General features: G+C 46.7%; 204 protein-coding genes, 1 tRNA gene and 2 pseudogenes (2 of these 207 only partly in view). 121 read left to right on the top strand and 86 right to left on the bottom strand.

Going from position 1 to position 230,686, the window contains the following annotated elements:
• A protein-coding gene (bamB, locus tag MRK00_15330) for an outer membrane protein assembly factor BamB (GenBank protein MDR4518740.1) crosses the window boundary here: on the top strand, positions 1-106 show its 3' portion. It extends 1,100 nt beyond the left edge of the window; 106 of the gene's 1,206 nt are visible here — the last part of the coding sequence; its start codon lies off the left edge, out of view; it ends in the stop codon at positions 104-106.
• 50 nt (positions 107-156) lie between these two features.
• Here the strand turns inward: bamB and MRK00_15325 are convergent, their stop codons facing one another.
• From MRK00_15325 to fliF, 6 genes are all read right to left on the bottom strand, one after another.
• Positions 157-1,365 (bottom strand): flagellar hook-length control protein FliK, encoded by a 1,209-nt coding sequence (locus tag MRK00_15325; protein MDR4518739.1) that lies wholly within the window; start codon positions 1,363-1,365, stop codon positions 157-159.
• A 77-nt stretch (positions 1,366-1,442) separates the two neighbouring features.
• Positions 1,443-1,898 (bottom strand): flagellar export protein FliJ, encoded by a 456-nt coding sequence (gene fliJ, locus MRK00_15320; protein ID MDR4518738.1) that lies wholly within the window; start codon positions 1,896-1,898, stop codon positions 1,443-1,445.
• A 17-nt stretch (positions 1,899-1,915) separates the two neighbouring features.
• Positions 1,916-3,352 carry a flagellar protein export ATPase FliI gene (gene fliI / locus MRK00_15315; GenBank protein MDR4518737.1) on the bottom strand — a complete coding sequence of 479 codons (1,437 nt, stop codon included), beginning with the start codon at positions 3,350-3,352 and terminating at the stop codon, positions 1,916-1,918.
• A complete protein-coding gene (locus MRK00_15310; GenBank protein ID MDR4518736.1) occupies positions 3,333-4,073 on the bottom strand; it encodes a flagellar assembly protein FliH in 741 nt (246 codons plus the stop codon). The genes fliI and MRK00_15310 overlap by 20 nt, the downstream gene beginning before the upstream one ends.
• A 56-nt stretch (positions 4,074-4,129) precedes the next feature.
• The gene (gene fliG / locus MRK00_15305; protein ID MDR4518735.1) at positions 4,130-5,125 is read right to left on the bottom strand and encodes a flagellar motor switch protein FliG; all 996 of its coding nucleotides are present in this window, start codon (positions 5,123-5,125) and stop codon (positions 4,130-4,132) included.
• Positions 5,118-6,836 carry a flagellar M-ring protein FliF gene (fliF, locus tag MRK00_15300; GenBank protein ID MDR4518734.1) on the bottom strand — a complete coding sequence of 573 codons (1,719 nt, stop codon included), beginning with the start codon at positions 6,834-6,836 and terminating at the stop codon, positions 5,118-5,120. Before fliF ends, fliG begins: the two co-directional genes overlap by 8 nt.
• Before the next feature lie 307 nt (positions 6,837-7,143).
• Here fliF and MRK00_15295 point away from each other — a divergent pair, with 307 nt between their 5' ends.
• From MRK00_15295 to MRK00_15280, 4 genes are all read left to right on the top strand, one after another.
• Positions 7,144-8,373: an ATP-binding protein gene (locus MRK00_15295; protein ID MDR4518733.1), complete on the top strand. Its 1,230-nt coding sequence runs from the start codon at positions 7,144-7,146 to the stop codon at positions 8,371-8,373.
• A gap of 11 nt (positions 8,374-8,384) precedes the next feature.
• Positions 8,385-9,701 (top strand): sigma-54 dependent transcriptional regulator, encoded by a 1,317-nt coding sequence (locus tag MRK00_15290; protein MDR4518732.1) that lies wholly within the window; start codon positions 8,385-8,387, stop codon positions 9,699-9,701.
• A gap of 114 nt (positions 9,702-9,815) precedes the next feature.
• Positions 9,816-10,139, top strand: coding sequence for a flagellar hook-basal body complex protein FliE (gene fliE, locus MRK00_15285; GenBank protein ID MDR4518731.1), 324 nt, complete (start codon positions 9,816-9,818; stop codon positions 10,137-10,139).
• Positions 10,140-10,313: 174 nt separating this feature from the next.
• Positions 10,314-11,462, top strand: a complete 1,149-nt coding sequence (locus MRK00_15280; GenBank protein MDR4518730.1) for an HD domain-containing protein — start codon at positions 10,314-10,316, stop codon at positions 11,460-11,462.
• Between the two features lie 74 nt (positions 11,463-11,536).
• On the opposite strand, the gene MRK00_15275 is transcribed toward MRK00_15280, so the two are convergent.
• From MRK00_15275 to MRK00_15260, 4 genes are all read right to left on the bottom strand, one after another.
• Complete coding sequence (locus MRK00_15275) at positions 11,537-12,832, bottom strand: Y-family DNA polymerase (GenBank protein MDR4518729.1); 1,296 nt, start codon at positions 12,830-12,832, stop codon at positions 11,537-11,539.
• On the bottom strand, positions 12,829-13,407 hold the full coding sequence (umuD, locus tag MRK00_15270) for a translesion error-prone DNA polymerase V autoproteolytic subunit (protein ID MDR4518728.1): 579 nt from the start codon (positions 13,405-13,407) through the stop codon (positions 12,829-12,831). The genes MRK00_15275 and umuD overlap by 4 nt, the downstream gene beginning before the upstream one ends.
• A 95-nt stretch (positions 13,408-13,502) precedes the next feature.
• The gene (locus MRK00_15265; GenBank protein ID MDR4518727.1) at positions 13,503-14,333 is read right to left on the bottom strand and encodes a sulfite exporter TauE/SafE family protein; all 831 of its coding nucleotides are present in this window, start codon (positions 14,331-14,333) and stop codon (positions 13,503-13,505) included.
• Between the two features lie 10 nt (positions 14,334-14,343).
• The gene (locus tag MRK00_15260) at positions 14,344-14,805 is read right to left on the bottom strand and encodes an EVE domain-containing protein (GenBank protein ID MDR4518726.1); all 462 of its coding nucleotides are present in this window, start codon (positions 14,803-14,805) and stop codon (positions 14,344-14,346) included.
• Positions 14,806-15,043: 238 nt separating this feature from the next.
• On the opposite strand from MRK00_15260, the gene MRK00_15255 reads away from it, so the two are divergent.
• The gene (locus MRK00_15255) at positions 15,044-15,994 is read left to right on the top strand and encodes a S49 family peptidase (protein ID MDR4518725.1); all 951 of its coding nucleotides are present in this window, start codon (positions 15,044-15,046) and stop codon (positions 15,992-15,994) included.
• Positions 15,995-16,083: 89 nt separating this feature from the next.
• Here the strand turns inward: MRK00_15255 and MRK00_15250 are convergent, their stop codons facing one another.
• Positions 16,084-16,302 carry a hypothetical protein gene (locus tag MRK00_15250; protein ID MDR4518724.1) on the bottom strand — a complete coding sequence of 73 codons (219 nt, stop codon included), beginning with the start codon at positions 16,300-16,302 and terminating at the stop codon, positions 16,084-16,086.
• A 41-nt stretch (positions 16,303-16,343) separates the two neighbouring features.
• On the opposite strand from MRK00_15250, the gene aroQ reads away from it, so the two are divergent.
• The 9 genes from aroQ (at position 16,344) to MRK00_15205 (ending at position 28,179) form a co-directional block, all read left to right on the top strand.
• On the top strand, positions 16,344-16,802 hold the full coding sequence (gene aroQ, locus MRK00_15245; protein ID MDR4518723.1) for a type II 3-dehydroquinate dehydratase: 459 nt from the start codon (positions 16,344-16,346) through the stop codon (positions 16,800-16,802).
• Positions 16,803-17,010: 208 nt separating this feature from the next.
• Complete coding sequence (gene accB, locus MRK00_15240; GenBank protein ID MDR4518722.1) at positions 17,011-17,502, top strand: acetyl-CoA carboxylase biotin carboxyl carrier protein; 492 nt, start codon at positions 17,011-17,013, stop codon at positions 17,500-17,502.
• Between the two features lie 96 nt (positions 17,503-17,598).
• Complete coding sequence (gene accC, locus MRK00_15235) at positions 17,599-18,963, top strand: acetyl-CoA carboxylase biotin carboxylase subunit (GenBank protein ID MDR4518721.1); 1,365 nt, start codon at positions 17,599-17,601, stop codon at positions 18,961-18,963.
• 122 nt (positions 18,964-19,085) lie between these two features.
• On the top strand, positions 19,086-20,015 hold the full coding sequence (prmA, locus tag MRK00_15230) for a 50S ribosomal protein L11 methyltransferase (protein ID MDR4518720.1): 930 nt from the start codon (positions 19,086-19,088) through the stop codon (positions 20,013-20,015).
• A 115-nt stretch (positions 20,016-20,130) separates the two neighbouring features.
• On the top strand, positions 20,131-21,033 hold the full coding sequence (locus MRK00_15225) for a zinc-ribbon and DUF3426 domain-containing protein (GenBank protein MDR4518719.1): 903 nt from the start codon (positions 20,131-20,133) through the stop codon (positions 21,031-21,033).
• 120 nt (positions 21,034-21,153) lie between these two features.
• A complete protein-coding gene (metH, locus tag MRK00_15220) occupies positions 21,154-24,867 on the top strand; it encodes a methionine synthase (protein MDR4518718.1) in 3,714 nt (1,237 codons plus the stop codon).
• Positions 24,868-24,910: 43 nt separating this feature from the next.
• A complete protein-coding gene (locus MRK00_15215) occupies positions 24,911-25,225 on the top strand; it encodes a hypothetical protein (protein ID MDR4518717.1) in 315 nt (104 codons plus the stop codon).
• Between the two features lie 132 nt (positions 25,226-25,357).
• Entirely contained in the window at positions 25,358-26,413 is a 1,056-nt protein-coding gene (locus MRK00_15210) for a TIR domain-containing protein (protein ID MDR4518716.1), read from the top strand.
• Positions 26,407-28,179, top strand: a complete 1,773-nt coding sequence (locus MRK00_15205; protein MDR4518715.1) for a formylglycine-generating enzyme family protein — start codon at positions 26,407-26,409, stop codon at positions 28,177-28,179. Before MRK00_15210 ends, MRK00_15205 begins: the two co-directional genes overlap by 7 nt.
• A gap of 315 nt (positions 28,180-28,494) precedes the next feature.
• Here MRK00_15205 and MRK00_15200 read toward each other — a convergent pair whose 3' ends face one another.
• The 6 genes from MRK00_15200 to MRK00_15175 all read right to left on the bottom strand — a co-directional run bounded on the left by MRK00_15200 (position 28,495) and on the right by MRK00_15175 (position 35,775).
• A complete protein-coding gene (locus tag MRK00_15200; GenBank protein MDR4518714.1) occupies positions 28,495-29,967 on the bottom strand; it encodes a hypothetical protein in 1,473 nt (490 codons plus the stop codon).
• Between the two features lie 229 nt (positions 29,968-30,196).
• Positions 30,197-31,504 carry a phosphoribosylamine--glycine ligase gene (gene purD / locus MRK00_15195; GenBank protein ID MDR4518713.1) on the bottom strand — a complete coding sequence of 436 codons (1,308 nt, stop codon included), beginning with the start codon at positions 31,502-31,504 and terminating at the stop codon, positions 30,197-30,199.
• 22 nt (positions 31,505-31,526) lie between these two features.
• Entirely contained in the window at positions 31,527-33,086 is a 1,560-nt protein-coding gene (gene purH, locus MRK00_15190) for a bifunctional phosphoribosylaminoimidazolecarboxamide formyltransferase/IMP cyclohydrolase (protein ID MDR4518712.1), read from the bottom strand.
• Positions 33,087-33,098: 12 nt separating this feature from the next.
• Positions 33,099-33,344 carry a Fis family transcriptional regulator gene (locus MRK00_15185; protein MDR4518711.1) on the bottom strand — a complete coding sequence of 82 codons (246 nt, stop codon included), beginning with the start codon at positions 33,342-33,344 and terminating at the stop codon, positions 33,099-33,101.
• Complete coding sequence (dusB, locus tag MRK00_15180; protein ID MDR4518710.1) at positions 33,341-34,357, bottom strand: tRNA dihydrouridine synthase DusB; 1,017 nt, start codon at positions 34,355-34,357, stop codon at positions 33,341-33,343. The genes MRK00_15185 and dusB overlap by 4 nt, the downstream gene beginning before the upstream one ends.
• Positions 34,358-34,593: 236 nt before the next feature.
• Positions 34,594-35,775 carry an FAD-dependent monooxygenase gene (locus MRK00_15175; protein ID MDR4518709.1) on the bottom strand — a complete coding sequence of 394 codons (1,182 nt, stop codon included), beginning with the start codon at positions 35,773-35,775 and terminating at the stop codon, positions 34,594-34,596.
• A gap of 345 nt (positions 35,776-36,120) precedes the next feature.
• On the opposite strand from MRK00_15175, the gene MRK00_15170 reads away from it, so the two are divergent.
• From MRK00_15170 to MRK00_15155, 4 genes are all read left to right on the top strand, one after another.
• Entirely contained in the window at positions 36,121-36,900 is a 780-nt protein-coding gene (locus MRK00_15170) for an ankyrin repeat domain-containing protein (protein MDR4518708.1), read from the top strand.
• Between the two features lie 257 nt (positions 36,901-37,157).
• Complete coding sequence (locus MRK00_15165; protein ID MDR4518707.1) at positions 37,158-37,835, top strand: sel1 repeat family protein; 678 nt, start codon at positions 37,158-37,160, stop codon at positions 37,833-37,835.
• Complete coding sequence (locus MRK00_15160) at positions 37,835-38,137, top strand: hypothetical protein (protein MDR4518706.1); 303 nt, start codon at positions 37,835-37,837, stop codon at positions 38,135-38,137. Before MRK00_15165 ends, MRK00_15160 begins: the two co-directional genes overlap by 1 nt.
• 756 nt (positions 38,138-38,893) lie before the next feature.
• Complete coding sequence (locus MRK00_15155; protein MDR4518705.1) at positions 38,894-39,568, top strand: DUF4126 domain-containing protein; 675 nt, start codon at positions 38,894-38,896, stop codon at positions 39,566-39,568.
• A gap of 62 nt (positions 39,569-39,630) precedes the next feature.
• On the opposite strand, the gene MRK00_15150 is transcribed toward MRK00_15155, so the two are convergent.
• Together MRK00_15150 and MRK00_15145 are read right to left on the bottom strand one after the other, a co-directional pair.
• Positions 39,631-41,268: a diguanylate cyclase gene (locus MRK00_15150; GenBank protein MDR4518704.1), complete on the bottom strand. Its 1,638-nt coding sequence runs from the start codon at positions 41,266-41,268 to the stop codon at positions 39,631-39,633.
• A 117-nt stretch (positions 41,269-41,385) separates the two neighbouring features.
• Positions 41,386-41,811 (bottom strand): group III truncated hemoglobin, encoded by a 426-nt coding sequence (locus MRK00_15145; protein ID MDR4518703.1) that lies wholly within the window; start codon positions 41,809-41,811, stop codon positions 41,386-41,388.
• A 338-nt stretch (positions 41,812-42,149) separates the two neighbouring features.
• Here MRK00_15145 and MRK00_15140 point away from each other — a divergent pair, with 338 nt between their 5' ends.
• Positions 42,150-42,293, top strand: coding sequence for a hypothetical protein (locus MRK00_15140; GenBank protein MDR4518702.1), 144 nt, complete (start codon positions 42,150-42,152; stop codon positions 42,291-42,293).
• A 53-nt stretch (positions 42,294-42,346) separates the two neighbouring features.
• Complete coding sequence (locus MRK00_15135; GenBank protein MDR4518701.1) at positions 42,347-43,957, top strand: NAD-dependent malic enzyme; 1,611 nt, start codon at positions 42,347-42,349, stop codon at positions 43,955-43,957.
• A 34-nt stretch (positions 43,958-43,991) separates the two neighbouring features.
• Here the strand turns inward: MRK00_15135 and serB are convergent, their stop codons facing one another.
• Positions 43,992-44,825, bottom strand: coding sequence for a phosphoserine phosphatase SerB (gene serB / locus MRK00_15130; GenBank protein MDR4518700.1), 834 nt, complete (start codon positions 44,823-44,825; stop codon positions 43,992-43,994).
• A 523-nt stretch (positions 44,826-45,348) separates the two neighbouring features.
• Between serB and ccmA the strand changes: the two genes are divergently transcribed.
• From ccmA to ppk1, 13 genes and pseudogenes are all read left to right on the top strand, one after another.
• Positions 45,349-45,963: a cytochrome c biogenesis heme-transporting ATPase CcmA gene (gene ccmA / locus MRK00_15125; GenBank protein ID MDR4518699.1), complete on the top strand. Its 615-nt coding sequence runs from the start codon at positions 45,349-45,351 to the stop codon at positions 45,961-45,963.
• Between the two features lies 1 nt (position 45,964).
• Positions 45,965-46,624 carry a heme exporter protein CcmB gene (gene ccmB, locus MRK00_15120; GenBank protein ID MDR4518698.1) on the top strand — a complete coding sequence of 220 codons (660 nt, stop codon included), beginning with the start codon at positions 45,965-45,967 and terminating at the stop codon, positions 46,622-46,624.
• A 214-nt stretch (positions 46,625-46,838) separates the two neighbouring features.
• The gene (ccmC, locus tag MRK00_15115; protein ID MDR4518697.1) at positions 46,839-47,582 is read left to right on the top strand and encodes a heme ABC transporter permease CcmC; all 744 of its coding nucleotides are present in this window, start codon (positions 46,839-46,841) and stop codon (positions 47,580-47,582) included.
• Entirely contained in the window at positions 47,582-47,869 is a 288-nt protein-coding gene (gene ccmD, locus MRK00_15110; GenBank protein ID MDR4518696.1) for a heme exporter protein CcmD, read from the top strand. The genes ccmC and ccmD overlap by 1 nt, the downstream gene beginning before the upstream one ends.
• Positions 47,853-48,302, top strand: a complete 450-nt coding sequence (gene ccmE, locus MRK00_15105; protein MDR4518695.1) for a cytochrome c maturation protein CcmE — start codon at positions 47,853-47,855, stop codon at positions 48,300-48,302. The genes ccmD and ccmE overlap by 17 nt, the downstream gene beginning before the upstream one ends.
• A gap of 85 nt (positions 48,303-48,387) precedes the next feature.
• Positions 48,388-50,445 (top strand): heme lyase CcmF/NrfE family subunit, encoded by a 2,058-nt coding sequence (locus tag MRK00_15100; GenBank protein ID MDR4518694.1) that lies wholly within the window; start codon positions 48,388-48,390, stop codon positions 50,443-50,445.
• Entirely contained in the window at positions 50,442-50,972 is a 531-nt protein-coding gene (locus MRK00_15095) for a DsbE family thiol:disulfide interchange protein (GenBank protein MDR4518693.1), read from the top strand. The genes MRK00_15100 and MRK00_15095 overlap by 4 nt, the downstream gene beginning before the upstream one ends.
• A gap of 104 nt (positions 50,973-51,076) precedes the next feature.
• Positions 51,077-51,487: pseudogene (locus MRK00_15090) on the top strand (cytochrome c-type biogenesis protein CcmH).
• Between the two features lie 149 nt (positions 51,488-51,636).
• Positions 51,637-53,007 carry a c-type cytochrome biogenesis protein CcmI gene (ccmI, locus tag MRK00_15085; GenBank protein ID MDR4518692.1) on the top strand — a complete coding sequence of 457 codons (1,371 nt, stop codon included), beginning with the start codon at positions 51,637-51,639 and terminating at the stop codon, positions 53,005-53,007.
• Positions 53,008-53,175: 168 nt separating this feature from the next.
• Positions 53,176-53,643 carry a peroxiredoxin gene (locus MRK00_15080; GenBank protein ID MDR4518691.1) on the top strand — a complete coding sequence of 156 codons (468 nt, stop codon included), beginning with the start codon at positions 53,176-53,178 and terminating at the stop codon, positions 53,641-53,643.
• A 399-nt stretch (positions 53,644-54,042) separates the two neighbouring features.
• Positions 54,043-56,703, top strand: coding sequence for an ATP-binding protein (locus MRK00_15075; protein MDR4518690.1), 2,661 nt, complete (start codon positions 54,043-54,045; stop codon positions 56,701-56,703).
• 182 nt (positions 56,704-56,885) lie between these two features.
• Positions 56,886-56,972 (top strand) — tRNA-Leu (locus MRK00_15070).
• A gap of 243 nt (positions 56,973-57,215) precedes the next feature.
• Positions 57,216-59,285, top strand: a complete 2,070-nt coding sequence (ppk1, locus tag MRK00_15065) for a polyphosphate kinase 1 (protein ID MDR4518689.1) — start codon at positions 57,216-57,218, stop codon at positions 59,283-59,285.
• A gap of 2 nt (positions 59,286-59,287) precedes the next feature.
• Here the strand turns inward: ppk1 and ppx are convergent, their stop codons facing one another.
• Entirely contained in the window at positions 59,288-60,784 is a 1,497-nt protein-coding gene (ppx, locus tag MRK00_15060) for an exopolyphosphatase (GenBank protein ID MDR4518688.1), read from the bottom strand.
• A 141-nt stretch (positions 60,785-60,925) separates the two neighbouring features.
• Positions 60,926-61,396 carry a helix-hairpin-helix domain-containing protein gene (locus tag MRK00_15055; protein ID MDR4518687.1) on the bottom strand — a complete coding sequence of 157 codons (471 nt, stop codon included), beginning with the start codon at positions 61,394-61,396 and terminating at the stop codon, positions 60,926-60,928.
• A 290-nt stretch (positions 61,397-61,686) separates the two neighbouring features.
• Between MRK00_15055 and MRK00_15050 the strand changes: the two genes are divergently transcribed.
• Positions 61,687-63,801: a PQQ-dependent sugar dehydrogenase gene (locus MRK00_15050; GenBank protein MDR4518686.1), complete on the top strand. Its 2,115-nt coding sequence runs from the start codon at positions 61,687-61,689 to the stop codon at positions 63,799-63,801.
• Positions 63,802-63,831: 30 nt separating this feature from the next.
• On the opposite strand, the gene MRK00_15045 is transcribed toward MRK00_15050, so the two are convergent.
• Both MRK00_15045 and MRK00_15040 read right to left on the bottom strand, forming a co-directional pair.
• Positions 63,832-64,557 (bottom strand): DUF3047 domain-containing protein, encoded by a 726-nt coding sequence (locus MRK00_15045; GenBank protein ID MDR4518685.1) that lies wholly within the window; start codon positions 64,555-64,557, stop codon positions 63,832-63,834.
• 68 nt (positions 64,558-64,625) lie between these two features.
• Positions 64,626-65,276, bottom strand: a complete 651-nt coding sequence (locus tag MRK00_15040) for a cytochrome c (GenBank protein ID MDR4518684.1) — start codon at positions 65,274-65,276, stop codon at positions 64,626-64,628.
• Positions 65,277-65,427: 151 nt separating this feature from the next.
• Here MRK00_15040 and MRK00_15035 point away from each other — a divergent pair, with 151 nt between their 5' ends.
• From MRK00_15035 to MRK00_15010, 6 genes are all read left to right on the top strand, one after another.
• A complete protein-coding gene (locus MRK00_15035; protein MDR4518683.1) occupies positions 65,428-66,546 on the top strand; it encodes a biopolymer transporter Tol in 1,119 nt (372 codons plus the stop codon).
• Between the two features lie 208 nt (positions 66,547-66,754).
• The gene (locus MRK00_15030) at positions 66,755-67,000 is read left to right on the top strand and encodes a type II toxin-antitoxin system ParD family antitoxin (protein ID MDR4518682.1); all 246 of its coding nucleotides are present in this window, start codon (positions 66,755-66,757) and stop codon (positions 66,998-67,000) included.
• Entirely contained in the window at positions 66,993-67,304 is a 312-nt protein-coding gene (locus MRK00_15025) for a type II toxin-antitoxin system RelE/ParE family toxin (GenBank protein ID MDR4518681.1), read from the top strand. Before MRK00_15030 ends, MRK00_15025 begins: the two co-directional genes overlap by 8 nt.
• A gap of 171 nt (positions 67,305-67,475) precedes the next feature.
• Complete coding sequence (locus MRK00_15020; GenBank protein ID MDR4518680.1) at positions 67,476-67,697, top strand: tetratricopeptide repeat protein; 222 nt, start codon at positions 67,476-67,478, stop codon at positions 67,695-67,697.
• A 216-nt stretch (positions 67,698-67,913) separates the two neighbouring features.
• The gene (locus MRK00_15015; protein MDR4518679.1) at positions 67,914-68,687 is read left to right on the top strand and encodes an MBL fold metallo-hydrolase; all 774 of its coding nucleotides are present in this window, start codon (positions 67,914-67,916) and stop codon (positions 68,685-68,687) included.
• A gap of 774 nt (positions 68,688-69,461) precedes the next feature.
• Complete coding sequence (locus MRK00_15010; protein ID MDR4518678.1) at positions 69,462-70,325, top strand: fatty acid desaturase; 864 nt, start codon at positions 69,462-69,464, stop codon at positions 70,323-70,325.
• 57 nt (positions 70,326-70,382) lie between these two features.
• Here MRK00_15010 and MRK00_15005 read toward each other — a convergent pair whose 3' ends face one another.
• The 8 genes from MRK00_15005 to MRK00_14970 form a co-directional block, all read right to left on the bottom strand.
• Positions 70,383-70,538 (bottom strand): hypothetical protein, encoded by a 156-nt coding sequence (locus tag MRK00_15005; protein MDR4518677.1) that lies wholly within the window; start codon positions 70,536-70,538, stop codon positions 70,383-70,385.
• A gap of 47 nt (positions 70,539-70,585) precedes the next feature.
• The gene (locus tag MRK00_15000; protein ID MDR4518676.1) at positions 70,586-70,741 is read right to left on the bottom strand and encodes a hypothetical protein; all 156 of its coding nucleotides are present in this window, start codon (positions 70,739-70,741) and stop codon (positions 70,586-70,588) included.
• A gap of 52 nt (positions 70,742-70,793) precedes the next feature.
• On the bottom strand, positions 70,794-70,961 hold the full coding sequence (locus MRK00_14995; GenBank protein MDR4518675.1) for a DUF1328 domain-containing protein: 168 nt from the start codon (positions 70,959-70,961) through the stop codon (positions 70,794-70,796).
• 412 nt (positions 70,962-71,373) lie between these two features.
• The gene (locus MRK00_14990; GenBank protein MDR4518674.1) at positions 71,374-71,640 is read right to left on the bottom strand and encodes a hypothetical protein; all 267 of its coding nucleotides are present in this window, start codon (positions 71,638-71,640) and stop codon (positions 71,374-71,376) included.
• Positions 71,641-71,718: 78 nt separating this feature from the next.
• Entirely contained in the window at positions 71,719-72,006 is a 288-nt protein-coding gene (locus tag MRK00_14985) for a coiled coil domain-containing protein (GenBank protein ID MDR4518673.1), read from the bottom strand.
• A gap of 176 nt (positions 72,007-72,182) precedes the next feature.
• Positions 72,183-72,923, bottom strand: coding sequence for a Crp/Fnr family transcriptional regulator (locus tag MRK00_14980; protein MDR4518672.1), 741 nt, complete (start codon positions 72,921-72,923; stop codon positions 72,183-72,185).
• A gap of 89 nt (positions 72,924-73,012) precedes the next feature.
• On the bottom strand, positions 73,013-73,627 hold the full coding sequence (locus tag MRK00_14975) for a hypothetical protein (protein MDR4518671.1): 615 nt from the start codon (positions 73,625-73,627) through the stop codon (positions 73,013-73,015).
• A 70-nt stretch (positions 73,628-73,697) separates the two neighbouring features.
• Positions 73,698-74,168, bottom strand: a complete 471-nt coding sequence (locus MRK00_14970) for a DUF4124 domain-containing protein (GenBank protein MDR4518670.1) — start codon at positions 74,166-74,168, stop codon at positions 73,698-73,700.
• A gap of 192 nt (positions 74,169-74,360) precedes the next feature.
• Between MRK00_14970 and guaB the strand changes: the two genes are divergently transcribed.
• Positions 74,361-75,824, top strand: coding sequence for an IMP dehydrogenase (gene guaB, locus MRK00_14965; protein ID MDR4518669.1), 1,464 nt, complete (start codon positions 74,361-74,363; stop codon positions 75,822-75,824).
• 12 nt (positions 75,825-75,836) lie between these two features.
• Positions 75,837-77,399: a glutamine-hydrolyzing GMP synthase gene (gene guaA / locus MRK00_14960; GenBank protein MDR4518668.1), complete on the top strand. Its 1,563-nt coding sequence runs from the start codon at positions 75,837-75,839 to the stop codon at positions 77,397-77,399.
• Between the two features lie 24 nt (positions 77,400-77,423).
• Here guaA and MRK00_14955 read toward each other — a convergent pair whose 3' ends face one another.
• A complete protein-coding gene (locus MRK00_14955; protein MDR4518667.1) occupies positions 77,424-78,599 on the bottom strand; it encodes a hypothetical protein in 1,176 nt (391 codons plus the stop codon).
• Positions 78,600-78,955: 356 nt separating this feature from the next.
• On the opposite strand from MRK00_14955, the gene MRK00_14950 reads away from it, so the two are divergent.
• A complete protein-coding gene (locus tag MRK00_14950; GenBank protein MDR4518666.1) occupies positions 78,956-79,879 on the top strand; it encodes a lactate/malate dehydrogenase family protein in 924 nt (307 codons plus the stop codon).
• A gap of 100 nt (positions 79,880-79,979) precedes the next feature.
• Here the strand turns inward: MRK00_14950 and MRK00_14945 are convergent, their stop codons facing one another.
• From MRK00_14945 to MRK00_14935, 3 genes are all read right to left on the bottom strand, one after another.
• The gene (locus MRK00_14945; GenBank protein MDR4518665.1) at positions 79,980-80,639 is read right to left on the bottom strand and encodes a peroxiredoxin; all 660 of its coding nucleotides are present in this window, start codon (positions 80,637-80,639) and stop codon (positions 79,980-79,982) included.
• 173 nt (positions 80,640-80,812) lie between these two features.
• Complete coding sequence (locus tag MRK00_14940; protein MDR4518664.1) at positions 80,813-81,013, bottom strand: YjfB family protein; 201 nt, start codon at positions 81,011-81,013, stop codon at positions 80,813-80,815.
• Positions 81,014-81,149: 136 nt separating this feature from the next.
• Positions 81,150-81,755 carry a hypothetical protein gene (locus MRK00_14935; GenBank protein ID MDR4518663.1) on the bottom strand — a complete coding sequence of 202 codons (606 nt, stop codon included), beginning with the start codon at positions 81,753-81,755 and terminating at the stop codon, positions 81,150-81,152.
• A gap of 151 nt (positions 81,756-81,906) precedes the next feature.
• On the opposite strand from MRK00_14935, the gene MRK00_14930 reads away from it, so the two are divergent.
• The 11 genes from MRK00_14930 to MRK00_14880 all read left to right on the top strand — a co-directional run bounded on the left by MRK00_14930 (position 81,907) and on the right by MRK00_14880 (position 91,723).
• On the top strand, positions 81,907-82,257 hold the full coding sequence (locus MRK00_14930; GenBank protein ID MDR4518662.1) for a hypothetical protein: 351 nt from the start codon (positions 81,907-81,909) through the stop codon (positions 82,255-82,257).
• 283 nt (positions 82,258-82,540) lie between these two features.
• Positions 82,541-82,858, top strand: a complete 318-nt coding sequence (locus MRK00_14925) for an AtpZ/AtpI family protein (GenBank protein MDR4518661.1) — start codon at positions 82,541-82,543, stop codon at positions 82,856-82,858.
• 97 nt (positions 82,859-82,955) lie between these two features.
• Complete coding sequence (locus tag MRK00_14920) at positions 82,956-83,258, top strand: ATP synthase subunit I (protein MDR4518660.1); 303 nt, start codon at positions 82,956-82,958, stop codon at positions 83,256-83,258.
• A gap of 14 nt (positions 83,259-83,272) precedes the next feature.
• The gene (locus MRK00_14915; GenBank protein ID MDR4518659.1) at positions 83,273-83,968 is read left to right on the top strand and encodes a F0F1 ATP synthase subunit A; all 696 of its coding nucleotides are present in this window, start codon (positions 83,273-83,275) and stop codon (positions 83,966-83,968) included.
• 18 nt (positions 83,969-83,986) lie between these two features.
• On the top strand, positions 83,987-84,265 hold the full coding sequence (locus tag MRK00_14910; protein MDR4518658.1) for a F0F1 ATP synthase subunit C: 279 nt from the start codon (positions 83,987-83,989) through the stop codon (positions 84,263-84,265).
• A 3-nt stretch (positions 84,266-84,268) separates the two neighbouring features.
• A complete protein-coding gene (locus tag MRK00_14905) occupies positions 84,269-85,060 on the top strand; it encodes a hypothetical protein (GenBank protein MDR4518657.1) in 792 nt (263 codons plus the stop codon).
• Positions 85,061-85,063: 3 nt separating this feature from the next.
• Complete coding sequence (locus MRK00_14900) at positions 85,064-86,572, top strand: alternate F1F0 ATPase, F1 subunit alpha (protein MDR4518656.1); 1,509 nt, start codon at positions 85,064-85,066, stop codon at positions 86,570-86,572.
• Between the two features lie 8 nt (positions 86,573-86,580).
• Positions 86,581-87,501 (top strand): F0F1 ATP synthase subunit gamma, encoded by a 921-nt coding sequence (locus MRK00_14895; GenBank protein ID MDR4518655.1) that lies wholly within the window; start codon positions 86,581-86,583, stop codon positions 87,499-87,501.
• Positions 87,502-87,751: 250 nt separating this feature from the next.
• On the top strand, positions 87,752-89,125 hold the full coding sequence (locus MRK00_14890; protein ID MDR4518654.1) for a glutamine synthetase: 1,374 nt from the start codon (positions 87,752-87,754) through the stop codon (positions 89,123-89,125).
• 24 nt (positions 89,126-89,149) lie between these two features.
• On the top strand, positions 89,150-90,541 hold the full coding sequence (locus MRK00_14885; protein MDR4518653.1) for an aldehyde dehydrogenase family protein: 1,392 nt from the start codon (positions 89,150-89,152) through the stop codon (positions 90,539-90,541).
• A 9-nt stretch (positions 90,542-90,550) separates the two neighbouring features.
• Positions 90,551-91,723 (top strand): iron-containing alcohol dehydrogenase, encoded by a 1,173-nt coding sequence (locus tag MRK00_14880; protein ID MDR4518652.1) that lies wholly within the window; start codon positions 90,551-90,553, stop codon positions 91,721-91,723.
• A gap of 24 nt (positions 91,724-91,747) precedes the next feature.
• Here MRK00_14880 and MRK00_14875 read toward each other — a convergent pair whose 3' ends face one another.
• Positions 91,748-92,986 (bottom strand): IS701 family transposase, encoded by a 1,239-nt coding sequence (locus tag MRK00_14875; GenBank protein ID MDR4518651.1) that lies wholly within the window; start codon positions 92,984-92,986, stop codon positions 91,748-91,750.
• Positions 92,987-93,217: 231 nt separating this feature from the next.
• Between MRK00_14875 and MRK00_14870 the strand changes: the two genes are divergently transcribed.
• Positions 93,218-93,934 (top strand): hypothetical protein, encoded by a 717-nt coding sequence (locus MRK00_14870; protein MDR4518650.1) that lies wholly within the window; start codon positions 93,218-93,220, stop codon positions 93,932-93,934.
• 392 nt (positions 93,935-94,326) lie between these two features.
• On the opposite strand, the gene MRK00_14865 is transcribed toward MRK00_14870, so the two are convergent.
• The 3 genes from MRK00_14865 to MRK00_14855 form a co-directional block, all read right to left on the bottom strand.
• A complete protein-coding gene (locus MRK00_14865; GenBank protein ID MDR4518649.1) occupies positions 94,327-96,477 on the bottom strand; it encodes a TIR domain-containing protein in 2,151 nt (716 codons plus the stop codon).
• The gene (locus MRK00_14860) at positions 96,461-96,982 is read right to left on the bottom strand and encodes a hypothetical protein (GenBank protein ID MDR4518648.1); all 522 of its coding nucleotides are present in this window, start codon (positions 96,980-96,982) and stop codon (positions 96,461-96,463) included. The genes MRK00_14865 and MRK00_14860 overlap by 17 nt, the downstream gene beginning before the upstream one ends.
• A gap of 88 nt (positions 96,983-97,070) precedes the next feature.
• A complete protein-coding gene (locus MRK00_14855; GenBank protein ID MDR4518647.1) occupies positions 97,071-97,238 on the bottom strand; it encodes a hypothetical protein in 168 nt (55 codons plus the stop codon).
• Between MRK00_14855 and MRK00_14850 the strand changes: the two genes are divergently transcribed.
• The gene (locus MRK00_14850; protein MDR4518646.1) at positions 97,237-100,515 is read left to right on the top strand and encodes a DUF4157 domain-containing protein; all 3,279 of its coding nucleotides are present in this window, start codon (positions 97,237-97,239) and stop codon (positions 100,513-100,515) included. The two genes, MRK00_14855 and MRK00_14850, sit on opposite strands and share 2 nt — an antisense overlap.
• Positions 100,516-100,664: 149 nt before the next feature.
• On the opposite strand, the gene MRK00_14845 is transcribed toward MRK00_14850, so the two are convergent.
• The 3 genes from MRK00_14845 to MRK00_14835 form a co-directional block, all read right to left on the bottom strand.
• On the bottom strand, positions 100,665-102,653 hold the full coding sequence (locus MRK00_14845) for an EAL domain-containing protein (protein ID MDR4518645.1): 1,989 nt from the start codon (positions 102,651-102,653) through the stop codon (positions 100,665-100,667).
• A gap of 72 nt (positions 102,654-102,725) precedes the next feature.
• Positions 102,726-103,160 (bottom strand): YfiR family protein, encoded by a 435-nt coding sequence (locus MRK00_14840; protein MDR4518644.1) that lies wholly within the window; start codon positions 103,158-103,160, stop codon positions 102,726-102,728.
• Between the two features lie 97 nt (positions 103,161-103,257).
• Complete coding sequence (locus MRK00_14835; protein ID MDR4518643.1) at positions 103,258-105,273, bottom strand: TonB-dependent receptor; 2,016 nt, start codon at positions 105,271-105,273, stop codon at positions 103,258-103,260.
• Between the two features lie 846 nt (positions 105,274-106,119).
• On the opposite strand from MRK00_14835, the gene MRK00_14830 reads away from it, so the two are divergent.
• The 7 genes from MRK00_14830 (at position 106,120) to MRK00_14800 (ending at position 113,457) form a co-directional block, all read left to right on the top strand.
• A complete protein-coding gene (locus tag MRK00_14830; protein MDR4518642.1) occupies positions 106,120-106,938 on the top strand; it encodes a DUF547 domain-containing protein in 819 nt (272 codons plus the stop codon).
• A gap of 2 nt (positions 106,939-106,940) precedes the next feature.
• A complete protein-coding gene (locus MRK00_14825) occupies positions 106,941-107,786 on the top strand; it encodes a phosphate ABC transporter substrate-binding protein (GenBank protein ID MDR4518641.1) in 846 nt (281 codons plus the stop codon).
• Entirely contained in the window at positions 107,776-108,618 is an 843-nt protein-coding gene (pstC, locus tag MRK00_14820; protein MDR4518640.1) for a phosphate ABC transporter permease subunit PstC, read from the top strand. Before MRK00_14825 ends, pstC begins: the two co-directional genes overlap by 11 nt.
• Entirely contained in the window at positions 108,611-109,477 is an 867-nt protein-coding gene (gene pstA, locus MRK00_14815; protein MDR4518639.1) for a phosphate ABC transporter permease PstA, read from the top strand. Before pstC ends, pstA begins: the two co-directional genes overlap by 8 nt.
• Complete coding sequence (locus MRK00_14810) at positions 109,474-110,304, top strand: phosphate ABC transporter ATP-binding protein (GenBank protein MDR4518638.1); 831 nt, start codon at positions 109,474-109,476, stop codon at positions 110,302-110,304. The genes pstA and MRK00_14810 overlap by 4 nt, the downstream gene beginning before the upstream one ends.
• 199 nt (positions 110,305-110,503) lie before the next feature.
• Entirely contained in the window at positions 110,504-112,297 is a 1,794-nt protein-coding gene (gene cysC / locus MRK00_14805) for an adenylyl-sulfate kinase (GenBank protein ID MDR4518637.1), read from the top strand.
• 188 nt (positions 112,298-112,485) lie between these two features.
• Positions 112,486-113,457, top strand: a complete 972-nt coding sequence (locus MRK00_14800; GenBank protein ID MDR4518636.1) for a DUF3179 domain-containing protein — start codon at positions 112,486-112,488, stop codon at positions 113,455-113,457.
• Between the two features lie 95 nt (positions 113,458-113,552).
• Here MRK00_14800 and MRK00_14795 read toward each other — a convergent pair whose 3' ends face one another.
• The gene (locus MRK00_14795) at positions 113,553-114,050 is read right to left on the bottom strand and encodes a hypothetical protein (GenBank protein MDR4518635.1); all 498 of its coding nucleotides are present in this window, start codon (positions 114,048-114,050) and stop codon (positions 113,553-113,555) included.
• A 200-nt stretch (positions 114,051-114,250) separates the two neighbouring features.
• Here MRK00_14795 and MRK00_14790 point away from each other — a divergent pair, with 200 nt between their 5' ends.
• Complete coding sequence (locus MRK00_14790; protein MDR4518634.1) at positions 114,251-114,487, top strand: hypothetical protein; 237 nt, start codon at positions 114,251-114,253, stop codon at positions 114,485-114,487.
• A gap of 150 nt (positions 114,488-114,637) precedes the next feature.
• Here MRK00_14790 and MRK00_14785 read toward each other — a convergent pair whose 3' ends face one another.
• The 6 genes from MRK00_14785 to MRK00_14760 all read right to left on the bottom strand — a co-directional run bounded on the left by MRK00_14785 (position 114,638) and on the right by MRK00_14760 (position 120,716).
• Positions 114,638-115,414, bottom strand: a complete 777-nt coding sequence (locus MRK00_14785) for a lipo-like protein (protein ID MDR4518633.1) — start codon at positions 115,412-115,414, stop codon at positions 114,638-114,640.
• Between the two features lie 198 nt (positions 115,415-115,612).
• Positions 115,613-116,407, bottom strand: a complete 795-nt coding sequence (locus MRK00_14780) for a glutathione S-transferase C-terminal domain-containing protein (protein ID MDR4518632.1) — start codon at positions 116,405-116,407, stop codon at positions 115,613-115,615.
• A 62-nt stretch (positions 116,408-116,469) separates the two neighbouring features.
• Positions 116,470-117,666, bottom strand: coding sequence for a cytochrome P450 (locus MRK00_14775; GenBank protein MDR4518631.1), 1,197 nt, complete (start codon positions 117,664-117,666; stop codon positions 116,470-116,472).
• An 84-nt stretch (positions 117,667-117,750) separates the two neighbouring features.
• On the bottom strand, positions 117,751-119,271 hold the full coding sequence (locus tag MRK00_14770; GenBank protein ID MDR4518630.1) for a Dyp-type peroxidase: 1,521 nt from the start codon (positions 119,269-119,271) through the stop codon (positions 117,751-117,753).
• A 69-nt stretch (positions 119,272-119,340) separates the two neighbouring features.
• Positions 119,341-120,048, bottom strand: a complete 708-nt coding sequence (locus MRK00_14765) for a hypothetical protein (protein ID MDR4518629.1) — start codon at positions 120,046-120,048, stop codon at positions 119,341-119,343.
• 23 nt (positions 120,049-120,071) lie between these two features.
• Positions 120,072-120,716 (bottom strand): hypothetical protein, encoded by a 645-nt coding sequence (locus tag MRK00_14760; protein ID MDR4518628.1) that lies wholly within the window; start codon positions 120,714-120,716, stop codon positions 120,072-120,074.
• 380 nt (positions 120,717-121,096) lie between these two features.
• On the opposite strand from MRK00_14760, the gene MRK00_14755 reads away from it, so the two are divergent.
• Positions 121,097-121,720: a hypothetical protein gene (locus MRK00_14755; protein MDR4518627.1), complete on the top strand. Its 624-nt coding sequence runs from the start codon at positions 121,097-121,099 to the stop codon at positions 121,718-121,720.
• 44 nt (positions 121,721-121,764) lie between these two features.
• Here MRK00_14755 and MRK00_14750 read toward each other — a convergent pair whose 3' ends face one another.
• The 3 genes from MRK00_14750 to MRK00_14740 form a co-directional block, all read right to left on the bottom strand.
• Positions 121,765-123,072: a pyridoxal-dependent decarboxylase gene (locus MRK00_14750; GenBank protein MDR4518626.1), complete on the bottom strand. Its 1,308-nt coding sequence runs from the start codon at positions 123,070-123,072 to the stop codon at positions 121,765-121,767.
• Between the two features lie 81 nt (positions 123,073-123,153).
• On the bottom strand, positions 123,154-124,767 hold the full coding sequence (locus MRK00_14745) for a multicopper oxidase domain-containing protein (GenBank protein MDR4518625.1): 1,614 nt from the start codon (positions 124,765-124,767) through the stop codon (positions 123,154-123,156).
• A gap of 75 nt (positions 124,768-124,842) precedes the next feature.
• Positions 124,843-125,703, bottom strand: a complete 861-nt coding sequence (locus tag MRK00_14740) for an MBL fold metallo-hydrolase (protein ID MDR4518624.1) — start codon at positions 125,701-125,703, stop codon at positions 124,843-124,845.
• 339 nt (positions 125,704-126,042) lie between these two features.
• Between MRK00_14740 and MRK00_14735 the strand changes: the two genes are divergently transcribed.
• The 24 genes from MRK00_14735 (at position 126,043) to MRK00_14620 (ending at position 156,332) form a co-directional block, all read left to right on the top strand.
• Positions 126,043-126,378, top strand: coding sequence for a metalloregulator ArsR/SmtB family transcription factor (locus MRK00_14735; GenBank protein MDR4518623.1), 336 nt, complete (start codon positions 126,043-126,045; stop codon positions 126,376-126,378).
• 44 nt (positions 126,379-126,422) lie between these two features.
• Positions 126,423-128,030 (top strand): bifunctional protein tyrosine phosphatase family protein/NAD(P)/FAD-dependent oxidoreductase, encoded by a 1,608-nt coding sequence (locus MRK00_14730; protein MDR4518622.1) that lies wholly within the window; start codon positions 126,423-126,425, stop codon positions 128,028-128,030.
• A gap of 10 nt (positions 128,031-128,040) precedes the next feature.
• On the top strand, positions 128,041-128,865 hold the full coding sequence (locus MRK00_14725; protein MDR4518621.1) for a sulfite exporter TauE/SafE family protein: 825 nt from the start codon (positions 128,041-128,043) through the stop codon (positions 128,863-128,865).
• A 530-nt stretch (positions 128,866-129,395) separates the two neighbouring features.
• Positions 129,396-130,949: a phage tail sheath subtilisin-like domain-containing protein gene (locus MRK00_14720; GenBank protein ID MDR4518620.1), complete on the top strand. Its 1,554-nt coding sequence runs from the start codon at positions 129,396-129,398 to the stop codon at positions 130,947-130,949.
• 36 nt (positions 130,950-130,985) lie between these two features.
• Positions 130,986-131,495 carry a phage tail protein gene (locus MRK00_14715; protein MDR4518619.1) on the top strand — a complete coding sequence of 170 codons (510 nt, stop codon included), beginning with the start codon at positions 130,986-130,988 and terminating at the stop codon, positions 131,493-131,495.
• Between the two features lie 30 nt (positions 131,496-131,525).
• Positions 131,526-132,377, top strand: coding sequence for a hypothetical protein (locus MRK00_14710; GenBank protein ID MDR4518618.1), 852 nt, complete (start codon positions 131,526-131,528; stop codon positions 132,375-132,377).
• Positions 132,361-133,353, top strand: a complete 993-nt coding sequence (locus MRK00_14705; protein ID MDR4518617.1) for a hypothetical protein — start codon at positions 132,361-132,363, stop codon at positions 133,351-133,353. Before MRK00_14710 ends, MRK00_14705 begins: the two co-directional genes overlap by 17 nt.
• Before the next feature lie 3 nt (positions 133,354-133,356).
• Positions 133,357-134,403 carry a DUF4255 domain-containing protein gene (locus MRK00_14700; GenBank protein ID MDR4518616.1) on the top strand — a complete coding sequence of 349 codons (1,047 nt, stop codon included), beginning with the start codon at positions 133,357-133,359 and terminating at the stop codon, positions 134,401-134,403.
• 1 nt (position 134,404) lies between these two features.
• Complete coding sequence (locus tag MRK00_14695; protein MDR4518615.1) at positions 134,405-135,757, top strand: ATP-binding protein; 1,353 nt, start codon at positions 134,405-134,407, stop codon at positions 135,755-135,757.
• Position 135,758: 1 nt separating this feature from the next.
• On the top strand, positions 135,759-136,085 hold the full coding sequence (locus MRK00_14690) for a hypothetical protein (protein ID MDR4518614.1): 327 nt from the start codon (positions 135,759-135,761) through the stop codon (positions 136,083-136,085).
• On the top strand, positions 136,072-136,749 hold the full coding sequence (locus MRK00_14685; protein ID MDR4518613.1) for a hypothetical protein: 678 nt from the start codon (positions 136,072-136,074) through the stop codon (positions 136,747-136,749). The genes MRK00_14690 and MRK00_14685 overlap by 14 nt, the downstream gene beginning before the upstream one ends.
• 30 nt (positions 136,750-136,779) lie before the next feature.
• Positions 136,780-137,070: a hypothetical protein gene (locus MRK00_14680; protein ID MDR4518612.1), complete on the top strand. Its 291-nt coding sequence runs from the start codon at positions 136,780-136,782 to the stop codon at positions 137,068-137,070.
• Between the two features lie 8 nt (positions 137,071-137,078).
• On the top strand, positions 137,079-138,212 hold the full coding sequence (locus tag MRK00_14675) for a hypothetical protein (GenBank protein ID MDR4518611.1): 1,134 nt from the start codon (positions 137,079-137,081) through the stop codon (positions 138,210-138,212).
• A gap of 239 nt (positions 138,213-138,451) precedes the next feature.
• Positions 138,452-139,270, top strand: a complete 819-nt coding sequence (locus MRK00_14670) for a phage baseplate assembly protein V (protein ID MDR4518610.1) — start codon at positions 138,452-138,454, stop codon at positions 139,268-139,270.
• Between the two features lie 56 nt (positions 139,271-139,326).
• Positions 139,327-139,716, top strand: a complete 390-nt coding sequence (locus MRK00_14665) for a GPW/gp25 family protein (GenBank protein MDR4518609.1) — start codon at positions 139,327-139,329, stop codon at positions 139,714-139,716.
• The gene (locus tag MRK00_14660; protein MDR4518608.1) at positions 139,717-141,123 is read left to right on the top strand and encodes a hypothetical protein; all 1,407 of its coding nucleotides are present in this window, start codon (positions 139,717-139,719) and stop codon (positions 141,121-141,123) included.
• Complete coding sequence (locus MRK00_14655) at positions 141,120-143,981, top strand: baseplate J/gp47 family protein (protein ID MDR4518607.1); 2,862 nt, start codon at positions 141,120-141,122, stop codon at positions 143,979-143,981. The genes MRK00_14660 and MRK00_14655 overlap by 4 nt, the downstream gene beginning before the upstream one ends.
• Before the next feature lie 9 nt (positions 143,982-143,990).
• Positions 143,991-145,562, top strand: a complete 1,572-nt coding sequence (locus tag MRK00_14650) for a phage tail protein (protein MDR4518606.1) — start codon at positions 143,991-143,993, stop codon at positions 145,560-145,562.
• Positions 145,563-145,610: 48 nt separating this feature from the next.
• The gene (locus MRK00_14645; protein MDR4518605.1) at positions 145,611-150,068 is read left to right on the top strand and encodes a DUF6519 domain-containing protein; all 4,458 of its coding nucleotides are present in this window, start codon (positions 145,611-145,613) and stop codon (positions 150,066-150,068) included.
• 3 nt (positions 150,069-150,071) lie between these two features.
• The gene (locus MRK00_14640; protein MDR4518604.1) at positions 150,072-151,262 is read left to right on the top strand and encodes a DUF4157 domain-containing protein; all 1,191 of its coding nucleotides are present in this window, start codon (positions 150,072-150,074) and stop codon (positions 151,260-151,262) included.
• Between the two features lie 34 nt (positions 151,263-151,296).
• Entirely contained in the window at positions 151,297-151,578 is a 282-nt protein-coding gene (locus MRK00_14635) for a hypothetical protein (protein ID MDR4518603.1), read from the top strand.
• A 21-nt stretch (positions 151,579-151,599) separates the two neighbouring features.
• Positions 151,600-152,388, top strand: a complete 789-nt coding sequence (locus MRK00_14630) for a hypothetical protein (protein ID MDR4518602.1) — start codon at positions 151,600-151,602, stop codon at positions 152,386-152,388.
• A gap of 94 nt (positions 152,389-152,482) precedes the next feature.
• Positions 152,483-153,724: a DUF4157 domain-containing protein gene (locus tag MRK00_14625; protein ID MDR4518601.1), complete on the top strand. Its 1,242-nt coding sequence runs from the start codon at positions 152,483-152,485 to the stop codon at positions 153,722-153,724.
• Positions 153,725-153,791: 67 nt separating this feature from the next.
• On the top strand, positions 153,792-156,332 hold the full coding sequence (locus tag MRK00_14620; GenBank protein MDR4518600.1) for a DUF4157 domain-containing protein: 2,541 nt from the start codon (positions 153,792-153,794) through the stop codon (positions 156,330-156,332).
• Between the two features lie 93 nt (positions 156,333-156,425).
• Here the strand turns inward: MRK00_14620 and MRK00_14615 are convergent, their stop codons facing one another.
• A complete protein-coding gene (locus MRK00_14615; protein MDR4518599.1) occupies positions 156,426-157,832 on the bottom strand; it encodes a sigma-54 dependent transcriptional regulator in 1,407 nt (468 codons plus the stop codon).
• A gap of 393 nt (positions 157,833-158,225) precedes the next feature.
• Here MRK00_14615 and MRK00_14610 point away from each other — a divergent pair.
• Positions 158,226-158,666, top strand: a pseudogene (locus tag MRK00_14610) (transposase).
• A gap of 100 nt (positions 158,667-158,766) precedes the next feature.
• On the opposite strand, the gene MRK00_14605 reads toward MRK00_14610, so the two are convergent.
• The 12 genes from MRK00_14605 to MRK00_14550 form a co-directional block, all read right to left on the bottom strand.
• Positions 158,767-159,978, bottom strand: a complete 1,212-nt coding sequence (locus tag MRK00_14605) for an IS256 family transposase (GenBank protein MDR4518598.1) — start codon at positions 159,976-159,978, stop codon at positions 158,767-158,769.
• Between the two features lie 227 nt (positions 159,979-160,205).
• Complete coding sequence (locus MRK00_14600; protein MDR4518597.1) at positions 160,206-161,576, bottom strand: DUF1566 domain-containing protein; 1,371 nt, start codon at positions 161,574-161,576, stop codon at positions 160,206-160,208.
• A gap of 309 nt (positions 161,577-161,885) precedes the next feature.
• Positions 161,886-162,248 carry a hypothetical protein gene (locus MRK00_14595; GenBank protein ID MDR4518596.1) on the bottom strand — a complete coding sequence of 121 codons (363 nt, stop codon included), beginning with the start codon at positions 162,246-162,248 and terminating at the stop codon, positions 161,886-161,888.
• Positions 162,245-163,378 carry a hypothetical protein gene (locus MRK00_14590; protein MDR4518595.1) on the bottom strand — a complete coding sequence of 378 codons (1,134 nt, stop codon included), beginning with the start codon at positions 163,376-163,378 and terminating at the stop codon, positions 162,245-162,247. The genes MRK00_14595 and MRK00_14590 overlap by 4 nt, the downstream gene beginning before the upstream one ends.
• A gap of 73 nt (positions 163,379-163,451) precedes the next feature.
• Positions 163,452-165,059 carry an IS5 family transposase gene (locus MRK00_14585; protein ID MDR4518594.1) on the bottom strand — a complete coding sequence of 536 codons (1,608 nt, stop codon included), beginning with the start codon at positions 165,057-165,059 and terminating at the stop codon, positions 163,452-163,454.
• 332 nt (positions 165,060-165,391) lie between these two features.
• Positions 165,392-165,676 carry a type II toxin-antitoxin system RelE/ParE family toxin gene (locus MRK00_14580; protein MDR4518593.1) on the bottom strand — a complete coding sequence of 95 codons (285 nt, stop codon included), beginning with the start codon at positions 165,674-165,676 and terminating at the stop codon, positions 165,392-165,394.
• Complete coding sequence (locus MRK00_14575) at positions 165,670-165,849, bottom strand: hypothetical protein (GenBank protein ID MDR4518592.1); 180 nt, start codon at positions 165,847-165,849, stop codon at positions 165,670-165,672. The genes MRK00_14580 and MRK00_14575 overlap by 7 nt, the downstream gene beginning before the upstream one ends.
• 21 nt (positions 165,850-165,870) lie before the next feature.
• Positions 165,871-167,535: an energy-dependent translational throttle protein EttA gene (gene ettA, locus MRK00_14570; protein ID MDR4518591.1), complete on the bottom strand. Its 1,665-nt coding sequence runs from the start codon at positions 167,533-167,535 to the stop codon at positions 165,871-165,873.
• A gap of 102 nt (positions 167,536-167,637) precedes the next feature.
• Positions 167,638-167,868 carry a DUF2835 domain-containing protein gene (locus MRK00_14565; GenBank protein MDR4518590.1) on the bottom strand — a complete coding sequence of 77 codons (231 nt, stop codon included), beginning with the start codon at positions 167,866-167,868 and terminating at the stop codon, positions 167,638-167,640.
• Positions 167,869-167,889: 21 nt separating this feature from the next.
• The gene (locus MRK00_14560) at positions 167,890-168,222 is read right to left on the bottom strand and encodes a YnfA family protein (protein MDR4518589.1); all 333 of its coding nucleotides are present in this window, start codon (positions 168,220-168,222) and stop codon (positions 167,890-167,892) included.
• Positions 168,223-168,225: 3 nt separating this feature from the next.
• A complete protein-coding gene (locus MRK00_14555) occupies positions 168,226-169,644 on the bottom strand; it encodes an FAD-binding protein (GenBank protein ID MDR4518588.1) in 1,419 nt (472 codons plus the stop codon).
• A gap of 2 nt (positions 169,645-169,646) precedes the next feature.
• Positions 169,647-171,398, bottom strand: a complete 1,752-nt coding sequence (locus MRK00_14550; GenBank protein ID MDR4518587.1) for a hypothetical protein — start codon at positions 171,396-171,398, stop codon at positions 169,647-169,649.
• Positions 171,399-171,685: 287 nt separating this feature from the next.
• On the opposite strand from MRK00_14550, the gene MRK00_14545 reads away from it, so the two are divergent.
• Positions 171,686-171,829, top strand: coding sequence for a hypothetical protein (locus MRK00_14545; protein MDR4518586.1), 144 nt, complete (start codon positions 171,686-171,688; stop codon positions 171,827-171,829).
• A 63-nt stretch (positions 171,830-171,892) separates the two neighbouring features.
• Here MRK00_14545 and MRK00_14540 read toward each other — a convergent pair whose 3' ends face one another.
• From MRK00_14540 to MRK00_14530, 3 genes are all read right to left on the bottom strand, one after another.
• A complete protein-coding gene (locus MRK00_14540) occupies positions 171,893-173,272 on the bottom strand; it encodes an aspartate aminotransferase family protein (protein MDR4518585.1) in 1,380 nt (459 codons plus the stop codon).
• 224 nt (positions 173,273-173,496) lie between these two features.
• On the bottom strand, positions 173,497-174,114 hold the full coding sequence (locus tag MRK00_14535) for an alpha/beta hydrolase family protein (protein MDR4518584.1): 618 nt from the start codon (positions 174,112-174,114) through the stop codon (positions 173,497-173,499).
• A gap of 28 nt (positions 174,115-174,142) precedes the next feature.
• A complete protein-coding gene (locus MRK00_14530) occupies positions 174,143-174,451 on the bottom strand; it encodes a (2Fe-2S) ferredoxin domain-containing protein (protein ID MDR4518583.1) in 309 nt (102 codons plus the stop codon).
• Positions 174,452-174,744: 293 nt separating this feature from the next.
• Between MRK00_14530 and MRK00_14525 the strand changes: the two genes are divergently transcribed.
• The gene (locus tag MRK00_14525; protein MDR4518582.1) at positions 174,745-174,900 is read left to right on the top strand and encodes a hypothetical protein; all 156 of its coding nucleotides are present in this window, start codon (positions 174,745-174,747) and stop codon (positions 174,898-174,900) included.
• A 51-nt stretch (positions 174,901-174,951) separates the two neighbouring features.
• Here MRK00_14525 and hemF read toward each other — a convergent pair whose 3' ends face one another.
• Positions 174,952-175,848: an oxygen-dependent coproporphyrinogen oxidase gene (gene hemF, locus MRK00_14520; GenBank protein ID MDR4518581.1), complete on the bottom strand. Its 897-nt coding sequence runs from the start codon at positions 175,846-175,848 to the stop codon at positions 174,952-174,954.
• Between the two features lie 279 nt (positions 175,849-176,127).
• Here hemF and aroC point away from each other — a divergent pair, with 279 nt between their 5' ends.
• From aroC to MRK00_14490, 6 genes are all read left to right on the top strand, one after another.
• Positions 176,128-177,300 (top strand): chorismate synthase, encoded by a 1,173-nt coding sequence (gene aroC / locus MRK00_14515; protein ID MDR4518580.1) that lies wholly within the window; start codon positions 176,128-176,130, stop codon positions 177,298-177,300.
• Positions 177,301-177,388: 88 nt separating this feature from the next.
• The gene (locus tag MRK00_14510) at positions 177,389-178,885 is read left to right on the top strand and encodes a leucyl aminopeptidase (protein ID MDR4518579.1); all 1,497 of its coding nucleotides are present in this window, start codon (positions 177,389-177,391) and stop codon (positions 178,883-178,885) included.
• A gap of 31 nt (positions 178,886-178,916) precedes the next feature.
• A complete protein-coding gene (locus MRK00_14505) occupies positions 178,917-179,336 on the top strand; it encodes a DNA polymerase III subunit chi (protein ID MDR4518578.1) in 420 nt (139 codons plus the stop codon).
• 33 nt (positions 179,337-179,369) lie between these two features.
• Positions 179,370-179,711, top strand: a complete 342-nt coding sequence (locus MRK00_14500) for a hypothetical protein (protein MDR4518577.1) — start codon at positions 179,370-179,372, stop codon at positions 179,709-179,711.
• A gap of 60 nt (positions 179,712-179,771) precedes the next feature.
• Positions 179,772-182,528 (top strand): valine--tRNA ligase, encoded by a 2,757-nt coding sequence (locus MRK00_14495; GenBank protein MDR4518576.1) that lies wholly within the window; start codon positions 179,772-179,774, stop codon positions 182,526-182,528.
• A gap of 276 nt (positions 182,529-182,804) precedes the next feature.
• Positions 182,805-183,389: a hypothetical protein gene (locus tag MRK00_14490; GenBank protein MDR4518575.1), complete on the top strand. Its 585-nt coding sequence runs from the start codon at positions 182,805-182,807 to the stop codon at positions 183,387-183,389.
• Here MRK00_14490 and MRK00_14485 read toward each other — a convergent pair.
• The 7 genes from MRK00_14485 to MRK00_14455 all read right to left on the bottom strand — a co-directional run bounded on the left by MRK00_14485 (position 183,386) and on the right by MRK00_14455 (position 194,765).
• Positions 183,386-187,876: a hypothetical protein gene (locus tag MRK00_14485; protein MDR4518574.1), complete on the bottom strand. Its 4,491-nt coding sequence runs from the start codon at positions 187,874-187,876 to the stop codon at positions 183,386-183,388. The two genes, MRK00_14490 and MRK00_14485, sit on opposite strands and share 4 nt — an antisense overlap.
• Before the next feature lie 414 nt (positions 187,877-188,290).
• Positions 188,291-188,698 carry a TM2 domain-containing protein gene (locus MRK00_14480; protein ID MDR4518573.1) on the bottom strand — a complete coding sequence of 136 codons (408 nt, stop codon included), beginning with the start codon at positions 188,696-188,698 and terminating at the stop codon, positions 188,291-188,293.
• A gap of 22 nt (positions 188,699-188,720) precedes the next feature.
• On the bottom strand, positions 188,721-188,933 hold the full coding sequence (locus MRK00_14475; protein ID MDR4518572.1) for a DUF4177 domain-containing protein: 213 nt from the start codon (positions 188,931-188,933) through the stop codon (positions 188,721-188,723).
• Positions 188,934-189,205: 272 nt separating this feature from the next.
• Positions 189,206-189,988: a 16S rRNA (adenine(1518)-N(6)/adenine(1519)-N(6))-dimethyltransferase RsmA gene (rsmA, locus tag MRK00_14470; GenBank protein MDR4518571.1), complete on the bottom strand. Its 783-nt coding sequence runs from the start codon at positions 189,986-189,988 to the stop codon at positions 189,206-189,208.
• Positions 189,989-189,994: 6 nt separating this feature from the next.
• A complete protein-coding gene (pdxA, locus tag MRK00_14465) occupies positions 189,995-191,014 on the bottom strand; it encodes a 4-hydroxythreonine-4-phosphate dehydrogenase PdxA (protein MDR4518570.1) in 1,020 nt (339 codons plus the stop codon).
• Positions 191,011-192,435 carry a peptidylprolyl isomerase gene (locus tag MRK00_14460; protein MDR4518569.1) on the bottom strand — a complete coding sequence of 475 codons (1,425 nt, stop codon included), beginning with the start codon at positions 192,433-192,435 and terminating at the stop codon, positions 191,011-191,013. The genes pdxA and MRK00_14460 overlap by 4 nt, the downstream gene beginning before the upstream one ends.
• A gap of 35 nt (positions 192,436-192,470) precedes the next feature.
• Positions 192,471-194,765 (bottom strand): LPS-assembly protein LptD, encoded by a 2,295-nt coding sequence (locus MRK00_14455; GenBank protein MDR4518568.1) that lies wholly within the window; start codon positions 194,763-194,765, stop codon positions 192,471-192,473.
• Between the two features lie 464 nt (positions 194,766-195,229).
• Between MRK00_14455 and MRK00_14450 the strand changes: the two genes are divergently transcribed.
• Together MRK00_14450 and MRK00_14445 are read left to right on the top strand one after the other, a co-directional pair.
• Positions 195,230-197,182 carry an ATP-dependent DNA helicase gene (locus tag MRK00_14450; protein ID MDR4518567.1) on the top strand — a complete coding sequence of 651 codons (1,953 nt, stop codon included), beginning with the start codon at positions 195,230-195,232 and terminating at the stop codon, positions 197,180-197,182.
• On the top strand, positions 197,079-198,911 hold the full coding sequence (locus MRK00_14445) for a hypothetical protein (protein ID MDR4518566.1): 1,833 nt from the start codon (positions 197,079-197,081) through the stop codon (positions 198,909-198,911). Before MRK00_14450 ends, MRK00_14445 begins: the two co-directional genes overlap by 104 nt.
• 3 nt (positions 198,912-198,914) lie before the next feature.
• Here MRK00_14445 and MRK00_14440 read toward each other — a convergent pair whose 3' ends face one another.
• The 4 genes from MRK00_14440 to MRK00_14425 form a co-directional block, all read right to left on the bottom strand.
• The gene (locus MRK00_14440; GenBank protein MDR4518565.1) at positions 198,915-202,454 is read right to left on the bottom strand and encodes a hypothetical protein; all 3,540 of its coding nucleotides are present in this window, start codon (positions 202,452-202,454) and stop codon (positions 198,915-198,917) included.
• A gap of 13 nt (positions 202,455-202,467) precedes the next feature.
• Entirely contained in the window at positions 202,468-203,847 is a 1,380-nt protein-coding gene (locus MRK00_14435; GenBank protein MDR4518564.1) for a toll/interleukin-1 receptor domain-containing protein, read from the bottom strand.
• Between the two features lie 34 nt (positions 203,848-203,881).
• Complete coding sequence (locus tag MRK00_14430) at positions 203,882-204,355, bottom strand: DUF2141 domain-containing protein (GenBank protein ID MDR4518563.1); 474 nt, start codon at positions 204,353-204,355, stop codon at positions 203,882-203,884.
• Positions 204,356-204,532: 177 nt separating this feature from the next.
• Entirely contained in the window at positions 204,533-206,746 is a 2,214-nt protein-coding gene (locus MRK00_14425) for an RNA-binding transcriptional accessory protein (GenBank protein MDR4518562.1), read from the bottom strand.
• A gap of 443 nt (positions 206,747-207,189) precedes the next feature.
• Here MRK00_14425 and MRK00_14420 point away from each other — a divergent pair, with 443 nt between their 5' ends.
• On the top strand, positions 207,190-207,429 hold the full coding sequence (locus MRK00_14420; GenBank protein MDR4518561.1) for a hypothetical protein: 240 nt from the start codon (positions 207,190-207,192) through the stop codon (positions 207,427-207,429).
• Positions 207,410-207,742: a hypothetical protein gene (locus MRK00_14415; protein ID MDR4518560.1), complete on the top strand. Its 333-nt coding sequence runs from the start codon at positions 207,410-207,412 to the stop codon at positions 207,740-207,742. Before MRK00_14420 ends, MRK00_14415 begins: the two co-directional genes overlap by 20 nt.
• Positions 207,743-207,792: 50 nt before the next feature.
• Here MRK00_14415 and MRK00_14410 read toward each other — a convergent pair whose 3' ends face one another.
• Entirely contained in the window at positions 207,793-208,623 is an 831-nt protein-coding gene (locus tag MRK00_14410) for an inositol monophosphatase (protein MDR4518559.1), read from the bottom strand.
• A gap of 278 nt (positions 208,624-208,901) precedes the next feature.
• On the opposite strand from MRK00_14410, the gene MRK00_14405 reads away from it, so the two are divergent.
• The 12 genes from MRK00_14405 to folE2 all read left to right on the top strand — a co-directional run bounded on the left by MRK00_14405 (position 208,902) and on the right by folE2 (position 222,999).
• On the top strand, positions 208,902-209,942 hold the full coding sequence (locus tag MRK00_14405; GenBank protein MDR4518558.1) for a type IV pilus twitching motility protein PilT: 1,041 nt from the start codon (positions 208,902-208,904) through the stop codon (positions 209,940-209,942).
• A 34-nt stretch (positions 209,943-209,976) separates the two neighbouring features.
• Complete coding sequence (locus tag MRK00_14400) at positions 209,977-211,116, top strand: PilT/PilU family type 4a pilus ATPase (GenBank protein ID MDR4518557.1); 1,140 nt, start codon at positions 209,977-209,979, stop codon at positions 211,114-211,116.
• Positions 211,117-211,151: 35 nt separating this feature from the next.
• The gene (locus MRK00_14395) at positions 211,152-211,856 is read left to right on the top strand and encodes a hypothetical protein (protein MDR4518556.1); all 705 of its coding nucleotides are present in this window, start codon (positions 211,152-211,154) and stop codon (positions 211,854-211,856) included.
• Positions 211,857-211,943: 87 nt separating this feature from the next.
• The gene (gene amrB / locus MRK00_14390; protein MDR4518555.1) at positions 211,944-212,741 is read left to right on the top strand and encodes an AmmeMemoRadiSam system protein B; all 798 of its coding nucleotides are present in this window, start codon (positions 211,944-211,946) and stop codon (positions 212,739-212,741) included.
• A 17-nt stretch (positions 212,742-212,758) separates the two neighbouring features.
• The gene (gene amrA, locus MRK00_14385; protein MDR4518554.1) at positions 212,759-213,358 is read left to right on the top strand and encodes an AmmeMemoRadiSam system protein A; all 600 of its coding nucleotides are present in this window, start codon (positions 212,759-212,761) and stop codon (positions 213,356-213,358) included.
• The gene (gene amrS / locus MRK00_14380) at positions 213,351-214,478 is read left to right on the top strand and encodes an AmmeMemoRadiSam system radical SAM enzyme (GenBank protein MDR4518553.1); all 1,128 of its coding nucleotides are present in this window, start codon (positions 213,351-213,353) and stop codon (positions 214,476-214,478) included. Before amrA ends, amrS begins: the two co-directional genes overlap by 8 nt.
• A gap of 24 nt (positions 214,479-214,502) precedes the next feature.
• On the top strand, positions 214,503-216,896 hold the full coding sequence (locus MRK00_14375) for a DNA internalization-related competence protein ComEC/Rec2 (GenBank protein ID MDR4518552.1): 2,394 nt from the start codon (positions 214,503-214,505) through the stop codon (positions 216,894-216,896).
• A 376-nt stretch (positions 216,897-217,272) separates the two neighbouring features.
• A complete protein-coding gene (gene ggt, locus MRK00_14370; protein MDR4518551.1) occupies positions 217,273-218,898 on the top strand; it encodes a gamma-glutamyltransferase in 1,626 nt (541 codons plus the stop codon).
• A 164-nt stretch (positions 218,899-219,062) separates the two neighbouring features.
• Positions 219,063-219,317, top strand: coding sequence for an exodeoxyribonuclease VII small subunit (locus MRK00_14365; GenBank protein ID MDR4518550.1), 255 nt, complete (start codon positions 219,063-219,065; stop codon positions 219,315-219,317).
• Positions 219,307-220,200, top strand: a complete 894-nt coding sequence (locus MRK00_14360; protein MDR4518549.1) for a polyprenyl synthetase family protein — start codon at positions 219,307-219,309, stop codon at positions 220,198-220,200. The genes MRK00_14365 and MRK00_14360 overlap by 11 nt, the downstream gene beginning before the upstream one ends.
• A 34-nt stretch (positions 220,201-220,234) precedes the next feature.
• Positions 220,235-222,079: a 1-deoxy-D-xylulose-5-phosphate synthase gene (gene dxs / locus MRK00_14355; protein ID MDR4518548.1), complete on the top strand. Its 1,845-nt coding sequence runs from the start codon at positions 220,235-220,237 to the stop codon at positions 222,077-222,079.
• Positions 222,080-222,183: 104 nt separating this feature from the next.
• On the top strand, positions 222,184-222,999 hold the full coding sequence (gene folE2, locus MRK00_14350) for a GTP cyclohydrolase FolE2 (GenBank protein MDR4518547.1): 816 nt from the start codon (positions 222,184-222,186) through the stop codon (positions 222,997-222,999).
• Positions 223,000-223,002: 3 nt separating this feature from the next.
• Here folE2 and murJ read toward each other — a convergent pair whose 3' ends face one another.
• On the bottom strand, positions 223,003-224,553 hold the full coding sequence (murJ, locus tag MRK00_14345; GenBank protein ID MDR4518546.1) for a murein biosynthesis integral membrane protein MurJ: 1,551 nt from the start codon (positions 224,551-224,553) through the stop codon (positions 223,003-223,005).
• A gap of 209 nt (positions 224,554-224,762) precedes the next feature.
• Between murJ and MRK00_14340 the strand changes: the two genes are divergently transcribed.
• On the top strand, positions 224,763-224,957 hold the full coding sequence (locus MRK00_14340) for a hypothetical protein (protein ID MDR4518545.1): 195 nt from the start codon (positions 224,763-224,765) through the stop codon (positions 224,955-224,957).
• A gap of 96 nt (positions 224,958-225,053) precedes the next feature.
• Positions 225,054-225,383: a hypothetical protein gene (locus MRK00_14335; GenBank protein ID MDR4518544.1), complete on the top strand. Its 330-nt coding sequence runs from the start codon at positions 225,054-225,056 to the stop codon at positions 225,381-225,383.
• On the opposite strand, the gene MRK00_14330 is transcribed toward MRK00_14335, so the two are convergent.
• On the bottom strand, positions 225,371-226,099 hold the full coding sequence (locus MRK00_14330) for a hypothetical protein (GenBank protein ID MDR4518543.1): 729 nt from the start codon (positions 226,097-226,099) through the stop codon (positions 225,371-225,373). The genes MRK00_14335 and MRK00_14330 overlap by 13 nt on opposite strands.
• Positions 226,100-226,673: 574 nt before the next feature.
• Here MRK00_14330 and MRK00_14325 point away from each other — a divergent pair.
• The 3 genes from MRK00_14325 to MRK00_14315 are packed head-to-tail and all read left to right on the top strand — an operon-like array spanning position 226,674 to position 228,669.
• Positions 226,674-227,027, top strand: a complete 354-nt coding sequence (locus MRK00_14325) for a hypothetical protein (protein ID MDR4518542.1) — start codon at positions 226,674-226,676, stop codon at positions 227,025-227,027.
• A 21-nt stretch (positions 227,028-227,048) separates the two neighbouring features.
• A complete protein-coding gene (locus MRK00_14320) occupies positions 227,049-227,912 on the top strand; it encodes a DUF692 domain-containing protein (GenBank protein ID MDR4518541.1) in 864 nt (287 codons plus the stop codon).
• The gene (locus tag MRK00_14315; GenBank protein ID MDR4518540.1) at positions 227,890-228,669 is read left to right on the top strand and encodes a putative DNA-binding domain-containing protein; all 780 of its coding nucleotides are present in this window, start codon (positions 227,890-227,892) and stop codon (positions 228,667-228,669) included. The genes MRK00_14320 and MRK00_14315 overlap by 23 nt, the downstream gene beginning before the upstream one ends.
• 127 nt (positions 228,670-228,796) lie before the next feature.
• Here MRK00_14315 and MRK00_14310 read toward each other — a convergent pair whose 3' ends face one another.
• Positions 228,797-229,162, bottom strand: a complete 366-nt coding sequence (locus MRK00_14310) for a DUF2007 domain-containing protein (protein MDR4518539.1) — start codon at positions 229,160-229,162, stop codon at positions 228,797-228,799.
• Between the two features lie 160 nt (positions 229,163-229,322).
• On the opposite strand from MRK00_14310, the gene MRK00_14305 reads away from it, so the two are divergent.
• Positions 229,323-230,204 carry a recombination-associated protein RdgC gene (locus tag MRK00_14305; GenBank protein ID MDR4518538.1) on the top strand — a complete coding sequence of 294 codons (882 nt, stop codon included), beginning with the start codon at positions 229,323-229,325 and terminating at the stop codon, positions 230,202-230,204.
• A 4-nt stretch (positions 230,205-230,208) separates the two neighbouring features.
• Here the strand turns inward: MRK00_14305 and MRK00_14300 are convergent, their stop codons facing one another.
• Positions 230,209-230,686, bottom strand: the 3' portion of a protein-coding gene (locus MRK00_14300; GenBank protein ID MDR4518537.1) for a hypothetical protein. The gene runs 233 nt beyond the window's last position; the window shows 478 of its 711 coding nt (coding positions 234-711); its start codon lies off the right edge, out of view; its stop codon occupies positions 230,209-230,211.

The following is a 230,686-nucleotide window of genomic DNA, read 5'->3' as shown; positions in this document are numbered from 1 at the left end:
AAAAACGGATGGCAGTGCAATTTTGTCGCAACCGCAGCGCATTCCTGGCGGGTTTGTTGTACAAACCATGAACGGTGGTATTTTTGCATTTGATTCAAAATTTTGAACACCCTCTTAACACCCTTAACACTCTCTAGCTGTCAGGTTCTAAACTGTCTATGCAAATGTGTTAACAATTCCGTTATGTTTGCTAGTAGTAATATTCATTTCTAAATTTGAATCTGAATCATTGGTTATATTGAAGCCGTGTGTTCCTCTGACAAATGGACGTGCATGCTGTTCGCCTTGTTCCTGTTGTTGGAATGACTCGGTGCCGACCATAACATCTCCAAGCTGAATGCCGCTTTCTGCCATTAATTCGCGCAATCTGGGCAGGGCTGACTCTATGGCTTCACGTACCGCTAAATGAGGAGATACAAACTGAGCTGACGCCTGCGTTCCATTTTCATGGGTAAGGCTCAACATGATTTCAATCGGACCAAGATGGGCTGGATTTAAGCGAAGTTCGGCGACTTGATGCTGCTGTGTGGCAAGCCAGATAATTTTTTGTGCAAATTCACCGTTCCATTTCGGCTGTCCAATCTGTGTGTCAAGATTGAGACTGTGTGGTGCGGTAGTTTGTGTGGTGGATTGGGTAAGTGTTTGTGTAAGACTATTTAAACCGGATTGATGTATTGTGTCAACATCATCATGGAACAATGCACTTGGCTCGCTTAATCTCGTCAATAGTTCTTTATTAATCTCGGTCGAAAATGGCAGAATTTTGCCGCTATCGGCAGAATTTGCCGTCTGTAAGGGTTGCCATAGTCTGTTACTTTCCAAAAAATTCGTCATATTGCTCTGCTGTGTTGTTGGTTGAGATGACAATAATGATGCGGTTGGATGTGCTGCCAATCCATGGCTTGGTGTCTTTTCATGACTACTTAACTGGTTTGATGAAAGTGTTGCCATGGCTGTTAATGGAAACATTTGTATTTCTGCGATATCGGATTTATTTTCTGCAGTTATAATTTGTGCGGTTTGAATTGCTATGGGTTGACTGATTGTTTGAGGCGTGCTTTGGGTTATGTCATTGGCTGAGTTGGTTGTATTAGCGGTATCATGTGCGTCTTTATTATCGGTTTTATTTCCAGTGTCTATTTTCGCTGATGTGGATTCTTTGGATTCCGAGACCGAATCATTTGCTGTGTTTGCAGTATCTTCGGATGTCTGAGAAGATTTTTTTTCTGCGACTTCGCGCTCTAATATGTTGTTAAATTGATTCTCTTCCAATTTGTTCGAGCGGGCAATGTCACTATTATTTCCATTTGTTAAAGGTTGCTTTGTCTGAATTTGTGTTTGTGCAGTAGTAACTAGATTTAGCATTTTTTTATCTCATAATAATTGTCATACACTTGTTTTAAAATGAAGCAATATATATGCCATATTTTGTTTTATGCGTTCTATTTTGCTGTATTCGAGGTGTGCCGGCTATATCGATTAGATGTAAATTCATCGAGCTCCTTTTGCTCTGATTTTTTGTGTTTAAGTTTTTCTATAGTTTGATAGCGTTGGGATAATGTGTCGTAGGAATTGAATTTACGCTGGTAAGACTGATACTCATTTTTACCTGAATCCCGGTTATTTTCCGCGTGCTTGACTGCCAGTTTTTGTTCAGATATGGCGGCGTCCAGTTTTTTGATGAATGTAATGAAATTTTGCCATTGAATATGATCGATACCGTTCTGTGCTGCATTTTGCAAGCGAGCCTGATAGCTTTCCCGGTATTGCAATAGCAAGTTGAGTTTTTTTTCTGCTTCTTGATGCTGAAAATTCAACTTCCCGAGTTTTCTTGCAGAATCGTCACTTTGTTTTTGGGTCAGATCCAATAGTTTTTGTAATGTTGATTTATCAGACATCTTGTAATTTATTTATATTATTGATTGTTTTCTATGTCGAATAATGAAAATAGCGCTTTAATACTGTCGTGATAATTTTCGTGCTGGGTAATACCCTGCTGCAAAAAATTTTTAAGTGCCGGGTAAATTTTAATGGCTTGATCCAGTGCAGGATCTGAGCCCGGCATATAGGCGCCTACACTGATAAGATCATGGTTACGCTGATAGTGAGAATAAATACTTTTAAATTTTCTGGCTATTTCTATTTGCTCAGGCGGCACAATATTTGTCATGACTCGACTGATTGAAGCTTCAATATCGATGGCCGGGTAGTGGCCTGCCTCGGCTAACCTGCGTGAAAGGACGATATGTCCGTCTAAAATTGCTCGCGCGCTATCTGCAATCGGATCGTTATGGTCGTCACCTTCGGTTAAAACGGTGTAAAAGGCGGTTATGGAACCGCTGTTATGATTTCCATTTCCTGCACGTTCAACCAGTTGAGGGAGTTTTGCAAATACAGAGGGAGGATATCCTTTTGTTGCGGGCGGTTCACCAATGGCCAGTGAAATTTCTCTTTGTGCCATGGCATACCGCGTGATTGAGTCCATGATCAATAATACATGTTTGCCTTCATCACGGAAATATTCAGCGATTGCGGTTGCGTACGCTGCGCCCTGGAGTCTCAATAACGGCGATGTATCAGCTGGTGCTGCAACAACGACTGAGCGGGAAAGGCCTTCGTTTCCCAATATGTTTTCAATAAATTCTTTTACTTCGCGCCCACGTTCGCCAATTAATCCGACAACAATGACATCCGCTTCGGTATAACGTGCCATCATGCCTAATAGTACGCTTTTGCCAACGCCACTGCCGGCAAACAATCCCATACGCTGTCCGCGGCCAACGGTCAGCAGTGTGTTGATTGCCCGTACACCGACATCAAGCGGTTTAGAAACCGGTGTGCGCTCAAGCGGGTTGTATGGCCTGCTGTAAAGCGGGATGCTTTTTTCAATCTTGATTGTGCCTAACTGGTCGAGTGGTTCACCAATTCCGTTGAGTACGCGTCCAAGCAAGCCATTTCCAACATTAACATGTTTGGTTTGATCCGAGGCACGTCTGCGTGGATACTGTGTTGTTCCAATTTTAGGAGATTCAGCAGCATACTCAGTTGGTATTACCCTTGCACCAGGCGTGAGTCCATAAATTTCGCTGGTTGGCATTAAAAATAAACGTTCATCAGAAAATCCCACCACTTCTGCAGAAACATTGTTGCCGTTTGATAGAAAAATTGTACAACTGCTGCCAACGGCCAGTTTAAGTCCAGCTGCCTCCATAACCAAGCCCGTAACGCGTGTAATTGTTCCGCTTGGTAATATTGGATTGGAAGCAGCGATAAGCTGGTTGCAATTTTCCAGAAAATTGCGCCAGTTTTCATGATGATCGAACATCTGAGTACTATTTCTCGATCCAGTCATTTTTCTGACCGATGGCGCTCAATATACGGCGCCAGCGTGTTTCCACACTCGCATCTACCTTACTGCCGCCAGCTTCAATATGGCACCCGCCTTGTTCCAGTTGCGTATCTTCACGTATTTCCCAACTTTCCTGCAATTGCTGCTCATTTATGTACTGGCGAACAATTTTTGCATCTTCAGGGTGAAGAAAAAGACATAAATGCTGTCCGGTGGAGGGAAGATGGTGAATTGCTTCTTGCACAATCGGTAAAATTAATTCAGGATGGATTGTGAGTGCCTGCGTAATCATTTTTTTTGTTAAATCGATGGCAAGCATTAAAAGGTCTTGTGCAATTTGCTGATCAATGGTTTGAATATGCTGATCCAGATTTGTAAATAGGGTGTTGATCTGGTCTAGCTCAGCTTTAATTTCAGACTCGCCTTGTTGTCGACCTTCCATTTTTCCGGTATTTTGGCCTTCTTGAAAACCATTTTTATAGCCTTCATCATAGCCCTGTTTATAACCGTTTTCTTTGGCTTCTTGATATAGGGATTCAATCTTTTCTTTGGTGGGAGAAGCAGTAATATTGTTATCCGAATCTTCTGTTTCCTGATTTTCAATTGATTGTTCTTGCTTCTGCGCATCTTTTGTTAAAGTCTTCTCAGACAAATCAAATGAATCCAACTGCCAACGCTGACATGATTTCAATTTTTCTTTTGGAATGACAGTGGTTGTGTCCATTAGTGTGATTCTGGTCAGATTTTTTGAATTACGTTTTTTTCAATAAAGCAATTGGACTAAACATAACTCTCGTCGCCTTTGCCTCCCAGAACAATTTGCCCGCTCTCAGCCAGTTGACGTAAAATTTTAAGTATCTCTTTCTGTTCAGCTTCTACTTCAGATACACGTACAGGACCTTTGCCTTCGATATCTTCTTTCAGTGATTCAACAGCACGTTTGGACATGTTCTTGAAGATTTTATTGCGTATTTCCTCTTGTGCGCCTTTCAGTGCGACTACCAATGATTCGGACTGAACTTCCCTGAGTAAGAGCTGAATGCCCTGGTCGTCAATATCAATCAAATTATCAAATACGAACATTTCATCCATAATCTGCTGGGCCAATTCTTCATCATATTGCTTGATATTATCGATAACGCTGGTTTCTTGCATTGTTGGCACAAAGTTAAGAATTTCTGCTGCAGCGCGGACTCCACCCATGGGTGCTTTGCGAATATTATTGCTGCCGGATAACAACTTGGTCAGCACATCATTAAGTTCTCGCAGCGCGTCCGGCTGAATACTGTCCAGAGTCGCAATGCGTAATAATGTATCGTTGCGCAAACGTTCGGTAAAAAGACTGAGTATTTCACTGGCATGATCGCGTTCGAGATGCACCAGAATCGTGGCAATTATCTGCGGATGTTCATTTTTGATCAGCTCAACTATTGATGGTGCGTCCATCCACTTTAAGCCTTCTATACCACTTGTGTCGCCTCCATGCAGAATCCGGTCGATTAAATTTGCTGCTTTTTCATCGCCCAATGCATTTGTCAATACCTTGCGAATATAATCACTCGCACCTTGACCCAATGCGGTTTTGCCATTGGCCTGTGCATTAAAATCTTTGATGACAGTTTCAATCTCACTTTGGGTAATATTGTTCAGACTTGACATGGCACTACCCAGTTTCTGGACTTCCTTGGGTGACAGAAACTTAAATACTGACGCTGCTTCATCTTCACCCAGTGTCATGAGCAAAATAGCGCTCTTTTTTAAACCTTCATCATCCATTGCCATTGACCCATTCTTTTACAACATTAGCAACAATTGCCGGTTCATCAATAGCCAGTTGCTTGGCTTTTTCGAGATTTTTATTAAATGCTTCTTTTTTGATGTGTTCATCGGAAGACGTTTGATTCAATAATGGCGTGCCATCTTCAGCCAGTTGCGCAGGCTGGCCCGATGCGTCGACCGCTGCTGTGCCATCCGGCAATTCGGCGACTTCTTTCTTCTCAAGTTCCGGATCATGAGTTAGGGATTTAAGAAAGGGGCGTAAAATTTTTAACAAAAAGAACAACACAATGGCTGCAATAAGTAATTGCTTGCCAATTTCTTGTGCCAATAAAATCATGTCCGGATCTTTCCATAAAGGCAAATCCTGCAATGTGTTATCGTCGGTAAATAAACTGTTGGTGACTGTCAAAGTATCGCCACGTTCTTCGTTAAAGCCCATGGCGTCTCTTACAAGGTTATTGATTTCCCGGATTTCTTCCTCAGAGAGTGGTGTATATGTGATGTTGCCTTCTTCATCAATTGTTCGACGATGGTTGACAACAACAGCAGCTGACAACCGCCTGATGTTGCCGGTGGGTAAATGTGTGTGCTGGACTGTTTTATCAACTTCATAGTTGGTTGTTGATTCTTTGCGTTTGTCGGTCGGTAGCGGTTCAGGCCGTTGTGCTCCTTCTTCCCCTTCTAGTTCAATCGGGGCAATTGCGGGTTCAGGTGGGCGATTGGTTAGTGCTCCCGGAATTCCGCCATCAATTTTATTTCCGGTTGATTCTGATTCCATTGTTTGCTGGCTGCGAATGGAAGCGGCATCTGTTTCGGTATTATTGGGTCTGTAAATTTCTTCAGCGCGCTCGATTCTAGAGAAATCCAGGTCTGCAGTAACTTGGGCGCGAACATTGGCAGCACCCGTAATTGGAGACAATATCGCTTCGATTCGCTCCGTATAACTTTTTTCAAGTTGATGTAAATATTCCAGTTGCTTGGCATCAAATTTGGATTCGGTTTTTGTCTGTTCTTGCCCGCTGAGCAGATTTCCATTTTGATCAACAACAGTTACATTTTGGATGGGTAAGTTTGGTATGCTGCTGGAGACAAGATGTACAATTGCATGGACTTGTTCTTCGCGGAGCATTCTGCCCGGATGCAAGTTCAGCAATACCGAAACGCTGGGTTTTTGTCTTTCCCTGGCAAATACTGATGGTTTGGAAATTGCCAGATGTACACGTGCGCTTTGAACGGCTGAAAGTGATTGTACTGAACGTGATAACTCGCCCTCCAGTGCGCGCTGATAGTTGACTTGCTCAAGAAATTGACTGGCGCCAAATTTCTGATTTTCCATTAATTCAAATCCGACCAGCCCGCCTCTCGGTAATCCTTGGCCTGCCAGACGTAAGCGTGCTTCATGCACCTGATCATTGGGAACTAGGATTGCGCTGCCGCTTTGTGAAAACTTGTATGGCACATTTGCTTGTTGCAATGAGTTGATGATGTCAGCACCGTCCTGATCCGAGATATTCGAATAAAGTACACGATAGTCAGGCGACTGGCTCCAAGTCCAGGCGCCGACAAGTAATGCAATTATCGCTGCAGCAGCGAGCATTAATCCGAGTTTCTTTTGATTGGGTAGTTGGTTGAATCTGCCTAACCCAAATGGTGTGCTGGATTGTGAAATGCTTGCTGTATCGGTTGTTTGGTTTGGTACTGTGGCCACAAATGTTCTCCTGCTTAAATCCTGATATCTTTTTGTTGTGTTAGAAATCGTTTAAGCAATTTTCATTTTTTAAATAATTCAGCTACTTTATTTGTGATTTTTATGCCGTAAAAGGCAATTAAATTTACAAAGCATGGTGTATAGACCGGGCATGGCATTCTAGACAAATGTATTATCAAGAATTTCTTTGTTCTTTGAATGCTTAAATAAAGCAGATTTGCTTGTCTTATTCTGGTCTGATGGCCCCCGTCATTAGTGCTATTCTGCGTGTCATTGTTTTTATATTCTTGAATACTATGCAAATCACATGAGTGATACTCAGTCACCTTCAATTGTCGTGGATCAGGAACAGTTAAAGCTTGCATTTGCTGCTTTTAATGAAGCGTCTGAACAGCTGTCCGGCGTATATCAGGATTTGCAGTTCCAGGTGGAGCAGCTAACGCATGAGCTTGCGCTTGCTAACGGTGAGTTGCATCGGCAGCTTGCCGCAAAAGAAGTCCTGTCTCAAAAATTAACCGTGTTGTTAAACGCATTGCCGGGTGGTGTGATCGCATTAGACGCAAACGCCTGTATTGAACAGGTTAATCCGGCCGCCAGCACAATGTTGGGCCATCCGTTAGTCGGTTTGTCCTGGCAGAAAATTATTGATGAACGCCTCATCCCGACTGCAGTAGTCAATGAGTGGACTGTTCAAGGAAATGCTGCAGGAACTGTCATTGGTGAACAGCGCCGTATTAGTATCGAGCGCAGTTTTGTTGATTCGACTGACAGGCAAATTTTGCTTGTTCACGATATTACCGAAGCACATGCAATGCAGGAGCAGATCCGACGCAATCAACGTTTGACTTCTATGGGGGAAATGGCTGCAAATCTGGCGCATCAGTTACGCACGCCGCTTTCTAGCGCTTTATTGTATGCCTCGCATTTGGGTAATGAAGCAATAACCCCAGAGGAACGAAAAAAATTTGCCGCTAAAACAATTGATCGATTGAAACATCTGGAACATCTGACAGGCGATATGCTACGTTTCGTAAAAGGTGAGGCTGCTCAGTTCGAATCGGTAGCAGTCAGTTTGCTATTGGCTGAGTTGCAGCAGGTGATTGAGCCACAAGTCAAGCATTCCGGTATGTATTTTGTTATCCGCGATAACAGTCAGGGCGTCAGTTTGGTGACGGACCGTAAAGCATTATGTGGTGCCTTGATTAATCTTCTTGAAAATGCCATTCAAGCTTCTGTTCAAGGTGATGAAATCACGTTGAGTTGTGATTTGGTAAAAGATGATGTGGTCTTTTCAGTGCATGATAACGGCCCGGGTATTGATGTTGCACTGCGGGAGCGTTTGTTTGAACCATTTTTTACAACGCGCTCGGAAGGAACAGGCCTGGGCTTGGCGATTGTACGCGCTGTGATCAAATCGTTGGGAGGGCGTGTTGAAATTAACCCGGAACCTGATGCGGGAAGTGAATTTATCATTCGCTTGCCAACAAAGATAAGTGCCGCTGATCGTGCATCAGGCACGGTAACGCAGAAAACGTAAAGACTAACGCGATGAAAAAATTACCTGTTCTGGTTGTGGAAGATGATCAAGACTTGCTTGAAGCAGTCTGTACTACGATAAAATTGGCGGGATATCAATCGCTTGCTGCTTCTGATGGCATTGGAGCTATGGCTTTGTTGCAAGAAAACGAGGTTGGCATGGTGGTGAGCGATGTCCAAATGAAACCTGTTGATGGCATTGCATTGCTGCAAAAAATTAAGGCGTTTAATCCAGATATGCCGGTATTGCTAATGACGGCCTATGGAGAAATTGATCTGGCAATCGCAGCGATGCGCAGTGGCGCCTGCGATTACTTGCTCAAACCTTTTGAACCAAATAGTTTGTTAACGTATATCGAGCAATATACGTTGACATGTTCCGAAGACGATAGTCGTTTGATCGCTAAAGATCCGCGTATGCGTGCTTTGTTGTCGCTGGCAAAGCGCGTTGCCAAATCGTCTGCTACTGTTATGCTTACTGGAGAAAGCGGCAGTGGGAAAGAAGTGGTTGCCCGTTTTATTCATCAGTATTCAAGTCGTTCGGAAAATTCTTTTGTCGCTATCAATTGCGCTGCGATTCCTGAAAATCTTCTGGAAGCAACACTTTTTGGCTATGAGAAAGGCGCTTTTACGGGCGCAACCCAGGCGCAACCCGGTAAATTTGAACAGGCTGAGGGCGGAACCTTGCTACTCGATGAAATTTCCGAAATGCCGTTGGAGCTCCAAGCAAAATTGCTTCGTGTTTTGCAGGAAAGAGAGGTTGAGCGAGTTGGCGGGCATAAAGTCATTAAACTTGATTTCCGGCTTCTGGCAACGTCAAACCGAGATATGCTTGCAGCAGTAAAAAGCGGCAAGTTCAGAGAAGATTTATATTACCGGTTGAATGTTTTTCCGATTGAAGTTCCCGCGCTTAGAGAACGGCCTCAAGATATCGAGCCACTGGCGCAGCATTTTCTGAAGGCGGGCAATGAAGATTCCGGGCAATCCTTTGTGCAAGAATTGTCAACGGAAGCAATTTTAAAGCTAAAACACTATCAGTGGCCGGGTAATGTCAGGGAACTTGAGAATGTGATGCAACGCGCTATGATATTGGCAACAAATACTATTGAGGCCGAACATATTTGTTTGCCGGAAACTGATGCTAATTCGCTGCAAGGTGATGTGTCTGTTAAATCAACGGCGCTGGATATGAGGGCGCTTGAAAAAAAGCATATTCTGGAGACACTAGAGGCGGTTAATGGTTCTCGTAAATTAGCCGTTCAAAGGCTAGGCATATCGGAGCGAACGCTGCGCTATAAATTACAGCAATATCGAGACAATGTGTTTTAAGCCAATTATTTACTTGAGTTGGTTTAATGATTTTGCTGTATGATTAGTCGTTTGCACTGTTATGATTTTTTGTAATTATTTTACGGATTGATTTTCTGGTAATGGATTCTAATTATGGACAGATCTGGAATCGATAATATACTTGCGCAATTGCAAGCAACTTCGGCGCTTGCTTCCGGTGAAAAGAAACAGGGAGCAGTTGATGAAGCGGCCAAGGTTGATTTTGGTGATACATTGAAAGCCGCGATAGATAAAGTGAACGATACGCAGCAGGCAGCAGGCCAGTTAAGTAGAGAATTTGTGAGTGGTGAATCCAATACAGATCTACATGAGGTGATGGTTTCTCTACAAAAGGCCAATGTGTCTTTCCAGTCTATGGTGCAAGTCCGTAATAAACTGGTTACAGCCTACCAGGAAATCATGAATATGCAGGTTTAACTGCTTATAAGTATATCTGTCATAATTTGCTCAATTTTCTGCCATTTCAATACGTATTTTTCTCAAATAAAAGTCATGTTTGCACTATTTGCTTCCGTTTCTTCATTTTCTTAGCTGTTTGTTACGGGTGAAACGAGCTGGGTGATTTGAAGTTTAAAAAAGGATGCTTTAATTTTGCAACAGAAAGAAGATTTATTTGCCCACCAAGATACGCTTGCCCGACTGCATGAGGATATTCCGCTATCCGATAAATTAAGTTTTATCCACCAAATTATTCTTCAGGATTTTCCTTTTGTGAGCCGTCTGGCTATCGCGCTTTATGATGAGCAAACCGAGATGCTCAAGACCTATGCGCATAGTACAGAAGGTAATGATAATCCTGTTGTAACCTATGAGGCGCCACTCAGTGCAGCACCTTCATTACGCGATATCATAGAACATCGGCGTCCTCGTCTGGTGCAAGATTTGGATATTTTTTCCAAGGGCAAACATGAGCACACCAAACGGATTGCTGCCAAAGGCTATAAAGCCAGTTATACCATGCCGCTGTATCAAAGCGGCGCTTTCGTCGGTTTTCTGTTTTTCAATTCCTTTGAAGAGCATCCATTCACACCCAAGGTGTTGCGTCAGATTGACATCTATGGTCATTTGATTGCACTGATGGTGATCAATGAATTAACGGCGATTCGAACACTCGTGTCTGCAGTGCAGGCCACGCGCAGCATGACGCATTACCGCGATGTTGAAACGGGCATGCATATTGATCGTACCGCTCATTATGCGCGTCTCATCGCACGTGAGATTGCTGCTGACTACAATATCAGTGATGAGCAGATTGAACATATCTTTTTGTTTTCACCGCTGCATGATGTTGGCAAAATCGGTATTCCAGACAGTATTTTGCGTAAACCTGGGAAACTGAATGACGAAGAATTTGATATCATGAAGACGCATCCTGGAAAAGGCCGTGAAATTATTGATGCCATTCTTGAAGATTTCAGTTTGTATGCATTGGGCCATGTAAATATCATGCGGAACATTGCTGAATATCATCATGAAGCTGTTGATGGCAGTGGTTATCCTAAAGGGCTCAAGGGAGATGAAATTCCGATTGAAGCGCGTATCAGTGCTGTTGCCGATGTGTTTGACGCGTTAACTTCGCGCCGTGCCTATAAAGTGTCCTGGAGTAACGAAAAAGCGTTTGCATTGCTCAAACAACTGTCCAATACCAAACTCGATCGTGATTGTGTAAATGCTTTGTTAAAGAATCCCGACAAGATACTGGAAATTCAGCAGCGTTTTCGTGATGATGAGTCTGTTTGAGCGGATTCCGTCCGGATCGATTGAGTGTAACCAGGTTTGATTTAGTCCCGGCGCACCCATTTTTGCACGACCAGTCAATGACAGTGTGCTATTGCTAATTCCTTCCATACAGTCGTATAGCAGGGCGATTTGTGTCTTCGTTTCATATGCCAGTTTTTCACTATTCCTGCTCCTGCGAGAGACAGGGTGTCTTTTCCCATTCTTCGATTGATTAAATCGATTGTTTCCGTGAGTGACTGGGCTTTGTTTGCTGCGTTGGCCATGTCGTTTGTAAACAACGCAGTCTGCCGCATACCTGCAGGTATCAGATTCATTAATATAACGCCAGCCTTGTCATAACGGTAACCCGGCCTGTAGATGCGTTTCAAACCCCATAGCGCTGCTTGTAAGAGTTTGGTCGTATCACAGGCAGACTCGCTTAATGTAACCGTTGTGCCTTGTTGATACTGTGCGTCTCTTTTGCGATGCGGGTTGGTGCGAATATAGACATGAACAGCATGGGCGAGTGAAGACTGGCAGCGCAATTTCTCTGCTGCCCGGATAATATAACTGGTGACTGCTTCCTGGAGATCGGTGTAGTGTGTGACGGGCGTGCCAAAAGAACGGCTGCACAGGATCTGTTTCTTGCCTGAAGTCGTTTCGTCGAGTTGCAGGATGGAAATGCCGCGCAATTCCATGACAGTGCGCTTTGCGGTCACTGAAAACATGCGGCCGATAAAATCGGCGTCTGCCTGTTTAAGCGCCAAAGCAGTGTTGATATTCAGATTGTTCAGTTTTTCCCGGATACGGCGGCCGATTCCCCAGACTTCTCCGACTTCAATGGCAGCCAGGAGATCGTCTAGCATTGTCTCAGATAAGATGCTCAGATCGCAGACGCCCTGCCAGTATGGCTGTGTTTTGGCGATATGGTTAGCCATTTTTGCCAGGGTTTTGGTTGGGCCGATACCGACACAGACCGGCAGCCCAAGCCAGCGTTTAATGCGTTGACGAATTGCCTGACCGTGCGCGGTGAGGTTCGTATTCAAACCGCCAAGACCAGGATTCAGGCCAAGAAAACACTCGTCTATGGAATAAATTTCCTGGTGTGGAGCAAAATGTCCCAGCAGGGTCATCATGCGGTTACTCATGTCGGCGTAGAGTGCATAGTTCGATGACAATGCGATAACCCCATGTTTTTGGGCCAGCGACTGTACCTGAAACCAGGGTACGCCCATTTTGATGCCAAGCGCTTTGGCTTCCTCGGAGCGTGCGACTGCACACCCGTCATTATTGGATAATACAACGACAGGTTTGCCAATCAGATAGGGATTGAAAACCCGTTCGCAGGACACATAAAAGTTGTTGCCATCAACCAGTGCAAATATGCTCATACCGATTTAATCACCCGGGTGACCACGCCCCATATCATCATTTCCTGTTCGTTCTTGAATTCGATATCCGGGTAGTGCGGGTTTTCCGCAATCAATTTAACAACGCCATTGCGCCGGTAAAACCGTTTAACCGTTAATTCACCATCCACTGCAGCAACGACAATGTGGTTATGCTCGGGCGTGATCGCGCGATCGACAATCAGTTCGTCGCCATCATCGATACCGGCATTGATCATGGAATGTCCTCTGACGCGCAGGAAAAAAGTAGCTTCGCGATGCTGGATGAGTTCCTCGTTCAGATCAATGCGTTTTTCCACATAATCATCCGCCGGTGACGGAAAACCGGCGCGCACCGAATGACTCATGCGCGGAAATGATTGCGGCGCCGAGTGTTGTGCAAGTTGAATCACTTTCATCCATACAGGGGTGCGTACCGCCGGCGCAGCCTTGAGTTGCTGCACCCACTGTATAATGGCTTCCTTGCTGCTGGCAGGTACACGCACGGTAACCGTTGGTTCCGCAGTACGTTTTCTGCCCGCGCCCGCACGTTGCCCGCCCCAGTTTGGTTGTTTCATAACGAATAATCTTGATTATTGACACAGTAATCAAGATTAAATTAAATGGAGGTTTTAGTCAAAATTTTTGTTGTTACAATGATATGTTCTGGTTTTTAATTGAATAAATCCAGCAGCATTTTAACCGCCAAAAAGTAGAGCAGCACGACAAATATTTTTCTGAGCGTGGCGGTTTGTGTTGAATGTGTTGTTTTTGCACCGAGCGGCGCCGTAAGCATGCTGGCCAATATCAACCAGCCCAAGGCGGGCAGATAGACATAGCCCAGGCTGAAATCCGGTAGAGCGCCTGATTGTGTGAGACCGTTCAGAATATATCCGGTCGTGCCGGCGACGGCAATGGGAAAACCGATGGCGGCGGCTGTGCCGATGGCATGCTTAAGTTTGATATTGCACATCGTCAGGAAAGGCACTGTCAAAATTCCACCGCCAATGGCGACGAGGCTGGATACAGCGCCAATTATGCCGCCAGCAGCAAAAAGCCCGGGTTTTCCGGGAAGTGTGGGATAAGACTCTGGACTTAAATCCGATTTCGATCCTGGTTTTGAGAAAAGTTTTAGCAACATGTTTGTTGCAGCGTAAAAGATAAACAGAACAAAAATAATGCGCAGCACCATACTGGAAAGCGTTCCTGCCAGTATGGTGCCGCTTAGCGTGCCAATGACAATGCCGGGTGTCATGTATTTGAAGATATTCCAGTCGACGGCGGCATGTCTGTGATGCGTGTATAAACTGGTTGCGGAAGTGAAAATAATGGTGGCCATGGTTGTGCCCAGTGCGAGATGCAGAATGCGATCCGGTGGAAAATCTTGCGCGGTAAATATGAATGTTAATGCCGGAACGATGATGAGTCCGCCGCCGATGCCGAGTAATCCGGCGAAGAATCCGACAATAGCACCCAACAGCACATATATGAACCACCATTCCATAGTGTGGAAATCAGGCTTGTAAACGGTCTAGAATGAATTTCCACTCATCCGGATCGACAGGGGTGATGGATAGACGGTTGCCTGTCTGCAGCACACGCATGCGTTGGAGTTCCGGGTATTGGCGTAATTCTTTAATGGACAATAAACGTGTTTTTTTTCTGAGTGTGATTTCAACGTTAAACCAGCGCGGATTGTCGTGGCTTGCTTTGGGATCATAATATCTGTTTTTGGGATCAAATTGCGTGGTATCCGGATAGGCGGATTTGGTTACTTCCGCAATACCGGTGATTCCGGGTTGCGCGCAGCAGGAATGATAAAAAAATGCTTGGTCGCCGACTTGCATTTGTTTCCACATAAAATTACGCGCCTGGTAGTTACGCACGCCATCCCAGGCAGTTGTCTGGTCAGGCAAGGCAGCCAAATCATCGATGCTGAATTTATAAGGCTCTGATTTCATCAGCCAGTAGCGCATTTGAATTATGAGAAGACTGTGCAGGTTAAATAGACTATTCTACAGCGAATAAATTGCGTATTTTGTAAAATATCGATTTGCTTGGCTGTTTGATGGTTTCTAAAACAAGCATGTAAAAGCAAGTTAAAAAGAAATTTAATTTGTTTTTCCGTTCTCTATAATAGCGTTTTAATTGATTTAAAATACTCAATTAATTGTTCAACTTTCTGATTTTTGATATATGGATGGATAAAAGTTTATGGCCGATGAAGAAAAAAAACCTGTTAACCCGGAGTGGGAAAGGCAGTTAATAGAGGGGCTTGCGTTTGCTGCGTTGCGCGAACAACGGCGAACCCGAGTGTGGGGTATATTTTTCAAGTCGCTGACTTTTATATATCTGTTTTTGATTCTGTTTGCAGCGACAGATTGGTTTGGGGATTCGGCTGTTAGAATTTCGGATAAACACACGGCGTTAATTGAAGTGAATGGCATGATTACGCCGGACAGTATCAATAATGCGGATAATATTAATTCAAGCCTGAGATCGGCATTTAAGGATAGCGGCACCGAGGGTGTTATTTTGCGTATTAACAGTCCTGGCGGCACTCCCGTGCAAGCCGGTTATATTAATGACGAAATACGCCGGTTACGTGCGAAATATCCTGATATTCCATTGTATGCGGTAATCGGTGACGTTTGTGCCTCGGGCGGTTATTATATTGCAGCTGCGGCGGATAAAATTTTTGTTGACAAGGCGAGCCTTGTCGGCTCAATCGGCGTGCTGATGGATGGCTTCGGTTTCACTGGAACCATGGAAAAACTCGGTATTGAAAGACGCTTGCTCACCGCGGGGGAACATAAAAATTTTCTGGATCCTTTTGCGCCACTGGATCCGAGACAGCGTGAACATGCAACAAGCATGCTTGGCGAGATACATGAGCAATTTATTCGTGTCGTGCAGCAGGGTCGGGGGGATCGTTTGAAAGACGCGCCGGAAATTTACAGTGGCGTGATATGGACCGGTCAAAAAAGTATTGAATTGGGCCTGGCCGATGCAATGGGCAGTGCCGAATATGTTGCACGCGAAGTGATAAAAGCTGAGAATATTGTCAATTATTCGGCGCGTGAAGGCTTGTTTGACCGTTTTACCAAACGGTTTAGTGAAATTTCTTTGAGGATGCTGACTGATAACAGTTGGAGTCTGAGATAAATTGAACAGGGGCGAGATAGGGAAGCGGACAGCCTCCTAGTCAAATAAAGTAAGCCCCTGTATGATTCTGTATGATTCTTTTAATCTGCTTAATTTGCCGCAACGACAGCGATGGCGTTTTTAACAGTCCATTGTGTTAACTGATGTGAGTAGTAAAACCGCCGCTTTTGTAATGCAGCATCTTTATTTCTTCGTTCTTCAATTAAAAGTATTGTGTTATTTTCTATTGCCTGAAAGTCTTGCATCGCATTGTGTTCCATTGAGTGCTTAAAATTTTTTAGGATGCCGTTAAGTTCGGTTAATTTCACTAAAAACTGTACTTTTGATCAATAAAATGCAATAATTCTCCATGAGCATGGAAAATACAGGTGCGAAAAACATTCTGGTAATTCATGGGCCTAATTTAAATCTGCTCGGGACACGCGAGCCGGAGTTATATGGCCATGAGACGTTGCAGGATATTAACAGAAATTTGAGCCAGGTCGCTGAAAAAGATCAGGTTCGTATTGCTTTTTTTCAGAGCAATGCAGAGTCTGCATTAATCGACAGGATTCAACAGGCCATGACCGACGATACCGATTTTATGATTATAAATCCGGCGGCTTATACCCATACCAGTATTGCGATGCGAGATGCATTGGCTGCCGTTCGGGTACCTTTTATTGAAGTCCATTTGTCCAATATTTTTTCCCGTGAAACGTTTCGTCACCATTCTTATTTTTCGGATCTGGCGATTGGTGTGATTAGCGGTCTGGGATCAAAAGGCTATGAACTGGCATTGAAATATGCATTAACAGTCCGTTTGTAGGTGTTTGGTTATTCAGATTGCTTGCAAGTCACCTTTAATGTCAGGTGCAATAAAAGTTTGATCATAAATATTAAAGTATTTATTTGTTAGATTGCAAGCTTTGCGGTGTAGCTGTTTAGTAAATTGTTCAGAGTTGGACCTAAATTTTAGGTGATTATATTTCTAAAATGGTCCCGTCTATTTGGGTGATGTTGCGGAGAGGTTTGTTATGGATTTAAGAAAGCTTAAAAAACTCATTGAGCTGGTTGAAGAGTCTGGTATTACTGAATTGGAAATTACAGAAGGCGAAGAAAAGGTCCGGATCAGCAAATCAGGTGCCTCGGCAACACCGGCTTATGCATGGATGCCGCCTGTAATGCAACATGCAGCAGCACCATTGGTGCAAGAGCATCTTCAGTCTGCAGCGAATGCCGCTGCGAGTAATGCATCTGGAACAACCGATGCAGAGAAAAATACGCAACCTGAGGGTCATCCGGTCAAGTCGCCTATGGTCGGTACTTTTTATCGCTCACCATCGCCAGGAGCAAGTCCATTTGCGGAAGTTGGCCAAACTGTGAAAGTAGGCGATACGTTATGTATTATTGAAGCAATGAAGTTGCTTAATGAAATTGAGGCCGATAAAAACGGTGTGATCAAAGCAATATTGGTCGAAAATGGTCAGCCGGTTGAATATGGTGAGCATTTATTCATTATTCAGTAATGTGCAATAAATGGCCTGTAAATTGTTATGAATAATGGTTTGTAAAATGACCTGATTGTTGGTTCTGGCGGCCAAGTTAATCTCTTGTGAGTGTATATGTTTGAGAAGATTCTTATCGCAAATCGTGGTGAAATTGCCCTGCGTATCCAGCGTGCTTGCCGCGTTATGGGTATAAAAACTGTAGCGGTTTATTCCGACGCGGATTCTGAAGCAAAATATGTCAAGTTGGCGGATGAATCGGTTTGTATCGGCCCTGCACCTGTTGCCCAGAGTTATTTGAATATACCCGCAATCATCAGTTCTGCTGAGGTCACGGATGCAGAAGCCATTCATCCCGGATATGGGTTTCTTTCGGAAAATGCCGATTTTGCTGAACGTGTTGAAAAAAGCGGTTTCGTTTTTATTGGTCCGCGCCCTGAGACGATTCGTTTAATGGGAGACAAGGTTAGCGCAAAAAATGCAATGATAGCAGCCGGTGTGCCCTGTGTGCCGGGTTCCGATGGGGCTTTGCCAGAAGATATTGATGCCATAAAAAAAATAGTCAAGGAAATCGGCTATCCTGTGATCATAAAAGCTGCTGGCGGCGGTGGCGGACGGGGAATGCGCGTGGTGCATACAGAGGCCGCTTTGCCAAATGCAGTTATTATGACGCGAAATGAGGCGCAAGCCGCTTTCGGTAATCCGGTGGTTTATGCAGAAAAATATCTGGAGAATCCACGCCATATCGAATTTCAATTGTTAGTTGATGAGCATGGAAATGCCGTGCACTTGGGTGAGCGCGATTGCTCTTTGCAGCGCCGGCACCAAAAGATTCTCGAAGAAGCGCCCGCGCCGGGTATTTCTGAAGAATTGCGCAATAAAATAGGTGAGCGGTGTGCGGACGCCTGTCGCAAAATCAAGTATCGTGGTGTGGGAACATTTGAATTCCTTTTTGAAAACAATGAATTCTATTTCATTGAAATGAATACGCGTTTGCAGGTAGAACATCCGGTAACGGAAGCAGTGACCGGTATCGATCTTGTGCAGGCACAGATTAATGTTGCAGCTGGAAAGAAATTACCATTTAAACAGCAGGATATTGTATTCAAGGGTCATGCAATTGAATGTCGTATCAATGCGGAAGATGCCTACAAGTTAACGCCATCAGCGGGCCGTATTACGCAATATCATGCGCCCGGAGGGCCCGGTGTGCGCGTTGATTCGCATGTGTATCATAATTATATGGTGCCGCCGTATTACGATTCGATGATCGTTAAGATCATTACCTATGGCGATACCCGCGAACAGGCAGTTGCACGCATGCGTATTGCGTTATCAGAAATGGTGATACAGGGTATTAAAACCAATATACCATTGCATCTCGATCTGCTTTCCGATGCGACGTTTCTCGGCGGACAATATTCAATTCATTATCTGGAGCACAAGCTGGCTTTGCATAATCAGCAAGAGAAGGCTGGTTAATTGAGCTTTTTGTTATCAGGAACGTAATACAGTCATTAATTCCGGTTTCAGTGCGCGGTGGGTGCTGGAGCTTGAATGAAAAAGTGTGTATGTTCGGTTGTTAAACATTCATTATTCCCGATATGTCCTGGATCACACTGATTGTCAAGACAGATAACGCCTGTGCGGAGTCACTGAGTGATGCGCTGCTCGAACACGGGGCCTTGTCGGTGGATATACATGATGCGGCGGCAGGTACAGATGAAGAGCAGCCGTTATATGGCGAGCCCGGATTGCCGGCAGGGCAGCTATGGCAAAAAGCTGAAGTGAGCGGAATGTTTGAAAGTCATGCCGATATAGATGCCGTTATGCGCTCAGTGACAGAAACGCTCGAATTGCCCGATGTGCCCGCCTATCGTATGGAGACGGTTGAGGAACAGGACTGGGTGCGTTTGACTCAATCGCAATTTAGTCCTATCCGGATTTCATCGCGTTTATGGATTGTTCCCACATGGCATCAACCGCCCGATTCAGAGGCAATTAATTTGATTCTCGATCCAGGATTGGCATTTGGTACCGGCAGTCATCCAACGACGCAACTATGCCTTGCCTGGTTGGATCAATACTTAAAACAGGGTGAAACGCTTCTGGACTATGGTTGCGGTTCGGGTATTCTCGCCATAGCGGCTTTAAAGCTCGGCGCCAGTCTTGTAACCGGTATCGACATTGATCCGCACGCGATTAAAGCCAGTTATGCGAATGCATTACTGAATGCATGCGATCAATCAAGATTGTCTTTTGGAACACATTACCCGGTTGAGACGAACAAGAAAGACAAATCCGGCGCGGTGAAACAGGTCGATATTGTAATGGCGAATATTTTATCCAATCCATTGATTATGCTTGCGCCAATTCTGGCCCGGGCGACGCGCAAGGGCGGGCAGATCGTATTGTCAGGCATATTGGAAACGCAGGCGGAGGAAGTCAAGTCGGTTTACCGGCAATGGTTTGAGATGCACACATCCGGAAAGCAGGAAGACTGGGTATTATTGACCGGGAGCAGAATCGATTAATTTGAATACGGGTGTTCAGCTTTACAATGCGACAGAATCATGAAAACAGAAATAGAATATATCGCTATGATTTTTATTTTGCCTGAACCGAATAAGCCGATAAATGGAGTGGCCAATGGCGCTTGTGACATTATGTCCGGGTTGTGGCACGACATATAAAATTTATCCTGAGCAGTTGCAGGCGCAAAATGGCCTTGTGCGATGTGGAAAATGCCAGATTATCTTTAACGGATTCGCCACACTGATAACCATCGATGAATCCGAAATTGAGTATTTTCCAGAACCTGTTGAGAGAGAAATAACTTCGGCGGAACCAGATAAGGCCAAAGAAAACATTAAAGATGCAGGTGTCCTGCGTCATGAGTCAGAGATAGTACGGGCTTCATCGCCGCGGGTTGAGCATGCCCAGAGTGAACCGGCTGAATCAGTGGAAACAGAAGATTCTGCAGGCCATGCAAAATCCGATGAAGTTGTAACACCAACAGAATCTACTGCGCCGGTGAGTGATTTTTTATCCGACGGTATGCTGCGGGCAACGCCTCAACATTGGGCATGGAAGTATGGCAGTATTGGCTTGTGTGTGTTGCTGATTGTTCAGGTTATCCATGTATTTCGGGCGGATCTGGCAATTCAGGCGCCGCAGACCAGACCCTATCTGGAGGGATACTGTGCCGTTCTGGGTTGTACGGTTCCATTGCCCAAGAACATTCAGTTATTAAGTATCGTGTCTTCGGACTTGCAGGTGAAAAATCCTGAATATCAACCGGATGTGGCGACATTGACCACTGTTATCCGTAATCATGCGCCGCATGACCAGGCATTGCCAGCTTTGAAATTGTTTTTAACGGATAGACACAATCAGGTATTGGCCAGCCGCATTCTGACCGCGGTGGATTATCTTTCAGCAGAACAAAAAGGAAAAAAAGCAATTCCTCCGAACCAGGAGATTATCATTCAGCTCTATCTGGATAATAGCCGGTTAAAGTCGACGGGCTACCGGCTGCAACTCCTTTATTGATCATATCCCTGACCGCGATATTGATTCGGTGGAAGTTTCTGGCTGGTTGGATTTAGGCTTGAAATAGATGGTGCGGTATAATCAATCGCTTTATTTTAAATTCGAAAAGCACTCAATAGCATGAATAAAAATCTTCGCACGACCCTGTTAGAAAATTTAATTGCCAAGCGAATCATGATTCTGGATGGCGCGATGGGCACGATGATTCAAACCTTTAAACTCGAAGAGGCGGATTTTCGTGGTGAGCGGTTTGCAGACTTTCCGCATGATTTAAAAGGGAATAATGATTTATTAACGCTGACGCGCCCGGACGTTATCCGTTCCATCCATAACGATTATCTTGAAGCCGGTGCAGACATTATTGAAACCAATACATTTAATGCCAATGCGGCATCAATGGCGGATTACCATTTGCAGGATATCGTCTATGAGCTAAATGTTGCGGCAGCCAAACTGGCGCGCGAAGCAGCCGGTGAGATGGAAGCGAAGACACCCGATAAGCCGCGATTTGTTGCCGGTGTCATTGGGCCGACGACAAAGACGGCTTCTATTTCACCCGATGTCAATGATCCCGGTTTTCGCAATATCACGTTCGATCAACTGGTAACCGACTATACCGAATCCATACGCGGTTTGGTTGATGGCGGCGTCGATACGCTGCTGGTAGAAACCATATTTGATTCGCTGAATTCCAAAGCGGCCTTGTTTGCCATCGACCAGTTTTTTGAAGCAAATAATGTGCGTCTGCCGATTATGATATCGGTCACAATTACCGATGCATCCGGGCGCACGCTTTCCGGCCAGACGCCGGAGGCATTCTGGAATTCGGTACGGCATGCAAATCCGTTATCCGTGGGCATTAATTGCGCTTTGGGTGCTGAACTCATGCGTCCGTATATCGAAGAATTGTCCGATGTGGCTGAAGTGTATGTCAGTGTGCATCCGAATGCCGGATTGCCGAATCCATTATCTGAAACCGGCTATGATGAATCGCCTGACTATACTGCACGTCAACTCAAGGATTTTGCGCAATCCGGCTTTGTCAACATTGTTGGCGGATGTTGCGGCACGACGCCTGCGCATATTAAGGCGATTGCCGAGAACGTTTCTCCATTACCACCCAGAAAAATACCGGAGCTGCCCAAGAAGCTCAGGTTGTCCGGTCTGGAGCCATTAAGTATTGATGATGAATCACTATTTGTGAATGTGGGTGAACGTACCAATGTAACGGGTTCGCGTGCGTTTGCGCGTTTGATCCTGGGCGACCAGTATGCCGAAGCGCTGGATGTGGCGCGTAACCAGGTTGAAAATGGTGCACAAATCATCGATATCAATATGGATGAGGCCATGCTGGATTCGCAAAAGGCGATGGTGAAATTCCTGAATCTGATCGCAGCCGAGCCGGATATTTGCCGTGTGCCGATTATGCTTGACTCCAGCAAATGGACCGTGATTGAAGCGGGGCTAAAATGCATACAGGGTAAGTCCATTATTAATTCCATCAGTCTCAAGGAAGGCGAGGAAGAGTTTATTGCCCATGCCAGACTGGCGCGTCGGTATGGTGCCGCAGTCATTGTTATGGCTTTTGATGAAGAAGGCCAGGCAGACACGCTGGCGCGCAAGGTGGAAATCTGTACGCGCTGCTATCGCGTGTTAGTGGATAAAGTCGGTTTTCCGCCGGAAGACATTATTTTTGACCCGAATATTTTTGCCATCGCCACCGGTATCGACGAACATAATAATTATGGCGTGGATTTTATTGAAGCCACGCGTGAAATTAAAAGGACATTGCCGTATGCCAAAGTCAGCGGCGGTGTTTCCAATGTTTCATTTTCTTTCCGAGGCAATGAGCCGATTCGCGAAGCCATCCATACCGCTTTTCTTTATCATGCCATTAAAGCCGGTATGACCATGGGTATTGTCAATGCCGGGCAATTGGGCGTGTATTCGGATATTCCTGCAGATTTACTGGAACGCATAGAGGACGTAATACTGAACCGTCGCAATGATGCCACCGAGCGTCTGGTTGATTTTGCCGAGAGTTTTAAGGGCAAGAAAAAAGAGCAGATTGAAGACTTGAGCTGGCGCGAACAGCCTTTGCAAGAACGCCTCACACATGCGCTGGTCAAGGGTATTTCCACGTATATTGTTGAAGATACTGAAGAAGCGCGTCAGGAAATTAAAGCCAAGGGCGGCCGGCCGATTCAGGTGATCGAAGGGCCGTTGATGGATGGTATGAGCGTCGTCGGCGACTTGTTTGGCGCCGGTAAAATGTTTTTGCCGCAGGTGGTTAAATCGGCGCGAGTAATGAAGCAGGCTGTTGCACATTTGTTGCCGTTTATTGAAGAAGAAAAAAAACTACTCGGTGATTCGCGGCCTAAAGGCAAAATTGTTGTCGCAACCGTAAAAGGCGATGTGCATGATATTGGCAAAAACATTGTCGCCGTGGTGCTGCAATGTAACAACTACGAAGTGATCAACATGGGTGTGATGGTGCCCAGTACGCAGATTCTGGACATGGCCAGAAAAGAAAACGCCGATATCATTGGTCTGTCCGGTTTGATTACGCCGTCGCTCGAGGAAATGACGCATGTCGCCAAGGAAATGCAGCGCGAGGGCTTTACCATTCCGCTGTTAATCGGTGGCGCGACGACTTCGCGCGTACATACCGCCGTCAAGATCGCGCCGCATTATGCAGGATCGGTTGTATGGGTGCCGGATGCCAGTCGTGCGGTTGGCGTATGCAGTAATCTGATGTCCGAGGATTTGAAAACAGACTATATACAAGGCGTCAAAGATGAATACGAGAAAGTACGCACGCAACACAAAAATAAAAAAGGCCCGTCGCAGTTGCTGACAATAGCAGAAGCGCGTGCCAATGCGTTTAAACCGGACTGGTCAAATTATCAGCCGCCGCAGCCGGAATTACTGGGCATCCGTACCCTGAATAACTATCCCCTTGAAAAAATCGTTCCGTTTATCGACTGGACGCCCTTTTTCCAGGCGTGGGAACTGGCCGGACGTTATCCGGCGATTCTCGAAGATGAAGTCGTGGGTGAAACGGCGCGCAATCTGTTCCGTGATGCCCAGACGATGCTGAAGAAAATCGTCGAGCAGAAATGGCTCTCAGCCAATGCGGTCATCGGTTTGTATCCGGCCAATGCAGTCGGCGATGATATCGAAATCTACACCGATGACAGCAGAAGCCAGATTGCCATGGTCTGGCATTGCTTGCGACAGCAAACACAAAAACCAACCGGCAAACCGAATCGGTGCCTATCGGACTTTATTGCGCCCAAGGAAACCGGGATAAAGGATTACATCGGCTTGTTTGCCGTAAGCGCAGGTTTTGGCATCGACGAACGTATTAAGGCGTTTGAAGATGCGCATGACGACTACAGCGCGATTGTGCTCAAAGCGCTTGCCGACCGTCTCGCCGAAGCGTTTGCCGAACATATGCATATGCGTGCGAGGCGGGAGTTCTGGGGTTACGCGAAAGATGAAACGCTGGATAATGAACAATTGATCGACGAAAAATACAGCGGTATTCGTCCGGCGCCCGGTTATCCGGCGTGTCCGGATCACACCGAAAAAGGACCGTTATTCCAATTGCTCGGCGCAACTGAAAAAGCGGGTATTATTGTTACCGAATCATTTGCCATGGTGCCGACGGCGGCAGTATCCGGGTTTTACTTTTCGCATCCGGAATCGACCTTTTTCGCGGTGGGCAAAATCGGCAAAGACCAGGTGGAAGATTATGCACAGCGCAAAGGCTGGACGCTGGAAATGGCAGAGCGGTGGTTGGCGCCGGTGTTGGCCTACGAAAGGGGATAAAGTTCAATTTTTAAGCAATCGCCTTTTTTGAGGATGACAAACAATGAGTATTCTGGACAAGGCCAAAGAACTGACCAATAAAGTCGCTGACAAAACCGTCGAATTCAGCAGCGATGAAGTGATTGCCAGCACCATTATCAAGGCCGTCGAAAAACAGGAAAAAGTCAACGCGATTCTGAAAGCGCGTGGTTCGAATTACCGCATCGGTAGTCTGAATCTTGGCATGGGTATTCCGCCGAGTGTGACATTTGGCATCTGGCGGATACAGGAATCAGGGGAATCAGACGTATTAGGCGATGACGGTGGAAAACCGGAAATCCTGAAATCATCTGTGCCGATTCCTGGCAAAGGCAGTTAACTGGTGCGGCGTATTAATCCATTTGTTTGAGTCTATGACTTAAGCAGTGCATTGGCATTGATAGTTGTGTCGAAAATAACGTTATCACTAAAAACAGTTTCAGTCTCATAACAAATGCATTGACAACGATTCATGGTGGCAAAAACAATTGATCTTGCAGGACTGCGCGTTTTTATCAGCTATGCGCGTGGCGGGTTGGATCATACCTGGGCGGAGAAGATTCAACGTCATCTTGAGGAACAGGGCGCGGACGTATGGCGGGACGAACACTCGATTGAAGAAGGCAATGAGGACTGGCACCGCAGTATCGAGCGTGGTATTGAAAAGGCAGATGCTGTGGTTTGTATTGTCGGACGCGACACAAACGATAGCCGCTGGCAACAACGGGAAATAGCGTTTGCGGATAAGCGTAACAAAGCGGTCGTTGTATTGCGTACCGATGACGTTGAACTACCGTTCGGCCTACTGGATGAAAAAAAGCCGATCGAAGCGCGTGCCGATATGCGGGAAACGCTGGACGTATTAGCACGCAAACTCGCTGAAATTTCACAAAAGCTGAATCGAATACCGGATAACGACGAGCAATCGTTCGTCGGGGTGCAGCGCCGGGAGGAACTGGCGTACCTCAATGATCTGATCCATAAAGATTATTCAGACCGAGAAAAACGCTATGTTGCGCTGGAAGCAAATGAACGGCGCTCGAATGCGCTGGAACGTGTGATGAATACCGTCATGGATACCGATGCCGTTCTGAAAGATTTTGGTATGGACAGGGTGGATCATGAACAGACGGTGGAAAAAACCTATACCGACGCGCTCGATGCTTATCGGAGTTTGCGGCACAAACCGGTGCGCCGTCTAGCGGTACTGGGTGAACCGGGCGCCGGAAAATCATTCTCGCTGCAACGTATTGTTGTCGAATACGCGCAGCAAGCGCTAAAGGATCCGAAGGCACCGATTCCATTACTGGTGCCGTTGGGTTTCTGGACGCGTGAATCCTTGTCACTGGAAGACTTCATTGAACGTCAACTGGACAAACTCGGCCGCTATATGATCACATTGCGTGACCAACAGCGGGCGGTGCTGTTGCTCGATGGCATGAACGAAATTCCTGTAAGGCAGCGGCAATCAAAAGTCGCCCAGATCAGGGCGCTGGCGCAGGATGAGCGTTTTGCCAGTGCGTGGTGAGTTGCCGTGAAAAGGATTTTGTCGGCGATTGCCATCTGCCGTTTGATACGCTGATTTTGCAGCCGTTGAGGCCGTCACAGGTGATGACTTTTCTGGTGCGTGCGTATACATTGTTGCAGGACGGATCGGATGGTGTACAAAAGGCCGAGAATCGTTTCTGGCAACTGGCGGGCGGTGATGCTATCCGGCAAGTATGGGCGCGTTGGCGCGAAGCAAGTGAAGACCTGGATTTGTTTTGGGGTGCTAATACAATACCAGAGAATAATCCGGATGTCGAAAGACACTTATCCTGGGATGATAAAGCATTGTGGTGGGAGGTGCGGTTTGACCCGCGCAGCTTGCTGCGGCTGGCTTCGAACCCTTATCTGCTGACCATTATAACCGCGTTGCCGCAGGTGTCGAGTAATCGTGCGCAGTTATTCCAGGGTTTTCTGCAGCATTTATACCGCCGCGAGCATGCTGCACGCGAAAAGCGGCATGAGCGAAACATTCCGGATCAGGCAAACTGGGAAGCGGTGTTGGAGATGCTGGCTGAGGCCATGCAACGGACAGTCAATGCAACGCAAGCAGAGGGAGTGCAAACTGCATTGCCACTTACGCAATGTCCGGACGGTTTAACCCGGGAACTACTTGATTTTGCCATCGATGCCAGCGTAGTGCAGGTGAAAGATGACACGATCCGTTTTACCCACCAATTGCTGCAGGAATATCTGGCCAGCCGCCTGTTTCTGGACGCTAGCAGTACTGGTTGCAAGCGTGCAGCGGATTTCTGGCCACAGAATAGCTGGTGGGAACGTACCGGCTGGGAAGTGGTCGCAGAAATCGCTGGCGAATCCTGCGGGCGTGACACTGATGCGCGGCGGCAATTGATTGCATGGCTGGCAAAAGCGAATCCGGAGGTGGCTTGCGAAGTCTGGCAGCATGTGGGGCGGCCGGAACTGCCGCAGGTGGTGCAAGCAGCAATTTCAGACCAATGGTTTGCCCGCATGACCGATGTGAGCCTGGAACCCGATCCGCGGGCACGTGCAGCGATCGGCCGCGCGCTGGGGAACTGGCATCTTGATCGGCGCAAAGGTGTGGGGCTGCGCGCCGACGGTTTGCCGGAAATTGACTGGGTGGAAATACAGTCCGCTACATTTATTTATCAGGATGCTGAGCATCCACCGTTGCCACCATTTTCGATTGCCCGTTATCCTGTCACCAATACGCAGTTTCAGGCGTTTATCGATGCCGGAGGCTATCAGGATGAACAATGGTGGCGGGGGTTGGCTGAGCGTTTTGATGCACCAGAATCGCCAAGTTGGAATGAGCCGAATTCACCGCGGGAAACGGTGAGCTGGTTTGAAGCCATCGCATTTTGTCGCTGGCTCAGTGCGCAACTCGGTTTTGACGTGAATCTGCCCACTGAACAACAATGGGAACGGGCAGCGCGCGGAACGGGGAGATATGCATATCCCTGGGGCTATGTATTTAAAGAGAATTATGCAAATGCTGAATGGCAGATTGGTAAAACGACGGCGGTAGGATTGTACCCGCAAGCTGCTACATCCGATGGTGTGTTGGACATGGCGGGTAATGTGTGGGAATGGTGTCTGAATGAATATGCCAACCCGGAAAATTGTCAATTGTCAGGCAATGGCAGGCGCGTGTTGCGCGGCGGTTCGTGGGTCAACAGCGGCAGGAGCTGCCGTTCTGCTAACCGCATTCTCCACGATCCGTCAGACCACAACTACAGTCCTGGCTTCCGTCTTGCCCGAGGTCATTGAGCTCAGGTCAGGCTGTCATACCCGGAGGGTATGGCATCCAGTAGAGCGCAGGGCAGCAGCCGTTTGGCAGCCGTACAGGCGGAGCGCGCGGAAGACTAACGGGGGATGGGCTGCGGTCAACCTATAATCCTTGTCGCTGGTAGGCTGGATCAGCGCAGCGCCATCCACCATAACCTTACCTCCCAATCAGAAGGCCATCGTGCCGGGTTAATCCCCGGATCATTCTGTGCTTCCTGATTAACATCATTTTAAGAAAATTTTATCTGAAATCAATCAATAACGCCAAGTACTCTGATCCAGTGGCAAGCCCATCTGTTATTTCAATGTAATCGGACTGATATCGAAACCCCGAATCGTTCTCGGCAAGCCAGAGCGATTATCCGGGATTCTTGCATCCCATGCCCAGATTTTTATTTTTACCGATTTTCCTTCCCGATAAAAATCAACCGTCATGAAATGTTCAGTGGTTCTCTCTTTGGGAAAACGCAGGTCCCACCATTTGTGTTCTGTGGTTACTTTGCCGAGATAATCAATTTTGTTACCGGGCACGCCGGAGATGGGGGCTACAGGAAATACTGATTCAGAGACGTCGGGAACGCTTGCTGCGTAACCACTGAGTTCGGAGAGATTTGACAGGGGAGAAGTGATGATTTCAATGAGTTTATTTCGGCTGTTGCCGATTTTGACCTTGGAAACACGCCCGTAATGCACGTCACCCGCTAATACGACAATGTCATGGCTGCCGTTTTGAAAGGCTGTAATCAATTGATCGTATTGTTTCCAGTCTGGCAGATTTTTGTCTATTTTGCTGCCTTTGCCTGCGATCAAGGGTTGCGGAATGACTAGAACACCCGGGCAGGTCAGGTTGTTAACCCATTGCAACAGTTGCTTGAAAGATTGATTTGACAGGAAACCGTTTTGTGTTCTTTCCGATCTTAAATCAGCAACGCAAAAGGAAATGTCGTTGCCAATCTTAAAGGTCCGTATCGTTTTTAATTGTTGTACGACTTGAACACCTCTTTTGGCCGCTGCTTCCCATCTTTTCCTGAAGTCTTCGTTCAATCCTAACGTGACCAGGTAAGGGTTAAAGCCTTGTAAATAGGGATAGTTGTTCCAGTATTCATGGTCGTCCGCGAGCATCCAGGTGCCGCCACGGCGCAAAATACTGCGTAATAGTTCCCAGCTTTCGGCGTAATCGTCGGCGATGCGGTCCTGGCAGTCTTCTTCGCTGAGCGGATAAAGGCCGAGTCCGATATCGAGATAAACCTGGTCTCCGGTGAGAAATTTAATATGCGGCTTGTATGCCGGATTTCGGTATAACGCTTCAAAGGCCTGGCCTGTCCGTCCGCCGTCGTGTTTGCTGTAAAAACACGAGCCAATGCCAACGGTGAAGGGATGTTCCGGTTGGGTTGGCAATGCTTCAGGCAGCGTGGTGAGGAAAGAACTCTCCAATAATTTCCAGTCGTTTTCCACACGGGATACAAACTCTACAATATAATCCTGTCCCGGTTCCAGGCCGTCGATGATTTCTACTTTGTAGAATCGTTTGTTCAGGTGCTCGAAAGGTCTCTGCCAGACGTCGCCTTGCGCCTTTAAATACTCGATTGTTTTGACAATCTCGCCGGTTTCATTTTTACGGTCGCTCTCGGAGTTAACCTTTCTGACGACTAAACGCCAGTTATGGGGCTTCGCCAGTGAAGGCAATAATGCGCCCACCCAAATCTTGACGCTTGTCGTGGTGACCTCATGAACGGCCAAGGCATATCGGCTAGTCAGTCTTTTTCCCATTTTAGACCTCCCTGATATCAAAATACCGGATGGGTATACAAAAAATCATTTAAGATTTCTTAGTAACCGCTCTGTTGATTATATATACGCTAATTTTGCATATTGATATGATATAAATCAAGTTAATGCCCAAATCAAAGACATGGTAGCATGATCTTGGTGTGTTTCAAGATAACATGCTGGCGTTCCAAACGGAATGCTGGGCCGCTTATCGGGAAATAAACAGTTCCTATGAATTGTGCAGGAAATCTATTCCATGAAAACCGATATCATGACGCATATAGGAGTTTTTGAAACGAATCTTTTTCGCTAATTCATAGGCATGTTGCTGTGCAATTTTAAGATTGTCGCCCAAAGCAGTTACGCAAAGCACACGCCCTCCTGCAGTTACCACGTCGTGTTGGTTGTTTTTATCGAATGCCGTTCCGGAATGGAAGATATAAAAATCGCGGGTGTCATTTTGGATTAACTGCAACTGAGTTAATCCCTCGATGACATCACCTTTGACAGGATTCTTGGGATAACCATTGGCCGCCATGACAATACTCAATGCAACGCGCCTGTCCCATTCCGTTTCTACCTGTTCGAGCGTGCCATCAATTGCATGCTCTAGCAGTGTCAGCAAATCGCTTTTCAACCGCAGCAGGATAGGCTGTGTTTCCGGGTCGCCCATGCGGCAGTTAAATTCCAGTACTTTGACCTGTTTATCCGATGTAATCATCAGGCCTGCGTAGAGAAATCCGCGGTAAAGAACATCTTCTTTTGCCATTCCCTGGACTACGGGATAGATCACTTCCCGCATGATCTGCGCATGCAGGCTTGGCGTGATGAATGGCGTGGGTGAATACGCACCCATGCCTCCGGTATTGGGTCCAGTGTCGCCATCGTATAAGCGTTTATGATCCTGGCTGGTTGCTAATGGTAAAACATGCTGGCCGTCGCTCATGACGATAAAACTGACTTCAGTGCCTTGAAGAAACTCTTCGATGATGACTTCAGAGCCCGCATCGCCGAAATGCTTGGTGACCAGAATCTGGTCAACTGCGGTATGTGCGGAATCGAGAGAGGGGGCGACAATGACGCCTTTTCCAGCTGCAAGTCCACTGGCTTTAACCACTATGGGCGCACCTTTTTCATCGATATACTGATGTGCAGCTTGTGCATCTGTAAATGTGGCGTAGGCCGCAGTCGGTATATTATGTCGCTGCATAAAATCTTTTGCGAAACTTTTTGAAATTTCAAGTTGTGCAGCTTTCTGGGTCGGGCCAAAAATTTTTAAACCCGCTAATTGAAATTCGTCCACAATTCCGTCGGCCAGCGGCACTTCAGGCCCAACGACAGTAATTTCAATTTTTTCCTTTTGCGCAAAGTCGATCAAGTCGGGAATTGCGGTGATGGCAATATTCTCTATCCCGTGTTCCAGGGCTGTACCTGCGTTTCCGGGTGCGACATAAATTTTCTGAACACGAGGGGATTGCATAAGCTTCCATGCCAGGGCATGTTCTCTGCCGCCCCCACCGATTATCATTAGTTTCATAGTTCGTTAGCGTGTAAATCTATTAGTGTCTGAAATGACGTATACCCGTGAAAACCATTGCTACATCCTGTTCATCTGCGGCCGCGATAACTTCGTCGTCGCGGATGCTGCCGCCCGGTTGGATGATGGCTTTCGCGCCCGCCTGTACGACAACATCGAGCCCATCGCGAAACGGAAAAAAAGCGTCTGACGCAACAACGGCACTATTCAAGTCGAGCCCGGCCTGCTGTGCTTTTATGGTTGCAATTTTTGCGCTGTCAATGCGGCTCATCTGTCCTGCTCCAATGCCAAGCGTTCGGTTGTCCTGACAGAAAACAATGGTATTGGACTTGACGAATTTTGCCACGCGCCACGCAAACAACAAATCATGCAACTGTTGTTGGGTTGGTTTCTTTTGGGTGACGACTCTGAGTTCGTTCAGGGTGAGACGATGGTCATCCGGCGTTTGCACCAGCAAACCACCGCCGATCCGCTTCAAATCATATCGATTATCCGCATGGTCCAGCGGCAGGACCAGAACGCGAATATTGCTTTTTTGCGCAAGCAGTGTTTTGGCGTCATCGTTAATTTCGGGTGCAATAATCACTTCGACAAATTGCGTTAATACTGCACGAGCAGTCTCCGCCTCCAACGGGCGGTTAAATGCAATAATGCCGCCAAATGCTGAAGTGGAATCCGTTGCAAATGCGCGTTGATAGGCATTCAGGATATTGTCGGCAACGGCGACGCCACAGGGGTTGGCGTGTTTGATGATTACACAGGCTGGATCCTCGAAGGATTTGACGCATTCCCATGCGGCATCGGTATCGGCAATGTTATTGTACGATAATTCTTTGCCCTGGACTTGGCGGCTACTGGCAAGGCCACCGGGAACAGATTGCAGATCCCGGTAGAATGCGGCCTTTTGGTGCGGATTCTCGCCATATCGCAATTGCTGCACCATATTGAAATTGAGATTCAATGACGCCGGAAAATCATTGGGGCTTTCATCGTCATTGATTGCAGTAAGGTAATTACTGATCGCACTGTCATAGGCTGCCGTATGGGAGAATGCTTTGCAGGCAAATTTGAAACGACTGGCAGCACTGACGCCGCCATTGTTTGATGCAATTTCATTTAATAACGCCGGATAGTCGGTGGGATCGGTTATGACTGTTACTTTCCGGTAGTTTTTAGCGGCCGCGCGAACCATGGTTGGGCCGCCGATATCAATATTTTCAATTGCATTTTCCAGGGTGCAATCGGCTTTCGCGATGGTCTGGGTAAAAGGATACAGGTTAACAATAACCAGTTCGATGTCGGCAATGCCTGCTTTTTCCATTGCAGACAGATGGTCCGGCAAATCATTTCTGGCAAGAATTCCGGCATGTACCTTGGGATGCAGCGTTTTGATGCGGCCATCAAGCATTTCCGGGAAACCGGTGTAATCACTTATTTCAATGACAGGGACGCTTTCATCCTGCAATAATCTGGCTGTACCGCCGGTGGAAAGGATTGTGATTCCGGATTGATGCAACGAGCGCGCCAGATCGACCACGCCTGTTTTATCAGACACGCTGATCAGTGCTTGTTTGATAGTCATTCAGTACCTTATTTATTTTATTTGATATCGCTTTATTTTTTGGCGCAGTGTATTCCGGTTGATTCCGAGCAATTCGGCGGCCTGGGTCTGATTGCCTTGAGTATGCTCCAAAATAACTTCAATGAGCGGTTTTTCTACACTGAGAATGACCATATCATGAATGCTACAAGGTTTTTCGCCATCGAGGTCGTTTAAATATTTGTCAATGGATTTACGTACACAGCATGCAATTTCATTTTCATTGATTGATGAGTTCATACGGCAATTGCCTTTTCTTCTTCGATATAATGTAAATGTTTATTATAATCAGATAGTTGATTAAAAAAACGATCTGTTTCGGCGAGCTGTTCTTCGCTTGTTTTCAATTGATTCATTTGATGACGAAAACGCGCTGAATCAACCAAACCCTTTGTATACCATGCAATATGCTTGCGCGCGATGCGCACACCTGAATATTCGCCATAGAAATCATATAAGTCATTTAAATGGTCAATAAGAACAGTATGAATTTCACGTACTTCAGGTGGCGGCATATACTGCCCCGTATTTAAAAAATGCTCAATTTCCCTGAATATCCAGGGTCTGCCTTGAGCTGCACGGCCAATCATTACAGCATCGGCCTTTGTGAATTCAAGTACCTGTCTGGCTTTGTCAGGTGTGGAAATGTCGCCATTGGCAATCACCGGGATATTTACCGCAGCTTTTACCGCTGCAATGGTGTGATACTCTGCATTGCCGCGATAGGCGCATGTCCGTGTGCGTCCATGTATGGCCAGTGCCTGAATGCCTTCATTTTCGGCTATTTTAGCAACCGTCAGTGCGTTTTTATTTTGCTGATCCCAGCCTGTTCTGATTTTAAGCGTTACCGGAATGTCAACTGCGCTGACAACAGAGTATAAAATTTTCTGAACAAGTTTCTCATCTTTTAGCAGCGCAGATCCTGCCATTACATTACAGATTTTTTTTGCAGGGCAACCCATATTGATGTCAATAATCTGCGCACCTTGATCAACATTGTATTGAGCTGCAGCAGCCAGCATTTTCGGGTCGGCGCCGGCAATTTGTACAGAAATCGGTGAAACTTCACCGTCATGATTCGCCCGCCGTTGTGTTTTTTTGGATCCCCAGAGTAAGGAATTGCTGGAGATCATTTCCGATACGGCCATGCCAGCCCCCATTTTTTTGCATAACTGACGGAAGGGACGATCGGTCACGCCCGCCATGGGTGCAACAATGAGCTTGTTTTTGAGCGTATAAGAACCGATTTGCATGCAGTAACAGTTTTTAAATAGTGATTAATAATCAGAGATTAATACGGGCAGGTATTCATGCTACCTTTCAATGAAGATCATATAGATTCTCAATTGTTTCCTTCAAGCTTCTCCTCATATTATATAAAGATAATTTTTATCTAAGCAATAAAAGTGTAATAAAAGCGCAATTCTTTTATGGGGATAATTATGAAAAGTTATATTCATTTTTTATAGCTTATAGAAATCCCTTTGAATCAGCCTCTTGCGCCGAAAATCATGCGCCGTGCAACAAACCGCTTGACCGGCGGAAAATTGTCCAGAATGGTCAAGCCAATACCGCAGCAATGTCTGAGCAGCGAATTGTCATTTGAAAATAGTCTGACCAGTGAGTCGGTGAACATGCGTCCGCCCTGGCTGTCGATGCGTCGATGTTTTCCGTATCTGGTTAGCATGGATGGTGAGCCGATGTCTTTGTGTGCTGAAAGTGTTTCCAGAATTTCCTGTGCGAGTTCGTATGCGTCCCTGAGCCCTAGATTAAAACCCTGTCCGGCTACCGGGTGCAGTGTTTGAGCAGCATTGCCAATGAGCACAGTGCGTTGAGCGGTGGTTGGTACTGCATATTTTAATGCTAATGGAAAACCGGAGCGTTTGCCTGCGAAAACAAATTGACCCAGGCGGTCACCAAAGTGAGTGTGTAACCGTGCGAGGAAGCGGTAATCATCCATTGCCAGAATCTCCTTTGCGGTCTCTGGCGATACTGTCCATACCAGCGCAAAATTGTCGCCCGAAGGCAACAGTGCAACGGGGCCGTCTGTTGTAAATCGTTCATAGGCGATGCCGGATTGCTGTTTTTCGGTTTTGATATTGGCGACAATAGCCCATTGATTATATTCTGCCGTCTGGTAACTGACATTTTTTATCTGACTACTGAGGCGGCCACCGTCGGCTACTACAAGCAATTTGGCGGAAATTTTTTTTTCGATGTTTTCATGATCATATTGAACATGTCCTGAATCTTCGTCGGTTGAGAAATGTTTAACAATAGCCCCTGTTTGATACTGAACATCGCTTTCCAAAATCGTTTCATATAAGGCACGGAACAAATCATGATAATTAACGACGTATCCCAAGGCTGGTACCCCGGCATCCTTAGTCGTCAAAACGGTTCGACCAAAGTAGCCTTTATTGGATATATGGATGGTATTAATAGGTGTGTATCGAGGCAGTTTTTGCCATGCACCCAGACGATCCAGAATCAAGTGACTGCCATACGAAAGTGCTAACGGACGTTCATCTTCAATCTTTTCTGGCAGACCGCGTGCTTCCAGGAGCAGGGTTGTCAGGTTGCTCTGGCAGTTGTTGCGTAAGGCAAGTGCTAGCGCCATGCCAACAGGGCCACCCCCAATTATCGCAATAGTGTAATTATCAGCACCCATTATTTTTCTTTTGATAGAATTTTATTTATAGCAATAATTTTTTATACGAGATTTTTCAAATCTATGGTTATCTAATCTAATTGAGTAATAATATTCAGCTCAGACGAAAGATGGAATCATATTGTTCGTCATTGGAAAAAGTTGGAACAGACAACTTCAACGTATTAGCCCAATAGTTTACATTAAACTCAGGTTGAGCTTAGCACAGCTTTCATAGTGAGGAAAAGTGGTTGACTGAATGAATTAAAATCGTGTGCAATGAATAAGTACTTGGTTGATTCAATCAATGCTGTTGTGTGGAGTGATCATGATTTTTAAAGGAAAAAGAAATTAAGGAGTATGTGAATGATTAAATTTCAGCTGCAAAAGACACTAACAATTAGGCAATCGGGTCTTTTATTTGTTTTATTCTTATGGACTTTAAGTGTTTGTGCAGAAACGATTGAATCGATCGACGAAGAACTGATTCAGGCAGCCGAAAAAGGTAATGTGCCTTTGGTAAAAAGGATACTTGAGGCTCATTCGGAAATTTCTGAGGATACGATTAATAAAGCGTTTTTTGAGAGTATCAGAAAAGGGAGCAAACCGATCGCTCAATTTTTGATTAGCAGAAGCGCCGATGTCAATTATCGCGGTGATAATGGTTATACGGCCTTAATTCAAGCTGCGCGAGATGGGCGCAGCCATTTGGTTAAACTTTTGTTGCCATTGGGTGCAAATGTTAATGATGCTGCTTCTGAAACGGGTGAAACTGCCTTGATTCTTGCGGCAAAAAGAAATCGCAGAGATGTGGTAAACCAGTTACTGGCATCCAATGCAGACTTGAACGTTCAAAGAAGCACGGATGGTATGACAGCACTAATGCTTGCAGCACGAGGTGGACATCAACTGATTGCACATGCATTGATCGAGGCGGGCGCCGAGGTTGACCGCAAACTGGAAAACGGTGCAACGGCATTGATGCTGGCGGCGCAACATGGTCATCTTGGTGTAATTTATGTACTGTTGGCAGCGAATGCGGATGTCAATATCAAGGCCAGCAATGGCGCGACTGCCTTGACACTGGCAAATGTTCATCGTCATAGCGCGGCGGCGGATATGCTTAAAAAAGCAGGGGCAAGATAAGGTCGTTCATTCATGTGAGAAAGCACTAGACACGTGATTTTTTAATTTTTTATCTATCGGTCTTAATCGATCATGTCTATGAAATTTATCTAAAACCTGTTAACAGCGTTGTTGCAGATCGTTGAAATTAGGAAATATGACCTATACTGTTAAAGATGCTTCTGCTGATTTCCAGAATTTAGTGTAAATTGCTCGTTTTCAAGAGACAATTATAAAAAGTACATTATCAACTTTCAAGGAAATAAAGGATATATCAAATGAGAATACGGACTGTTTTATTGCTTGTTGCGCCATTGGTTGTATTGTCTGGTTGCGGAGACGAAACGTCGAGTGATAAATCAGGTACAAAGACAGCATCCGAGGTGATGACTGAAGTAACGACAATGGACGAATTGCCATCTTTTTTAAGTGAAGGATTGTCGCCTGAAGAGAAGGCGGAACTCAGGGAACAAATTTTTCCCGGTGGTGGTGACAACGGGGTTACACCTGGAGAAAAATTTCAGGCGTTACTTGAAGATGCAAGGGCCGGGGATCCTGTCGCACAAAATAGTCTTGGCGTAATGTATTACACTGGAGAAGCGGTATCTAAAACGGCGAGTGGGCAAGTTTTGGATAACGATCCCGGACTGGCTGCTGGCTGGTTTTATCGTTCAGCTGAACAGGGTTATGCTGATGCGCAATTTAATCTTGGTTTAATGTACGCAAACGGCGAAGGGGTTGGACAGGATATGCATGAAGCAGTCGAGCTATTTAAAAAAGCGGCACTACAAGGTCACGTTGATGCGCAAAATAACCTCGGTGCCTTATATTTTATGGGAGAGGGTGTTGAACGGGATGAAGATGAGGCAATAGCGTGGTTTGAAAAAGCGGCCAAACAAGGTAATGAAGAGGCAATAGCCAATCTTGAAGCAATCAGGGCAGCGCAACAGCATTAGTGCGTTATCAATTGGTGTTGCCTGAACGGCGCTATCGTGGTGTTATACAACACAAGGCGGCGCGGAAAGGAAAATTTTATTTCAGTTTCAATGTGACATCTCAGTTGACGGATACCACGGTAACGCCTGCAGGTAAGCTTGTCAGCGCCATGAGTTGTGCGTGTGTGCGTTGTATCTTTTTGGCAATAGAACAACTATTTCCCGTAAAGCACACTTTGCCATCTACGCTGATGAACTCACTGAACTCAATACCGGCAAGTGATAGAGTACTAGGACGTGTTTCAGTGAGTGATTTTGGATAGAATGAATTAATTTTGTTCTTTAAATTCCGGTATTAGAATGTTGTGCTATTGCAATGTTTATATTGATAAAAATAACATTCAATTACCGAAAAAATATAAAAATCAGAACGGCAGGTGAAATAAATTAGCAACCCTGTGTAAGCTTTGACAATCAAGTCCGACTCAAGCAAGGAAATAGTCAAAATTAAGGTTTTGCTATTTCCCGTCAGCCAGGGTTTTTCGCGTCTCCCTGGCTGACAATACTCAAACTATGCAATACTCAAACCATGCAGATATGCAAGTTTCTGTGTGAAAATGTCCCGCTAAATGCATGTTCGCAGTTATGGTGGAATAGAATGTATTAGTCAAATGCCTGTATGCTGATGCGGCAACCAGTAAAGGTTGAACGCAAAAGTGAACGTGAAGTACACGATTTTGATGTCCACCGCGAGGCTGTAAAAAAGTTGTTCAGTGTGCGATATCGCCATAGATCAATGTCTCAAACGTCTCAAAACGCACACGTTTTCTTGTCTGTTTAACCCAAGCTTTTACCCGCACAAGCCCATTGCGGAAGCCGACAAATTCGTTTGTGGAGACACTTCGCTTTGCCAATTCGGATATTTTGTGCTTCTACCTTGAATGCTTGGCCACTAGAACCTGAAATAGACGTTTAGTGTCTTAGTAGTGCAGGTAGGATCTTTACAAAAGGAATAGGGTAACTTAAATACCTATCGCGACAGTGGTTATGCTGCAGTTTTTAAAAATACAAATTTCAAAATGGAAAACTATGAAGCTTTGTTAGCAACATTGGCTTTACTCATGGGCACATCATGGGCGAGCGGTATAAATCTGTACGCTGTCTTGCTGGTATTGGGTCTGGGTGGATCGACAGGTTATATTGATTTGCCTATGGAGCTTGCAGTACTTGAGGATCCATGGATTATTGGTGCTTCCGGAGTGATGTACGTTGTTGAATTTTTTGCTGATAAAATTCCGGGCTTTGATTCGGTATGGGATGCTATTCATACGTTTATCCGCATACCGGCAGGTGCTATGCTGGCTGTAGGCACAGTAGGCGATGTGACGCCTGCATTGGAAGTGGCGGCAGGTATTTTAGGTGGAAGCATTGCTGCAACAAGTCATACGACAAAATCCAGTACACGATTGGTGATTAATTCATCGCCGGAGCCTGTTACAAATTGGACGGCGTCATTGTCTGAGGATTTACTGGTGCTGGGTGGATTATGGACAGCATTGAATTATCCTCTGTTTTTTTTAATTTTATTTGCTGTTTTTATAATTCTCGTTATCTGGCTGTTGCCAAAATCATGGACTTTAATCAAAGTTTTTGTGAAAAGAATTGGAAAATTGTTTGGTTTTCGAAAAAAACATGCCAGATACATCGGGCATTCTTCCCAGCTTACTGACCAAAGAAAAAATGACAATTCGTGAATGATGTCTGGTCGGTTTGGCGGCCAAGGGTATTCTTGTCCTGCTTGTTTGAAACCCTGAGTTTAGAAATGCCCAATATAGGCCTGGTTACGTCCAGCATGTTTGGCTTCATAAAGTGCAGTATCCGCACGTGAAATGAGTGTGGTAGGTGTTGTATCATTCATTTCAGACTGAACAATTCCAATACTCAGTGTAACATTTATCGTTTTGTTAGCAGCTTTGCAGTGTGTTTCAGAAACTTTTGACTGAATACGTTCAGCAGTGATGATGGCTTCATTGACTGTAGTTTCTGTTTGAATAATGATAAATTCATCGCCACCGTAACGTGCAGCGAAATCAATGCTTCGAATGGATTGCATTAAACATTTGGCAACGGTTGCCAAGATTTCATCGCCTGCAACATGTCCAAGCTCATCGTTGAGTTCCTTGAAATAGTCAACATCAATCATCAATACTGCAAAAGCGCGTTTGTTGCGCTGAAATCTTGAAAGCTGGTCTTGGATAATCAGATTGAGTTTGTTGCGGTTGTACAAACCGGTCAATCCATCGGTAATCGATAACTTCTCCAATAGCTTATTTTTTTGTTGCATCGCTTTATTGGCAGCCAGAATTTTGGATTGGCTCTGGCGTAATTTCTCCGTCATCAGATTGAACATCTGTGCGAGTTTTCCGACCTCATCTTTTTGTGTGACAACGGTAATAGGAATATCCAAGTTGCCTTTTACAATTTGCGCTGTGGCATTAATCAGACGTTGCAATGGCGTAACAATGGAATGACTTAGATATAATGCGATACCGGCGACGATCAAAATCGATATGCCCACCAGAATAAAATACAGGTTGCGTTGTTCTGTCCAAGTGGCATAGACATCCTTGTGGTTCTTTATGGCGACAACGGTTATTGGCAGTGTTTCGGCTGTATATGCTAGACCGAGCACATGATCCTGTAAAAAAATCTGGAAAGTTGTGAAATTGCCGGGATTGCTCTTCAAGTGATTAAATACTGACGGATCAAGCGATGAAGGATGTTTAACATCTATATGGCTTGCCAGGAGTATGCCACCCTCAGAATCAAGTAAAAAAATTTCACCGCGTGGGGATTTGGGTGAATTTTTTAATGAGGATTTGACATTGAGTAAATCGTATGTAAGTACTAACTGACCCAGTACGAAATTATCGTAGGATATGATGGGCAAAGCAATACGGATTATTACTGTGTTAAATTGTTCATCTAACAGCGGTGGTGAGACCACAGGATATTGGGACGTTTTATTCCCTAACCACTTTTCTTCTGGCAGTTTTTTCTGAATTTGTTGATTTGAACTGCTCGCAATTACGTTTTTTTGAGTATCAATTACGGTTAATTCCAGAATTGTATCTAGTTTTGTATGAACCGAGCGCAGATAATGGGTGAGGATCTCGGGTGAATTCTTGATTTGCCCATTCTGGGGTTTGATCGCATTTGATAGCGCATCAATAAGTATTTTTGCTGAGGTCAGAGAATATGCTTCATGGATGTTTTGATTGACCCATGCGTCGATCTCATGACTGGCATGACTGGCTAAGATGCGCAATTCGCGCTTGACATTAGCTTTGATTAATTTTTCATTTTGATGGAACGACAGTAAACCCAACACAAGTGAAGGTACTAGTGTTGATAGCAATGCAAAAACAATAATCTTGCTTTTAATGCTTTTCAATGGATTTCTCAGTTAATACGTAATTGATAAACACCCTTTATAGTTGAGTTCTAATTTTTCAATTTTATAAAAAGGCAAATAAAAGTTGTTTTAATCATTCATTTGAAGGTGGGGCAATTATGTATTACGGAGTAGTGCAGGTTCGTTGTCAGGATAGTGACTCATTTGATATCCCTGCCAGAGCCTGTTTGCAATAAATGCAGCAATGGTATTGGCATGTTGTTCAAGTGCACTATTGCCCAGTTCATGTGTCGTTTGTTTGAAAAGTGCTAGCCAACGTTCAAAAAGTGTGGCCGTTAACTCAGGTAATGCAATATGCTTTGGCATCGGCGCGCCACGAAAACGGCTTGTGCCGCGTAATTGCGCGGACCAGAAGTTGGTCATTTGCACAAAATGGGCATCCCAGTCAATAACATGTTCTTCAAATATTGGCCCGAGTAAGGGATCTTTTCTTGCTTTCGCATAAAATTCATGTACAAGTTTTGAGACTTCTTCTTCTGTATATAAATCAGGATGAGGCATAGGAAACGGTGATTGATTCATATTAAAAATGAATTAAAGAGTTAAAAAAATGATCGGAAAAGTAACAGCGTAAATATTTTTAAAAGTTTTTTATGGGTAATACAGTTAAAAATGCTGCATGGGTAAAGTGCAAGTTTAACCAACGTGCGTCAGACTGTCCACGTTGACTTGGAGCGGTGCCATTTAATTAGTTTATGTGCTTTGGGTTTATTAAGGGCATCTCTAAAAATCCATATTTTGTCACAATACTTTGTTGTTCACAAAAAATATCTCCTACATATCAATCATATGCTGCGTCAATATTTTTTGTTCTCGCCTCGTCTTGTTTGAAACTCTGAATTTTTAGAGGTGCCCTTGATATGTTAATGCTGAGACAAGTACTCTTTCAACCTGATATTGACTGTACCCGGCAATATCAGGTTGAAAAAGTACTTGTCGGCGGTGATTATGCAGTATCGCGTGTAAAATGGAAAGAAGGGCTCAATGACAACTGGCGAGGCTGATCAGGTTATTGAGTTTGGTTGTCAAAAATATAGAACGATACAGAGGTGGCTTCATGAAAGAATTATTTGGTAAGGCTTTGTTGGATGACGCGGTCCGCACAAAATCAACAGCATTTACACGGGAAGAACGTAAACGGTATGGTTTGCGTGGATTATTACCCTATGATGTCGCCAACATCAGTAAACAAAAAGCGCGTGCGCTTGAAAATATGCGGCGTAAAAATAGTGATATTGAAAAGTATATTTTTTTAAATGCATTGTTAGACCGGAATCAGCGGCTTTTTTATCGAACCATGATCGATCATATGGAAGAGATTTTGCCTCTGGTTTATACGCCGACAGTCGGTGAAGCCTGTAAAGAATTTGCACATATCTTCAGAAGGCCGCAAGGACTTTATATCACACCGGAAGACCGTGGTGAAATTGATGATGTGCTAAGTAACTGGCCGGAAAAAGACATCCGTATTATTGTTGTTACAGATGGGGAAAGAATACTGGGTTTGGGTGATCTTGGTGCCAATGGTATGGGAATTCCAATTGGTAAAATAGCGCTGTACGTCGCTTGTGCCGGTATTCCTCCTGCGCATTGCATGCCTGTCACGCTTGATGTGGGGACGAATAACCAGTCGTTACGTGAAGATCCATTATACCTGGGCTATCCCCATGCGCGCCTGAAAGGCGAAAACTATTTGTCAATGGTTGATGAGTTTGTCCATGCTGTACAAAGCCGGTATCCCAATGCATTGATCCAGTTTGAAGATTTTCTTACACCAAATGCCTTCGACTTTCTTGATCGTTATGGAACAAACGTGCGTTGTTTTAATGACGATATTCAGGGAACAGCTGCGGTAACGTTAGCGGGTGTATATACATCTTGCCGTATTACGCAAAAGAAATTTTCAGACTTAACAATTATGTTTCTGGGCACTGGTTCGGCTGCGGGCGGAACAGCAGAATTAATGGTGTCGGCATTTCGTGCACATGGACTTAGCGAGCAACAGGCCCGGGAACGGCTCTGGTTTATTGATCGAAAAGGACTGGTGGTATCGACAAATGAAATCATTAAGCCGCGAATCAGACCATTTGCACATGTGCATGCACCACATGGTTTTGTCGACGCGATTGCTGAAGTTAAGCCTGATGTTTTGATTGGCGCCACAGGTGTTGCCGGCACATTCACAGAGCAGGTCGTGCGGCAAATGGCGGCGGTAAACGAGAGGCCAGTGATAATCGCGTTGTCCAATCCGACCTCGCATACCGAATGTACGGCAGAAGAAGCGTACAAGTGGAGTGACGGGCGTGTTATTTTCGCCAGCGGAAGCCCGTTTGATGCGGTGCGCTATAAAGATCAATGTTTTTATCCAGGGCAGGGTAATAATGCTTATATTTTCCCGGGTATAGGTCTGGGTGTATACGCGAGTTCGGCGAAGCTCATCACGCAAAACATGTTTTTGACAGCAGCGGAAGTGTTGTCAAATCTTGTAACTGAAGAAGAAATTGCTAAAGGTTCTGTCTATCCTTCCCTGACACGCGTGCGCCAAGTATCGCTGTCAATTGCGGTAGCCGTTTGCCGGGTTGCCATACGGGAGGGACTGGTTGCGGGAAAAATGCCGGAAAATCTGGATGGCTATATACAGTCTTTGATGTATGAGCCCAACTATTGAGTTTGAAAATGATCGCAAGTGGTTTATTGCGCAATTATTCATCAAACAGATTAATGACGCCATCCAGTCCAACATGATTGATTGAATAGGTGGCGTTATCCTGAACGATGGGTTTGGCATGATAAGCAATGCTGACACCTGCCGCCGCCATCATATCCAGGTCATTTGCACCATCGCCAATGGCGATAACTTGCTTGCGTTCAATAGCATGTTTATTGCATACATGTTCCAGTGCTTCGGCTTTGCCTTTCCGACCAAGAATCTTACCCAGTACTTTTCCGGTGAGCGTGTTATCTTTGATTTCAAGTGTATTGGCCGCAGCAAAATCCAATTTCAGCCGTTCTTTAATTCTGTCAGTAAAAAATGTAAAGCCGCCAGAAATAACCATTGTTTTAAGACCGGCGTTTCTGGCTTTCTTGAGCAGGGTTTCAGCGCCGGGGCTCAGCCGTACACGTTCATCATAAACTTTCTGAAGTGCATCGGCATGTAATCCGCGAAGTAACGCGGTTCGTTGTGTCAGACTTTCTTCAAAGCTGATTTCGCCGCGCATGGTTTTAAGCGTAATTTCTGCGACATGTTGCTTGATATGGTGCATATCGGCCACTTCGTCAATGGATTCAATTGCAAGCAGTGTCGAGTCCATATCCATAGCAATCAATTTAAAATCAGATAATGCCTGGTTTGTGTTGATAAATGCGAAATCTAGATTAACGTTTTTGCAATAATCAGCAATGCCGTCTTGCTGTTGAATATTTCTCAGCCGGAATGCCTGACCGGTAATTTTTTCAATTTGATCTGTGCGAGCAAGTTTAGCTAATGATCTCAAATCATAGTTTTCAACTTCAGTGCCCTGAATAATAAGTTGCATGTCGCTTTGTTAGTTCCGATGATTCGATGTGAGTGATTTGTTGTAATTCCATTCAACGTTTCGATTACGCCCAGTGTTGTTCTGACAGCTAATCATGAGCGCAAAATTTTTCTCGCCACTGCGACAAAATGCGTTGCTCTGTAGATTTGCCTAAAATGGCTCCTCTGGAAACAGCTACGCTGTATGGCAATTTCAGAGATGTCGCCATTAGTATCGTTGATTCATATGAAATGATCAAGATTGATCGTGGTTAACACGAGGTTCTCCAGTATGAACAGGAATTGGCTAAAGTGCATTTGTCAATCACTGATTTCAAGCCTTAAAGTAGCCAAACTTTAAAAAACCAGCATATGCCGGGCGCCACGCTTTCCTTGGAAAAAATGACTGTACAAAATAATCGCAAGATTGACTTTTTTGCAAATACTTTTTGAAAGCGTGTAACGAACTGGTATTTGGCAATACAGTGTTACAGACTATGTCTAATGCGTTATAATCTATCGTTTTACTTCGCAAAATAATAACAATGCTGCAAGGAAGAAACCTAACCTGCGTACGGGGTGATCGCAGACTTTTTAACGACGTCAGTTTTACTGTAAAAGCGGGCGGATTAATGCAGGTTAATGGACCCAACGGGAGCGGCAAAACAAGTCTGTTACGCATGTTATGTGGTTTGTCAAATCCGGCGCTGGGCGAAATTACCTGGAATGGCGAAGCGATCAAATCACTTGGCGGTGAGTATTATAGCGAATTGACTTATATCGGCCATTTAAGCGGAACAAAAGATGATTTGACAGCGCTGGAAAATTTACGCATAGCCAGTGCGTTGTCAGGTGTGCAGATAACCGAGAAACAAGCTTCTGATGCATTGGGTTATATGGGCCTGGAAGGCAGAGAGACTTTGCCTGCAAAAGTATTGTCGCAAGGCCAGCGCAGGCGCGTTGCGCTGGCACGCTTACTGGTTTGCAAGACAAGATTATGGATACTTGATGAACCGTTGGCCGCCTTGGATGTTATGGCGGTTAAACTCATTCAGGGTTTGCTTGATCAACATTTGAAACATGATGGTATGGTAGTGATGACAACGCATCAGGATATTGATATAACTGCGGCATCAGCAGTGCATTTGCAATTGGCATAATATGTTTTTCTGGATAGTTCAACGTGATTTGTTGCTGGCAGTACGTCGTAGATCCGATGTTTTAACAACATTATTTTTCTTTGTTATTGTCGTCAGTTTGTTTCCATTGAGTGTGGGGCCGGAAATGAACATGTTGCGTACCATGGCGCCAGGTGTTGTCTGGGTTGCCGCTTTGCTGGCATCGATGCTGTCGCTTGGCAGACTGTTTTCCAATGATTATCTTGATGGCACGCTTGAGCAGATGCTGTTGTCGCCACAATCATTGTTTTTCCTTGTTCTAGGAAAAGCGTTGGCGCACTGGCTAGTCACAGGCGTACCGTTGGTTATGATGGCGCCTGTTTTAGGTATTCAGTATGATTTGCCAGCGGATGCGCTGTTTGTTTTAACAATTTCATTGCTTCTAGGAACACCGGTGCTGAGTCTGATTGGCGCGATTGGCGCCGCATTAACGCTGGGTTTGCGTGGCGGCGGCGTGCTGGTTTCTTTGTTGGTGTTACCACTGTATATTCCTGTTCTTATCTTTGGTGCTGGAGCGGTAGAGGCAAATATGTCCGGGCTTGATTACGATGCGCATTTGTCTCTGCTGGGCGCTTTTTTGCTTGTATCACTCGTTTTTGCTCCTTGGGCAACGTCGGCATCGTTACGCGTATCAATGGAATAAAACAACAGTAATGGCTTGTTTTGTTCGGTAGTTTATAAAAAGGATTAAAATAAAGAAGTTAATTTTATGTAATTGACTTGATTTTAATCAAAGTAATTTTTTGATTCTTATATTTTGGTATAAAATTGGCGGTCAAAATAAAGGATCGCGCAAAAATTAAAGTAAACGCCCGAATATAAATAATAAATAAAATTAACTAATATTTTTTCTATATATGGCAATTAATTGGTATAAATACTCATCACCTGCTAGTTTTTATTCGATTGCGGGGAAAATGATTCCATTCTTCGCTATCATTGCGTTCGGTTTACTTGTGGCTGGTCTCTATATTGGCTTTTTTGTGGCACCTACAGATTTCCAACAAGGTGAAGCATATCGCATTATTTTTATTCATGTTCCCGCTGCATGGATGTCCATGTTTCTCTATGTTGTGATGGCTTTTTGGGCAGGTATTGGACTTGCCTTCAATACCCGGCTTTCATCGATGATGGCGACTGCAATCGCACCAACAGGCGCCTTGTTTACATTTCTGGCATTATGGACCGGTTCACTTTGGGGAAAACCAATGTGGGGTACCTGGTGGGTATGGGATGCACGGTTGACATCCGAATTGATTTTATTGTTTCTGTATATTGGCTTCATGTCTCTGCAGGCAGCGATTGATGACCCGCGCAGAGCGGATAAAGCGGGAGCGATTATTGCAATAGTCGGTGTGATTAATATTCCGATTATTTACTTTTCAGTACAATGGTGGAATACGCTGCATCAAGGTGCATCAGTAAGTGTGACTCAAGCACCTACAATGGCTGAAACGATGTTGACGGGAATGATGGTTATGGTATTTGCGAGCTGGATGTACTCTATCGCAGTTATATTGAAACGTGTTCGTGTGATTATTCTGGAAAGAGAAAGCCATACCGCATGGGTCGCCGACCTCAGAAGAAAAGGAGCATTGTGATGAATTGGTCAAGCTGGTCGGAATTTTTTGCAATGGGCGGCTACGGTGTTTATGTTTGGGGTTCATACATAGTGACGTTTGTATGTGTTATCGGAGAAATGCTGTTAATCTCAAATCGACGCAGAACTTTAGTCAAAAGATATGGTCTGATACACGGCACAGAAAAAGAAGAGTTCTCGAATCTAGAGGAAACTTCGAGTCTTGAAAAGACATCGGATCCAAAAGAAATTTCAGATTCGCCAGAAATTTCAAATAAAGAAGAGATAAAAAATGAAACCACGTCATAAAAAACTTGCAGTAATTACCGCAGGTGTTGCTGCATTAGGCTTCGCGGCTGTTTTAGTGTTAAACGCTTTTCAAAGTAATCTGGTTTTTTTCTTTAGTCCAACGCAAGTAGTTGCTAAGGAAGCACCAATTGGTAAAAGCTTTCGAATTGGCGGGCTGGTAGAAGAGGGAAGTGTGCAACGTGAAGACGGCGGCACTACAGTCCATTTTGCAATTACCGACACATCAGAGGTTATTCAAGTCGTTTATACGGGTATTCTGCCCGATTTGTTCAGAGAAGGCAAAGGTGTTGTTGCTCAGGGAAAATTAAGCGAGAGTGGTGTATTTCAGGCTGACGAAGTGCTCGCAAAGCATGATGAAAATTATATGCCGCCTGAAGCCGCGCATGCTCTGGAAGCAGCAGCAAAAGCACAAAAAGCTTCTCTGGCACAATAGGTCTTTTCAGAACACAGGTATGTTTTAATAAGATTCTGATTTCTTTGTATTAAAACACCGTCATTAATCTATAAATAAAAATATCATGATTCCAGAAATTGGCAATTTTGCACTGATACTCGCACTGCTGCTGGCTGTAACACAAGGAACCTTGCCCTTGATCGGCGCGGCGCGTGGTATTGAATCTTGGATGGCACTGGCAAAGCCCGTCGTGCAAGGACAATTTGTCTTTGTTTTGATTGCTTTTTTATGCCTTGGCTATTCGTTTGTCACAAGCGACTTCTCAGTTTTGAATGTGGCGAGAAATTCCAACACCGAGTTACCATTGCAATATCGCATCGCGGCAACGTGGGGCTCTCATGAAGGCTCGCTGCTGTTGTGGGTATTAATGCTATCGGGCTGGTCGGTTGCTGTCAGTGTTTTCAGCAAACAGCTGCCTGATGACATGGTGGCGCGTGTATTAGGGGTGTTGGGCTTGGTGAGCATTGGCTTCTTGTTGTTTATGCTCCTAACTTCTAATCCTTTTGACCGCTTGTTGCCGGCGGCGATGGAAGGCAGTGACCTGAATCCGTTGCTGCAAGATCCTGGAATGGTTATTCATCCACCCATGCTGTATATGGGGTATGTTGGGTTTTCGGTGGCGTTTGCTTTTGCAATTGCGGCATTGCTCAGCGGCAAACTGGATGCTACCTGGGCGCGCTGGTCACGACCATGGACAACAGTTGCTTGGGTCTTTTTGACTTTTGGAATCATGCTTGGCAGCTGGTGGGCCTATTATGAACTTGGTTGGGGTGGCTGGTGGTTTTGGGATCCGGTGGAAAATGCTTCATTTATGCCCTGGCTGGTCGGTACGGCATTAATGCATTCTTTGGCGGTGACTGAAAAACGTGGCAGTTTTAAAAGCTGGACAGTGTTGCTTGCGATTTGCACCTTTGCATTATGCCTGTTAGGTACATTCCTGGTACGCTCAGGTGTGTTAACTTCGGTGCATGCCTTTGCCACCGATCCGGAACGCGGCGTATTTATTCTTGGATTCCTTTTTGTAACCGTTACCATTTCGCTATTATTGTTTGCCTGGCGTGCGCCGAAAGTGGGTTTGGGCGGCAAGTTTGATTTGTTATCTCGCGAATCAATGTTGCTTGCCAATAATCTGTTGCTGCTCGTAGCAGCTGCCAGTGTCATGCTGGGTACGTTATACCCACTGGTAATTGATGCGCTAGATCTGGGTAAGATCTCTGTAGGCCCGCCTTATTTTGAGGCGGTTTTTGTTCCCGTTATGACGCCCGCGATATTTTTGATCGGACTGGGTCCTATTTCCCGTTGGAAACAGATGAGTATGCCATCTCTGGCGGTGCGTGTACGCTGGGCGATTGCCGTCAGTTTTGTCAGTGCAATTATTGCCCCATTCTATATGGGTGAATGGAAACCGCTTGTAAGTTTCGGTTTGTTGCTTGCGTTCTGGATTATGGTCAGCATAGTGGTGAGTTTGATACACCGACTCAAAAATAGTGGCCAGGGTAATGTATTTGTAAAACTGGCTAAACAATCCAGAAGTTTTTATGGTATGCACTGTGCCCACTTCGGCGTTGCTGTTTTCATTATCGGGGTAACGCTGGTTAATGGTTATGAAACGGAAAAAGATGTGCGTATGGATATCGGTAGCCGGGTAACAATTGGCGATTATGCATTTCAGTTCAATGGGGTTTCGGATGTGACCGGCCCTAATTACATGTCTGTGCGTGGCGAAATTGATGTGCTAAAAGACGGGGAGTTTGTACGTAAATTATATCCGGAGAAGCGCACTTATAATGCTTCAGGTATGGTAATGACCGAAGCTGCGATCGATACCGGAATATTCCGTGATCTCTATGTTGCTCTGGGTGAACCGTTGGCAAATGAAGCGTGGGTTGTCCGGGCTTATCATAAACCATTTGTTGATTGGATCTGGTTCGGTTGCCTGTTGATGGCAATTGGCGGCATTCTGTCAGTCAGCGATAAACGCTATCGTCTGAAAATCAAGGACAAAAGCAAGTTGTTTATGGGTAAAAAGGCAGATGAAGAAAAATCTGCAGCGGATGAAATAGGAGAACCTACAACTGCGGGTAGCAATCCTAGTTTAGTCACTGAAACAAGGAAGGTATAATGCGATACTTAATGCCGTTATTTGCATTTTTGATTTTAGCCGTGTTTTTATTTGCTGGCTTGTCATTGAATCCGCGTCAGGTGCCTTCCCCATTAATCAATAAGCCCGCTCCGGAATTCGAACTATATAGCTTGCACGAACCTGACAGATTGTTTTCTTCAAAGGATAATCTTGGTAAAGTCTGGATGCTTAATGTCTGGGCTTCTTGGTGTGTCGCATGCCGGGATGAGCATCCCTTGTTAGTACAACTCGCCAAATCAGGTCTTGTTCCCGTGTATGGCTTGAACTATAAGGATGAAAACAACACGGCTAAGCAATGGCTTCGACTTTATGGCGATCCCTATGAAGCCAGTGTTGTCGATCCCGATGGTGAAGTTGGAATTGATTACGGCGTTTATGGTGTGCCTGAAACCTACGTAATCGATAAACAGGGGATTATCAGACACAAGCAAATTGGTCCTGTAACCGTTGACTCGTTGCAAAATACAATTATTCCGTTAATTGTTGAATTACAGAGGCAGACATAATGAATCTATCCAGCCCATTTTTAAAAGGCTCGATTGATGGATCTGTAAGCAAAGGGATAAAGTTATGGCGCTGTGGCATTGCGCTTTTGTGTCTAGCCCTATACATGATGCCAACAATGAGTACGGCACAAGAACAATCCTATAAAGAAGCAGTCCCCGTAGCTGAAAATCCGGAAATTGAAAAAAGAATGCTTGCGCTAACAGAGGATCTGCGTTGTTTGGTTTGTCAAAACGAATCTATCGCCGATTCGCGTGCCGAATTTTCCAATGATATACGCCGTATCATTCGCGACCAAATCAAGGCCAATAAAACCGATGCCGAAATTATTGAATTTCTGGTCGACCGGTATGGCGATTTTGTACTGTACAACCCGCCGATGAAAGCAACAACGGTATTATTATGGTTTGGTCCGCTAATTTTTTTCATATTTAGTTTTTGGTTCTTAATCAAATACCTCAAGGGGCGCCGTGTTCAAATTGAAGAGGTGAATTTAACAGATGAAGATCAAAAAAAGATCGCTGTTTTGCTGGATGAAAAGGATAGTGTTGCAGCAGGGTTCCGGCATGAAAAAGCAGAAGATCTGATCGATACAAAAAATTCTTTAACAGCGGAACAACAGAATAATACTGAAGTTTCAACGAGTGAAAATAAAGGTAACAACGCATGACGGCATTCTGGATTATTTCTGGCATTTTTATAGTAATTGCACTGCTTTTTATTATTCCGACACTATTAAGAAGCAGAAATGTCGAGGAACAACGCGTAGAACGAGATGCTGTCAATGTTACGGTGTATCGTGATCAACTGAATGAACTCGATAGAGACCTGGAGAACGATATCCTGACGCTGGAACAGTACAACCAAAGCAAGCAGGAACTCCAGCAGCGCATGTTGCAGGATATTCCGGAAAATGGAGAAATGACAATTAAAAAGACCAGTAAACTCATGAATGTAGCAATGTCTACAGTTATCGCGTTGACGCTGCCTGTGGCGGCGGTATATTTATATCTGGAAATTGGTGATACACGTGGCTTGTTACCGCAGGCGCAACTTGCCAATGCAACACAAATGCCACCCGCCGGTAGTGGCAGAGGCGGTGCGCCAGATGGCCACGACAATTTTGCGTCTGTTCTGGATAATCTGATCGTAAGACTGAATAATAATCCCGAGGATATTGAAGGCTGGTTCATGCTGGCGCGCACCTATGCTATTATGAAACAGTATAATGAGGCGGCCAATACCTACGCCAAATTAAACGAAATGATTCCGGATAATCCCCAGATTCTGAGTGATTATGCGGATGTGCTGGCTATGACAAATGATGGCAGTCTGATTGGCAGGCCATCCGAATTAATACAGGAAGCATTAAGAATAGAGCCGGAATACCCCAAAGCACTGGCGCTTGCCGGTACTGTCGAATTTGAGAAAAACGAATTTGAGCAGGCTGCCGTATACTGGGAAAGACTGCTGGCTGTAATTCCTGCGGATTCACAACTGGCACAGTCTGTCAGAGAAAGTATTGATGACGCCAGATCGCAGGCTGGAAGGGAAGTCGGCGAAGCGCCAGTGCAGTTGGCTGCAAATGAAACTGATGAACCTGCCAAATCATCTTCTGAAGAAGCACAGGCGCCACAGGCCAGTGTAATGGAACGCCAGTCTTCTGACGATGGTGCATCTGCTGAACCGGCATCGCTGTCTATTTCCGGTAGTGTATCGATCAGTGATGCAATGGCTTCCAGTGCAAATGCGAATGACACCCTGTTCATTTATGCTCGTGCAGAAACAGGCCCTAAAATGCCGCTGGCGATTTTACGATTGAAAGCGAGTGATTTGCCCACAACGTTTACCTTGACGGATGAAATGGCGATGACTCCGGCAATGAAGTTATCCAGCTTTCCTAATGTTGTCATAGAGGCCAGGATTTCCAGAACTGGACAAGCCGTTCCTGCGAGTGGCGATCTGCAGGGATTGAGTGAACCCGTTAAAGTTGGTGACAATAATGTATCGATCGTGATCGATTCGAGAATTCCTTGACGGATTTAACCGTTTTAAAATTTTCAGATATCAGGGCATTGAGCACAGAACAAAGTACAAAGTACATCATGCAAGCGATGTGTTCTGATATCAGCAAATATCAGTTTTTCAGTTAGAAATTCCTGAATACCGCTGTTTTCCATTCATTCAGTTGAATAACCAGGTGTGATGATAATATTAGATAAAGCCGTCGAAGATTTTCAATTACCCAGTACCGGGGGTAAATCCTTTTCCCTGTCTGAGAAAGCCGGTAGAAACCTTGTCATTTATTTTTATCCCAAAGACAATACGCCCGGATGCACCACTGAGGGTGAAAATTTCAGAGATACCTATTCAGCGTTTACTGACCTGAACTGCGAGATTGTCGGCGTGTCGCGCGATAGCCTTAAGTCGCATGAGAATTTCAAGAATAAAATGAAATTTCCCTTTGAACTTCTGAGCGATACCGAAGAAACTGTGTGCAAATTGTTCGACGTCATAAAAATGAAGAACATGTACGGTAAACAGGTGCGCGGCATTGAACGCAGTACCTTCGTCATCGATACGCAAGGCATTTTAAGAAAAGAATGGCGGGGCGTCAAAGTTCCGGGTCATGTTGAAGCAGTGCTGGACTTTGTCAAAACGCTTTCGCAGTAATTCATTCATTGAAAACAGTCCCGAGTAAACTATTCCCGATCACAAGCAAAGTTGCTGGGATGCAAACCACTGGCTAATGCAATTTAAAGGTGTTTAAACTGCATTAGCGCACTTGAAGCTGTGAAGGCAGCTTTACAAAAACAAGTCTATGAACAGCCATCGATGGACTGCCTGAATACTCATAAACAGCATCGGCGACAACTTGGTGCAAACAATTTCCATTCGATATCCACTCGATAAAAATGACCTTGGCGTAACTTCACAAAGTAGAATCAAATAGTGATTCCACATTTAATGAAGCCAATAATACTGCAAAATGTATTCTTTTCCTGCATTTAATGGATCCAGAAATAATGCAGAATGTGATTTTTTCTATGCTATGGACGCTTGGTTATCCATATGAATGACAGGAATAAAACAAAAGCACAGTTGCTCGAAGAAATTCGCTATTTGCGCGAAGAGCTCGGTGTTTGTCCAAGTAAAAACCATCAAAAAAACTATCCGTTCAATTCCAGTAGGGAGGCGTTTACTCTACTTGAGAACTCTCCAGTCTGTACCATAATAGTTGATCTGAATTTCAATCTTCAGTATATGAGCGCATCCGGTGCAAAAGATCTCAGGATTGACGACGTCACAGCTTATTACGGTAAGCCCTATCCTCTATCCTTCTTTCCGGATTCATTCAAGACTACCATGACTGCTAATCTGATGAAGGTAAAGGATTTAGGCGAAGTAGCTACACAAGAATCCTTTGTATACGATCGTCGGGGAGAAAAGCTTTGGTGTCATTCGACGCTTGTTCCAATCAAGGCCGAGAATGGTCAACTTGAGTCCATTCAGATTGTATCAGTGAATATTACCGTACAAAAGCAGGCCGAACATGTATTGAAAGCTGCTCTTGACAATATGGAGATCCAGACCCAGAAAAGAACTATTGAACTCATGAAGAGTGAAGAACGATTTTCACTGGCGATGCGTGGTGCGAATGACGGGTTATGGGATTGGAATCTGCAAACGGATGATGTTTATTATTCTCCCCGCTGGAAGAGTATGCTCGGCTACGAAGAGGATGAGCTTGAGCAACATCTTAACACATGGTCTGGACTTGTTCTTCCGGAAGACAAGGACATGGTGTTGACGGTGGTTAACGATTACTTGACCGGCCGTGCCGATTCATTTGAAGTAGAAATGCGCATGCGCCACAAAAATGGGCGGCAAGTGTACATCCTCTCTCGCGCATTTCTCGTCCACCGAAATTCTGACAACAAACCGGTTCGATTGGTCGGCACGCATGTTGATATTACCGAACGCAAGAAGACAGAATCCTATGTCAAAAGACACGCCGAAATTCTAGAGATGATTGCTACTGGCATACCCGCCGGAAAAATTTACGATGCAATCGCTTTGATGTATGAGGAGCGCCACCCTGGAATGCGCTGTTCCATGCTCGAACTGCACGGCAATAAACTTATGCACGGCGGAGCGCCAAGTTTGCCCAAGGCATATTGTGACGCTGTGAACGGTTTGGTCAACGGGCCGGAAATTGGATCATGCGGTACCTCCACCTATACAGGGCAAAGGGTTCTTGTTGAAAATATTGAGACTGATCCCAAGTGGGCGACAATAAAAGAGGCTGCCCTGCCTCATGGTATGCGTTGCTGTTGGTCTGAACCAATCAAAAACTCTTCTGGAAAAGTATTGGGCGCCTTTGGTATGTATTACAATCATCCGGCGCTCCCTGATGAGGAAGAATCAAGTGATCTTAAATCAGCAGCCAGACTTGCTGGCATTATTATGGAACGAGTCCATTCGGAAAAGGAACTCAATCAGCATAGGTTGAAGCTTGAAGAACTTGTTGCGAAACGTACTCAGGAACTTGAAGAAGCGAAAAGGGATGCGGACAATGCAAACCACGCAAAAAGTCTTTTCCTGGCCAACATGTCTCATGAAATTCGCACACCTATGAACGGCATTATCGGGATGCTGTATCTGACATTGCAAACCAAACTGACTGACAAGCAGAAAACATTTGTCGATAAGGCGCATCAATCTGCCGAGCATCTGCTTGGTATTATCAACGATATCCTTGATTTTTCCAAAATCGAAGCGGGTAAACTCGTTATTGAATCAAATGCTTTCCAGCTTATTCCTTCTGTGGAAAATTCTGTTAGCATGGTGTCTGAACAGCTCAGGAACAAGGGGCTGCAACTATCAGTTAACTTTGATCCAACCTTGCCAGCATGGGTGCAGGGTGATTCTCTTAGGCTGCATCAGATCCTGCTCAATCTACTGACCAACGCCATCAAATTTACACATCAGGGTACTGTGTCATTATCCGTTACACAAGTATCCGACTTGATATATTTCAAGGTATCGGATACTGGTATCGGTATAAATGCGGAAGAGGTTTCGCGGCTTTTTATTCCGTTCGAACAGGCGGACAGCTCTACGACTAGAAAATATGGCGGTAGTGGTTTAGGTCTAACCATTTGTTACAACCTCGCCGTGCTTATGGGTGGTGTCATCCATGTGGCAAGCCAACCGGATATCGGCAGTGTGTTTACACTCGAGTTACCATTACCTAAAGCAGAACCCGTTCTCAGGCCAAAGAATAAACCATCGAAGGTTAATAGAAAGCAACTCGCCGGTCTGCGTATACTCGCAGCGGAAGACGTAGAGGTCAATCAAATAATTCTGGAGCAAGTGCTTAAATCGAAAGGCGCGCATGTAGTGGTTGCGGATAATGGGCAGCAAGTTTTGGATATTCTGAAAAAGAAAGGCGTGGATGCCTTCGATATAGTACTAATGGATGTGCAAATGCCGGTCATGGATGGCCATGAGGCTACGCGCCAAGTTCAAATGATCGCACCTAAACTGCCGATAATAGGCCTTACTGCGCATGCGCTACAGGAAGAACGTGAAAAATGCCTTGCTTCCGGCATGGTAGAACATGTTACTAAGCCAATTAATCCGGAATTTCTTATGGCCACAATACTGAAACATGTTGGCGAGTCTTCTCTTTCCCATACAGGGCAGAATCTTGTAGGGAAAGCCATATAATTATATTGTAATTAATTCGGCGGAATAGATAGCTGTGCATGCTAACGGTGCAACAATCAAGAATTTACTCGCTCTAGTACTGGCGGCTAATTCTGCAATTTTTTATGCCGCAGCTTGCTGAAGCCAGCAAATTCAGTGATAATTGCAAGTCGCATCTTTGATGTACGAAAATTGCGCAAATTGCCGAGGTGGCGGAATTGGTAGACGCACTGGATTCAAAATCCAGCGATGGTGACATCATGGGGGTTCGATTCCCCCCCTCGGCACCAGCCAGATTTGTTGAACAAACATACTTGCCGCATTTTAATTTTGGCGCTCAAGTGCATTCATAAACAGAAAATTGCCAGTGCCAAAAATTGATTCGGTCTAGTTGGCTTATCCATAGGTACGTTGTATTCTATGCGCGGTTCTGCCCGGGTCAATTTAAAAACGGTAACAACAGTATTGCGGTTTGCATGCACTGTAATATAATAAAAATTAAAATTTGCCTTGTATGAAGATAACCCGCATTGATGACTATAACAGATCTAAAAAATCCGACCTTATACATTAACCGTGAACTTAGCTTGCTGGAATTTAACCGGCGGGTTATCGAGCAGGCGATAGATGAAAACCTGCCTTTACTTGAGCGTTTGCGGTTTCTTTGTATTGCCAGTACCAACCTGGATGAGTTTTTTGAAATACGTGTTGCCGGACTGAAACAACAGATCAAATACGGTTCTGTACAAACCGGGACGGACAATCTTTTGCCCTCAGAAGTATTGGCGCGGGTGAGTGAAACAGCGCATCAGATAGTCAAGGATCAATATGGCATTTGGAATGATCAGATTGTTCCTGCGTTGGCTAAAGGTAAAATCAGGTTGTTACGCCGGTCCCAATGGAAACCGATGGTCAGCCGCTGGATACAACGTTACTTTAACGCTGAGGTGCTGCCGATATTGAGTCCGATCGGACTCGACCCGGCGCACCCTTTTCCCAGAGTTTTGAACAAGAATCTGTATTTTATTATTTCACTGGAAGGCAAAGATGCCTTCGGGCGCGATTCCGGTTTGGCAATTGTGCAGGCGCCGCGTTCGTTACCGAGAGTGGTGCAAATACCCCAGGCGCATAGTAGCGGGAACCATGATTTTGTCATGCTTTCTTCGATAATACATGCCCATGTGAAAGACCTTTTTCCGGGGATGGCCGTGCTGGGTTGTTATCAGTTCAAGGTAACACGTGACAGCGATTTGCTCATCGACGATGAAGAAGTGGATGATTTATTGCGCGCCTTGGAGGGAGAATTGCCATCGCGCAGATTCAGTAATGCGGTGCGTCTGGAGGTTGCCGATAACTGTCCGGATCATTTGAGCGAATTTTTGCTACAGAAGTTTGAGTTGCTGCAAGACGACTTGTATCGTGTATCCGGTCCTGTAAATTTGGGGCGTTTGCACGCCATTTGTGATCTGGTTGATCGTCCGGAATTAAAATTCGCCGGTTTTGTGCCGGATATTCCAAACCGTCTGCTCAAAAATACAAACATTTTTGAAGTGCTGCATAATGGGGATATTCTGTTGCATCATCCATTCCAGTCCTTTGCACCGGTGATCGATTTTGTCAGACAAGCATCAAGTGATCCTAACGTGTTGTCAATTAAGCAGACGCTTTATCGCACGGGCGCTGATTCAGCTTTGGTCGAGGCGTTAAAGCTCGCTGCGCGCGCCGGCAAGGAAGTGACTGTGGTGATTGAATTGCGGGCAAGATTTGACGAGGAAGCGAATATCGAACTGGCCAGTGAATTACAAAAAGCGGGCGCGCATGTGGTTTACGGCGTAGTCGGGTATAAAACCCATGCCAAAATGATTTTAGTCGTTAGACGGGAAGGGCGCAGCTTGCGGCGTTATGTTCATTTGGGTACCGGCAATTATCATGCGCGGACTGCGCGCCTCTATACGGATTATGGTTTGTTGACCTGTGACAAGGCGATTGGCGAGGATGCGAATAAACTGTTTCATCAGATGACGGGTCTCGGACGTGCCAGTCGGTTGAAAAAATTGTTGCAGTCGCCTTTTACATTGCATAAAGGAATTCTGGCCTATATTGAAAACGAAATTAATGCAGCCACTGATGGAAAAAAGGCCTGGATTATCGCCAAGATGAACGCGTTGGTCGATCCTGAAATCATTATGGCGTTATACAGAGCTTCTCAGGCGGGCGTTAAAATCGATCTGATTATCCGTGGCATTTGCTGTTTGCGTCCAGGCATTAAAGGTGTGTCTGAAAATATCAATGTACGTTCTATCGTCGGCCGTTTTCTGGAACATACACGGATTTACTATTTTTACCATGGTGGTGAAGAGCGTGTGTTCTGCTCCAGTGCCGACTGGATGACACGGAATTTGCATCATCGCGTGGAAGTATGTTTTCCGATTGAAGAAAAGCGCCCGAGAGATTCTGTCATTACCTATGGTTTGCTGAGTTACCTTTCCGACAATACCCAGGCCTGGGTATTACAAAGCGATGGTTCTTATAAACGCAGCAAGGCGGGATCGCAAAAACCGCGTTCAGCCCAGATGCAGATCCTGGAGTATTATTGTGATTAGCCTTATTGAACGTTCAGTTTGATTCCGGCTGCTTGCAGATAATTTTGCTCGGTTTTCAGATCAGCCAGTGTCAGGGGATGATCGAACAACCATTGCGGCGGAAAACACAGGTTTATTTTATCGCTATTTGCAACTACCTGTATTTCCGGGAGTGTATTGTTTGAACGGCTTCTATGCAAAACAGCGGCGAGTCTGAGTAAAACGCTGAGTCTGATTGTTGAGAGCTGGGAACTGCTTGGGACTGACTCGAACTCATCCAGGGGAAATTTTCTGCGGTGACAACGCACCAATTTGGCCAGCTTGATTTGTTCCTGCCTGGAAAACCCGGCCAAATCGGAGTAGGAGATCAGATAATCTCCATGCCGATGGTATTGGGCATGTGCGATCGATAGCCCGATTTCGTGAATTAATGCGCCCCATTGCAACAATTTCAAGTCTTGTTTTTCGTATAGTTTCCAGTCGGAACGAATTTGGTGGAAAAAATTTTCTGCTGTTTTTTGGACACGGTTTGCCTGTTCCAGGTCAACACCATAGCGTTGAGTGATATCCATGATGGTTTTGTCGCGAATATCCTCATTATGTGTTCTGCCAATCAAGTCGTACAAAAGGCCCTCGCGCAGAGCGCCTTCTGAAACATTGATCTGTTCCAGGTTCAATGCTTCAAATACGCCATACAAAACGGCTACGCCGCTTGCAAAAACGGGCCTTCTGTGTTCAGACAATCCTTCAAATTGAATTGCACTGCTGTCACCAATGGCGATGAGTTCATCTATCAATTTTGAAAGCGCAGCGGCAGTGATGCCTGTCTCGCACCAATTTTGTGCCTGCACCACATCGCGTATGGTCGTGATGGTGCCGGATGAACCGAGTGCAAGATCCCAGCCCGTTTTTTTATACGCGGTTTCAATCGATTCCAATTCCTGTCTGGCATATAAAACCGTTTTGCTCATTCTTTTGGCTTTTATCTTGCCATCGCCAAAGAAGCGTGTTCCCATGTTGACACAGCCCATATACAGGCTGTCCCTGCTGAAAATATCATAACCGCGTCCGATAATCAGTTCCGTACTACCGCCGCCGATGTCAATGACCAATCGTTTGTTGACTTCGTCGTACGTGGTATGCGCGACACCCTGATAAATTAATCGCGCTTCTTCCTGCCCGGCAATGATTTCTATTGGATGGCCCAATGCTGCATCGGCGAGCGACAAGAAAAACTCACCGTTGCGCGCCTGGCGTAGCGTATTTGTACCGACAGCGCGAATATTTGCCTGCGGAATCTCCTTGATGCGTTGTCCAAAACGTTGCAGGCAAGACAAGGCCAGTTGCATGGATTCTTCTGACAATTCGTGATTATCGTTAAGTCCTGAAGCCAGCCTGACCATTTCCTTGATACGGTCGATAATCTGCAAACGGCCATCCACATAATTGGCGACAATCATATGAAAGCTGTTTGAGCCTAAATCAATGGCGGCATAGGGTTCGTCAGTTTGAGATGCCATGGTCAGCGTTCAAAAGTAAACAATAAAGGCGGGGGTTTTTGGATGCAAATGTGTAAGCAGTTTATGGCAGTGATTTGTAAACAATTATTTTGCAACATGTGATGCATTGTTGAGAATGTTGCAAATAGGGCGTACGGGCAGTCATGACTGCTTTTTAGTTTTTTTCTTTTTACCCTTGTTTTTTTCTTTTTTAATTTTGTTCTTTTTGATTTTTTCTTCTGCGTTACTATTTTTTTCTGCTTTTTTCTCTTTTTTCTCTTTTTTCTTGACTTTGGGTTTTTCTTTTTTGTTTTTTATGATGGTGCTTTTTTCTTTCCGGGTAATTGTCTGCTGTAAAATTTCCGGCGTATCGGAGCCGGTGCTTTGAACGTTTGTTCTTTTTGTCGTTGATTGTTTGCTGGCAGATGCTGAAGTTTTCCTGTTTTTATTGCTTAACAGACAATCTTTTGCCGCTTTTTTTACGGCCTTTGCGCGCAGCTGGCTAAATCCAGGTATTTTTTCAATATCACTGATATTAGCAGCGGCAAGTGCTTCAAGCGTTTTGATTTGGTGGGTCTCCAGCACTTTAGCTGTAACGGGACCAATACCTGTAACATCGGTGAGTTTAGCCATGATTTGTCTGCATTTGTTTTATTGGACTACTCAATTATAACTTGCTGGTGGATTTATACAACAAGCATAAACGTACTGCTGGTATTATCATTGTCAATTCAATCGATTCAGGCAGTCTTGCTCATGTTTCACCGGCCTGAAACGGAAAATAGAAATAAATCTTATTTCCCTGTAAGTATGTAAAATGCTTGGCGACCGCATTTAAATGCATGTTAGAAAAGCTGTTCATTAAAAGCTTACGATTTCAGTGCTAAAACGATCCAAAAACTACTATTTTGGGGAGAAATCAAATGAAATTTCATCATTCAACACTATCTTTGCTGGTAATTTTTTATCTGTCGAGTGCGCCTCAGGCCGCTGAAATTAATACCAGTTTCGAATTTAACAATACCAGTGGTTTTTTTACATTAACCGATGATAACGCCTCGGCATCATTTAGCGGAGGCGAAGCCAAATCTGTAGGTAACTTTTCGCTTTATCATACCGGGATGAACGCCTGGATGATTGCGCCTGGTGGCACGGGTAATATCGATTTTAGTCCACCGGCTGAGGAATTAAGGGTTTTTTTTAGAACGCAAAGTGGAAATGATGTCAGTGCACTGGATTTACTGGATAGCGAAGGCAGCGTCTTGATCAGTTTTCCGGGTACATCGGCAAGCTGGACAGAAGTAAGCGTTTCCGCAACAACATTGGGCAAGCCGGTTGCACAGGTTATTTTACGCAATGATGCAGGACCGGGCTATGCTGTGCTGGATGATTTAAGTGCTGTCGTTCAACAAGCACAAACAGGACAGCGGCTTGATAATCCCATACCGGCAGCTATTCAGAAAGGTTCTGCGCGGTTAAGACTGAAACCGGTTGCGAGTGGGCTGACTGCGCCAAATTGGGCTATTTCCGTTGCAGGCGATCCGAAATACCTTTATGTCGGAGATCAGAATGGAAAGCTATGGCGGCTTGATTTGACTACGGCTGATCAAGCAGTTTTCCTGGATCTCTCAGATCGATTAGTATCTTTGGGCGCTTTCGGCAGCGGCTCTTTTGATGAGCGTGGTTTTCTTGGCTTTGCGTTTCACCCGCAGTTTGCCGATAACGGGTTATTGTATACCTATACATCCGAACCCGCGGATCAGCCCAGTGATTTTTCAACGATTCCTAATGGCGCTTCAGCGAATCATCGTTCCGTGATTCGGGAATGGCGTTTAAATCCGGCCAATTTGGATCAGAGTCCGGCGACCGTCGAATCGGAACGTATCCTGCTGACCGTTGATCAACCGCAATTTAATCATAATGCAGGCGCACTCAATTTTGGTCCGGACGGCATGCTGTATATTGCCCTTGGTGACGGTGGCGGTGCAGACGATCGTGACGGGCAGGAATTTGCCGGTGAAACTATTATTGGCCACGGCGCGAGTGGCAACGGCCAGAATACCAGTAATCCACTTGGCAGTCTGTTGCGTATCGATCCCGCTGGCAGCAATTCTGACAACGGCCAGTATTGGATCCCGAACGATAATCCTTTCGTCGGCTCTGATACGGTGTTGAATGAAATTTATGCCTTCGGTTTTCGCAATCCGTTCCGTTTTTCCTTTGACCAGGTAACCGGTGCGCTGGTGCTTGCCGATGTGGGTCAGAACGATATCGAGGAAGTGAATATTGTACAAGCGGGCGGTAATTACGGTTGGCCTTTAAAGGAAGGCCGTTTCCGTTTTGAGGCAAATGGAAACGAACCGGGGTTTGTGACAAACGATCCGACAGGTGGAAATCTGATCAATCCAGTCGTGCAATATGATCATGATGAAGGTACCGCGATTATCGGCGGCTTTATTTATCGAGGCGGTGCAATCGCATCGTTGCAACAGGCATATGTTTTTGGTGACGCGTCCAGAACAGGCAATGGCGACGGCCGGTTGTTTTATACGAACGGTGCCGAAATTCTGGAACTCGATCTGACAGAACGGGATGCGATAGAATTCTGGGTGCTGGGTTTCGGGCAAGATGCAGATGGCGAGCTTTATGTATTGGGTAATTCGACAGGTGTGCCATTTGAAACGACTGGAACGGTTTACAAACTGGTGCCAAACGCCGGTTTTTCAGCCGGTTTTCTTGAAATACCGGCTGTTGACGTCGGGCTTGACAGTGAAAACAGTGATGTTTTTCAAGTACGGTTGCGGGTTGTTCAAGGTAGTGAGCCGGTACGCTTCGAATTGGTTCAGGCTAAACGCTTATCCCAGAATTTCCGGGGTGACAACGCTGCATTTGATGCACGAACGGGTATACTGAATGTTCCGTTTGTAAATATCACCAATGCCACTAATACGGTCTCAACGTTTGCGGCCGAACTTGAGCTTGTTCCTGATCAACCGGTGCTGACATTCGAGCTAAAACAGGCTGTTCTGGTAAAGTAGCTTTTCAGTTATTACGTTGAAATGCCGGGATTATTTTGCCGAAAACCAGATGTCGCCGTACCAGGCGGATGCCGTGGAGCGGGTATTGTCCGTATCGGTCATGATTGCTACGGCATTAACGCGTCCGGGTTCGTCGTTAAATAACCGGCGATAGTCAGTCAGGACATTGCGGCTTTCCGTAATCCAGTTACCCGTTTGATCAACACCGGATTGGACTGCAATCATGCCAGCATTAGATGTAAACGCATTGAACCAGTTGCTGTTGACCGGCTGTGTGTTGGACCAGACATAGTTTATGGCGCGTGTGCGCCAGAACATAAGGCCATCGGAAAAGACCACATAGACCCGTGCAGGATAATCGTCGCCTGCGCGGGTCTGCTCGTTATTGCCTGCTAATACCTGATCTACTTTCCATGACCAGTTGAGGATCGGTGTTTGATCAAGATCGATACTGATCTCGCGGTATAGTCCCGACGCCGTTGCATTGCTGTGCGCGTGCAGAACTGTTTTTCCGTCATTTTCCGTTAACGTGTAGATCGTTTGGCCGGAAAAAACTTTTGACTGCCATTCATTCAAATCGCCTTGGGAAAAGCGGGCAATATCGATGCGTTCAACTTCTGCCCAGGTTATCAGCGGTAAACATACCGCAAAAACCCCCAATAACATTATTTTCCATGCAATGCGTAACTGGCTGGTCCAGGAAGCGATAGAAAATTGTTGCGGGCAGATAGACGGTAATGTGCTTTCCGTAATCATGAAACTCAATAAAATCCAGGCCGTTTACATGCTGTCAGACAATTGAACGCAGGATTTACAATACACTGTCAATCGTCATGATGATCGCCACCGTGGTCGTGATGGTCGTTGCCATGGTCGTTATGTTGATGTTTATGTCCATTATGCTGTCCATGCTGGTGGTCATGTTCGTGTGCGGCATGTTCGTGTTGATGGTGGTTGTCAGCCTTCTCATGGGCTAATTCATCATAAGTGCTGGCAGTCATGCCTGCGAGTTTCTGAACAAAAAAGGCCATGGCCCAAATCGTTTCGTCGTCATGCGTCAGTCCCCAGGCTGGCATGGCGGTCATTTTGATGCCGTTCTTGATGACCCAGTAATAGGCCTTGGTTTGTTCTTGTAGCTTGTCAGCATCGGTCAGCGGCGTGCGTTGATGGAAAACAGGCGCTTGCGGATAAAGGCCTTGCGCAAGTTCCGTAGGTTCCAGTCCCGGTGAAAGATGACAACCGGTACACATGGCATCATAGTGCGTTGCGCCGATTGAAAGCGATTCGGATTCGTCCAATGCGGGAATTTCCAGTTCATTTGAGCGCGCTGCAATTGAATTGATGCGCATCCATTCAATGAGTTTTTCCGTGACTGGCCAGTGTTTTTCCGTGGCCGCCATATTATAAGCACCGGTTCCCATGACATATCCCGCTAGCAAAAGGGCTGCCAGTAGCAGGCCAATAATTGTTTTCATTTTTGGTCCTCCCTATATTAAATGGGGGGCAAATAGCGCCACCCATGTCAGATCATACCAAATCCGCAGATCGATTTTTCCGTAATTGTCCTCAAATTATTACCGGCTATGTGGTAATGTTTAGCTTTATATAATCAGTTTTGATGATCAAATGAGAAATCCTATTCAACAATTCACGTTTTTTTCCAGTACATATTCACGGGTTTGGGTGCCGGCAATAATGGCGGCAGCATTATTTTCACCGAATATCAGTGCAACCGAATTCGTTACGGATGCCTATCTGCTTACGGATACCAATCGAGAAAAACGTGCCGGTGAAGCGTATTACCGCGCAGATCAGCAATGGATGGTTTATCAGGCCGAAGTCGCCGATGAAAATCCTTTTTATCAGATTTATCTGAAAAATGTTGGCAGTGGCAAAATAAACCGGGTTTCTCCCGGTGTCGGGAAAACAACCTGTTCATGGATACATCCTTCGCAAGACAAAGTGTTGTTTTCATCAACGCATGACGACCCTGATGCCAAGGCCAAGATGACGGCGGAACTGGAGCGAAGAAAGTCCGGTGAACGCAAGTCTTACGCCTGGGATTACGACGAGCAGTATGATATTTATGAAACCGATCTGGACGGCAAAAACATAAAAAACCTGACGAATACATTGGGCTATGACGCCGAGGCGTCCTGGTCGCCGGACGGTAAATACATTGCATTTGCGTCCAACCGTAGGGCATATGCTGAGGAATTGTCTGAAGAAGAAGCCGCATTGTTCCAGAAAGATCCGTCTTCGATGATCGATATTTATATCATGGATGCCGACGGCTCGAATGTGAAACGCCTGACGCATACCACAAGTTATGACGGCGGCCCATTTTTCAGTCCGGATGGCAAACGCATTGTGTGGCGACGTTTCTCGCCAAGCGGCCGCGAAGCGGAAGTCTTTACCATGAACATCGACGGCTCCGATCAGAAACAGATCACCCGTTTGAAAGCATTGTCATGGGCGCCGTTTTACCATCCGTCAAATGAATACATTATTTTCTCAACCAATATCCACGGACACCGCAATTTCGAACTGTATATCGTCGATGTAGACGGCAAGCAGGAACCGGTACGCGTAACCGATAAGCCCGGATTTGACGGCCTGCCGGTATTCACGCCTGATGGCCAATATCTGACCTGGACCAGCGATCGTGTGCCGACCAAAAAAGGACATCTCTTTCATGGCAAGTGGAACCACGAGAAAGCGTTGCAGAGTTTGTCGTTGAAATGAGCGGGGTTGTGCGGGGTTGGAGTTTTATCAGTTGTGTCTGTCAAGGATTGGGGTTATTGGTTATGGACCTGACCCTACGCGCGGACCCCACGCGCGTTCTTGACCCCACGCGCATTCTTGACCCCACGCGCGTTCTAATAATCTAGAATTTGTCAAAATCCAGCTACTGTATTAGTATGTAATACAAGTAATTAAATAGAGATTTATGATGCCAAGAAATACAAGTGTAACTATCGGAAAACATTTTTCCGACTTTATCAACAAAAAAATCAAAGCTGGTCGGTTTGAATCAACCAGTGAAGCTGTGCGTGCTGGTCTTCGTCTGTTGGAAGCCGACGAAGCGAAACTTGATGTATTACGTTCCACTCTCACTGAGGGGAAAAACCAAATTGACCAAGGTAAAGCCACTGATGGTGAATTATTTATGACCAAGCTAACCGACAAGTATGAGTAAATATCTCCTGTCACCGAACGCGGTGCGGAGTCTTGAAGATATTGAAACATACTCATTAGCTAATTTCGGTCATACTCAAACAGGCATTTATCTAAGAAAACTACACGAAATAATAAAATTTACAGCCAATAACCCAAAGGTTGGTAAACTGAGAAAAGACCTTTTTATTCAATGGGATTGCTACAGCTATCCAGTTGGTAACCACACCATTTACTATGAAATTGTGTCAGATCAACAAATCAACATTATTGACATCCTCCATCAGTCGATGGAGCCACGTTTTTACTTACTAGATGAAGAATAACTACCCAATTTAAAAGGTAAAGAAGAGTTCAAAGAATATTAAAGCTGATTTGTCAGACTACCTAAAATGAAAAAGCTCTCAAATGAGAGCTTTTTGTTTAACCCTTTCCCCTAGCGGATAGGATTTTCAACTAATACCCACTTGTATGTATATAAATTATAAGGGAGGTTTATGATTGAGTGGTGGCCATGGATAGTTATTGTTGGCGGAGTTATTGGGTTATTTGGGTGGCGATTTTATCAAAGCTATAAAATTTCTTGTAAACATGAAGAAAACCCCTATAAGGAGATATTCGTCCTTGGTGAAGAAAAAGAAAGCGCACTCATCTTTGGTAAATCCGATTCTCATGAAGAAGAAATTAAGTTTAGTGCCGGGAGGCGCATCAAATCGTAAATAATGTACTTTACCTTACTCAATGCGTCCTGTAATCTGGATAAGCGGAATGAAATAAAGCTGCACGGTTTTTTGTTGATGCGCCTCCTGACGTCGGTTCATCCTACTGCACTAGTCGTGTGGTTGGTAGAATGTGGGGTGCGCAAATATTACTGGGTCGATCTATAAGATGATGACTTCAAATACATTCAATAAAAGATGGAGGAGTAACTATTCATGAAATTCAGGCAAATACGAAATGCAACACTGCATATTCAATATGCGGGTAAAAAATTCCTGATTGATCCTTGGCTGGCAGAGAAGGGAGCTGTGCCGGGTTTCGGCGGCACAATCAATGATCATATCCGCAACCCAACGGCTGAGTTACCAATTCCAATCAGCGAGATCGTTGATGTGGACGCCGTCATCCTCACACATGATCATCCTGATCATTGGGACGATGTCGCTAAACAATCGATACCCAAAGACATGCTGTTTTTTACGCAGCATGAAAAAGATGCGCAATCGGTCCGTTCGGCAGGTTTTAATAACGTTCGCGTATTGAACGAAACGAATAATATTGATGGCATAACACTGATTAAAACACCTGGCCAGCATGGTAGTAATCATGTTTTGAAAGAAATGAAAGAATTGCTGGGAGATGTAAGTGGTATTGTTTTCAAGCATCCAGATGAAAAAACGCTCTATATTGCTGGAGATACTGTCTGGTGCCAGATAGTCGAAGACAATCTCAAGAAATATAATCCCGATATCATCATCGTCAATAGCTGCGATGCCAAGGTTATAGGGGACGAATCCATTATCATGGGTAAGCAGGATGTTTTTGAAGTTTATAAAGCCGCACCCAGTGCGACCGTCATCGCGAGCCACATGGAAGCGGTGAATCATGCCACGGTATCCAGAAAAGAAATGCGCGAATTTCTTCATGAAAACGGAATGACACAACGCGTTCTGGTACCCGAAGATGGTGAGTCTTATAACTTTGTTTAATGAAGACTTTGAATAAAAATCTGGTGACTCTATCAATCGGGATTTTTGAGATTGGAACCTCAAAGCGGGCGTTCTATAAACCAGTTACCAGATTTGATCTTTTCGGCGAGCCAGAAACCTAGGCGATAATCAAGGCCGGGGTCAGGTCGATAATCAAGAAAAATATGTGTATACATACATACTATGTCAAGTCCACTCTGTTTATAAATTCTGAACGTGCTTTATCACATAGATATCACGTGGTGATCTGAGTAGGATGTGCCGGCAAGGCGCATCAAATCGTAAATGATGCGCTTTACCTTACTCAGTGCGTCCTGTAATCTCGATAAGCGGAGCGGATAAAACTGCACGGCTTATTGTTGATGCGCCTCCTGGCGCTGGCTCACCTTACTGTACTCAATCAATACAAAGGAAGATTTCAACCAATAGCGTGATGTGGATGATGCGTTAATGCTTTTCCGCACCGGCCCAGATGATGGTTATTGATTCCGGTTAACAACTTGAGTGAACCAGAGCTGTGAATATAAAGGATAAACTAATGTGTTTTTGTGGTCTTAATTTTTTGCTTAAATTAAGTTGATTTTTCTTACAATTAAAAAACAACTCAATATGTACTGTTAGATGAAAAAGAGCGATAAGTTGTAGATCACCACAATTTGTAGTTTATTTCTAGGGATTTCTTGCCTGGGTTGCAAAGGATTGCACAATTGATCGGCATTCGGCGCATTATTTATTGTGTATTTGGTTGATATCATTTATTTTGGTGGGTAGATCATGTTTTCTCAATTTAAATCAGACAAACGTTTTCTTAATCAATATTTCCTGATCATTATTGGGTTATTTTTTGTTGCGAATTGCTTGCTTTCTTTTTTTGATGCACCCGATTGGGAAATTTTTCTTAGCTTTATCCCTGTTTTTGTTTTGCTTTCCATGCCGCAAATTCAGTGGGTTGTGCTTGCATGGGTTTACGCTGTTCTAGTTTGTGTGTTCCGTTTGGATTTTGATATTGTTTATTTGACGCTTATTCCAGTTGCAATAGTCACCACTTTTATTCTGACGGCTATTTTTCACAGTGCAAGTCACTCGAGTATCCAGCCACGCTGGCTTAAACGATTGATAGGCGAAACGATTGGTTTTTGGCAATTGGCTGCCTTTCCGCTTTGGTGCATTGTGCATGTTCTGCATCACAAATATTCAGATGATACAGTTCGCGATCCGCACCCACCCATGGACAAGACCTACTGGAATTTTATGCTGAATATGCGGAAAAGCGTTGCGTCAGTTTTCTCAGGCTTTTATATGGATTTATGGGGTAAAAGCGAGGAATCGTTGAGAAATATGAAAGAGATGGCGATCGAATCCAGGGTCGCGACACTGCTTCAAGTAATCTTCTGGTTCTTGTTGCTGGGACCACAGGTTTTCACCTTCCTGTTTGTTTTCTCGATAATCTTTAAAATGCTGCATTATGCATGGTTTAACTACGCAACGCATATCTATACACCTGAAGGTGTTCAGATTGTCAACCTGGATCACGGATTGTACAAGGTTGTGAATTTTTTGGCTTTTGGTTTGTATTATCATAAGAATCACCACCTTCGTCCCGATTTGTTCAATCCAAGTAAATTTGCGGATAAATAGATATAGATATCCAGAATCCATTGGCTTCTAACAATGAGTAAGAAACGCAATCCAGATTTAAGGTAATATGAAAATTACCCGAGATACGGTTACAAATCCATCAGTACCCATCTTCTTCAGATACCGGTTGCGGGTGATGGTGACTGCTTGATTCGGTATATCCAATAATTCACAGCGGTGCGTTCTAGGTAGCTGATGTACCTTTTGAGTCATTCTTTTTCTCCGTGTCCGGTCTGGCGACCGAGCACTTTGGACAAAAATCATTTTCCATGGTCAATTGACCATCTTCGCTTGCATTGGATCTCTGATTCCTTATCCGGCGCCAGTTCATTGCCTGTAGCAAATACTTCGCTGCTTTGCTCAATCAACTGTTCCTTCCACTTCTGTTGTTGATGCGCCTCCTGGCGTCGGCTCATCCTGCTGTACTCATGGAGAACAACCCTATTGGTTATATTCAATTTTAAATTTTTATCGGGGCGGGCCTCTTCTTCCCGACAACCAAAAGACGAGCGCCAATAGCAATCCTACAAAAAAAGCGATTTTGGCCAACTCTACAGCGGTTCCGGCAATGCTGCCGAAACCCAGTGCGCCGGCGACTATGGCTATGATGAAAAATACAACGGCCCAGTTGAACATTGGCATTGCTCCTGACATGAAAAGTGCGTGCGGTTAATTCAATATTTTCCGGCATTCTGCAGCACAGCGACTGCATGACTGTGCACACTGTTTGCAGTGCGCCATGTCATGTTGCGCGCATTGCTCAGCGCACCAGTCGCAAATTTGGGCACATAGTTCGCAATACGATCTGGAAAATTTACTAGAACGAATCAACGCACGTGCGCACTGCAGACAAGTTTCGATACATTCATAGCAGCATATAGGACAATCATTGTGGCTATTAGAGCCTGCCATGGCGGACAAGCATATTTCACAATCAATCGCACATGCCTGGCAGGCCTTGATACATTCCAAATAATCGCTGTTAATATTCATCTGTGACTGCATTGGTTATCCTTATATCGATGTTGTCAACTGGTGGGTTGGCGTGCTAATCGTCGTCAATAACATTCTTGATTTCATTATATTTATCGACAACAGCGTCAGTCGATTCTTCCAGCCGATTTTCTGTTTTCTGTTTTAAGCATTCGGTTTCGCTTTTCATGCAGGCAGCCTCTTCCAGACGATGCTTTTGCTGTTTGGCCTCACGTTTGGCATCGTTGGTGGCATCCTGAACGGATTCGCGCAGCGTCTCTGTACCGCTTGCAGTCAGCGGCAGACTCATTATGATGATCAAAAGAAAGAATAAATTTCTCATTTTGGTTTCCTCATTAAGGTGTTATCAGTAGAAGAGTTTTATTATCTCAATTCAACTGTCAATGATGCGTCGTTTGGCTTATTTGAAACGATTAATCGCATTCTTGAAAGACGTCGATGCGCTATCCCAGGCTGCTTCCATGCCATCGCGAACATCTTCCCACGCTTCCTCGCTGGCGTTTTTAAGTTCTTCAAATTTCTGTTTCATATCGCTACGTTCAGCTCGAAGCCTATCGATTTGTTTGTTCAATTCGATTTTTGTGTCTGCGCTTGCTCCTGACATTTTGGCTTGCAATGCATTGATGTTCGCTTCCCATTCATCCAGTTTTGCTTGCATTTTTTGTATATATGCTGATTTGTCTGTCATGGTGTATTACCTTTCAAGGTGATTGAAAAAGACTGCTTCATAGGTTCGTGTACGAAAGTGTTTAACTATTAAGCAACGTCCAATTGAGCTTACGCTCAATAGAAATGTTTCGCATTAACAAATGATAATGACGCCTGAAATTGTGACAGACTGACAGCGTCTCAAGATATTGAGAGCTATAATGTTAGAGACGTTTTTGCCAGTGATTTGGGTTCGAGGTAACTTTCGTCAAAGTTGGCCAGAGAAGACAGCAAGTCAAGATTTCGTAAAATGAGACGTCCCGGTGAACGTTCGACTAATTGGTGTTTCTCCAGTTCGCGAAAAACGCGGTGCGCATGAACATGACTGAGTCCCAATGCATCGCTAAGCAACATTTGGGTAACTGGGAAAATGACAGCTTGTTCGCGAGTGTAGCCACAAAGGCGTAAACGTCTGTATAGTTCTATAAACAGATGAGCCATTCGTTTGGCTGCACTTCTACGGCCAATTCTCACAATTTGCTCTTCAAGAATACGCTCATCCTGTCCTGCCATCCATGCTAAAACAAGTGCCAAGCGGGGTGAATCGCGAAAAGTATCAATAAGCCGTTCCGCGGGAAAACTGCCAAGCTTCATTGTGCTGATCGATTCGACAGTATGTTCAGAGTGTTGAAAGATAGGTGAAAACATGCCGATAATATCACCCGGTAACGCAAAATTAACAATTTGACGATTGCCATTTTCTAATGTTTTGTACTTGACTGCCCAACCTTCAAGTACAAAATAAATCTGCTTTTGTAAGCAGCCGGCTTCGATAATTGATCTGCCAGCGGCAATTGCTTTCTCAGTTTTTATCAAGTTCTTGGCGTACTCGAATTCTTCTGGACTGAGTAGCTCAAGTTTTTCTATACGCGTAACAAATGGTGATAATGAGGCCATGGTTGCAATTATTCGTAGTCATATTATCTAAAATCAAAATCACGTTCTAAGAACGTGGATGTTTTTTCAAAAGACTTGATGCCGGCGTATTATTCCTTCTGATGCCGGCGCTGTTTACCTTTTTCGACCGCTGTTCTCAACGCGGCCAGTTTTTGTGCAACCAATGCGTTTTTTTCATTTGTGCGCAAGGGGTTTGGGTTTTTGGCGATTGCCCTAACGCCCGCTTTATCGTCACTTGATAACAACTGATTGCTGCGCTTTCTTTTATAGATGCGAAATACTAACATCAAAAGAAGTATTGTTAATATTCCGGCTGTGGCGGGTACTAAATGCGGAGTAGAAATGAAGTCAAATAAATCTTCAATGATGAAATGATTGTCAGATACCAGACTGTCGTTATGGATTATTGCGGAGCCGCCAAATATCTGAGGCGAATCGTGCGGTGCACTTTTGGTTTTTTCCGATTGAATCGGTTCAAGGTTAACTTGTTTCGGTGCGCGTTGTTCAATAACAATTGAATTTATCGCGGCAACTTTCAGTTCCAATTGCCTGATTCGTTCATTCAAGGCCTGGATAATTTGTGCTTCCTTTGCAGCCTGCTGCTCCAGTGCCTGTAAGGCTTGCAATACTTGCGAGTCGTTTATTGCGTCACCGTTATGTGCTTTCGGTGCTGTATTCGATACAGCACCTGAAAGTAACAACACAGAAAATAAAATTAAAATAATTTTTTGTAGTGTGTGTTGCATTTATTTGCGATAAATGACTCTCAAGAGTTTATTTGCAAAAAGTCTTGACGGCATCATTTGCTTCATTGATTTTCTGTTGCCGTACATTGTCGTCAACATAGACGAGTCCGCCATTGCCGTCAGGCATTCTTAAACGCGGTGACTCAGAAAATACTCTTAATTTGCTTTGTGCGTCAACACATTTTTGTTTATCTTCTTCAGCTTTTGCTTTTTGTTGCGTTTTTTTCTCCAGTCTTTCCTGACGGCGCTGATCGTATTCGAGCCTTTCTTCCGCCAATGTGTTTGGCCTGTCGGCATTGTCTTTATCTTCTGAATTTGATGAGGATACAGAAGCAGGCGCTGAGTGAATTTTTAATTTTTGTTCGTTTTTTACATTGACTGATGGTGGAGGTTGATCGGAGTATTGGGTTTTGCCATTTTCATCGACCCATTTGTAGAGTTGGGCAGATAACGGCATACTGAATAACGATAACCATAACATGAATACTAGATAACGCATTTTTTTCTCCGAAAAAACAAATGAATAAATGACATAAATTTTGTCATGAACAGTATTAGTTACGGATTAAACCGTTATAAAGTAAACTTTTAAGCAGTAATAATTGGAGAAATAAACCATTTTTGTATGAATTGCTGCAAAAAACACCGATGATTTCGATATAATACCGCTTTGCAAAGGATTGTTATTCATATGCAGTTAATTCAAAAAGCACTCACCTTTGATGATGTCTTGCTGGTTCCTGCTTATTCTTCGGTTTTGCCGCGGGAAGTCAGTCTGACAACACAATTGACACGATCCATTTCAATGAACATTCCATTGATATCTGCAGCAATGGATACCGTGACAGAAGCAGGTCTGGCTATTGCCTTGGCTCAGGAAGGTGGCATTGGTATTTTGCATAAAAATATGCCGATTGAGGCGCAGGCAGCGCAGGTCGCCAAGGTCAAGCGCTTTGAAAGCGGGGTTGTCAAAGATCCGATTACAATACCGCAGACGATGACGGTGCGTGAAGTACTTGAATTGATTCGAGCGCATAAAATCTCTGGGCTTCCCGTGGTCAGTGGTAAAAAAGTCGTAGGTATCGTGACCAATCGTGATCTTCGTTTCGAGTCCAACCTCGATCAGCCGATCAAAAATATTATGACACCCAAAAAACGGCTTGTTACGGTCGGTGAAAATACTTCGCGAGAAGAAGTCATGGATCTGCTGCATAAGCATCGATTGGAGCGCGTACTGGTAGTGAATGAGCAGTTCGAGCTGCGTGGTCTGATTACCGTCAAGGATATCACCAAAATTTCTGAATATCCGCTGGCTTGCAAAGATGATCAGGAACGTTTGCGCGTCGGAGCGGCGATAGGTGTGGGTGAGGGTAGTGATGAACGCACCGATGCGCTTGTTAAGGCCGGTGTCGATGTGATTGTCGTGGATACAGCGCACGGACATTCGCAGAGTGTACTTGACCGTATTAGTTGGGTTAAGAAGCATTATCCGGATATTCAGGTGATTGGTGGAAATGTGGCAACGGCCGATGCTGCGCGGGCGTTGGTCGACTGCGGAGCGGATGCTGTCAAGGTTGGCATAGGGCCGGGTTCCATTTGCACAACCCGTGTGGTTGCCGGTGTTGGTGTGCCGCAGATATCGGCGATCCATAATGTTTCCGAGGCACTCAAAGGGACGGGTGTGCCGGTCATTGCCGACGGCGGTATTCGTTATTCGGGCGATATAGCGAAAGCGCTGGCTGCAGGCGCCAATCTGGTCATGTTGGGTGGATTATTAGCCGGTACTGCCGAATCTCCGGGCGAGATCGAATTATATCAGGGCCGTTCCTATAAAACTTATCGAGGAATGGGTTCGCTTTCGGCCATGCAGCAAGGCTCCAGCGACCGTTATTTTCAGGAAAAGGAACAAAAAAATAATGACAAACTGGTGCCTGAAGGGGTAGAGGGACGCGTTCCCTTTAAAGGCAGTATTGCTTTGGTTATTCACCAACTCATGGGGGGCGTGCGCTCAAGCATGGGCTATTTGGGATGTTCCAGCATTGCAGAAATGCACGAAAAAGCGGAGTTTGTTGAAATTACTTCTGCAGGCGTGCGCGAGTCGCATGTTCACGATGTGCAAATTACGAAAGAAGCGCCCAATTATCATATCAAATAAGAATCCATTGCCATGCACCAGAAAATCCTTATCCTGGATTTTGGTTCACAGTATACGCAGCTTATTGCCCGGCGCGTACGTGAAGCAAATGTATACTGCGAGCTTCATTCCTACGATGTAACGCCCGAGTTCATAGAGAACTTTTCTCCACAAGGTATTATATTGTCCGGTGGTCCTGCATCTGTCATAGAGGAAGAGACTCCGCGCGCACCGCAGATTGTTTATGAACTCGGTGTTCCGGTATTGGGAATCTGTTATGGCATGCAGACCATGGCGGATCAACTGGGTGGTCAGGTTGAAAACGCGGTTGTCCGTGAATTCGGTTATGCGGAAATTTCTTCGACAGTGCAAGGTGCATTACTCAGTGATCTACAGGATCGTACCGATGCAGCGGGTAATGCTGTTCTCGATGTGTGGATGAGTCATGGCGATAAAGTGGAGACATTGCCGCCGGGTTTCGAAATTATGGCGTTTAACGCCGCGACCCCGATTGCGGCGATGGCGGATGATACGCGCCGGTTTTACGGTATCCAGTTTCATCCAGAAGTGACGCATACCCTGAAAGGGAAAGCCATTATCGAGCGTTTTGTTCACGACATCTGTAATCTCGGTCATGACTGGAATATGCCTGACTATGTTGAGGAAGCCGTTGGCAGGATTCGTGCAACTGTGGGTAGTGACAAGGTTATTCTGGGCTTGTCCGGTGGCGTGGACTCGTCGGTTGCAGCCGCGTTGATTCACCGCGCGATCGGGGAGCAGTTGACCTGTGTTTTTGTCGATAACGGACTGTTGCGTGCGAATGAAGCCAGACAGGTTATGGATACATTCGCGAATCATCTGGCGGTGAAAGTGATACATGTGGATGCCAGCCGTGTTTTTTTTGACCGATTGAAAGGTGTTACCGATCCGGAAGAAAAAAGACGTATTATCGGCCGGGAGTTTGTTGAAGTTTTTCAGAGTGAATCGGCCAAGATTACCGACGCCAAGTGGCTGGCGCAAGGCACGATTTACCCGGATGTGATCGAATCGGCGGGTGCCAAGACCAAAAAGGCGAAAACCATCAAATCGCACCATAATGTCGGTGGTTTACCAGAAACACTGCATTTGAAATTACTCGAACCCCTGCGTGAACTGTTCAAGGACGAAGTACGCGATCTCGGGCTGGCGCTGGACCTGCCACGTGAAATGGTTTTTCGGCATCCTTTCCCCGGACCGGGTCTGGGTGTAAGGATTCTGGGCGAAGTAAAATATGAATATGCCGAGCTGTTAAGACATGCGGATCAGATTTTCATCGAAGAATTGCGGCGCTCAGGGTGGTACGAAAAAACTGCGCAGGCATTTGCCGTTTTTCTGCCGGTCAAATCAGTGGGCGTTATGGGCGATGGCCGCACGTATGAATACGTAATCGCTTTACGTGCGGTACAGACTCAGGATTTTATGACCGCCAATTGGGCTGAACTGCCTTATTCATTGCTTGGCAAGGTGTCCAGCCGCATTATCAACGAGATCCGCGGTATCAATCGCGTTGTGTATGATATTTCCGGAAAACCACCTGCAACAATTGAGTGGGAGTAATCACCAAGGACTGGGTTACAAATACTAAAGAAATTCCAGCCCGGTTTGAGACAGCCCCACAAGATCAATATTTTCCTGATTAAGCGTTGTTTCGGCTGCCAAAACACCGAGTTCGGCGACAGTATAAGTGCCTGAGTCGAGTAATCTGACAAACTGTGCCTCTGCAGCAGGCGAAGGCGTAAAGCCGATGATGTTTTCATAGAGCAGATCGACAACTGCAGTGTGATTGGTAGCATCAACGCCGAGCGCTGCATCGATTGCAAGTTGCATCAACGCTTCGTAATGTGTGCCGTTATCGAGAAAACGCAAGCCGATACCGACAAACTGTTTATTTGACACCGATTCATGCCCGAAAACCGCGCCGAGTAGCTTTGCCGTAATACCTGCATTGTCCTCGAGATCGAGCGCAAGTGAAGTATCTGAAAACGCGATACGTTCAATATCGATAAGCGTGTCGGTGCCATCGGCACCATCATTTTGATGACTGACTGTCCAGGTTTCAGCGGTATGTTTTACAAGCACATATTCAGAAGACTGACTGGTGTAGATTGCCGTATCAATCGACGTGTTGCCGTTGAGAAAGTCGTTTCCGCCAAAACCCGTCAAAATATCTTTTCCAATGCCGCCATCAATGGTTTCAGCGGTGCTATGGTTGGTAGCGAAAGGTGTCTGAAAGCCGGAAAAAACGGCCATATATTCATTGGCAGTCGTCCCGTTGTTATCTTCTGGGTTGAAAACAGCGCCAGACAAAAGATAGCCTTTCAGGCCGGCGGTTTCCGATGTGCTGCTGCCCGCGCCAATCAGATGTGCGGCGGAAAGCATTCCGGAAATGGTTATGGGTTGACCATTGAGAATTTGACCGTCATATTTGTCGAGCTCGAGAAACGTTATCCTGTTCCATAAAGTTTCATGCCATTCCCGGACGATAATTTCCTGGACGGTGCCATTATTGAAAAAATCCTGTTTGCTGTTGATGCCGTTTTTGCCAGACCAGTTGCCGCTCCAGTCATTTCTGAATAAATTGCTGTCGCTGCCGTCAATGCCATAGTATCCGAGATCGAACAGTGCAGCTTCACCGAACTGGTATTTGCCGATGAAGCCAAACGGATTTTCAGTGTGGTAATTCTGTGCGCCGCCGGGAATGCTCGACGATTCCCTGAAACCGAGTGTGTCAAAATAATCCTGGTATGTGTTGGTCACGGTAATTTTCCAAAGATTCTTCGTTCAGTATCCGGATGGTCTGCTGCGGGCCGCCTTTTCCCAACTATAGATTGTATATGCTTTATCTGTAGTGCGGGTTATGACATTCATTAACCAGATTACAATATTATGATAGTCATATCGATGTCATTATTTCTGCAATGTTGAAATGGTGCAGTAACGCACAGACAATATGTGTATTGATATGTTTAAATTTCAATTTAACAGGCTATTTATTTTCTGCAACAGCAGTCGTTGCAGTTGTTAACAGCAATATGGCCGTTACTTTTTCAGGGCAATGGTTTGTATAAGTATGGAATGCCGTATCCGGCAAATATGAATGAGGTCAATGCGTCATGAAAATTACCATAATCGGAACAGGACAGGTTGGTTCAACAATTGCCTATGCTGTGGTGCTTAAGGGATTGTGCAGCCACCTGGTTTTGGCTGGTCGCAATATTACCAAGGCCCGGGGCGATGTGCTTGATTTGCAGCACACCCTGTCGTTTTGTGAACGGCCGATGACTATTGAAAGCAGTTCGATTGAAGCTGTCAGAGACAGCGATATTATTGTCATTACGGCATCGGTTAGTGGACAGGGCAAAATGACTGACCGGATGCAGTTAGGTGTGGATAATGTTAAATTATTCAGAAAAATGATCCCTGTGTTGATACAGAATAATCCTGCAGCAATCATAGTGGTTATTTCCAATCCAGTCGATGTGTTGACTTATCTGACAACCCAGATTGCCGGATTGCCGTCTTCCAGAATTATGGGAATCGGCACGCTGGTGGATTCCGCCCGCTTTAGAGTGTTGCTGTCTGTTGAAGAACAAATTCATCCAGATGATTTGCGCACGTATATTCTGGGAGAACATGGTCCCAACCAGTTCCCGGTTTTCAGTAATGCTTTTGCCGGCAGTGAGCGCATAGCCGACAATTCTGCGCATCGCAAAATATTCGATGGCGTCACCGGAGCCGGTTTTGATGTGTATAACTTAAAAGGGTATACCAATTTTGCGATTGCAACCGCAACGTGCGAAGTGTTGAAGTCAATTGTGTTCGATGAACATCGAACAATGCCTTTGAGTATCTATTTCAGACAATGGCAGGGGGTTGAGGACAACTGTTTCAGTATTCCAGTAGTAGTGGGTCGAACCGGTGTTATACGACATTTGTATCCCAAATTGAACCAGGTGGAAAAGACAGCCTTGGAGAAAACGGCAAAATCAATAAAAAAGAATATTAACAAGCTGGTTTACAACAAAAAGTTAAAGTAATAAATCTTTTTGCCTGTATGTTGCAAATAATCTGCACGCAGGATACCAGCGTTTCTTCGATATCCTGCATGCGGCGTCCGGGTTGATACATTTCCAATAATTATTGAGGCTGTTTTACCTTCCTGAGATAAGGCTTGACCGTCTCCCAGCCACCGGGGTAAATTTTCTCGGCTTCTTCATTGCTGACAGCAGGAACAATAATCACATCCTCACCTTGTTGCCAGTTAACGGGCGTGGCGACTTTATGTTTGGCGGTCAATTGCATGGAATCGATCACACGTAAAATTTCATTAAAATTACGGCCTGTTGTCATGGGATAAGTCATCATGAGCTTGATGTTTTTATCAGGGCCAATAATAAAGACTGATCGTACAGTTGCATTTGTCAATGCTGTACGGCCTTCGGCGGAACCGGTTTCATCGGCCGGAAACATATTGTAAAGCTTGGCGATATGCAAGTCGGTGTCAGCGATAACCGGATAGCGCACTTGTGATCCGCCGACATCTTCTACATCTTTCAGCCAATTTTCGTGGTCGTTAAGCGGATCTATACTCAGACCGATAATCTTGGTGTTGCGTTTATCAAATTCGGACTGAATGCCCGCCATAAAACCGAGTTCAGTGGTGCAAACAGGGGTAAAATCCTTGGGATGGGAAAATAATACCGCCCAGCCATCTCCAATCCATTGGTGAAAATCTATCCTGCCATGCGTGGTTTCCGCTTGAAAATTAGGTGCCTGATCGTTAATACGTAGTGCCATAAGAACTCCTTAATACACAATAAATGCAATGTTTGAGAACTGTCGAATGTACTCTATTATAGCTGTGAGTTTAACCTGATCCCGATTGTTAAACAAATAACCACTCGCGATTGCGTATTCCGGAAACAAAAACAGCGCTATCAGAGTAGCGCTGTGCGGGCGAAAAAAGATGATTAGGCGGTTGTGTTGATGTTTTGCCCCAGATGTGGCGGCAAATTCTGTGCCGGTGTGTTATTCGGAATCGCTTCAATCAGCTGAATGGCATTTTCAGCGCTGATATCAAGCGCTTTTTTAAAAACGGCCGTGCCAGAGGCCTGCTGGATAAAAGCCTCGCTCATTGTTGTTGCCGTACTGGCTATATTGGTGACATCCATAAAACCTCCTTTTCAGATAGCTCAATTTGTGCAGATATAGTGTTAACGGCAACTCATTAAATTTGTTGATAAACAATAAGGGTTTAGATTGCGTTGAATGAGTGTTTTTTGCTGTTTATGCGTTGATTAATCAATTTTATATATATTTTCTGAAAAATGGCGGTAAAAAGTTTCTGACATTGTCCCGCCAGCTATGACCGACTGTTATGGGGACTCTGAGTTGATAGTGCGTATTGTCAGCGCTTTTGCCGTCCAGATAAATAAAATATTGACCTGTGTCATCGAGTCTGAGCGCCCGGGTGATGACGCCGGATGGGTGGGTCTGTGCAGGAATGGACAATACTTCCTCTTCTTCAAAGTGTTCTTCATCGAGGAAGATCAATTTGACCAAACGCATCGCCAGCGGCACATTGCGCGATGAATCCGGATACAGCAAGTCAATCGAAATATTCAACATGCCGGGCTGCGGTATTTTTCCACACTGCACAGGTATATAGGGCGACCTGGGTTCATCATCCGAGACTTCGTAGTCATCAGGAAGATAATAACTTGAATACCCAATTGTCAGCGTTTCCGTTTCAACGGTGCAGGTATTGCCACGAAAACCTTTCGGATATGTATCGGAAAAGTCACCTTGCGAGCTCGACTGTAAAAAAGCGCCAAATGCTATAAAAGCAACAATTATTCCGATTCCGAAGATGAACTGGGTGTTGCGGGATGACCATTTCGTCCTGGATACCATAAACAAACCTCTATTAATGCGATATAAAGGTATGGATTTTATATCAAGGCCGGGTGGATACGTTGTTTTATTCAGTTTTTATTCAGGTATCCATTTATAAAATGAGGGCATAAAAATTGATTAAATAAATTGTCTGATGTGGAGGTGTATGATGAAAGTAAAAATGATAAAAGGCGTTATGCCAACCAGTTTGTTATCGATGATGTTGTTGGCGATGGCTCTGACCCTTTCCTCGTTTGCTGAGGCTGGAAGAGGTCATCATAGACATCATCATGGTCATCACCACGGCCATCACCATCACCACCATCATGGCGGGTATGCGCAGATTTATCATCAGCCATACGGTTACTATAATCGCCCTTATGGCCCCCAACCAGGATATGGCTATAATTATTACCCGGCGCCCGCACCGGTTTATGCGCCCGCACCTGTTTATGGCTATCCACCAAATGTAATGCTGGATATCAATACCGGATATGGACATTTCTTTTTCGGCTATTAACATGCCAATAACCAGTTAACCATTAGAAATTCAAAACGTAAATACGCCAAGTAAACAGTATTTTTACAGCTCTTCTCCCATAGCTCTTCTCTCGTTTGTAAATTAAACGCCGTCATCCGACGGCGTATTTTTTTGTGATTTCGTGAAATTCTTGTTTACTGATAGGTTGCAATGTTGCATTGTTATCCAAAAGTGTTTACCGTCAGAACCTATAAGACTTGAAATGCTATTGTGATCAGAACAAGTCTGCTATATTTTTCTATTAAATATTTGTTACGTGGCCATGAGCACACCTCCTGAATTACCGCAACGTAAGTCCGTTCAGACGGACAAGCTTGGCGAGCAGATCGGTCATCGCGCCAGACGCAAGCAACTTGCGAGAGCGCAGGACGAGCGGCCGCTCTGGTTTGGCTTTGGTATGTTTGGATTGGTAGGCTGGTCTGTGGCGATACCTACTGTAATGGGTATCGCCATCGGTATCTGGCTTGACCGGGAATGGCCGGGCAAACATTCGTGGACACTGACATTTCTTTTCATAGGTATTGCGCTGGGTTGTCTGAATGCCTGGTATTGGATCAAACAGGAAAGCAGGCGGAAATAAAAAGATTCGGACTGTCAAGGGCTCTGGCATTGTGTGTCGGCCCGGATTAGGCTTTTATCGATTATTATGGATTCGATTGTGATCGGAGCACATTAACATGCATGATTTGTCATTCCTATTTTTGATGTTTTTATTTGGTTTGATACTTGGAGGAATGTATTTCTCAGGTCTCTGGTTTACTGTACAGCGTATTCATAATGGCAAGCATCCGGTTGCCTGGTTGATCGCCAGTATGGCGGTGCGCATGGCGCTGTTGCTGTCTGCATTTTATGCCATTCTAAGCTATGGAAACTGGACTCACTTGTTAGCGGTGTTGGCTGGATTTATAGTGTTACGTATGTTTTACACCCGTAGAATGCGTTCTCAAATTACTGCATCGGCACAGTTTCCGCCCGTGTAAAAGGAGAAACGGTTATGACGATCAATCCTGATACTGTTGTTTTTTGGCAATGGGGTGAAGTGTCGTTAAATGCGACGATAATTTTTACCTGGGCGATAATGGCGTTACTGACGCTGATATCATGGCTTGTGACACGCAACTTGTCTACAGGAACAGATATTTCACGGTGGCAGAATTTGCTTGAAGTTGTGGTCATGGGCATTCACGACCAAATCAAGGAAGTTAGCCAGCAACAGCCGGGCAAGTATCTGCCGTTTGTGGGCACTTTGTTTTTATTTATTGCCACGGCCAATTTGTTGAACGTTGTGCCTGGCTATATGGCACCGACCGGCTCGCTTTCAACAACAACAGCACTGGCTATTTGTGTTTTTGTCGCTGTCCCGCTTTATGGTGTTGCTTCTGAAGGGCCTATGAGCTATCTTGCGCGTTATATTAAGCCAACGGTTCTGATGCTGCCTTTCAATATTATTGGCGAGATTTCACGTACAATTGCCCTGGCTGTCCGTCTGTACGGCAATATTATGAGCGGTACGGTCATTGTGGCGATTCTGTTGAGTCTTACACCGTATTTTTTTCCGGTTGTCATGCAATTACTTGGTTTGCTGACCGGTATGGTTCAGGCGTATATTTTTGCTGTCCTGGCAATGGTTTACATTGCTTCTGCGACGTCGGTGCATAAATCGGATGACGGTCAGATCAGAAACCAGTAAACACCAGAGGAAATCAAAATGGACACTATCTCACTTATCGGTATGATCTCGATTTTTACCGCGGGTATCACGATTGCAATCGGTTCGCTTGGTCCTGCATTTGGTGAAGCACGCGCGGTAGTACAGGCATTGAGTTCGATCGCCCAGCAACCCGACGAAGCAGCAACTATTACCCGCACCTTATTTGTGGGATTGGCCATGATTGAATCCACAGCAATTTATTGTTTTGTGGTGTCGATGATTCTGATTTTTGCCAATCCCTTCTGGGACTATGTGACGGCGACAGCCGGAGGCTGATCAATGGGCATAGACTGGATAACGGTCTCGGCGCAGATTGTCAATTTTTTGATACTGGTCTGGTTGCTAAAGCGTTTTTTGTATCAGCCGGTTATGCGGGCTATGGCGCGTCGTGAGCAACGCATCATCGCGCAATTGAATGAAGCGCAGGTGCGCGAACAGAACGCTGACGAAACAATGCAACAGTACCATGAGAAATCCAGCGCCCTGGAACGCGAACAGGACAGGATTTTAGCCAAAGCCCATGAGCAGGCGGCGCAACAGAAAAAGCAACTCATAGACGAAGCACGCAAGGAAGTCGCAGAAATCCGTGAACACTGGTTAAGGCAAGCGCATCAGGAAAAAGAAGAATTCCTCGGCAATTTGCGCCATCAGGTTGCCAATTCAATCCAAAAAATTGCGCATTCGGCTTTAAAAGAACTGGGAGATGCAGAACTTGAAAAACAAATAATCCATTCATTTATTGATCAATTGGCAACACTTGATCAGCAATCCCGCATTTTGCTGCTGAAAGCGTTTAAAGATGCTTCTGAGCCCGTACATGTGACGAGTACTTTTGTGTTGGATGCGGCGATGCGTAACACAATTAAACATGCAATTCATGAGCACCTGTTTAAAGGCGCTGTGATTGAATATACGCAATCAGCTGAGTTGTTGTGTGGCATAGCGGTGACTGTCGGTTCAGGGCGGCTGGGATGGAATCTGGCGGACTATCTGAATCAACTGAATCAGCGCGTTGAGGATGCGTTTGCGCCGGCTGCTTCCGTTGCATTAAATGAAAAACCGGAGAAATAGTATGTGTTAACGCAGCTGCTTGATGAAACATTAGCGAAATTAAATAACGCGATTGATCGGAATAAACCTGAATTGCGCGCGCGTGAAATAGGCAGGATCGTTCATGTTGGCGGTGGTATTGCGCGGATAAAAGGATTATCCAGTATTACTTCCGAGGAACTGGTTCGTTTTCCGGGTGATGTGTTAGGCGTGGCGATTAATCTCGAGCCGCAAGAAGTCGGTGTGATTCTGCTTGGCGACAGCGATAAATTGATGGCCGGTGCCGACGTCAGCGCGACCGGTCGTGAGGCGGATACGCCGGTAGGGGAGGGTCTGTTAGGCCGGGTGATTGATGCGACAGGGCGTGTGCTGGATCGTGGCAAGCCTTTAAATTTCAAGGAGCGGCGGCCCGTGGAACGGCCTGCGCCAGCAATTATAGAACGCGCTTCGGTGACTGTGCCGTTGGAAACCGGCATTAAAACAATCGATGCGCTCATTCCGATAGGCCGCGGTCAGCGTGAATTGATTGTCGGCGACCGGCAGACGGGGAAGACTTCCGTCGCAGTGGATACGATTATCAATCAACGCAACAAGGATGTCATCTGTGTCTATTGTGCGATCGGACAACGGGGCACCGCGGTGGCCCGTGTAGTCAATACGTTGCGGCAGTATCGGGCGCTGGAGAATACCATCGTCGTCGTGGCCTCCGATGAAGATCCGCCGGGACTGCGTTATATCACGCCTTATGCCGCGACCACGATGGCTGAATACTTTTCCGAACAGGGAAAAGATGTGCTCATCGTATATGACGATCTGACTCGGCATGCACGCGCTTATCGGGAATTATCCTTGTTGTTGCGGCGTCCGCCGGGGCGTGAAGCCTATCCGGGCGATATTTTTTATCTTCATGCCCGGTTGCTGGAGCGAGCGACGCATCTGCACGAGAAAATGGGCGGCGGTTCGTTAACGGCATTGCCGATTATCGAAACCCAGGCGCAAGATATTTCAGCATACATTCCTACCAATCTGATTTCCATAACCGATGGTCAGATCTATCTTTCGCCGACTTTGTTTCACAAAGGATTATTACCCGCTATCGATGTTGGCAAATCGATTTCCCGCGTGGGCGGTAAAACGCAATATCCGGCATTCCGGGATGTGGCGGGAGATTTGCGATTGTCGTATGCGCAATTTGAAGAACTGGAAACATTCGCCCGTTTTGCTACCCGGCTGGATGAGGAAACACGCGCAACCATAGAACACGGGCGGCGTGTGCGCGAGATTCTGAAACAGGATGAGCACCAGCCGCTACGCGGCAGTCAGCAAATGGCTGTATTGAAGGCGGTTAACGCAGGGTTGTTTGACCCTCTTGAGCTGGAAAGCGTTGGCGAAGCCGAGGCGACGATACAAAAACGCATTCTAGAAGAATTGCCGGAGCTCTGCACGCAAATGGAGACGGGGAAAAAACTGACGCATGCACAGTGGGAGCAGGTTTTGGACGTTGCGCGAAAAGCATTGACGATTGAGAAATAAAGATAGCGATGGAATCCCTGGAGCAATTACAGAAGCAGCTCGACAGTCTGGAGGAATTGCGGACTATCGTTAAAACCATGAAGGCGTTGTCCGCCGCCAGTGTCAGGCAGTATGAACAGGCGGTTAAAGCTTTGGCAGGATACTATAGGACAGTGGAGCGCGGATTGCATGTGGTGTTAAAGAATTCGCAGGTGTTGTCTGATGCAGCACATCATGCGCATCGATCCATACATTTGAGACAGCATAAACACCCGCTGCGTCTGGCCGCCATCGTATTTGGTTCCGATCACGGTTTGTGCGGCCGGTTCAATGAGGATATTACGCACTATACTCTGGAACGCATGCAGTCAACACCCGCCGATCCGGCGCATCATCTGCTGCTTGCCGTGGGTGCGCGTGTGGCGGGCAATCTCGAACACGAAGGTCAAATCGTTGAGGATGTTTTTCTGGTGCCCGGATCGGCCACCCAGATTACACTGACCGTGCAGCAGATTTTGCTCAAAATAGACGAGTGGCGGGAACAGCTTGGCGTACATTATGTTTATCTGTTTTATAACCGGCATTCGGGCAGCAAAGGATACCGTCCGACGGGGTTTGAATTATTGCCCGTCAATCTGCACCGTTTTCACCGGCTGGAAGAAGAAGTCTGGCCGTCGCGCAGTTTGCCGACTTTCAGCATGGATCATGAACAGTTGTTTGCCCGTTTGCTGCGGCAATATCTTTTTGTTACGTTGTTTCGCGCCTGCGCGGAATCTCAAGCCAGCGAGCATACCAGCCGGTTATCCGCGATGCAGTCTGCGCAGCGTAATCTGGACGACCGGCTTGAAGAAGTGACCCTGACTTATCGCCGGGCCCGCCAGACTGTAATTACCGCGGAATTGTTGGATCTGGTTTCGGGGTTTGAAGCGATCACACACAGTAAATCATGACTACCGGTTGCGCAGGGCGTAATTCCGACTATTGCACGGGTTTTAAAAATAACGGAACGATTAAAATCTGAGGTCAAATGATGTTGCTCAGGTCCAGTCCGTCATTATATTAATTATCTGACCAAAAACGTTAATATTCTTGCGGTAGGATGTAAATGCAGCGGCGTATAATAGCGGTAACACGATGAGAGCGGTGCTGTAGAAATTAATCAGCAGTCTGACAGGTTAAAAAAAACAGTTGAGGTGTGCCATGTTAAATCCCAGAGCGGTCAAATCCGTTGAAGATGCCCGGCAGATTGTCAATGCGCGTAATCGGACGCATGTCAAAATCGGTATTTTCGATATCGATGGCGTCATGCGGGGGAAATATCTCAGCAAGGACAAGTTTTTGGCATCGCTTGAGAACGGGTTGGCTTTTTGCGATGTGGTGCTCGGTTGGGATTCGAAAGATCAGCTCTATGACAATACCGCCTATACGGGCTGGCATACCGGTTATCCCGATGCGCCGGTGCGCGTGGTCGTCGAGAGTTGCCGCGAAATTCCGTTTGATGACAACATGCTGCTGTTCATCTGTGAATTTGACGCGGAAGCCGCACAAATCTGTCCGCGCAATGTGCTCAAACGGGTCATCGGCAAAGCACAGGAAATGGGGTTTGATGCGTTTGCCGCGCTGGAATACGAATTTTTCATGTTCAACGAAACGCCCGAAAGTGTGCGCGAGAAAAACTTCAGAAACCTGCAGCCAATGACGCAGGGTTGGTTCGGCTATTCGGTGCTGCGCAATTCGGTGCATGCCGATTTGTTTGACCAGATTCTGCATTTGAGCGAGGCGATGGATTTTCCGATTGAGGGATTGCATGACGAAACCGGGCCGGGCGTGCTGGAAGCGGCGATAGCAGTCGATCACGCCGAACAGGCGGCAGACAAAGGCGCACTGTTCAAAACGTTCATGAAAGTGCTGGCGCAACGCAACAACCTGATGGCGACGTTCATGGCCAAATGGTCGCTGGATTATCCCGGCCAGAGCGGGCATATTCATTTATCGTTGCGTAACCGCAGCGATGGCCGTTCTGCGTTTTACGATCCCGCGCAGAAATACAACATGAGCAAAACCCAACGCCACTTTCTTGCCGGACAGCAGCGTTTGATGCCTGAGTTGTTATGCATGATTGCGCCGACGGTGAACAGTTACACTCGGTTGATTCCGGGTGCATGGGCGCCGACTGGCGCGACCTGCGGCGTTGAAAACCGTACCACGGCGTTGCGCGTGATTCCCGGCAGTGACAAATCGCAACGCATTGAATACCGCGTGGGTGCGGCTGACGGCAATCCTTATCTCACATTGGCCGCAGCGCTGGCGTCCGGTTTATATGGCATAGTGCATGAATGGGAACCGGAGCCGTTTATCAAAGGCAGCGCTTACCAGCATCAGCCACCCGCGCATTTAATGCTGCCAGCGACGCTGTGGGATGCGGCGCAACGGTTGAGACATTCCGAGGCAGCGCGAGCGCTGTTTGGCGATGCGTTTGTCGACCATTTTGTCGCCACGCGCGAATGGGAAGAACGCCAGTTCCGCAAGCATATTACCGAGTGGGAAATGGAACGGTATTTTGAGATCATATAGTGTTGACAATTTGAACCCAAAACCATGACAGTCATACAAAAAACAATTAGCCCGATAGACGGTTCTGTTTATGTGGAACGTCCGCTGGCTGACAATCAACAAATCCAGGCCGCATTAGCCAGAGCCGGTCAGGCACAGACAGTTTGGCGCAATACGCCACTGGCCGAACGCAAGGCCATTTGCAGCCGTGCGGTTGAAGCGTTTGTTGCCAATAAAGCGGTAATTGCCGAAGAATTGTGCTGGCAGATGGGTCGACCGATCCGCTACGCTGCAAACGAAGTCCGCAGTTTCGCCGATCGCGCGCGCTACATGATTTCAATTGCCGATGAAACGCTGACGCCGGTTCAGGTCGGCGACAAACCCGGTTTTATCCGCTACATTGATCGTGAACCGGTCGGCGTGGTGCTGGTCATCGCGCCGTGGAATTATCCGCTGCATACGCCGATTAACTCAATTATTCCGGCATTGCTGGCAGGCAACGCGGTGTTGCTCAAACATTCTGCGCAAGTGCCGTTATGCGCCGAACGAATTTTCGATGCGTTCAAACAGGCCGGGATTCCTGAAGGCGTATTTCAATATCTGCATCTATCGCATGAAGCCACTGAAACAATCATTCAATCGGGTAGGATCAATTTTATTGCATTTACCGGTTCGGTATCGGTCGGCGCAAGAATCGAGCAACTTGGCGCCGGTCGGTTTATCGGCATCGGGCTGGAACTGGGCGGCAAAGACCCGAGCTATATCCGCGCCGATGCCAATCTGGACGATGCCGTGGAGAATACCGTCGATGGTGCGTTTTTCAATTCCGGGCAATCGTGTTGCGGTGTTGAACGCATTTATGTGCATGAAACGGTTTACGATGAATTTGTCGAGCGATTCGTTGCGCTGACCAAACAATACCGGCTTGGAAGACCGGACGATCCCGAAACGACACTTGGGCCATTGGTCAACGCCAAAGCGGCAGACTTTGTCCGAAAGCAGATTCAGGAAGCCGTATCGCAAGGCGCGATGGCGCATATTAATCCGGCGGATTTTGCGCTGGATCAGGAAGATTCACCTTATATGGCCCCGCAAGTACTTACGGAAGTTAACCACAATATGCGCGTGATGACCGAGGAAAGCTTCGGGCCGGTCGTGGGAATCATGAAAGTTGCTTCCGATGAAGAAGCGGTGAAACTAATGAACGACAGCGAGTACGGACTGACGGCCTCGATTTTTTCTCAGGATATTGAAACAGCGGTTGCCTTGGGCAATCGGATCGAAACCGGCACGTTTTTCGTCAACCGCTGCGATTATCTCGACCCCGAACTGGCGTGGACGGGTGTGAAAAACACCGGGCGCGGCTGCACCTTGTCGAAACTGGGTTTTAATGCATTTACCCGGCCAAAATCCTACCATATCCGAATCGTACCGTAAGAGGGGCGTATGACAGAATCATTGAGCTTGATGGCCAACTGGAATTATCCGTGCGCCATTCGTGTCGGCAAAGGACGTATTCAGGAATTACCCGATAGTTGTAAACAGTTGGGCATGAACGCACCGTTGCTGATTACCGACCCCGGTTTGGCGGTGCTGCCAATGGTTCAGGACATCGTCGATCATTGCCATGCAGCCGGTTTGCATTGCGGCATATTCAGCGCTATCCAGGGCAATCCCACCGGTCGGAATGTCAGCGACGGCGTTGCCGTATATCGCGCAGGCAAGCATGACGGCGTGATTGCATTGGGTGGTGGTTCGGCGCTGGATGCAGGCAAGGCAGTAGCGCTGATGGTCGGGCAGGAGCGCCCGTTATGGAATTTTGAAGACCGGGGTGATAACTGGTTGCGTGTGAACGAAGCGGGTATGGCGACTGTGATTGCGGTTCCCACCACAGCCGGAACCGGTTCAGAAGTCGGCCGCGCTTCGGTGATTACCGACACCGAACAACAGGTTAAAAAAATCATTTTTCATCCGAACATGTTGCCCGCGCGCGTGATTCTTGACCCGGAACTGACGGTATCGTTGCCTCCCAAGATCACCGCCGCGACCGGCATGGATGCGCTGTCGCATAATCTGGAAGCGTATTGCGCACCGTTTTATCACCCGATGGCCGACGGCATTGCGATGGAAGGCATTCGGCTGGTGAAAGACTATTTGCCGCGGGCATTTGAAAATGGACAGGATATGGATGCCCGTACGCAAATGCTGACGGCTTCGTTGATGGGTGCAACGGCGTTCCAAAAAGGGCTTGGCGGCATGCATGCTATCGCGCACTCGCTCGGTGCGGTTTACGATGCGCATCACGGCCTGCTCAATGCGATTCTAATGCCGTATATTCTCAATGCCAACCGGGTTGTGTTAGAAGATCGTATTGAACGGTTGAGCTGGTTCCTGTCGCTTGAGGATACATCGTTTGATGGATTTCTGCGCTGGATATTGACACTGCGCAGCCAGCTCGGGATTCCACATGGTTTGTCGGCCATCGGCATCGATACGGCGCAGGCGGCGCGCATTGGTGAAATGTCAGCCGCCGATCCGTCTGCCAGTGGCAACCCCATTGCGTTTACCGCAGAACGCTATTCAGAAATCTTTGTCGAAGCGGTCAATGGACAAATTTAACCAGACTAATTCTACTTTGTCAGATTACTCAAAAGCGACTTTTCGTCTGGCAGAAGATTTTTTAGCGCTGAGCCGTCGCCGGTGTCGCTTATGAATAATATCAGCCAGATCCTCGGTAGTAAGTTGTCTTTGCGGCAGCATGTGCGCTAATGCGGTCACCAGGTCATTGAAGGATAACATCGGCCATTGCTTGCGCCCAAGCATCTTTTGCTTGACTAAGAATAGCGTTGCCAGCATGACCAGCGCCATGTGATGATGCCATGCATCCCACCGGCGTACTTGATAATCGTCCATGCCGCATTCGCTTTTCGCTTCATGAAAGCAATGTTCAATGAAGAAACGCTGCGTCTGTACTTGCGCCAGTTCCTGTAACGGTGTTTCAAGTGACGCATTGGATAAGCAATAATGCGATATTTCGCTAGCGCCGGCTTCCCGCCTAGCCAGCAAGTGCCAGCGATGCGCTTGTTTCTCGCTACCATCCCATACCCATACCAACGCATGAAGATATTCCGCTTCCAGTATACCTTTCTCACCTTCACGCAGTTTAATACGCCGCCATACTGTATCCGGCTGCTCAGATACCCATTGATCAACACGTATCGCTTCAGATTGTGCCTTCAGGTGTTTCGGTTGCCTGCCACGGCCATTCCAGGCAGGAATGCATGGCATCGGGTCTTCAAGATAAACCATCTGCCGACAGTGAACATCAGCAACAAATGCGCAACCAAGCTTATCAACACCTCGCAAGAAAGCAGGATCCTTGCCATAACCACCATCAATGCCGACATAACCAAAACGCACTCCGCGTTGTTTGGCTGTTTCGATCATCGATAGTGCAATCTCGCATTTGCTGTGATAATACCGGCATGCCTCAGGTATTGCCGCCTTCTTGCAACGATTTGAATCGCTCACCCAATGTTCCGGTAAATACAGGCGCACATCAATCAAACTGGCCATGCTGTTTTGGCACAAACTGGCAAATACTCCGACCTGGCAATTGTCTACCTTGCCAAGTCGGCCATTCCATTGTCGGGAAACACCCGCTGATGATTCTCCTTTCTTCGCAAAAGCGCTTTCATCGATAATCAAAACAGCAGCAGAACCACCCAACAACGCATCCGTTTCACTCGCAATCTGCTCGCCAAACCCGTTCCAGTCAATCGCCCTTGATGTTAGCATATGCTGCATAGCCTGGTGATCAACTTCGTTGACTTCGCCCATTCGCAGCATATTCGCTCGTTCTGACTGGAAAAGTCCGCGCAAATAACCGTAGAACGTTGCTGTGACATCACGCGTCGAGGATACAAAAAATGATGAAAATGACGATAAATGCGCGCTAAGCGCTTCTGGAAGCCCCTGAAGGGCAAATTGGAGTGACCGTTTAGTATTTTCACGACATGATCGTGATTAATAGTTATTAAACAATATGTTATTATATATCAACTTGATACGCTGTTGGGATCATTTGAATCTGACAAAGTAGAACTAAACACTATGAAAATCGGTATCTTGCAATGCGACCATGTGCGCGAAGAACTGCAATCGGAATTCGGTGACTATCCGCAGATGATCACGGCACTGTTCGCCAACGTTGCACCGGACTATCAATTCAGGTTGTACGATGTTCAGGCATTGGAATATCCGCAGCATTTGGATGAATGCGACGCGTATATCTCCACTGGCAGCCGTCATAGCGTCTACGACAATTTGCCGTGGATTGCCCGACTGGAAGATTTTATCCGCGAACTGGATCAGGCCAGGAAAAAATATTTCGGCATCTGTTTCGGCCACCAGATCATGATTCAGGCGCTTGGTGGTGAAGTCAGAAAATCCGACAAAGGTTGGGGAGTTGGCGTCACCGTGAATCAGGTGCACCAAACCGGATATACAAAGTCCTGGATGGAACCCGTCAAACCCAATCTCAATCTGATCGCGAGCCATCAGGATCAAGTGTTAACACTGCCAAAGAATGTGAACATCGATGTTCTGGCGGGCAGCGCCTTCTGTCCGTACTACCTACTCGCGCATGGTGATCATTTCCTGAGCGTCCAGGGGCATCCGGAATTCAAGAAAGATTATTCGTCCACGCTGATGGACGTGCGCCGCAACATCATTCCGGCCGAACGGCTCGAGCAGGGAAAAGCGTCACTAGCCACACCGCTTGATGATCAGCTATTTGCACGCTGGGTGGTTAAATTTTTTAACGCATAGGCTACGTTTACGTCCACAAATTTTAAACTTACGATAGACCGGTAATCAGTTTTAGGTTGACACAGAATTACGAACACCCTCTGTTGTGCGGTGCTGCGTTCAACGACGGCTCCAACGATGTGCGGTGTGCTGTGCGCCACTACTACGTGCCGGGCTTTCGTGACGACGATGTTGGGTTCCGTGTTGTTTTGTCCCCATGTCTCTGACCGATGAAATCTCTGGACGATGAAACGCTGATATGAGTGAAGCCAAACCGCAGTAGATGCCGGTTTTCAGTAAAACTTATGATTTGCTGGTATGATTGTTGCAAGTAACCCGGCATTTTCCTAAATTTTTGGTAAATCCTCTGGCTACCATTGAAATGGAAGCAACCTTGTTGAGACTATTGCTCGTTAAGTATTTTTAAGGTTTTTACATATCACCAACCCCTTCAACACCAACGCCACCATCACCGGAACATGTGGTGTAGTAAATAGTATCCGGTTTTCTTCCTCGGTCAGGCCGTTGTTCAAACCCGCAATACCGGCCTGTTCCAGTTCTTCAACCATGGCAGGGTAGTTGATTTCAGTCCGGGCTTGATGGCGTACATAATTGAGGAACGACATGTATCCTTTGCTTTCTGATTGATAGTCAACGGTCAATTCATTGGGCTGACGGCCTTCGATCGCATCGATAATCACGCGCGCGCAACCACCCATACCACCGAGCAGATAAACCGGTTGTTTCTGGCATATCGTCAGCAGCACTTCTTCGAGCAATCCGGGTATCCCGCCAGCGTAGCCCCGGATCTGGCCACCGAGTATGATTCTCGCTTTGATATCATCCGCCATGCGTTCACGCATGGCTGTCAGGCTGCGGTACCACCTGTAGCGGTGTTCGGATGTGTCGGGTGGTGTGAAGATTTTTTGTTGTTGTGTACCCAGATTCAGATCTGCCGGTGGGTCGATGAATTTGAAAACGCTTTTCAAATAATACTGCGCGAGAATGGCCGGGGAATAGTTCAAGTGAATCGGCCAGGCGACATAGTTGGTCAGGCGGCGGCTGGCTGTTTCGGCTTTTTCTTCGGGTGTCGGCATCACCGGTTGTTTCTGCTGTTGACTGTCATATGTCCAGACCAGTTCCAGCAGTTTCTCGGTAAAACCGCCGGGGCGCAGATCGCCGCCGTAAGATAGATGCGCGCCTTGGGACAACAGGTGGCGGGCGATTTCGATCATGGCGTTATCCAAATGATTGTTGTTCATGCCCAGCGCTTCCAAATCGGGGCTATCTGAAATCGAAATACCGATGTTTAAGCCTTCCAATAGCGCTTCATTTTCAGTTTTTCCGGATAACCCTGCGCAACTGGTCGGTGTGGTGAAATGGACGTTAGGTGCGGCCTGTGTAAGCAATTGGCGCTCTTCCATGCCTAGCGGTGGATCGGGATAAATCAGGTGAAGATCCGTTGCCGTTTTATTGTTCGTTTGCTTTGCCATGACGGTCAGCATTTCCGGCGGGGATGGGCAAGGCTCCAAATGATTGGGAATCAAACCGATTTTCTTGAGGTCATTCAGATGCGCGCGGAACCAGCAGAACCGCAACATTTCATTGAGCGCCAGCGCGACGGCTTGTGCGCACCAATTGTTTTGTTGAGGATTGGCGTCAAAATCCTGCACGGCGATGCGAATCACCGGCGTGTTGCCGAGATAAGGAAAGCTGCGCTCTTCGCGGTTGCGCACAGCATGCACAACAACCAACGGACAGCCCTTGCTTTTGGCCCAGAGCACTTCACGCCGGCACCAGGTGCGTGAGGCATAGTGATCAGTCAGCAAGACGACCAGTACACTGCGCTCGATATTGTCTTCGATTTCGGAACGAAAATCGAAGCCCGGTGCAATGTCGTTGGTGTCGAAAAAGGTCTGCACCGCGCTGGTGGTCTCGATGTGGTCGCGCAGTGTTTCCGCAAGTCCCTCGCCATCGGCTTTGGCATGGCTTAAAAACAACATGACCGGTGTTGGACTGAGGCGATTGTTGATGGATTCAATATTTGCCGGTCCTGTCAGCAATAAGCGGCAGAGTTCGTGTGTCAGCGTCAATGTCAGTTGTGCAAGTTGTTCGGGCTGTCTGGATTCAGTATACCGGTGCAGACGGATGAAGTTGGTTGTGGTAATGACCGGGTTGAAATTAAACGCATTGGGTGTCAGCGATACCGGGTAAATCCGGTGCTGTTGATTGCTGGCTTGAACGGCTTGCGCCAGTGCGGTCAGTCCTTCGTTCCATTCCGGGCTGATGACCATGCGGTCATCCACCAGAACCACCAAAATGGTATGCCGACTTTGATTGAGAATATCGGGTTCGGGCGGTGTGCGATGAAAAAAAACCGGAATGCCCATGCCGCGTTCAAGCGGTTGTTCAATGGAGCGGCAAAAGGCTGAATAAACGGATTCTGCAAGCGTGTCGATGGGGTCAGGGTTTGCTTCCGTTGTGTTGCTTGAATCCTGCCCTGGTGCTTTAACCCACAACACCCGGATCGTTAGCGTGGGCAGATAATTATTGCGATTGTTCATGATATACACCGGCGATGCGCGCCAATATTTCAATATATTCCAGCATGCTCTGGCGGTTTTCTTCCAGCGCCTGATAAAAAGACTCGCGTTCCGGCCAGCGGGATTCATCAATAATGATAATGGTTTTGCCGCCGAATTCCTTGCGTTGCTCTTCTTTTTGTCGGTCTTCAAAATCGCTCAATGCCGTATGCCATTGAGTCAAAAAAGGCCGCAACCCGTTGTTGAGAATATTAATGGCAATCGGACCAACCGATTCCGGCCCGTTGGCGGCGCCCGGACCTTCTGCTCGCAGTACGGCGCGTGTTGTTTCAAACAATGAATACAAGGAGTCGAGCGCTTCGCGCGCCGAGCCCATACCCGGTTCGAGCTTGACACCGGCAACACGGGTAGCCAGTTCAACGTACAATGACCAGGCCACTTTTTGTTGCGCTTCGGTCACGACAATATTCGCGCCACCGAGACCAAACGGCAAATTAACATTAAGCGATTGAATCTTGAAACCCATGCCTACTCCTTCTCAAGGACGCCTCTAAATGTGTTTGATAGACTCAAATTAAAGATAGCACAAAACCTGGGATGGATTAAACTGTTTGTCATTGCCTGACCGCAATGCGCTGATGATTTTTAACACTTTGAATCGACACAATCATGGCTTTTGACAGGGCAACAACTGCCTGGAAAAAAATAATTTCCACGTCAAGGTTTGTCGTGGTATGTTTGGCGACGACGGGCAATAACTGCTGAATTCTGGAGAATGGCATGAAGCAAACGCTTACAAAAGGAACCGATCGACAACACAGTTTCCATGCACGTCATTTGCACAGTACCAAATCCGCCGTCAGTCAGGCTTTTGTTGATAATCGCAAATCCAGGGTCAGCCAGATACACATGCTGGCGGTTATGGAGAATGCGCCGCGAGCCATCGCACAACGCCGCTTTATCGAACACATTCACAGTAGTCCGCGCATGAACGCGCAACGGCAATATATGGCCGCGATTTTTCATGTTCCGGCTCAGCGCAGGATCAATGACGCACAGATTGCGCAAGGGATATTCAAGCCGGCTCAGCCGGCCACCGCACCTGCCCAGAAACAAGACAATACCGGCCTGCCGTGTCATTTGAAGCAGGGTATTGAGCGGTTATCCGGTCTATCGCTGGATGGCGTCAAAGTTCATTACAACTCGGACAAGCCTGCACAACTCAATGCGCATGCGTATACCCGGGGAGCAGATATTCACGTTGCAGCGGGACAGGAAAAGCATTTGCCGCATGAGGCCTGGCATGTCGTCCAGCAGGCGCAGGGACGCGTGACGCCGACATTGCAGACCAGGGGAGTAACGATTAACGATAATGCGGATCTGGAACGCGAAGCCGATACAATGGGCGCGAAAGCCCTGCAGATGAAACATGCGATTCAACCTGCAACTACCGCTGCTGCGCAAGTCTCAAAATCACACCGGAATCCGGAAAGTGCAGCCAGCACCCTGACGATAATCCAGCCCAAATGGGTGATTCAGTTGGGCAAGGGAAAGAAAACAACCCGGGATTATCTGGATGATTACGAGGATTGGGAAAGTGCGCAAACGGATCCTTATCACGAGTACCTCGACGAGCACTCAAATACCGTTCTGGCGGATTACGTGTATGAATGGTCTCAAACGCTCGACGAAGCCTACAATAACATGGAGTGGCTGAGTCAATTTCCCGGCGCTCTGACCGGATCGATGTCCGTGATCAACCAGATGGGTACCAGAAATTTTGATTTGTACTGTGACCTGCTTGATTATGGACTGACGATCAATGAAATCGGGGCGCTCGCAGGTTTCGGTTCAACGCTGCATGCGATGGCGATGGGGTGTTCGGTCGCCGAAATGAATACTATCGCCAGTGTTGTAACCGACAAACTGCTTCAGTTACGGTTGAGTCAGAAAATGGGTTCGGGCTTGCAACCCATTACGGTGTATCAACTCTGTCAACAAGGCGGTTTTGCCAACTGTTACCGCAAGGTTGCTGACGCTGCAATTCCGGGCGCGGCAATGGATGCCGCGATTAATACCGTAACACCCCGGCATTATGTCAATCTGTTGAACGTCGGCACGCTGACAGCACAGGAAACCAATGCTGCCACGGGTTTCGGGCTTGCTGCGATGCCCGCGCTTGCTGTGATTTCGGACGCCCAGGTACGCACACTCTGTACAAAGTTTAATACGCCCCGGAAAAAGCAACAGATCGCCCAGACACTGGATATCCCTACGCTGAACGCCTATGCTAACGGTGCGATTGGCGCGGGAAAAATGGGCAAACTGCTTTTCGCCGCCAACGCCCTGGAAGTGACCGCTGCCGTTGCGGTCCTCGGTCAACCGTTTTATGCTGCGTTACTGAATGACTTCAGCCCCACGCAGATTCACGGCATGCGCAATTGCTTCGGCGGCGCGACTATTCAGACCTATACCGAGACAATCTATCGCCTGGGGCCGCAATTTGCTTTCTATCATAATCTGCTCGCCAACGGCGGACTGCCCGCCACGACGGTGCACGCCGTTCGTGGTTTTTCCCGTGCGGGGATTAATCAATTAATCAACCTCAATGGCGGAGAAATCCTTGCCATCGGAAATGTTATCACCAATTTGTATCAACAAATGCGGATGGCGGAGAAGCTCACAGGCGGGCTTGGCGCCAATACCCTTCATGCCTTGAGCCAGACGCCGAATTTTGCAAACCACATCGACTGGTTGATTCAACCAGACTGTGACGGCGCCTCAGTCGAAACAGGTGTGGGCAATCTGAATGCGGCGGCATATGTCCAGTTACTCAATGTCGCCGGTATTAGCGTGCAGCTCACCAACGATCTATCGGTTTTCGGCGTTGCTTCCGTACCCACACTTGCCGGTCAGAACGTGCAGACCCTCGGTATTATCAATGCCAAGTTTAACTCCGATGACAAGAAGAATGCGATTCTCGGCCTGCTCACTATCGGTGACATTTGCGCCTATGCCGCAGGCCATATCGGGCAGGGCCATATGAGCAAGTTGTTAAAAGCCGCCAATGGTGGCAACATCACAAACGCTGTCGGCACGCTCGGACAGGAAAAATACCGGCACGCACTTGTAGCGATGCTGCCGGACAATATCGCGCAGTGTTTCAATGCGCTCAACATTCTGCAACCTGTAACCATTCAACAGGCAATGCAAGGATTTGTTGCCGGCGGGCTGTCTTCAGGCCAAACCGCAAATCTGACCAACCGCCTCCTCACCGGCGGTCATGCGCTGGATGACGGCGGTTTCACCGGTTTGATGACCAATAACCTGCAATACCTCATCAACTGGAAAGACAAACGTGATTTTATCAGAAAATACTCCGATCAATGGCAACGGCATCCTGGCAGTATTGTAACGCGCTCGGGAGAAGCGCAGGCCGGGCTTGAAACGAACAATATTCTGACCGTGCAGGAAAAGCAGGCATTGGCCAAGGCATTGATCACCCCTGCGGCATCGAAAGGGCGCGGTGCGCTGCGAAACTTTGTGCTGGGTTTGAACGGCGTGGGACATGGCAGCCGCATGAACTATATCAGTATCCTCAGTAAGTTTGGCCGCGATCACCTGCGTGACTATCAATACCGTGAGCAGAACATCGCATATCACCAGGACAACGTCTGGCATACGGTCAATTGTCAGGTACAGATCAATGGCAATCCTGCTGCGGTTACGGTTGATGTGGTAGACAATCGCCGCAATCACATTGTTTCCGGTCATACTTTCAAGTATTACAACATGCAGGACAACAATATAGACCGTAGTAATACCAGCAGCATGTTTAACGAAGGAACCGGAATCAACGAAGTCAGCAACCTGATCGATCAGCATGTGCCCCTGGCCGCCGCCGGTATGAATTTTACCCAGCAACCCCAAAATATACTGAGTGGAAATAATATCGGAATCCGCAGATCGGGAGGGCGCTTCTACCTCACGCGTTTTTACCTTCCACAAGACAATTGCACTGACCAGGAAATCACACGTATCAAGCCCTTCATGACCTGATCATGACCTATGCGGCAACATGATCCGATGCGTCATGGCAGTCTGGTATTTTTTCTGGACGTATTCAGAATGCGTGGGCAGCTGTTGTTGAGCCCCGTTTCGGCTAAATGCACTAAAGATTCTTTAACACCTTTTGTCTTTAGTAATTGTCACCCTTTTTCAATACAAAGCTCATGCCGGGCTGAAATAAAATCCTCAACCTGTTCGGGGGACATTGGTTTGCTATAGAAGAACCCTTGTGCAAAGTTGCAGCCATGTTTTTTCAGGAAATCCAGTTGCTCCCGTGTTTCAACGCCTTCCGCGACAATTTTCATGCTCAGGCTTTGACCCAATGCAATAATTGCCTTTGAAATGGCAACATCATTGGTATCGTAGGGTAGATCGGAAATAAAGCTGCGGTCGATTTTCAGTGTGTTGATAGGATAACGTTTAAGATAGCTCATGGATGAATAACCCGTGCCGAAGTCGTCAATTGATATCGAGAACCCCAGATTATTGAGCGCTTCCAGTTTATCGAAAGTCTCCTTGGAATGATCCATCAAAATGCTTTCGGTTAATTCGAGATTTAATAAATGATAGGGCCATTCAGCCGTTTGTGCGATTTCGACTATGCGTTCAACAATGTCGTGCTTTAATAATTGCCGTCCCGACAGATTTACACTGATTGTACCCTCGAATCCGAAGTTTTCCCGCCAGTGTTTACCCTGTAAGCAGGCTTCATAAAAAACATGTTCGCCGATGGGTATGATGAGCCCGGTTTCTTCGGCAATCGGGATAAAGTCTGCGGGCTGTACAATTCCGAGTTCGGGGTTGTTCCAGCGCACCAGTACTTCGAATCCTACTATTTTGTTTGTGCCAATTTGTATAAGCGGTTGATACAGCAAAAATATTTCTTTAAGTTCCAGAGCGCGCCGTAATGCGTTTTCCAGTGTGAAACGTTTCATGCTCTTATGATCCATGTCCGGTTTATACATCAGGAAATGATTTTTACCGCGATTCTTGGCGCTATACATCGCATTATCCGCATTCCGGAGTAATGTCGGTATGTCGGAGGCATCGGCGGGACAGAAACTTGCGCCTATACTTGCGCCAATAAATACTTCCTGTCCCTGCAACATAAATGGCTGAGAAAGTAATTTGATCATTCTGTTGGCGATATATTCGACCTGCGAGATATCATCGGTATGATCAAGTATCATCGCGAATTCGTCGCCGCCTATACGGCACAAAGCATCACTGCCGCGTAGTTCCTTGCCGAGCCGTTCGGCTACGGCCTTTAATAACTCATCGCCAACATGGTGACCAAGCGTATCATTTACATTTTTAAAATCATCAAGATCAATGAGTATGACGCAGCAACTGGTGTTATGTCTCAGCGTCGAAATCACGACATTCTCCAGTCTTTCTTTAAAAAAGTGACGATTGGGCAAATGTGTGACGTTATCGTAGAAAGCCAGTTGCTGCAGGCGATCTTCAGCCTCCCTGCGGCGAACGAGTTCGGCGTCAAGCTTCACCTGATGAGACTGGATTTTGTTCAGCATGGTGTTAAAACCGGATGCCAGTTCTCCCAGTTCATCCTTGTTGTCGAGATGAAACCGTAAGGAATAATTATCCGTACTGGATATCAGCCGCATCGATTTTGTAAGCCCTACGATGGGACTGATTAAATAGGTCTGCAAATGCCTGAGCATCAAAATGCCGAGCGTGCTCGACAACAATAGTGAGAACAGGGTAAACAGTAGGAATTTGGCAAGCTGGCCGTATATTTTGTCCAATGACGCGCTGATCTGTATCAGTCCCACTTCCCGATTGTTCAGGACAATTGGATAGTCAATGTACACTTCTGAAAAATATCTTTCAAGCGTTGATGTTATATCAGTATTAGAAGCAACGGTATTCTGGGTATATGAGATGAATTCTATTCCGTACTGGTCCAGTACTGTTACATACTCGATATAGGGCGGTAAAGCAGCAAACAACGCTTTGGCGGTTTTAATATCGTTAAACAATATTGCCGGCGCCAGGCTTTCGCCCAGTATGTGGGCTTGATTCTTTACATCCTCTGAAAGACTATTTCTGCTGCTGAAAAACATCACTGTAATAATACTTAACACCAGGATAAACATGGCAACACTCATTGATGCAATGTTTATTATCAGTAGTTTTTTTCCAATACTGGAGTTGCGTAGTAATGACATGTTTTGACAGATTTATTTATATACCTTTCTTGCCAGGTTCAGCAATTTTGAACTGAGTTGCAATCCGGCCTGCTGAGCGGATTGCAAATTAATTTCAAAAACAATGCGTTGATTCTGAATATTCATCCCGATAATTATTCCTTTTTCCGTCCAGCCGGGAATATCCGTTACAGTCAAGACCGGATGATTCTGTGTCATCGTTAAAATAGCTGGAATTTGCGCTATGTCTTCTTCGGAAAGAAATATGACCTGGCACTGCGCTACACCCTGGTTACGGGTGATTTTCTGAATCACAATTTTTTTATCGTCTTGCGTCACTTTGGAAGCAAACTGTTGAAGTTCTTCGCGCAAACGGTCAGAATGCATCGTACAAATCGTCAATGTGTTTTCTGAATATTCCGGCCACCGTGTAAAAACCGTAAAGTTATAGATAAATGCCGCTTTCATAGCATATTCGGGAAAAGATTTCTGTTGCCCAACAGAGTCGGCTGTCCAGCCTAAAAACAAAGACAGGAATAACAGCAAGCAGTATATAGACTTCCCGTCACTTAAATTCATACGTCAATTGCAGCCAATAATTTCGGCTATCCTGTGCGATTGTCGAAAGTGGCGTATTGTAATCAGGCGCCACATGAACATAATTCGTATTGAATAAATTACGAATTGTGAAGGAAATATCCAGATTGGGTATCAGGCGGTTAGTACTCAGCGTGGCATTTGCAATCGCAAAGCCGCCAATGGTGTTGCCCAAATGTGTTTTGCGGCGTGAAACCACCTGAACCTCAACGCCTGTGCGAAATAAGTCTCCATAAACGGGTGCAGTGAAGTTGAATTTACCTAAATGACGCGGAGAATTGATCGCCCAGTTGCCTGCGCCATCTTCGGAATCCTGAAAGGCATAACTGGCGCGGATACGCATGTTATTACGCCAATGGTGCTCGGCTTCTATTTCCAGACCTCTGGCGCGTGCACCATTGGTATTCAGGTACTGTACAAAATCGGAACTATACGGGGTGCTCTGAATGGGTTTTACAGTCGTTTGATGATAAAACGATGCAAGTATCCTGGATTGATTGCTCCAGCGCCGCTCCAATACCAACTCAGCCGCATTGACATGTTCGATCTTTAAATTCGGATTGGGTAAGAGAAATTCACCGTCGGTATAAAATTTTTCAAATGCGGTCGGCGTTCGGTGCGCGCGACTATAGGACAAGCGGACAAAGTGTTCCGGCAGGGGTTCGTAGATTAATGCAAAACGGGGGGATACCGCATTGCCATCATCCGTGAAATAATCGTTTCTTACACCTAGATTGAGCCAAAGATTATTGCGTAAGGTAAATTCATTCTGGGCGTATACGCTTACCGTTTGGCGGCCATGGTCTGAAGATGCGGCGGGAGTGATGATTTTGCGTTGAAAATCATCGCGGAAGGCGACGCCAAAAATTATTTTATGGAAATCGAACCAGTTGCCAGAGAATTTCGCTTCGGTGCCCCATCGCCGGCCAATGGATTCATCCGCCCAGTATTCGCCGCTATACAGGGAATTCCCATGATAGCGATAATCGCTGAAGTCTGTCAGTAATGACAGTTTAAGGTGGTCGCTGAGATCAATATGATATTGGCCTGCAACAAATTTGTTGGTGTCCGTATAAAAATAGTGGGTATTGAAATCAGCGCCATAGGGTGCGGTCGGTATATCCTTATGACGGCGGGAGTGACCGGCTTCGAAAAGCCAGTTTCTTCCTTGCAATTTGGCAAAAAACCGCTGGTTATTCTGTCCGTCCTGGCGACGCGCTATACCGTTATTATTGAGCGGATCACCGTTATCAAATTCGGGAAAATAAAAATTCTGTCCTCGGCTTGTCAAACCCGATGCGGATAGCAGTAAATCCACATCATTGGAAAATTGTTTACCAAATGTCAATCTGGTTTTGCCGGTCAGAAAACTGCCAGCTGACACCGCCGCCTGAGCGCCGTTAAAATCGGCGCCTTTCTTGGTGATGATATTGACGATACCGAAAAAAGCATTATTTCCGTAAGCTACAGAACCCGGTCCGGGCACATATTCAACGCGTTCAATGAGTTCGGTATCGATCAGGCCGCTATGATCGAAATAAGCCTGGTTATATACGTTGTCATTGGCTTGCATGCCGTCGATGAGCAACATGATGCGGCCGCTGTATTCCCCGGGACTGCTGAAACCACGCCCGCCTAAAAAATCATAGGCGCGATCATAGGTAATATTGAGTCCCCGCATGCTGTTTAGAATTTCACCCAACGTGCGGTAACCGTAAGCCTTGATATCATCTGCGGTGACAATGCTGACAGCGGAGGGCGCATCGCTGACCTGGCGGGCAATTTTTGATGCGGTAATCAGTTCAAAGTTTAGGAGTTCTTCCAGTGACGCACCGGCTAAATCGTGTTTTTTATCGTCCGCCAGAGCATTTGAACTGATCAGGAAAAAAATAATCCAAAGAATACAGCCAATATAGCGGTATAACCGATGAGTTGCAGTGCTGTATTTCCTGCTCAGTTTAATATAAATCCGGTTTTTATTCATTAACCAGCAATGACTTATTTACGCAAAAATTGTAGCAGGCGGACGAGAGGGTCAATGCATGAATAATTTGATCAGTAGAAACTGGAAAAAATGATTCAGTGTTTCCGTCAACCATTTTTAATGGCCATGAATGTAGAGCATCCTCAATATCGTGCTGTAAATCGTCAGGATTGTTATGCCATCATCAAGCAAATTCAAACCGGAATCTGGTGTCGGATTACAATCCGGTATCCGCTGAGCACGTCAAGCTATAATCGTTCTACAAAGACAAATTTAGGATGCTTTACGATTTCACGGGATCATACGTGAAGTGACGCTTGAATAAACGTTCTATAAAGCAGGAAAAATATTGCTTTTTCCGATATTTAAATCGCTTTTCGTCATGCTCCGGCTTATGAAACGATAAGGGTTTGCATTAAATCGCTGGCGCGTTAACAGTCTGAGAAAAAATAGCCGGCGGCGATCGATAAAGCTTATAGAATTGCCACGAATTTTGTGTTTGCGTAATTCTGGTTAAAAAAGGTGGTCAGTAATGCCCGATGCAGAAAAGCAATGGCTTAACCTGAATATTGCGCCAGTACGCTTGTTTTAAATTGAACGCACATGCTCCCTTAGCCGCAGAATAACTGCGTCTGCGGTCGCGAGCACGCTCAATTCAAAACAATTCTGCGTTTAAATTCCAGCAACTGGTGCAATATTCAGGTTAACAAACAGGATTTGCTTCAAAGTGTAAAATAATACGAAAACATTTTAAGCAAGCCCTTTTTGCCATGTAAGGGTTTTCTGGCGATATCGACAAACAGTTTTTAGCGTTAATCAAATAGACAATCAATAGGGCATATAAGAATGTTGCGTTGGACTCAAACATTATTGACGGGCTTGTTTTTATGGATTCTGACCCAAGCTGCTTTTGCGAATCAATTCGATCAATCGCATGCCGCATGGAACAAATTACTGCGTGATCATGTTGTCATGATTAATCAAGGCCGGGCGAGTCAAACCGATTACGCCGGGTTTTTGCAAAACAGACAGGCGTTGCAACAATACTTGAAACAATTGTCGGCCGTGAATGAAAAAAAATTTATACGCTGGAGCAAAGCAGAGCAACTGGCATTTTTGATCAATGCGTATAATGCCTTTACCATAGAACTGATTCTGACGCGTTATCCTAAGCTTGACTCGATTAAGGATCTGGGATCATTCCTCAGCAGTCCCTGGAAAAAAGAATTTGTACCCTTGCTTGGGAAACTCCGTTCACTCGATGATATTGAGCATGGCATGATCCGAAACCCCGGCGATTATAACGAGCCACGCATTCATTTTGCAGTGAATTGCGCGTCCATCGGTTGTCCGGCGCTGTTAAATGAAGCGTTTACCGGGGAAAAACTGGAGCAGCAACTCGAAGCCGTCACCAAGGCGTTTCTTGAAGACCGGTCGCGTAACCGTTTTAACCCATCGACCGGACGTCTTGAAGTCTCGAAAATATTCGACTGGTACAGCAAGGATTTTGAAAGTGGCTGGGGCGGATGGCGTTCATTGAAACAGTTTTTGACGCATTATGCAGATAGCCTGACCGATAATGAGCAGGAGAAACGGACAGTTGCCGCCGGTAATTTCAGGGTGCGTTATCTTGATTACGACTGGAAATTAAATGACAAGAAATAGGCATGCTTAAAACAATCGACCATACACTGGTCAACCTGATTTTATTCTCAGCCGGTATAATCGGACTGGTTTTACTGTCTGCCGGAACCCTCAATGCTGGTTCGCAACGGCTGATATTAACGGGCTCAAGTACCGTCGCGCCACTGATCAGTGAAATTGCGCGGCGTTTTGAATCACAGTTTCCCGGTGTGCGCATAGACGTGCAGACCGGCGGTTCATCACGCGGCATCAATGATGTGCGCAAGGGCATTGCCGATATCGGTATGGTATCGCGCGCACTGAAACCGGATGAGGATGATCTGCGCGCTTTTACGATCGCGCTGGACGGCATCAGTTTGATTGTCCATGCGAGTAATCCTGTTGCGTCACTCAGTACGTTGCAGATTGCCGCTATTTTTACCGGAAACATTACTCGCTGGAGTGACGTCGGCGGAACGGATGCGCGCATCACGGTCGTGAACAAGGCGGAAGGGCGTTCTACTCTGGAGCTTTTTCTAAATTATTTTCAACTTAAAAACAGTATGGTCAAGCCGCATATCATTATCGGCGACAATGCGCAGGGCATTAAAACGGTAACAGGCAACCGCAATGCGATCGGTTATGTGTCTATCGGCGCTGCGGAATATGAAGTGCGGCGCGGTGTTCCGGTCCGCTTGCTGGCGCTCGATGGCGTTGACGCTTCGGTAGCCAATGTGCATAACGGGGTTTTTCCATTATCGCGCCCACTTAATCTCGTTACTGCAACAACGCCGTCGAATCTGGCACAGCAATTTATCATGTTTGCACAATCATCACAGGTGCACGATTTGATCAAGGCGCAGTATTTTGTTCCGGTTGATGCACATTGATAAATTGCTTGTCGGGGTTTTACGTACAGGTGCAGCAGTCGCTGCACTGGTCATGCTGCTGATTCTTTCTTTTCTGTTATTTGAATCCTGGCCTGTTTTAACCAAACTGTCTTTACTGCGTTTCGTTACCGATGTGTCCTGGCACCCGCTTGAAGACGCCTACAATTTAATGCCGATGCTATCTGGTACGCTGCTGGCAAGCATGGGTGCATTGATGTTGGCAGTGCCTTTGGGAATGGCTTCGGCTTTGTTTATCGTTTTTTTTGCACCAAAGCATCTATCGTTACTCTATAAGCGGCTCATAGAACTGCTGGCCGGGATTCCATCGGTGGTCTTCGGATTCTGGGGGTTGACGACGCTGGTGCCTTTGATCAATGAATGGCATCCACCCGGGGCAAGCTTGCTCGCGGGCGTGCTGGTGCTAACACTGATGATCCTGCCCATGATTACGCTCACTGCATATACGGCGCTTGCGGCTGTACCGGATGAGTTATTCCGTAATGCAGCCGCGCTGGGGCTATCCCGCTGGGGTATGATTAGTGGCATAGCACTGCCTGCAGCACGTACGGGTATTACCACTGGAATTATTCTTGCCGCAGCGCGTGCGCTTGGTGAAACCATGGCCGTGTTGATGGTTGCCGGAAATGTGGTGCAGTATCCTGAATCAATTTTTGATCCCATTCGCACTTTAGCGGCAAATATTGCGCTTGAGATGGCGTATGCCATGGGCGATCACCGCGCCGTTCTGTTTGTCTCTGGGCTGCTGCTGATGCTGCTGGTGATGGTGCTGTCAGCGATTGCAGGATTACTGGAAAAACACCGCCATGCCTGAAATGGTTCGCAGTCTTATCGGGCAAAAGATGCGTGACTGCGGAGTACAGGCGCTGGTTTATCTGGCGGTGTTGCTGGTCAGTGCAGTGTTCATATGGATATTGGCTGATCTTGTACGCGGCGGTATTGCACATCTTTCCTGGGAGTTCCTGACCGAATCACCGCGCGATGCCGGGCGTTCTGGGGGCATAGCCTCGATTCTGGTGTCTACGGTGCTGATTTTGCTGGTGGCTATTGTTACCGCAGTGCCGCTGGCATGGGCAACGGCGGTATTGCTGGCGGAATTTGTGCCGGTAAACAGCAGGTTCGGCAAGTTCGTTCGTTTCAGTTTGTATGTTTTGGCCGGTGTACCGTCGATTGTATTTGGGTTGTTTGGCAATGCGTTCTTCAGTATATATCTGGGCCTTGGGTTTTCCATTCTTTCTGGCGGTTTGACGCTGGCCTGCATGTTGTTGCCGATTCTGACCAGTACCGCCGAAGCGGGTTTGCGCGCGGTTCCGGAAAATTACCGGCTTTCGGCGGCTGCATTGGGCATGACGCGTACCGCTGCATTGATTCACTTGATATTTCCCGCTGCTGCACCGACTCTGGCTGCGGGCCTGCTGATTGGCGTCGGGCGAGCACTGGCTGAAACAGCAGCGTTGCTCTTTACCAGCGGCTATGTCGATCGCATGCCGGGTTCGCTGCTTGACTCCGGGCGTGCATTGGCCTTGCATATTTTCGATTTATCGATGAATGTGCCCGGTGGCGATATGCCTGCGTTTGCATCGGCACTGATTCTTGTGAGTCTGTTATTATGTATCAATATACTGGCCATGAGACTTGCTTATGGTTTGCAACGCAGGAAAATTATGACATGACTGCCAATCAAGATACCTTTACACTCGGGCCGCTCGAGTCCGGCCCGGCTTGTTGCGTGCCGCAAGCGGTGATTCAGGTAAAAAACCTGTCATTGCAGTATGACGGCAAAATGGCGCTGGATAATGTCACGCTGGACATCTATAAAGGTTGTATTACTGCATTAATCGGTCCGTCCGGTTGCGGGAAAACAAGTTTTTTATCGGCAATCAATCGCCTGACAGACCTGATTCCGGGTTGCGGCGTTAGCGGTCAGATTCTGGTCAACAATCGCGATATTCATCATACCAGCAGTCAGGTACAAGTCTTACGCCGTCAAATCGGTATGGTATTTCAGAAACCAACACCTTTTCCTTTATCCATTCGTCGCAATATCGCATTACCGCTTAACGAACACGGTATCACTCAAAAAGCCGAGGTGTCTGCTGTCACTGAACAAGTATTGCGCGATGTCGGTTTATGGGATGAAGTGCATGATCGTCTGGATGTATCGGCGCTCAGTCTGTCCGGTGGGCAACAGCAGCGGCTTTGTATTGCACGCGCATTGGCGTTGAAGCCTGAAATTCTGCTCATGGACGAACCATGCAGCGCACTCGATCCCATCGCTTCGGGTGTTGTTGAGGACTTGATCAGCCGTTTGCAAGGGCGATATACGATTGTCATCGTAACCCATAATCTTGCGCAGGCCAGACGTATCGCCAACTATGCGGCATTCTTCTGGGTCAAGGAACGCGCCGGTCAACTGGTTGAATTTGGTCGCTGTCAGCATATTTTTGAATCCCCAACTCATGAACTGACGGCGGCATATGTCAACGGGAGCAGGGGATAATCCGGTGCAATGATCAATATCCTGGCAGTTGATTTTTACACATGGTTGATGCCGATGAACACAGTTTGGGTTATTTTGTCTGACATGCCTGATTGAGTCAGGATAATGTAGTGACCTAAAACGCAAATCACTCAGTAATGTGAGGAAACAATGCAGTCTGGTTTTTAATGATTATTACGATACACATAGTGGGAATTTAATGGTCAATTTCAATAATAGAGACATAGAAAAACGTTCGGGCAATTCAGGTAATCATGATGGAAATATTGTGAGATTGATTGTCTGCAGCAATCTGGATGAGAACAGGGCTGCTACCCCAGGATTGCTTGATTACATGTATCCGGGTCATTCTGTTTTGTCGAAAAACAAGGCGGCATTCCACATTGAACCCATGTATTATTTTTTCTCTTCCCGAAAACGGCGTTACATCATTGCTGAATTCGCGATGAACGGCAAAGACAATTTTCAGTCATTAGCTTTTGCGGCATCGGTTGCGGATGTGGTCATTGTATTGGTTGATGCGAACAAGGACTTGCTTGAGCAGACACGTCAACATAGTCATGTGCTTGCAACACTGGGTGTGCGTCATATAGTGCTGATCATTTGCACAACCGGTCGTGATGGTATCGATAAAACACGATTTAACGCCATTTCCTCCGATTATCGGCGATTAATAACGGACAGTGGTTTTGGCGGTGTTCAGGTGATATCGATACCGTTAATGTGTGTTGATCATGTATTTTGTACGGATGATACTTTGTCATGGTATACAGGCCCTGGTTTGAATGAGTCTGTGGATGCTGTTGATGTCAATAAAGATCAGGTGCAAGGTGATTTTCGCATGCCCGTGTTCTGGAAAAAACAATCTGGTGCGCAAAATCGTGTGTATTGCGGTCAGGTTGCTTCAGGTATGATTCGTCCCGGTGATAATGTGCGTGTTTTGCCTTCAGGCATGCAAACAACGGTTAAAGCGGTATTGAACAATGATGCTGAAATGGAGGAAGCGCATGTTGGCGATCTTATAACACTGGAATTGAATGATGCCGTAGATATGAATCCAGGTGATGTCCTGGCTACGGGCACTCCGCCTGAAGTCGCCGATCAGTTCGAGGCTGATCTGTTGTGGATCAGTCATGCCGAAATGATTCCAGGACGGCAGTATGTGTTGAAGCAGGCCAACAGGGAAGTGACAGCTACGATTACAAAGATCAAATATCAAACGGATATTCAGTCAGGTGCGCACCTGGCTTCAAAGACATTAGGGATCGGCAAGTTTGGCCGCGTCATACTCTCTACGGGTTCGCCATTGGTGTTTGAGCGCCATGGGGAAAACCGCAGCTTGAATCAGTTTTTTTTGATCGATCGATTGACTTCGGGCGCGGTTGGTGCAGGTATGATCGATTTCGCCTTGCGCAGGGCCAGCAATATTCACTGGCAGGCTTTGGAACTGAACAAAATCACGCGAGCAAAACAAAAAAAACAGCAGCCCAAGTGTATCTGGTTTACCGGTCTTTCAGGGTCGGGTAAGTCGACAATTGCCAATTTATTGGAAAAACGCTTGCATCAGGAAGATAAGCATACTTATCTGCTGGACGGGGATAATGTCCGTCATGGCTTAAACCGGGATCTGGGCTTTACCGAAGCGGATCGTGTAGAAAATATCCGTCGTGTTTCCGAAGTGGCCAAATTGATGGTCGATGCGGGACTGATCGTACTGGTCAGTTTTATTTCCCCGTTTCGGAGTGAACGCAGCATGGCACGGGAGCTTTTTAACGATGGTGAGTTTATTGAGGTTTTTGTGGATACTGAACTGGAGGAATGCGAACGCCGTGATGTTAAAGGGCTTTATGCAAAAGCACGAAGCGGTGCTTTAACAAATTTCACAGGTATTGACAGTCCATATGAACCGCCTGAAAAACCCGAAGTCCATATCTGGACATCCAAACTGAAACCGGAAGCGGGTATTGAACTGATCATGAATTTGCTTAGATAGTACAGGGCACCTCTAAAAATTCAGAGTTTTAAACAAGACGAGGCGAGAACAAAAAATGTTGACGCAGCATATGATTGATATGTAAGGAGATATTTTTTTTGAACAACAAAGTATTGTGACAAAATATGGATTTTTAGAGATGCCCTAAAGTTTAAAACGGCGAGATGGCTTTAATTGTGAGCCTGCGTATGAATAAAAATTATAGTGTCGGCGCCATAGTTGCATGCATTATTTCTGCGCTGAGTTGTCAGATCCAGGCTGAATCAAAAAACGGATTCAGCCTGGATGGCGCGCTGATTCCAGTTGATGAAATTCATTTCGGGGGGCCGCCGAAAGACGGCATTCCTGCATTGGATAATCCTGAATTTGTGCCAGCGGGCAGGGCGAATTTTTTGCAGCCGAATGATCGTGTGCTTGCGCTGAGACGTAATGGTGTTGCCAAAGCCTATCCGCTGCGAATTCTCAATTGGCATGAGATCGTCAACGACCGTTTTGGCGATGAAGCGATTACGATTGTGTATTGTCCGTTATGTGGTTCAGGCACCGCGTCCAGGGCAAAAATCGGCGATCAATTATTGACATTCGGCGTATCCGGCCTGCTTTACAACAGCGATGTACTAATGTATGACCGGCAAACGCAATCGCTCTGGTCGCAGATTCAGGCGCAGGCGGTAACGGGGCCAATGAAGGGTGCACGTTTGACGGGTGTATCTGTGATACATACCACCTGGAAAGATTGGTTTTTCCGCCATCCAGATACGCTGGTTTTGAGTTTGGAGACTGGATATCAGCGTAATTATGACGCCAATCCATACCAGGGCTACGATCAGGATAACAGTATCATGTTTCCGGTACGTTTCCGCTCGGAAGGCTATCATCCCAAGGAACCGGTGTTGGGTCTTGTGCTCGATGGTAGTGCCAAAGCTTATCCATTTATTGAACTGGAAAAAACAGTCAGTGAGACATCCAACGATGCACCCGTTGAAATCGCCGATGAACTGGCCGGGTATTCCATACGCGTGCGCTATGACGCAACGCATCGCTCAGTTGAAGTATTTGATGAAAAGGGCGAGGCGATACCGGGTGTGACGCTGTTCTGGTTCGCCTGGTATGCGTTTCATCCGGAAACGGCGGTTTACCGGTTTGAAAAATCAAATTGAAATGAACCTCCGGTGTTTCGGGAGGCCGTCTAACCAACAACTAAAATCCCGATTCATCGTGCCGGAAACTTCCCGTAACACGTTTTCAGGACTGACTACTTATCGATTATAATGCCGAGCGCGCCAATTTCAATGATGTCGCCTGGATTTGCAAAGTTTAATCGTAAGCCCAGATTAACCGATCCGGCGGGAAGATAATCCTTGACGATAGAATAATAACAATCTCCATTGGCGCTGATTAAATCAGCTTGGTCATCATGGCGAACAATCGCTTCTCCAGGTAGCATGTATTCTGTTAGACGGACTTGGCTAATATAAGTCCCTTCATAGGGCGCTTGATAACACAAATAAATGCCTTTAATCTCTCCACGCCACATAAAAGGTATGTCTTGACTAATCCACTGTTGATCGCCAGTTGTGTCGGACGTTATTGTTAAATGAGTCTGTGCGACAGAAGGCATCTCCAGAGCAAGACGATCATCGCCTGTTACCCAACCGGTATTTCCAAGAATAAGCCATTTTTCTTCCGCCTTGGCGCCAAACGAAATCGCCATCATGCTGATTGCCAGTACAATAAAAATATTTTTATTCATAATAAAGTCTCCAGAATTATTGAACGTAAAACAATTGTCCAGTTTACTGTGTTCAATATTTGACAAAGTACTGAAAAAGCGCTGAGATTTGTACTTAATCAATCAAATCACTATGCAGATGTTGATGGAAAATTGCGGTAAAAAAGATAATTTGTTGATAAGCTAATCGGGCAAACAATAAACGGTTTGAAGGAAAGCGAATGATAGAATTATTAGCATGGATTTTTCTGGTATTTTCATTTATGTCGATGATTTATCACCGCTATATGAACGCAAACCATGATCAGGTTTATGCTTATATCAGAAAAAAATATGGCAAAGACGGTGACGATATGAAGTTCCCGTCAAAAGATGACCATGCCAGGGATGCAAGAAAGTATGGTTATTACACAATATTTTTTGCTAGTCTGTTGATAATCATGAATCTGGTTCGATAGTTTCCTTATCTCAGCTTCTCAGAAGCGACTGTCACCGTTAATGCAATACTACGCGGATTAATGCCATGCACCTCTCGGCATAGAGCGCAGGTCGTTCAGTTGATTCACCGGAGTTTTATTGTGCCATTACCCGGATCAGAATTCATAACATTATGAATCTTTGTGCGTTTCTTTCCAAGCAATGGCGCGGTAATTGAAGCCGTTGCGAATTGTCGGTTTGATGATATCAAAAAATGGTGAGATGTCGAAGTCGCGGGGGGTAAAGAGGCTATGGTGACGGATGTAGTAAGTTTCGGCATAGCATTCTGCACACTCCGGGTCATCCAGCCACTCGCGTTTGATTTCCGGCAGTATGGGATAGGATACAGACTGAAAAGCCTGTGCGATAAGTGTTGAACAGATTGCGCGAGTCGGGTCGCCGCTGCCCAGTGCTAGCAGTCGCCGGCGCAAACGCGTCGGGACGGGTGCAAGTGGAAAAAGATAGCGCGCGAGATCGAAAACATTTTTCAGATCGTAATGGTGGCCGATACGGTTAACGACAAAATCGACGACGCGTTTGCGGTCTTGTTCCTCCAAACCTACAGGACGGCAGATGCGCGTATTTAAATGCGCGTAATGCGCGAGCGTAATTGCGCGTACACCGTCTTTCAAATCGGCTTCGACCAGGACCAGCGGCATTTGCCAGGACTCGCGAGACGACAGTGCGTCCTGCCCGACATAGATTGCGGCATGCGACCAGGTTGACTGGGTCAGGTATTTAATGGGTACGCTCAAGCGTGTGTTGCCGTCAACCAGTAGAACATCGCCAGGCTGTAGTGTGGCATTGAGCATTTCCTGACTGACTGCTGCGATATGGGTTGTTTTCTTGAGCGGCGCTGTCAAATAGCTTGCCAGCAGATTGCCTGCAAACTGCGTTACCCAGCCCATTCTTGTAGGCTTCCCTTTGCGATTCTTTTCGTTCGTAAAATGTATGCAGCTAAACTGTAATTCATTTTCTCAAAATAGTTTTATGCTTGCCATTGGCATTGAGCAAATTAACAGCAATGAGACAATGATTCTATCATTTTATTGTATGTTAAGCAGATCTGCCTGGAGTGTCGGTAGCGCTGATTTCGTTAAACAGGTTTACGGATTGTCACGTACAGAGCGGTATCGATCCTCTGCATAGAGGCGTAATATAAATTTTCCAGACGGTGTTTGACGCATGGTGCTGATGATGTGTTGCAATTCCATGGGAAATTCTTCAAATGTCGGGATGGCGCCTTGTTCAAACTGATCACCGCCATAATTGGCCGGTAACACCAGTGGCGCACCGCTGACCGCAAACGCAAAATCAGCCAGTGTCAATCGCTCGCCAAAGAGATATTTTCTGCCATCGGCAAGCAACTGATCGACTTCCTGAAAGATTGTCCTGATGGTCTTCATTGATTCGTCGGCGGATGCTTTACTCAGTTTCTGTGACTTCCATATCAGGTTTTTTGGAATGCGGTAACAGTGCTTGACGAAGAAACGTTCAAACCATGGACTGCCCAGGGTCAGCGGCCGAATCATGATGGCCTTGTGGGGCAGCAGATTGGTGTAGGCCCATTTGACGACAGCGCCGCCCAGATCGGAATTATAACGTTTCCAGCTGATTTCCAGTTCGCTCGCATAGTTTTCCGGTATCAATTTGAATTCCGGTGCTGTATGTGCATCAAAGTGATCAATAACGGCACGTGCGCTGGTTAGTTTTGTTTCGCCGTCCCTGCATAGTACAAGGCTTTTGCCGCCCATCAATTTGTTGAACAAAAAATAAAAGGGTGCTGAATGACGGCTTTCCTTGAAATCAATTCCATAATAAAAAAGAATCCATCGATTCAGTTCAGCGTCTGCGCTGGGAGAAAATGAAAGAACTTTAACCGGTTTCTGATTATTTGACATGATGTATTTGTTAAAACTTTGCCTTGTTTGGAATTTTGGATTTCTATAGACACGTCTTTTAATTAATTGTCGAATTCAATTTCGAGGTTGACCGGGAAAGGCTCTTCAACAACCATACTGGATACGCGTCGCAGCGTGTCTTGTTTCAGCACTGCTTTTACGATACCCGGAATCTGGGTCAAATTGATATACTGGCCAAAGCAGGTATGTAGTCCGAAGCCAAAGTGCATATAATTATGGGCCGGACGGTCAAGTCTGAATTCCTTGGGTTTTTCAATTTTTCGCCGATCCATCATGGCCGACTGGGTGGCGGCCAGCACCCTGGCGCCTTTCGGTATTTTTGTTGATCTTAATGTCCCTCTTGCAACGACGTAATCCTCTGCGCAAATGCGTTGAATGCCGGCTGCAAATGGATTCATACGCAGACTTTCCTGAACGAACTGAATCATTTTTTCATCGTCATCGGCGCGTGCGGCCTGTTGAGCCTGCACAAGTAATTCGGGATTGTCAAACAGGTGATTGAGTGTTACTGCGGCACATTTCGATGTGGTCGGTATCGCGCCGATAATCAGGCCAATCAAATTGTTCCGGATATCGGTATCCGACATGCCGGGCATCCCGGCTTGCTGCAGTTTCAGGCAGCGGCCGAGAACATCGTCTTTCTCCGTCGGGTTTGTTTTTCTTTCTGCAATCGTTTGATCCAGATAGTTGCGCGTTTGTTCTGCGGCCTTGAGCGCTTTTTCTTCAACTTCGGGATCGTCCGGGTAAAACAGATACTGGAACATAATTGTTGCGGCATCTGAAAATTCAGTTTCGTTCCAGCCGGGCGTGCCGAAGTATTCGCCCATCAGGCGGGTCGGCACAACACGCGTCAATTGCTGAATCACGTCCATTCTGCCGGTTGTGTTTTTAAGAATTTCTGCACTTGTTTTGTCGACAAAGGGCTTGATGATTTCGTCAATGTCTTCCCGGCGTGCAGCAATACGCATGTTGGACACGTCTCGCGTGTACTGGGTGGTATTCTCCATGCCGAGAAAAAAGTTGCTGCCGTTGGTGACCTTGTGCATTTTTTCAGCGTACGGAACCTGGAAGATCCAGTCACGGTTCAATACTTCCGTGACATCTTCAAAGCGGGTAACCACAGCGTTGCCCTTGATTACAACAGTGGGTTTGATGCATCGCAGAATCGCAAAAATCCCGTCAAGATGTTTAAGCGCCCATGCGGTTAATTTATCGTTGAATGTTTTTTCTTTAGCCATAATAAAAATCCCAGTAATGTGGGTTGGACAGGTGTTGCTGTATATTGCGGCCGTTGATTCTTAATGACATTGATCTTAAATGGATCAGGTTGGATCAACAATGCCAGCCGCAATTGCTTTGAGTGCGGTAATGCTGGGGATGAAAAAGTAGTCCCCGCCGCGTGTTTCTACCAGGCGCGGAATATTGCTGACGAAGTGCGGCGGTTTTCCGGACCCCGGTTCGGCGGAAAAAACAACCTTGCTTGGATTCTTGGCATCGTGATTACCCAACAAAACTTCCTTGTCATTGCCTTCCTTGAAGTCATTGGCGTAGTTAATCCATTGTTGCTGGACGAACTCAAACTGTCGCTGGATATCTGCATTTAGCGCCATAAAGATAATCCCATGGTTGCCGTCATCGCGCGTGGAATCTTTAACTTCGCCATAAGGCAACCCGCGTCGCAATATCCGGCGGCGGTTCACCAATGCACCGGGTGTATCGTAAGCGTCCTTGACGCCGAACTCCAGTGAGCCGCGTGGATTGATACGGCGCAGGTGTGCGCTGTATGGGCATTTGGCGCCGTGGATGTCTTCATTGTAAGTAAAATCTGTCAGCATTCTTCTCTTGCCCGCTTCATCTGCCGCAGCATAACGTTGATCCCATTCGATCTTGCTGGCATCATCGGGTGCGTGAACAATGGGTGCGCCGTTGTTACGCCAGCGGCCAGCAAACTTGGCAGCCAGCATTTCCGCGCTGCCGTCAAAACTTTTACTCTGTTCTTCAAGGAATCGGTTGAACGTGCCAACGTTTTCATGGAGTTTTCGGTAAACCATGTAGGTGCCGTTATGCGCAAGTAACCAGGGCTTTGGCGCGGTTTTTGGATATTCCATCGCTTCATCGACATGTCCGAGCAGAAATTCGCCGGTTGCGAGGGGGTGCCAGGTGCCGTCACGCATTAATTTTCCGCGGCCTAAAACACGCGCTGGGACATTGGTCTGGCCTTCGAAAACCGGGTCGCCGATGCCATCGGTATAGCCGAAATGTTCTTTGGAAGTGGGCATGCCGGTGGCATCATACAATACGCTGGCATCCTGATAAGGCAGGTTGTCTTCGCCTTTTTCACCACGGTGCCCGGTTAATAGTACTACGCCGCCTTTGGAGGCTTCGACTTGTTCCAGAATCCATTCATAACGCTTTTTAACCGCGTCAATCGACTGACCGTTAATCGAGATCCAGACATGCACTTTCTCTTTCCAGACTTTGTCCCAGTTTGCGGGGTCGCTGGGGCCGTCGTCACCCAGAATGTCCTTGCGTTTGGACATGCCCATGATGAAGTCATCCGGAAATCCTCTCTGGGAAGCAGTGGGGATTTCGAGAGCCTGCAAACCATCAAAAGTAAACGCAATGTTGGTGGTGGCCTGTGGTACGGCAGATGTTCCCTCTGTATCTTGTTTGTCCCAAGGCACGGCCGATGTTACCTTGGTGGTGATTGCGCCGACAAATTTTCGGCCTTTGTTGCCGTCATCAATACGCAGGAAAAGGTAACGTGCTTTCTGGAAGTTGTATCTGCCGTATGCCTTGATGATATTACCCTGTATGTCTGTTAAATCGAGTTTATGTGTCATGATTAATCACTCTGGTAAAGGTTATTGATAGACAATTCGATGTATTTGGCTAACAGCTAACTGGGTCGCTCAGGGCGTTGATTTTCCGGGCGACCATGTAGGCGATTCCAGATTCTCCGGTTGTGCGCGTTCGATAAAGGCTTTAAACGCCTGTTGTATTTCTGCTGCGCTTTTTCCCTGATGCTCAACGGCAAACCGGGTGAATTCCTGTTTTAAATAAAGTGATTTGAGCTGTTCTTGCAGGGAATCATCGGTCGAGCCATTAAAAAACAGACTGGCATCCAGTTGGCAGCGCTTGATGTAGCTAATAAAACTGGCGCTATCGGTCACGCGATCGAAGGCGACACAATGTTCCCAGATATGGCGGATATCGCGCTGATTGCCTTCATGGTCGACATAAGACCATTTTTCCCACATGCCGACGAGATAATCCTCAAGGTTGCCATAAAAATTGCTGGAAAGAACAAGATATTTGGACTTTAAATGGTCTTTACGGGGCAGTGCTTTTTTTCGTGCCGAATCTGAAAACAGCGATGTAATATCCGAAAAATTGAATACGGCATCATTTGCAGGCAGCGATTCGTAAAATACATCGTCGAGGATGAACAAGCGTGCCAGGTAAGTATTTGGTACTTTGGACAAAGGACTGTTTTCATGAATGGGCAAACGCAGGCATCGTTCGCGGGTGATATCGGCATATGAGGTTTCGTCCACTGCGCCGTTCTTGATTGGGGACAGTACGGTCAATGCTGTCGCATTTCCACTTTTCGTAGCCATGTGAATTTTCCTTGTATGTCAGATTAATCAATCTGCGATTGCAGGTGGCGTTTTCTCACTGCATCTGCGGACAGGCTGACGATGGGTGTGGGTCGCATGTCGCCGAAATGATGTTGCAGATTGTTGAGCAGCTTGTTGTAATCGTTGAGAAAATCCTCTGGCGCTTTGTCGGCAGATGTTGCATTGAAATCGATTAACGCTTTTTTAACTATTTTTGCGGACTTGACATCGTTGGAAGCGGCCATTGGATAGGCGTTATAGTAATGGGCCGTATCGATCTGATTGTGCCGGATATAGTCATGAAAAGGTGTCAGCGGAACGGACTTGGGATAGCGTACATTCCACTTCCAAAACAAATCAAGCCCGGACGGAATTGCAAATGTAAATGAATCAACATATTGATCCCAGCTGCCATTGAAATTACTGAAAAAAAGCATATACGAATAATTCAGTTCTTCTTTGGGCTGACTCGGATCGAGTCGCGGAAAGCTGTCTCGTGGGATAATCACCCAGCGTGCATAATGGATGAGCGATAACGTAATCAGACCTTTAAGCGTGGAAGGGTTGCTCAGTGCTATTTTGAAAATCAGGCGATTAATCCAGACCATGTACCAGCGTATTGGTGTAATCACATTCATGGCATAAGCCTTACCTGCGATATTTGACATAAAAAGCTCCTTCGTCGGTTTAGTTTAAGAATTGCAAATTCTGTTATGCGCTTATTGTTTACTACGCTCGTCTCGAAGACGGTGTTTCAGAGTTTTTATTTCAATGTCAAAGAAGCGCGCTACAGCAGCTTTTGCCGTTCAGATGTTCAAGTATTCGCGCTTTTTATTTTTTTCTTTGATGCAGAGTGTGAAGATTGCCGTTTGCTGTATTAGTTTCAGCATCCATGTCTATGATTGTTGGAAATGGTAATACGTATTGATTTCTTGTGCAACAACTGTTAAGGCTCTGTAGAGAACAACTGCAAAGTTCTTTTTTGTGACAAAATAGTACAGGGCTATTCCACGAACTTATAATATCTAATAGATAGGAGTTATAAAGCATGATGTTAAAAACAAGAATTGGATTAATAACGTTGGGCATATTTTGTTTGATATTGATATCAGCGTGTTCAACAACTCAGAATAAAACGCATTCGTCGAGAACCGCAATAGAGCAATTACTGCATAGTGAAGCTGTTTCAAAAAGCCTGACCCAACAAACGCGGGGTGATCTTCCGATGCCGCCGGGTTCTAAAGTTGCAGTAACTACCGCGGGACTCAGTCTTGATAATCCGTTTGTAGGCGATGTTATTGGTGGTTGGCTAGGTAGTCAGGGGTTTTATATAGAAAGTCCAGAAAATGCGCAGTATCGCGTCCACATTGTGGTTAATTCGCTTGGTACGGAGTTTGATGAGACATTTTTTGGCATTCCACCCGTCAGCGGTTCTTTTATACCGATCTCGATACCGGAGTTGTCTTTTTATAAATCCCAAAATCAAGTGGGTTACACAAATTTCTATTTGAATATATTCGAACAACCGTCCGGCCGACTTGTGCATACATCACCACCTTATATGGCCGAAACTTTCTATAATGATTATACAGTTTTGTTGTTATTTAAATTTAACAGAACTGATTTGCGCCATCCACCCAAGTCCAGGTCACTGAGCAGATTGGTTGAATAATGTGTATTTCCACTTTCTCAAGATTAACTTTGAGAAAGTGTAAGCTATAGTTCAACAAGATCTTCCAGAAAGCGATCCAGGATTTTTTTTTCAACATGCGGCATGACAACAATATGCGCATGGGAAACAGATTGTCCATCGCATTCAATTGCCATTGTTGCAAGAGTATAGCGGTGGACGATCTTGTCTGATGGCTTTCTGAAATAAACAATCGATGAGCGATTGTTGGCGCGTACGGGCTCAAGATTGCTGTAGTGTGTTTTCATTTCGTTGAGCAGATAATCTGTATTGTCCAGCATTTTCCGGGTATCCGCGGCCTGACGGGAAAAATCTTTTTCCGAACTGAAAAAATGAAATTCGGCGGGTTTTACCGAATCGCGTGAGCAGGTAATGGTGCCGGGTAGCTGTAAAAGATATTGGGGATCATGAATTTTCTCAAATTGCGTTTCAAACGTCTCAAAAATGGATCGGGTTGTAATAAACAATCCTGCCGGAGCGGGCAAGCCAAAAAATTTGTGGCAAGACACGGCGATAGAATGATATCGCACGGACTGACCGGATGATCGGGTATGTAACAAATCTTCCGCAAAAGGCGTATGCGGCAGATAGCCGCCAAACAGGGCGGCATCAAGATGAAGATAGGAATCACGCCCTGCAAGCTTGCTTTGTATGCCGTCAATTGGGTCAATTGCACCTTTAAAAGTCGTGCCTATCGTCGCAACAACCAGCGCAGGATGATCAGGATTGGCTTTCAGCTTGCGCTCGAGATCGTTGATATCCATGCTGCCGTCAGCCTCGGTATCGACATCAACCCATTCCAGATTCATTAAGTTGGAGAGAATCTGAATCGAATAATGTGCTTCCCGGGTGAAATAGATTTTGGGCATGACTCCAGTTCGGTTGTTCAGCAGGGTGCGGCCGATATAGATGCCATGCATGTTGCTGTCGGTTCCGCTGTTGGATAAAAATCCCCAGACTTGATTCCGCTTAAAGCCGTAAATCGCACTAAACCGCTCAATTAATTCTTTTTCCAGATCATGTGTGTTAAATGAGAAGTGACTGTGTTTAAAAGGGTCGCCGACATTATTAAAATTAAATTGATTAAGCCCTGCGGAATTCAATTTTTTCCGCCAGTCAAAAAATGCGGCGGGAGGAAAGTTCATATTAACGGGGTAACCCAGCATCAAGGCTCTCTTCTGAATAAGGGTTTGTAATCCTTTAAGATCGGAGATCGCAAGGTGATCGGGCAATGCGCTGAGCAGCGGCTGGCCGGAGAATAGATTGGGAGAGCAGGTGGCAACCAGTGTGGCTGCACCTGTCATTCCAAGAAACGTTCTGCGTGTTAGCGGCATGAAAATGTGACGGTCGAATTTATAGAATTACAAAAACGGAATAATGCTCGGGCCTGCAAACAGGCCTGAAATGAAGCGCAATCAGAAAACATAATAGTTACGCATCATGCCCATATCCTCATGCTCCAGATTGTGACAGTGATACAGAAACAATCCTGTGTAATCCTGGAAAGGTTTAATGATTTCAATGTCCTCGCCCGGCATGACCAGTACGGTATCTTTCCAGCCGTTTTGGATAAAACCTTTCTTGACGGTGTCGTATGCACTGTTTTCTTTACTGTTTTTGCGTGACAAAATCTGGAATTGTTGGCCATGGAGGTGTATTGGGTGCGGCATGGCGCGCATCATGCCCATCATTCCCATGCCGCGTCCGCCACCCATGCCGCCGTCATGATAGATACGAATTTTCTGAATGGTATTTACCGGGATTTTTTCAATATCCAGGTAATCGTCCATTTTGAATGTTCTGCCATTAAGCTGAAAAGACATATGACGCATGCCGATTGCAATCGGTAACGTCTTTTCAGGATTGGTTAAATCTTTTGCGCTTAAACGCTGTATCGAAACCAGTTTTTCAGGGAGTTGCGGCGAATCACTGACATGTTCAGTAATTTTGAATTTTACAATCGGGAAAGACTTGCCCTGCGGCAATCCACCACCCATGCCACCCATACCGCCCATGCCACCCCGACCCATTCCCATTCCCATTCCACCCATCCTGCCCATCTGCGGACCGCCGCCTTGATAACTCAGATTTTTCAGAGTAAGTTCTGAGCCTGTTTTGCGTCCGCTGAAATCCACCCACAGTTCCGCGCGTTCGGCAGGTGCGAGCATGAGATAAGGCAGTGTCTCAGGTTTTTCAAGCAAGCCGCCGTCAGTGCCAATGACAGTCACAGGCGTGCCGTCTTCCCAGCCGAGTTTATAAATCCGTGAGTTTGAACCGTTCAACAAACGCAGGCGGTACGCACGGGTTTTTACCGGTATCGTGCTGTCAGCCTGGCCGTTGACCAGAATCGTGTCGCCGAGAAACCCGATCATGCGCTGATGCATGCCGTGTAAATAATGCAGTTGATTGCCTTGCGTAAAGCGTCGATCCTGAATGACGAGAGGAATTTCATACTCGTTAGCCGGTAAATCGAGTTTTTTTTCCGCATCATCGCGCACGGTAATCAACCCGGCTAGGCCTTGATAGACCTGGGTGGCGGTCATTTCGTGGGTGTGCGAATGATACCAGTAGGTTGCTGCGGGATTGTCGACCTCAAATTCATAGACATAGCGCTCCCCTTTGAGAATTTCATACATGGGATGGCCGTCCATTTTCTGGGGAACATGCAAACCATGCCAATGCGTAATGACAGGTTCGGTCAATGTGTTGTAGAAGAAAATCCGGACTTTCTGGCCACGCTCAAAATTAAGAATGGGGCCCAGATAGCCGGGCAGTGTTTTTATACTGTTTGGCGGACCTTTTAACAATTTTCCCGTATATCGGAATACATGTGTTTGAGGGCCGGGCAATATCGGCACTTCCGCAGTTTCGGCATACAACTCCAGTTCCACATCCGGTTTGAAATTTTTGTCTGGCGCTTTATTGATGTGCCTGTCTGTCGACAGGCTTATACCGGGAAAAGTTGAAGTCATGGCGCCTGCAGCAGAGTATTGTAAAAATTTACGTCGCGTTATTTCGGGATATGACATGGCATGTAACTCCTTTAAGTCGCGTATCCATTTGTCACCGCTTACTAATAATGATATTCGAACGATACGGGTTAATTAAAGCATTTTAATAGGGATTTTAAAATAGGAAACACCGTTATCTTCCGGTGGCGGTGTTTCTCCCGCTCGAATATTTGTCTGTATTGAAGGCAATAGCAAAACAGGCGCTTCAAGCGTTGCATCCCTTTCATTGCGCAGTTCAATGAACGCTTCTTCGGTAACGCCTTTATGGACATGAATATTATGTTCAAGCTCCTGAGCGACGGTCGATTCCCAAACAGGTTCGCGATTATTGGGCGGATAGTCGTGACACATGAACAATCGTGTCTGTGGCGGAAAAGACAGTATTTTTTGGATGGAACGGTAGAGCTTTTGCGCGTCACCGCCCGGAAAGTCGGCGCGTGCGGTGCCTACATCCGGCATAAACAGCGTATCGCCGACAAAAATTGCATCGTCAAACTGATATGCCATATCGGCTGGTGTATGTCCGGGCACCAAAAGCGCTTTGGCGGTTAATTTGCCGACCTGAAAAAATTCTTCATCAGCGAATAAATGATCAAAATGATGCCCGTCCGGCATAAACTCATCGCCCAGATTGAACACCTTTTTAAAAGTTTCCTGCACGACGGGAATTTTTTCCCCAATTGCAATCTTGCCGCCAACTTTGCTTCTCAAATAATAAGCGGATGACAAGTGATCGGCGTGGGCATGCGTTTCGAGTATCCATTCCACGGTAAGCTGTTGACGCTGTATAAATTCGATTAAAGCATCTGCGGACGTTGTACGAATTCGGCCGGATTTTGGGTCATAGTCCAGAACCGGGTCTATGATCGCGCAGCTTCCGGTCATATCATCGTATACGGTATAACTGATGGTCCAGGTAGCGGGATCAAAAAAAGCATTGATATTAGGTGGCATTAAACACTCCATCGTTAATGTGTTAGTCAAATATAAAATACTTGCAAATAATATATCAATATATATAATATTATGCAATATTTTATTTAAATCTACTATGACTGTTTGGAGAGGCGGAATTAGTGGAGGAGGTAAAGATCGGTGCTGCGGATTTCTGATATTTCATCTGAGCAAATGAACTGCAGGTATTTTAGGTTGCGCCGGAGCGTGCACAGGAACGCTCGGTGGTAACATGCGGTTTCTATATGTCGCGATGCTGAATTCAGTGTTAGCCTGGCTTTAAGAATAGGCGTAAATAAATTTTTTCAAGAAAATTTCTTTGTGAATGAGTGAAAAATGATGAGTGGTATTGATTTAATGTTACCTGACATGAAAACCGTACGTACTTCTGCATCTAAGGCGTGTGCAATCTTGAAAGCGCTGGCTAATGAAGACAGGCTGCTTATTTTATGTCAGCTAAACCAGGGCGCCAGAAATGTGGGTGAGCTGGAAAAATCGCTCGATATCCGCCAGCCCACTCTCTCTCAGCAACTTACGGTATTGCGCGAAGAAGGACTTGTAACAACCGAGCGCAAGGGAAAGTATATCTATTATAGTCTGGCTAGCGAGGAAGCCATGCGCATTATGCAGACTTTATTTGAGCTTTATTGTGACCAGCAAGTATTAAAAAAATAACAATGCGGCAATATGGCTTAATTGATTTTTAGAAGGAGTGAATTATGAGCATCAATTTTACCCAGCTTGATGAGAAATTGTCGGTAACCGGTCAAATCAGCATCGATGACTTGACTGAAATCGCTGAATCAGGTTTTAAGTCGATTATCTGCAACCGGCCTGATTTTGAAGGCGGTGAGAGTCAACCGACGAGTGAACAGCTGGAGACTCAAGCCAAAGCGCTGGGCATTACGTTTGCCTACTTGCCGGTGCAGGTGGGTGTCATCCCTGAAAAGCGGGGTAATGCGTTTCGTAAATTAACGGCTGAACTGCCAGGGCCGGTGCTTGCGTTTTGTAATTCCGGGAGACGCGCTTCGGCATTGCATGCCATGTCAAAGTCCGATTCCGAAGTTGCCAAAATGCATCAAGCAACTGTCGATGCCTGCAACTGGGGTAATGCGTTTGACGTTGTGGTAGTCGGCGGCGGTTCGGCGGGTATCGGTATAACGGCGAGCTTGCTCAAGCGCCGCCAATCGCTTCGTATTGCCATTATCGAACCTCATGATAAGCATTATTATCAGCCAGCCTGGACATTAGTTGGGGGCGGCGCGTATGACGCGAACAAAACGGTTCGCAGGATGTCGGAGGTTATGCCTGACAATGCAGAGTGGATCCATGCGGCTGCAGCGGGATTTGATCCGGACAAGAATCTTGTTCTTCTGGAAGACGGACGTAAGATAGGTTACCGCCAGCTTGTTGTCTGTCCGGGTATACGGCTGGCATGGGAAAAAATAGAAGGCGTGGAGGAAACGCTGGGAAAAAATGGTGTTACCTCCAATTATCGTTTTGATCTGGCGCCGTATACCTGGTCGCTGGTACAGGAACTCAAGCAGGGAAAAGCGTTGTTTACCCAGCCGCCAATGCCGATCAAATGTGCGGGCGCTCCCCAGAAAGCCATGTATCTGGCATGCGATCACTGGATGAAAACCGGCAGTCTGGATGACATTTCGGTTGAATTTGACACCGCAGGCGCAGTTTTGTTTGGTGTGGCCGATTTTGTGCCCGCGTTGATGCGGTATGTCGAGCACTATCATGCCAGGCTCAACTTCAACTCAAATCTCGTCAAGGTAGACGGAAGTAGTAAAACAGCTTATTTTGAAATCAAAGACGATGACGGCAGTGTGCGTCTTGAAGAAAAGCAATTTGATATGTTGCATGTGACACCGCCGCAAATGGCGCCGGATTTTTTGCGTAACAGTCCATTGGCGGATGCGGCCGGTTTCTGCAAGGTCAATGAGAAAACATTGCAGCACCCGGACTATCCTAATATTTTCGCACTCGGCGATGCCTGTTCCTCGCCGAATGCAAAAACGGCCGCTGCCATCAGAAAACAGATTGTCGTGGTTGCCGAGAACCTGCTGGCGGACAAGGAAGATGAGGAATTGCCGGTGGTATACGATGGATACGGTGCTTGCCCGTTGACGGTTGAAAATGGCAAAGTTGTTTTGGCTGAATTCGGTTTTGGCGGGAAACTGCTGCCGACATTTCCATTAAAGCCCGCTGTGCCTAGAAAATTATACTGGTTCTTTAAAACAACGGTTTTTCCCTGGTTATACTGGAATGGTATGCTGAAAGGAAATGAATGGTTGGCGCATCCACGTAAAAAACATTGAGTGACGAATTATGGAGCCGATATTAATGAGTTGCCTGCTGGGATCGATTACCGGCATCGTGCTTGGACTGACAGGCGCGGGTGGCGCTATTCTGGCTGTACCTTTGCTGATATTCGGCTTGCACATGAACATGTCTGAAGCGGTTCCAATTGCTTTGCTGGCAGTGTGTCTCTCGGCAACAGTAGGCGCCTTGATCGGGTTGAAGCAAAAAAAAGTGCGCTACCGGGCTGCCGGTGTCGTTGCGCTAACCGGTTCGATCGCCGCTCCCCTTGGGCTTTGGTCGTCCCAGCAGTTGCCCCATGAACCGTTAATCCTGCTCTTCGCGCTGGTGCTGGCCTATGTGGCGATCAGCATGCTGCGTAAAGGCAGGCAAGGAGATTATGACAATCAGACCGATGTAATGCGCCACCATCCTTCGCCCGAGATCCCGTGTATGGTTGGAAATACCAATGGCCGCTTGATCTGGACCTGGCCCTGTGCGCGTGCGTTGGCCATGTCGGGTGCGCTGGCCGGTTTCCTGTCCGGCTTACTTGGTGTGGGTGGTGGCTTTGTCGTTGTGCCTGCGCTCAAGAAAGTGACCTACCTGCAAATGCAGTCGATATTGGCAACATCGCTGGCAGTTATTGCGTTGGTTTCAGCAGTTGGTGCTTCCTCCGCCGTTTTTCTGGGTACCATGAACTGGTCGATTGCTGCGCCGTTTGCTGTGGGTGCATTGGCAGGCATGATGATTGGTTTTCTGCTTTCGGCACGGTTTTCCGGCCCCAGGCTGCAGCAGGGTTTTGCCTGGATGGCGATTTTTGTTGCGATAGGCTTGGTTCTTAAATTGCTTGTTTAAACAATATCAGCATTTCTCAGTTCGATAATATTTATCGCATCCTGAAAAAAACGGGTTGCGATAGACGGTGGATTCCCGGTCGGCTCCGATTGCGGACGCCGCGAATAGTTCATACTCCGTTACCATGCTTTCTTGTTCTCAAAATTTTTTCCTTACATATCAATCATATACTGCGTCAGGATTTTTTTATTCTCGCTCCACTCTTTTGGAATGATGAATTCTTGAAGTCGTTCCGGAAAAATAGCTGTTCAAACGGGTGTTATTTTACCCGTCTGGGTATTCGATATAAGTTACTTATAAATAGATAGTTACGCTGTATTTAATGCATTTTAAAAATATTATGGGTTATAAATAACCCGGAAACAGGTTCACTCCGGTTTTTTTGGATGCATAAAAACAGTGACTTAAATCATAAAGCAGCGGGCATGCTTTTTGCGTCTTATAAAGTATGAACGCAGGCTTTATAGCCGAAACAGAGCGTTCAAGATATTTTCGAGCAAAATCATTTTCGTTTACTGTGGGAGAGAATAATGCCTAGTTATTTACATCCGGGTGTTTACATCGAGGAGATACCCAGTGGTTCCAGAGCGATAGAAGGTGTATCAACATCGACTGCCGCATTTGTTGGTTCGCCATTTAGAGGTCCGGCGAATACACCTACATTAATTGGCACGTGGGAGGAATATGTTTCCCAGTTTGGTGATTATACGCAATCTTCAGGCGTGCAGGATGTGAATGACCATATGGCGCTGGCGGTGCGTGCGTTTTATCAGAATGGCGGCAAAGCGGCTTATATCTGCCGCGTTCTCGATAGTGACCCGGCGCCGGATACTGCATCGGTTGTGTTAGTCGATTCGACACCGGTAGATGTGCTGACTGTTAACGCATCCAGTGAGGGTGATTGGGGTGAAGCGCTGCGGGTTGCAATCGCTGTTGATGGTTCGAATTTTGATTTGCATGTTGGAATTGAGGATAGTAGTGGTTTTGTGGAAATATCTTCCGAAGTGTTTCGCGGACTCAGTATGGATCCAGCCGATGACAATTTTGTCGAAAAAGTCGTCAATGGCAGTTCCAGTTTGATCCAGGTGACTGTTGAAGAAGGAGTGACAGCGCTGCCTGTAGCCAATTCACAGGATGCAGACGGCAATTTTACGAGCTTCAGTACCCTGGTCGGCGGCTCCGAGGCCGGGCCGACTGCGGACGATTATCTGAATTTTTACAATAACGTGCTGCGCAAGTTTCGCGATGTTTCCATTATGGTTCTGCCGGGACAGCGATGGCCGGACGATGGCAGCAGTAATGATTTCATCACCAACACCATCACCCATTGTGAAGCGACCATGAGCCGGGTGGTCATTGTTGATCCGCCTGCCGATACCGAACTGGAAACGAGTAATGATGTTTCTTCATTGAGCTTGCCTACATCCACCTATTCTGTGCTTTATTACCCCTGGGTGGCGGTGAGCAACCCGCTTTATCATGTCGATTCCAATCCAACCGCAAGCAAGACCTTAAACATTCCGCCTTCATCAATTGCAGCGGCGATGTGGGCCAAAATAGACAGTAAACGCGGCGTCTGGAAAGCGCCTGCAGGTGTGGAAACGCGTATCAATGTCAGTGGACTGCAATATAACGTCGAGGATTTGGAACAGGATGGACTGAATCCGGCCGGTGTCAATTGCATTCGAAATCGCCCCGGCTTCGGACCGGTATTTTGGGGATCAAGAACGCTGGCGACAAGGGCAGATCCGGAATGGCGTTATGTTCCCGTGCGCCGGACCGCCATTTATATTGAACAAAGTATTTACAACGGGATTCAGTGGGCGGTGTTCGAGCCGAATGATCACCCGCTTTGGGGTTCGCTGCGCGCCAATATCGGTTCGTTTATGGATGGATTGTTTCGTGCAGGCGCGTTTCAGGGGGCAACAGCGAAGGACGCCTATTTTGTCCGTTGCGGGTTGGGCGACACGATGACGCAGGGCGATATTGATCGTGGACAAGTGATTGTGATTGTGGGTTTTGCGCCGTTGAAACCGGCAGAATTTGTCATTGTACGTATTCAGCAGAAAGTAGGCGAGCAATAACATTCGAATATTTTAAGCGAGAAGAGGAGGTTTTTTATGGCTGCACCAATGTTTCCGGCCAATGCGCACCGCTACGATCCCTATCGTACTTTTATGTTTCAGGTAATTGTTGACGGTGCGCCTGTTGCCGGCCTCAGAAAAATGAGTGTGCTCAAGAAATCGACAGAAGCGGTCAAGTGGCGTTCAGCAGGCGATGCGGCGCATGAACGTGTAATGCCGGGGGGTACAAGTTATGAGCCGATCACACTTGAACAGGGTTTGACCCATGATCCGATTTTCGAGAACTGGGCGAATCTGGTTAACAATATTCAGGGCAACGCGGCGATGTCACTGGTGAATTACCGTAAGGATATTGTTTTGAATGTACTGAATCTGCAAGGGGCGTTGGCGATTTCCTACCGGGTTTACGGCGCTTGGGTATCGGAGTTTCAGGCATTACCGGAATTTGATGCCGGGACCATGAATACCGTGGGTATACAGACGCTGACATTGCAGCATAATGGTTGGGAACGTGACGCCAGCGTGACTGAACCCACTGAATCGTAATGTCGATTCGATAATTCAAGGCACAGCACGATGCAACTTCCCGGTGGAATTCTGGTTAACACTACGCTCAGGCGCGATTTCACGTTTCGTGAGTTCACGGGCGGGTTCGAACTCATGCTAAACGCGCAAACGTACCCGGAATTGAATCATGTTGAGCGCGTGACACAGGTATTGTGTAACGCACTGGCCAGTATCGGGGGACAGCAAGTGAGCGAGGAACTGATCAGCGGCTTGAGTGTTGGAGACCGTCAGTTTCTGATGCGTCAATTGGCTGTGCACATGGATGATCGACCAGTATGGCTGACGGCTGTGTGTCATCACTGTGCGGAAAAATTCGATGTGTCTTTTCGGCAATCCGAGTTGCCGGTCAAGCCTGCGGGTGAAGGCTATCCGAGCAGAGATATTGAAGTGAGTCTGGGAATGATCTCCGTTTCCGTACCAACAGGCAATGATCAGCGCGCTATTTCCGGCATAACAGATCATCAGAAAGCATTGCGAACACTCATTGCGCGGTTGGTAAAAATAAAAGGGCGCAGGCCAGGATTAAAACCGGAAAACTTGACAGCAGAAGACATTGAGAAAATCGAATCAACGTCAGAAGCGATGTCGCCTGAAATTGCAACCGAGGTGCTGGCGGTTTGCCCGCACTGTGAAGCGCAGAATCGTTTGACAGCTACACCCTACAGCTGTTTTGAAAAATCGCCTGACACATTATTCAATGAAGTGCATGCGATAGCCATGCACTATCATTGGCGTGAACAGGATATACTGGATCTGCCGCGTGCACGCCGACAGAAATATTTGCAACTGATAGATCGTAGCCGCGGCATGGCCGCTCATAGTCACGTTAAGCAGGAAGGTCATAATGGGCGGCTTTTTTAAAAACATTATTAATGACAGCCGAAACGGCAGGTCTTTTGTTACGCATGAGACTGTTTCGTCTTTTGCCGGAATGGAACCTGAACATCCGCATCAGCATAATTCTGCGGATTTTACCGGGTTAGGAAATGCTGCGATTGAATCCGGGATCATGTCCGGAAAAACGACACTATCAAACAGCGTTCAGCCGCAAAATCAGGCGCAAATTTCAGAGTTTGCAGAGACCGGAGGAGCGGTCGGCGTAAAAAAAATTCAGCCTGTTGTCAATCGGACTGCAAGCGACGTGGCAGCGTCGGCGGTCCATCATGCGCACCAGACGCGAGTACCGGAACAGTCGGCTAGCGGATTCGAACGTACCGATGAGCATGAACGCAGGCTGGGTTTGGGTGGCGCGCCATTTGATTACCGGACAGAAGCACGCAACGATAGTACGCAGCCTATGCCGGTAACTGCACAACAGTTGATTTCAGATGATTGTTTTGCCAGTGAAAAAGATCTGGATAGCCCACCAATTGACGATTTACAGAATAGTGATCCATTATTGGAACCGGTGCGCAAACCGGTACAAAACATCGTGGAGCATGTTGCATTAGATCAACCTGTTTTTACCGAGCCTGACTTACGTACGCAAGGCATTGGGATTGATTTCGATTCCGGATCAGAACTGAATCCCGGAAACGCAGGTTTGGAAGACGCGTTAAAACCGCGGAATGAGGCGGTAATTAAACAGGCGGTTGAACAGAGTGACCACAATGCGTCAAAGCATCCAACGGTTGTGGTGAACAATGAGACGCGTATTGAATCGCATGCACTCAAGTCATCAGTTGTTGAGAATCACAAAGATGCCTATCCACAGGTCAGAATAGGTGTGGTGAATGTGATTGTCGAAGGACCAAAGTCAACGCAAGGAAAGCAGGCAACAGTGTCGAACTCGCGTCGCGACGATCAAACCAGCCGTCATTATTTGCGGAGCTTGTAGACTATGCCGATTCCTGAGTCGTCTTTATCGATTATCTGCAATGCGATCGGGGATTTTGTGCGTAGCGGTGTCAACGCAGCGACCAATAATATTACCGTCAGTATCGCTGCACCAGCAGAAGTCGCTGATGACGACGATCAACATCGAATTAACCTGTTTTTCTATCGGTTTGAGCCCTCGGGTTTTCAGCCTGTAACGCGTCCCGATGAATTCTGGCGTATGCGCCTGTTTTGCCTGATTACCACTTTTGGCATTGATGAGGATGATATTCCGGCAGGTGAAAATGATTTACGCATGCTCGGAGAAATAATGCGGATTTTTCATGAGCAACCGGTTTTGTCTGCAGTCAATATCGGGGACGTCAGTGTACGCCTGCAGGTTGTTTTTTCGCCAATGACTGACGAACAGATTAATCAAATCTGGTCGACGCAAAGCGATACTGTTTACAGGCCGTCAGTGATTTATGAACTTGCCCTGATGCCCATTATTCCATCAGAACTGCGGGCCGAGCCACCGATTGTCGGGAGTCTGGGCCATCAGGTTTTTGCCGGTCGCGTGCAACGTTTTGCCTCTTTTTCTGGAAATGTGTCCGGTCCGCGCGTGCCGTTTCATCGTGTCAACATTGCCAATCCACAATGGGCGCCCCAGATTTGCTGGCTCTATCAGGATGCATGCGTGCATACGCTAAGTTTCGGTGTGGGCAGTCCAGAGTTTGCCGGTTTTTCCCCGGATCTGTGGATTGCGGGCGACAGCAGTGAGACCGTTGATTTGATTTGGGAAGTATGGGATTCAAACGGTTGGCGTCCGGCAGGCGCGCCACTCACGGTCAACCCGTTTAACGATGCAATTGACCCGCAGAATATACCTGAATCGGTCCCCGGTGTTTTTCCGGAAACATTACCGTTGCCGCTGCCGGTGGAAATTCCTGTCGGTGAGCAGGCCGCACAGGGATTAATTTACGCAACCCGCAGTGTTACCGTGATTCCGGGGCATCCGGCTATTGAAATCCGCAGTAATCCTTTGCTCATCAGTGTATACAGGACGGTGTAGGATGAAAGCAGCCGTTGAAAATATCTCACCCGTTAACCTTCAGGCTGAATGGGAGCGTGTCGAAGTGCTGGCGCACTGTTTATTGTTATCGCGCTCCGGGCAACAGCCGCGCGATGACGTGTTGAAACGTCTGGAAAAACTTCAACTACAGGTTGACCGGTTAAGACAATCGAAAAACAGTCCCTGGACAAAATTGCCAATCAACAGCCTGACGCCGCTGGGTATGGATGTGCTCGCCTGCATCGTGGCGAGTGAAGCACAACCAAAAACCGGCTGGTTGTACCAGGAGCTGCAACCGGCAAATCCACAGCCTTTTGTGACAGTTGCATTGTTGCAGCAGCTGCTTGCACTGGACTACACTGAGCTGCATCATGCCCGGCAACTGACGGCAACCAGCGGCGAGTTTCGGCGGTTGGATTTAATCGAAGCCGATCAGGACAGTTCATTTGCGCCGCTGCGCCCTGGAAAAAAAACCCTGGCGTTGCTGATGGACTTACCACAAATCGAAGAAGTGCCGCCTGGCGCTTATCCGGTCCGGCAACGCGCATCCTGGGATGATCTTGTGCTGCCGCCGGATCGTGAGCGGGTTTTGCGTGAATACCTGATGTGGTTGCGGCACCGTGAAACCGTGGTCGATCGCTGGGGCGGTCATGCAGTCGGTGGCCCGGTGGCGCTGTTCAGCGGATCGTCGGGAACCGGCAAGACTTTCGCGGCAACAGTGATCGCCAACGAAATGGGTTGGCCATTATATCGCGTGGATCTGGCGCGGCTGGTCAGTAAGTATATCGGCGAGACGGAAAAGAATATCGGCAAATTGTTCGATGCCGCACATGGCCGGGAAATGGTGCTGCAATTTGATGAAGTCGATGCGTTGATGAGCAAGCGTGGTGAGATCAAGGAAGCACGCGACCGTTATGCGAACATGGAAGTGAGCTATCTGCTGGCGCGTATTGAAGATCACCATGGACCGTGTATTTTGACGACAAATCTGCGCAACCAGATCGATAAAGCGTTTTCGCGCCGTTTCCAGATTGTCGTGGAGTTTCCACGGCCGGACCGGACAGCGCGCACGTCGTTATGGCAGCGCATGATTCCGCCGCATGCGCCACGGGCTGACGATCTCGATATTGAGTTTCTGGCCCAAGCGGTCAATCTGACCGGCGGCAATATCCGCAACGCCGGTTTGCATGCCGCTTATCTTGCGGCGGAGGATGAAAAACCGATTTCACTGGCGCATGCGGCAATTGCCGTTTACCGCGAGCTTGCCAAAGACCGTCCGCAGTTGAATAAAAACGATCTGGGGCCACTGGCAAACTATTTGCCTGAAGCGATTTATAGCAGCGAGGCCGTGTAGAATGGGTAAATGTGTTTATAGCATTGAACAGTTAAATCTGAGGTTGCCGCCGGGATACGAGAGACGGGCTGATGCAATCGCTCGCGACGTGGCAAGACAATTGGCGCGGTTGCCAGTGGCGCAATCATTCGAACTGAAGACATTGGCGGTTCCGAAAGTGAACATCTTCAATGGTGAAACGGATCAGGTGATCGCACGGCGCATTGCGCAATCGATTCATGCGCAACTGCATGTTTCTGGCGTTTCCGGTCAGCGTAATCCATTGAATCAGAATAACCGGCAAAACGTGCAAAGCAAACAGAGGGGGCAGAATCGTGGCATTGATTAATTTAACACGCGGCATTTTGATTGAATACGGGTTGTCGATACCGCCGCTGGTATTGCAGTTTGAATTTAATCCGCAAACGCTGTCACGCACACGGTCGATCAGTGTCGTGACTGGCAATGCGCCGGGCACGCGTGGCGGTTATGATTTTGCATTGCCCAATGAAACACCGCGCGTGGCACAGGGCGTTACGATCGAACCCGAACAGTTCAGCATGCAGATCCTGATCGACGCAACCGATCGCATGAGCGATCCTTCGTCGCCGGGACACGGACCGGCAGTCGCGTTTGGCATTGAACCGGAACTCGATACGCTGCGCAGTATGGTCGAGCCCAAAACACAGGGACCCGGTGGTGTACAGATGCTGTCGAGTCTCGGACTGGGCGGCAACAAGGCTTTTCAGCGCGATGAGCATCCGTCCGTTTTGTTGCTGGTATGGGGTACGCATGTGTTGCCGGTATTTTTAACCAGCGTGCAGGTGGAAGAAGTGGCGCATCTGCCGACGTTGATGCCTTACCGGGCGAATGTAACGCTCAGTTTTCAGGTTATTGAAAGCAATAACCCATTTTATCAGGTTGAAAAAGTGCGTCAGATGGCGGGTGCGGCGGTCAATCTGGCCAGCGGGGTTTCGGTATCGTTTTCGGCCTCTTTTGGCGCTTCATTCTAGCAGTCTAACAAGTAGAGGATTGATAGTCAGATGCTTTTAAAAAAATCACGGTACAGAAATACCGGACTGTTTCAACTGTCAGCGGATGGTGGCGACGTGTTTCCAGGATTGCGCGCGCGCGAAATCGGTCCCGCTGTGGGCATGATCGAACATGAAATTCAGGCCGGTAACCGGCTCGATCAACTGGCGCGTCACTACTATAACGATGATCGTCAATGGTGGCGTATCGTGGACGCCAATCCTGAATTTTTGTATGCCGGAAACATGCTGGATGAAACAATGCAGGGATCAATTTTATTGATTCCTAAATTGAAGGAATAGGTTGGTGCATGGGACTTCTGGATCTGCTCAGTGATAAAAAGCTGCAACCGGCTGAATGTATCGTCAAGCTGGACAACCAGGAAATTGACGATATGTATCCGGCGCTGGTTGAAGTGGTGGTCGATGCGGATCGCAGCCGGGCAACGACGGCAACACTGGTTTTTGAAACCCGCCGTCTGGAAGACGGTCTCTGGACGGTGCAGGATGACGACCGGTTTAAACCCTGGATTGCTGTCAGGATTGAAGCCGTGTTCGGCGATGAAACAGAAGAAGTAATGCGGGGTTTCGTCAAGGAGGTTCGGGCGGAATACCCGCAGGAACGGGGTTCGGCAAAAGTTACGGTATCCTGCCAAGATCATTCGCTGCAGATGGACCGCGAGCATATTGAGCAGCGTTGGGGGGAAGACGCGCCAACGACCGATGGCGCGATTGCTGTTGAAATAGCCGGCCGGAACGATTTAGGCATACTGGAGCAACCCGGTGAAGGCCAGACAGTGCAGGATTTATTGCAAAATACCACGGATATCAAATTCCTGCAGCGTCGTGCACAAACAAACGGTTACGAGATTATTTTTCAGGAAGGAAAGCTGCATTTCGGCGATATGCGGCTCGATGCCGAGACGCAACCGACAATTATGGTGTATGCCGGACCGGATACCAACTGCATCAGTTTTAACATTCGGGATGATGGCCATAAACCGGACAAAGTGGCGTATCAGGTTGCCGCGGAAGTCGGCACGAGTGAGTCGCCGGTTGAAGTCACGCCGAATTTGCGGGTGCTGGGTAATGATGCGGCTGACAGCAGTGGGGCAGGTTTAAATGATTTTGTCTGGCGGCCGCAACGGCAGGGTGTCAGCGATGCAACGCAGATGCAGGCGATTGCCCAGCAGATGGCCAACGAACAATCGATGAAAATCAATGTGGACGGCGAACTGGATGGTAGCTTGTACGGCCATGTATTGCGCATCGGAGAGCCTGTTGGCGTCGATGGCGTGGGGGAACGCTATAGCGGTACTTATTATGTCGATGCGGCGACACATCGCTTTGATGTCAACGGATATAAGGTTTCTTTCCGGCTGCTGCGCAATGCCTACGGCGATGATTTAAGTGAGTCAAGCAATCCGCTTGCAGGAGTATTGTGAACCTAAATTCCACAGTTGATCGCTTTGAATTATTGGAATTGATATGAAAATATACAGTTTATGTTCCGTAAAAGTTTTGGTGCTTAGGGCGCTGTCGCTATGATGTTTATAGTACGCTGTTCTTTATCTCTGACTGTGTTGCAATGCGTTGCCATAACCCGTTATGACGCCTCATTGCGCCTTGTCAGAAATCAACAACAACGCACGCTAAACACCATTCAACTGAGGAGTTTAGTTTAATGGAACAACTGCTTCATCAAATTGCACAGCAATCGCAGCAGCGCTATTACGGCAAATACCGGGGCTTTGTGGTTGATAATCAGGACCCGGAGAAACGCGGCCGGTTGAAAGTCAGAGTGCCTTCGGTGCTGGGTGATCAGGATACCGGCTGGGCGTTGCCGTGTATGCCGTTTGGCGGGCTGACCAACCAGGGACTTTTTATGATTCCCGAAGTGGATGCGCAGATTTGGGTTGAGTTTGAAGAAGGCAATGTGGATCGCCCGATCTGGGTCGGCGTTTTCTGGCAGCAGGAAAGCGATACGCCCGAGGAAGCCGCGCTGGATGAGCCGACGACGCGTATTATCCGCACGCCATCCGGTCATGTTTTACAGTTCGATGATGCCAGTGGAGAAGAGCAATTCCGGCTGGCGCACCCGTCCGGCACGGAAATGACCATTGATCCGCAAGGCACCGTTAAAACCGAAGATGCTGCGGGTAATACGCTAACACTCGATGCTGAAAGCAACAAGATCATCGTGGAAGACGCCAATGGCAACAAAATAACAATGGACAGCAGCGGCACCGAAATCAAGGACAGTAATGGCAACACCATACAAATGGCTGCCAGTGGCATTACCGTGGAAGGAACGCAGGTTGTGATTAAAGGTACAACCGTCGACGTGGCGGGACAGGGTGGAGAACCATTGATCAAGGCGCAGACATTTTTATCTCTGTTCAACGCCCATACGCATGTGTGCACCGCGCCCGGTTCCCCGTCTGGGCCGCCGGTGCCACCGTTAACGCCGGTTGTGTTGACGACGAAAACCAAGGCGCTCTGATGTGGATTTAAGTGACGGAAACGGCAGGGGATTGAACGATACAGGATTGGACGATTATGGCGACTCGACTGAATAATCCGGATTATATGAAGTTCCCGATGCAAATCGGGGAAAACGGTGCGGCTACGAGCAACCGTCAGCACCATGTCCGCGAACAAATCGAACAGGTGCTGTTCACCGATGCGGGGGAGCGCTGGTATCGCCCTGAATTCGGCGCAGGCGTGCGTGCACTGGTATTCGAACCGAACAGCCCGGCAATATGGGAGATTACCAAAAAAAGGCTGTCCGCGTCCCTTAATGAAGCGCTGGCGGGAGAAGTCGCGCCGGCAAGTCTGGAAGTGAACGTGACCGGCGAAGGCGAAAAACTGTTCATTACCATCGCGTACACACTGGCGACGCTGAATCATTCAGAGCAGTTGGAATTTGTTGTCGGAGGGGATCAGTAAATGGCAGAGCAACCGTCATCCGAGTTATATTTCGCCGATGGCTGCAGCGACTGCGGCTATCGCCAGGTAAAACTGCCGGATCCACTGCCCAAAGTCGGTGATGACTTCGATTGGCTGGTGCGCGATTACGACGGTTTTCGCTTGTTTATGCTGGAGGAACTGGCGGCGCGTTTTCCGGAGCGCCGGCGCTGGACACCGGCCGATATGGAAGTGGTGATTGTAGAAACCATGTCGGTCGTTTTGGATCAACTGTCCGATATGCTCGATCGTGTACAGACCGAAGCGTTTCTTGAAACGGCGCGGCGTCCTGAATCGGTGCGGCGGTTGCTGGAAATGATTGGTTATGATGCCGTCAATCTGGCCGGTTCCGAAGCAAAAATTCCCGATGCTACTGGCGCTGCGAGTGAGGATGAAGCGACGCGAAGAGCGCGTTTGCAGACATTTTATCTGGCGTTACAGCAGTATCGTTCGGATTATCAGGACGCCATTGATGAAATGACGCCCGCACAACAGGCGAATTTCCAGGTATTTATCGATAATCCTGCGGGCGCGCCTTTGGTTGCACTTGATGCGGTTCAGCTTTTTCTTGATAACGCACCCGAGTTTGTCATGCGTGCGCGTAACGACGCCTTGCACAATTATTGGACACTGTACCCATATGCGATGGAGAAAGCGCGCGCATCAGGACCGCGCGCCATCCATACACAAAAGCGGATGGTGACCGAGGGCGATTATGCGGAAAGACTGGAAGACCATCCGCTGGTGCTGCGCGCACATGCGTATAGCCGTTGGACAGGGTCGTGGAACACCATTTATGCGGCGATGGTAATGATAGAAAATATAACGCTGGATGTGCCGCTGACAGCAGGAAGTGTGGGCGGTGTCAGCAATCTCGCGCTGTTGCAGACAGGTATCGATCAATTCAATCAGCAACATGAACTGGGTGACGTCGATTGGGCCATAGAACCGACGCCGCGTATTGTTTTGCGTCCATATCTTGACGCCTACAGAATGGCGGCACAGGAAGTTTTTCTGCAGGATGCGCGGTTTGCCGGTATTAATATTTCACTTTCCGTGCGGGTGGCCAATAATTATTTTCAGTCGGAAATTCGACATGCCATTATCCGGGCGCTTAGCACGGCGCTGGGTGGATTTTTTGCACCGGGCAGACTGGCTTTCGGCGAGGATCTGCATGCCGGCGATATTATTGAAACCGTGATGAAAATCGATGGTGTGGAAGCGGTATGCCTGAACCGTTTCAAGCGTGTCGGGAAACGTTATCCAAACCAGGCCGATGCAGGCCGTATTCGTCTGGACGGTCTGGAGATCGCTACGTGTAACAATGATACCCAAAATCCGGGACTGGGTATTTTGCGTGTGGTGCTGCATGGAGGCCAACGCGGATGAATTCGCTGACGGATAAAAAGGATTTGACACGCTGGAACCGTTCAGGGCTGAGCCGATTCCGTTATGTAGATGGCAATGCCATTACTTTCCTGGAAACGTTGCGTCTGGCGCAGCGCGATGCCTTCACGACGGGCGTAAAATTAAAATGGAAAGCGCTGGAGACCGCAATTCCACAATCGGTTGATGAAACACCTGAAGAACGGCAGGCGCGCTGGCTGCAGCAATATTATGCCGAACGTCACGATTACGGATGGGAGATATTGCGCAGCTATGCCAGAGCGGCGCATATACTCGGTGAATATGTGGATGCCTACGCCAACGAGTCATTTATCCGTACCGCAACGCAGTGGCAGAATATACGCCGTCTGGTTGAAATGCTCGACTACCATCCGGCCCCGCCCGCATCGGCGGAAACACCGATTGTGTTATTCGCCAAAACGGACAAGTCAGGCACCGTTGAAGCCGGTTTTGCATTTAAGAACAGTCCGGACGATGGCAGCAAGCCGTCCGTTTTTGAAACGTTGAGCGATCTGGACGTTGACGAACAACTCAATGAAATACGAATCGAGGACTGGAATAAATCTCAGATCGATTTTATTTATGATGACAGCACCAATTCCGCCGTTTTTCCCTTAAGCGAGCCGGTTGAGAATGTGTCGGTCGGTACTCTGGGCGTATTGCTGGTTGATACCGGTCTGCAGACAAAAGGACTGGCAGTAAAGGTCACCGAGATAGCGGACCAGCAAATAAAGTTGCAGGGTGAAGACAGACCTGCCGGTTTTCCGCATGCGATTAAACGGTATCAGGTCAGGCTGTTGTTGAAGCCGGATTTTAAACAAACGCCGAAAATCAACGGCGATGATGTTGTCATCCTGAAGCCTGATCATGGATTGAGTACGAAGGCCGTTGTCGCCTGGAAAGAAGGCTATACCTGGATAGCGGCATTTGTAGAGGAAGTCCAGAATGATCGTGTGCGTTTGTCGCGCTCAGCACCCGCATCCGGTACTGAACTGTATCTGACGGCTTTTTCTGAAGCGCGTGATATGACTGTGGGTGGCAGCGCTGTGCGACGCGTTATCTTGCCATTAGTGGATTATCGGGAGCAGTGGGGACTGTTTGATGCGGATCTACAAAAGATTAACAGTTATTCGACCCATAACGAGAGTGGTCAGCCTGTTTATACCTATAAAAATGGCAGCAGTTATGACCTTGTTTATTATGTTCCAAAAGACAATGCATCAACCGCAGCAAAAATTGTAGCCACTGTTTTAACGAGCAAACCGCAAAACATTTTGCTCGAAGGCGATCCCGGCGATCTTGCAACGGGCGACTGGATGATTTTACAGGATGGCAGCGACATTACTGCAGCCCGGATTGATGCATTGACCGAAAATGAAAAAGACTATCAACTCAAGCTTTCCAGTGGATCGTTTAGCGGCAGTGAAACGCTGTTCGGCAATTTTGAGGTTGAACTGCGTCCGTTGAATTATGCCATGAACGAAGTGCCGGCATTTCTGTTGCAGCCGCAATACCGGTCTGATAGTCATTGTTTTTTGCCTGTGGCGCTGGAAGATTTTCCCGAACTGTTAACGATTGGCAGGTCGCTGATAGTCGAAGGGCGCAGCAGCGCGATGGAAGTGACCGTCAAGGATGTCGATGAATTAAACCGCCGGATCAAGATTGAACCGGCGATACCCGGCAGCGAACTGACCGGAAGCGGGATGACGGATGACTATACCCGTTACTCCACAAAAATTTACGGCAATGTTGTTCAATCCGGTCATGGGGAAACACGCAAAGAAAAAATACTGGGCTCCGGTGATGCAACGCAGACAAACCAGCAGTTTGATTTTGATGTCGAGAATGTCAGTTTTGTCACCGACCCGAATTTTACCAATGGTGTACGCGCCGCGATTTCGGTTCGGGTGGATAGCCGGACCTGGAAACAGGTTTCTACACTCAATGACTCCGAGCCGGAGGATATGCATTATGTCGTGAGGATGAATGAGAACGGCACCTTGCAGATAGAATTTGGCGACGGTATTCATGGCCGCCGGTTACCGACAGGCAGTAATAATGTACGTATTGTCTACCGGGTAGGCGGGGGACTATCAGGCAATCTGGCCCCGTACAGTTTTAAAAAAATAGTCAAACCCAATTCGATTGTCGATTCAATACGCCAACCGATACCGTCCAGTGGTGGCAACGATATGGAGTCGGGCGAATCGATGCGGGATAATGCGCCGGGTAGTATTTTAACGCTTGAGCGCGCGGTGTCACTTGCTGATTTTACACATCTGGCGACGCGCTATAGCGGCGTGTGGCAAGCGCGCGCATACCAGCGGCAGGGATCTGTACAAAAAAACCGGATCAACATCGCGATCGTTCCTGCAGGCGGCGGTGAACTCGGTGGACTTGGCGATGCATTAACGGCCTATTTTGATAGTCATTCGCTGCCCGGCGTCACGGTTAATGTTTTGCCGTTCGAATCGATCATTCTCGATCTCAAAATCACGATTCGTGTAAAAACGGATGAATTCGACCAGGACATTGTGACCGAAGATGTTCTGCAAGCGCTAAAAACAGCTTTCTCATTGAAAAATTCAAAACTGGGCTGTCCGCTTTATCTCAGCGCAGTGTTTAAAGTCGTTGAAGGAGTGACCGGGGTTGCAAACAGCCAGTGTGAAATCAATCCCGACGGGTTTTTCAATGCGGCGGGCAATCCGGTAATGCCAAGACAAGTAACCGAGGGTGTTGATGGCGCAATCAAACGCGTTTCCGTACATGACCAACAGGTGATTTACCTGGACAGCGAGGTGTCGGTAATCGATCTTACAACGCAGGCTTTTAGTTTATAGAGTTGAACGATGGTTGACAAAGCGTATGACAAAATACTTTATCGAATTGTCCCGGCGGTTTACCGCAATCGGGATAATTCGCAGTATGGCGGCAGTGGGGATCTGAAGAAATATTTCACCGGCAATGCGGTGTTGCTCAATCAACTGCACGCGACGCTGGATCAATTGCTTGCCGATAATTTCCCGGATAATCCGCTGGATAATTCACTGGCGTGTCAGGACTGGCTGTTACCCTATTTTGCAGATTTGCTGGATGTGCGGCTGGTTTCTCCGCTGGTAAAAGGCCGCCGCGATGAAATTGCCAAAGCCATCCGCTGGCGGCAGAGAAAAGGGACGCTGCGCGTCGTTGAAGAAGTGGCCGAATCGATTGCGCAACTCGAAGTGGTATTGCACGAAGGCTGGAAGCATGTCGCCATGACGCCGCGAATTGACGCGCCGCTTATTCCGGAAACGCTTTATGGTTTCAGTAAAACCGTGCCTGTGGAACCGCCGTCAATTGCGTCCCGTCATCCCGATTTGCCGGTCGTTACACCGGATTTTCGTTGTACATCCGGCGCCGTTTCATCCAACACCAGTAATCCGGCTGCGCAGCAAAGTGAAATCGATGGCGACGCCCGGGTATGGCGTCAGGTGAGTTTTCATGGCGCGCCATGCAACCCTGGCAGCTATGAAGATGTTTCCCGCCGCACCGTGGATTTTCGTTGTGGAAACTGGCGGCACGGTCATTTTCATCCGGATCGTATTTTGCTCTATACCGTTCCGCCGGCCGGTTCTTTTCCTGCAAACATACAGACCGTGAACTGGTCGGAAGAACCCGGCGAAGCGTTTTTGAAACGTATTGATGTGATAACCGAGGGAAATACCACAGTCTATCGTAATAAGACATTCGGTCGGGACAATTTCAGTCCGGTCAATATTCGCAGGACGATCCAGCTTGGACAGGTTGCCGATGGTGTTGGTGATCCCGATTTTCATATCTGGCGCTTTGAAGGCGTCAATATACTCAATACGTTAGTGCTGGATTCTGGACGGGTGGAGTTGGTGAAGTGCGCTGCACGCAAGGTTGAAGTGCACAGTATCGACAAAGTGTCTGCCGTGATTACGGCCAAAGACTGTTTGTTTAGACAGGTTCAGGCTGCACGCGGGCTGGTTAAGCTGGAGTATTGCACGGTTCTGGAGTCGACCTTGAGCGAGCATCTTTTTGCCAGCGATTGCATTTTTCTGGGACTGGTTCACAGGCATCACCTGCCCGATCTGACTCCGCCGGTACGACACTGCGTCCGGTATTCACGTATCGCCAAGGATCAGGATGAAGGCGATATGCGATTGATTCATACCACGCGTGCTTTACCGGTGATGTTTTCAACGAAATTTGGTGAACGGGGTTGCGGGGTATTGCATCCAGCGACTCCAGAAGCCATCGTGCACGGCGCGGAAGACGGCACCGAAATGGGCGCCTATCACAGCGATTATTTAAGTCTACTGGCTGATGCAGTTATTGAAAAACTCAACGATTATTTGCCGCTGGGTAAGGAAGCCGTGGTCATCCCTGATACGCGTCTGCTGGATATACCTGAGTAGACGCAACGAGTATTAACAAATCATTTTGTTATTTACGGAATTTTGATTATGAAAACACAACTGTCACGAAACAGCTTTGATGCCAAAAAGCGTTATTCCGGCATTTATCAGCAAATGGGCAGAATGCTCACCGATGCCGACTGGAACGAACTGACCGATCTTAGCAAAAGCAGGCTGGCCGATGCATTAACCGACATAATCGGCAGTGGTACGCCGCGCGACCGGGGTCTGGTCAGGATTGCCGAAAATCCCGATGGCAGCAAAAGCTACACATTGCAGTGGGGGTATTGCTATGTGGACGGCATTATTGCGCAGGTGCGCCCTGATCCTGCCGCAACGTTGACCGATCCAACCGGCGTTGCATTTGAATATGAGCATCAGGCGGATTTTCCGGGTGCGCCGGCGCTACCCGCAGGGGATTATCAGCTCTATGTCGATGTCTGGGAACGTACGGTTATTGCACTGGAAGATCAACAATTGCTCGATCCCGGCCTGCATGGTGCAGATACCTGTACCCGTACACAAACCATGGCGCAGGTGAAATGGTGTGAAACCGAAGTAACACCAGAAAATGCCGCGCACAATCCACCGGTTGGCGAAGCGAAGCTGACACTGGAATTGCGCCAGGGCAGTACCGAGCCGGACCCCTGCGATCCCTGCGCAGAGGAGATTGCGCTACAGGACAAATTGGGAAATTACCTGTTTCGCGTTGAAGTGCATGATGTCCAATATAATGCAAGTGGTCAGCCTGAACGCGTTATCCTGAAATGGTCGTCTGAAAACGGTGCAGAGCAGTATGCTATTGGCGTTGAACCGACAGGTTTCGGTTCGGATAACTGGGTGTATGAATTTTTTGACGGGTTTCTTGATCCCGATGCAATTACGCCGGAAACCTATGACAGCGAAAAGCATCTGGGAAAACACCTGGCGACGGGTTTTACCCCGGTACGCGGTGAATTAACCAAAGGCTACCCGGATTCGGTACCGTCGGATTATACCGCTGTGCGCCGGTGGGACGGGTACTGCGCGCTTGAAAAAATAGCAGGCAACTGGACTCTGGTCGCTGGCGCGGATCGTGGCGTGGACTTGTCCACCGGTTCGAGTAGCGACGCGCATGGTCATGTCACTGAAGGCAGCACGGTGATAATCAATCACGATGTGATGACGTTGACTGTCGAAATTGCCGACTTGCCGGTTCTGGCCGGTGACTTTTGGTATGCGGTTGTGCGGCAGGCCGTTAATGTGGCCGGAGATGTACTGTTGATTGATGAAGAACCCCGCGGCATTGTGCATCATTACATGACGCTTGGCAGTGTTATCGGCGGTGAGTTTGTTGCGTATGACAGTGATCAGTGCAAACGCTTTGAATTTCCGCCGCTGACCGATATTCTGGCAACAGATGTTTGTTACGACGGCAGCCAATGTGACAGTCTGTCAACCGCAAAAACAGTGCAGGATGCGATCGATCAGTTGTGCCATTCGCGCGATCTGCGCTGGCATAACAAACATCTGCATGGCTGGGGGATAGTCTGTGGATTGATCGCGCGCTGCGGACCCGATACGCATATTGATCCTGATGACGAAGACGGCGTAGCGGAACGGCGGGAAGTCAAGATAACTTCCGGCTATGCCATTACCTGTGAAGGCGATGATATCGTTCTTGAATCCGAACGGATTATTGATCTGATACAGCGTATCGAGGCGCTGGAAGAACAGGGGACCCAAGTGCTAAAAGAGGGTAACGGCACGGTCTGCCTGCGTCTGGAACGTGATGCTAACGGTCAGCCACAGGTTGTCGTTGAACCTTACGATTCAGAAAAGCATGCCGATAAATCCATACTGGACGGTACCTTGCTGATGGATTTCTATCAGAAATGTATCGTGGATCTGGTGGAAGCGATTGTGTCCGAATTCAAGTTTCTGAACACCGACGAACTGAATGAAGTTGAAGGTGGTACAAATGGGCCGGTTTCGATTGAACGCAGAAAGCTGACGAGTTTTATCAACTTGATCGTTCAATTGTTCAATCAGGAGAATGGATCTTATGTGTTTCTGTCCCGTAAAGAGCATTTGATATTACGTGACATTTACCTGAATTTAAGAAGTCTTTTGCAAAGTAAAACATTCTGCGCAATGTTTCAGGGGCAGGATTTTCCCGATTATCCGTTTGAGAAGACCGGGATGACGACCTACTTTGGCAAAAACCTGCATACCCGTATCCAATTGCATCCATCCGGAGACCGGGTGTATTCCTATGGCGGCACCGATAATACCATCAATGTCTATAGTGTTGAGAAACAGGAACTGATACAGGTACTGGAAATGCCGTCCGCCGAGGGCGCCGAAGTGTCTGCAATCACCTTTTCACAGGATGGCGCATTGCTGTATGCCGCTGCCAGCGTGCGCGGCATCGATTCGGTATTCGGAATAGCCCGCGTCAATGACAACCATGCCTGGGAAGAAATGACGATTCTTTGCGACATAGAAATTACCGGCATGCAAATGTCGCAAAAGGATAGCGGACTGATTTATGCGGTTGGTTATGGCAAGGGGCTTTTTTATCTGCGCCCCGAAGTGCTGATGGACCAGGAAAAACCGCGGCCAGAGCCCGTCTACGCATTTAACGCAGTCGGTCATTTGGCCATTGATAGCCAAGCGGCGCTTGCCTATTGCACGGGTGTGTCAAAAGACATTGATCCGGATCGCTACGACCGGGTATTTATTTGCAACCTCAATATCGACGGCCAGCAGACACAGAATCCGCAAGAACTGCCTTTGACGGATGAAAGCGGCCAGACATTGTCTGGCACTGATGGTTTAACCGTAAGCCAGAAAAGTGGTCGTGGATCGGGACGGTTGTATGTCGTTGTCGATGGCCCCAACGGCGCCGATAACAAACGGCTTTTGACCTATAATTTACCGGTTGGTGATAACAACCAGCCTGTCTCAACGCTGGATATCGAGAATACAACCGTCAGTCTTGCCTATCATCAGGAATCGAAACAGGTATTACTGGCGATGGAAGATGGCTATCGTATCCAGACAGTCGATGAAAATGGCAAGAAAAGCAATGTGTTCCGTGTGCCGGTCCAAATCCAGCCGACAGATGTGCGGGTCGATTCAGGCAGCGGTCAGATTTATGCCCTGAATTATATCAGCAATACCGTGAGCGTGATTCCGGCCAATGAACTCGATGTGACCGACGCATTTCTGCAGCAACTCGCACAATACCGTCAGGAAGTGCTGCGCGTATTTTATGCCTTGTTCGGTGGCCTGTTGCAATACCTGAAAGATTGCTTCTGCGATCATTTGCTGGTGAAATGCCCTACCTGTGATGATGAGGACGTGATTTATCTTGCGACCGTCGAGGTGCGCGATAACAAGGTGTATAACATCTGCAATTTTGACAAGCGCAAGTATGTGAAATCGTTTCCAACCATGGAATACTGGTTCTCGATTGTTCCCGTCTGGCCGTTGCTGAAAACGACGGTGGGAAGACTGTGCTGTTCGATTTTGCCGGATTTCTTTGCCAAGCAACAGGATAACGTGATTAAACCCATACCGGCAATCGGTTCTGCACAAACGGTAACAAATCGAGTCAGCGCAAATACTGCAAGAAAAAGCGTGCAGACCTATCAGCGCACCGATATCAGAGCGGGGCTCAGAAACCAGGTTAAAACAACGCAGTTTATCGGTCAATTGGCGACTGATCGTGCTGTTGCGCTGGCTGATACCGGCCGCCGTAAAAATATCGGGGTGCGCAAACAGGCGTTGCTGCAAAGTGATGTCAATGATGCGATCAAGGAATTGAATAACAATCAGGTCGAAGTAGCCGCGATAAAAAAATACGATGCCAATAATGCCGGTGTATATCTGACTGAATTCAACCAGACCCCGCAACGCATTGATCCGGGCAGTAAAGTCACGCTATACCAGAAAGATGGCAAGGTGGCTTTTTATGCCATTGAAAAACAGCCCGCAACTGTTACCGCAACGCTACCCGATAATGTAAAAGCCGAACTGCAGGATTTTGAAAATCGGAAACAGGCTTTGGCCAATTTTGATGCGCTGAATGCCGAGTTGGCAAAAGTAGAAACACGCCGGGCGGATCTGGGTGAACTGAGTGCAGTCCGGACTGAAATTGACACCCTGAAATCGGAAAAACTGGCTGTTCAGGAAGAACTTGCTGCGCTCAAGGTGCAAGTTGAATCCATCCAGTCGGTGCGTAACACGTTGTCAGCAGAACTGGTCGAGTTGAATAAGAATATTCTTGAAGCCGGTAAACAGCAACAAGACCTTCGATTTGCGGTTAATAAGACCAAACCGGTTATGACGCTGCCGCTCGTAACTGCGGAAATCGATACAGATTTACGCAGTCTGGGAATCAGCACTGTAGAAGACCTGGCTGGCGCTGATGCAACCAGACTCACAACCGTGCGCAGTATAAGTTCAGCGACGGCAAAGCGGCTCATTGTGTCTGCGCAAGACTTGATTACCAAAGGCTAAATTATGTTTGCTCTGACTTATCGAACATCCTGTACAGGTTCTCCAGTATCCCGGCCCCGTCCAAAAGACAAAATTTTGCATGCGCCTCAAGCGGCAAGTGTTAAACAAATTCTTGGGGCAAATCGGGCGCAGGCAGCATTAAAAATCGGGCCTCAAAATGACCGGTTCGAGCAGGAAGCTGATCGCATTGCCAATCAGGTTGTGTCAGGCGGCCATGGTGCGGGGGCAGTTCGTCATATTGAGGGTGTCAGTGGTGCGCAACGGATGTGCGAAGACTGTGGGGAAGAATTGCAGCGTAAGCCCATCAATAATGTGTCAAGCGGTGGTGCGAGTGGAGAAGTCAGCAATGCGAGTCCTAAAATGGGTTCGGGACAGAAACTATCGGTGAGTCAACGCAGTTTCTTCGAATCGCGCATGGGCTATGGTTTTGAAAATGTGCGTATTCATACGGATGAACAAGCCGCGCGCTCGGCGGAAGCGATTAATTCTCGTGCTTATACTTTGGGGCGCGATATCGTATTCAATGCAGGCGAGTATCAACCGGGTACCCGTGACAGCGATCGATTGCTGGCGCATGAATTGGTGCATGTTATACAGCAACGCGCTGCAATAACCGCACTCCCAGAAAACCGGGCGCAGTTGAAACAATTATCAACAGATGGGATGATTCAAAGATTCTCATCTTCTTCATCGTCTGACTCGTCAGGGTCTTCGGATGAGAACGATGAAGATAATACGGCGCCATCTACAGGAACAGGATCAGCGTGTAAAGTGGATGTGCGGGCGACGCATATTGGCGGTGTTTTAAGTGGGTTGCCGATTTGGCATTTGTTTATCGTATATACGGATAGCGCCGGTACGGAGTTTTATTATCGCGGCGGTCCCGGCGGCAGTTGCCCCGGTGTCGATGCCGGTGAATATGGAACTATTATTGGCACGCATGGGCGTTATGTGGCGGGTACTGTGGACTGGGATACCTCTGCACCTTCTGTGACTGTGCTCAGCGGTGCAAGTGCTTGTGGTAAAGACAGTTGTTTCGCTTCAGAGTTAAGCCGGATCGATGGAACATGCACACCATATGCACCGACCGGGCCGAACAGTAACACAGTCGTGAGTACGCTGTTGTCCAATTGTAGTGTGCCGCGCAGCAAGCCCGTGGCGATCGCCCCGGGTTGGGGTGATCCGAATCTTTAAGCAAGTTTTATTTTAATTCAATTTTTTTTCGAGAATGGATGCGGTTGAGATTGATTGGAGCGCACTTGAAAGTGTGGAACAGGTTGAACATGTGTTGACGGAAAATCTGAGTAAAGGGTCCCGTGAGACGGATGTTTATCGCTTTGCCAGTCGGCATGGTCTGGAATGTTCGGAGCGCGTACAGTCGGTAATCTACTGTTCGGTGCCGGCATCTGGAAAATGGAAACTGATACGTGAAAAGTGGCTGATGGAATTTCACCTTTGCGGGGATTCTGTCAAGCAGATCAAGGTCAGTAAAGGGTATATCGGGCCATAACCGCAATGTAACGGATGAGAGATGGAAGTTACTGCAGCACATAGGAAGTTAAAACGCCCGGTGGCACGCGGAAAACAGGTTATAACGCGGATAAGCAGCGGCCAGGTCCGGTCTGTCCGAGCGTTGTTGAATAATAATCAAAGACAGCTATCCGGCCGATGTGCAACGCAATCAGACGGCCAACATAAACGTGATGCCGATCGTATGAATGGCCGAATCAGGCAGCAGATGAATGCTTTTGGTGTGTCACAAACCTCCGAGGTTTTAGTGCAGCGACAGGAACAATCCGGGTCGCTTGAGGGAGAAGGGAGAGAAAGAAGAGAAAGTGGCGCGCCGGTGCTTCCTTCGGTTGCGCCTGCGCCTGGCGGTGGTTCCGCGCGTACAAGCCGGTGTTATGCCAATCCTGAATTTCCGGATTTTCGATGCCTGGCTTCTGCGCTGAAGCTTGATATCGATGAGAACCTGTGGGCTAATGCGCATCAGTTTTATCGTGTTGCAACATTATTTCCCGGAGACAATGAGTTGATGTGGAATACTTTTTTGCGGTACGGTCTGGGGGTGAATTTGCTGCAAACCAGCTTCGGGTTTTTGGGTGCGAATGAAACGTTGGGAACGATTTTGTCGTATGGAACAGGTGTTGGTTTGAAGTCATATGATTTTTTAAACAATGGTGTGCTTGAGCTTGATATTCCAATATCAATCGGACAGGGTTTCAAACTGGATTTGCAGCTTGATTTGAATGCCGATCCGAATGATCTTGCTCATGTGCGGCAAGTCGGTGCAGGTATCGGGTTTTCAGGCCATTTTTAGTCTAAAATCATCATAACGGAGAAGCACAATGTGCGGGTGTTTCTCAAGGTTTCTGTATATCCATATTCATCGGTGAAAAGGTCATGCAAAAAAGATGAACATTCAATTATTACAGAAGAAATCCAGGCCGGCGGTGGTATCAAAGAAAAGGCCGTCCGTTCACTTGAATGCCGAACAGCCATTAGCCGTTCAGTCGGTTATTCAGGGCGGAAGAATCCAGTCTAAACTGCGCATAGGGCAGCCTGACGATTGTTATGAACAGGAAGCCGACCGCGTTGCCGAGCAGGTTGTTTCCGGCCGTAAGGCAGGTGCCGCTGTAGCGGGTGCGCCAGCAATCCGGCCTGCCAATGACACGCAATCCATACAGCGGCTGTGTGAAGAATGTGAGGAAGAATTGCAGCTTAAACCGGAAACGAATGAGACTGGTAGCGCGGTTGAGGCGGGGACTATCCAGGCGCCGCCGTCGAGCGCAGGCAGGAAACTGCCGGTTGAGCGGCGTGGATTTTTTGAGTCGCGAATGGGGCATGGATTTGGGGATGTACGGATTCATACGGATGAACATGCTGCCCGGTCGGCTGAAACCATTCATGCACGTGCTTTTACACTGGGACGCGATATTGTGTTTAACAGGGGGCAGTATCGGCCGGGTACTCTGGAAGGCGACAAACTGCTGGCGCATGAACTCACGCACGTGATACAGCAGCGTGGCGGTTTGAATCCGTCTGTGCAGCGCAGCTGTTTTGACGGCAATTGCGAAGACTGTAATGGCGGCATCAAAGACCTGTGGGTAACCGTGTTTTTTGCACGCCGGGCAAACCGCGAAACAATGGAGCATTTGCGCACTGCTATCGATGGCGCGAAGACCATTTTGCGCAACTGCTGTCTCAATATCAAATTCGATTTTAACTGGACGTTAATTCCCGGGGCCGCATCCATTGAAACGGCGAGCCGGCATGCACGTCCTGCAAACGACCCTCTCGGTTTACGTGATGTGCCTGAACCGCAGGAGACAATCGGTGAAGGCGATCTTGTTGCCGGTGCCCGCGGTATTCCTATGCTGGTTGTTGATGAGGTGCGCGGTACGGGCGGCGGCACAACCATTCTGGGTGGACAGGATGATCGCGGGAATGACTATGATGTTGAATATACCGGACCCTCCATGTTTTTCATCGCGGTCAATCAACCCAATCCGAACGGTAATTGTAATCATATTGCCCATGAAATATGGCATATCACAGGCGCGCTGCGTCACGTGGCTGCCGAAGGCGGTATTACTGCGTGCACGAATAATGACGTCTCCGAAACCTATTGCAATGCGGTGCGTGATCTTGCTTAACAAGCCGTTAAAGGTTACGGTTATGATGGTGCATGTCAATTCGACTGGTTAATCTAAGGATATTCATGTGGAAACGGCGTTAACAACGACAACCAAACCTGCAAGTGACAAGAAAAAAGCAAAGGTTGCGTCACGCCGCCAACAAATGGATGCGCAACAAGACGGTACGGTAGTCGATCTTTTGCATGCGTCCCGTAGTATTCAAACTAAACTCGAAATCGGACAACCCGGTGACCGCTTCGAGAAGGAAGCCGACCGGGTTGCCGATCACATTTTGCAAATGCCTGATCCCGATGGTAAGAATCGAACAGTCAAACCGTTCGGTTCTTGTGTGTCAGGTCATGACGATGCCGCCATAGTTCGGAGTAGCAATCACCATGTTCATAAACTGCCTGATATTCAATGCGTGCTAAACGTGCTAAATGAAGAAGAGCAGGAAGAACAGCAAGAGCAGGAAATCGTTTACACGAAGACTGAGGGTAATTATGCTACGCGTCTGACTTCCGAAGTGGCTGCTCAGATTCAGCGTATCCGCCGGGGTGGGGGGCGGTCCTTGCCAGGTGCGGAACGCGCATTTTTCGAACCGCGCTTCGGGAGGGATTTCAGTGGTGTAAGAATTCACACCGGTAGTAAAGCGGCGCAAGTCTCTCGCGCTATACACGCCAGGGCTTTTACCGTAGGCCGGGATGTCGTGTTCGGTGACGGTGAGTATGCACCGTCCACAACGGCCGGACGGCGCTTATTGGGACATGAACTGACCCATGTGGTACAACAGAACGCCTGTGGACTAACAACTGCGCAAACCGTATTAGATGCGGAGATCATTCAACGCGATGTCTTACCCACTCGGCAAATCAGGACCGACATAGAAGAAGGCAAAACCACGCATACCGATCTGTTATCCTGGATACAGATTCTGGGAGAACAAACCGGCCATATCGCTCACGCGGCTGACTTCCCTGGGGCGAGGGCGCTGACCAATATGCCTTCTCCGGTACCGACTCCCGACGCTCAGCCGGTGCCTACCGTTACACGCTGGCCTATTGAAGCGTATTTTTTTCCGGCTCATGTGCAGCATACCGATCAACGCGCCTTGATAATGGGCGGTTTTCACGGAGATGAACGGCCGGGATACGAAATGGTTGAGGCATTTATGACTCAAGTGCGCGGGGGACAAGTACCGCTGGCGTTTCATACGCTTATTATCCCGCGTGTTAATCGTGGCGCCGTAGAAGATAACCTGGCCGGCGTTACTTGGTATGACCGGCGCTGCAATCGTCAATTTGTCGATTTAAATCGCAATTACCGGGTACCCGGTGCGCCGACACCGAGCGCCTCTTCCCGTTGCCCGAATACCCGCCGCGCACCAATCCAACCGGAAACGCAGGGTGTGATTAATATTGTGCGCGATTTTCAACCGCATCGAATATTAACCGGGCATGCCGTTAGCCGTCCCGGTCGCGCCGGGGTTTTTGCCGATCCCAATACACACCCTACGGCAAGCCAGTTAGCATTGGCTATGGCGAACCGATTACCGGGCACTATCCGCCAGGCGAACCGACTGGGCACCCGCTCACCGACAGCGGTATATCCCGGTGATCGCCCTGGCCAAATGCCGAATGATCCTACGTTCGGCAGATGGGCACCAAGCGCCAGCCGACCAGGGTATTTGACTCCAGTGATTACGGTTGAAGCGCCTACTTATGGCAGTCTGGCCGCCACCGGGGCCCGTTCCACCACCAGTTATGTGCAGGCGCTGTCAGGATTCGTCGCTGCTCCAGGGACGTTGGCCGACGCGGATTCGCAAATTGTTCGCGACATCCAGGCGATGACCATAGCCAATCAGCGTTTGTTTTTGACCGGGCGGTTGGCGTCCACAAATGCGATTTATAACAGGATTCAGGCGCGAATTAACAATGCGGTCAGGTTGTTAAACGGGTTGCGTCCCAGGCGTCCCGTTGCGGTGCGGATCGTCTCGGGACGGCGCATGTTTGATACGCGAGTGGGAGGCGCTTCACCGCAGGCGCAAATTGTTTTTGAAAAATTCACGCTTACCGGCAGCCGGGCGAACGGCTGGGATACACTGCCAGACCGGTACTTTGTCGGCGGCAACAGAAGCAGCGGGGTGGATAGAGCGGCATGGTTGGGTGAATCGTCGGCGCGGCGTCTTGAAATAATATTGCGGTTTTCCGCCATTCCCGGTGCTTCACGGCATCATTGGGGTACGGAGGTGGACTTCAATTCCACTACAAATGCCCATTGGGCGCCCTCGCCGGGAGCGGGTCGTCCCGCCGGACGTTTGCATTCTCTCGGTGTGTGGCTGGAACAAAATGCGCCGCGAGTGGGGTTTTTCAGAACTTACACCGCCGGTCGGACCGGCGGCCATGCGCCCGAACCCTGGCATTATTCCTATGAGCCAATCGCGCGTTCCTTGCGGGAAGCGTATAACCGGGAGGTGCGCCTGAGCCAGGATATAGTGGATCCTATAATGGCCGACTGGCAGTCACGGGCCGCTGTTGCGCGGGCAACCTTGCCTGGCGACTTGCGCCCGGCTTTGCTGGCGCTGGATTTATCGCAATTCGTCAACCGGATCGGTCCCGGGCTTTAATTCATCATCGTTTAATCATAAATTTGTAGAACATACCGCAGCACGACAGAGTGTTTTTCAATGGCCTGTTAATGCTGAAAGGCCAGCTGAATGTCAGGAGGGTTTCGAAGTAAAACAATTCTTGTCGATATTGTATTTTTTTATCAATTTTCCGATGGCCCTGCGTTCTTTACCGGCAATGGCGGCCGCTTTTGTGATGTTGCCATCGGTTTTGTTGAGGATTTTTTCAAGATAATCCTGTTCGAAATTTTGAATTACAATGGATTTTGCATCCTGAAATTTTAATTCTGCCGTGTCCGGTTTTTGGAAAATGTGTTTCGCGATTTCATGATCCGGTAAATCATGATTCTTCATATCGATATCTATTACCGGGTCGTCAGTCAACAGAAAGGCGCGCAATAAAACATTTTCTAATTCCCGAACGTTACCTGGCCACAATTGTTTTGTCAGATTCTCGATGGTTTTGGCCGAGAGCTGCCGGAGTGGCAAGTTGTATTGCGCCGCATAATCTGAAATGAGTTTTTCTGCGATTAACGGGATGTCCTGTTTTCTTTCGCGTAATGAAGGAGAGTAGATATTCAGCACATTCAGTCTGAAATAGAGATCTTCACGAAACAGATTGTGATTGATGTTGTCTTGCAAATCAGCATTGGTTGCAGCCAGGATTCTGATATCGGATTGATAAGTGCGGTTTGAGCCAAGCGGTCTGTATTCTTTTGTCTGCAAAAAACGCAACAGTGAAACCTGCGCCTTGGGTGACAGACAATCCACTTCATCCAGAAACAATGTGCCTTCCTTCGCGATGCCGACCAGACCTTCCTGACGGGTTTTTGCATCGGTAAATGCGCCTTTTTCATGTCCGAATAATTCAGCTTCCAGCAAATTATCCTGGATGGCGCCGCAATTGAGCGGGACAAAATTATGATCTCTGCGGTTACTCAGGCAATGGATTGAGTGTGCGATATTTTCTTTTCCCGTGCCCGTTTCGCCTTCAATTAATACCGGCGCGTCGTATAGAGCGATGCGCTTGATCAGTTTTAACATTCTGGTAAAAACCGGGGAGCGGCCTACAAGGTTTAATGCGGAAAAATCATCGAAGACTTTTTGCCCGAATGCCGGGCTGTATTTTTTATGCCTGTTCCGGTAACGTTTTATGCGCAGATCAAGCTCCGGTTCTTCAAAAGGCCAGAATAATAAGTCGTCAAAACTGGAAAAGAAAGTGTCATAACTTTTTGCGGGCCTTGAAAACAAGGCGCACAAATTAGTGGACAGGAAATTACGGTTAATGATTTCGGTTACGGTTTGATAAATATCGTCACTACATGCCTCTGGATCATCGAAGACAAATAAATTGACATCTGTTTGATCGGAGATCAATTTTTGAATCAGACGCTTGTCCCGAATCAGGTTAATCTTGAAACCTGTTTTGAATAAAACAGAATGGAAGGAATTCTGGTGTATGTTTTTATTTCTGAAAGAAATGATATTTAATTTGTCCATTTAATTTCCTTCAACTGACTGTTGCCGTTACGGCATGTAATCAATAAATGCGCATAGACATTAATCGCTGCACTGTACATTGTAGTCATTAAATTCTTTAATGATAGTGAAGTTTGGCGCACCTGAATGACTATGGGTTTATATTCAGGAGGTTGCTGTCATGCCGGGGAATTCAGTCTTCTTGATTATGACTGCGCTAAATAAATCCGGTTCTGTGTCATTGTGAAATAATTCACTGATTGAGAACGTACTTGACACTTAAAACATATCGAGTAACCGCGTTACTGTCAATATTGCGTGCTGTCGCGTACTTGATCTGGATTACTGATTTGATTTTCCCAAAGGTCAGGTGAGCTCAGATCGTTCAACTGTGCCAGGTGTTTTTGCACCAGGATTGATGTTGCCGATAGGCGAACAGCCCAGGACTGGTCTCATCAGATCAAAAAATTGGTTGACGAAGATTATCCCGATGCCAAAAAGATTCGTCTGGTAATGGATAATCTAAATATCCATACAGGGGCATCGTTATATAAAACTTTTGAGCCTGCCGAAGCACGTCGACTTTTAGATAAGCTGGAATTTCACTACACGCCGAAACATGGCAGTTGGTTGAATATGGCAGAGATCGAGTTCAGTTTACTGTCCAGACAATGTATGAGTGATCGCATGGCAGACAGACAATACTTGACTCGGGAAGTTGCTGCATGGGTAAAACGAAGAAACACGAAAAACAGCGAAATGAATTGGCGCTTTACGACGGAAGATGCTCGCATTAAATTAACACATCTTTATCGAGGGTGTTCAAAATTCTGTGTCAGTTTGCCAATCACCTAACGCGCTTCGCTTGTTGACCACTGAAACCGGTGACCGATCGACACAATTCGTGTCGATACGCTAACCAGTTTCAGCGGTGACATAAAAATCTGTATTAAATTCATAAATCCAACGCCGCATCCAAACGACCCTCAAAATATATCGCTAACTGGGATAATGTCAAATTCCAGTTCTGTATCGGCATCGTCCATTTCTTGCTGGCATTTTTAATTCCGACATACAGTAGCTTTAGTAGACTGTTTTCATTCGGAAATCCACCTTTGGTTTTTGTCAGTTTGCGAAATTGGCGATGTACGGCCTCAATGGTGTTGGTTGTATAAATCACACGGCGTATCGGTTCAGGATATTTGAAGTATACCGATAAATTTTCCCATTTGTTGCGCCAGGATTGAATCACGATGGGATACTGTTTTCCCCATTTGGCTTCCAATGCATCAAGCGCATCTTCAGCTGCATCAATGGTCGGCGCTTTGTATACCGGTTTCAGGTCAGCCATGAATGCTTTTTGATTTTTTGACGCCACATATTTCATCGAATTGCGGATTTGATGAATAATGCATAACTGAACCTCGGTTTCTGGAAAAATACTGTTGATTGCCTCAGGAAAACCCACGAGTCCATCAACGGCGGCAATAAGGATATCCTGTACGCCACGGTTATTTAAATCTGTCAGTACGGAAAGCCAAAACCGGGCGCCTTCGCTTTCCGATACATACAACCCTAGTACTTCCTTCTTTCCTTCAATGTTTAAGCCAAGTACGGTATAAACTGCCTTGCTGACATACCGGCCATCGTCTTTCACTTTGTGATGTATGGCATCCAGCCACACGAACGGATAGTGACTATCCAATGGCCGTTGCTGCCATTCCCTAAGCTCCGGAATAAGCTTGTCAGTGACTGCACTGATCGTCGCCGATGAAACGTCAATGCCGTATATCTCGGCAATATGCCCAGAGATATCCTGATAGCTGGAGCCCAACGCAAATAACGATAGAATTTTGCGTTCGATTTCATCGGTAAGATGAGTCTGATGCTTTTTAACCAACTGAGGTTCAAATGTACCGTTGCGGTCTCTGGGTGTTTCCAGTTGAAAACTACCTGATGCTGATTTTACAGTCTTTGGCGTCGTGCCATTCTTCCGGTTCTGTTCATCCCCGGATTTGATATGCTGTTCAAGTTCCGCCGCCAATGCAGCTTCAGTGAGTTGTTTGATCAATGGCGTTAATATGCCATCTTTTCCATTCAAATTCCGCCCCGCTTTCAAGGATTCCAAGGCTTCTTCAAAATCAAATTGCACTGTAGTCTTGTTCATTCGTCACTCCTATAAAATTTAATACTAAAGGAATGACACAGAATTTCTAATACTCCCTCTTTATCCGTCATTTTAAGGTAGATGATGTACTAGGGCATGCAAATATTGCGGCCAAACGGATTTACGACCATCGTAAAACCAGACCGGAGGATAGTCCGATATTCAAGGTTGCATATTGATCTTTAAGTTTATACATAAAAGACTAAAAAATCGAAAACTTAAATTCGTCAGTTTTGCAAAGGTCTCCTCTCAAATATACTTCTTCTTTCTTGTGGTTTATTCTTGTTCTGATCCCTGATCCTAATGTCCACACTTATGTCATATTTTGCAGGCGGTGTTTTCAAATCCATGTTATGAAACACCATATTATCTATAACATCCTTATTAGAATAGTAATACTCAGTTAAACGATCTGAATTGACAAGGTTAGCATCGTCTGCATGATTTTTTCGCCCTCTATTCATCCATTCCGTAAAATGAATCCCTTTAGGGTCATAATTTATTCTGAGACGTTCTGTTAAGTCACTAAGATTCTTTTTTTGGTCTAAATTTCTGTTGCGCCAATCAGCATACCCACCATCCACAGAAATAAGCGCTTTATTATAAACATCTATTGGTATTCCGTGCGTTCTCGCAAATGCGTCTCCAGCCCCACTACCACTATCACGAAGCCTATTTGCCCAATAACGGTTCAAATGAATAAAATCAATAGATGCTTTTTTTTCTGGGGATAGTACATCATAATTTTCTACACCAGTTAGAAACGTTGGGTTTGTTCTTTCTTGTATTTCGGGAACAGGATGGCGAAGAGAAGAAGGTACAGAAAAAACCTGATTTTCTACCTGTTGAGCAGATTGTTTCGCTGCCAATACCCCTTTTCCTCGTACTAGCCAAACCCCAAATGTATTCTTTTCTTTATCATATTGACCTATATCATAAGATAGACCGTTTATTCCCATACTAAATCGCAATGCTTCAGCAGTAGTGCCAGGAGCACCAGGGTCAGTACCGTATCGATGAGCTGGATGAACAGGCTTTCGTTCATTAAATGTCGAATCTGACCAGATGTGCAAATTCCAACGAGGCATGCCATTTTCTCTAGGAGCAACATCCAGTGGTTGAGAATCTATGACATTCTTCCCCATATGCCGTAACTCAGATACTGTGGGCAACCGCCAATCATTAAATCCGCACAGATGTCTATTGTTAGCTTCTTTTACAAAGTTATAGGTGTCACATTGTGACGAACTCCATCCTTTACAATCTGTATCATAATTAACTGATTTGTGCTGGAAACTTAAGCCTGCAGTACCACCATTTTGACTAGAATCGGGATTAAACCAATGATACTTGTTGTGTATAAAATTGAAACCAGGAACAGCAGCCTTTATTTCCCACATCAGTTCAGGATTATTTTCATCTAACACACATTCAGATACTGCAGCTAACGTTATCTCAGAACTTGAAATATCTTTCTTCTGATCTTGTATTCTGGCATCTAATGTATTCCCACTGTTATTTATTGCACAACCAGTAATTAACAGACTAGCTAATGCCACGACAAATACAGAAAACTTCAAATATATATTTGATATCATGGTATCTTCCATTATGCATATAGTTGCATGAAACGCACTGAGCGGGTGCAGAGTAAAGCCCAAACCGGATAATAACAGTAACACACAAAATCCCAAAGAAAACTATGCATTTTATGGAGCTGGGGTGAATGCGTATAGAAGCTACTAATAGCCGGTGAATTAAATCTAGAAAAACTTAAGTCTGATTTAATGAAGCATTTACCAGAGGGAGCAAAACGAGATAATTCCATCAAGGGAATTGATGATGGCGAGTAAAAATAGTGATGGGTAAATGAATGTTCTGGGTGTCTGAAATGAAGTATTTCAGTCTCATTGAGAAAGCTTAGCTAATGCTGCTTGTGCGAGCGCTATAACACCTTTCCATTCCAGTAAGTTTATATACTCACTATCAGAAAGATCAGTGCCATATTTTTCAAATACCATTTGTAACTCATTACAAAGCGACTTAATTGAATCAGCCTCTTCTTTATCCTTCAAAAAAACATCTATAAGGCTTTCAGGGTTGTCTGATAATGCAGTGTCATCAAAAAGGAAATGGATTGAGTAGTCTAATTCATCATGTTCAATCCCTGGAGGACAATTACCATTAACCCAGCAGTTATTTTGGTAATCCCAATTCGATAAATCTTTCAGATAGCCAAGTAACTCAGTTCTCATTTCAGGATATTTCATAAAGGAGAATCCCAACTTTTCCAATTTTGATATTCACTAAGCGGTATATGTGTTTGCTCAGCACTGTCTTTGATTGAACTCTGAATTGGATTTCCATCACGACCTATAACTTGACCATTTCGTCTAACAATTACATGGTCAACTTGCTGACTAGGTAGACTATGTTTCGGGTTACCTTGATCAATACGAACGCCATTTCCTGGATTTTTAGGATCTTGCCACCTTGTGCCGACTCCCTTCTTATTAGCCTTGCTACCCCATTCAGCAGGGAATTTTTCTGTGACGTTTTTCGGAGCTCTCCACTTTACAACGACACTACCCACATCATCCACATTCTTACCGAAGATGGAAGCAATAATTTTATATTCTTCTCTGATAAGAGATGGGATTGCTTCTATCCCTCCGGCTGCTTTGATAGCATTAAACGCACCAATCCCAGTACCAATACCGTAAAATACAGAAGCCCATTCAAATGCAGAATCACGTGTCTTTTCTAACAGAGGAGTATGTTGCCTAACTTTATCCTCTACCAGACCATAATAGAATACAGGCCCTGTGCCAAAAACCCCTTCTAGATAAGCAGCATATGCACTGAAAAACCCATCAGCATTTTCAATTCTTTTCCCTACATCATCCCAGTAAAATACCAATCTCCCTATAGCATTACCAAAACCGTATCTTGGGCTATAACTCTCTGGCTTTTTTCTCGGAAAAATATTTTTTTGGTTCAGAGAAACCTTGGGAGTTTCCTTTTCATTCTCTACAGCAGGGTCTATCCCAACAAAGGTATCAGAAGTACCACCGCATAACGCCTGATACACTTCCGGCGGATAATTGTGTCCTTGTAGGAATTTTCCTGTCTTCCCATTTTCTATACAGCTATTAACGAATTCTTGTGTTGTTATAATTCCAGGTATAGAAGTATTTCCTACCACCTTCACACAATATCTTCGCAAACACTCCTGAACAGAATTCTTAGCAATGTTTACTGTGCTGGTTTTTTCCGCATAAACAGGAACAGAAGCCCCAGACAAAAACAATAGTGACGCTATAAACATCGCTGCTGTAAATGATGATTTAAATGTTGGTCGGCTTATATTTAATAACATGTTCGGCTTGCTGATATGCATCAATCAACCCCGTCCGCTAAACTTCCTTAGACCGTAAAGTCCACCGGACATTCATTGAATAAGTAGAGCTTACTCAGAAATTCATTAAAGCCACCAATCCTGGCAAACAATAAGCTCGTCTTGAGATGAGCTGAGGGCAACATGCAGGTTCAATTCTCCTGAGAATGGAGAAATTTATCACCCAGCACACCATTTTGGTGGTGAATTTTTTGAATCGAAGAAAAACCTGCATCAGTACCAGCAGGTTCATGACCAGAAAGATGGCATTTATCCAAGCAATCGACGTATCGGCACGTTTGGCTCGGATATTGTTAAGGCGGTAGCCGTATTTGCCTTGACCGAACTTGCCTTCAATCGGAATTCTCTCCCGATATTCCTGCCGCCGCTGCGCTTTGAGTTGTTTCAGCTCACTCTGGTTTTCAGTGGTGGCTTTGGGTGGACGTCCCAGTGGTTTGCCCGAGAATCGGATGTTGTGACTCTCCAGATAGCTGCGATTTTCGCGCGATCCATAGAGCCTGTCGGCGATAACGACTTCTGGGTAATAACCGTAACGATTCTTGTAGGCTTCCACCTGTCTCTGAAGATCATGACCCTCATGACAGGCATCCCAATGGAGTTTGTCAACTTGCGCCAGCTTATCGCCGGTCAGGCTGACGCTGATTTTTGCGCCGAATTCCACCGCTTTGCCAAGCTTTCCTCTGACAATGGGCCGCAGATGGGGTTGACTGATGCTGACAATGCGATCGTTGCAGCGCCTGATATTGGCTTTGTACATTTCATATTGCTGGTCATAGAGGTGGGGTAATACCCAGTAACGACATATCAGCCAGTTGAGTAACGGCAAGGGTTGACCGTAGGGGCAGGCAGTCAACATGACTTCGATGTACTTCAAGTTTCTACGCAGGTACTGTAATTGTTGCCGGATTGCCGCACGACGATTCTTGTTGGGAGGCCGCTTTTGTTTGGCAATATTCAAAAAAGCTTTCCTGGCGTTCTGTCGATAGGTGCAAGGCTTCTTTGTGCGTGGCTGAGGACTGTGGGTATACAGTATATCGATGATACGCTCGCTTAGTTCCCGGGCTTCGTTGAGCAAGCCAAGGTCTGTCGGATAACGTATCGCCTGCTCCGCAACAGTCGCATCCAGAATCAATTTGCCGTGGTTCTGTGGCGCATCTGCTTTGTCTTTCTCTGTTTTGTCTGATTCAGCAGCGTTGCTTGAAGGTGCACTGTTGGCACCGTCGTCATCGCTATCTTTAACAACTTGCTTCGCTTTCTTGCGTTCAACCGATTCAATGACCGCCTCATGAAATTCATCAAACACGCCTTGTCCCATACGCTTGCGTACTTCAACCAGTAGTGAAGGCGCAAAGGGCGCTTTCGATTGAAACCCTTTCAGTCCAATGAGATATTGCAGGTAGGGATTTTCCCGAATCTGCTCAACCGTCTCTTCATCGGATACCGATAATTTGTGCTTGATAATGATTGCGCCTATGACAATACGCGCATCCTTGCAGGGACGGCCTGATGTTGCAGATAGTGTTTTGTGGTAGCTCTGCGCTAAATTATCCCATGGTATGCAATCACTGAGTCTTACCCAGCGATTATTGGGATCAAGTATCATTCCTGGTGGTGTATCAAATCCTGGAAGGGTCGGCTGGTTTTGGCTTGTATAACGAATCATAGTGCACGGTTTTTGGTGGTATTTCAACAAATTACGTGCACTATTTTACCAAATTACAGTATATTCATCAATATAATCATGTTGTTATGGTTTATGAGTATGCTCTAAGTAACTGTTTAGTTTTAAACATTGTGCACATTGAACAGTTTTTCATCTTTCAATGCGGCGTAAATGCCCGCTTTTTGACTAAAGATTAATAGCGATAAATCAACGATACCATTTGTGCCGTCATTGTGCAGGTGACAGTCAGACAGAAATTCGATAAAACATCCACGGAGTGTATACGCCAGGGTGCTGTTGTAGCGATCAAAGAAAGAGATTTAGGCATTTTTTTAAATTTCATTATTTAATACTTGTCTTTGATGGACAATAGCCAGAACAATAATCACCTGATCGTTAATTTCATAAATGATGCGATATGAATAAATGGAAATTTCCCTGATATTTTCTTGATTGATTTCCGGTACGATTCTTCCGATTTTGGGAAAAGTATCCAGTTGTTCCATTCTTTCACGCACATCATTCACTACTTTCTTAGCGTAATACAATGAATCCTTTGCAATGTAATCATGAACAGCACGCAAATCAGACGTTGCGGAATCCGTCCAGACTACCACGAATCAATTTCCTGCTTTAGCTGTTCACTTGTTATCGTTTTATTCTGACTTGCTTCTGCTCGACCTTTTCTGATCTTGTCCAGCACATAAAGCCGGTACATGATTTCGTCCATATCAGCATCATCAGGCAATTGATCAATTGTTTTTAATGCTTCCTGTTTGGCTGCGAGCATTTGATTCTCCTTATTTACAATCTATCGACTAATCGGCTTATACCGTATCCGCTTCGGTTTCGCACCTTCTTCACCCAATCGTTTAATCTTGTCGGCTTCGTATTCATGATAGTTACCGTTGAAGAACGTCCATTGCGATTCGCCTTCGGCGGCGAGGATGTGCGTGGCGATGCGGTCGAGGAACCAGCGGTCGTGCGAGATGACCAGCACGCAACCGGCGAATTCGAGCAGTGCGTCTTCAAGCGCGCGCAGGGTTTCCACGTCGAGGTCGTTGGACGGCTCGTCAAGTAATAATACGTTACCGCCTGCAATCAGTGTTTGCGCAAGATGCAGCCGTCCGCGTTCACCGCCGGAAAGCTGGCCGACGACTTTCTGCTGGTCGCCGCCCTTGAAGTTGAAACGGCCGAGATAAGCGCGGGCAGGGGTGGTGTATTTGCCTACCGTGAGCAGGTCGTTACCGCCGGAAATCGCATCGAACACGGTTTTGTCGTTTTCCAGCGAGTCGCGCGCCTGGTCGACATGCGCAATGTTGACGGTCGGGCCGATTTTGACTTCGCCGGAATCGGGTTGCTCCTTGCCGGTAATGAGTTTGAACAGCGTCGATTTGCCCGCGCCGTTGGGGCCGATAATGCCGACAATCGCGCCGGGAGGAATCTGGAAACTCAGGTTATCGATCAGCAACCGGTCGCCGTAGGCTTTGGAGACATCCTTGAATTCGATCACTTCGTTGCCGAGCCGGTCGCCGACGGGAATGAAGATTTCCTGCGTTTCGTTGCGTTTCTGGTATTCCTGTGAACTCAGTTCGTCGAAACGCGCCAGACGGGCTTTCGATTTGGCTTGACGGCCTTTGGGATTCTGCCGCACCCATTCAAGCTCTTTTTTCATCGCTTTCATATGCGCGTCAACCTGTTTGCTTTCCTGTTCCAGCCGCGCTTCTTTCTGTTCGAGCCAGCTTGAATAATTGCCTTTCCACGGAATGCCGTGTCCGCGATCGAGTTCCAGTATCCATTCGGCGGCGTTATCGAGGAAGTAGCGGTCGTGCGTGACCGCGACCACGGTGCCGGGAAAGCGCACCAGAAACTGCTCGAGCCATTCGACCGATTCGGCGTCGAGGTGGTTGGTCGGCTCGTCGAGCAGCAACATGTCGGGTTTTTCCAGCAGTAGTTTGCACAACGCCACGCGGCGTTTTTCACCGCCGGACAGGTTTTTGACCACGGCGTCCCACGGCGGCAGGCGCAAGGCGTCGGCGGCGATTTCCATCTGGTTTTCGGTGTCGCTGCCCGCAGTGGCGAGAATGGCTTCAAGACGCGCCTGTTCTTCGGCCAGGGCGTCGAAATCGGCGTCTTCTTCGGCATAGGCGGCGTAAACCGCATCGAGTTTTTTTTGCGCTTCCATGATTTCGCCCATGCCGGCCTCGACTTCCTGACGCACGGTATGCTCGGGATCGAGTTGCGGCTCCTGCGGTAGATAACCGACGCGGATATCGGACAAGCGTTGCACTTCACCGTCGAATTCTGTATCGACACCGGCCATGATGCGCAGCACGGTGGATTTGCCGGAACCGTTCAGGCCGAGCAGGCCGATTTTGGCGCCGGGAAAGAAACTCAGCGAAATATCTTTGATGATTTGACGTTTCGGTGGAACGATTTTGCTCACGCGGAGCATGGACATGACATATTGGGCCATAGTATTTACTTTTATTGTGTGAAAAGAATGAGTGTCGAGGATTGAATAGAAAGACAGAGTTTAGCGCAGCTTGTCCGTCAATGAAAGTAAACAGGGTGGGGGCTAAATCTTTTGAATGCGTTTGATCGAAACAAATTTATGGTTTTCATCGAACACCAGTTCGAAGATCCCTTGTACGCCATCCGCCTGAACCACGGAGCGCAGGATATTGGCGGGGAAACGGATGGTGCGGCCATCGGTCGTTGTTGCAACGACAGTGCTCGCAGCACCTTCGTAGTAGTACATGAGTTTTTGCGGGGAGATATTGAGAACAACCTGTAACCGTTGATGCATTGCGTCGACAGAATCGTGAGTTCAAGCAGATCTGGGTGCAAACATGATAATCGCCATGCCCGTAATTGCAACTGTTGCGCCAATCAGATCCCATAACGTCGGTTTGATGCCGTCGACTGTCCACAGCCAGAAAATCGCGACAAAAATGTAAACGCCACCATATGCCGCATAAACCCGGCCCGCCGCAGTCGGGTGCAGTGTCAGCAGCCAGGCGAACGCGGCAAGGCTCAGCCCGGCGGGAATCAGCAGCCATGCGCTTTTATTCTGGGTGAGCCAGAGATAGGTCAGGTAGCAACCCAGAATTTCCATAATGGCTGTAATGAAAAAGAGGGTGACGGTTTTAATTGCAAACATCGGTCAGGGTTTGTCAGGATAATCAGCTTGCGGTGGTGCAGTTAGACCCAAACGTTCCTGAAAATACTGATTCAGTAATCGGTTGCCGGGATCATAGTATTTCCGGTATTTTTCAAATTCATCGAGCCGGGCGCCGAATGCCGTGCGTGCTTGCGCCGGGGTTATGCCGCGTGTTTGATTGAATAAAGGAACGCCGCCCAGATTGCTGCAAAATTCATTATAGGCGGTGATGAAATCTTCCCATCCCGGATCGCCGGTAGAAACAGGATCCAAAGTCATAACATTGCCTGCCGATGAATAGGAAAACAAAGAGCTGTCATCCTGAAGAATACGGTACGCCACGTTTAGCATATTACAACGATACCCATGTTGCTGATAATAATCCCGGCAAAATTGAAAATAGGCGGTGAGTATTTCCGGATAATGTTCTTCCGGGAATGCCCAGATGCTGAATGTATATTTGGTCCAGCCGGATTGATGCGGGTAACGGATAATCTGATCTGTCGCGCTCGTTCCGGAGGGATTCTTAAGTATTTTTTCCAGAACCATCTGGACATTGCGGTTGAAAAAATCAACGAGTCTGTAACGCAATGATTTGAAAGGGATGAAATTGGTTAGAATATAACCGACACCGGGCGCCAGGTTTTTCCATGTCCAGTTTCTCAGATTCCATTGCCATGTTCCGGAGATTTTTGTCGAGTCGTTGTATTTACGAAATTCCACGGCAACGTCATTTAGGAACGGGAACAGATAGAGCATCATTGATTCCTGTTCTGAATCCGGCCGGTTGATCAATGGCGGCAAGACCCGAATAAATTCGTCAAGGGTATAGACCTTGTGGTGCAGTGCCATAGGCCGGGCAGGTCTTACTCTAAAAGTGACTTCATAAATAATGCCGAACAACCCGTAACTCGAGCGTGCGACTCGCAGCAGTTCAGGGTCGGATTCGTTGATTTCAATACACTCCCCCTGAGGGGTGACCATTTTAAGCGCTATTGCATAGGAACACACCTGGCCTAATTCTCCGGGCATTGAGGCGTCTTTAGTGCCGCCGCTGGCCGCGCTGCCCAGTGACAGGTTGCCCAGTTCAACATTGACAAAAAACTGCAATCCTTTTTCACGCAAGGCATGCGCGACATCAATATACAATGCACCCGCCTGGACGGTAACGGTATTATTTTCGGTGTTAATCTCCAGAATGTTATCAAAAGCGGTCATGTCAACAATGGTGCCGCCATTGGCCACAGCGCATTGCGTAGTGGAGTGATTGGACCCGATTGCGCGTACCGGCGCCGGATAAGTTCCAGTGTCCTTTAATATTGCGACTAAATCGTCAATCGATTCCGGTTTTACGACCGCACTGGGGTTGGAAACAATCGTTTTACCCCAGTTGGTAAATTGTGTAGGTGTTTGTGTCTGCATCACTATACTTTCTTAGGCCAGGGTGCAAACGCGTTTTTAACCTGGTCGAGAACGGGCGTTAACCCGGGGTGATGACGGCGAAGTACAGTCAGCATGGAGTTGTTTTCAATCCAGTCCAAACCCTCCTGGGTATAAATTTTGGCCCGGTAATCATTGGTGAAAAAGCGGTCGCTTTTCAACCGGCGTGACGCCATCAGAATAAAAACCCTGAAAGCGGTTTCGCTAAAGCCGAATCCTTCGGGTATGTCTTCGGCATAAAGTCCCACCATTAAATCAACCTGATTGATATCATTGTTGTAAATTGTACTGAGTTCTTTTGCCCATTCCGGGTTGCTGGTGATTGCTTCAAAAGAATCCACGCGTCCGCGGCCAACCAGTTCCCGGAACCGGTTATAGCGGGGTACGCCACGCTCCCTGTCGCGTAAAATATCCACCGCAGCCAGATCGAATGCCTCACCGCCCGGTTTGACCAATAGGCGTAAAAAGTTCGGATAATTGTGCAGTGTTAATGCGCCCGGATGTGCAATGCCGAACGAATAAAACAGATTGTCCATACCGATTTCTTCCATCATGGGCCGCGCTTTTTTATCAAAGCCTTCCATGAATGCTTTGCTTGAGATAAGCGAGCCATCGGTATGCGAGTAAAAATCAAACTGGTCAGGCATCAGTGGATGCATGCGATAGACCGATACAAATTCTTCCGTCAAGTAATAGGGCGCGGCGTGGTGCTCTGCTTTTGACCCTGGAATGCCGCTGAGTATTTCTCCATCACCAATGCGGCCGAACATATTTTTGAATTTCCTGCCCAGTATGCCCCACCAGTTGATGTTCATCGCCATCGCAGTAGCCGGATGTGGAAGAATCGCGGGCGTCCATTCGACTGTATGAATTTTGGCGATCAGTGCGGCGTTGATGAGCCGTGCATGATTAAAGAGTTTTTCATCGTCCCATTGCGGGTAGGCTTGTTTGAGATGGTCGCAGATGCTGTTGTGTTCTTTGACAAACAAGGTATGCAGCATGCTTAATCCGAACCACCAGGTGCCGGGGAAAGCCACCAGGTCGATTCCCAGTTCGGGATCGAAAGGCAGGAATCCATCGGCTTCAATATGCATTTTGCCATCCACATGAGCGCGGAGTTTGTCGATAGTTTCCTGATTACTGCCGTATACCTGGGACGCATCCCACCAGTGTGTTTCCGTGTTGATAAATGTTTTGGGCGCGCCGGGATCGTCCGGCCTGCTTGGGTCGGTCAGTGTTTTGTCGACTTTCATGGGCCGTTGATCCTGCGGCCATGGATCGTCAGCTTCAATTGGAATTTCCCATTGGTTGTCGGGTTGATTCCGGCCGTGTGAAAACCAGTCATGCGTCTGGAACTGAATCCATGACGCGGCATTAATATTGAGGATAGTCGCCGGTACGAATTGCTTTCTCGTCAGTAGCGCCTGACTTATTTTTCGGCTGCTGGGATTGTGAATGTTTTGTGTATCCGCTACCGTATCGCTTAATGGTACGTTGCGTCCAAAGCGGGTTCCGGCCATTCCCATTTCAGGGTGTTTGAGATCATTGTAACTGCCATCAATCGTGCGCGAGGTTAAATAGGATTTACTGGCGTCGCTATCGGGTTGAGGAAGTTTGTCGGGATTGCTTAACTGTGCGGTGTCGTGAAGATTTTCTTTTCTTAACTGATTTCGAAACTGAATGAGTTTAAGCAAAGCCAGTGGAACGGGTAATTTATACCAGGGACGATTTGACATTTTAACGACTCCCAGAAGATGTTAATGAATTTATACACTGAGATACGTCAATTCATTTTTTATCCTGACTTGTCCTGACAATCTCAGCAAAGAATAAGCTTTTGTTGCATTTATATTTTCTAATTGGTGTTTGATTATTAATTGTTATGACGCAAAATGCAGGAAGCTCCCAGTTTCGCGAATACGCGATCCATCTGATGATCGCGTTATGTCTCCTAGCATTGGAACAATGCTTCCCTGCAAGACACATTTGGCCATGTCCATAGACAAGCCCACTGAACCTGACATTGTCGAGTGACAGAATACTGGCCTTAATGTGTTGGAGCGTACTCAATGGCCAATGCGATGTCAATGATTTCGACACATCGGTAATTGCACGCATTCAGGTCATTCGCACAAATGCTGGCCTGAATGCTGAGGCCGATTTGTGAATTTTGTTGGCGATAATTCTATATCTGGAAGAAAAAATCCTGTGCTATCGAAATGAATCAATGCTATTTCTTTAAAGCGTGTCCGGCCAGGGTCTTTCCAAGATTCCAGATTGAACCGGGTACTTTATGGGTTTCAGCGATTGTTTGATCAAAAGCATTGAGTATCTTTTGGCAATCTTTATCTGTCAGGTTCAATGGCGGCAGCATTTTGACGACGTTCATGCCGTGACCGGCAACCTGACTCAGGATATGATGCTCCTTGAAGAGTGGAATTGTAACCATTTGACAAAACAAGCCTTTATTGGCTGCTTCCAGCATCGTCCAGGCGGCTTTGAGCGACAGGCTCTGCGGAGCGTGAAATTCTACTGCGATCATTAAACCCTTGCCGCGTGCTTCCTTGAGGAATTCGTATTTGCTGATCATGGCATTGATGCCGTCAATGATAATTTTGCCTTTTTCCGCACTGTTTTCAGTCAGTTTTTCATCTTCTATGACTTGCAAAGTTGCCAGGCCGGCGGCCATCGCCAGGTTGTTTTTGGAAAAAGTCGAGCCATGCACGACCGCGCGGTCCATGCGGTTAAAGACTGAGTCCATGATTTTCTCGGTCATGGCGACGCCGCCAACGGGCACAAAACCGCCAGATAACGCTTTTGCCATTAGAATCATGTCCGGTTTGACATTCCAGTGATTAACCGCCCAGAATTTGCCGGTTCTGCCGATGCCGGTCTGAATCTCATCGGCGACAAACAATGTGCCGTATTTGCGGCAAAGCCGTTCAACTTCAGGCAAATAATTATCGTCGGGTACATTGACACCTTTGCCCTGAATGGGCTCCACTATAAATGCGGCAACGTTTTCTGAACGCAATGCATTTTCCAGTGCTTCTGGATTATTAAATGGAATGGCTTCACAATCTGGTAACAATGCGCCAAAACCTTCACGGAAAATTTTCTCGCCGTTCAGCGACAGCGAGCCGAGTGTCAATCCATGAAAACTGTGTTCGCAGTATAAAATCTGCGGTCTTTTGGTCGTGTACCGGGCAAACTTGATCGCCGCTTCAACCGCTTCCGAGCCTGAGTTTGAAAAGAACATGCGGTTCAGATTATCCGGAACTGTTTGCAGAACTTTTTTAGCAAGCAGACCGCTTAAAAGCGACACATCCATCTGTACCAGATTCGGCAATTCCTGGGTCAATGTGTCCTGCAGTGCCTTGATAACGACCGGATGATTGCGCCCAATTGCAAATACGCCGAAGCCGCTGAGCAAATCAAGATATTCATTGTCTTCATGATCGTACAGGTATTGCCCAATCGCTTTTTTATACGTTCGGTCATAACCGATGGTCTTTAGCACCTTTACCATCTGACTGTTCAGATGCTTTTCATGTAGTGCAAATTTTTCTGATTGATGTTGTTCTAACAGTGCTGAAATACTAAAAGACATATTGAAATTCGCAAAATGATTTGAAACCTAAAACCGCCCGGTGATTGAGTACGATGATTCCGCCCGCTCAGATATCGAAATAAATTTTTAACTATCCGAATTAGATCAATTTTTTAATTATTTTTTCATCGAAATGATTTAGATCATATTCAATGGTTGCCTGCACAATAGTATTAAATTTGGGGTAAAGCAAGCAGAAAAAAAAGATCATACAAAAATATAGTTTATATCCGGTGAAAATTTTGAACGACCTGCTTTAGCAGTGTCAGTTTGCCATGGAAAAAATGTTCTGCGCCCGGGATAACGACAATCGGTAATGATTGCGGTGTTGCCCAGTCGATCACCGTTTTAAACGGTACAATTTCATCCCGGTCGCCCTGAATGATCAGGGTGTGTTCAATATTTTCAGGGATATCGGGTGTGCTGACATACTTTAGCGAAGGAGCGACCAGTACAAGTGATTCGGGTTTTAAATGCGCGGCCGCCTGTATTTGCACGCCACCGCCAAATGAAAAACCTGCGAGCAATAACGGTAAATTACCCGAATGACCGGAAAATTGATTTTGTATAGTCCGGGTGACGGCAATGACATCTTCGACCTCGCCGATGCCGTTGTCAAAAGAACCTTCGCTTTTGTTCACACCGCGAAAATTGAATTTGACCGCGATATATGCGAGTGCGAGCGCACTATTGAACAGGGTGTAGACCACTTTGTTGTCCATTGTGCCGCCGTGCAGCGGATGGGGATGCGCCACAACGGCTATACCGCGTGGTTGCGTTTTGGGTTCCGCCAGGATAGTTTCTATTTTTCCAGCCGGACCGTTGATAAAGAATTTCTGCACAATAAAACCAGACCAGGTTTGACCGGAACTATATTCTTAGACGCTCTACAATGCGGCCATTAACAAGATGTTCCTGGATAATTTCATCGACATCTTCCTTGTCAACATAGGTGTACCAGATTTCTTCGGGGTAAATGACTATGACAGGCCCTTCGTTGCATCGATCAAGACAACCGGCATTATTAATGCGAATCTTGTTTTTCCCGCTTAAATCAAGTTCCTTGATGCGGCTTTTGGCGTAATCACGGACTTCTTGCGCACCCATGTTATTGCAGCAGGCAGCAGTGCCTTCCCGCTGATTAACGCAGAAAAATACATGGTGTTGATAGTAGCTCATTGCGGAAACATAAATTTTTGAAAGACTTGGATTATACGTTTTTAGTACGGCTTTCCCAATACGGAATTTGTTTATTCTATTAAAAAAGCCAGCCAGTTGATATTAAAATTGTTATTAGTATTATGGGCACCTCTAAAAATCCATATTTCGTCACAATACGTCGTTGTTCACAAAAAATATTTCCTTACATATCAACCATATGCTGCGTCAAGATTTTTTGTTCTCGCCTCGTCTTGTTTAAAACTCTGAATTTTTAGAGGTGCCCTTATGGTCTTTAAAAAGAGAGAATTAACATGAAACAGTTGATGCCGGCTTATAAAATCGCTGCTGCTTACCGGTTTAGAGATCAGATATTCACACTGATCGCAGTAAAGGACAAATTTCGGTGTATCCCCGGCATAGCCGGGGGAGTGACTTTGACAGGTTTAGGGGCTGTTCTCAATGAGTGAATTATTTTTGTTGCCCCTGAGTTCACTCATTGAGAACAGCCCCTAGTGTTTTTACACCCATTCTTTTCCGATCAGAAAATCGGTATACAGTTTGTTTTCAACGCTGTCCGCTTCGGGCTTCCAGTCGTAACGCCATTTGACTATTGGCGGCAGCGACATCAGAATGGATTCAGTGCGTCCGCCGGTTTGCAGTCCGAACAGTGTGCCACGGTCCCAGACCAGATTGAACTCGACATAACGGCCACGACGGTATGCCTGGAAATCGCGCTCGCGCTCACCGTAGGGTGTATCCTTGCGTTTTTCCAAAATAGGGCGGTAAGCTGTCAAAAAATTGCTGCCGACACTTTGGGTCAGATTAAAGCATGTTTCCAGATCCGGTTGGTTCCAGTCATCGAAAAACACGCCGCCGATACCGCGCGGTTCATTACGGTGCTTTAAAAAGAAATACTCGTCACACCATTTCTTTAGACGCGGATAGCACTCATCGCCAAATGGCTGCAATGCATCTTTGCAGACCCGATGAAAGTGAATTGCGTCTTCTTCATAGCCATAATATGGTGTCAAATCCATGCCGCCGCCAAACCACCAGACGGGTTCTGCACCTTCCTTGCGGGCCTCGAAATAGCGGACATTCATATGGACTGTCGGCGCGTACGGATTGCGGGGATGCAGAACCAGCGAAACACCCATTGCCTCGAATGACCGCCCCGATAATTCGGGACGCGCAGCAGTTGCCGATGCAGGTAATCCAGGTCCGTAGACATGTGAAAAATTGACGCCGCCGCGTTCCAGTACATTGCCTTCTTCAATGACCGCGCTGGCACCGCCGCCGCCACCTGGACGATCCCACTGGTCGCGCCGGAAGCTGTTGCCGTCAACCTGCTCCAGTCCGGCTACAATGCTGTCTTGTAAACCGGTCAAGTATTCTTTGATTTGTGTTGTGTTTATACTGCTCATTCAATCTCCTGTTTTGCTGACTCGTTCAATCAGGGTTTATTTTCAAGTAGGGTTAACGCACGCCATTTGATACGTGATGACACTATGATCGTGCTATTTACGTTTATAATACTGTATTTGGCTATCCTGCTGCATTGTACTCGTTATATAACATGATTAAAGCATTTCATGCTTGATTTACCTCAAGCGCGAAACGGGATATGGATATCGGGAAGTGTATACGGGTTTTGATTGGTTTAAAAAACACCCCTATAAAGGAATTTTTACGGAATGTCTGGTAATTCATTTGGCAAACTCTTTAGCGTTACTTCTTTTGGCGAATCACATGGTCCAGCCATCGGCTGCGTCATTGACGGCTGTCCGCCCGGTCTGGAAATCAGCGAGCAGGATATACAGTTCGAACTGGATAGGCGTAAGCCAGGAACTTCCCGTCATGTAACGCAGCGCCGTGAATCCGATACCGTTGAAATCCTGTCGGGCGTTTTTGAAGGCAAAACGACGGGGGCATCGATTGGCCTGCTGATTCGCAATGAAGACCAGCGCAGCAAGGATTACAGCAAAATCATGGATGTTTTTCGTCCCGGACATGCTGACTATACCTATTGGCAGAAATACGGTATTCGAGATTACCGCGGCGGTGGCCGATCGTCAGCCCGCGAGACGGCGGTGCGCGTGGCTGCTGGTGCAATTGCCAAGAAGTGGCTCAACGAAAAATTCGGCATCGTCATCCGCGGTTATATGTCACAGCTTGGGCCTGTAGAAATTCCATTCAAACAATGGGCGGATGTCGATCAAAATCCCTTTTTTGTTGCTGACGCCAGTTATGTGGCAAAACTGGAAACCTTCATGGATCAACTGCGCAAATCCGGCGATTCGGTCGGCGCCAAAATCAGCGCAGTCGCCGAAGGCGTGCCGGTAGGGTGGGGCGAACCGGTTTACGACCGCCTGGACGCCGATATCGCCTATGCCATGATGAATATCAACGCGGTCAAAGGCGTCGAAATCGGCGCGGGATTTGCCAGCGTCACCCAGAAGGGCACCGAGCATTCCGATGAAATGACACCGGATGGCTTTCTCAGCAATAATGCGGGCGGCATTCTCGGTGGAATTTCGAGTGGGCAGCCCGTTACCGTCAATGTCGCCATCAAGCCGACTTCGAGCATCCGTCTGGGACGCCGCTCGATTGATAAGAACGGTAATCCGGTTGTCGTGGAAACGCATGGCCGTCACGATCCCTGTGTCGGCATACGCGCCACGCCTATTGTCGAAGCCATGCTGGCGCTGGTGCTGATCGATCATGCGTTGCGCCATCGCGCGCAGAATGCAGATGTCGATTGTAAAACGCCAAAGATAAAAGGAAGCGCTGAAAATGCTCTGTTATCCGACACAAAAAATGTTGCCGGCTTGCCCATGAAAGAGGACCCGGAACCCGAAGAAGATTGAACCGGCCTGATTAAATCAGGAAATATAATGGTATAGTGATGGTTTCATAAGCGTGATCGTTGACTTGAAATTTATAAGGGAGTTACTCGTGGAATTTGGAATAAAAGTAGCAAGTCTGGATAAACAGCGTGGTGCTTGTATGGTTGTGGGTGTTTTTGAGTCAAGAAAATTGACGGATGCTGCAAAAACGCTTGATAGTCTATCCAATGGTTATATAAAAGATATCATCAGTCAGGGTGACATGGAAGGCAAAGCCAATACGACATTGTTGCTACATAAGGTTCCAAATGTGCAGTGTAAGCGCGTACTGCTTGTTGGATTAGGCAAAGAGCAGGAGTTTAAAGACAGTGTGTTTATCAATGTTGTGCAAACAGCATTTCGTGCCTTACAAAATACGGGCACCACGGATTGCGTAATTTATTTGTCGGATGTGCCGGTTCATAAACGCGATGCTGCGTGGAAGGTCATGCAGATTGCGAAGCTTGCAGTAGAAAGTAATTACCGGTTTGACAAACTCAAAAGTAAACCCGATGAAAACAAGAAGACCTTGCGTAAGATCACAATTGGCATTGAGGATCGCGCAGATATGGCCGCCTGTGAAGTGGCGCTTTCCCAGGGTGCAGCCATAGCGCATGGAATGAGCCTGGCTAAAGACTTGGGAAATTTGGCGCCCAATATTTGTACGCCAACATATCTCGCCGATCAAGCCAAGGAACTTGCCAAAACATACAAGTTAAAAGTCACTGTTTTGGACATGAAAGCGATGGAAAAACAAGGAATGGGTGCATTACTGGCTGTTGCGCGTGGTAGCCATCAGCCGGCAAAACTCATCGTTTTGGAATATTATGGCAGGGGCAAGAAAGAAAAGCCAATTGTGCTGGTGGGCAAGGGCGTTACCTTCGATACCGGTGGTATTTCATTGAAACCACCCGCCGAAATGGATGAGATGAAATACGATATGAGTGGCGCAGCAAGTGTGCTCGGTACGCTGAAGGCGGTGGCTGAAATGAGTTTGCCGATCAATGTCGTTGGCATTGTGCCGGCAACCGAAAACATGCCGGGTGGAAACGCAACCAAACCGGGTGATGTGGTTACCAGCATGTCCGGGCAGACCATTGAAGTGTTGAACACCGATGCGGAGGGACGCTTGATTCTATGTGACGCATTAACCTATGCAGAGCGTTTTGAACCGAAAGCGGTAATTGATATTGCCACGCTTACGGGAGCATGTGTTATTGCATTGGGAAATGTTGCAACGGGTTTAATAAGTAATAATGATGCCTTGTCACAGGAATTGCTCAAGGCAGGTGAAGAAACCGGGGATCGTGTTTGGCGATTACCTTTATGGGACGAATATCAGGATTTATTGAAGAGCAATTTTGCGGATATGGCAAATATCGGCGGCCGCGCCGCAGGTACGATTACTGCGGCCTGTTTTTTATCGAGATTTACCCAAAAATACCATTGGGCGCATTTGGATATCGCAGGCACGGCCTGGAAGTCCGGTAAAGAGAAAGGATCCACAGGCAGGCCTGTGCCGCTATTGTCCCGTTTTCTGATTTCACAAGCCAATTCATCCAAGTAGTATTGTTACACGGGCGATAGTGCTGCTGTTGATGACGGAGATCTATTTTTATTCAGGCGCTGCTGACAAGCTACAGGTAGCGTGCAGGTTGTGCGCCAAAGCATTGAGCCATGGCACCCGGATGATGATTTTCTCAGCTGATACAAGCGTGCTGAAAAAACTCGATATATTGCTCTGGACTTTTCAGCCGACCAGTTTTTTGCCACATTGCTGTATTGATGATGAAAAATTGGTCGAATCAACACCAATTATCTTAAGTACCCGAGTGTTAGCGGGAAGTGACTGCGATGTATTGATCAACTTGCACGACCAGTGCCCGCCTGCACTTGAACAGTTCAAGCGGGTTATTGAAATTGCAGGTTTCTCAGCTGAAGATAAATCAGCTGCCCGTGAGCGTTACCGTTTTTATCAGCAGACCGGTTATGAATTACATCATCATAAACTGGCATAATACCTAAAAACATATGGTTCAAAAGTGATCGCTATGATTGATGCTGTTAAAACAGATGTGGATGAAGATAATGAGAAGATTCTAGAGAAATTTAATTTTTTAATCGATAAATATCACCATTATAATCATTCAGTTATTACTACTGCAGATGCGCCTGATGTCGATAAAATACCAGTTTTGACCGAAAGTGTGTCTTTGCGCGCCAAGAACCTGCAATCACAATTTGATGAGTTGTCCCCGTTGCGTTTATTGCTGGATGCTGCGTTGGTTGACGCCAAAATAGATTTGCATCCTGCAGATCGGCAGGCGCTGGTGCATGCACTGGAGAACCGGATTGTTGTCCAGGAAAAGGTTTTGCTGGAATCTCAGGAATAAAAATTCCATTATAATTACAAGCCTTTTATTTTTTTCTAAAACAAAACACCTAATTTTTTCATGGAACTTGCAAAAAGTTTTGATCCTAAGTGTATCGAAGACCGATGGTATTCAGTTTGGGAGTCGGCCGGTTACTTCACACCGGACTATGCCGATAATACCCCGGCCTATTGCATCATGTTGCCACCGCCGAATGTGACCGGAACATTGCATATGGGGCATGCCTTTCAGCACACGTTAATGGATGCTTTAACTCGATACCATCGCATGAAAGGCGATAATACACTCTGGCAACCCGGTACTGATCATGCCGGAATCGCGACTCAAATTGTAGTTGAACGTCAATTGGATCAACAGAACATAGATCGGCGCGATCTGGGCCGGGAAGCATTTCTCGAACGTGTCTGGCAATGGAAGGAAGAATCCGGTTCAACCATAACCCGCCAGATGCGGCGATTAGGGACTTCCTGTGATTGGACACGCGAACGTTTCACCATGGATGCGGCGTTATCCCGTGCTGTTACTGAAGTATTTGTACGTCTGTTCCGTGAAGGGTTGATTTACCGTGGTAAACGACTGGTTAACTGGGACCCTGTCTTGCAGACTGCCGTTTCCGATCTGGAAGTCGTGTCCACAGAAGAAAATGGTACGTTATGGCATATTCGTTATCCGCTTGAACTGGCGGAAGGTGAAGTCTCTGCAAATGAAGCAGTTGTCGTAGCAACCACACGGCCTGAAACCATGCTCGGGGATGTCGCGGTTGCAGTGCATCCGGAAGATACGCGCTATCAGCATTTAATCGGGCGGCATGTCCGTTTGCCGTTATGTGAACGCAGCATTCCGGTTATTGCAGACAGCTATGTTGACCCTGAATTTGGCACCGGTTGTGTCAAAATTACACCTGCGCATGATTTCAACGATTATCAGATGGGGCAGCGTCATCAACTGGTGCCCATCAATATTTTTACGCTGGATGGAAAAATTAACGATCTTGCGCCGACAAAATATCAGGGTATGGATCGTTTTGAAGCCAGAAAAAAAATTATCGCCGATCTTGAAACACAGGGTTACCTGACTGAAACCAAACCGCACAAACTGATGGCCCCGAGAGGTGATCGCACCAATACAATCATCGAACCCATGTTGACCGATCAGTGGTATGTGTCGATGGAAGGCATGGCAAAACGCGGACTGGAAGTGGTGGCAAATGGTGGGGTCAAGTTTACTCCGGATAACTGGGCGCATGTTTACAATCAGTGGCTGGAAAATATCCAGGATTGGTGTATTTCGCGTCAGTTGTGGTGGGGGCATCGAATACCTGCCTGGTACGATGAAGACGGCAATATTACTGTTGCGCATAGTTTGGAAGAAGCGCAGCAGCTTTCCGGGAAAACTGATCTTAAACAGGATGAAGATGTGCTCGATACCTGGTTTTCATCCGCTTTATGGCCTTTTTCAACGTTGGGCTGGCCTGATGATACCCGGGAATTAAATACGTTTCTACCGACTTCGGTTTTGATTACGGGCTTTGATATCATTTTCTTCTGGGTGGCGCGCATGGTGATGATGTCGCTGCATTTCACGGGAAAAGTACCGTTCAGGGAAGTATATATTACCGGCCTGATCCGTGATGCCGAAGGTCAGAAGATGAGCAAGTCCAAAGGCAATGTGCTCGATCCGCTGGATTTGATTGACGGCATTTCATTGGATGACCTGGTTGCCAAGCGAACTACAGGACTCATGAATCCAAAGCAGGCGGAATCCATCGCAAAAAATACCCGCAAACATTTTGCCAGTGGTATTCCTGCTTTTGGTACGGATGCATTACGATTTACCTTTGCCAGTCTGGCTTCCCATGGACGGGACATCAAATTCGATTTGCAACGCTGCGAAGGCTATCGTAATTTTTGCAACAAATTATGGAATGCATCGCGTTATGTGCTGATGAATTGCGAAGGACAGGATACTGGGCTGGATGCGGGTAAGCAATATGATTATTCAGATGCAGACCGCTGGATGATCAGCCGTTTGCAGCTGGCTGAAAGCGTAATCGAGAAATCCTTTACAAATTATCGCTTTGATTTGGCGGCAAGGGAAATTTATGAATTGGTATGGGACGAATACTGCGACTGGTACGTTGAACTGGCGAAGGTGCAGCTAAACAGCAGCAACACGTCCGAACAACGCGCCACACGGCAAACACTTGTGCAGGTGCTTGAAGCGATGTTGCGTTTGGCGCACCCGATTGTTCCTTTTATCACTGAAGAGCTCTGGCAGAAAGTCGCGCCGCTTGCAGGAAGAAGCGGAGAAAGCATTATGTGCCAGCCTTATCCTGTTGCCGATTCAACAAAAATTGATCCGGATTCGATTGAGAAGGTTCAGTTGCTTAAGGACATGGTGAATGCCTGCCGTACGCTTCGCGGTGAAATGAATTTGTCGCCGGCGCAAAAAGTACCATTGCTGGCCGCTGGTGATGCGCAAACACTAACCCTGTATACACCTTATCTGATGGCTTTGGCCAGGTTGTCGGAGATTGAGATTCAGGATGAATTACCGGATGCCGATGCACCGGTTTCCATTGTCGGCGACTACAGACTGATGTTGAAAATTGAAATCGATGTTGAAGCTGAGCGCGAGCGCCTGACAAAAGAAATGGACCGTGTCGCAGCAGAAAAAACAAAGGCTGAGGCCAAGTTGTCCAATCCGAGCTTTGTCGAACGTGCGCCGGCCGCAGTTGTGGCGCAGGAAAAAGACCGGCTGGCAGGTTTTAGTGCGAAGCTTGATAGTCTGAGCGAACAGTTGCACAAATTGCATTAACGGCCTGTTAAATATAAGCGCGCCGTTTTTCTGCGAAAGACTGGTTGTATTCTGATGCATGGCAGCGGTGCAGGTTAAAGGTTGAATGTGGCACCCCTTCAATTTCATGGTGACCTGTTTATGGGCGTCTCTAAAAATTCATAATTCTAAACAAGACTAGGCCAGTTTTTGTTGATAGCAAAAAATTTTGACGCAGCATATGATTGATATGTAAGGAAACATTTTTTGTAAACAACGAAGTATTGTAACGAAGGATGGATTTTTAGAGGTGCCCTTATGAGTTTTGTCAGGCAACTTCTGCTGTTGACACGCATTACACGATCGCATCATATTGCGCGGCGCTATTTTGTAGTCAATGGATTTGACGGTGCGTTGACCATGTTGGGCTTGTTGATCGGGTTTTATGTGAGCGGTCAGGTTGTATTGCCTGTTGTGATCAGCGTATGTCTCGGTGCTGCAATCGCGTTGGGCATGAGCGGCATGACCAGCGCTTATATCAGCGAAGCAGCGGAAAAAAAACGCGAACTGAAACGGCTTGAAAAGGCCATGATAGCGGATCTTGGTGAATCGGCATACGGTCATGCAACCCGATTAATGCCGTTACTCATCGCTTTTATTAATGGTCTGGCGCCATTCTTGATTGCGTTATTCATCATCTTGCCATTGGCCTTGGCGCACTGGCAACCGCAACTTGTTTCCCACCCGCTAGAGATGGCAACGATGGTTGCATTCCTGCTTATATTCTTATTGGGCGTGTTTCTTGGTCGCGTTAACGGACATTTCTGGTTATGGTCAGGGTTGCAAACACTGTTTATCGCAGCCATTACAACCCTGCTGATTTTTGTTTTAAGTCCTGTTTAGATAAATTCAATACCTGTATTTGACAAGCCGACAAGATTGATGTTAGTCGCATTCAGATTGGTTTCGGCGGCAAAAACCACGAGTTCACCTGTGGTTACGTCGTTGTTGTTCAGCAGGTCGACAAAAGGCCGCGCCTGTTGTGTTGTTGGTGGCGACCCAATAACGTTGGTCCACAATTGTGTTACAACTTTTTGAGGGGTGTTTCCACCGGCAAATTTAATTGCTAATTCTGCCAACTCCTCGTAAGTCATACCGTCGTCCAGAAGCTCCAGGCCAATACCGACAAATTTCGGGTTGAGAACATGCTTGCGTCCGAAAGTGGCGCCTAAAAGTTTAGCAACCTGCCCGGCGCTGGTGTCGAGATCATATGCGATACCGATATCAGAGAATTTCAGGCGCTCGATGCTGATTAATGTATCCTGACCATCATCACCGGCTGTGTCTATCACTTCGAAACCATTGCTGGTGCGTGTAATAGTGTAGTCATCGATTGGATTGGAAAATATAGCGGTATCCGATCCGCCCGCGCCGTCAAAAAGATCGTTGCCCTGTAATCCTTCAAATACGTTGACGCCGTCATCTCCACCAAAATGATCATCGGCCGATGAGCCAATCAGTTTCGCAGCACCCGCGACAAACAGCTCGATACTGGTAAATGTGCCGCTTACCGATTCTGTTTCGGTAATAAATTCAATTTCCAGATCGGTTTCTGTGCCTGCATTATCTTCCACGACTGAAAACAGTGCGAGATCATTGGTGGAATTGGCGAAGGTTGCGTCCGCTTCCAGGACTTCCAGCGGGGTAAGCAGTATACCGCCTGAATTACGGGGTTCTGAACCAGAATCGTTCTTCCAGACAGGCTGATCAAATTCAAGTTCGGCAACATAAGTGCCTGCAACGGTGTCAATCCGCACGGTGCCGCCCAAAGCGCCGAAATCGAGCGTGTCAGTACCTTCTCCACCGTCAATTATCATGTTGCCCAGGCCAATTACAAATTGATCGTCACCGGTATCGCCTATGGCGCGATCGTTACCATCGAGTACCAGTACATCGTTGCCGCCGCGCCCCTCGAGCAAATCATCGCCCGCCCCACCGGAAAGCATGTTATCGAGATCATTGCCGCGTATTATGTCGTTTCCGTCTCCGCCAATAATGTTTTCAATGTCGACAAGCGCATCATTTTCCTGGCCGCCAGAAAATAATCTGAGAAGGGCGCTGCCATTGATCAGATCAACTTCAAGATGACCGAAACTGGTGTTTTCGACTTCGCCCTGGTTTGCACCTGGCGTGGCAAAAGCCCAGGTGGCCGTGTCGATACCGCCGCCGCCGTTTATGACATCATTACCCGCGCCGCCATGCAATAGATCGTCGCCGGTATCACCGAACAAACTATCGTTTCCTGCACCCCCATATAGCGCATCCTGGCCATCGCGTCCTTCGATGGTGTCGTCGCCACCGCCACCGATAAAACGTTCTCCGGCATTGCTGCCGCGCAAGAAATCGGAATGCTCATCCGATCCAATGAGTTCCTCAACATTGGTTACTGTGCCGAAGAACCAGTTGCTGCCGTCGGAAGTGTTGACAGTACCGGCTAACAGATCCACGTTTAATCCCGCGAAAATGCTGTTCTGATTGGCAGATAGCGTGTCTTTGTCTTCACCCCCGTCAATTCTGACTTCTCCACTGCGGATAATGAAAATGTCATTGCCTTGACCGCCCAGTGCTTGCACCAGATGGCTGGAACCAGAATCAATTTCAATGCGATCGTCACCTTCTCCGCCGTCGGCTAGGCCATCTTCCTTGATGATAATGGTGTCATCCCCCAGTTCGCCAAAAAGATTAAATGAAGGATTGTTATCGCCGCCACTGTTGCCTCGAATGAAATCATTGCCGCCTGCGCCGTGAACCGTAATTTCTCCCCGGTCACGTAACTCGAAGTGATCATCCTGATCGCCCGCAAAATAAACGTCGAAATTCGATACGTTACCCGAGGCAATAACAGATGGACCGGATTCGTTTTGAAGGCTGCCGTCTGGTGTAGCCAATTCATTGCCTTCCAGCGCATTGAATGCCCGCAGTGTGGATCCGATAGAACCATCCAGCCGCACCAGCCAGCGAACATCAGGTGTTTCTGTTAAATAAAGTGTGTCAAACCCGCCGCCGCCGTCGTAATTGGCGCCGCCTGTGCCGGCATAAACAATATCATCGCCATTACCGCCGCCGACAAACCGCCCGGCAAGCTGGCCGTACAGCGTATCGTTACCATTGCCGCCGTCAATTTCAACATAAGTGCCAGGCCCGCCATACAATGTATCATTAAAATCCGAGCCGACAAAACGTTCAATATTAACGGCGGTGTCGGTTGCGATGACGGTGCTGCCGTCAGCGGACATGCGTTCAATCCGTCCTGTTTCGGCAAAAATTTGAACCGGACCGGACGCCTCTTGTGAACGCGCTTTGGATCTTATTCCGTCATTGATGTATTCACGTTGCAAAACATCAAATAGGTCGGATGCGTAAGTTAACGCATCAAAGTTGCCTTCGCCGCCATCATAAAAATTGGTTGTTCCGGCTACTGTACGCTCCCCGGAAACCAGTGTGTCATTGCCGTCTCCGCCATATAATACGTCGCTTCCGGGGCCACCAATCAGTATGTCCTCACTGGGTCCGCCATCAAGTAAATCGTTGCCGCTCCGGCCATCCAGAACATCGCGGTCGGCGGAAGCAACCAAGCGGTTACCCGTACTGTCGCCAAATTGAAATGTTTGGCGGTTATCCTCGACAACGACGTTTTCGATAGAATTTAGGGTTGAGGTGTTGTCGGAACCGGCAAAGATCGTGCCGCGTTCCAGATCGGCATCAATTGTTGGATTGCCGCTATCGTTATTGACAGGAAAACGCCAGGTATCATTTCCTGCGCCTCCAGAGAAAACATCTTCACCGCCGCTGAAAACGAGTATATCATCACCTGAGCCGCCGTTTAGGAAATCGGCAGCGGGGCTGCCGACAAGCATGTCATTGCCACCGAATGCGTTAATTGTAATGGCGGTTGAGCCGCCAAAAAGAAAGTCTCTGTCTTCTGTTCCATCCAATACACTTTGACCGAGGAGTGCTCTAAATACGCTATTGAGTAATAGCGATGGCGTAAGGCCGATATCAGAAAAAACAAACAAATCGATATTTCTGGTTTCATCAACGCCATCTACTGTACTTGTGCTGGATGGGTATAGATGATTGAAGGTTATGGATGCCCCATCTCCCGATTGAGAATAACCGTATTCAAGAAAATTTCCGCGGAATATGGCGATGTCGGTGCCGTCGCCACCATCCAGAAAATCGTTTCCTGAACTGCCGATCAGGATATCAATACCGCCTTCACCGATTAAGGTGTCATCGCCTTCGCCGCCAAACAGCAGATTATGGTCGCCGGTGCCGGTTAATGGGTCGTTTAGTGGCGTGCCGATTCCGATAGGGCCGGTTTGTGAATTTCCAACCGGTTCTACAACCTCCCGGGTCAGACTGTCAAGCCAACTGGAAATGCCGAGATGGTCTTCAAACTGCCCAAGCGGATCAATTTCAAGGAATGCGGTATCGAAATCATCCAGAATAGTGTCAAAAATTCCAGGGTTGGGTAACAGCTTGTTTATCTTGTCTGAGACAGTATTGATCACTCGGTTGATACCGAGTGTATCCATAATGTAATCAATTACCGGACCTACAGTTACCTTGAAGATAAATCCAACCGCATCCAGTATCCCTTCGATCGGTTTAAGTACTTTGGAAACGGCGTTGAGCGGGCCGCGCAGAAAGCTGAGTGAGGAAGAGATGCCGTCAAATGCGAGTCTGACACTCAGTACCGGCAAGAAAGTTGCGCTCGGTACTGCGCCATCGAGTATTTGTGCTTTTTCCTTAACTTCGGCGAAAGTTTCGTTGATTGCGGATATCGCTGCATTCGGGGGAGTTACCAGTGCATCAGCACCTGCCGCCGCGGGTGCTGCAGGGTCTCCGTTCGGATCAAATTCATCGATTTTATCCAATGCAGAAATCAGCTGGCTGACTGCAACCGTGTTTTTGATCAGCGCCTGTTCGGTGACTGCCAGTTTTTCATCGAAAGAATCGAGTTTTTCCTGTGCTGCATCCAGTTTTTCTTCAAGCTTGCTGTCGTCAATCTTTTTGGCCAGCTGTTTGGCCTTGTCCCTGACTTTGTTGGTTACATTCTGAACAGCATCGAGTACCTTGTCTGCTACCTTGGCCAGTACCTTTAACGGGCCGGCTTTATCCATTAATTTGAGTACAAGTTTTTGTTTGCTAATGGTGTTGCTGAATTCATCGGCTTTGCGTTCAATGGCATCGACGGCGTCAATGGCCATTTCTACCTTGTCAATTTTGTCGTCGATATCTTCGATGAGCACACGGATATCATGTACATTATTATTGGCTTGTTGTAGATTGCTCCCATATGAGCGCAATTCTGGTCCCGCTGACATTTATTCTCTCCATATATTAAGATCGCATGACTACGCGCCTGTCATAACCTATCTTTTTATTGATTTTTCTAAAGTATTTGTTAAGCAGAGACTTTTGTTATCGCGCTTGATTGTCTTAGAAATGATAGATGCGTTGTATAAACGCTATAATAATTATTAAAGCACCATGCGTTGATTATGCAATGATCTCGCCAAGGCAGTCATTATTGATAGTTATTAGAATAAACAAGCAAGTTACATGCCATGCTGTTAATACTATGAATAATAAACAGTTTGAATTTTATGAAGTGGCAAGTTTGTAAATAGTGTAAAGTTTCCTGACACTATTATTTCTTGGAGGGGGTTTCTGGGCAAGTAGCGGATTTACATCATAAGTGGACAAAATTTTCGCTACACCGATTCCAGTCGTTGCAGTCAGGAAAGGTTCTGGCGCTTACCTTGTTCTTTGATGATTTCACTGTATATCCGTTTCATGACTGCATTATTATACGCATGAACAATGATTTGTGATTTAAAGAGTGCATAAAGTTCGATAACGCTGATCGCAATAATCAATAACAACCCAATAATAGCAAGTGGCGTAAACAACATGATCGCGCCAATCAGGAAAACGGAAATATTGAATAAACCGCGCATCCATTTCCCCAGATAAAAATGGTGCAGGCCTGCAATGAAGATATAATTTAATGTTGCATAAGTATCCGGGTCTTTAAGTTGTTTTTCTGTTTCCTTGTAAAATACGTAACGTTTGTCGTCCGGTAACGCCCGGACTAATTTGCGTATGTGTTCTTCCTCATTAAGCACTTCTTCCTGGGAAATCATTGAAGCCGTCCTTGAGTTTGACCTAGCGGCCAAGTGTGATGATCACTGCTTCGCGTTTCCAGAACAATAAAAAACGCTTTTGTTCAACCAATTGAAAAACCAGTTGCCAGCCATCGGCGGCTTCTTTATTTAAAATTGATTCCAGTTTTTTGAGGGGCAATCCAGAAGCGCCCAGGAAAATAGTCCCAAGTCCGCCTTCGGTAATGTGTAATATTTTATATTCCGTATACGCCATGATAAGTGTCCTGTATGAGTGCAACGTAAAAGTCATAGAGTAAGACTGTAACTAAAATCGGAACGCAATGATACCCTCAGTTATTATAGCGCTGCACTTTTTAAATATTGCCGGTACCCGGAATAACTGCCTGTGGAATTTTTACCACCTGGTTGACTGGACTGTGGGCTGGCAGATAAGGGGCTGACGATACCGGTTCATCCGTTGACCCAACGCCGCAACGATGGCCGATTTACTGCTTTATATTGCAGAACAATAAAAGTATTTTTTGGCTAATTGCTGTGCATTCTGGCAGCAAGGTCATTGGCAATATGAATATACTGAGCTACTGTTATATTTTCTGCGCGCAAGCCCGGGTCAAGTGCCAGACGCACAAAATCGTCGTTTGTGAGATAGCGTGACAAGGTGTTTCGTAATGTTTTGCGCCGTTGGGAAAATGCCGTGGTAACAATTTGAGCGAACAATACTTCGTTGGTCACTACAGGTATTTTGTTTTTGATCGGTCGCAGATGTACGATTGCGGATTCAACTTTGGGTACGGGATGGAAGGCATTGGCTGAAACTGAAAGCACCTGTTCCATTTCAAAGCGGTATTGCAACATGACCGATAAGCGTCCGTAGTCAGATGTAGATGGTTTGGCTACAAGGCGCTCAACAACCTCTTTTTGCAACATGAATTGCATGTCAAGAATAGATGCGGAGAACTGGCTGAGATGAAAGAGCAGGGGGGTTGATATATTATAGGGCAGGTTGCCAATAATTCGCAGGTCATTCCCAAGGGTGGAAAAATCAAATCGCAATGCGTCGGCAGAATGAATGGTCAGTTTGTCCTGTGGAAATTCTTTTTTCAATTTTTCGACAATATCCCGATCCAGCTCGATTACAGTGAGATGGTCAAGCGTTTTTAACAAGGGCCGGGTTAAAGCGCCAAGGCCAGGGCCGATTTCGATAATGTGGTCTTCTGGATAAGGGTTGATGATGTTAATGATTTCAGCAATGATTTGCCGGTCAACCAGGAAATTTTGTCCAAAACGTTTGCGGGCTTTGTGTGCCATGTGACGTTATGAAGCGGGTAATTTAAGATTTGTCTTGTTTTTCGTATTTTTTGCCAATTCAATCGCCAATTCAATCGCCGTGAGCAGACTGCCGGAATCTGCGCCGCCGGTACCAGCCAGATCCAGTGCCGTGCCGTGATCCACGGAAGTGCGAATAATTGGCAAACCCAGAGTCACATTGACGCCAGCACCAAAACTTGCATGTTTTAATACAGGCAAGCCTTGATCATGGTACATGGTAAAAATACAGTCAAAAGATTTTAACCGGGATGGGTTAAACAGGGTGTCTGCTGGGAGTGGACCATCGAGTTGGAAACCTTCGTGAAGCAGTTTCTCCAGCACGGGAGTAATGATGTCAATTTCCTCGCGACCCAGATGTCCTGATTCCCCGGCATGTGGATTCAGGCCGGCAACAGCAATACGGGGATGGGTTAACGCAAACCGGTCGATTAGGTCGTGTTGAATAATGCGGAGCTTGCTTTCCAGATTTTGCGGTGAAATCGCTGCAGGCACATCTTTAAGCGGCAAGTGGGTGGTGGCAAGGGCTACGCGCATGCCGCCACCGACAAGCATCATGACAGTTTGGCTGGCAGTCAGCTCGGCCAGAAATTCGGTATGTCCGGTAAATGCTATTCCCGCATCGTTAATCACGCCTTTATGGATGGGTGCGGTAACCATTGCGTCATACCGATTTTGACGACAGCCCTCAACGGCATTCCGTAATGTAGCCAGCACATATACGGCATTGGCTGAATTTAATACGCCTGGGATGGCTTTCTCGGCAATGGGTTGGTGTGCTACATATAAATAACCGGCTTGGTGATGACCCGGCGCCTGTTTGTCGACATCCATCAGCTTGACGGGGATCTGCAACTGTTGCACACGTGTTTTGAGCAATGTCTTGTCGGCAATAACTACAAGCTTGCAGGGTAAGGTATGCTGCGCAATTTGCAGACAGATGTCCGGGCCAATTCCTGCCGGCTCACCTGCCGTCAATGCGAGCGTCGGAAGATACTCAACGGTCATTCAATATCATCAGCCCGATATTCGACATAAGCCTGATCACGAAGTTGGCGTATCATTTCTTGTACAACAACTTCCGCTTTTCTTGTGCGAATAGCCTGACGTGCGCTTTCACGTTGGCTTTCGTCGCTAACATCCTGAGTGCGGCGCTCCAGCACTTGTATTAAATGCCAGCCAAACTGGGTTTGCACCGGGTCGCTGATTTGTCCGGGTAATAGTTTATTCATCGCTTGCTCAAAGGGTGGAACGGTATTGCCGGGTGAAAGCCACCCAAGGTCGCCACCTGAAGAAGCACTGCCATCCTCAGAATAGAGCTTGGCAAGTTCTGCAAAATTGTCACCGTTATCAATACGTTTTTTAAGCTGGATAATCTCTTCTCTTGCATCGCTTTCTGAAGTCAGCTCATTGACTTTGATGAGAATGTGACGTGCATGGGTTTTGTCAATAAAGACAGCCCTGTTTTCCTGTGCGCGCCGGTCGAGTAATTTAAAGATATGAAACCCGTTTGGGCTTTGCACGACAGGTGTGGTTTCACCAATTTCAAGTGGCGAAAGCAACTGACCAAAAGTGGGACCCATTTGCGTAATCGGACGCCAATCGAGGATTCCGCCACTCATGGCATCCGGCGCATCAGAGAATTCGGCCGCAACTTGTGCAAAATCGTTGCCGTCATTCAGTTTTTTCAGCGCTTGTTCTGCGCGTTGACTTTTTTCATGGATTTGTATGTTATCCATATGTTCCGTAACCGAAATCAGAATATGCGCGAGCAAAAATTCATCGTTTCCAATTGCGGATGTTTCCTGCGTTCGCAGGAAATTATCGATTTCACCTTCCGTTACATTGACCTGACTGTTGATTTGCCGCTCTTTTAATCGCGCCATAATGATTTCGTCGCGTATTTCCTGACGGAATCTATTAAAACTGACGCCGTCTTCTTCTAGTGTTGAATAAAATTCCTGCATCGAGAGCTTGTTTTCATCAGCAATACGATGAATTGTTTCGTCAAGTTCGCTATCGCTGACAGACATGCCAATTTCCTTGGCATGTTGTAACTGTATCGATTTGATTACGAGTGTTTCCAGAACTTGAGTTTGCATTGAGTCGAGTTCAGGTGGTTCGATACCTTGCTGGATCAGATTCCGGTTTGCAGTAATGACTGCATTATCCAGTTCCAATTGGGTGATCACTTCCTCATTGACAATGGCTGCAATTTGATCGAGAACGATTCTGCCCTGGTCAAATCGTTGCATCTGATCCGGTAACTCTGAGGGCGATTCCTGATCGTCCGGGTCATTCACGATTAGTGGAATATCAGTATCAAATGGCGTTTCATCGGGTTCTGCGAAAAGACATGCTGAAAATAAAAACAAACCAGCAAATAGCGTGATGGTTATTAATTTTGCCATAAAAGTATTTGAATTCATCAGGATTTTTTCATAAAAAACGCAGTGGGCTTGATTTAGTAAATACTGGTATAGCCTGGGATGCTTTGTTGCAATACACGTAATGGATTTGAACCAATATTCATCAATCCGTTCAATTCAAGCTGGACAAAAACCGCCGTTGTTGTTCTATTTGTTGCCGTTGTCAGTTTTTGTACGACGACCCGAAATTTATAGCAACAAGCAATATACTCAAATCCGGCCAAACCCGCCAGCAATCGATCATCCCGCAATGAATAATTTACGCGTGCGACCGTATGCCAGTTTGAAAAAAACGGCCACTGAATGGACGTGTCAACTTGTTTGATCGCTGTATTGAGCTGATTAACCGGGATGTCTATGCTTTCCCGCACATCGCGCGTATAACGGTAACCCAGATTAATGACTTTGCCGAGTTCCGGTTGATAACTTATGCCGGCGCGGATTTTTTCGGTGCGCAGCGACTGTTGATCGAGTTGAATGTTGACATCGGTACTGATTTCACGGGTCAAACGGCCGGCCAGCGCTGCAATGAAATCGGCCCTGCGACTGGTGATCTGTGATGAATCCAGAATAACCTTGCGTTCCGAAAAACGGAACTGCTGGCCGACAGCAGCCCTTAAACGCTCAATACCGGTGGCTGGCTCCAGTAAGCGCGAAGTCAATGCCAAGGTGATTTGATTGGCATCGTTGATACGGTCTTGACCGCTAAAACGGTTTTCTGTCAACATTTGTGCAAAACTGAAGTCCGACTCTGCAGAATCAAAATTTGGCAGAAAACTTTGTTCTTTAAATGGTGCGTAGACATAAAATGCGCGCGGCTCCAATGTCTGTATATAGTTATTCCCGCCAATCGTCATATTGCGGTCGAATATAACGCCACTGTCCAGGCTGACAATGGGTATCAACCTGTCCGTATTGTTGCCTTTGTCGCTGACAGCTGAATTCAATGCATAATTTGTGTAGTGCAGACCAAATTTTGGCGTAATAAAACCATACGAGTTACGTAACGGGAGGCTGACCGTAGGAAAGAATGTCAGGCGTTTGCCATCAACACGGGTCGGATCCTGATGCGCGAAATTGGTCCAGGTGGCATTCAGGTTGAAATCCAGTCCTGCAACATTACGTTTGATCGCATTCATGGTAAATTGCGGCAAGCGCTTGTACGGTGAAATTGTCAGCAGGTTCGTATTGATCGTTGCAAACGGATCCTGCAAAGTTTGAAATCGCTGTGCGATTGCCGAAAAACTGAGTGTTCCGTCATGACCTAACGCGCCGTGATAAAACAGTCCTGCCTGTTGCAACAGGTTTGTGCGACTGGTTTGCGACAGATTGTTTGACAGATCACGTAAAAAGCGATTGTCGGAAACGCGATTATAATCAAGCTGACCCCGCCAGCCCTGCCCTAAATACTGAGCGTGCTGAAATGAAACGCCGTAGCGTGTATCATGGGTGTTAATATCATCGGGCAGCACGTCTGCTTGAGCCTGGCCGCGCACACCACGGCCGATATAACGCATTTCATTGCTGAGCATGAAACCGCGTTTCGACATAACGCGCGGCGCGATGGTTGCATCCATATTGGGCGCGATATTTATATAAAACGGCGCCGCCAAATCGGCGCCACTGCGCGCGGTGTGTCCGACGACCGGCGCCAGGAATCCGGTTTTTCGCTTTCCGCTGTAGGAAAAATCCAGCCAGGGTGTGTACAGAATGGGTATGTCCTTGAATATGACACTGACATTACGTGCAACGCCTGTTTCTGTTTCGCTGTTGATTTTGAGGTCACTGGCCTGGATATACCAGTCTTCTTGCTCAACGGGACAGGTGGTGTAGCTGCCTTTCTTTAACCGATAGTTATTCTTTCCTTCAAATAACAGTTTCTCGCCCATGCCACGACCATCGCCGTCTTTCATGGTGTAGCGAGGTTCGGAGAGAAAACCCTTTTCGGTATCCAGATTCAGTTTTAGATAATCACCCTGAATAATATCGTTTTTCCTGTCAAAACGGATATTGCCAGTTACTTCAGTTTCATTGGTCTGTGGAAAATACTTCATGCGCTCTGCTGTCAATGTATTATCGCCGTAGCAGAGCTGTGCATGACCGATTGCTTCCATTTCCTGTTCATAAATTCCTTCAACACGATCCGCTTTAATCGTCAGAGATTTCGGGTGTGTCGTGCTGCTGTTTTTGGTCAGGTACGCTGGATTGGTTGTTTCGGGTTTTAAGCGTGGCTTAATGACTTTATCTTCCGCCAGTAATCCTGACGAAATACAACAGCTTGTAATCAGGGAGAAAATTAATCGGAAAGCGCAGTTTTTGTGGTTTTTCATGCTTGTTTTTCAGCGTGTGATAAGGTGAGTGCTGCTTGCTAATCCAACAAGCTACCTGTATTGCTAAAAACGCAATTGCTATTCCGGGTGGTCATTATGTGTGAGGCGTTCTGATTCGTGGTTCTTTATTATTTGTTTTGAGATGTCCTCGACTGATTTCTAAACCAGACTGTTGATTATGAATGATAACATTAATTGCGCGTTGTGAGTTACAAGACAACGTGCTGGATTAACCTCGGCAGCGGACTAAATTTGCTGTCTTCGAAAAGTGCAGACCGTGTTGTGTGCGTTGACAAACTTACTGAACTTGGCGCTATTAAATGGACAGAAGCACTCGTTGTTTCTTCAGCTAATATAGTTTAATGTCGAAGAAGTACTGTCTTAAAAGTTGCTGTGATACTGTGATATCCTTGTTTCTTGTTTTTTTGATGCGTAATAGTCACGCGTAAATAATTTTTTTCTTCATGTTCGATCTCAAATCGGTTTTTGCGCCAGACGGTCTGTTGTCCAAACATATATCGGGTTACCGGGAGCGGATGTCACAGCTGGAAATGGCGAAGGCGATTGCAGAAAGCATAGATAAAAACGGCATTCTGGTTGCCGAAGCAGGGACGGGTACGGGGAAAACATTTGCCTATCTGGTGCCTGCCTTGCTGGCAGGCGGCAAGGTGATTATATCCACTGGTACCAAAACGTTGCAGGATCAGCTGTTCAATCGGGATATTCCAAACGTGCGGTCGGCGTTGAATGTGCCGGTAACTGTGGCGCTGTTGAAAGGGCGTGCAAACTATATCTGCCATTATCACCTGGAACGGAGCCTGCAAGATAATCACCTGAGTTTTGTCAATCGCGACGAAATCAAATATTTGCAATTGATTGAGCGTCATGCGATGAGCAGCAAGGACGGCGATAAAAGCGGCCTGAACACGGTGCCGGAAAATGCAGCGGTGTGGCACCATGTGACTGCTACGCGGGAAAATTGTTTGGGTTCGGAATGCCCGGATTATAAACGCTGTTTTTTGATGGAAGCGCGCAAAAAAGCATTGGCTGCAGATGTCGTGGTGGTGAATCATCATTTGTTTTTCGCCGATGTCATGTTGCGCGACGAGGGACTAACTGAACTGCTGCCTGCGTGTAATACAGTGATTTTTGACGAAGCGCACCAGTTGCCGCAAACCGCAAGCCTTTTCTTCGGTGAATCGGTCAGCACCGGTCAGTTGCTCGATCTGGCGCGTGACAGTAAGATGGAAGCGATTCAAGCGGCTAAAGACTGTGTGGCTTTGCCGGACGCGATTGGCGCAATGGAAAAAGCCGCCAGGGATTTGCGTCTGACAATTACCGAAGAGAATATGCGTTTTTCATTGTCCGTGCTGACCAAAAATAACGCATTTCATCGTGCACTGGATGAATTATTGGTAAAGCTAGCTGAATTAAACGCTATTCTCGAGGAACAGGCAACGCGTTCGGAAGGGCTGGAAAATTGCTGGCGCCGCGCGAATGATCACAGTAATCTGATCCAACGCTGGCGGGACGATGCCGACACGGAAGGTTTTGTGCGCTGGGTTGAGGTGTACAGTAAAGTCTTGCAGCTTAACGCGACGCCGCTATCGATTGCGGAAATTTTTAACAGACAGTTGAGTGCAACACCGCGGGCCTGGATTTTTACTTCGGCTACATTATCGGTAAAAAAACAGTTTGACCATTATCTGGGGGAAATGGGGTTAGTGACAGCGCAGTCTGTCAGTTGGGACAGTCCATTTAATTTTCAAGAACAGGCATTGCTTTATGTGCCGACCGGCTTGCCCGAACCCAGCCATCGGGACTATATCGGGCATGTCGTCAAGGCAGCGCTGCCTGTGCTGAAAGCCAGCAGAGGGCGTGCGTTTTTCTTATGCACCAGTTTGCGCTCCATGCAGCAGATCCATGACCAGATAACAGCTGCATTTGAATCCGAACTGATTGATTATCCGCTTTTACTGCAGGGCGATGGATCCCGTTCCATGCTCCTGAAACGTTTTCGTCAGCTCGAGAATGCGGTTTTAATCGGCAGTCATTCTTTCTGGGAAGGAATCGATGTGCGCGGTGAAGCACTGTCGCTGGTAATTATCGACAAGCTGCCGTTTGCACCGCCGGATGATCCTGTATTGTCCGCACGCATCGAAAAAATAAACCGAGAAGGTGGCAATGCATTTATGGAATATCAATTGCCGCATGCCGTGATCAGTTTGAAGCAAGGCGCGGGCCGTTTAATTCGGGACGAAACGGATCGTGGTGTACTGATGATTTGTGATCCGCGGTTGACAACAAAGTCGTATGGCCGAAAAATCTGGCAAAGCCTGCCGCCGATGCGGCGCACCCGGCAACTGGCCGATGTTGAGCAGTTTTTCCTGGCGGAACGACAGACTACAGTTTCTTAGATTTGGGAAAATGAAAAAACAAACAACGCATCATTTATGGATAATCGGCCAGATCATGCTGATCTGGGTGTTCGCGAGTTATAGTCATGCTGTCGCAGCCAATACAGCTGCTGAAACTGCATCGCAAAACAATCTGAACGCGCTGACAGCATTGCCCGTTGGCAAGCTGAACGATATTGTCGACAGTATACAATCGCAAAAAAAAGAAATCGAAGAACGGTTGGGCATGTTGAAAAAGACAAAATCCGAACAGGAGAAAAATAAAATTCAATCAGAAATTGACGAAATTAGCCGGACCATAGAAGATCAGAAGACGTCATTTGAACTCATTCTAACCGCGGGACAGGAGTTGGCCAGTGAGGAGCCGGAAGAAGAAAAACAGTTTGACTGGCAAAAGGATTTGCTCGAAATTGTCCAGCCGATTCTGAGTGAGTTGCGCCAGATGACCGAGAACAGGCGTAAACTGGATAATCTGAAAAAAAAGATTACGCGATATCAGACTAAAACGCAGGAAATCGTAGAAGTACTGAATCATTTCGCAAAATTCGATAAAGCGGCATTAGAACCCGATACGTTGATTGAATTCGCAAAGATTGAAAAAAAATGGCGCAGTGAATTGCAGGAAAGCAACCATTTGCTGGAAGTCGCACAGTTGCAGTTCAATGAGAAGATCAAGTCGCAAACGGCCAGGGAAGTCTCTTTGACCGAACATATTGAGCACTTTATTGTCGGACGCGGCACTACGCTGATGATGATGATTGTTACTTTTGTAGCAGTTTTATTTTCATTACAACTACTCTGGAAAGCTGTTGTCTGGATCGGCTTTCAGAAGAGCACGCATTGGTCTTATTATCAGCGTTTGATCTCGCTTGTTTATCACAGCCTGACAGTCATGCTGGCAATTGCTGCTGCATTCTATGTTTTGAGTGTTCGGGACGATCAGATACTACTCGCAATTGCCGTGTTGCTATTGATCAGTATTATCTGGGTGCTCAAGAATTCCATCCCACGCTATATCGAAGAACTGAAACTGTTAATGAATACCGGCGCGGTCAGGGAGGGTGAATGTATCAACTATAACGGTATTCCGATGAAAATAGACCGCCTTAGTGTTTATACAAAGCTGACCAATCCTGCTTTACCCGATTTGGAACTAAGATTGCCCGTGTCTGAATTGTCCAGCTATGTTTCCCGGCCATACCTGGAAAATGAGCCCTGGTTTCCTTGCCAGGAAGGGGATTATGTAATACTTTCAGATGACCGCTACGGCTGGGTCAAGTGCATCACCCTTGAGCATGTACAATTATCGCTCAGTGACGGCTCTATGCCGCAGACGTATACCATATCGGATTTTATGTGCGCCAGCCCAAAGAACCTGTCGCAAGGCTTTTTAATTACCAGTGTCATTGGCATTGATTACAAACACCAGTCACAATGCACTACATCCATTCCAGGAATTCTAGAGGACGGTATTCGTCAGAGGTTGTTGCAGGAATCCTACGGCCACGCGCTAAAAAAACTCTCGGTTTACTTTGAACTGGCAAATACATCGTCACTCGATTTCAAGATCATAGCGACATTTGATGGTGGTGCAGCGGGTGATTACAACGCAATCAAGCGCGACTTGCAGCGGTTTGCGGTCGATGTCTGTACCCGACAGCAATGGGCTATTCCATTTAGTCAGCTGGTGGTGCATCAAGGCGAACAAATCTTCAAAAACTGGGCCTGATTGTCAGGGAGGAATCGGCAGGTCCGGACATTGTTTTTTATATTCAATATTCGAAGAGATCCACGCATTCCATTCCTCATGACTCATGTTGCGCGTCAACTTGTCGCACAGCTGTTTCACCCAGTTGTTTTCAGCCGGCCAGATGCGCAGAGTCATATCATCGCTGCCGGATACAATGCGTGTGCCATCCAGATTAAAGGAAACGCTATTAATGCGTTTTTCGTGTCCGTGCATGGGTTTTCCCATCTGCTGTCCGGTTTCTCTGTTCCACAGACGCAACGTTGTATCATTGCTTCCCGAAACAATATGTCTGCCGTCGGGACTGAAGGCCACGCTATTGACGCGATCTTCGTGCCCGGTGAATGGATCGCCGACCGGTTGATATGTTGCCATGTCCCAGAGGATCAATGTGTTATCCTTGCTGCTGGAAACCAGATACTTGCCATCCGGGCTGAAAGCGACACTGGTCACGGCATCGTCATGCGCGTCCAGCTCAACAATCTGACGGCCATTACGCACATTCCATAAACGTACTGTGCCGTCGTAGCTTGCCGAAGCGATAACGTTACTATTGGGACTGAATGCCACGCCACGCACCATTTTGTCGTGGCCGGTCAACGGTTCACCGATCTGCCGGCCGCTTTGTCTATCCCACAGACGCACGGTATTGTCTTTACTGCCTGAAGCGATATACTGGCCGTTGGGACTAAAGGCGACGCTTTCAACGCCGTCCTCATGCCCGGTCATTTTGTGTACCAGTGTTTGACTTCCCGTTTCCCACAAACATAACAGGTGATCGCTTGCTCCTGAAACAATCCATTTGCCATCAGGACTGAAAGCGACACCGTTTAATGATCCGGTATGTTTGCTCATTGGTTTGCCAACAGTGTTTCCGCTTTGTGCGTCCCATAACTGTACGGTGGCATCGTCGCTGCCGGAGACAATAAATTGGCCGTCTGGACTGAAAGCGACGCTGGCGACAAAATTTTTATGTCCGCCCCTCAACTGAGAATGTATTGGTTGATGATCGTGCGCATCCCAGATATGCAGCATCGCGTCTCGACCGCCTGAAATTATCCGTTTGCCGTCCGGACTGAAGGTGACGGTCATCACCGATTCTTCATGTCCTTGCAGTGGCTTGCCGATCGGTGCGCCATTTTCAGTGTTCCATAAACGCAGTGTTCTGTCATGACCTGCAGAGACAAAAGCAGAATTGTCCGGACTGAAAGCGACCTGCCATACGAATTCATCATGACCCAGCAATGGCTCGCCGATTGATTCCAGCGTCAGAGCATTCCATAAGCGCAGCGTTTTATCCTTGCTGCTCGATACAATCGTTAATCCGTCGGAGCTGTAGGCGATGCTTGTAATACTGTCCTTATGTCCCTCGAGCGGTGCACGAACAATTTCAAATGTTACGGCATCCCATACAAGCAATGTATTGTCGCGACTGCCAGAGACGACACGCATCCCGTCAGGACTGAATGCAACACTGGTTACACCCGCTTTATGGCCATGCATTCTGGCCAGTTCCGTCCTGGATTGGGTGTCCCAGATACGCAATGTTTTATCCTCACTGCCGGAAACAATGCGGCGGCCGTCCGGGCTGAAGGCAACACTGGTAACGGATTCCTGATGGCCCTTAAATGTACCAATGGGTTGCAGGGTTCTGGCGTTCCACAACCGTAGGGTCGAATCCTGGCCGGCTGTTACGATGTAGGCGTCATCAGGGCTAAATGCTACGTTCAGGATGCTGCAATTTTGTTTGAAATCGCGTTTTTGATTGCACGGATGCGCATCTCTTCGTGTGTTGACGAGCTGACCTTCATGTTTCCAGATTCGTAACGAATTGTCCGAGCCAGCGGAAACAAAGTGGGTGCCTTGATGATTAATCGCAATGGCATTGATTCTACTGCCGCTATTCCAGATTTTTTGAGTCGCATTTTTTTTGGACAGGACAGTCAGAATTGCTGCATCGACATATTCATTCGGCGTGATTTGATTGATTGCGAGCAGTTGCAAAATAGCGCGTTCATCTCCGCCAATACGTAAACCATTGGCCATGTCCAGGCTTTCCGATACCACACGCAGACTGCTTTGCGCCAGAAAAGTTTTTTCTTTCTCACGATTTGCAGAATACCAGCCATATACCGCAACGACAGCTAAGGTTACTGCAAGTAATAGCGCTGCGCGCAGTTTGCGCGCCAGGCGGCTTAATTTCTTGAAGGCCAGCTGGCGTTGTATTTCCTGTTCCTTGACTCTCAGCTGCTCATGCTCTATTTGCCGCTGGCGTTTGTCACGTGCTTTGCTGACAATACTAACTAGCCGGTCGTGTATGAGTTCAATTCGAGTAATACCTAACTGCTGGTCAATCCGCAACAGGCGGAATTTGTCAGCTAGAAAAGAAAGTTGTTTTCGCGTGATAAAACCATCCTGAATCGCTTGATCGACAGGATAGCTGCCGCGATACTGATTGCCCTGAATAAGATGGTCCTCGATGAATTTTGCGACATGTTCAGGCATGCCGTGTAGGGCTTCATCGTAAAAATCCTGCAAAATATCCTGCCCAGCCTGTTTTAGCAGTGTTAAGTCAATTTTGCCGGTTGGCGATCGTCGCTGATTTAGCTGGTAACAACATAAACTCAACAGAACGGGCTCGATAACTGTTACTGTGCCGGACGAATCAGACTCCAAATTACCGACGAAATTGACCAGCGATTCTGCCACATCTGGCGCCAGTACGGCAGCACCCGCGCTGGCTACTGCATCAATAGCGCGTTCACGATTCATTGGCAATAGCCTCAGCCGGTTGCGTAAAAGAGAGGGAACCCGTTCTTTCCAGCTTTCCATTTCTGGAAGAAAATCCTCGCGAAATGCCAGTACAATACGATAGCGTTGAGACATCAGATCAAGTGGAGGTGTCCGATCCCTGTTCGCAAGATTTTCTGTTAATTCGGTCGGAATGCGGTTTTCAATCAAATCCGCCAGACTGTCCAGATTTGACTGGATATGTGCGGTGTTTCCCGCGCCGCGCGAGAAGATTTCTTCAAATTGATCAAAAACCAGAACCGGGGTTAACGGGTAGTTATCGTGGCTCCAGATTTCCAGATCACGCCGGTGCAGATAGCGCCATAGATTTTCGTTGTCATGCCACGGCGTGTGGTCTGCCTGTATAGCTGCCAAGGCGGTTTGCAGTTTTTTTGCTGCTTGTTGTAACGGAGGCAGCTCCGCAGAAGGACTGTAATCGAGCCGTAAATGAATCGGGAAATAGTGTGCTGCACGCAATAACGGATAAAAGCCAGCTTGTAGCAAGGAAGTTTTGCCGAGTCCAGATTTCCCATATAGTACGGTGAGTGGTGCGAGCCGAACCATGCGCAATAATTCTCTGGCTTCATCTGTACGGCCGAAAAAATAACTGCTCGATGACTCGTCATAGGATGCAAGCCCAGGCCAAGGATGCTGATCGTTGAGTTGAACAGATTCCGGTCTTCCTGTGTCGGCAGATATTGCCCCGGAAATTGAATTAGACGAATTTGCAGTCATGGATCGACATGGCTCAGGCATGCTCCTGATTTAGGCGTTCGCTGCGGATTAATTTTTTCAGCGCAACAAGGGTTTGTTCGTTTGGTTCGCCAGCGGGGGCATGACCGATGAGCAACTCCATAAATTCATGTGGAATGCGCCGGAATTCTTCAAGTTTGAAAGCTTGGTCGACAACGATTGGAAAAATAAACGTTCGCCCTTGTATCGCTTTACTTCTATCGATGGCTTCATGCCATTCGCGACGGAAATATTTTTCATCTACTGCATCAGCCGATTTGGATATCAGCGGAATAAAATACCGACAGGTCCGAATGCCGTTCAGGATGCGCGTTCGCAGATCATTACCCGGTTCAATTGAATTTTTATCAAACCAGATTTCATGGGATGCGACACCCTGAGACTGCAATGATTTAATCAGTTTAACCGCAGCTTTACTGTCAGTGATGCGGGAGTAACTGATGAAGAACAAAGCGCTGCGAGGCATATTCTCAGCTTGCTGAGGAACAACCGGCTCAGATATTTTGTTTCTTGCCAACCAGCGCTGATGTAATTCAGCGATGAAGGCAATCGGTGAGATATCTGAAATAACTTTGGTGCCGGAGCTGTAACTTTCCAGAAAATAAATCAGGTTCTTGTCGAGAAGTTTGTTTTCAATGAGCCATTCACGTTTTCGCTGCGTATCCAACAATCGTCCCTGTTTTGCCAGTCGCAGGAAAAAGCGACAGAGCCACTCAGGGAAATTACACCCGATCAGCAAGAGGCTGCGTTGTTGCAGTTCATCCAGAAACCTGATCGGAACGTGACTGCCGCGGGCGATAATATTGTGCACATATTCTAATAAATCTTCGTCATGTACGGCAAACATGGGTGCAGCACGTGATTTGCCGAACAGATATAACAGTTGTGCCTCACCATGTCGGGTTTGCCAGTCGGATGGTAAATCTGTTCCTTCGCTTGTCGGTAAGTAAGGTGAATAAATAATTTCATTGACCGCACAGCGATCGCGCAGGCAACGGGCAAGCTGGTCGTCGGGTGTGAGTGTGATATACAACTGAAACGCAGTGATTGCTGCAATTTGCTGAACTGGTGCCGGGATTGCTGTATTTGGACCTGTTGTCAGATTCTTGATGGCGTCATGAATATCGGCGTATAAATCTTGTATATCATACGTTTGCTGTTTCTTGATTAGAACGACAGCATCGTTGAGTTCATTGAACGGTGTCAATGAAACGGAATCGGGTGCGATATCATTCTGTTGCAAAAGATCGTGGGCTATCCGTACTTGCAGGGTGCTATTGTTGTCTCCGTAGGACAGTATCTGCTGTCCAAGAACAGGCACAACAAGGCCATCTTCAATTCGCCTAAATAACCGGTCCCAGTTTTTTTCGTCCATTATGCTGCCGTTTCAAGCAGTAAAATACGTGGTTTTACTTGGGCGGTTGTTGTAGATCAATCGTAATGTCAGCGCCGTGTTCATCCGTGTTAAATGCTGATTCACTGAATTTCGGAAATCCAAAACGTTGTTCCGGATTATTTGACAACCCGAAAGGTTCCTCGGGCATCATGTTCCATTTTTTATTGAGTTTACGGTTACCGTTGACATCGTGGTAGGCCGCAACGGCGTACGTGCCCAGTTTCTCAAGATTGAAACAGACTTTATGCTGGCCCTCGGAAGCAGGAATACGAATACGTTTTGTGCGTCCCTTTTTATACAAAAAATTGTCCGGGTCATGATAAAGCTCTACACTTAAAATTCCGCCTGAGCCGACTCCGTTAATCGTAACTCTGACCTGTGCGATATCTGGATTGCAAGGATCAGGCGCTTCATGAGGACGGATGTCCAGGTGTTTATTGGCAACGGCAAATGGTGCTAATACGAGGTTGAAAATAAAAATAAGCATTAAACTTCTAACTTTTAAGCACTGATAATAAGCGCGCAAACTACTATAATTCATTTTCCCAAGCCTCATGGACAATCATATATATTACGTGACTTCAAAAATACCACAAAAAATTTCTGTAGAAAAATTTCTGCAACAAGAATTTGTTGCTTGGATTTTTAGAGACAGAGACGCCCTTTAATATTTCTGGTCTTTTCGCATTGTCAATGCAATGCGTTTGCGTTTTTCATCTACATTTAGAACGCTGATTTTGACGACTTGACCGACTTTGACAACCGCGTGCGGGTCTTTGACGAACTTGTCAGACAACGCGGAAATATGTACCAATCCATCCTGGTGTACCCCGATATCGACAAATGCACCAAATGCAGTAACGTTGGTGATAACACCCTCGAGCGACATCCCGGGATGTAAATCCTTGATGGATTCGATACCTTCTTTGAAGGACGCCGAAGTAAAGGTGGCGCGGGGGTCGCGTCCGGGTTTATCAAGTTCGTTCAGGATGTCTTTGACAGTTGGCAAACCGAATTGATCGGTAATATATTTTTCCGGTCGAATTGATTTTAGAATTGTATGATTTCCAGTCAGTTCAGCAACACCCAGTTTGACATCAGCCAGAATGCGCTTGACAAGTGAATACGATTCAGGGTGTACGGCTGTGGCATCCAGTGGGTCCGCACCATGTAGGATACGCAAAAACCCGGCAGCCTGCTCAAAGGTCTTTTCGCCGAGACCAGGGGTTTTTAACAAATCGCTGCGCCGGGAAAAACTACCATTTTCATTACGGTAGGCGATGATATTGCGTGCAATTTTACTGTTAAGTCCGGCAACATATTGCAGCAGTGCTGCTGAAGCTGTGTTGACATTTACACCGACAGCGTTGACGCTGTCTTCCACTATAGCGTCAAGTGACTGTGCTAATTGTTTCTGATTGACGTCATGTTGGTACTGGCCGACACCAATTGATTTGGGATCGATTTTGACCAGTTCGGCCAATGGATCCTGCAAGCGTCGTGCAATCGACACCGCGCCACGCAACGACACATCTAATTCAGGTAATTCCACAACAGCAAGTTCGGAAGCCGAATAAACCGAGGCGCCGGCCTCCGATACCATCAGTGCAGTCAACTTGAGATGCGGATGTCTTTTGATCAAATCTTTGACCAGTTGGTCGGTTTCCCGTGATGCTGTGCCATTGCCGATAGCAACCAGCGATGCATGATGCCGTTCAGCCAACTGTTTTAAGATTTCAATCGCAGTATCCCGGTTATTTTGTGGTGGATGTGGATAAATGGTGGTTGTCGATAGTACTTTTCCCGTCATGTCTACAACGGCTACTTTTACGCCGGTTCTAAATCCTGGATCTAGACCGATTGTAATATGCGGTCCTGCAGGTGGCGCGAGCAGCAGTGATTTCAGGTTTTGTGCGAAAATCTGGATGGCTTCGGTTTCCGCGCGTTCTGACAGTTGCTGCTTGAATTCGGTTTCCAGGTGCGCACAAATTTTGTTACGCCAGCTCGAATGAACGGTTTCAATCAACCAGGTATCCGCAGGGCGGTTTTGATTATGAATTTTAAATTGCTGTGCAATCAAAGATTCACACGGATTGAATAGTGCACCGGATTTTTTTTGTTCGATCTCGGAATCCAGAGACAACTTTAGTTTTAAGACGCCTTCACGTTCGCCGCGAAATAATGCCAGTGCGCGGTGTGATGGTATTTTACTGATCGCTTCTGTATAGTGATGATAATCGAGGAATTTGGTATCGATATCTTTTTGGGCCTGAGTCGCTTTTGCTGTCAGCATTCCATGCCTCTGTAGATAGCTGCGCAATTTTTGCAGCAATCGAGCATGTTCAGCAAACCATTCGATTAATATCTGTCGAGCGCCTTCCAATGCTTCTTCTGTACTGGCAATGCCTGGATGGTCGCCTTCTTCGGTGGTAAAAGCTGCTTTCAGAAATTTTGCCGCTTCTATTGCCGGATATAAATCCGGATTGTTCAGCAGTTTGCTTGCCAGCGGTTCTAAACCGGCTTCAATTGCCATTTGTGCTTTTGTGCGGCGTTTATTCCGATAGGGCAAATACAAGTCTTCCAATGTCGCCTTGTCTTCCGCTCGGGTAATGGCTTGACTTAATGCAGGTGTCATTTTGTTTTGCTTTTCAATCGTTGCAATAATTGCAGCGCGTCTTTTCTCGAGCTCACGCAAGGTCTGCAGGCGGTTATTCAGCAAGCGTAGTTGCACATCAGTCAATCCACCGGTCATTTCTTTACGATATCGTGCAATAAATGGTACCGTTGCGCCATCGTCCAATAGTTTGATGGTGGATTTGATCTGTGTTGGTTTTATATCAATTTCTAGAGCAAGGCGGTGTTCGATGGATGGCGGCATGGACATTGTATTCATAGAATAAATTTTTTTTTGATGGACGGTTTTACTTTATCAAATTTGAAAAGCTCCACAAAGATGTTCACTAGTTATATTATAACATACTGTTTATAGTGATTAATATCGATTATGCTGTAGCAATATTCAACAGTTTTGCATAATTGTCCTTCAGAAGCATCACAAGCACTTAGTGATCATTTATTGTAACTACTTGCCCCCTAAAAAATCCTAAAAAAACTTGACAGGTTTTGGGATGGGAGGAGCTCAAATCTCATACCTTGGCGAATTATTGTTTTTTATTCGCTTCAGATTCGTATCTAATCGATTGTAACGCTCTGGGGCAGATTAAAAGCTAAAATTTCTCTGAGACGTAGTGCAAACTGGCTTGCGATCGGTCAAAAAAACTCATGTTATCATTATATTAGTGACTTCAATGCGATTATTCAATGGCCAATATTGATAAGATCAGTGTTCGGAAACAAATCGACACTATAAAAGCTAATTTTGAGCAATTGCAAAGCCAAGGCAAGATAGCTCCTGAAGTACAAACTTTAATGCATAGAATGCTTTTGGTCATTGATTTGATTCTGTCTATCTTTCAGGAACGCCTCACACCCAAGACAAGCAAAAACACCGGTATTCCATCTTCCCAAACAGCCAGGCAGGATGACGATCCCGTGCAGTAAACGCAAAGACAGGCAATTACGTGGCGCACCATTGAATAACCGGCGTACCCGTGAAACCGTGACCGTTGTTAGTGTAAAGACCTGCAGTGATTGTGGCGAGGATTTAAGCAAAACGGCTTGCGCAGGACTGGAGCGCAGAACCCGGATTGATATTGTGTTTGAGAAAATCGTTGAACATGTTGACGCCGAAATCAAGCAGTGTCCTCGAGTCTTTTGGGAAAACAAGACAGTTTCAACAGCTAATTATGACATAGCCTATATAAAGTCTATTTTAGGCAATTTTTTTGAATCGGAAAGTGCATTTAACCACTAATGGAACGGCATTGATGTGTTGAAGCAAAATATGGATTTCCTAAAGGGCCTTTAACATTTCTTTGTGCTACATGCATTTTCAATGAGCGCTTTACTCAGATGCGGTTTGATTATCTGCAGCAGTTGAACAAAAATTTTTGGGTTGCCGGCTAGTATCTGTCCGCTTTCCAAGTAGCTATCATTGCCTTCCAAATCGCCTACCAATCCGCCAGCTTCCTGAATTAACAGCGAGCCAGCCGCCATGTCCCACGGTGCCAGACCAATTTCCCAGAAACCATCGTAACGACCTGCGGCGACGTATGAGAGATCCAATGCGGCCGAACCGGGGCGTCGTATGCCCGCAACACGTGGAATAATATCTTTGAACATTTTCAAATAGTCTTCCACATGTGTCAGATCCCTGAACGGAATGCCTGTGCCGATAAGGCAATCTTCCATACGCGTGCGTTTGCTGACGCGAATGCGTTGATTATTCAAATATGCGCCGCCGCCTCTGCTGGCAGTAAAAAGTTCATTGTTATTTGGGTTGTAGACTACGGCTTTATTCAATAAGCCTTTGTGTTTTAATGCTATCGAGACCGAATATTGGGGAATCCCATGTAGAAAATTTGTTGTGCCATCCAATGGATCGATAATCCATTGATATTCTGTTGTTTCAAGATCTCCACGGGTTCCGCTTTCTTCTGCCAGAATGGCGTGATCCGGATAAGCATCGCGCAATATTCCAATAATGGCTTCTTCTGCAGCTTTATCGACTTCGCTGACAAAATCACTGCGGGATTTTTTGGTGATATTCAGCAGGTCCAAGTTTCGTGAGGCCTGATTAATGATGTCGCCGGCTCTGCGCGCGGCTTTAACCGCAAAGTTTAACATTGGGTGCATGGGCGTAAAATTTTAAAGAATGTAAAAACGCATAATTCTAATATGAATAGAGATTAGGTGTGTGTGAATGTGATTTAAGCGGGTTGGAAAGTAGTAGCGCAAGCAAATTTATTGCTGATCATCTTTTAAGACAGCTCCAGTATTCTTTGAATTCTTAATTTTTGCTGATTCTATCCGTAATCAAGAGAAACAATTTGTCTTGTTTGATTGACAGGCCTGGCGTCATAGGAAATTAAGGTTTTTGATGAATCTGCAAGAAGATAATTAGAGGATAATACATGAATATCGTTGAACTACTTGCATTTGTTGTTAAGAACAAAGCTTCGGATTTACATTTGTCAGCCGGTATGCCGCCTATGATTCGGGTGCATGGTGACGTCAAACGCATTAATTTGCCGGAGATGGAACATAAAGAAGTGCACAGCATGGTGTACGACATCATGAACGATGGACAACGAAAATTTTATGAAGAAAACCTGGAGTGTGACTTTTCTTTCGAAGTACCAAATCTAGCGCGTTTTCGTGTAAATGCATTTAATACTCAGCGCGGTGCTGCAGCGGTCATGCGGACAATTCCATCAGAAGTATTGACGCTGGAAGATTTAAAGGCGCCGAAGATTTTTACAGAAATTGCTAATCAACCACGGGGAGTTGTGTTGGTGACAGGGCCGACGGGATCAGGAAAATCAACAACGCTGGCGGCCATGATTAATCATATCAACGAAAATGATTATGGACATATTCTGACACTGGAAGATCCGATTGAATTTGTACATGAAAGCAAAAAATGCCTGATTAATCAGCGCGAAGTAGGGCGTGATACGCATAGTTTTGAAAAAGCATTGCGATCAGCATTACGTGAAGATCCGGATATTATCCTGGTTGGTGAGTTGCGCGATCTGGAGACTATCCGCTTGGCGATGACAGCCGCAGAAACCGGCCATTTGGTTTTCGGCACTTTGCATACCAGTTCGGCTGCAAAAACAATTGATCGTATTATTGATGTATTTCCGGCAGAAGAAAAGGACATGATCCGGGCCATGCTATCAGAATCATTAAGAGCGGTTATTTCACAAACATTACTTAAAACAAAAGACGGCAATGGCCGCGTCGCAGCGCATGAAATTATGATTGGGACACCCGCCATTCGTAACTTAATACGCGAAGCAAAGGTTGCGCAAATGTATTCGGCGATTCAAACCGGACAGAGCGTTGGTATGCAAACTCTGGATCAGAATCTTACCGATCTGGTCAGGCGTAATGTCGTGAGCGTGGATGAGGCGCGAAACAAGGCAGCCAATAAAGATAATTTCAAATAATTTTAACTGCGTTCAATAATCACAGGAATCGGCAATGGATAAAGCACAAGCCACAAAATTTATGCATGATTTGTTGCGTTTGATGTTAAATAAAAAAGCATCGGATTTGTTTATTACATCCGGATTTCCTCCGGCGTTAAAAGTGGATGGAAAAATGACGCCTGTCTCTCAGCAGTCGTTATCACCGCAGCATACCGAAGCGTTGGCGCATGCAATCATGAATGAAAAGCAGTCTGAAGAATTTGAGCGGACTAAGGAATGTAATTTTGCGATTAATCCGACCGGAATCGGACGTTTTCGTGTCAATGCATTTGTTCAACAGCAAAGAGTGGGTATCGTATTAAGAACCATTACAACAAAGATTCCTGATTTTGACGATCTGGGACTGCCGCCTGTACTCAAGGAGGTGGTGATGAGTAAGAGAGGATTGGTTATCTTTGTGGGAGGTACCGGTTCTGGTAAATCGACATCAATGGCTGCGCTCATTGGTCACCGTAATAAGAACAGCTACGGTCATATTATTACAATTGAAGATCCCGTCGAGTATGTGCATGAACATATAAACTGCGTGATCACGCAACGCGAAGTGGGCGTCGATACCGAATCCTGGGAAGCTGCTTTGAAAAATACATTGCGCCAGGCGCCGGATGTAATTCTGATCGGCGAGATTCGCGACCGGGAAACGATGGAGCATGCCATCGCATTTGCTGAAACAGGGCATCTTTGCATGGGCACGCTGCATGCAAACAGCGCAAATCAGGCGCTTGACCGGATAATAAATTTTTTTCCGGAAGAACGACGGGCACAATTGTTAATGGATTTGTCCCTGAATTTAAGGGGTTTGATCGCGCAACGCCTGGTGCCAAAGAGAGATGAAAAGGGACGTGTTGCCGCAATCGAAATCATGCTGAATTCTCCGTTGATCTCAGACCTGATATTCAAAGGCGATGTGCATGAAATCAAGGAAATCATGAAGAAATCACGTGAACTTGGCATGCAAACATTTGATATGTGTCTTTTTGAATTGTATGAAACAGGACTCATAAGCTATGAAGATGCTTTAAGAAACGCAGATTCAATGAATGAGTTACGTCTACAGATCAAGCTGAAAGGAAAAGAAGCAAAAGATACAGACTTAAATGCGGGTATCGCACATTTGGCAATTCAGGAATAAGAATAACAAATACGATTGTCAGAGCCGTCATAAGCGTGCATAGTTTTACTATGCAAAGCAAGCAATTTATCCATAATCCGGTCGATTTTGTGGCGCAGCAGGGCGGTAGTTATGCAATTGCACTGGGTATTGATCTGAACGATCTGAAACCTGCGGAAATTTTCAAATGGTTTCTTGCCGCCCTGCTTTATGGTGCACGCATTTCCGAAAAAATCGCCACGCATACCTGGCAGGTGTTTAATAAGCACGCTGTCATGTCACCTGAGAAAATTATCAGCACCGGTTGGGATGGATTAGTAGCGCTACTGGATGAAGGTGGGTACGCACGTTATGATTTCAAAACAGCAGCCAAGCTATTGACTGTGAATCAGATGTTACTGAGCAACTATGCCGGAAATTTGAATCAACTACATGCAGAAGCAAAGGATGCGCATGATTTGGATCAGCGTGTTAGAACGCTGGGTAAAGGTGTCGGCAGTGTCACAACACATATTTTTTTGCGGGAAATGCGCGGATTATGGCGCAAGGCCATGCCGCCACTTTCACCTTTGGCTTTAAACGCCGCAAAAGCTTTGGGTTACTTGCCAAACGATATCAATAGCGATGCCCAGGCATTTGGCCTGCTACAACGATTGTGGCTGGAAAGTAACCAGAAAGCGAAGCATTTTTCCCATTTTGAATCAGCCCTGGTACGTTATGGATTGCATTTAAGGCACCAGGACAGAAGAGCTGCTCATTAAACGGCTGGGTCATACGACAGACAGTCAACTTGATTTTGGCTAATTAATCCCTATATCAAAGATATATCCGATTGATGAGAAAGCCGCATGATAAATTATCGCACATCTTCCATTCGTGAGCCTGCCGTGGCTGGATTGTTTTACCCGGCTGATGCGCAGCAGTTATCACAAGATATTCAACATCTCATTGCCGGCTCAGAGCGGTACGAACTGATTCCCAAGGCGCTGATTGTCCCGCACGCAGGTTATATCTATTCCGGCGCCGTTGCAGCCTCGGCATATCGTACATTACTTCCAATGGCTGTTGCCATAAAACGCGTTATTTTATTAGGCCCTACACATCGTGTGGCAGTGCGAGGGCTGGCGTTGCCCAATGCAGCTTATTTCAGTACGCCACTCGGAACAGTTGCAGTCGACAAAACAGCGATACAAGCCATTTCTGATCTGCTTCAAGTGAATATCAGTTCTGAGGCGCATATGCTGGAGCATTCGCTCGAAGTGCAATTGCCCTTTTTACAGCATGTTTTGGATGATTTCAGCGTATTGCCATTGGCTGTTGGGACGGCCTCGGCTGAAGAGGTAGCCGGTGTGCTCGATCGAGTTTGGGGCGGGGATGAGACACTGATAATAGTGAGTTCGGATCTCTCACATTATTTACCCTATGCAACGGCAAAGCAAGTAGATCGTGATACCGTGGAATCAATTTTGCAGTTAAAGCAACCCATAACGCATGATCATGCCTGTGGTGGTACGCCGATTAGTGGCCTGATTGTAGCAGCCCAAAGACACCATTTGAAGCCGCAGTTACTGGATTTACGCAATTCAGGTGATACCGCTGGTTTGCGTGATCGGGTTGTAGGATATGCCGCGATAGCATTTTGTTAAGTTGATTGAGTAATATCATGCATTCTGACGAAATACGCGATGAGAAAGGAAAAACACTACTGCAGATTGCGCGATTATCGATTGCGCGTGCTTTGCAGGTTGACGATCTTGAAACCGAATCGGTCGATACGACAGAAAAATGGCTTGCCGAGCCGGGCGCCACGTTTGTCACTTTGACGCAATATAATCGTTTGCGCGGGTGTATCGGATCATTGCACACGCACCAGACCTTGCTTGAAAATGTCAGCCGCAACGCCATATCGGCAGCTTTGCATGACAACCGGTTTTTGCCGGTAACAGCCGAAGAATTTGATTCAATCCGAGTCGAAGTCTCAGTGTTGTCAGCCTTGCAACCGATGGCTTTCAGTAGCGAAGCGGATGCACTGGCGCAATTGCGGCCGGATATCGATGGTGTCATGTTTGAATGGGGTGTTTACCGCAGCACATTTCTGCCGCAGGTATGGGAAAGCTTGCCGCAGCCGCGGGATTTTTTAGCGCAATTAAAATTAAAAGCCGGACTGAATGCTGATTTCTGGAATGATACGATTCATTTGTCGCGATACACCGTTAAAAAATGGCGAGAAACCGATTATAGCGAGGAAAAGAGCAATGGATGAACCAATCAGTGCAACCGAGCAGTTTCCTGCGAAGTACTGGCATATGTTGGATGACGGGCGCATACAATGTGATTTATGTCCGCGCGATTGCCGATTGCATGACGGCCAGCGTGGTGCATGCTTTGTGAGGGGCCGTGTTGGAGACAGCATGGTGTTAACCACCTATGGGCGATCTTCCGGTTTTTGTGTCGACCCGATCGAAAAAAAACCGCTTAATCATTTTTATCCGGGCAGCAGTATTCTTTCATTTGGCACCGCAGGATGTAACCTGGCGTGCAAATTTTGCCAGAACTGGGATATTTCCAAATCGCGCAGTTTTGATAAACTGGCCGCTCAAGCAAGTCCGGAAGAAATTGCCAATACAGCGGTGTCACTCGGTTGTAAAAGTATTGCGTTTACCTATAATGACCCGGTGATTTTTGCCGAATATGCGATGGATGTCGCCGATGCTTGTCATGCAGAAAACATAAACACTGTGGCCGTGACGGCGGGCTATATCCATGCTGAACCCCGGCGGGAATTTTTTGCCAAAATGGATGCGGCGAATGTGGATTTGAAAGCATTTACTGAAGCATTCTATGTCAAACAAACCGGATCGCACTTGCAGCCCGTATTGGAAACATTGAAATATCTCAAGCATGAAACCAATGTATGGTTTGAGCTGACCACCTTATTGATACCTGGCCTCAATGACTCGGTGAATGAAATTGAAGCCATGAGCACATGGATTGTGAATGAACTGGGTGTAGATGTGCCGTTGCACTTCAGTGCATTTCATCCGGATTATAAAATGAACAATATTCTCGCAACGCCGAAGGAAACATTGATTCATGCGCGGAAAACGGCGATTGATGCGGGATTAAAATATGTCTATACCGGTAATGTGCACAATGTGTCAGGTGATACGACTTATTGTCCGTCGTGCGAGCATGCTGTCATTGTACGCGACTGGTATGAGATTGAAAGCTATCGATTGAGTGATGATGGTAGGTGCGCACATTGCGGCGCTCTAATTGCCGGATGTTTTGAGAGGTTTTCCGGTAGTTTCGGGCGGCATCATATCCCTGTTGCGATTCAACATCGATCGCAATCCGCACCCCACGTTTCAGCAGATACTTGATAAAGAATTAACCGGTCAGTGCCCATACGACTCGGTGTTCTGGCATTTGTTTCAGGCGTTGGCCTGTTGCAATGGCAGGCTGATTTGCCCGCGATGTACCCATCGCTGATTTTACTGCTGTTGCTGAGCGCACTTATAGTGTGCTGGCGTTCACAAAATACGTTTCTGAATGTAATCAGCCAATATTTGTTTTTAATTCTTCTGTTTGGCAGCGGTTTTTTCTGGGCGGCAAGCATGGCGCACTGGCGTTTGGCTGACTCACTGCCAAAAGCATGGGAGGGCAGAGATGTCCGGATTATTGGTGTGATATCCAGTTTGCCGCAGCAGAATGATAGAAGAGTACGATTCAAGTTTGATGTCGAGCAAATACTGACACCACAAGCACATGTGCCAAAACGTTTGTCGCTATCGTGGTATCTGCATGGCGCGTCAAGAAATGAAGATCCGGAATTACCGGTTATCAAGGTAGGTGAACGCTGGCAAATAACAGTCCGTTTGAAACGTCCACATAGTACCGCAAATCCGTATGGTTTTGACTATGAAGCTTGGGCGTTGGAACGCAATATTCGTGCTGTTGGGTACGTGCGGCCGGTACCGGATAATCAGCGGCTGGATGCTCAAGCAAACGGTTTCTTGTACTGGGTAGCGTCGCAGCGTCAGCAGATTCAGCAGCGGTTTAATTCAATTTTGGCTGATCAGGGTTATGCAGGTGTTCTTATGACGCTGGCAACGGGCGATCAACGCGCCATACCGTCCGATCAGTGGCAGATTTTTACGCGTACCGGTACCAACCATTTAATGGCGATTTCCGGTCTGCATATTACGCTAGTAGCCAGCTTGACTTACATATTGGCTTTCGCTTTGTGGCGCAGCAATGTAACGCTGTTATTACGCCTGCCCGCACGCCGGGCGGCGGTTTTTGCCGGTCTGATTGTGGCATTTGGCTATGCGTTGCTTTCCGGTTTTGCTATTCCGGCGCAACGTGCTTTTTTCATGCTGGCGGTTGTTGCTGCGGCTATATGGTATGGGCGTATAGCGGCGCCATCAACTGTGTTGGCATGTGCTTTGTTTTTGGTTATTCTGATCGATCCTTGGGCTGTGTTATCAGCTGGGTTCTGGCTGTCGTTTGGTGCAATCGGCATCATCATGCTCGTGACCGTGGGACGTATTGGCACTATGCACTGGCTCACAGGTTGGCTGCGTGTGCAGTGGGCGATTACACTCGGGCTGATTCCGTTGTTGTTGACCTTGTTTCAACAGGTGTCGTTGGTGTCGCCTTTCGCAAACGCTGTTGCCATCCCGCTGGTCAGTCTGGTTGTTGTGCCGTTAACACTGCTGGCTGTCATACCGCTGTTTGAATTCCTGTTGCCCTTGGCGCATAGTGTATTGAGTGTCGTCATGTGGTTTTTGCACTGGTTAAATGAATTGCCGCAGCCGGTCTGGCAGCAGCATATCCCGCCATTGTGGACGATTCCTGTTGCTATTATTGGTGTGGTCTGGCTATTGCTACCAGGCAGTTTGGGACTGGGTTTTTTCTCGGGTTTTCCGGCGCGCTGGCTAGGTATCATTGCACTGTTGCCTCTGTTTCTGGTGTTACCACCAAAGCCGCAACATGGCGCATTGTGGTTGACGGTTCTCGATGTTGGACAGGGGCTTGCAGTGGTTGCGCAAACCCAAAATCATACGCTACTGTTTGACAGCGGACCGCCACTGGGTGACTCGGATAGTGGCGAACGCATTATCAAGCCTTTTTTGCTGGCGCAGGGAATTCACAAGCTGGACACTATGATTATTTCGCATGCGGATGCCGATCATAGCGGCGGTGCGTTATCGATCCTTAACGCTATGCCAGTTAACACAATTTTATCCTCACTTGATAAAACACACCCCATTTCTCTGGCCGCCGAACGAACCACGATGTGTGTAATAAATCAATCCTGGCAGTGGGATGGTGTTGTCTTTGAAGTTTTGCATCCGGCAGCACAGATTTACCAGAATCCGAATCGCAAAACCAATTCAAGCAGTTGCGTGCTGAAAATAACCACACCCTACGGTAGTGTTTTAATACCGGCTGATATCGATCGCAACTCGGAACAGATGTTACTTGACTCGGCTTATGAAAAACTGCCGTCAACAGTGCTGATCGCACCGCATCACGGTAGTCTGACGTCTTCCAGCAAGGATTTCGTGCGTCAGGTTAATCCCACTCTGACCGTTTTTACAGTGGGTTACCGTAACCGGTTCGGCCATCCCAGAGAAGCGGTCGTCAATCGTTATCGCGAATTGGGAAATACGCTGCTGCGCAGCGACTGGCATGGCGCCATATTGGTGCGATTTGATAAAACAGGGTTGTCAGTGGATAGTTGGCGACAGGTTCGTCCACGTTATTGGCAGCAGAAATTTCCTGAAGATAAGTAAAGCAAATTAACAGACAGTGAAGTCAAAATTCCATGATCGACATTGCAATCGCGCTATGAATCTGATCATGCTAGCGTGGTTTAGGTATAGCCACCTGCTTGCAATGCACAAAATCGCTTATCCAATGTTCCAGTAAAGTCTAGTACGCATCAATCGTCAAAGCACCAGTAAAACCACCCGGCAACTATTCCTTTAACGCGTAATTTGTTGATCTAATCCATTCTAAAATAATATGTTGATATATAATGAATCAATGTTTCTGTAGGGTGCTTTAATCTGTAAAGTGAAACTTGGCCATTTTATTTTTGTAATATTTAAAACTGAAAAATTGATAAAAAAACTGTCGCTAATTCGGAATATCTGTATTCCTCTTATATTGATTTGTCTATCAAATCAAAGCGCTGCCAAAGATATCGCTGCTGTAGTGACCGCACATCCATTGGCAACATCAGCGGGTTATGCCATTCTGGAACAAGGGGGTAATGCTTTTGATGCCGCTGTTGCGGTAAGTGCAGTATTGGCTGTAGTGGAACCGTATGCTTCAGGGTTGGGCGGTGGTGGATTTTGGTTGCTACATGACGCAAAAACGGGCCGCGATATCATGATTGACGGACGTGAAGTAGCGCCATCCGGTGCATCTGAAAAAATGTATCTGGACGATAACGGTCAACCGATACCCGGAAAATCGTTGAATGGTCCAATCGCTGCGGGAATTCCTGGAACACCTGCAGCACTTGTGCATCTGACGGAAAAATATGGAAAACTTGATCTGACGCAGAACCTTTCGTCCGCAATCAAATTGGCAAAAGACGGTTTTAAAATCGATCAACGTTTTGCCCGATCATTGCAGCATCATGAACAGAAATTGGCCAAATACGCCGATAGCGCAAAGATTTTCTTGCCTCATGGAAAACCGCCTGTTGCTGGTCAATTATTACGCCAGCCACAATTGGCAACCACTTTGGCATCGATAGCGAAATCCGGCCACCGCGGCTTTTATCAGGGTACAGTTGCACAGACACTTGTCCGTTCGGTCAAAAAAGCCGGAGGGGTATGGGTTGAACGGGATTTAAGTAATTATCAGGTGGTAGAACGGGTTCCTGTTCAGTTTAATTATCGTCATGCGAGAATTACAACGGCTTCGTTACCCTCGGCAGGCGGCTTAACGCTTGCGCAGGCGTTGAATATCCTCGAAATCTTATTATTTCATGAAAAAGAAGTATATGATCAGGCGCACTTGATCGTCGAGGCATTGCGTTTGACATATAAAGACCGGGCTGAATTGCTTGGAGACAATGATTTTATTCAAGTGCCGACAGAACGATTAGCGAGCAAAGCCTATGCGCGTAATCAGGCAGCATTGATTGACTTTGATCGTGCGGGAAAGCGTTTGTTGGAGCAACCAGAATTGAAAGAAGGTGGCGAAACCACTCATTTCTCAATAATCGATGGATCGGGAAACCGTGTTGCGGCCACGATGAGTATTAATACCTTTTTCGGCTCCGGATTTGTGGCAGGAAATACAGGGGTATTGCTGAATAACGAGATGGATGATTTTGCAATGGGCGAACATATACCCAATGTTTTTGGTTTATACGGTTCACGTGCAAATATCATTTCGCCGGGGAAACGCCCATTATCCAGCATGTCGCCGACTTTTATAGAAGATAATAAGGGAATCTTGATTGTCGGCACACCGGGCGGCTCGCGCATTATCAGCATGGTTTTGTTGGTGATTCTGGACTATGTAAATAATGCGCAAACGGATCCTGAAAAACTTGTAGCAAAACCGCGATTTCATCATCAATACTTGCCTGATTTTATTCAAATTGAGCCGGATGCATTCGATTCGGATTGGATCACTGCGTTGCAGTCCAGAGGACATGAAGTCCGCGACATAAAACGGAAATGGGGGAATATGCAGTTGATTTATTTTGATAAAAAAAATCAACGCTCAATTGCGGCAAACGACCCGAGAGGCATATTGGATACACACTATTAATTGTGCAAAAGGATTAAACTTGGATCATGGAAGATTTGATTGGCAAACCAATCAAATCTTCCATGTTAAAATAACGTTGACGTTCGATAGCGAGTTGCGTTATTTTGCATGGTTTACTGTTTCACATATTTATTTAATTTTACAATCAATGTCGTCAAAGTTTTATGACAAAAACGTCAAAAGTATCCGCCGCAAATCTGCCAGAAAGCTTTGAACAAGCATCCATCGAACTGGAAAATATTGTTGCAGAGATGGAAGCAGGGCAGATGTCGCTGGAAGCTTCGCTCGATGCCTATAAACGTGGTGCAGCGCTGTTGCAATTCTGTCAAAAACAATTGCAGGATGCGCAGCAACAAGTACGTATACTTGAGGCTGATTTGTTGAAAGACTATACAATCTCCGATACTCATGACCGCTGATTTTCAAAATTGGGCGAGTCAATGTCAGGCGTCAATCGAAAGTTTCCTTGATACCCGATTACCCGGTAAGGATTGTGTGCCTTATCGATTACACCAGGCGATGCGTTATGCTGTCCTGGGTGGCGGAAAACGCGTGCGTCCATTATTGGCTTTTGCAGCCGGAGAGCTTGGTGGGGCCGATGTTGGCCGTGTAGCAGTGGTGGGCGCCGCTGTTGAACTTATACATGCATACTCATTGGTCCATGATGATATGCCATGCATGGATAACGATGTACTCCGGCGTGGAAAGCCAACCTGCCATATTGAATTCGACGAGGCCACAGCTTTATTGACTGGAGATAGCCTGCAGACACTGGCTTTTGAACTGCTTGCAGAGATGAAACTGGCTGACGATCCAAAAATTCAATTGAGTATGATAAAACAGCTTGCAAATGCCTCCGGATCCAGGGGAATGGCGGGCGGGCAGGCGTTTGACCTGGATAATGTCGGCAAAACACTTACGTTGCCCGAACTGGAGTTTATGCATATCCATAAAACCGGCGCATTAATTCGTGCTGCAGTAATGCTCGGTGCACATTGCAGTGATCAATTGAATAAGACACAATTAGAGAAACTAGATCATTTTGCAAAATATGTCGGGCTGGCATTCCAGGTTGTTGACGATTTATTGGACGCTGAAGCAACTACAGCGACATTAGGCAAGACCGCGGGTAAAGACGCGGAAAATAACAAGCCAACCTATGTCAGTATCATGGGTATACGCGAAGCGCGTGAACTGGCGGAAAAACTGCAACATGATGCGGGTAAGATATTGAATGAATTTGGTGATGCAGCCAATCGATTGCGTCAAGTTACCGATTTCATTATTAATCGCAAATTCTAGTATTTTTTATATTGATAATAAACCCAAGCCTTGAATGTATCCATTGTTAGATAGTATTAGCTCACCCGCCCAATTACGTAAATTGGATGTTAAAGACTTGCCAGAATTCGCAAAAGAGTTACGCAATTTTTTAATTGAATCCGTTTCAAAAACGGGTGGCCATTTATCCTCAAATCTTGGCACTGTTGAATTAACAATAGCCTTGCATTATGTATTTAACACTCCGCGTGATCAGCTGGTCTGGGATGTCGGTCATCAGACATATGCGCATAAAATACTGACGGGCAGACGTGATGCGATGAAGAAACTGCGCATGCATGGCGGAATATCCGGATTTCCCAAAAGAGAAGAGAGTGAATATGATGCGTTCGGTACGGCTCATTCGAGTACCTCCATTAGCGCTGCACTTGGAATGGCGGTAGCAAGTCAATTAAAACGGGATGATCGACGTGCAGTGGCCATTATTGGGGACGGCGCGATGAGTGCAGGCATGGCGTTTGAGGCATTGAATAATGCGGGTGTTATGGATGCCAACTTATTGGTTATCCTGAATGATAACGATATGTCAATTTCCAGACCGGTTGGCGCGCTCAATAATTATCTCGCAAAGCTTATGTCTGGTCGTTTTTACGCAACTGCGCGCCGAGCAGGTGAGAAAATGCTGGGTGTTGTACCACCAATGCTGGAACTGGCCAAGCGTGCGGAAGAACATATGAAAGGGATGGTAACTCCGGAAGGCACGCTGTTTGAAGAGTTCGGTTTTAATTATATCGGCCCCATAGATGGGCATGATATCAAAGTCCTGGTGACAACGCTAAAGAACATCAAGAATCTGGAAGGACCGCAGTTTCTTCATGTCGTAACCCGTAAAGGGGCTGGTTATCAGGTTGCCGAAGAAGATCCGATTTTGTATCACGGTGTAAGCCAATTCGATCCGCAGGAAGGCATTACCTCCAAACCATCGAGCAAACTGACCTATACACAAGTATTTGGTAATTGGTTGTGTGACATGGCCGCCAAGGACTCACGTTTAATTGGTATCACACCGGCAATGCGTGAAGGTTCTGGCTTGGTGAAATTTTCCCAAGAATATCCCGACCGCTATTTTGATGTCGGTATTGCTGAGCAGCATGCCGTAACATTTGCTGCGGGAGCCGCATGTAATGGATTAAAACCCGTCGTTGCAATATATTCAACTTTTTTGCAACGCGCCTATGATCAGCTGATTCATGACGTTGATCTTCAGAATTTGCCAGTGCTGTTTGCAATTGATCGCGCAGGATTAGTAGGGGCGGATGGGCCAACCCATGCCGGGAGCTTCGATTTGTCGTATTTACGTTGCATTCCCAATATGACTGTGATGACACCGTCGGATGAAAATGAATGCCGGCAAATGCTTTACACCGCATTTAAACTGGATACGCCAACTGCGGTCAGATATCCGCGTGGAAGCGGCTCAGGCGCAGAAATTCAAGCAGAAATGACCGAACTGCCAGTTGGCCGCGGTGTTGTTCGGCGTGATGGAGAGAAGATTGCCTTCCTTGCTTTTGGCAGTATGTTGACACCGTGCATGGCTGCAGCAAATGAATTAAATGCCTCAGTGGCTGATATGCGTTTTGTTAAACCGCTAGATGATGCATTAGTTGCAACTTTGGCCGCTAATCACGATCTATTAGTCACTGTTGAAGAGAATACGGTGATGGGTGGCGCCGGCAGTGCTGTAATGGAATCTCTGAGCAAACAAAAGATCAATGTCAAAATCCTGCTGCTTGGCTTGCCCGATACCTATCTAGATCAGGGCGATCATGCGCAAATGTTAACTGACTGTGGATTAAACAAAGCAGGCATTGTTCAATCTGTGCGGGAATACTTATCCTGATTACTCAATCACGATTATGCCAGACAGTCAAACAAATTACAGCTGATAATTTGTTTAACTTATTGTCAAAATAACTTATACAATCTCGTTTGATGGGATATGAAATGAATAAAGAAATAGATTTGCCCATCGCTGATGTGCAAAGTACACATGATACGCGCCGTATTGCGATTGACCGGGTAGGCATTAAAGCGATTCGTCATCCAGTTGTCGTTGCAGATAAAGATGACGGCATACAGCACACCGTGGCGATGTTCAACATGTACGTCAATTTGCCGCATAAATTCAAAGGGACGCATATGTCCCGATTCGTCGAAATTCTCAATAGCCACGAACGTGAAATTTCAGTGGAATCGTTCAAAACCATATTGCAGGAAATGGTGGAAAAACTGGAAAGTGATTCCGGTCATATTGAAATGACATTTCCATACTTTATTAATAAAGCTGCGCCAGTTTCCGGCGTAAAAAGCTTGCTGGATTATGAGGCAACATTTATCGGCGAGATCAAAAACGGCGAGTATGTGTTCACCATCAAAGTTGTTGTGCCGATAACAAGCTTGTGCCCATGCTCAAAGAAAATATCCGATTATGGCGCACATAATCAACGTTCACACGTCACCATAGCTGCACAAACTAACAGCTTTGTCTGGATTGAGGATATCATCAAAATTGCTGAAAATAATGCTTCTTGCGAGCTTTATGGGTTACTCAAACGTCCGGATGAGAAATATGTGACGGAGAAAGCTTATGACAATCCGAAATTTGTCGAGGATATCGTTAGAGATATTGCAGATACATTGAACAATGATAACCGGATTGACGCTTATGTCGTTGAATCAGAAAATTTTGAATCGATTCACAATCATTCAGCGTATGCGTTGATTGAACATAACAAAAAGACCGTTAATCTAGTGCGATAGGCGTCACTTCGGTTTCTCATCAAACTGCTGTTTGGAAAAGTCCCTAAGTCGGAAACCGAACACCCAGAGTGTGGCGAAATAACTGCTTGCGCCGATTAGAATAATTACGCTTAATCGGCTGGCGCGTACTGCCGCCGTATCGGCAAGCCATGATGCGTCTGTACCTGAGAAAACCCACAAAACAGTTCCCATGACGAACAAAGCAGCCAAAATTTTCAGAATAAATACACGCCAACCCGGCTGCGGCTGATAAATATCATGACTGCGCAGTTTGTAATACAGCAAGCCTGCATTAAGACAAGCACCGAGTCCAATCGCTAGCGCCAGTCCGGCATGTTTGAGCGGTATGATGAATGCCAGATTCATTAATTGAGTAGCAACCAAGGTAATAATGGCTATTTTTACCGGGGTTTTGATATTTTGACGGGCGTAAAAACCCGGTGCCAATACCTTAACCAGAATAAGGCCGATTAGACCCAGGCTATAGGCTATGAGTGCGTCGCGAGTCATGAAAACATCATGATCTGTGAACGCGCCATAATGAAAAAGTGTGGCTATCAATGGCGTTGATAATAAAGCCAATGCAAGCGCAGCGGGCAAGGTCAGCAATATTGTCAGGCGCAACCCCCAATCTAAAAGTCGTGAATATGCTTCCGTACTGTGGTTGCTATAGTGTTTAGCTAAAGAGGGCAATAAAACTGTTCCCAAAGCTACACCTAAAAGACCTGCAGGAAACTCCATCAGACGATCTGCGTAGTAAAGCCAGGAAACACTTCCGGTTATCAGCAGGGAAGCAAAAATTGTATTAATCAGCATACTGATTTGGCCAACGGATACGCCAAATACAGCCGGTCCCATTAATTTGAGAACGCGCCATGCACCTTGATCATGTGTTTTAAAGCGTATTCGCGGCATGAGTTTCAGCCGTAACAGATAAGGAAACTGAAAGCAGAGCTGCAATACGCCGCCAAAAAATACGGCCCATGCCAATGCCTTGACAGGGGGATCCATATATGGCGTGAGCCAAAATGCGCATGCAATAAACGATATATTTAACAGTGCGGGTGTCAATGCCGGCACATAAAATTTTCCGTATGTATTTAATATTCCGCCAGCCAGTGAAACCAGTGAAATAAAAAAAATGTATGGAAATGTGATCTGCAATAGCTCAACGGTTAAATTGAATTTCTCTGAATCAGCTGAGAATCCAGGCGCGCTTGCATAAATTATCAAAGGCGCAGCGACGATACCAATCAGTGTTACAACGAACAGAACGAGGCTTAACAATGTGGCGATATGATCAACCAGTTGTTTTGTCTCTTCTGCAGAACGCGTGTTTTTATATTCGGCCAGAATGGGAACGAAGGCTTGGGAGAAGGCTCCTTCGGCAAACAAGCGCCGTAAAAGATTGGGAATACGAAAAGCCACAAAAAAGGCATCAGTTGCCATACCCGCACCAAAAATACGCGCAATAATGACATCACGTATAAAACCGAGAATGCGGGAAATAAAAGTCATGCTGCTGACAGCAGCGAGTGCGCGCAGAAGATTCAAAGTCGTTGGATTATCGAAAATTAATGATTAATATTTTGAGTAAATTTAAGTTTTTTGTCATTCTGATTAAGACAAAAAGTAGGCATTTTAAGGTTTTCCCGCTAATGATTGCTAAATTTATACGATAAACGCAAATTTATCCTGTAGAAAGTTTTTACAAATAGAAAATTCAGCAATACGAGGAGTTATTTTAGGAATATGTAGAACCGATGTTGAATGTTATTTTTAGTTTCTGGGTTGTACTGGCAATCTTAACAATAATTCTGATCAAAGGTGCAGTCATTTTTGCACCACAGAACACAGTCGATATCGTTGAACAATTCGGTAAGTATAATAAAACAATGGAAACGGGTCTGGATATGTTGATACCTTTTTTGACCGTGTTGCTTATGCACGTACATTAAACCCAGATTTGCCATACTGATCACCGAGATAATATTCTCCTGCATGGCGACTGGTGTGTTGTTGTTTGCTGGGCTGAGCGCACTGGCATCGGTTTAATGATGCAGCTCTGGTTTTTGCCTGGAACCTGGCTGGCTAGGCTGTCCAGTTCTGGGATTAGTTCTGGCGTTATTACGCTTGGATTGTGGAAACCGTTGAAACATTTGCAGGGTGGAAAAACACCTGGTAAAGATCAGAGCAGTGATTTGATCGGACTCGAATTTGTATTAACGCAGGATATAGATTTGCAGACACCCGGAAAAACTCCTTATTCGGGTGAAGCAAAAAGAATCTTCAGAAAGAAATTGATAAAAACTTTCAAATCGGAAACCTTGAGGAAAATTACAGAAGATGCAATTTTCCTCAAGAGATTATGTTACTTGAGATAACATGTGATCTTGCGAATAATATTGGCTTCTGGCCAGACCCATTGCAGACAATATTCGGCACCTAATTTCGGTTCCTTGATTTCGGTTTCTATTCTGGTTTCTCCGGTAATGACAGGCGGCAACAGCGCTTCTTTAATCCCATCTTGAATGCAATAGGCACTTGCTGAAGAAATCGGCCGACCCTGCGGTAATTGAACAACAAGTTTTAACTGATCAGTTACATCGTTTATGACATGCGAAAGCACACCTTCATTGTGGCCAAACGCATTGGTATAATCATATGACAGAGTTGTATCTATTCCGCTGGTTGCATTAGGATTTTTTGGCAATACCATACAAACCAGATAATTGTTATTGTTATCCTTGGTCTGTTCGGTAGGGAATTGTCCATTAATACTGAAATTACCCATTGAGCCGGCGTGACTGATATTTTTAAACCAGTAAACGGTATTTTTCGTGTGGCAGGCTGCAGTATTTTGTTTTTGCACCAACGTGGCTTTGGTGCCACATGTATCTTTGACAGTGAGTGTTTTTTCCACACCGGAAATACTGAAAGCACCCTTGTTTTGTTGAATTTGCTCGTATATCAATAAGGCCGCGCCGGCAATAAATAATGCGCCTACCAACATGAAGTCACTAAACAGTATTAAAGTGACACCAAATACAATAATCAGTATGTTGGCATAAAAAACTAACTGATTGCGTTTATCAAACATTCATTGCTCCTCAAAAATCTGGCTTTTATAATTTTTGTATTAGTAAAATGGTCTGTTATTTCTAGGTTTTAGTACAGGTCTTGTTATTAGGGCTATAAATTATAGCGTATAGTACGGAGGCGGCTTTATTATTATTCTAAATCTGTCTAAAACCAAATATAAATATTTCTAATTGTGTTTTTTTAAGGGCTGAGTGTAACAGAGAGCTGCTTGCAAAAAAAGCAAGTTTATGTAATGTTGTACTTCTAAATAAAATTCAGAGTGATTGATTGTTCTGTTAAGATCATTTATTCATGGCGTTAATACTGATAAGCCAGTATTCTATCCATGTGATATTACCTGATGCAGTAAACTTGTCAGTGTATATGTCAAGGCGTGCCTTGCTGGAGATAGTAGTTCTTTCATGGATACAGACAAGCTCACCGGCAGGGCGTTACCATGGTATCCTGCAACTGCGTTGCATTCTAAATGTAGTAATTATTTGGCGGGAACTGGACAAAAAATTATAACATTTTGTAATAGCCCGCATTTATTGTCGACTAAAGTATTCTTTTAATTTGTTATGGAGAAAATAATGTCAAAAAAAACATTAAAACCTATATCACTTGCTGTTGGAACAGTTTTTGTAGCGACACTGACCGCTGGCAATGCATCAGCGGAAAGTAATTCAAATACAAATCCATTTGCCATGAATGAATTATCCGGTGGTTATATGCAACTTGCCTATGGTGGCGGTGCTGAAAAGTCAGAAAAAGAAGGCAAATGCGGTGAAGGCAAGTGTGGCGGTAAAAAAGCTGAAAAAGAAGGCAAATGCGGTGAAGGCAAATGCGGCAGTGACATGAAAAAAAATATGGAAGGCAAGTGTGGCGGTAAAAAAGCAGAAGAAGAAGGCAAATGCGGCGAAGGTAAGTGCGGCGGCAGTAAGTAATTTTTTCTTCAACACACATTCATGAACAATTTAAATTACCCTGTTCATGGCGCCGGACTTGGTCTGCGACGCGCATTGGTTCGTGCAGTTGCAGACCAACCGGTGGATACCATTGATTTTTGGGAGATTGCGCCAGAAAACTGGATTGGTGTAGGTGGTTTTTATGGCAAGAAATTGCGCACCTTTACCGAACAGTATCCATTCATCTGTCATGGGTTGTCGTTATCCATAGGTGGGCCATCGCCACTGGATGAAGCGTTTTTGCAGCGACTTAAACGCTTCTTGAAAACACATCAGATTCGTTGTTACAGTGAACATTTGAGCTATTGCAGTGATGATGGTCATCTTTATGATTTGCTGCCTATTCCATTTACTGCAGAAGCCGTTCATTATGTTGCTGGCCGCATTAAACATGTGCAGGATGTTCTCGGGCAACGTATTGCCATGGAAAACGTCTCTTATTATGCTGCTCCGGGTCAACACATGTCAGAAATTGATTTTCTGAATGCAGTGCTGGCAGAAGCGGATTGTGATTTGTTGCTTGATGTAAATAATATTTATGTAAACAGCGTCAATCACTGTTATGATGCCGAGGCTTTTTTGCGGCAAATTCCCGCTCAGCGTGTACGTTACATTCATATCGCGGGGCATTACAATGAAGCCGAAGATTTGATCATAGATACGCATGGCGCCGACGTCATCGATCCGGTCTGGTCTTTGCTTGAAAAAACCTACCAACGGTTTGGTGTGATTCCAACATTGCTGGAGAGGGACTTTAATATTCCTACATTGCAGCAACTGGTATTGGAAGTAAATCATATTCAGGATTTGCAGTCGAAATGGCGGCATCATCATACCCGGCATGAATACATACAACACGGCTGAGCGGCCTGATTTTGTGCGCCAGCAATATGCATTTGCCGCGCACATCCGTAATCCAGAGCAAAACCCTCGCCCTAAAGATATTGAAGCACGCCGTATGAAAGTCTATTGCGAGCTGTTTTACAATAATGTCGAAGGTTTTATGGCCAATACCTATCCGGTATTGCGGAGTATTCTGCCAGATGAACGCTGGCATGGCCTGATACGCGACTATTTTGCACGTCATCGATCACACACGCCGCTGTTTCCGGAAATGCCGCGTGAATTTCTAAAATATCTTGAGCATGAACGTTGTTTTGAACCGGAAGATCCAGCTTTTTTGTTGGAACTTGCGCACTATGAGTGGGTGGAGCTCGCGCTATCGATACTCGATGAAAAGCCAGATCAACAGGAATTTAGTATTCAGGGCGATGTACTGAAAGGAATTCCTATTGTATCACCAGCGGCCTGGTTGCTAAACTATCGTTTTCCGGTTCATAAAATCAGCGTGGAATTTCAACCACAAACACCTGATATCGAAACAACGCATTTGATTGTTTATCGTGATAAATGCGATGAAATCCATTTTATTGAAGCAAATCCTGTAACTGCGCGTTTGATGCAACTTGTGATCGATAATGAGAACCAGAATGGCGAAACACTACTGTCGCAAATTGCTGTTGAACTGAGTCATCCTCAGCCTGATACCGTCATTAATGGTGGAGCTGATATCTTGAATGACTTCATTCATAGAGGCATCTTGTTGGGTACGCGTGCCTGATTATACCGAGAATCATCTGAAAGGATTTTGATAGGCGATTTTTTATTGGGATGTCTATGTGTCGATTCCTGATTGCTTTTCAAAAACAACACGCAAATGCCGCAATCCGAGTGCACCGTGAGATGCTTTATTTTTGATCATTTTTATACGATAAAGATGTTGTTGTGGAGGCATTTGCTTTTGCGGATTCTAGTCCGTTCCCACATTGCCAGCATAATTGAAAATTTGACGGATTTTCTTCGCCGCATGCGGGACAATGGACTATGGTGCTGGGCTGCGGGATGGCCTCATACTGTTGAACAATTTTACGGCCACGTTCATAATCCGTATCGCGAATGATCCAAACTTCGGGGTAAGCATGTGTAAAAGGGATATCTCCCGTGCCACCCTGAGCATGCTGGTTGAATAATTGCGCTGGAATAAGTGCATGTTCCAGCATATCAAGCACAATTTGTGCTTCCATAAGATTGTTTGCAGAATAGATTTTTTTCATGTCATTTTTATTGTGCCGTAATCGTTTGTGTTCATAATGCAAAAACGAAGTATACGCATGAAATCCCATGACGTTATTTTATAACATTTCATGCTACCGAAGACTGTATCCGGGAAGGTAGCCTAAATTAATTCATTTAAAAAATATGTGGTTTAAAAACTTGCTGACTTATAGAATAACCAGCGGAGAAATGGATCCATTGCAGCTTGATGAAGCATTGTCCAATAATGAATTGCAAAACTGTCTGCAAATGGAAATGCAAAGCTGTGGTTGGGTTAAACCGAAAGATGATAGCGATCAATTCGTGCATGTCTGTGGTCAGCATGTATTGGTTGCATATGGTGTTGAGAAAAAAATATTGCCGACAGCCGTAGTGAACCAATATGCCAAAAGCCGGATTGAAACAATGGAGCAGCATCAGGGGTACAAAGCAGGGAAAGAACAAGTCAGAGACATCAAGGAAGCTGTGTTGATCGATCTGATGCCGCGTGCATTTGCTCAACGGCATATTACTTATGCCTGGGTCAATTTAAGCGATGGGATACTTGTCATTGATACCGCCAACCTGAAACGGGCTGAAGCGGTGATAGAGCTACTGATAAAAACAGTGAGTGGTATCAGGCTGGTGCCACTGACAACCAATATTTCATCCTCTGCTGTTATGACACGCTGGTTGTCCGGTGATGAACCGCCTGCTGTTTTTACAATAGATCGCGACTGTGAACTGCAAGGTATGGACAATGAAAAAACCACAGTTCGTTATACGCATCATCTGCTGGACCCTGATGAAACAGTCCGGCATATCAAGGCGGGCAAAAAAGTAACACGTCTGGCAATGACCTGGGCGAACAAAATATCTTTTGTGTTGCATGACAATTTTCAGATCAGGCGTATAGCGCCGCTGGATGTCATCAAGGAATCGGCTGATGCAACAGATGCAGCAGATTTATTTGATGGCGATTTCGCACTTATGACGGGCGAACTAAGCCAGTTTTTGCCTGATCTGATTCATGCTTTGGGCGGTGAGAATTCGCCGGAATAACGGTTTATTTTTTGCCGTGTGAGCCTTGCGTATGGTCTTTAATACCAGACAAAACTCCCGTAGCAATTTTATGGATAAAACCTGCCGTTGCCTGTGTGAGATGCGCACCGGCTTCGAGTTGTGCATGACTAACAGATGCAGCTTGCTGGGCAAAAATGCCAAGTGTTTCCTTTAACTGTGCGCCGACAATGGTACCATTATTTTTTGCATGATTCGTAACGTCCTGCAGTATTTCTGATATTACGCCTTTGGCTGCCGAGGCTGTATTCTGCAGCGTGTCCAGGAATAAACTCTCAAGGCTTTCAAGATCCGAACGGGTGCGAACCAGCTCTTTGTCCGAGAACTTCTGTGCACGCCCGGAAGCTTCCTGAACAGCCAGCTTTGAAGCTTCGGCAACTCTAGCCAGTGCTGAATCCAGTCCGGAAACTGCATCCGTAATTTGTGATTTTGCGGCTTGTGTTTGATTGGAAGCTGTTAGGAAT

It is taken from the genome of Nitrosomonas sp. (assembly GCA_031316255.1).
GTDB lineage: Bacteria > Pseudomonadota > Gammaproteobacteria > Burkholderiales > Nitrosomonadaceae > Nitrosomonas.
This window is presented reverse-complemented; position numbering and strand designations above follow the sequence as displayed.

What these genes read in the sequence shown, in the direction of transcription:
- fliE (MDR4518731.1), top strand. Translation starts at nt 9,816, where the DNA reads ATGGACAGATCTGGAATCGATAATATACTTGCGCAATTGCAAGCAACT.
- MRK00_14745 (MDR4518625.1), bottom strand. Translation starts at nt 124,767, where the DNA reads ATGTCATATCCCGAAATAACGCGACGTAAATTTTTACAATACTCTGCT.
- MRK00_14435 (MDR4518564.1), bottom strand. Translation starts at nt 203,847, where the DNA reads ATGGACGAAAAAAACTGGGACCGGTTATTTAGGCGAATTGAAGATGGC.
- MRK00_14945 (MDR4518665.1), bottom strand. Translation starts at nt 80,639, where the DNA reads ATGGCACTACGTATTAACGATCAGGCACCTAATTTTCAAGCGGAAACC.
- MRK00_14340 (MDR4518545.1), top strand. Translation starts at nt 224,763, where the DNA reads ATGTTGAATGTTATTTTTAGTTTCTGGGTTGTACTGGCAATCTTAACA.
- MRK00_14925 (MDR4518661.1), top strand. Translation starts at nt 82,541, where the DNA reads ATGAGCACACCTCCTGAATTACCGCAACGTAAGTCCGTTCAGACGGAC.
- ppk1 (MDR4518689.1), top strand. Translation starts at nt 57,216, where the DNA reads ATGACTATAACAGATCTAAAAAATCCGACCTTATACATTAACCGTGAA.
- MRK00_14720 (MDR4518620.1), top strand. Translation starts at nt 129,396, where the DNA reads ATGCCTAGTTATTTACATCCGGGTGTTTACATCGAGGAGATACCCAGT.
- MRK00_15225 (MDR4518719.1), top strand. Translation starts at nt 20,131, where the DNA reads ATGGCGCTTGTGACATTATGTCCGGGTTGTGGCACGACATATAAAATT.
- MRK00_14810 (MDR4518638.1), top strand. Translation starts at nt 109,474, where the DNA reads ATGACTGCCAATCAAGATACCTTTACACTCGGGCCGCTCGAGTCCGGC.
- MRK00_14765 (MDR4518629.1), bottom strand. Translation starts at nt 120,048, where the DNA reads ATGGCTACGAAAAGTGGAAATGCGACAGCATTGACCGTACTGTCCCCA.
- prmA (MDR4518720.1), top strand. Translation starts at nt 19,086, where the DNA reads ATGTCCTGGATCACACTGATTGTCAAGACAGATAACGCCTGTGCGGAG.
- MRK00_14630 (MDR4518602.1), top strand. Translation starts at nt 151,600, where the DNA reads ATGGAAGTTACTGCAGCACATAGGAAGTTAAAACGCCCGGTGGCACGC.
- MRK00_14825 (MDR4518641.1), top strand. Translation starts at nt 106,941, where the DNA reads ATGCTTAAAACAATCGACCATACACTGGTCAACCTGATTTTATTCTCA.
- accC (MDR4518721.1), top strand. Translation starts at nt 17,599, where the DNA reads ATGTTTGAGAAGATTCTTATCGCAAATCGTGGTGAAATTGCCCTGCGT.
- MRK00_14540 (MDR4518585.1), bottom strand. Translation starts at nt 173,272, where the DNA reads ATGTCTTTTAGTATTTCAGCACTGTTAGAACAACATCAATCAGAAAAA.
- MRK00_14650 (MDR4518606.1), top strand. Translation starts at nt 143,991, where the DNA reads ATGGTTGACAAAGCGTATGACAAAATACTTTATCGAATTGTCCCGGCG.
- MRK00_15295 (MDR4518733.1), top strand. Translation starts at nt 7,144, where the DNA reads ATGAGTGATACTCAGTCACCTTCAATTGTCGTGGATCAGGAACAGTTA.
- MRK00_15005 (MDR4518677.1), bottom strand. Translation starts at nt 70,538, where the DNA reads ATGACTCAAAAGGTACATCAGCTACCTAGAACGCACCGCTGTGAATTA.
- pstC (MDR4518640.1), top strand. Translation starts at nt 107,776, where the DNA reads ATGCACATTGATAAATTGCTTGTCGGGGTTTTACGTACAGGTGCAGCA.
- MRK00_14335 (MDR4518544.1), top strand. Translation starts at nt 225,054, where the DNA reads ATGATGCAGCTCTGGTTTTTGCCTGGAACCTGGCTGGCTAGGCTGTCC.
- MRK00_14860 (MDR4518648.1), bottom strand. Translation starts at nt 96,982, where the DNA reads ATGGGTTTCAAGATTCAATCGCTTAATGTTAATTTGCCGTTTGGTCTC.
- guaB (MDR4518669.1), top strand. Translation starts at nt 74,361, where the DNA reads ATGCAGTTAATTCAAAAAGCACTCACCTTTGATGATGTCTTGCTGGTT.
- MRK00_14710 (MDR4518618.1), top strand. Translation starts at nt 131,526, where the DNA reads ATGCAACTTCCCGGTGGAATTCTGGTTAACACTACGCTCAGGCGCGAT.
- MRK00_14705 (MDR4518617.1), top strand. Translation starts at nt 132,361, where the DNA reads ATGGGCGGCTTTTTTAAAAACATTATTAATGACAGCCGAAACGGCAGG.
- ccmB (MDR4518698.1), top strand. Translation starts at nt 45,965, where the DNA reads ATGTTTTTCTGGATAGTTCAACGTGATTTGTTGCTGGCAGTACGTCGT.
- cysC (MDR4518637.1), top strand. Translation starts at nt 110,504, where the DNA reads ATGGTCAATTTCAATAATAGAGACATAGAAAAACGTTCGGGCAATTCA.
- MRK00_14940 (MDR4518664.1), bottom strand. Translation starts at nt 81,013, where the DNA reads ATGGATGTCACCAATATAGCCAGTACGGCAACAACAATGAGCGAGGCT.
- MRK00_14885 (MDR4518653.1), top strand. Translation starts at nt 89,150, where the DNA reads ATGACAGTCATACAAAAAACAATTAGCCCGATAGACGGTTCTGTTTAT.
- ccmE (MDR4518695.1), top strand. Translation starts at nt 47,853, where the DNA reads ATGAAACCACGTCATAAAAAACTTGCAGTAATTACCGCAGGTGTTGCT.
- MRK00_14320 (MDR4518541.1), top strand. Translation starts at nt 227,049, where the DNA reads ATGAACAATTTAAATTACCCTGTTCATGGCGCCGGACTTGGTCTGCGA.
- MRK00_15080 (MDR4518691.1), top strand. Translation starts at nt 53,176, where the DNA reads ATGATAATATTAGATAAAGCCGTCGAAGATTTTCAATTACCCAGTACC.
- MRK00_15165 (MDR4518707.1), top strand. Translation starts at nt 37,158, where the DNA reads ATGAGAATACGGACTGTTTTATTGCTTGTTGCGCCATTGGTTGTATTG.
- MRK00_15030 (MDR4518682.1), top strand. Translation starts at nt 66,755, where the DNA reads ATGCCAAGAAATACAAGTGTAACTATCGGAAAACATTTTTCCGACTTT.
- MRK00_14800 (MDR4518636.1), top strand. Translation starts at nt 112,486, where the DNA reads ATGAATAAAAATTATAGTGTCGGCGCCATAGTTGCATGCATTATTTCT.
- MRK00_14785 (MDR4518633.1), bottom strand. Translation starts at nt 115,414, where the DNA reads ATGGGCTGGGTAACGCAGTTTGCAGGCAATCTGCTGGCAAGCTATTTG.
- fliG (MDR4518735.1), bottom strand. Translation starts at nt 5,125, where the DNA reads ATGGATGATGAAGGTTTAAAAAAGAGCGCTATTTTGCTCATGACACTG.
- MRK00_15045 (MDR4518685.1), bottom strand. Translation starts at nt 64,557, where the DNA reads ATGATTACGGAAAGCACATTACCGTCTATCTGCCCGCAACAATTTTCT.
- MRK00_14600 (MDR4518597.1), bottom strand. Translation starts at nt 161,576, where the DNA reads ATGATATCAAATATATATTTGAAGTTTTCTGTATTTGTCGTGGCATTA.
- MRK00_14640 (MDR4518604.1), top strand. Translation starts at nt 150,072, where the DNA reads ATGTTTGCTCTGACTTATCGAACATCCTGTACAGGTTCTCCAGTATCC.
- MRK00_14590 (MDR4518595.1), bottom strand. Translation starts at nt 163,378, where the DNA reads ATGCATATCAGCAAGCCGAACATGTTATTAAATATAAGCCGACCAACA.
- MRK00_14780 (MDR4518632.1), bottom strand. Translation starts at nt 116,407, where the DNA reads ATGTCAAATAATCAGAAACCGGTTAAAGTTCTTTCATTTTCTCCCAGC.
- MRK00_14735 (MDR4518623.1), top strand. Translation starts at nt 126,043, where the DNA reads ATGAGTGGTATTGATTTAATGTTACCTGACATGAAAACCGTACGTACT.
- MRK00_15215 (MDR4518717.1), top strand. Translation starts at nt 24,911, where the DNA reads ATGAGTATTCTGGACAAGGCCAAAGAACTGACCAATAAAGTCGCTGAC.
- MRK00_14985 (MDR4518673.1), bottom strand. Translation starts at nt 72,006, where the DNA reads ATGACAGACAAATCAGCATATATACAAAAAATGCAAGCAAAACTGGAT.
- MRK00_14425 (MDR4518562.1), bottom strand. Translation starts at nt 206,746, where the DNA reads ATGCCGCCATCCATCGAACACCGCCTTGCTCTAGAAATTGATATAAAA.
- MRK00_15155 (MDR4518705.1), top strand. Translation starts at nt 38,894, where the DNA reads ATGGAAAACTATGAAGCTTTGTTAGCAACATTGGCTTTACTCATGGGC.
- MRK00_14560 (MDR4518589.1), bottom strand. Translation starts at nt 168,222, where the DNA reads ATGTTTGCAATTAAAACCGTCACCCTCTTTTTCATTACAGCCATTATG.
- MRK00_14770 (MDR4518630.1), bottom strand. Translation starts at nt 119,271, where the DNA reads ATGACACATAAACTCGATTTAACAGACATACAGGGTAATATCATCAAG.
- MRK00_15200 (MDR4518714.1), bottom strand. Translation starts at nt 29,967, where the DNA reads ATGGGAAAAAGACTGACTAGCCGATATGCCTTGGCCGTTCATGAGGTC.
- MRK00_14695 (MDR4518615.1), top strand. Translation starts at nt 134,405, where the DNA reads ATGAAAGCAGCCGTTGAAAATATCTCACCCGTTAACCTTCAGGCTGAA.
- MRK00_15255 (MDR4518725.1), top strand. Translation starts at nt 15,044, where the DNA reads ATGGCCGATGAAGAAAAAAAACCTGTTAACCCGGAGTGGGAAAGGCAG.
- MRK00_14605 (MDR4518598.1), bottom strand. Translation starts at nt 159,978, where the DNA reads ATGAACAAGACTACAGTGCAATTTGATTTTGAAGAAGCCTTGGAATCC.
- ettA (MDR4518591.1), bottom strand. Translation starts at nt 167,535, where the DNA reads ATGGCCCAATATGTCATGTCCATGCTCCGCGTGAGCAAAATCGTTCCA.
- MRK00_14830 (MDR4518642.1), top strand. Translation starts at nt 106,120, where the DNA reads ATGTTGCGTTGGACTCAAACATTATTGACGGGCTTGTTTTTATGGATT.
- ccmI (MDR4518692.1), top strand. Translation starts at nt 51,637, where the DNA reads ATGACGGCATTCTGGATTATTTCTGGCATTTTTATAGTAATTGCACTG.
- MRK00_14740 (MDR4518624.1), bottom strand. Translation starts at nt 125,703, where the DNA reads ATGCCACCTAATATCAATGCTTTTTTTGATCCCGCTACCTGGACCATC.
- MRK00_14530 (MDR4518583.1), bottom strand. Translation starts at nt 174,451, where the DNA reads ATGAGCTACTATCAACACCATGTATTTTTCTGCGTTAATCAGCGGGAA.
- MRK00_14845 (MDR4518645.1), bottom strand. Translation starts at nt 102,653, where the DNA reads ATGAGTGTTGCCATGTTTATCCTGGTGTTAAGTATTATTACAGTGATG.
- MRK00_15310 (MDR4518736.1), bottom strand. Translation starts at nt 4,073, where the DNA reads ATGGACACAACCACTGTCATTCCAAAAGAAAAATTGAAATCATGTCAG.
- MRK00_15135 (MDR4518701.1), top strand. Translation starts at nt 42,347, where the DNA reads ATGAAAGAATTATTTGGTAAGGCTTTGTTGGATGACGCGGTCCGCACA.
- MRK00_14400 (MDR4518557.1), top strand. Translation starts at nt 209,977, where the DNA reads ATGGATAAAGCACAAGCCACAAAATTTATGCATGATTTGTTGCGTTTG.
- MRK00_15290 (MDR4518732.1), top strand. Translation starts at nt 8,385, where the DNA reads ATGAAAAAATTACCTGTTCTGGTTGTGGAAGATGATCAAGACTTGCTT.
- MRK00_14760 (MDR4518628.1), bottom strand. Translation starts at nt 120,716, where the DNA reads ATGTCAAATATCGCAGGTAAGGCTTATGCCATGAATGTGATTACACCA.
- MRK00_14970 (MDR4518670.1), bottom strand. Translation starts at nt 74,168, where the DNA reads ATGCGTTATCTAGTATTCATGTTATGGTTATCGTTATTCAGTATGCCG.
- MRK00_14855 (MDR4518647.1), bottom strand. Translation starts at nt 97,238, where the DNA reads ATGCCATTCTCCAGAATTCAGCAGTTATTGCCCGTCGTCGCCAAACAT.
- umuD (MDR4518728.1), bottom strand. Translation starts at nt 13,407, where the DNA reads ATGAAACAACCAAACTGGGGCGGGCAACGTGCGGGCGCGGGCAGAAAA.
- MRK00_14615 (MDR4518599.1), bottom strand. Translation starts at nt 157,832, where the DNA reads ATGGACAAATTAAATATCATTTCTTTCAGAAATAAAAACATACACCAG.
- MRK00_14910 (MDR4518658.1), top strand. Translation starts at nt 83,987, where the DNA reads ATGGACACTATCTCACTTATCGGTATGATCTCGATTTTTACCGCGGGT.
- MRK00_14420 (MDR4518561.1), top strand. Translation starts at nt 207,190, where the DNA reads ATGGCCAATATTGATAAGATCAGTGTTCGGAAACAAATCGACACTATA.
- MRK00_14415 (MDR4518560.1), top strand. Translation starts at nt 207,410, where the DNA reads ATGACGATCCCGTGCAGTAAACGCAAAGACAGGCAATTACGTGGCGCA.
- MRK00_14755 (MDR4518627.1), top strand. Translation starts at nt 121,097, where the DNA reads ATGATGTTAAAAACAAGAATTGGATTAATAACGTTGGGCATATTTTGT.
- MRK00_14750 (MDR4518626.1), bottom strand. Translation starts at nt 123,072, where the DNA reads ATGCCGCTAACACGCAGAACGTTTCTTGGAATGACAGGTGCAGCCACA.
- MRK00_14915 (MDR4518659.1), top strand. Translation starts at nt 83,273, where the DNA reads ATGACGATCAATCCTGATACTGTTGTTTTTTGGCAATGGGGTGAAGTG.
- MRK00_14490 (MDR4518575.1), top strand. Translation starts at nt 182,805, where the DNA reads ATGAGTTTTGTCAGGCAACTTCTGCTGTTGACACGCATTACACGATCG.
- MRK00_14995 (MDR4518675.1), bottom strand. Translation starts at nt 70,961, where the DNA reads ATGTTCAACTGGGCCGTTGTATTTTTCATCATAGCCATAGTCGCCGGC.
- aroQ (MDR4518723.1), top strand. Translation starts at nt 16,344, where the DNA reads ATGAGCATGGAAAATACAGGTGCGAAAAACATTCTGGTAATTCATGGG.
- MRK00_15140 (MDR4518702.1), top strand. Translation starts at nt 42,150, where the DNA reads ATGTTAATGCTGAGACAAGTACTCTTTCAACCTGATATTGACTGTACC.
- MRK00_14775 (MDR4518631.1), bottom strand. Translation starts at nt 117,666, where the DNA reads ATGGCTAAAGAAAAAACATTCAACGATAAATTAACCGCATGGGCGCTT.
- purH (MDR4518712.1), bottom strand. Translation starts at nt 33,086, where the DNA reads ATGACTATCAAACAAGCACTGATCAGCGTGTCTGATAAAACAGGCGTG.
- MRK00_15275 (MDR4518729.1), bottom strand. Translation starts at nt 12,832, where the DNA reads ATGAGCATATTTGCACTGGTTGATGGCAACAACTTTTATGTGTCCTGC.
- MRK00_15035 (MDR4518683.1), top strand. Translation starts at nt 65,428, where the DNA reads ATGAGAAATCCTATTCAACAATTCACGTTTTTTTCCAGTACATATTCA.
- MRK00_14310 (MDR4518539.1), bottom strand. Translation starts at nt 229,162, where the DNA reads ATGAAAAAAATCTATTCTGCAAACAATCTTATGGAAGCACAAATTGTG.
- amrA (MDR4518554.1), top strand. Translation starts at nt 212,759, where the DNA reads ATGCATTCTGACGAAATACGCGATGAGAAAGGAAAAACACTACTGCAG.
- folE2 (MDR4518547.1), top strand. Translation starts at nt 222,184, where the DNA reads ATGAATAAAGAAATAGATTTGCCCATCGCTGATGTGCAAAGTACACAT.
- guaA (MDR4518668.1), top strand. Translation starts at nt 75,837, where the DNA reads ATGCACCAGAAAATCCTTATCCTGGATTTTGGTTCACAGTATACGCAG.
- MRK00_14895 (MDR4518655.1), top strand. Translation starts at nt 86,581, where the DNA reads ATGGAATCCCTGGAGCAATTACAGAAGCAGCTCGACAGTCTGGAGGAA.
- MRK00_14715 (MDR4518619.1), top strand. Translation starts at nt 130,986, where the DNA reads ATGGCTGCACCAATGTTTCCGGCCAATGCGCACCGCTACGATCCCTAT.
- MRK00_14315 (MDR4518540.1), top strand. Translation starts at nt 227,890, where the DNA reads ATGAATACATACAACACGGCTGAGCGGCCTGATTTTGTGCGCCAGCAA.
- MRK00_15010 (MDR4518678.1), top strand. Translation starts at nt 69,462, where the DNA reads ATGTTTTCTCAATTTAAATCAGACAAACGTTTTCTTAATCAATATTTC.
- MRK00_14460 (MDR4518569.1), bottom strand. Translation starts at nt 192,435, where the DNA reads ATGAATTCAAATACTTTTATGGCAAAATTAATAACCATCACGCTATTT.
- MRK00_14440 (MDR4518565.1), bottom strand. Translation starts at nt 202,454, where the DNA reads ATGACTGCAAATTCGTCTAATTCAATTTCCGGGGCAATATCTGCCGAC.
- MRK00_14725 (MDR4518621.1), top strand. Translation starts at nt 128,041, where the DNA reads ATGGAGCCGATATTAATGAGTTGCCTGCTGGGATCGATTACCGGCATC.
- MRK00_14870 (MDR4518650.1), top strand. Translation starts at nt 93,218, where the DNA reads ATGAAAATCGGTATCTTGCAATGCGACCATGTGCGCGAAGAACTGCAA.
- MRK00_14525 (MDR4518582.1), top strand. Translation starts at nt 174,745, where the DNA reads ATGAAACAGTTGATGCCGGCTTATAAAATCGCTGCTGCTTACCGGTTT.
- aroC (MDR4518580.1), top strand. Translation starts at nt 176,128, where the DNA reads ATGTCTGGTAATTCATTTGGCAAACTCTTTAGCGTTACTTCTTTTGGC.
- MRK00_14555 (MDR4518588.1), bottom strand. Translation starts at nt 169,644, where the DNA reads ATGCAGACACAAACACCTACACAATTTACCAACTGGGGTAAAACGATT.
- MRK00_14585 (MDR4518594.1), bottom strand. Translation starts at nt 165,059, where the DNA reads ATGATTCGTTATACAAGCCAAAACCAGCCGACCCTTCCAGGATTTGAT.
- MRK00_14330 (MDR4518543.1), bottom strand. Translation starts at nt 226,099, where the DNA reads ATGTTTGATAAACGCAATCAGTTAGTTTTTTATGCCAACATACTGATT.
- MRK00_14595 (MDR4518596.1), bottom strand. Translation starts at nt 162,248, where the DNA reads ATGAAATATCCTGAAATGAGAACTGAGTTACTTGGCTATCTGAAAGAT.
- MRK00_15020 (MDR4518680.1), top strand. Translation starts at nt 67,476, where the DNA reads ATGATTGAGTGGTGGCCATGGATAGTTATTGTTGGCGGAGTTATTGGG.
- MRK00_14930 (MDR4518662.1), top strand. Translation starts at nt 81,907, where the DNA reads ATGAAAGTAAAAATGATAAAAGGCGTTATGCCAACCAGTTTGTTATCG.
- MRK00_14790 (MDR4518634.1), top strand. Translation starts at nt 114,251, where the DNA reads ATGATAGAATTATTAGCATGGATTTTTCTGGTATTTTCATTTATGTCG.
- MRK00_15145 (MDR4518703.1), bottom strand. Translation starts at nt 41,811, where the DNA reads ATGAATCAATCACCGTTTCCTATGCCTCATCCTGATTTATATACAGAA.
- MRK00_14635 (MDR4518603.1), top strand. Translation starts at nt 151,297, where the DNA reads ATGGATGCGGTTGAGATTGATTGGAGCGCACTTGAAAGTGTGGAACAG.
- dusB (MDR4518710.1), bottom strand. Translation starts at nt 34,357, where the DNA reads ATGCAAATCGGTTCTTATACGCTCAAAAACAAGCTCATTGTTGCACCC.
- MRK00_14550 (MDR4518587.1), bottom strand. Translation starts at nt 171,398, where the DNA reads ATGTCAAATCGTCCCTGGTATAAATTACCCGTTCCACTGGCTTTGCTT.
- pstA (MDR4518639.1), top strand. Translation starts at nt 108,611, where the DNA reads ATGCCTGAAATGGTTCGCAGTCTTATCGGGCAAAAGATGCGTGACTGC.
- MRK00_14360 (MDR4518549.1), top strand. Translation starts at nt 219,307, where the DNA reads ATGACCGCTGATTTTCAAAATTGGGCGAGTCAATGTCAGGCGTCAATC.
- serB (MDR4518700.1), bottom strand. Translation starts at nt 44,825, where the DNA reads ATGCAACTTATTATTCAGGGCACTGAAGTTGAAAACTATGATTTGAGA.
- fliI (MDR4518737.1), bottom strand. Translation starts at nt 3,352, where the DNA reads ATGACTGGATCGAGAAATAGTACTCAGATGTTCGATCATCATGAAAAC.
- MRK00_15055 (MDR4518687.1), bottom strand. Translation starts at nt 61,396, where the DNA reads ATGGCTAAACTCACCGATGTTACAGGTATTGGTCCCGTTACAGCTAAA.
- MRK00_14475 (MDR4518572.1), bottom strand. Translation starts at nt 188,933, where the DNA reads ATGGCGTATACGGAATATAAAATATTACACATTACCGAAGGCGGACTT.
- MRK00_14450 (MDR4518567.1), top strand. Translation starts at nt 195,230, where the DNA reads ATGTTCGATCTCAAATCGGTTTTTGCGCCAGACGGTCTGTTGTCCAAA.
- ppx (MDR4518688.1), bottom strand. Translation starts at nt 60,784, where the DNA reads ATGGCATCTCAAACTGACGAACCCTATGCCGCCATTGATTTAGGCTCA.
- MRK00_14500 (MDR4518577.1), top strand. Translation starts at nt 179,370, where the DNA reads ATGATTGATGCTGTTAAAACAGATGTGGATGAAGATAATGAGAAGATT.
- MRK00_14950 (MDR4518666.1), top strand. Translation starts at nt 78,956, where the DNA reads ATGAAAATTACCATAATCGGAACAGGACAGGTTGGTTCAACAATTGCC.
- MRK00_14670 (MDR4518610.1), top strand. Translation starts at nt 138,452, where the DNA reads ATGGAACAACTGCTTCATCAAATTGCACAGCAATCGCAGCAGCGCTAT.
- ccmA (MDR4518699.1), top strand. Translation starts at nt 45,349, where the DNA reads ATGCTGCAAGGAAGAAACCTAACCTGCGTACGGGGTGATCGCAGACTT.
- MRK00_14935 (MDR4518663.1), bottom strand. Translation starts at nt 81,755, where the DNA reads ATGGTATCCAGGACGAAATGGTCATCCCGCAACACCCAGTTCATCTTC.
- amrS (MDR4518553.1), top strand. Translation starts at nt 213,351, where the DNA reads ATGGATGAACCAATCAGTGCAACCGAGCAGTTTCCTGCGAAGTACTGG.
- MRK00_14835 (MDR4518643.1), bottom strand. Translation starts at nt 105,273, where the DNA reads ATGAATAAAAACCGGATTTATATTAAACTGAGCAGGAAATACAGCACT.
- MRK00_14700 (MDR4518616.1), top strand. Translation starts at nt 133,357, where the DNA reads ATGCCGATTCCTGAGTCGTCTTTATCGATTATCTGCAATGCGATCGGG.
- accB (MDR4518722.1), top strand. Translation starts at nt 17,011, where the DNA reads ATGGATTTAAGAAAGCTTAAAAAACTCATTGAGCTGGTTGAAGAGTCT.
- MRK00_14840 (MDR4518644.1), bottom strand. Translation starts at nt 103,160, where the DNA reads ATGAAAGCGGCATTTATCTATAACTTTACGGTTTTTACACGGTGGCCG.
- MRK00_14990 (MDR4518674.1), bottom strand. Translation starts at nt 71,640, where the DNA reads ATGAGAAATTTATTCTTTCTTTTGATCATCATAATGAGTCTGCCGCTG.
- MRK00_14445 (MDR4518566.1), top strand. Translation starts at nt 197,079, where the DNA reads ATGGCCGAAAAATCTGGCAAAGCCTGCCGCCGATGCGGCGCACCCGGC.
- MRK00_15100 (MDR4518694.1), top strand. Translation starts at nt 48,388, where the DNA reads ATGATTCCAGAAATTGGCAATTTTGCACTGATACTCGCACTGCTGCTG.
- MRK00_15050 (MDR4518686.1), top strand. Translation starts at nt 61,687, where the DNA reads ATGAAATTTCATCATTCAACACTATCTTTGCTGGTAATTTTTTATCTG.
- MRK00_14680 (MDR4518612.1), top strand. Translation starts at nt 136,780, where the DNA reads ATGCTTTTAAAAAAATCACGGTACAGAAATACCGGACTGTTTCAACTG.
- ccmC (MDR4518697.1), top strand. Translation starts at nt 46,839, where the DNA reads ATGGCAATTAATTGGTATAAATACTCATCACCTGCTAGTTTTTATTCG.
- MRK00_14505 (MDR4518578.1), top strand. Translation starts at nt 178,917, where the DNA reads ATGACGGAGATCTATTTTTATTCAGGCGCTGCTGACAAGCTACAGGTA.
- MRK00_14730 (MDR4518622.1), top strand. Translation starts at nt 126,423, where the DNA reads ATGAGCATCAATTTTACCCAGCTTGATGAGAAATTGTCGGTAACCGGT.
- ccmD (MDR4518696.1), top strand. Translation starts at nt 47,582, where the DNA reads ATGAATTGGTCAAGCTGGTCGGAATTTTTTGCAATGGGCGGCTACGGT.
- MRK00_14690 (MDR4518614.1), top strand. Translation starts at nt 135,759, where the DNA reads ATGGGTAAATGTGTTTATAGCATTGAACAGTTAAATCTGAGGTTGCCG.
- dxs (MDR4518548.1), top strand. Translation starts at nt 220,235, where the DNA reads ATGTATCCATTGTTAGATAGTATTAGCTCACCCGCCCAATTACGTAAA.
- MRK00_14625 (MDR4518601.1), top strand. Translation starts at nt 152,483, where the DNA reads ATGAACATTCAATTATTACAGAAGAAATCCAGGCCGGCGGTGGTATCA.
- MRK00_14410 (MDR4518559.1), bottom strand. Translation starts at nt 208,623, where the DNA reads ATGCACCCAATGTTAAACTTTGCGGTTAAAGCCGCGCGCAGAGCCGGC.
- purD (MDR4518713.1), bottom strand. Translation starts at nt 31,504, where the DNA reads ATGAAACTAATGATAATCGGTGGGGGCGGCAGAGAACATGCCCTGGCA.
- MRK00_14325 (MDR4518542.1), top strand. Translation starts at nt 226,674, where the DNA reads ATGTCAAAAAAAACATTAAAACCTATATCACTTGCTGTTGGAACAGTT.
- MRK00_14665 (MDR4518609.1), top strand. Translation starts at nt 139,327, where the DNA reads ATGGCGACTCGACTGAATAATCCGGATTATATGAAGTTCCCGATGCAA.
- MRK00_14565 (MDR4518590.1), bottom strand. Translation starts at nt 167,868, where the DNA reads ATGCATCAACGGTTACAGGTTGTTCTCAATATCTCCCCGCAAAAACTC.
- MRK00_14880 (MDR4518652.1), top strand. Translation starts at nt 90,551, where the DNA reads ATGACAGAATCATTGAGCTTGATGGCCAACTGGAATTATCCGTGCGCC.
- MRK00_15265 (MDR4518727.1), bottom strand. Translation starts at nt 14,333, where the DNA reads ATGGAATGGTGGTTCATATATGTGCTGTTGGGTGCTATTGTCGGATTC.
- rsmA (MDR4518571.1), bottom strand. Translation starts at nt 189,988, where the DNA reads ATGGCACACAAAGCCCGCAAACGTTTTGGACAAAATTTCCTGGTTGAC.
- MRK00_15025 (MDR4518681.1), top strand. Translation starts at nt 66,993, where the DNA reads ATGAGTAAATATCTCCTGTCACCGAACGCGGTGCGGAGTCTTGAAGAT.
- metH (MDR4518718.1), top strand. Translation starts at nt 21,154, where the DNA reads ATGAATAAAAATCTTCGCACGACCCTGTTAGAAAATTTAATTGCCAAG.
- MRK00_15075 (MDR4518690.1), top strand. Translation starts at nt 54,043, where the DNA reads ATGAATGACAGGAATAAAACAAAAGCACAGTTGCTCGAAGAAATTCGC.
- MRK00_14405 (MDR4518558.1), top strand. Translation starts at nt 208,902, where the DNA reads ATGAATATCGTTGAACTACTTGCATTTGTTGTTAAGAACAAAGCTTCG.
- MRK00_15000 (MDR4518676.1), bottom strand. Translation starts at nt 70,741, where the DNA reads ATGAGCCGACGCCAGGAGGCGCATCAACAACAGAAGTGGAAGGAACAG.
- MRK00_15260 (MDR4518726.1), bottom strand. Translation starts at nt 14,805, where the DNA reads ATGCGCTACTGGCTGATGAAATCAGAGCCTTATAAATTCAGCATCGAT.
- MRK00_15210 (MDR4518716.1), top strand. Translation starts at nt 25,358, where the DNA reads ATGGTGGCAAAAACAATTGATCTTGCAGGACTGCGCGTTTTTATCAGC.
- MRK00_15015 (MDR4518679.1), top strand. Translation starts at nt 67,914, where the DNA reads ATGAAATTCAGGCAAATACGAAATGCAACACTGCATATTCAATATGCG.
- MRK00_14495 (MDR4518576.1), top strand. Translation starts at nt 179,772, where the DNA reads ATGGAACTTGCAAAAAGTTTTGATCCTAAGTGTATCGAAGACCGATGG.
- MRK00_14865 (MDR4518649.1), bottom strand. Translation starts at nt 96,477, where the DNA reads ATGAACAATCGCAATAATTATCTGCCCACGCTAACGATCCGGGTGTTG.
- MRK00_15175 (MDR4518709.1), bottom strand. Translation starts at nt 35,775, where the DNA reads ATGGGTGCTGATAATTACACTATTGCGATAATTGGGGGTGGCCCTGTT.
- MRK00_14890 (MDR4518654.1), top strand. Translation starts at nt 87,752, where the DNA reads ATGTTAAATCCCAGAGCGGTCAAATCCGTTGAAGATGCCCGGCAGATT.
- MRK00_14795 (MDR4518635.1), bottom strand. Translation starts at nt 114,050, where the DNA reads ATGAATAAAAATATTTTTATTGTACTGGCAATCAGCATGATGGCGATT.
- MRK00_14485 (MDR4518574.1), bottom strand. Translation starts at nt 187,876, where the DNA reads ATGTCAGCGGGACCAGAATTGCGCTCATATGGGAGCAATCTACAACAA.
- pdxA (MDR4518570.1), bottom strand. Translation starts at nt 191,014, where the DNA reads ATGACCGTTGAGTATCTTCCGACGCTCGCATTGACGGCAGGTGAGCCG.
- MRK00_14480 (MDR4518573.1), bottom strand. Translation starts at nt 188,698, where the DNA reads ATGATTTCCCAGGAAGAAGTGCTTAATGAGGAAGAACACATACGCAAA.
- fliJ (MDR4518738.1), bottom strand. Translation starts at nt 1,898, where the DNA reads ATGTCTGATAAATCAACATTACAAAAACTATTGGATCTGACCCAAAAA.
- amrB (MDR4518555.1), top strand. Translation starts at nt 211,944, where the DNA reads ATGATAAATTATCGCACATCTTCCATTCGTGAGCCTGCCGTGGCTGGA.
- MRK00_14675 (MDR4518611.1), top strand. Translation starts at nt 137,079, where the DNA reads ATGGGACTTCTGGATCTGCTCAGTGATAAAAAGCTGCAACCGGCTGAA.
- MRK00_15170 (MDR4518708.1), top strand. Translation starts at nt 36,121, where the DNA reads ATGATTAAATTTCAGCTGCAAAAGACACTAACAATTAGGCAATCGGGT.
- MRK00_15040 (MDR4518684.1), bottom strand. Translation starts at nt 65,276, where the DNA reads ATGAAAACAATTATTGGCCTGCTACTGGCAGCCCTTTTGCTAGCGGGA.
- MRK00_14455 (MDR4518568.1), bottom strand. Translation starts at nt 194,765, where the DNA reads ATGAAAAACCACAAAAACTGCGCTTTCCGATTAATTTTCTCCCTGATT.
- MRK00_14905 (MDR4518657.1), top strand. Translation starts at nt 84,269, where the DNA reads ATGGGCATAGACTGGATAACGGTCTCGGCGCAGATTGTCAATTTTTTG.
- MRK00_14645 (MDR4518605.1), top strand. Translation starts at nt 145,611, where the DNA reads ATGAAAACACAACTGTCACGAAACAGCTTTGATGCCAAAAAGCGTTAT.
- MRK00_15185 (MDR4518711.1), bottom strand. Translation starts at nt 33,344, where the DNA reads ATGAACTCATCAATCAATGAAAATGAAATTGCATGCTGTGTACGTAAA.
- MRK00_14655 (MDR4518607.1), top strand. Translation starts at nt 141,120, where the DNA reads ATGAATTCGCTGACGGATAAAAAGGATTTGACACGCTGGAACCGTTCA.
- MRK00_14430 (MDR4518563.1), bottom strand. Translation starts at nt 204,355, where the DNA reads ATGCTTATTTTTATTTTCAACCTCGTATTAGCACCATTTGCCGTTGCC.
- MRK00_14575 (MDR4518592.1), bottom strand. Translation starts at nt 165,849, where the DNA reads ATGCTCGCAGCCAAACAGGAAGCATTAAAAACAATTGATCAATTGCCT.
- MRK00_14920 (MDR4518660.1), top strand. Translation starts at nt 82,956, where the DNA reads ATGCATGATTTGTCATTCCTATTTTTGATGTTTTTATTTGGTTTGATA.
- MRK00_14980 (MDR4518672.1), bottom strand. Translation starts at nt 72,923, where the DNA reads ATGGCCTCATTATCACCATTTGTTACGCGTATAGAAAAACTTGAGCTA.
- MRK00_14365 (MDR4518550.1), top strand. Translation starts at nt 219,063, where the DNA reads ATGACAAAAACGTCAAAAGTATCCGCCGCAAATCTGCCAGAAAGCTTT.
- MRK00_15325 (MDR4518739.1), bottom strand. Translation starts at nt 1,365, where the DNA reads ATGCTAAATCTAGTTACTACTGCACAAACACAAATTCAGACAAAGCAA.
- MRK00_14850 (MDR4518646.1), top strand. Translation starts at nt 97,237, where the DNA reads ATGAAGCAAACGCTTACAAAAGGAACCGATCGACAACACAGTTTCCAT.
- MRK00_14660 (MDR4518608.1), top strand. Translation starts at nt 139,717, where the DNA reads ATGGCAGAGCAACCGTCATCCGAGTTATATTTCGCCGATGGCTGCAGC.